Source organism: Neptuniibacter sp. QD37_11, from assembly GCF_047778105.1.
Lineage (GTDB): Bacteria > Pseudomonadota > Gammaproteobacteria > Pseudomonadales > Balneatricaceae > Neptuniibacter.
Genome location: NZ_CP180552.1, coordinates 1,844,405 through 2,075,090 on the forward strand (window position 1 = coordinate 1,844,405; position 230,686 = coordinate 2,075,090).

Here is a 230,686-nt window from a genome sequence, read left to right on the forward strand (position 1 = left end):
CAACTTAGTCGATGTCGATGTAAACTACTTAGATCTTCTTCACAAACGAAAAGAAGCTCTTTCTAGCTCAGTTGCAGCAAACTTTACTCGTTCTGAACAAGAAGCTAAGGATGCGATCGATACACGTACTTATGAAGCCGCAGCAGAACAGGTCGCGAACGAACTAAACCGAGAAGCGGTACAGAAACGTGACCAAGGTGATATTGAGGGCGCTAAATCTATTTTGCAGCAAAGCGCTGATTATCTGGATAACTTAGGTACCTCTCTAGCCTCCCCTAAACTATTAGAGCAAAAAGCAGAAGCGCTGCAAGACGCGGAAGAGCTTGATAATGAACAAGAATGGGGTAAAAAACGTAAAGAACTTAAAGAACGTCAATATAAACGCGCTAAACAGCAAAGCTACTAACCGCAAGGTAACTGAGATTCTATTGTGAATAAGACGATCCTACTGCTAATCGGCCTGATATTAATCCCTGTCGTCATACTAGGTTGGTTAGCGGCTCGTCTGGAGACAAATCAACAAGCCCTACTCTCTCATCAAATCGAAGGGCTGGTTGAAATCAAACTGGAAGAGATCGATCAACAGTTCCAGAATCATTTCCAAAGCTTAGAACAAGCACTCAATGCTGAATCCCAATTGCTACTTCAAAGCAAAGATACCCAATACCCAGAAACAACGCTTAAGACTCTGAGCCAGTCGAGCCCCTATATAGAACAGGTATTTGTGATCTCCGCTGAAGGCACAACACTGTTTCCATCAGAATCATCCAAGAACCCAAGTGAAATTGCGTTTTTACAATCAACTAAACGCCTACGTTCATCACCCGACATATTCCAAATTCAAAACAAAGCACCTGAGCAGATAAATCTTGCGGCTAGCCCTTATAGCGCACAACTTAAAGCTGCCCCAGAATCAAAACGGATCGAGCTCTCGGCTCCGAGCCAACTAGCTTCAAACATTGCAGCAGATAGCGTAGCCGAGATTGCTATTACTTCTGCAGAACCTTTAGCCTCAGCGCCTTCTATATCCTTTATCGATTCGGGTTGGATCGCTTGGTTTAATAACAGTCAGCTGCAACATATCTATTGGCGTAAGGATTCGGATGGTGCGCTTTTAGGCTTTTCTATAAACAGTGCTCGATTGCTGTCAGATCTAATCAACTCTCTGCCTAGCAGTAATGAGCAAGATAACAGCAATCAAGCGATTGCCTTGATCAATAGTCGCGGTGAAGTGCATTACGAATGGGGCGATTCCACAATCGAGACTCAGCAGCTCAATCCATTGGATAGCCTACCGCTGAGCCACCCTCTAGGTAGTTGGAAATTAGAGTATTACTCCCCTAACCTAGCCAAACCAACTTCAAATTGGATAGAGAAACTCTCTATTCTCTCACTCACGCTGTCTGGATTATTGCTCCTTGCTTGGCTGATCTATAGAGAACTTACACGCACAACTCGTCTAGCCGAGCAAAGAGTAAACTTTGTTAACCAAGTTTCCCACGAGCTAAAAACGCCGCTGACAAATGTTCGGATGTATGCGGAGATGCTTGAGCGCAAGCTTGATGACGAAGATAGCAAAGCTCAGCGCTACCTAGCAGTTATTAATAGTGAAAGTCAGCGTCTATCACGCTTGATAGAAAACGTACTGACCTTCTCAAAACTTGGTAAAGAACCAAAGCCGCTGCACCTGCAACCGGGGACATTAAAAGAGTGCGTAGAGCATACAGTTGATGTGTTTATGCCCTCTTTAACTCAACATGGTCTGTCTGTTGAATTAGATCTGCAATGCGATAAACAAGTCATGTTAGATCAGAACTGTATTGAGCAGATCCTAAATAACCTACTAAGCAATTGTGAAAAGTATGCGCCTCAAACAGGTGCCATACAGATCCGTTGCTACAGCGATAGTCAGCAAAGTTATATAGAGGTTGAAGATGCCGGTGAAGGGATCTCTGAATCCCTTTGGGAGAGCGTTTTCTCTCCTTTCTACCGCATCAGTAATAAATTAAGTGACGGTGTATCTGGCACAGGTATTGGTCTTAGTATTGCCAGAGAGATGGCTAGAAAACACGGTGGTGATCTGGTCATTATTCCAAGCAAACTAGGAACCTGTTTTCGACTAGAGCTACATACACCTGATAGTCATCACAGGGAGTCCAAACAATGAAAATATTGATCGCTGAAGATGATCTAAATATTAGGCTTGGGCTTTGTGATCTATTAGAAGATGAAGGTTACACCTGCATTGAAGCGTCTAATGGGGCTGATGCGCTAGTGCTGTTTGCTCAACATAATCCAGATCTGGTTTTACTCGACATAATGATGCCGGAGTTAGACGGTTATGCCGCCTGCAGAAAGATCCGCCAATTAGATGAACAAGTCCCTGTTATCTTTATTACCGCAAAATCTGAAGAGATTGATCAGGTGCTTGGCTTAGAGCTGGGCGCGGACGATTACATCAAAAAGCCCTTTGGCACTCGGGAAGTCATAGCACGTATTAGAGCAGTGATACGTCGCTGCGCGCCTAAAGAGAGCTCACCAACCCAAGTCGCTAAGAATCAATTCGATCTGGCTGATATCATTGTTTACCCTGAGCAAATGCGTGCAGAGCGAGAGGGTCATAAGATTGAGCTAACCCTACGTGATGTAAAAATACTAGAGCTACTTCATCAGGAGCAAGGCAAGGTCGTAACACGGGATATGCTATTTGATTACTGCTGGGGCCGAAACTACCTACCAAGTAGCCGGACACTTGATCAACACATTTCCAAACTAAGAAAACTGATTGAAGTAGATCCAAAACAACCGCAGATAATCAAGACCGTCCATGGTATTGGCTATCGATATGATGGTTAAAAAAGACGCTTAGTGTTCGTTTCCTTCATAGATCCACATGGATGACGTTTCCCCTGCCTTCTCAAACCCTAAGGACTTATAAAATCGAATCGCATTTCCATCAGCCGTTAACATCTGCTGGTGGAAACCTTTATAACGTTTTTTCATCGCCTGCATAATTTTGCTACCGATGCCGCAACGGTGGAAATCTGGGTCCACCAACATGTGCGGATAATAAACGACGAGATGCCCATCTGAGATTGCATTGGCTAAACCAACTAGCCTGCCATCGATCCGAGCAGTAATTAAACTATGTGAATTTCTTAGTGCTGCTATAAGCGCTTTTGGCTTTTCTGCAGATGACCACTCATTAGCCTTATACAGAGCAACAACCTCATCCTCTTGGATTACATCTGTACAATTTATATCCACAATCATCAAATTTCCTTAAATTTTTTGCCTAAAATTAGTTTAGTGGAATTACCTGTCTTTGGCAGATTGATCAGCATTGAATCCCGTTAAAACGGCTCAAACAGTAGAATCCACTAATACACCACAAGCCCCGTATTTAAAGGGCTACAGACATGTATAGATTAACAAATTTATTCATGATCATTTGATCAATCTGCCATTGCGAACACTATCTGATTTTGCTGTAATTCGCCGCTTTCGTTTAAAAAGGTACACTGGAGTACCGGTTTTATGGCTGACGCAAAGCTCGCTCTGGAAATACAAGACCTTCATAAAAGCTATGGCGCTTTGGAGGTTATTAAAGGCATCTCGCTACAAGCTGAAGTTGGCGATGTGATCTCAATTTTGGGGTCTAGCGGCTCAGGTAAAAGTACTTTCTTACGCTGCCTTAACCTACTTGAATCCCCTTCCGCTGGAAGCATCAGTTTTGCATCTGAGCCATTAAAGCTTAAGCAAACCAAAGATGAAGGCTTGCAAACAGCGGATCAAAAGCAGTTAGAACGAATCCGTACATCGATTGGTTTTGTATTTCAAAACTTCAATCTATGGCCGCATATGACCGTGATCGAAAATATCATGGAAGCCCCAATTCATGTCCTTAAACAAGATAAGCAAACTGCTAGAGATAAAGCAGAAACCTATCTTAAAAAAGTGGGCTTATACGACAAACGAGATAGCTACCCTAACCAGCTATCCGGTGGCCAACAGCAACGCATCGCTATAGCACGCGCATTGGCGATGGAACCCCAAGTTTTACTCTTTGACGAACCAACCTCTGCACTTGATCCAGAACTTGTCGCAGAAGTGCTAAATGTTATGCGAGATCTCGCAGCTGAAGGACGCACGATGTTGATCGTCACCCATGAGATGCGTTTTGCCCGTGAAGTATCCAGCAAAATTGTATTTCTACACGAAGGCCAAATTGAGGAGATGGGCACACCTGATGAGGTGTTCACCAATCCTAAATCTGAACGCTGCAAAGCATTTTTAAGCAGTCATTTCTAATCCAGCCTGCAACTAACAATAAATATTCCGCGAGGATCATAAGATGGGATTTAAGAAATTAATTACAACAACAGCACTTGTTGTCTCTACTCTGGCAGCTCCTGCCTTTGCTGGCGATAAAATCCGTATCGCTACAGAAGGTGCATACGCGCCCTTCAACACAATCAATGCTGATGGCGAACTAGCAGGTTTTGATGTAGATATTGCTAAAGCACTTTGTGAAGAGATGAAAGCTGACTGCAAAATCGTAGCTCAAGATTGGGACGGCATCATTCCTGGCTTAAAAGCACGTAAGTACGATGCAATCATTGCCAGCCTTTCAATCACACCAGAGCGTCAACGTGTTGTAGCGTTTACTGATCACTACTACTCAAACTCTCTTGGTTTTGTCAGCGGTAAAGATGGCGATTTCGATCCAAACGCCCTAAAAGGCAAAACCATTGGCGCACAACGTGCCACGATTGCAGGCCAGCACCTCGAAGATAACTATTCCGACAAAGCTTCAGTCAAACTATATGACACTCAAGGTAACGCTTATCTAGATCTAGCGAGCGGCCGTTTGGATGCGATTCTTTCTGACAAACTACCTGCTTACGATTGGTTACAAACTGAAGAAGGTAAAAACTTCGAATTTCGTGGCGATAAGATCGATGTTAACGACAAGATCGCTATTGCTGTCCGTAAACGCGATGGTGAATTGAAAGAGAAGTTCAACCAAGCATTAAAAGCGATTATCGAGAACGGGACTTACGAAAAGATTAACGCTAAGTACTTCCCATTCTCTATCTACTAAGCTTAAACACTGAAAACTAGGGAAAAGCAGGATAAAACCTGCTTTTCCTGTTTCATCAGGTATATCTATATGGATCTTCAGGGCTTTGGGCACCTCTTAATCAGTGGCGCTTGGATAACCGTTCAATTAGCTATTTGCAGCTTAGTCATTGGCCTCGTTTTCGGGGTTTTAGGTGCAAGCGCAAAGCTATCTAAATACAAAGTTGCTAACGCTATTGGTAATGGTTACACCCTGTTTATACGGGGCATGCCTGAGTTACTACTCGTCCTGACAATCTATTTTGGTTCATCTGCCGTTTTGATGGCGATCGCCAGCTTGTTTGGTTATGACGAATATATAGAGCTAAGTCCATTTGTTGCCGGCGTAATCGCACTAAGTATCGCCTTTGGTGCATATGCCACTGAAGTCTTCCGTAGTGCACTTCAAGAAATACCCAAGGGCCAAAAAGAAGCAGCTATTGCTCTTGGTATGACGGGTTTCCAAACCTTTCGACGCATCACCTTGCCACAAGTTTGGCGCTTAGCTTTACCCGGTTTAGGCAACCTATTCTTAGTTCTTTTAAAAGATACAGCACTGGTTTCTGTTATAGGTCTTAACGAACTTATGCGCCAAACCACCGTTGCCGTTGGAAATACCAAAGAGCCTTTTACTTTCTACTTAGCCGCAGCAGTGGTTTATCTCCTCATGACTTCAATCTCAATGATCGGCTTACATTACCTAGAGCAAAAAGCTAATCGCGGTTATAAAGGAGCACGCGCATGAGTTGGGAATGGGATGTCATTTTTGAAAACTACCCTCGCCTATTAGAAGGCGCTCTACTGACCCTTGAGCTTGTCCTCTTTTCTGGATTTATCGGTCTAATGCTTGCCGTGCCATTGGCATTGATGCGTATCTCTAAGCGCCCTTGGCTACAAGCCTTTCCTCTGGCTTACATCTTCTTTTTCCGTGGCACGCCACTGTTGATACAGATCTTCTTGGTGTACTACGGCGCTTCTCAGTTTGAATTCATTAAGAACTCTGCGCTTTGGCCTATTCTTAAAGAACCGTACTGGTGTGCCATCATCACCTTTGCGCTCCATACTGCGGCTTATATCGCTGAGATACTCCGCGGTGCTATTCAATCTATCCCTAAAGGCGAGATTGAAGCCGCTAAAGCCTTAGGTATGAGCTACCCACTTATGCTGCGTCGTATCATCCTACCTCGCGCATTTGGCATTATGATGCCTGCCTATGGCAACGAAGTAATCCTAATGCTTAAAGGCAGCGCTCTAGCCAGCACAATTACACTACTCGATCTAACGGGTATGGCTCGCACAATCATCGCTAGAACTTATACGCCGCTCGAAATATTCTTTGCAGCCGGTGTTATCTATCTAATTATCAGTGCCCTTTTGGTGTTTTTATTCCGTTATTTGGAAAAACGCTTTAATCGCCACCAGCACTGGCCAAATGAAAAGCCAAAAGATTTAGACCCTCAGCATTAACCCGAATGACTAAACATGATGGGCCAGAGCAGCGTTACCGCGATGGCCCACATGGTTACCCAAATGACCAAATCCATAATCTGCCATGCTCTTGGGTTATTGAATATAGGCTGACATACCTTCGCTCCAGCGACCAGCAGCCAAAACCAAAAGCATGAAAACCCCATCGCGCCGATAGCAAACCATACTCTCTCAGGCTCTGGGTATTGCCCACCTATACTCCCTAAAAGCACAACAGTATCCAAATACACATGGGGATTGAGCAGTGTAATCGCCAAAGTAACGATCAAGGCTTTACCTAAACCACTCAAAGCTATTTCATTTTCTTTCATGACTTGTGGCTTTAAAGCTTTGCGCAGGGACTGAGCGCCATATACAAACAGAAATACAGCCCCGCCGATCTGAGCCGCGAACATCCAGTTCTCTGATTGCGCAATTAGTATACCCATACCTGCGACGCCAACAGCGATCAAAATCATATCGATCAGGGCGCACAAAGCTGCTATCGGCCAGTGAAACTGACGACGCAAACCTTGAGTAAAAACAAAGGTGTTTTGGCTTCCCATCGCCACAATTAGGCCCGCACTTGTAGCTAAGCCCTTTAACAATGCTGCCAAAGCCGCGCCTGTGAAAATGGATACCATACTGCCCCCTGAATAATGGCAGGCATAGTGCTAAAATCTGACCAGACAGTAAAACTAATAATTCTAATGATTGATAAGTTTTTCTAATGATCGATTACAAACAGCTCCAAGCACTTGCAGCCATTCTCGAAGAAGGAAATTTTGATAAGGCCGCAGAGAAGCTCAATATATCTCAATCAGCGGTATCCCAGCGCTTAAAACAGCTAGAGGACAGCGTTGGACAAACGCTGATAATCAGAAATACACCAATACAAGCGACAACGGCTGGGCAGCTGTTACTGAAGCATTACCACCAAGTATCTCTGCTACAAGCAGAACTACAGGAACAGATCTCACTTGAGCAATCGGATGGTTTTACGAAAATTTCTATTGGCTTAAACGCAGATAGCTTGGCAACTTGGTTTTTAGACGCGGTTAAACCACTGCTTGATGACGAAAAAATCCTTCTAGATCTAAAACTGGATGATCAAGATCAGACTCATCACTTTCTTAAAACAGGTCAAGTGATCGGGTGCATCAGTTCTAATCCAAAACAAATGCAAGGCTGCAGTTGTATTCCACTTGGCACAATGATCTATCGCTGCCTTGCTAGCCCTACTTACATCAATAAATATTTTCCAGACGGTATAAAAGCGGAAGGCTTTTACAATGCCCCTGTTGCTGAATTTAATAATAAGGACGAACTTCAAAATAGATATCTAAAGGACAATTTTAAGATTGGTCCCAACGAATATCCGAAACACCGTATTCCGTCGACTGAATCGTTTTTCAATATCATTATTCGCGGCCACGCATGCGGCATGGTTCCCGATCAGCAAAGTAAAGAGATCCAGGCTTCTGGAAAAGTAGTTGATATGACCCCAGGAAGGTTTATCGAAGTCCCGCTTTATTGGCATATCTGGAGTCTTAAATCAGGACTATTCCAGAGATTAACGCAGAGGCTAAGAAAGCAAGCTGAAGTCGATCTTTTACCTCTAACTAACTGATTAAAAACAACAAGCCCTTACAAAAGTTAAAATTTATTTATGCTTTCAGGTTCAGAATAGGCTTAAATAGGCAACGCTGATATTTTAACCGATGCCCACTTTTAATGTTGGATATAAAAATCAATGAAATTCTCTGAAAACCATAAGAAAAAAAACAGACTGATTTTTTTACTTGCTTCAGTAATTGCGATCTTAATTCTTGTTAACGGTGCATTTTCCTACTGGCAAATGAATCAGGTAAAAGCTGAATTTTATGAAGTCGCCAATAAAGACCTACCACTTGTAGCGGAATTATTACCTCTGATTGATCGTCAGTTTGAACAAACATTACTGATCGAAAAGCTTCACCAGTTAGAGCCAATTCATCGCAGCAAAGTAGTTCCTATACTTCAAAACAGTTTTATTAGAACAGGCGACCGTTTCTCCCAAACAACTGAAAAATTGCAATCGATGTTAAAGCCGATGCTACATTCACCTCGGGAGATTACGCGCCTTAAGATGTCTAAAATTGACCATCTTCTAGAGCAGATCATTACAGAGCATGAGCAGTACCAGAATCAAGTTTTACAGATGATCTCCCATAATGCAGAAAGCCTAGAGGCGTACCCGCCTGAGCTCATAACTCTTTTGACTGAAGAGGAAAAAGACCTAACTGAAGAGTTGATTTCGCTACGAGATGAACTTCAAAGATTTACTCAGAATTCTGCGCACGCAGTTGAAAGGCATGAAGCACAGATAATAAAAGGTGTAGTGATATTTACACTTTTCGTTTTCTCTCTCGGCACCATCATGTTGATGCTGATTAGCCAAATTATGAAAAGCCGTGAAAAAGCGATCGAAAAAATCAGTTACTTCGCCAATTATGACCCTCTAACCGATCTATTTAATCGACGCCATTTCTTTGAAGAATTAAATCAAGCACTATCCCAAGCTCAAGAACAAGATGCCCCATTGAGCCTTTGTGTATGCGACCTGGACCACTTCAAACAGGTAAACGACACTTTAGGCCATATCGCCGGAGACAAGATACTAACAACCTTCGCGGATACATTACGTGCGAACATCAGAAAGGATGATTTCGTTGGTCGGTTTGGTGGGGACGAATTTGTTATCTGCTTCCCTAACACAACGTCTGATGAGGCTGCAGAAATTACAGAACGCATTAGAAAGCGTTTTGAAGAAGCCGATACGCTTAAGTCATCGGTAACATCGACATTCGGTATTGCACAACTTACTCAACAGACGTCCACAGACGATATGTTGCTCGAAAAAGCAGACCAAGAGCTTTACAAAGCCAAGGAAAATGGACGCAACTGCGTGCACTGGTCTTAACCGGTGCACGAATCAGTTTCCAAAAACAGGCTTAAAGAAGCTTCGCTCATAACTCTGAATGCATTTTGTTTGCTTGGCGTAATCAAATGCAGCCATGCATTCAGAGTCTTTAAAGGAGTCTATCCGGTATTGTTCATAAGCTGCGAGACTAGGAAAGCTGAACAACGCTAGTGCAATGTTGTTAGCACCTTCAGACGGAAGGAAATAGCCATGATGCTGTCCACCGAACTTGTGAACCAGTGGAATCCATAGCTTTGCATAGTGCTCGAATTCGGCAACTTTGTCCGAATCGATTACATAGCGCAAGTAACAAGTTACCATCCGCGTATCCCCTTTCTTCTAAGTAATTACCAAGAATCAGCAGCTTTTAGATCGCTCTCTTTTTGCTCTACCCAATGCTCGCCTTCATTGGAGATCTCTTTCTTCCAGAAAGGTGCATCTTTCTTTAGGTAGTCCATGATGAATTGAGCCGCTTCAAATGCATTTACGCGATGGGCGCTACCCACACCGACAAAAACGATATTTTCGTTGAGGTCTAAACGGCCAACACGATGATAAATTACAATGTTGCCGAGCTCCCAGCGTTCACGTGCCTGCGTAGCAATCTTCTCAAGCGCTTTCTCGGTCATACCTGGATAATGCTCTAGAAAAAGCGCATCAAGCTGATTGTCAGCTATCTCTAATTCGCGAACGATTCCAGTAAAAGTGACTATGGCCCCACTAGTCGCATCATCAGCTCTAACACTTTCTGACAGTGCGCCAATATCAAAATTGTCTGTAGCGACAATCACTTGAGTTGTTGCCATGGTAATTCCTCTCTAAATTGATATTGAAATCATACCACCAAAAGCTATTAAAGAAGCAATGCTCAATAGGCTTATAACCTATTAAAAACACTGGTTTGATGGTATTGTGTCGAACTAATTTTTGAGTCATCTATCCAATAAATATTGGAGTAATTACCGAGGAATATGATGGATTGGCATCCACACGCAACAGTTGCTGTCATCGTAGAAATGGAAGGCAAGTTCCTTTTGGTAGAAGAAAGATCTTCAGGTGAAATAGTTTTCAATCAGCCTGCGGGTCATATTGAAGAAGGCGAAACCTTTATAGAAGCCGCTTGCAGAGAAACATTAGAAGAGTCTGCATGGCACGTAAGCCCTAAATATTTAACGGGGTTTTACGTCTATAAATCCGGCAACAACAATACAACTTACCATCGCGCTTGTTTCTATGCAGAAGCAATCAAGCACGAACCAGAGCGTGAACTCGATGAAGGCATCATTCGCGCGGTCTGGATGACACGCGACGAGATTGTCGCTCATACGGACAAACTTCGCAGCCCAATGGTTTTGAAATGTATTGATGATTACCTAGCTGGTAAGCAATACCCTTTAGATCTGATACACGAATATAGCAATTAACTGAATAAACACATGACTGATCACAGCAATACAAAAGTGATCGTCGGCATGTCCGGCGGCGTAGATTCATCCGTTTCAGCATTACTATTAATGCAACAAGGCTATCAAGTCGAAGGCCTGTTCATGAAAAACTGGGACGAGGATGATGGCACTGAATACTGTACCGCCAAAGAAGATCTCGCTGATGCCCAAGCAGTTTGTCACAAACTTGGCATTCATCTACATACAGCCAACTTTGCTGCTGAGTACTGGGATAATGTATTTGAGCATTTCCTAGAGGAATACAAAGCAGGCCGTACACCTAACCCTGATATTTTGTGTAACCGTGAAATCAAGTTTAAAGCATTCCTTGAGTATGCAATTGAACTTGGTGCTGATTACATCGCAACAGGCCATTATGTTCGCCGCGGTGATCGTGACGGCAAAACACGCCTGTTAAAAGGGCTAGATAAAAACAAAGACCAGAGCTACTTCTTGCATCAAGTAGGTCAGGTCGAAATTGAAAAGACCCTCTTCCCTGTTGGCGAGCTAGAAAAACCTGAAGTTCGTAAACTTGCCGAAGAGCATGACCTGATCACTCACAACAAGAAAGACAGTACCGGCATCTGCTTTATTGGAGAGCGCAGATTTAGCGATTTCCTTAAACAGTACTTACCGGCCCAGCCTGGCAAAATAGAAACACCGAAAGGTGATGTGATTGGTGAACACTCTGGCTTGATGTATTACACCATTGGTCAGCGCCAAGGGCTTCAGATCGGCGGTCTTAAAGATTACCCAGAAGAACCATGGTTTGTAGCAGGTAAAGATCTTGATCGTAACGTTTTAATCGCCGTTCAAGGTAAACAGAATGATCGGTTATTTACCGATTGGCTTACAGCAGACGAAATATTCTGGATCAATGATGAAGAACCTGCATTGCCATATAGCTGCACTGCCAAAGTACGTTACCGTCAGACCGATCAGGCATGCACGATCGAACGTCATGGTGACAGCGGTTACCTAATCCGCTTTGCAGAACCACAACGCGCCATCACACCTGGTCAATCTGTGGTGATCTACGCAAAAGATATCTGCCTAGGTGGTGGTGTTATCGAACATACAGGCAAAGACGACTAGGAGGCCCCAATGTCACGACAGCATGACGAACAAGCGCTGGGCCTAGCTGGTTTATTTCAAGCAGCCGCTCTCGTTGAACAAATTGCAACGAGAGGCATGGTTGCTCAAGACAGCTTAGAAACGTCGGTCTATAGCATCATGCAGTTAAACCCTGCATCGACTGAAGAGATCTATGGCGGCGCTAACGACCTACCTTTCAATCTACACTTAGGCCTGCAAAACCTAAGAGATCTGATTGATAAGCCGCGAGCAGAACATAACAAAGATGTGATTCGCTACGCACTAAGCATGATGCACCTTGAGCGCAAGCTTAGCAGCGATCCAGAAATGCTAAACAAAGTAGCGCAACGTTTAGGTCAGGTATCTGAGCAAGCTCGCTACTTTAATTCTGATCAGCCAGATACAGAGCCAACTGCGAGCAGTTACTGCCATCCAAATGTGATAGCAAATATTGCTAGTCTTTACCAAGATACGATCAGTAGCTTTAGCTTCCGAATTCAAGTAACGGGCGACCCGCGCCACCTACAAAACAGTGAAAACGCAGCGAAGATACGCGCATTACTATTGGCCGGTATTCGTAGTGCTATGCTATGGCGTCAGAAAGGCGGTAAACGCTGGCAGTTACTGTTCTTCAAATCACGCCTACGCCCTTCCCTTAAAAAAATTATGGGCACCTCATAATAGGCCACGCCATTTAGATAAATAAAAAACCGGATAGCTTGCTAAAGCATCCGGTTTTGTATTTACCTATCCATTTTATGTATCGATTACAAAGTTACGCGTGACGAACCGATAACTCATTTGCGTCATGACTACGAAGCATAGCTTCGATATCACTCTCCGCAGCGTCAGCTATCAATACTTTGACCATATTGCAGCTTTTATCTATAAACACTTGCTCTCTTGGTACTCCATTAGCCATCAGGTCATCAAATACCAGTTTGGTTTGGTCGCTGGACCCAAAGGAGCCGGTAACAGACATAGTCATATAACTACCCTCCTCAAATTCAGCTAAATTTAGCTATATTTTGTAGCGACAATTTAAGCTTAGAACTTGCGGCGCCCTTTATCCATATACCCCTACGAAAAGTCCCTCGACTCAGGTATAATGCGCGCCTTCTTTTTAACCTAAAAGGTAGAGATCGATTCATGGAGCTTTCTGCACTGACAGCCGTTTCTCCGGTTGATGGCCGCTATGGCAGCAAAACAGCTGACCTGCGTGATGTTTTTAGTGAATATGGCCTGATTCGCTTCCGCGTTGAAGTTGAAGTTCGTTGGTTACAAAAACTAGCTGCGCATCCACAAATCACTGAAGTTCCAGCGTTAAGCTCTGAAGCTGATGCTCTGCTGAACTCGATCGTTGATAACTTCGGTCCTGAAGACGCTCAGGCTGTTAAGACGATCGAACGTACTACTAACCACGATGTAAAAGCGGTTGAGTACTTCATTAAAGACAAATTCAAAGATAACGCTGAGCTAATGGCGATCAATGAATTTGTTCACTTTGCCTGCACATCTGAAGACATCAACAACCTTTCTCACGCACTTATGCTGAAAAACGGTCTTGATGTTGTAGTTCCACAGATGCAGCAAGTTACTGACGAAATCGCTAAGATGGGTCGTGAATTTGCTGAGCAACCAATGCTTTCTCGTACTCACGGCCAGACGGCTTCTCCAACTACTGTTGGTAAAGAGATGGCTAACGTTGCTTACCGTATGCAGCGTCAGATCAAACAGCTTCAGAATGTTGAGCTTCTAGGTAAGATCAATGGTGCCGTTGGTAACTACAACGCCCACCTATCTGCTTACGCTGACATCGACTGGGAACAAAACGCTAAAGACTTCGTTGAAAGCCTTGGCCTATCTTTTAACCCATACACAACTCAGATCGAGCCACACGACTACATCGCAGAGCTTTTTGATGCTGTTGCTCGTTTCAACACGATCCTAATCGACTTCGATCGTGACGTATGGGGCTATATCTCTCAGGCTTACTTCAAGCAGAAAACGATTGCTGGTGAAGTTGGTTCTTCAACTATGCCGCATAAAGTTAACCCAATTGACTTCGAAAACTCTGAAGGCAACTTGGGCATTGCGAACGCAATCATGAGCCACCTAGCGCAGAAACTACCTATTTCTCGCTGGCAGCGCGACCTAACTGACTCTACTGTTCTACGTAACATGGGCGTTGGTTTCGGTTACAGCTTGATCGCTTATCAGTCTAGCCTGAAAGGCATTAGCAAGCTTGAGCTTAACCCAGCTCAGCTAAACGAAGATCTAGAAAATGCTTGGGAAGTTCTAGCAGAACCTATCCAAACAGTAATGCGTCGTTACGCTATCGAAGAGCCTTACGAGAAGCTAAAAGCGCTAACTCGTGGCCAGGACATGAGCAAAGAGACAATCCTAGCGTTTGTTGATACTTTGGACATGCCAGAAGAAGCTAAGCAGTCACTTAAAGAACTGACTCCTCATAGCTACATCGGTAACGCTGTTGATCAAGCTAAAAAGATCTAAGCTGATCTAATTAATCAGTTTTATGAAACGGGGCTATAGCCCCGTTTTTTATATAAGGCATAGATTAACCCCATGGAACACTTCACACGACCAGACGGCACTGAGATCCATTACATCTCTCTTGGTGAAGGAGAAACCACCTTAGTTTTTCTTCATGGCTGGACGGCCAGTGTTCGTGAATGGCTCCCCTTCGCCTCTGAGCTGGCAGAAAACCACCGCGTGGTGAGCTGGGATGCCCGTGGCCATGGTGCTCACCAATATCATGAAGAGAGCAATATTAGCTTACCTGCGATGGCTGATGACCTCGAAGCTATGCTCGAGCACCTTAAGATAGAAGATGCTGTCCTCATTGGGCACTCTATGGGCGCACTGACTTCTTGGGAGTACTTACGCCGACATGGTGATAAGCGCCTCAGTGGACTTTGTATTGTCGACCAATCACCAAAGCTAATTACCGATCATGAATGGCAACACGGCGTATACAGTGATTTCAGTAAAGAAATTAACAGCGCTTTTATTCACCGGCTTACTGAGAATTTCGCTGAGGCAGTACTTGAACTGATTGCCTTTGGTAAGAACCAACGTTCTAGAGAAAATTACGAGCAAAACTCTCGCGGTTTCCAGCAGATGCGCAAATATCTACAAAAGCAACCTGGTGATCTGCTAACCCGCTGCTGGGATAGTATTACCCAGCAGGATTACCGAGAAGTTGTATCTAGTATTAAACTACCTACCCTACTGATCTACGGCGATGAAAGCCAGTTCTATAGCGCTGAGCTACAACAGTGGGTTAATAAAAGTATCGAGGGTTCAGAATTGCATATTTATGAGCAATCGGACCACTCTCCGCATTTATGGCATAAAGAGCGATTCATATATGATCTGAATCGTTTTGTAGATTCATTATGAGAACCATTAAAAATGTTATCTAACGTTCGAGTTGTACTGATCAACACATTCCACCCCGGTAATATCGGCGCAGCTGCACGCGCTATGAAAAACATGGGGCTAAGCAAACTCTATCTGGTTGAACCAGAAGATTACCCGAGCGCAGAAGCTGATTCTCGCGCTGCTGGCGCAAAAGACTTATTAGATAGCGCTATCGTCGTTAACACACTGGAAGAAGCGATTGGCGATTGCCAGCTAGTGATTGGCACGAGCGCGCGCACCAAACGCACCTTCGACCGCCCTCTTCTCGATGCGCGCAAAGGCGCGGAACGTGTAGTAGCTGAAGCTAAATCAGGTGAAGTAGCAATCGTATTTGGTCGTGAAACTATGGGCCTTCATAACCATGAATTAGCGCAATGCAACTACCATGTTTACATCCCTGCTAACCCTGAGTACCCAGTGCTCAACGTATCTCAAGCAATCCAGCTGCTTTGCTACGAGATATTTATGGCAGCGGAAAACAAAAGCTATGACGATATCGAAAGCGAATACCCTCGCCATAAAGAGATGGCTTTATTCTACGAGCACTTAGAAAAAGTGCTACGTTTGACCGATTTCATCATCCCTCAGCATGAGGGTAAAGTACTGGAAAAATTACACCGTTACTTCAACCGCTCACGTCCTGAGAAAACTGAGCTGAATATGCTTCGCGGCATTCTGACTTCAATTGAAGAAACGGTCGAAAAACTAAAAAAATAACTACAACTATACAACCTACGACAAGGCCAAAAGATGGAAGAGAATTTACAAGCACTACTAAAACAGGCTGACGAGCTTCGCGACAACATCGAAAAAATGCACCAAGAGTCCAAAACAGTTGGTTATAACGCTGCTGGCATCCGCGAATGCGCTACAACTCTGCAGAAAGGCATAAAGAAAGTGGGTAACAATAAGCTTGCTGCTCTAGCCAATCGCGACAAGCGTAAAGTTTACGCTGAAATGGAAGAAGCAATCGAACAGCTTATGGAGTTAATTGACTAGTGAAATCTCCGTTTGGTGACATCAGCGTAGAAACATTTTTAGCTGAATACTGGCAGAAGAAGCCTTTACTTATTCGCAACGCCTTTCCTAATTTTGAGCCCCCTGTGACGGCTGACGAGTTAGCCGGCATGGCACTAGAGGAAGACGTAGAATCGCGTCTGATAACACAGTCACCGGACGGTAAAGATTGGTCTTTAACACACGGCCCTCTGCAGGAAGATACTTTCGCTGATCTTCCAGACTCGCACTGGACACTGTTAGTACAATCAGTCGATCACTGGATTCCTGAAGCAAACGAGCTACTCGAGCACTTCCGTTTTGTACCAAATTGGCGACTAGATGATCTTATGATCAGCTATGCGGCGGACGGCGGTGGCGTAGGTCCACATTACGATAATTACGATGTCTTTCTGATCCAAGCTTCGGGGACTCGACGCTGGGAAGTGGGCGGTATCTATGGTGAAGATTCACCACGCCGCCCAGACGTTCCTGTCATGATTTTGCCTGAATGGGAACCAGAACATGTATGGGATCTCCAGCCAGGCGATATGCTGTATGTTCCACCTCGGGTTGGTCATAACGGCTTTGCCATTGGCGATGATTGTATGACTTACTCTGTAGGCTTCAGAGCACCTTCTCATCAAGAGATGATGTCTGGCTTTACCGATTATCTGTCTGATATTACTAAAGCAGAAGACCGTTATAGTGATTCCGATCTTGCTCCACAGGCAAACCCAGGCGAGATCACTGATCAAGCATTAGAGCGCGTTAAATCAGCCTTAAAAGAGTATATCGATAGCCATGAACTGCTGACTCACTGGTTTGGTCAGTTTATGACTGAACCAAAGAATCCTGAGCACGGTGCTAATCAAGTTTGCGAGATGGACGAGGAAGAGATCGCCGAGTTATTAGAAGCCGGAATTCCACTTTGTCGCAGTGAGGGTTCACGCTTTGCTTTTAACCGACTAGACGATCATTTTATTTTGTTCGTTGATGGCAAAGGCTGTGCATGCTCAGAAGGACAAGTAACTTTAGCCGAAAGCCTTTGCGCCAATCTGTATCACGAACAGATAGAACCCACTGAAGAAAATCTACAGCTATTGAAGGCACTCCTGCTTCAAGGTTCCGTATATTTTCTAGACGAAGAATAGGTAAACAAATCTATAGCTCTTTAAAGCCGTTTAAAGAGCTATATCTTTCCCTGTCGCTAATCAAAACAAGCGATTACACTCAAATATAAATACGCTCCAGTCGACTAGGCATTGTGATGACCGATAAAGAAGCTACTGTCGAAAAAACACTCGAATCTAGCCCAACGCTTGAATCTGAGATCAATTCAGCCCGAATTAACGCCTTAGAACTGAAGTTAGAAACACTGTCTCTGATTACAGAATCTCTTTGGAACATTATTCAAGAAAGCGACCTTGAATGTAGTACCGACTTAAAAGAAAATATGGCGGATATCATAGACCAACGAGCGAAACGGGATTCTATCAAAGTCACTTGCCAAACTTGCGGCAGCGACCAAAAAGCTAGCACCTCTTACTGCAATCATTGCGGGAATAAGCTCGATTATTCTGGTGAAATCTCACCCTTTGATTACTAAGCACAGTGTCGATAGCTAAACTATTTAGCTCTCCAGTCATCCAAACCATAATGGCTCATCACCTGCGCAATACCATCCCCCCGCTTTAGGATGGCCATCTTTTCATCAAAGACCTCCATCATTTTCTTAATATCATCTTGCATATTAATTTGCGGTGAAAAAGCCATATAGATATTTGCTTCTTGTACACAACCTGCACTTTTAAACCTATCCCACTTACCCGCATTTTTTAACGTATATACAGTACTGTTGTACGTAAATAAGAAAGCATGAATGCGATTTCGCAGCACTTTTTTAGCCTGCTGGACTATGTGGCGTTCATTATATGGAAGGTATTGAAACTGCTCAGGATTAAGTAATGCGTAATCATTTAATTCTTCAATAGAAGTATCTGTAGATAAGCCAAACTGTTTATTCTTAAGGCTATGAATATTCTCGTACTGCCACTCCTTTTCTCTATCGGTAAAAAAGCACATACGCTGTGTACCCACTTCATTTATCGGGTAAAGAAGATCGGGCGCTTCAGGTTTAGCTGGAGATAGAACAGCATGTACTCGCCCCTGTTGAGTCATAGACAAAGCTCGGCTCCAAGGGTAAATACGAATATCTAATTCATACTCCGTATCACTGTAAATCTGCTTAACCAGATCGATAATGTAGCCAGGCTTGTCAGTTTCAGGGCAGATCTGCGGGCACCAATCTATGGCTGCGATATGGATTACCTGTTTATCTGCAAAACTGGAATTAGGTAACAAAAAACAAGCAATGAGAAAAAGATAGGAACGCATGCATATACCTAAACTCTTTAAGGGCAAATCCTAGTGAGCTTAAGTATAGCAAGCAGATATGAAAGAGCAGTGAATAACTAGCTAAGCATTAGCGTCCAAAATATTGATCAATAATATCGGGCAACTCATCAAAAGCTGTCATCTCAAATTTATCAATCTCTAGATCAAAGTGGCTTAAATAACGTTTTGCATGATCACGGCTTAGCGCTCTACCTAAAATTGCATAATCAATTTCAGGTAGTGTTTTATCGTGACGCGGTTCTACCTGCCATGTGATATAAGCCGGAGCTGTACTTTGAAGCTTCAAACCAGCTTTAACACAAAATTTATCTACATGGCTTAAACCTTCAGGTCCTAAACACCCAGGTTCGATACGGAAGATTACTGTCAGTTTCTTACTATCCGCTAACGTCATTTCTCTTCTCTATTCAATAAGTTATAAGCTCTACCTTGTTTGTGAGTCTACTATAAATCATCAAACAAGCGTTTGCCTACTTTAGTACCTAACATAGTATGATCTGAATCACACGACTATGACTAATTAGACTAAATTGCTTTATAATTGCCGCTTTTTGCAAGTCTCTTGAGGGGCAATATGAAATTTTCATCACTAGACCTATCACCTGAGTTACAACAAGCTCTGGATGAATGCGGCTATACAGACATGACCCCAATTCAAGAGCAAGCAATTGTGCCCGGCCGCCGCGGCAAAGATCTGCTTGCTAATGCCCAAACAGGTACAGGTAAAACAGCAGCCTTTTCCATCCCTATTCTGCAGAAAATTTCTGATAATCCGCGTGACTTAGCCGAACGTCAGATTCGCTCTATTATCCTGACGCCTACTCGTGAGCTCGCACAACAGCTTGCAGAAACGATTGGCCGGTACAATAAACACCTGAATCTTCGAGTCTTGGCCGTTTATGGTGGCGTAAACCTTGATACCCAGAAGAAGAAATTACGTCACGGTGCAGACGTACTGATTGCCACACCAGGCCGCTTAATCGAACACTTAAGCGGTAGCAATGTAGACCTTAGCAAAACTGAATTTGCTGTTCTTGACGAAGCCGATCGCATGCTAGATATGGGCTTTGTTACAGATGTACTGACTATTTTGGAAGCCACACCTTCTTCAAAACAAACCTTGCTCTTCTCTGCCACTTTATCTGACGCTGTCCACAAGCTGTCGAGAAAGATTCAGAAGAAGCCTGAGCAGATCAAAGCAGCTAGACAGAACTCGATTGCAGATACAGTCGATCATGTTGTGTACCCAGTAGAGGAAAAGCGTAAAGCAGATCTTTTTGCCGAGCTGATACAGGAAGAAAATTGGTTTCAAGTATTGGTATTCACCAGCACAAAAGCTCAAGCTAACGAGCTGATGCTTGATCTAAAAGTAGACGGCATTGAAGCTGTTATTTGTCACGGCGATAAAAGCCAAGGCGCGCGCCGTCGAGCGGTTGCAGATTTTAAAGCAGGCAAAATCCAAGTACTGGTCGCAACCGAAGTTGCTGCGCGTGGATTGGATATTCAAGGATTGGAACACGTTGTAAATTACAATCTTCCCTATCTAGCTGAAGACTATGTTCATCGCGTAGGGCGTACGGGTCGTGCAGGCACTCAAGGCAAGGCTATATCTTTTGTAAGCCGAGAGGAAGAAAGTGCTTTAGATAGCATTGAGCGCCTTATTGGCACACCGATCAAACGTATATTCCGCAAAGGCTACGAAGTGGGTAGTCGAGAAGGCCTGAGAAAGCGCATTCACAAGAAAGGTCCTAAGAAGAAGCACAATAAAGCAACGCGCACCCAAGTTATTGGCCGCAAGTCTTCTGCAAAGAAAAAGCGCTAGCCAATTCTGCTAGACCCAATAAAAAAGGAGCTTAAATAAGCTCCTTTTTTATGCAAACGACTTAGAAATTCGGCATATTCATATCGAAATCACGCTTTAAAGAGCGCTGTTCCATATAATTATCAGAGCCCTGTTTTTTTCGCTTTCCTTTCGCTACCTTCCTACGCTGATGATCCGCGTATTGACCATCCATATAGTCTTCTTCCATTTCATCCTGCTCTAATGGCAAATTAGCCAATCGAAGTTTGCTACTCATCTATCAGTCCTAATTCATTACTAACAGCCCGTTACGGGCGAGATTAAGTTAGTTAATGAAACCTTATTTTTATGACCAAACAATGAAAGCGATATGACAAATTCAGGTACAAAAAAAGGGCCTTAATCAGCCCTTATTTAAAAAATCGAAAAGCTCTTTAAATAAGATCTGAGAATGGCTGAATAGTGACCTTTTGCCCTGCATCGATACCTGCAAACTCATCAGAGATCTCGATTAAACAATTGGCAGAAACCATAGAAGTTAAGATGCCAGAGCCTTGACTGCCTGTAGACCTAACAACCAATTCGCCATTGTCATTAATTGAATAAACACCACGGCTGTAATCAGTCCTACCCGGCCTAGATCGAAGAGAAGTCTCAGCAATTGCCACCATACGTCTTGGTTGCCAATTTAGCTCCCCCGCCATTTTACGCAGCGCAGGCTGAACAAACTGAGTAAACGTCACCATCACAGCAACAGGGTTACCCGGCAGTCCGAAAAACGGTGTATTGCCGAGCTTGCCGAAGGCTAGCGGACGACCTGGACGCATCGCTATACGCCAGAAATTGATTTTTCCTACAGCAGCCAACGCATCTTTAATAAAGTCGGCCTGCCCCATCGATACGCCACCAGAGGAGATCACCATATCGGCTTCATTAGATGCCTTACGTAAGGTCTCTTCCATTGCCTGCTGTGAATCTTCGATAATTCCGTAATCAATCACCTCGCAGCCTAAACGCTGCAAAAGCCCGGTGAGTGAAAAACGATTTGTATCGTAAATGCAGTTTTTAGGTAGCGGTTGACCTTGCGCTGTAACTTCATCACCCGTAGAGAAGATGGCGACCTTTAAAGATCGATAAACTGTCACCTCAGTATGACCTAGTGAAGCTATTAAACCTAACTCTTGAGGACGTAAAGGACATCCCGCTTTAAGTGCCGTCTCTCCTTCAGCGATGTCCTCACCCGCCTCTCGGACATTCTGCCCTTTTTTGACCGACCCAACGAAAGTTAATTGCTCACCCTCTCGTGTACATGCTTCTTTGATGATGACGCTATCAGCACCCTCGGGCACTGGCGCCCCCGTCATGATTTCTACTGCCTGGTTTGGACCGACCTGACCCGAGAAGGCCTCACCCGCAAAAACACGACCAATAACATCCAAGGATTCATCAGATAAACCATCAGCGGCAACAGCATAACCGTCCATTGCTGAGTTTCGTTGTTGAGGAACATTAATGCCAGAAACTAAATCTACCGCCAAAATTCGATTTATGGCTTCGGAGACAGCTACAGTTTCAGCGCTGCTTTGAATATCAATTTGATTGAGTATGGTCTGAATACTTTCAGCAACAGGTAACATACCACCCGGATTAGCAGCCGGATCAAAACAACTTAACACTTCGCTCATCAATCAATTACCTAGCTGATGTACTCTTTAATAAAACGCAGAATTTCGTCTGTGTCATTAATATTGAACAAGGGTAGTTCTCGATGCAATTGTAATGGCTCATCCGAAGCCACCGCAATTATGTTTTCATCTTCAAGATACATGAGGCCTTTATTAATCTCTTTGCGATGCAACTCGATCTTAGGAAAAGACTCCTGCTTAAAGCCCTCTACCAAGACCAGATCTAAAAGAGAGTGATCCATGCGACTTAACATATGGTTTAGAGATGGGCGATCACCCTGATCCTGCTCAACCATTAACGCCCAACGCTTACCGGAGCTAATCAGCATCTGATCAGCACCAGCTTTTCTAAGCTCGTAACTATCTTTACCCGGATGATCAACATCGAATTTATGGTGAGCATGCTTGATGACACCAACACGGATACCATCTTCTTTTAGAGCTGGAATCAGCTTTTTCAATAATGTAGTTTTGCCTGTACCACTCCAAGCTGCAAAGCCAAGTAGTTTTGGCATCTGCTGAAGATCATCGAGATCATCGCGACGGTTCACGTTGGTGAAAGCCTCAGGGAAATCAGAGAAATCAACTTCCGTGTAGTTATGCTGAGCATACCAACGGTCGATCTTACGTTCTCCAGAAGCTAAGGCTTTCTGGACACTTCCAAGTAGATCTCGATGAATCAGAGCAACAACCGGCTGCATTCGCTTGCCATCAGTTGCAACAGCGATTTCTGCCTTTTGTTCTCGCGCTTGAAGCAACATGCGACGAACTAAGACTGGAGGTAAAAACGGCCCATCACATGGTGCAAATAACACCCAATCAGTTGCAGCATGATGAAGACCGGTAGCAATCCCCATTAATGGCCCTTGAAAATCACCTTCAAGATCAGAAATAACCGGCAATCCCAATGTACCATAGGCGTCCATACTACGGTTTGCGTTGATCATACAGCGCGCCACTTGCGGCTGAACAACATCTAAAACATGCTTAATAAGCGGCTTACCATTTAGCTCCATCCAGCCTTTATCTACTCCCCCCATTCGGCGAGCCATACCACCAGCAAGAATAACGGCGGTTACTTGATCAGGATTATGCATATTGATTAGCCTCATTTAATTGAGCTGTTTCTTTTATAGAACCATTTTCTAGCAATAAGTTGCGCTGACAAAGCTCGGTCACACAATTACTTTGATGACTAGAAACCATGACTGCGGTACCGCCATCAACCATCTCTTTAACTAATTCAGCAACAGTTTCTACCGATTTACGATCTAGATTGGCTGTTGGCTCATCAAGAAATAGAAGACCTGGGTTCAAAACCCACGCGCGAGCAAGCGCCAAACGTTGCTTTTCACCACCAGACAAAGAATGCGCCTGCTGTTCAGCTAAAGACTCTAGGCGAGACCAAGCTAACCCTTTAGCCACTAGTGTTTTGATTTTTTGCCTAGATTCACCACGAAGGCGTAAACCATAAGCAATATTGTCTTTCACTGTGCCAGCGAAGATGTACGGTGTTTGATGAAGGTAAACGACCTTTGGGTGCAATTTAGTGTTAAGAAAACTACGTTTATTTGGCGTTACTGTAACTGAGCCTTCACAAGGCTTATCTAGGCCCGCCAAAATTTTCATCAGCGTTGTCTTACCGGCACCGTTATCACCACTCAGGTGAAAGCTCTCGCCCTCTTTCAACGTCAATTTATCAATATTAAATAGCTCTCGTTGGTCAAAACGCTTTACCAGATTGCTAGCATTTAATTCGATACTCATAACATCCTCACAATCAGGCCGTTAGACTGCCTGACCTTTACCTCGCACTGACGCCAAGGTGAAATTCAAAAATAGAGCAAGCACCAACAATACCAAACCTAGTGCCACGCCCTGGGCAAACATCCCTTTACTCGTTTCCAGCGCAATCGCTGTCGGAATGTTTCGCGTATAACCCATAATGTTGCCGCCGACCATCATCGAACAACCAACTTCTGAGATGATTCGACCAAAACCTGCCACCACGACAGCAAGCAAGGCAAATCTTGCTTCACGCATAATCGTGATAATTGAAAAGGTGTAACCCGCACCCAATGTACGCGCGGTTTCCCAAGCCCTTCTATCAACTGCTTGAAAAGCTGAATGACTCATACAAACCAAAAGCGGAAATGCCAACATGACCTGACCAATAATCATGGCAGGCTGGGTAAATAAAAGATGAAGATCTCCAAACGGACCGCTACGGGACAGCATAAGATATAGAGTCAGACCGACCACCACAGTAGGTACTGCCATTAGCGCATTGAAAAGAGCAATAACGATTGAACGCCCTTTAAAATCACACATCGCCAATAAAAAACCCACTAAAATAGCGGGCACAGTGGCAATCGCGATTGCTGTAATTGAAACTCGAAAAGAAACGCCAATAATATTCCAAAGATCTGCATCAAAACTAAACAACAACTGCAGAGCCAACATCGACGTGTCTAACAGATTATCTTGCATTATTTACTACTACATCAGAGAAAAGAGCCTGTGAAAGCAATCAGTTAGCATTCACAGGCAACATACTAAATAATTGTTTACTTAGTCGCTACTTCTGCTTGAGCAGAACCGTGGAACAATGCTTTACCTTTAATACGGAAATCATTGATCATTGTTTGACCTTCTGAAGATACGAACCAGTTAGAAAGCTGTTCAGCACCTTTTACATTCAAACCATCGTGTAGTTTTGGATTAACCTGGATGATCTGGTATGGGTTGAATAAACGCTTGTCACCCTGAACCAAAAGTTTTAGCTGAAGGCGGTCTTCGTAAGCTAACCAAGTACCGCGGTCAGTCATTGTATAACCGTTAAGCTCATCAGCGATCTGAAGCACTTTACCCATGCCCTGACCAACCTCTTTGTAGTTAGCAAACTCTTTACCTTGCGAAGTTGCCGCCCATAAAGAAAGCTCTTTCTTATGTGTACCTGAATCATCACCACGAGAGATGAAATCAGCATTAACTTTAGCAATAGACGCTAAAGCTTCTGCTACATTGCTAGAATCTTTAATTTTTGCAGGATCAGCTGCTGGACCAACGATTACAAAATCGTTGTACATAACGCTTTTAGGACTTACACCAAAACCGCCATCAACAAACTTTTTCTCAGCTTTAGGCGCGTGAGTCATGACCACATCCACATCACCTGCTACCCCCATACGTAACGCCTTACCGGTACCGACAGCGATAACTTGCACTTTAGCGTCATGCTGTTTTTCAAATACAGGCAACAACTTGTCTAATAAACCAGAGTTATAAGTACTCGTGGTAGTTGCTAAACGGATAATCTGCTCTTCAGCAACAGCTGTAACTGACGTTGCTGCCAAAATCGTTGTGGAGAGGGCTGCCGCGATCCACTTTTTCATCTCTATATTCCTTATTTAATCATTATATTTTTCTAGAGTTCGCACCCTACACAGCCTGTGTAAGGGGTCATTGCTACTCATCTCCCAGATAAGAGCAATATGAATGCCAATTGCGGGATCATATAAATTTTTTAGACTTAATGTGAATAAGCCCTTCTGTTAAAAAGGTATTTTGATCAGAAATCCAGCAACCCCGAACCAAATTGAGAAAAAATGAAACAATAGTATTATCACTGTTTAGCTATTTATGAGTCATAATGACCAAACAAAACATTGACTGGGACAAATTGTCCAATAAAATTGAATCCCTTTCCCAGACATTGCCATCACGGTCATTTTTAGAGATTTGAGTTGAAATGAATTCACCTCTGCAAAGCACGCAAGCTCCCGCAGTATCAGTATTAGTTGTTGATGACGAAGTCGGCATGAGAAGCTTCCTACAAAAAGCTCTCGCAAAACGATTCGCCTTAGTAGAAACAGCAGGAAGTGTAGAAGAAGCTGAAGAACTCAGAAAGCGCTGCCACTTTGATCTCTTAATCGTTGATATAAAGCTACCCGGCCGATCCGGTATGGAATGGCATGAAGCCTTCGAAGATACCAACCGTAGTAGTGACATTATCTTTATGACCGCCTATGCCGATCTAGATACTGCCATTCAAGCACTCAGAGCCGGCGCTTCCGACTTCATTCTAAAGCCATTCCGTCTTGAGCAGATGATGAATGCTGTTGATCGCTGCCTTGATAAACGCGCAATGGAAAGAGCTAATTTTGTATTACGACGAGAAGTTGATAACGCCTTCCCTATGACCGACATGATCGGTACTGGACCTGCAATCAAACAAGTTCTTGACGTCATCCATCGTGTAGCCAACACCCCTTCTGCAGTCCTTATTGAAGGCGAGACAGGCACAGGTAAAGAGCTCGCTGCACGTATGCTTCATCAATTGAGCAATCGAAGCGGTCCATTTGTACCGGTTAACTGTGGTGCTATTGCCCCCGATCTATTAGAAGCGGAGCTATTTGGACATACTAAAGGCGCTTTCACGGGTGCAAACAAAGCCCGTGAAGGTCTGTTTAATTTTGCTAGCGGCGGCACTCTATTTCTTGATGAAGTAGGCGAAATCCCACTGCTCATGCAGGCTAAACTTTTGCGTGCTTTAGAACAAAAAGCTGTTCGACCTGTAGGTAGCGAGCAAGAAACTAGCGTTGATGTACGCATTATTGCAGCAACCAACCGGCAACTAAAAGAAGAAGTGGCTGAAAATCGCTTCCGTGAAGATCTGTATTACCGCTTGAACGTTCTTAGTATCACCTTACCACCGTTACGTGATCGCCGTGAGGATCTTCCAGATCTAATCCATCATTTTTCAGTAAAACTTTCTCGCGAGCTCGGCTTATCTCCTATCCCGTTTACTCATGATGACCTTAAAGCCATGCAGGCTTACAACTGGTCAGGTAATATTCGAGAGCTAAAAAACTTAATTGAACGCTGTATCTTATTAGGCAAGCTCCCCGCTGATTACTTCAAAGAGCAAGATAGCAGCGAACCTAAAGCTTGCGGCAGCTTTGCTGGCTGGTCCTTAGACGAGGTTGAAAAGCATCATATACTGCTTACCTTAGAGCAACATTCTGGGAACAAATCCTCCACTGCCCGAGAGCTTGGTGTATCCAGAAAAACTCTAGATCGTAAATTGGCCGCTTGGGCTCAACAGGACGAAACAGTTGATGAGATCTCTGCATGAAATCCAGTTGGTATAATTTCAGCAGCACCTTAAGACACAAACTTCTATTACTTACCCTGTTACCTTTGCTGTTAACCGCAATAGGCTTTGCCATTATGGCGGCCTATTGGACGACCAGTTATACCGATCGCCAACTCTACATGAAGGTTAGCGCAGACCTTTCTGTAGCCAGCGGCACCCTTAATTTTATGCAACAAGAACATCAAAACATTTTGATGCAGCTTGGTAACAGTTACGAATTCAGAACAAATCTTCAGCAAAACAACCGTCACGCTTTGCAAGGCCAGTTACACGAAATTCGCCAAAGCCGCTCCTTAGACTTCTTGAGATTCATTGATGCGCAAGAGCTAAACTCAACTCAAGAACCTTCATTACAAGAACTTTCTAAAAGATTGTTATTAAAAGAGAATTTAACCGGATTAGCAGTAATCCATAAAGACGAACTTGATCAAATTAATATGGGGCTTGGCGACAAAGGACATATCAATTTAATAGATACCCCACGCGCAATCCCAAGCAACAGAACCGTTGAAGACCGCTCCATGGTGCTTCGCGCTCTCGTGCCAATCACAGATGATTTTGGGCAGCTAATCGGCGTATTAGACTCAGGCTCCATTCTCAACAATACCACCGATGCTGTAGATACCATTCGTGATCTTGTCTACGGTGAAGGCACTCTTCCCGAAGGTGGCATCGGCACGGTCACCCTATTCCTTGATGATGTACGAATTAGCACCAATGTTCCTCAAGAAAGAGAATCAGTCAAAACTTCAGCACCATTAACACTTAAACAACGAGCAATCGGAACACGTGTATCGGCCGAAGTAAGAAAAGAGGTGCTAAGAAAAGGTGACAAATGGATAAACAGAGCGTTTGTAGTTAACGATTGGTACATCTCTGCTTATAAGCCACTACTTGATTTCAACAACAAGAAAATCGGGATGATCTATGCTGGTTTTACAGAGGCCCCTTTTACCAAGATTTATTACAAGACGCTAATCGAATCCGCTTCTCTTATCGCCTTGATCATGCTGGTCTCTGCCGTCCTTGTTTTCAAAAAGACTCAACTTATTATCCGCCCACTTAATAAAATCCACAAAGTGGTAACAGACATTCGTAACGGCGAAACCGACCATCGTATCGGGCAACTTGAAGCAGCCGATGAATTAGTTGAGCTAGCCGAACAGTTTGATGTCATGCTTGATCTAATTGAAGAGCGCGAGAAACAGATCAGACAAGCCAATGATCAGCTAGAGATTACAGTTGAAAAAAGAACTCGCTCATTAAAAAACCGTACGGATGCGCTCAAGCAGCATATCAAGCTACTAAAAAGCACCCGAAAGCAGCTTCTTGATAAAGAAAAGTTGGCCGTATTGGGTGAGCTTACCGCAGGTATAGCTCACGAAATTAATAACCCAGCAGCGGTAATCCTTGGAAATATGGATCTATTGGTTGCAGAGCTCGGCGATGCCGTTAAACCCGCTCAGGATGAAGTAGACATGGTTATTGAGCAGGTATATCGGATAAGATCCCTAATTAACAACCTACTGCAGTACAGTCGACCCGGTCAGTATTTAGAGCAATACGAACATTTACAGTTAAACAGTATTAGCGACGATACTTTGCAGCTAGTTTCTCATGCGCTTGAGAAACAGCAAGTGGTCGTAGAGCGAAATTATCATGCAACCTGTCCTATTGAAGTTAACTGCCAGCAAGTACAGCAAGTTCTGGTTAACCTAATACTCAACGCCTCACACGCACTCGAAGGCCCAGGCGTAGTAACTATTCAAACTGATGATTGGATTGAGAATGGAGAGATTAAAGGCGCAACCATTAGTGTTATAGATCAGGGAAAAGGCATTTCCGAAGAACATCTAGAGCGTATATTTGATCCATTCTTTACGACCAAGAAAAGCGGTACCGGACTTGGTTTATCTGTAAGTTACGGCATCATTCGCCGGCATGGTGGCGACATTACCGTCCGCTCTGAAGAAGAGCTTGGAACCATGTTCAAAGTTTATCTACTAAAAACCGCCAACCCCACGGGGGATGGCGGTGTCGATGGCATTCTGGATGGCCTTGCAGCCGCAGAAAGGACCAATAGGCGCGCTATGAACGCTTAGCCTGGATCTGAACTCCAAATGAGGCGACCGCATCGACTTAAATCATAACCTTGAAGGCGCTGAGCCAAGGACAGTCCCTCTGGACTCTGAAGGAATTCGAATAGGTTTTGCAGTAAGTTCCGGAAATAGACATTCCGCGGAACAACTAAGTCAAAGCTTTCATCGCACACTGGGATAAAGCCAAGCCCAAACTCTCTAGCTGCACTCAAGGTTCCCGGACCTATATCCGCCTCACCCTTTGCAATTAAAGAAGCAACTTCTCGCTCAGAGAATGCAACACTGCCTACAGTCAGCTGATCCTGCGGGAAAGCATGTCCAGCCAGCCACTCATTCAAAAAGCGCTGCGAGCCAGCACCTTCTTGACGTGTAACCCAGCGAGTACTGTAATCCAGCGCCTCATTGGGGTCTTGTAAGCGTTCGAGGTCCATCGGTCGCATAATCAAACCTTGGCTGCGGTTAAACAAATGAACCAAAATCCAATGCTTAGATTGCGAGAACTGTTGTAACAGCGCAGGATGTCGGACATCGCTTTCTTCGGCGCGCCCCCAATGAATCGCACAGGCATCAGCATGCCCCTGGGCAAGAAGCTCTAAACCAAGCTTTGTACCCGTTACCGTATAACTGAATAACGCTTTAGTTCTGAGATGTTGCGTCAATCTATTAGCTGCTGCCTGCAATAAAGGATCATCACTACCAGATAGCAACAATCGATCGGCCATCATGCCACTATGGCAGCTCTCCAATAACCAGCGATCTACCAGTGACTTGGGGAACAACCATTTACCAGTCAGTTTAGTTGCTGGAATCTCACCCTCAGCAGCCATTGCATACACTTTCTTCTCGTTCAGGTGCAAATAATCAGCCAGCTGCTTAACATTCATAAACGCTTGAGACATATCACTCATCTTATGCCTCCGTTCTTGCTTGCTTAACAGAATTTTGTTTAGGCGGTAACTGAACATCTCTGATCAATGATGCATTACCACTAAACTGTAGAAAATGCTTACCTTTGGCTCGAGCCAACATCGTGATACCCAGTTCTCTGGCCAACTCCAAACCCATCTGGGTTACACCTGAGCGAGACAGCAATACAGGAATCCCCATCTGCGCAACTTTAATAACCATCTCAGATGTTAAGCGACCCGTTGTGTAGAAAATCTTATTATCGGTATCTATTCCTTGAAGCCACATACGTCCAGCAAGTGTATCGACTGCATTGTGACGACCAACATCTTCAATAAAAGAAACCACTTGGTCACCTTCGCAGATAGCACAACCATGTACTGCACCCGCGTTCTTATAGGTATCGTTATGCTTATTAAGGTTATCTAACAGCGCATAAACAGTACTTTGCTTAATCGTTACTTCAGGTAATCTAACCTCCTCTAGCTTTTCCATTACGCTGCCAAACATCGTGCCTTGACCACAACCACTAGTCACTGTGCGCTGCTGAAGCTTTTCCTCCAAGCCTTCAGGTTCGCCATGGGTTACAACAGCGGCCGCTTCAACATCCCAATCTACCTGTATTGCTTTAAGATCAGATAGAGAATGTATAAAGCCCTGATTTCGAAGATAACCAAGGACTAACGCTTCAGGATCACCACCCAAAGTCATTAAGGTAACAATCTCTCTTTTATTTAGATAAATCGTTAATGGGCGTTCACAGGCAATTTGAACCTGTCGAACACTTCCTTGTTCGTCGATCGCCTCTACTTCGTGAGTAAGCTGCGCAGATGCATTACTTATTATGATTTCTGACACGTTTTGCATATTCCAACTCTATTAATACAGCGTCACGCCATCTTCTTCGTAACTTTCTCTCCTTAGTAGCAATTTACGTTCCTACCTTGCGATGACCTTATATTTTCTACCAATTAATACATTTAACTCTGCTTCCAGTAAGTACTAGGTCATTATAAGTGGGTCATTTTGTCCCAACCATTTAAAAACATGGGAATAATTGTCATAGCATTTGCGCATTAAGCACCTCTAAGCCCACCTATTCACGCTCAACAGCTATTAAATAAAGAGATGGCCCGTAGTTTGCAGAACTACAAAGGAGAATTCCCCACGACGGAAGACAAAAGATGTCTGCAACAAAAACAACAGATAACTGGCCACTTCAAGTTTCTCTTTCAGTTGAAAGCATTGAAGTTAACGGCTGGGATACAGAACGCTGGCAGATAGATGCCATTGAGCCTCATCAAGACGATAAGCCTAACTTCTTCCACCTTGATTTAGATCTGCACAAAGATGAACGAACAGCCTATCGCTTTAACTTAGACTCTCAGCAACCACACCTCTTTGTCTTGTGCAATGAAGACGAGATGGACAACACATTAACGCCAATCCACATAACAGCTAGTCAAGACGACGCTGCTTCTTTTATGGATGGCGAACATAAAATGTTAGAAGTTTCGATGCCGCAGGCCGTTCAATGCTGGATAGACACCTACCTAGGCATACACGGTGAACTAATCGATTGCGGTAAAAAGAAGAAAAAAGGCAAAGGACGTAGCAGTGAGCGATAACCAATCATTTTTTTCTCGCTGGTCACAACGTAAAGCTGAGCAGCAAGCTGAGCCAATAGAAGAATCTCAAACAGAAGCCGCTCTTTCAGAGGAAGCTGTTGATACCGAAGAGTTACCCCCTCTAACCGATGAAGATATGCCAGATATTGAATCACTGGATAACGATTCCAATTTCGAGCAGTTTTTTTCACCTGGTGTGTCAGAAGAACTTCGCAATCTCGCCCTAAGAAAACTATTCAGATTACCTGAGTTCAACATTCGTGACGGCCTTAACGATTACGATGAAGATTTCAGCAAAATGCCTGCACTTACCCAAGAAGTCGTTTCCAAACTTCGAAGTTGGGCAGATGAAAAAATCGAGGAAGCCGAAGAAGGATTTAAAGAAGGCGTTAGCGGCGAGACCGAAGAAGATCCAGAGAGCACCAACGATACGACCAAGGTCGAAAGCCGCGACTTTAGTGATCTAGATGATTCTGATGACTTAGGCGATGCCGATCTTGAATGCTAATTTTTTCAGCAACTTAGGACAAAGAGTCGGAATGACTCAACCCTTTTTGACCCATAGAGACACTTTGTCCCACCCTAACTTAAGAAAAACAAAAACGACAGACCTAAGTGCGCTTTAGGGGAATTTTTACAGCCAAAAACTGGTTCTCCGATTGCTTTATATAAACAACAAATTGTGACGAAAAACCTAAACGTTTGAGTCGCCCCTGAAATAGAGACTAAAGCATCGACAGAATGCACCCTATTTCAGTCAGTGAGGTAGAGAATGACGACAGAGCAGAGTGTAAACGCCAAAGCACGTGATTTGGCGATAAAACAAGTATCTTTTCCGCAGAACCTAGCGCCTGCGACAGTAACTTACAGCACCTACGGTCACCTATTAATTACGGGTGCCGAGGACACTATTCGTTTAGCTGCAGCACAACTGTCCGGCATGGCAAGCATTACTCTTCTTGCTACCGACCCAATTAGCAATACTGATACTGATCATCTGCAACGCGCAATTGACGCTGCACCTGAACTTAAAGTTCACACGGCGAAGCTTAGCCAGACCAAAGGCTTCCTAGGTCAGTTTCAAGTTACTATCGATCATCAGGGTAATAACGAAAACTTCGCAAAGATTGCTCAGAATAAAAACTGCTTTGATCTGATTTTGAACTTGGGCCAAGAGTCTTTATTCACTACAGATCTAACGCCTGCTGGTTACTTCCACGTTTCACCTGAGAGCAGCAAGTTTTCTGAAGTAATAGAAGAGCTACCGAACTACATCGGTGAGTTTGAAAAGCCTCGTTATTTCCAAATTAATAATGACATCTGCGCACACAGCAATCGAGGTCAAACAGGCTGCACACGCTGCTTAGATGTGTGCCCTGCAGATGCGATTACCTCTTTTAAAGATTTAATCGAGATCAACCCACACATGTGCCATGGCGCTGGTGGTTGTGCCACAGCCTGCCCTACTGGAGCGATCTCTTACGCATTACCTCAACCGGTGATGCTACATAATTATTTGCACCGCCTGATTTCTACTTATCAGAATAATGGCGGCACAGAACCAACGATTCTGATCCATGATCATGAAGTTGGCGCTGAGATCATTGCTAACCATCCAGAGCTCCTTTCTGACAATGTTCTACCTGTGTCTCTAGAAGAAGTGGCAGCTGCAGGACAAGAAAGCTGGTTAGTCAGTTTAGCCTCAGGCGCTCAGCTAGTTTTACTGTTAGATACGCCTAATGTCCCTGAGATGGTTCGCGATCTGCTTAAGCGTGAATTAAAAACAACTCACGCTATGCTTGAAGGGCTAGGCTACTCTACTGAGCAGATTAAACTAATCACACAAGATGATCTGCCTAACGACCAAGCTGCTTCGTCTTACCGCACTATCCCAACTATTTCAGTTGTAACTGAGACAAATAAGCGTGAAGCATTATTCGTTGCTCTAGAGCATTTAACAGAGCATGGCGAAACTGCAAACCAAGATTCTATTGCCTTGCCGGCGGGCGCTCCTTTCGGTCAGGTCAACGTAAACAGCTCAAGCTGTACATTGTGCCTGTCTTGCGTTGCCGTCTGTCCCACCCAATCTCTGACTGATGGCGGAGAAATGCCGGCCCTTAATTTCCGTGAACAAAGCTGCGTGCAATGCGGCATGTGTGAAAGCGCATGTCCTGAAAATGCAATTGAGCTTGTTACACAGCTAAATCTAAAAACTGAACGCGCAAAACCCGTTCAGATCCACACAGACGAAGCATTTGAATGCATCTCGTGCGGCAAGCCATTTGCGCCTAAACGCACTGTAGACAAAATGATCGAGAAGCTGAGCTCTCATCGTTTCTTCCAAGGCGATGCCATTCAACGATTAAAAATGTGTGAAGACTGTCGTGTAAATGACATCTACACCGATCTGACCGCTAACCCTGAAAAGCAACTAGAACTGTAAGGAGCAGGATATGACTAACATGATCAATGCAGCCCCTGCTCTACAAGAAACAGATGAGCTTCGCGCAGACATTTACGCACTACTAGCAACAATGCTACGCAAACAGCCTGAAGCTGACCTACTTGCTTGGTTAAAAGAGCTTGAATCAGATCAGGATGAAGACACACCAATGGCTCGAGCTTGGAGCACCCTTGCTCTAGCTGCGAAACACTCTGAGCCATCTCAACTAGAAGATGAATACACCCAACTATTCATCGGTGTAGGACGTGGTGAGTTAATGCCGTTTGCGTGCTGGTACTTAACCGGCTCCCTAATGGAAAAACCACTAGCTTTCCTACGTGAAGATCTTGAAATTCTTGGTTTTGAACGCCAAGAAAACGTGAAAGAACCAGAAGACCACATTGCGGCGCTATGTGAAGTGATGAGCATGCTGATCCGCACAGGTCGTGGTTATGAAGTACAACACCAGTTTTGGCAGAAACATATCCAAACCTGGGCAGAAAAGTTTTTTACAGATTTGCAGAGCGCAAAAACTGCCGTTTTTTATACTGCGGTTGGCTTGTTAGGTCATGCGTTTATGCAACAGGAAGATAACTGGTACCTGCAGTTATCACCTGCCGCACGTGAGGGCGGAAAACAATAAAAACAGGGCAAAGACAGACAAAATCTGTCGACGTTGATGCGGAGAAACAAAATGAGCCAGCAAGAAAAGCCTAACACAGGCCGCCGCGGCTTCTTGAAGAAACTTGGATTAGCGGGTACTGCCGCTGGTGCAGTTGCCGTAGCAGGCACAGCACAAGCAAAAGTTACTACTGCTGAATCAGGTGAGAAACAGGAAGGTTCCGGTTACAAAGAAACTGAGCACGTTCGTAACTTTTACGAAACTTGTCGTAACTGATAGCCGCAAGAGGTGAGGAAATGAGACTAACGAAAAAATCCGATCAGCCTGCGGCTCCGTCGAAGGCAACCGGTCTAGGTTTGAGCCGCCGTCGCTTCCTGAAGAACTCAGGTGTAGCAGCGGGTGGTGTTGCGACTGCAGGTATCATGGCACCAGGCATGATGAAGCAAGCTGAAGCTGCGACTGTAGCTCCAGGCGCACCTACAGAAGTAAAACGTACTATCTGTTCACACTGCTCTGTAGGTTGCGGTGTTTACGCTGAAGTACAAAATGGTGTTTGGACTGGTCAAGAGCCAGCATTCGACCACCCATTCAACGCAGGTGCACACTGTGCTAAAGGTGCAGCCCTACGTGAGCACGGTCACGGTGACCGTCGTTTGAAATACCCAATGAAGCTTGTTGATGGCAAATGGAAGAAAATCTCCTGGGAAGACGCTATCAACGAAGTTGGTGACAAAATGCTACAGGTTCGTAAAGAATCTGGCCCAGATTCAGTTTACTGGTTGGGTTCGGCTAAATTCAGCAACGAACAAGCTTACTTATTCCGTAAATACGCAGCAATGTGGGGTACTAACAACGTAGACCACCAAGCGCGTATCTGTCACTCAACAACTGTAGCCGGTGTAGCAAACACTTGGGGTTACGGTGCGATGACAAACTCATTCAACGATATCCACTTCGCAAAATCTATTTTGCTAATTGGTTCTAACCCAGCTGAAGCTCACCCTGTTTCTCTACAGCACATCTTCCGTGCTAAAGAGCGCAACAAGGCGCACATCATCTGTGTTGACCCTCGTTTCACTCGTACAGCAGCTCATGCGAACGAATACATCCGCATTCGCCCAGGCTCTGACGTTGCGTTCATCTGGGGCCTACTGTGGCACATCTTTGAGAACGGTTGGGAAGACAAGCAGTTTATCCAACAGCGCGTATACGGCATGGACGAAGTTCGTGCAGAAGTGAAAAACTGGACACCAGAAGAAGTTGAAAGTGTTACTGGTGTTAAAGAAGCACAAATGCGCCGCGCCGCTAAAGAGCTAGCTGAAAACCGTCCAGGTACTGTTATCTGGTGTATGGGTGGTACTCAGCATACTACGGGTAACAACAATACTCGTGCTTACTGCATCTTGATGCTTGCCCTAGGTAACATGGGTACATCTGGTGGCGGTACTAACATCTTCCGTGGCCACGATAACGTACAGGGTGCTACTGACCTTGGCGTACTATCTCACACACTACCTGGTTACTACGGTCTTTCCGACGGTGCTTGGAAGCACTGGTCAAAAGTTTGGGACGTAGATTTCGAGTGGATGCAAAGCCGCTTCGACCAGAAAGTTCACCGCAAACTGAAACCTATGAACAACAAAGGTATTCCAGTTTCTCGTTGGATTGACGGTGTTCTAGAAGACAAAAACTTGATGGATCAGAACGATAACGTTCGCGTTATGGTTGCTTGGGGTCACGCTGTGAACTCCCAGACTCGTGGTCCAGAAATGAAAAAAGCGATCGAAAAACTAGATACGCTAGTAATCGTTGATCCGTATCCAACTCATGCTGCGGTAATGTCTGATCGTAAAGACGGTGTTTACCTGATCCCAGCATGTACTCAGTTCGAGACTTACGGTTCTGTTACAGCTTCTAACCGTTCCCTACAGTGGCGTGACCAGGTTATCGAGCCTCTATTCGAATCTAAGCCTGACCACGAAATCATGTACTTGTTTGCTAAGAAGTTCGGTTTCGAGAAGCAACTGTTCAAAAACATCGCTATCCAAAACGGCCAGCCTGTAGTTGAAGACATCACGCGTGAATTCAACAAAGGCATGTGGACTATCGGTTACACAGGTCAGAGCCCTGAGCGTCTTAAACTACACCAGAAAAACTGGCACACGTTTAACTACGACACGCTTGCAGGTGAAGGCGGTCCAGCTAATGGCGAATACTATGGTATGCCATGGCCATGCTGGGGTACTGCTGAGCAGGGTCACCCAGGCACACCAATCCTTTATGATACAAGCAAATCTGTAGCTGAAGGTGGTTTGACCTTCCGTGCACGTTTCGGTGTTGAACGTGACGGCGTTAACCTACTAGCTGAAGGTTCTTTCGGTAAAGGTTCTGACATTAAAGACGGTTACCCAGAATTCACTGACAAACTTCTTAAGAAGCTTGGCTGGTGGGATGACCTGACTGCTGAAGAGAAGAAGCTGGCTGAAGGCAAAAACTGGAAGACTGACCTTTCTGGTGGTATTCAGCGTGTTGCTATCGCTCACGGCTGTTCTCCATTCGGTAACGCGAAAGCACGTGCTGTTGTTTGGACATTCCCAGACAAAGTACCTCTACACCGTGAACCGCTATACACGACTCGTCGTGACCTAGTAAGCAAGTACCCAACTTGGGATGACTCTGAGTCCATGTACCGTCTACCGACTATGTACAAGTCTATTCAGGACAAAGATCTTTCTAAAGAGTACCCAATCATTCTTACTTCCGGCCGACTGGTTGAGTATGAAGGTGGTGGTGAAGAGACGCGTTCTAACCCATGGCTTGCTGAACTACAACAAGACATGTTCGTTGAAGTACACCCTGCTGATGCAAATACTCTTGGCTTTAAAGATGGCGAAGATGTATGGGTAGAAGGTGCTGAAGGCGGTAAAGTTCTTGTTAAAGCACTTGTTACACGCCGTGTAGAACAAGGCGTTGCATTCATGCCATTCCACTTCGGTGGTAAGTTCCAGGGTAAAGATCTAACTGATAAGTACCCAGAAGGTGCAGCACCTTATGTAGTGGGTGAAGCAGCTAACACTGCTACCACTTACGGTTATGACCCAGTTACACAGATGCAGGAAACTAAAGTTACCTTGTGTCGCGTTCAGAAAGCTACTGCGTAAGGAGTAACAGACAATGGCTAGAATGAAATTCCTCTGTGACTCCAAGCGTTGTATCGAATGCAACGGCTGTGTTACAGCATGTAAAAACGCAAATGAAGTGGAATGGGGTATCAACCGTCGCCGCGTTGTAACGATCAACGATGGTGAACCGGGTGAAACTTCGATCTCCGTAGCATGTATGCATTGTTCTGATGCTCCATGTATGGCGGTCTGCCCTACTGACTGTTTCTATCAGACAGACGACGGCATCGTATTGCATAACAAAGACCTATGTATTGGTTGTGGTTACTGCTTATACGCTTGCCCATTTGGTGCACCACAGTTCCCTAGCGACGCTGCTTTCGGTGAGCGTGGCAAGATGGACAAATGTACATTCTGTGCAGGCGGCCCAGAAGAGGACAACAGCCCTGAAGAGAAAGCTAAATACGGTGCTAACCGTATTGCTGAGGGTAAACTGCCACTATGTGCAGAGATGTGCTCTACAAAAGCCCTACTTGCTGGTGATGCCAACGACGTTTCTGACATCTTCCGTGAGCGTGTGATCTACCGTGGTCACAACGACGGTGCTTGGTCTATGACAGAAGAAGATCTGTCTTACGACGCAACTCAGAAAGTCTGATAAACCCAACAGGTTGCTGGGAGTTCGCTCCCGGCACATTGACTAGAGGGGACATTATGCTCCGCTTTATATTGCCATCTCGAATTGTTTTGCTTATTGCGCTCCTTTTTTCAGGCTTTGCTCAAGCAGTACCTTCAGATGCCAAAGTTGCTGGCTTTGCTGGCGCTGACTATTGGCAGGTTGTGAAGGAAGCTGAAGAAGGTCGCACTCAAGTTCAAGCTCGAGAAGCAGGTCAATTGATCAATGTGAAAGGCGAAGAATGGCGCCACTGGCGTAACCAATGGGTTACACCTGCAGGTGCTTATGCTATTGGCGGTACGCTCGCTGTTCTAGCAATTTTCTACCTAATCGTTGGTCAGAAAAAACTTGATCACCCGCGTTCTGGTCAGCTTATTGAGCGGTGGAAACGTCTAGATCGAGCAAACCATTGGACTGTGGCTATCCTGTTTATCATCTTAGCAATCTCTGGTTTGAGCATCCTTTACGGGAAGTTCTTCTTAAGAGCAGCAATGGGTGATTCGTTGTGGGCAAGCTACATTATGCTTTGCAAGCTAGCGCATAACTACTTAGGTCCGATCTTTGTAATCGGCCTATTGTTTATGATTGTTCGCTGGATCAAACATAACTTCTTTAACCGAACAGACCTAATCTGGTTCCTAAAAGGTGGCGGCATTATCGGCAAAGCCCACCCTAGTGCTGGATACATGAATGGCGGTGAAAAAGTTTGGTTCTGGCTTCTAACAATCGTTGGTATCGTTGTTTGCGGTAGTGGCTTGGTTTTGGATTTCCAAAACTTCGGTCAAGTTCGTGAAACTATGCAGATTGCCAACTTACTACATGCTGCTGGTTCTTTGATTCTGATTGTTGGTTCTTTTGGTCACATCTATATCGGTACTGTAGGTACTGAAGGTGCACTAGAAGGAATGAAGACAGGTTACGTTGACGAAACCTGGGCTAAACAACATCACGACCTATGGTACGAAGAGGTTAAAGCTAAACAAGATAGCTAATATCTGTTTGCTTAATATCTCTTACCCGGTGCCTTTTATTCGATGATATAGATCTCAATAAAAGGCACATCACTATCTTCACCATAACGTTTGTACATACCCTGACAAACGTGCTTCTTTTGCCGGCTTACCTAAGCCGGCTTTTTTGTTTAACACCTCTCGCTCAATACCCTCTTCTGTAAGAACTTAAAGATGATCTACATCTACTTCTGTCGTGAACTTGTTTCTACGTAATGAGATTAACGAGCGAAATTTTCTAAGATTCGGATCACTGGCTAAGTCACGACGAGCAAACGCCTCGTATGCTTCCATATCCGGCACCATAATAACCAATACAAAATCGATATCACCCGTCACTTGGTAACACTGAGTAACCTCTGTGGCGTCCTGCATTTTTCGCATAAACATGTCGTGAACATCGATAGAGTCTCTTATCATCTCTACCTCTACGATGATATTCAGCACCTTACCTAAAGCCCTCGGGTTTACTATGGCCACATCGGCCATAATGATGCCCTGCTCACGTAACTGTTTAACCCTTCGCAAACATGCTGGCGGAGACAAACCTACCTCCTCAGCCAGTGCTTGGTTACTTATTCGATTATCCACCTGTAGACATTTAAGAATATGACGATCAATACGATCTAATTGAACATCCATTAGATTCCACTCATTAACTTTTTTTTTGAATTAAATTAGAAAATAACCGTAAAAACAAAATTTTTATTAACTAATAGGATAGTTTTTCTAATTTTATTTTCACAAGCTTAATTAAAATAGCTAATTCAATCTACTGAAGCATAACCATGATGATTAAGCCAGTAAGTACACATGACCTATTAACCAAAACACTGCCCGATCTTGGTCGGGAGATCTATGCTGTCTGCTTACTGCTATTCAAGCTAACCATACCTATCATCATTGCTGTGAAGATTTTGGAAGAGATTGGTGCCATTCCTTACATCAGCGCTGTATTAGAACCACTGATGCTGTTTGTTGGACTGCCTGAATCCATGGGGATCGTCTGGGCAACAACCATGTTGACCAATATCTATGCAGGCTTAGTAATTTTCTTTCAGGCAGCACCTCAAGAGAACCTCACTGTTGCCCAAGTTACAGTTCTGGGCACTATGCTCCTTGTAGCTCACGGACTACCGCTGGAATTACGAATCACTCAAAAAGCAGGTATGCGTCTTATATTCGCCCTGCTTTTGCGTTTTGTGGGCGCGCTTGTATTAGGCGCTCTACTTAATCTGACCTATTCTGCCGGCGACTGGCTTAACACACCAGTCGAGCTTTTGTGGCAACCTGAAGCTACTGATCCAAGCCTGATTAACTGGGTACTCACCCAGCTACAAAGCCTTGCTATGATCGTGGTAATAGTCACAGCACTGCTCACACTTCTAAAGCTTCTCCGCTGGCTACACATAGAACGCTTAATGATTTGGCTGTTACAACCTTTTTTAAGGCTAATGGGCATCAGTAAGAAAGCTACATCTCTTGCGATCGTCGGCGTGACCCTTGGATTGTCGTTTGGCGGTGGTTTACTTATCCGTGAAGCAGAAAGTGGCAATGTTAGCCCTAAAGACTGCTTTTCAGCGCTTTGCTTACTTAGTCTGTGCCACAGTTTAATCGAAGACACCTTACTCATCATGACTATGGGGGCTGACCTTTCTGGAATTCTTTGGGCTAGGCTGATTTTCAGCATTCTAGTCATCAGCTTGCTAACCCGATTAGTCTCTTTAACCAGTGATAGTTTTCAGCAACGTTTTCTGTTTAGAGACGTATCACTCCCTAACATCCAAAGCCCAAAATAGTAATTTGATATGCAAAATCTGAGTGCCAATGAGCACCAAAAAGGTATCTATTATGCCGTCGCCGCTTTTGTTATGTGGGGGCTTGTACCGGTTTATTTTAAAGCAGTTGATGACGTACCTGCATTCGAAGTCTTAGCACATCGAGTTGTTTGGTCTGTAGTTTTTCTGGGGCTTTTCCTCTTACTTAAAGGTAAGCTGAGTGAGCTTACTACGCTTAGAAACTCCCCTAAAATCTTGCTCAGCCTCGGCCTATCAGCATTAGTTATTTCTATTAATTGGCTAGTATTTATATGGGCGGTCTCCGAACAAAGGATTGTTGAAACAACCCTAGGTTATTTTATTAACCCATTGATAAATATAGTTTTTGGATTCTTTATATTTTCGGAAAGACTTCGTTTCTTACAAATGATCGCGGTTGCCATTGCCGCTGTAGCAGTGCTTTACCAAATCATTTTAATTGGTGAATTACCCTGGGTAGCTCTGACGCTAGCGACCAGCTTTTCTATCTATAGTGTCTTAAGAAAGAAGATCCCGATAGACTCAATTACAGGCCTATTAGTTGAGACTCTATGGCTGTTTCCAATGGCCTTGGTTTATATGCTTTGGCTTAGTTCACAAAGTAATTTTGTACTGCTAAACGGCTCTAAAGATATACAAATTCTACTGCTAGCTGCAGGGCTAGTAACTAGCTTACCTTTGATAGCGTTTGCGGCAGGCGCAAGAAGATTAAGTCTTACAATGGTTGGCCTACTCCAATACATCGGGCCAAGCATCGCATTTCTTATTGCTGTGTTTTATTACAACGAACCTATGGACCAAAATCGGCTCATTACGTTTGTAATGATCTGGATTGCTTTGGCGATATTTAGTGTGGAAGGCGTGCTCGTGCAACGACGCAAAAAGCAGGATGTGCTAACGCCTACAACAGCAGAGAATACTCAAGGCTAGGACAACGCCTAACCTTGGTGAATGTGTTCTATTTAGCTTGCTTGTCTTTCATTTTGGCATTAGTTAAGAACAAAGCTAAACCGAGTAAAGCCACTGATGCTGCATACATAAGAAGATCTGACGGTTCTGATATTTCCATCTCTGTACTTAAAGATAGAAACTTAACAATCAACATCATGATGACCATAGCGCCCAATTTACCTTTAAGCTGATCAATACTCTCAATAACCAGCAACTTTGGCCGTTGACTACTCCCCCCCTCAACATTCATCTTACTGATAAAGATTTCGTAGATACCAAAACTAAACATCAACATCACGCCGGCCATCAAAGCCTGATCAATGATTTCTATAAGGATCATTAGTAGCTCAGTCCGCGCATTCAAACCAATTCCTTCAGAGAACGCTACTTGCGCTAAGTGAACAAAGTCATATATCACAAAGCCCACCAGCAACAATGCACCAGCCATTACAGAAAAAACGGTCAAAAGCATAATCCATCTCAATGACCATAATCCTTGCTCAACCTTTCTCATCACCTAACTCCTTTTTTAAGGTGTAATACTGAAAATTTGCGCAAGTATTTCACATGATAATTGAATTAAAAACGCTCCTTCAGGACTGTTTTTATAATCCAACTGCCTGATAAATATGATGCTTATAGCATGACCTAATGACTTATAAAAGAACGACATTTTTTTCACTAAAAGATCTATTCAACCTTGCCAAACAACAGTAAAGTTCACGCTGAATTATTTACTCGAGTTTAGGTCACCATGAGCACGCTAACCCTTCAGGACAAATTCTTTAAACTCCGCAACAATCGCATATTTGAATTTTTTGTTGTTGCAGTCATTATCTTTTCTGCCTTGGTTATTGGCGCAAAGACCTACGACATTCCTGATCATGTATTAACGTTTATAAGCTGGCTTGATACAGGCATCACTCTATTCTTCCTAGTTGAGATAACGGTACGCTTTATCGGTGAACCGGATAAGAAGAACTTCTTCAAGAACCCTTGGAACGTCTTTGACACAATCATCGTCGTCGTTAGCTTAATTCCGATCCAAGACAGTGAAATGGCACTGATCGGTCGACTGATCCGTATCTTCCGTGTATTACGAATGGTATCTATGGTGCCAGAGCTACGCTTGCTCCTTAACTCTCTGATTAAGGCCCTTCCGCAGCTTGGTTACGTTATCCTGTTGATGTTCATCATCTTCTATATCTATGCAGCAATCGGTGCTTCATTCTTTGCCCATATCAACCCGACACTTTGGGGAGACATCTCAATCTCGATGCTCACTCTATTTAGGGTGATGACATTCGAAGATTGGACGGATGTTATGTATGAAACCATGGCAGTGTATTCATTTAGTTGGATTTTCTACTTAACCTTCATCTTCCTAACTACATTTGCCTTCCTAAACATGGTTATCGGTATCGTTGTAAATGTTATGGAAAATGAGCACGCAGAAGAAGCCAAAGAGAAAGCATTGGCAGATGGCGATTTAACCATCGAAGACCTTTCTAAGCAGATCGAAGAGCTAAAGCAGCTCATTAAAGAGAAACAGTAAAACTACAAGGGGAGCCATTTGGCTCCCCTTTTACTTAAAGCATACAATTGAGGTTAATTTTCCGTACTTTGTTTACGAAAGGCACACGCCCCGTCAACTAGCTTATCTTGCAGTAATAGGTCCTTACACGCTTCACACCATGCTTTATTGTCAGGGTCGCATAATGTCGATACCGCCTGACCAAGATTTTCAGCTTTTTCTTCAGCGGTCGTAGGCTTTAGTTTGTTTTTTCGTTTATAACTTAGGGTCATAGCATCCTTGTCCATCTCGTGGGTATCTATTCTGGAAACACGATTAACTCTTGTGATTCTTTCCATGGTTTATATTTCTTCATAACACTAAGAAAGAGATCTGATTCTTTAAAATCTAATAACCAACTTTGCACATGCGGATAATCTGAAGCATTAAACCAATCAAGATCTACATGCGCGAACTGTCTAATGAATGGTAAAAGCGCATAATCAGCTAACGATTTCCCACCAGCTAGTAGAGTTCCTCTATTCTGATTTAAGAGCTCTTCTAGTTGAACCAACCATAACTCACATTTGTTACGGTAATAGGTCTGCGAGTGCTCTGGGTGTCGATCAGAGTATTTATACTTATCTAACCAGCCTTTAAACTCATTATCATTTTCCTGGATCAATTGATCTACCTGGTTACGATCCGCTTCAAGCCAATCGTCACTATCATTCTGGGCCAAAGCCCAATACATGATATCCAAACTTTCATCAATCACTGTACCATCAGGAAGCAATAATACAGGCACCGTGCCTTTAGGTGAGATTTCCAGCATATGTTCGGGTTTATCTCGAAGCACGATCTCTCTGAGCTCTACTTCAGCACCAGATTGCGCAATGGCTAAGCGCCCTCGAATGGCATAGGGGCAACGACGAAATGAATATAGGATTGGTCGATTCATATTCTGATCTATTTTGGCTGATAAGCACAGAAACCCGGCTTAGGACCCACCTTAGGGTGATTTCTACATGTATCAGGACGTTGCAGATAGATAGTACACAGTCTCGTTTTTTGATCTAGATAGATACAATCATCATTAGCATAGCGCGATAGGGTGTAAATCTCTGATTTATGATTAAAGTGCCCTACCACACCCTCTTTCATCAAACGCTTCGCTAAACGCTTCGCTGGCTCACCTGCCTCGAACTCATCCACTACACCCATTCTTACTAAATCACTAAAGCGAACCTCTACAGGCAAACTACAGCAAGTACCTCTGCAAGAATCGCAGTGACTACTCTTATACTTTACCCAAGTGCTCAAGTTATCTACATTGGCTGCTGGAATTGTTTTGTTCATTTAGATTCTTCAGCGTGCTATAAATTTGAGGGCGATCATAGCATCATCAAATGCATGAACAACCCCTAATTTTTTATTCGGAGCTTTAATGTCTGAAACCAGTTTTACAGATATTTTCACCCAACAAAAAAGATGGCGAATCATAGATGAGCCAATCTGCTGCAACCCTATACAAGCTCTTGAACAAGATTTCGCCTTATTAAAAGAGGTCGCACAAACTAAACGGGGAGCAACCGCACGCATTTGGGAAACAACCCAATGCCTAGTTGCCACTAGGAAGGAAACTCGATTTCCAAACTTTGATCAAGCCTGCCAACAGCTTGAACAAGAGCATTGGCCCGTTATCGTCCGTGATAGTGGCGGCACCGCAGTTCCTCTGCAACAAGGCATTATCAACCTAGCCATAATATTTCCGCAGCGTACAGATCAGGCTTTTGATTTAGATTTGGTCTATATCGCCTTATGTGAACCTATTAAACGTGCACTATCCCAGATCGGACTCAATGCAGAATATGGCAGCACAGAAGGCTCTTATTGTGATGGCCGTTACAATCTCAATGTAGGCGGGCTCAAGATTACTGGTACAGCACAAAAAATCATGTTGTCACCACCTAACAACAAAAACATTAAACAAGGAGTGCTTGCCCAAGCGATGCTGATGGTAGATGTTGATGCTGAAAATGGCACTCATTGGGTTAATCGCTTTTACCAACTAGCCGGAAATGATCGTCGCTTTAAACCTGAGGTCGCAACTAGTCTTATTAACCTTGTTGACACTGCACAACTACCTGAAGAATTTACTGCCTTCATTAGATCGCTGATTATCGAAGAGTTAAAAAAACTAACCTTGTCACGCTAATTTAACAATCGCACGCAATAATAGGCAGCGTTCACGGACACGAGCTGCCGGGCAAAGGAAAGCCCAACTCTCTAAATTTGGCATGCATACCTAAATACTTATCATCCTAATAGCTTGTTCTTATTGATAATTTATTGCTTTAATGTAGTGACAACAATAAAAATACGAGCTGATGACCTATGCGTGCGCATAAACATTATTCTCAAGCTGATCTAAAGAAAGTTATCACTGAATTAGCCACTACATTTAGTGATCGAATCGACCTATCTAAACCTGTATGTGAACAGCATGGTCAAGGCGAAGATAGCTATGGCTGTATCGCGCCCGATGCGGTTGTCTACCCTTTCAGTAATGAAGAAGTAGCTCAGGTCGTCAAGCTCTGCAATCAATATAAGATTCCAGTCATTCCCTTTGGCGTTGGCTCTTCTGTTGAAGGCCATCTACTCGCCGTCAACGGTGGCATATCAATCGATCTATCAGAAATGGATCAGGTAATAGAAATCAATGCCGCGGATATGGATTGTCGCGTTCAAGCAGGTGTAACAAGGGAAGCGCTCAATCTAGCCTTGCGCTATGACGGCTTATTTTTCCCAGTTGATCCTGGTGCTAATGCGAGTATTGGCGGTATGGCTGCAACACAAGCCTCAGGCACTAATGCCGTACGTTATGGCACCATGCTAGATGCCGTTATCGGTTTAACTGTGATTACACCTGAAGGCGAAATTATAAAAACAGGCACACGTAGCCGAAAAAGTTCAGCTGGTTACAACTTAACGCAATTGCTAGTAGGCTCCGAAGGCACCTTAGGCGTTATCACAGAGATTCAACTTCGCCTTCACCCTATTCCCGAAGTTATTCGCTCAGCCGTATGCAACTTTAAAACCGTTGCTGATGCTACTGATACTGTTATCAATGCTATGCAGCTCTCTATTCCCCTTGCCCGAATAGAGCTACTTAACAAGGCCCAAATGGAAGCTTGCATTGAGTTTTCTCAGCTAAATGAACTTGCTGCAGCACCGACCCTATTTATTGAGTTTCACGGCTCTAAAGCCAAGATCGAAGAAGACATTACGCTCCTAAAAGATATCTGCAATGAATTCGGTGGTAGTGAATTTATTTGGGCTGAAAACACCGAAGATCGCAACCGGCTTTGGCAAGCACGACACAATGCTTACAATGCGGCTCATCAGATTATTCCTAATGGTAAGGTACTTACGACCGATGTATGTGTTCCAATTTCAGCTCTAGCTAGAAGCATCTTACAAGCCGAAACAGATGCTGAGTTAAGTAACTTACCCTGCCCAATCGTTGGCCATGTTGGTGACGGTAACTACCACGTATTAATTGTTTTCGATCCAGAAAATCACAACCAACATCAAGCCGCTAAAACACTCGCAGAAAGGATAGTCAATAACGCCCTAGCACTAGGCGGTACCTGTACTGGTGAACACGGAATCGGCTTTGGTAAAAAACAGTATCTTCTTAATGAGCATGAAACTTCGATAAACAGCATGAAGCTTGTTAAGCGGGCTTTAGATCCCAACAACATTATGAACCCCGGCAAGGTAATTGACTTGTGAGGCAAAAGCATTGATCAAACAAATACTTTTCTACAGCTCCCTGCTCACATGCTCATACCTAATCACTGGCTGTGACAGCTCCGAAAATCAAAGCCTTACCCCTCATCAAACCACAACCACTCATCCAACAAATTCTACTACTCCCCATCAAGCACAACCATCAACAGAGCTGATTCCTGAAGGCATCCTTTCTACTGATAAGCTAGAGCCTTTCTGGGGCGATCTTGATGAAATGAAAGATCGAAAGCTGATCAGAGCCTTAGTCACGTATAGTAAGACCGACTTTTTCATTCATGACGGCAAGATCAAAGGACTACAAGCCGAACTGCTACAAAACTACGAAAACCATATAAATAAAGGGATTAAGAAAGAGATAGACAAAACAAAGATTGTCTATATTCCTGTTACCTTTGATCAACTAATCCCCTCTCTTGTCGAAGGCAAAGGCGACATCAGTGCAGCGCTACTAACCGCGACAAACGAAAGAAAAAAGTTAATAGATTTCACAAAGAGTAAATATTCAGAAGTATCCGAAGTTATTATCAGGCACAAAACCGCACCAAAAATTGATTCATTAGAAGACCTTGCAGGAAAGACTATTCTCGTTCTGAAAGGAAGCAGCTACGCAGAGCACCTGCATCGATTAAATAAACAAGCCGTATTTAAAGAAAATTCCATCCATATAATTGAGGCTGATAGCACCTTACTTAGCGAGGATATTTTAGAGATCGTAAATGCGGGTATTTATAACTACACCATCATTGATGATTACAAAGCCAGACTCTGGCTTAAAGCTCTAACCAATTTAGAGATAGCTGAACAAATTAGTTTGAGCAAAAAGAACAGTCTGGGCTGGGGAGTTAGAAAACAGACGCCTCTTCTTCAGGACAGCCTGAATGAATTCATCCATTCGAACGTTCAGAAAGGCTCTCTTCTCGGCAATATCTTAATCAAACGCTACCTAGGTTCAACTAAGCGAATAACAAATCCCCTACTCGATTTGGAACGCGACCGCTTAATTCGCTTACTACCTCATTTTGAAAAATACGCAGAAAAGTACCAATTAGATCCTCTTGCATTGGCAGCACAGGCTTATCAGGAATCCCAACTCAAACAGGACACAAAAAGCCATAAGGGCGCAGTCGGAGTAATGCAGTTACTGCCTTCAACTGCAGCCGATCCAAATGTGAATATCAAAGAGATACACAAGGTAGATAACAATATACATGCGGGTGCAAAGTATATGGATTTCCTATCTCGACACTATTTACCCTCTGAAGAGATCACGCCTATCAATCGCTTTCTCTTAAGCTTAGCCGCCTACAACGCTGGTCCTGGCAATCTACGAAAAATGCAAAAACTAACGACTAAAATGGGATTAGATCCAAACGTGTGGTTTGGAAATGTTGAGATCGCAGCAGGCAGGATTATTGGACAAGAAACAGTACATTATGTTTCTAGCATATATAAATATTACACGATCTATAATTTATCCAAACTTATCTATACCGAAAGGGTCCATACTCTTCAGCAATACGTAAAATAGCAATTGGAAGATAAAACAGAAAGGGACAGGCTAATGAAAAAGATAATCACGGGCTTTTGTTTAATTGCCTTAGGTGGATGCTACAGCATACCAAGAACCTTACCCGCAGATAGCTATTTGATAGATACAAGAATGGGGCTGATGTGCCATGTTACCGAGTGCTATTACCTTGATCTAATTGGTAGCTCATCCGACGAGCTCACAGTCGCAAAAGCATATGGCCTACCCGTTAAAACATACACATGGTCAACAGAACAGTTTGTCGAACTGATGCTCAACCCTCCAGAACAGCTTTATAAAGCCGAAAAGCTTTCTAATCATGAATTCCAGATACCCAATAACGCAGCGACGACAGCGGCCTTCAAGGTACTAGACGATGAAGACCTACTAATCTATCGTATTGGAGGTAATAGCAAAGGTTTGTAGATTATTAAACGATAATTATGGCTTTTCTAACCAAATACGCCATGTAGTAGATCCATTAACACGCAGATAATATTCGCCGACTTCTTCGATCAAGTAAGTATCTTCACCACCTCCACCTATGTGGAGGTTTTGAACGATATTATCTTCACTATCGTGCAACGCTAATACAAAGATGGCACCGTCACTCTGAAACCTTAATTGGGAAGGCTCAGAGATCTTAAAGATCTCCGTTTTAGCTGTACGCTTACCTGCAAAATTTGGCTTCTTTGCACTCAGCGCTTTTAAATCTAAATTATCGTAACACTCCAAACGCCTATCTGGCTGTACTATAGCCCTGCATTGTTCAAATGCCGTATTCACATCAGCAGAAGCAGAAGAAGATAAAGATGCTGCTAGCAAGCCAGTGGACACAAGAGCCAATATAGAGCACTTCTTAACAAACATAATAAGAAATCCTAATTCTGTTGCAGTAAGCGGAGATGATCATAAGACTTAGCTTTCGTTTGCAGCTTACAGCTACGCTCATCCTCTGAGTCATCACACAAAACCTTCACGCCATCTGGGTAATGACTCAGGTTTTTACATTGTGCAATAAACAATAGACCACCACTTTCGGTCTCATTACGCACTAAGCTCTGTTCGACACAATCAGACTTCATCATTATGAGCCGTTTTACTTGATAGTCTTTTACAGAGGCAAAAGCACTCACAGAGACAAAACTTAAAATAAGGATAGATAAAGTATTACGCACGAAAACCTCCCTTTAAATCAGAGTGTTAAATAATCTTAACATCTAAAAATTAATTTCAGGGGTTTCGGGAAATGAGACAGACCTAAAGTACCAATTATACTAACACCCTAAGTCTAGGCAGAATTAAGACATAAAAAAGCGGCCCTCAAAGGGGCCGCAATAAACGCAAGAAGCTACATGAAATAGCTTGCTTGAGAGCTAGCAATGTTCAGATGCCAGCTCTCGTGGACTTCCGATTAGAAGAAGCCTAGAGGACTTTCGCTGTAGCTAACCAACATATTCTTAGTTTGCTGGTAGTGTTCAAGAATCATCTTGTGAGTCTCACGACCTACACCAGATTTCTTGTAACCGCCGAACGCAGCGTGTGCTGGGTATAGGTGGTAGCAGTTCATCCATACTCGACCAGCCTGAATGCCACGACCCATGCGGTAAGCAACGTTAGTGTCACGTGACCATACGCCTGCACCTAGACCGAACTCAGTGTCGTTCGCGATAGCTAGTGCTTCTGCTTCATCTTTAAATGTAGTTACAGAAACTACTGGGCCGAAGATCTCTTCTTGGAAAACGCGCATGTCGTTTGTACCTTTTAGAAGAGTTGGCTTGATGTAGTAACCGCTACCGAAATCACCGTCTAGTTTTTCGATACCGCCGCCCGCTAGTACTTCAGCACCTTCGTCACGACCAATGTCGATGTAACCTAGGATCTTGTCGAACTGCTCTTGAGAAGCCTGCGCACCAACCATTGTTTCAGTATCTAGTGGGTTACCACGTTTGATCTGACCCATACGCTCAACAACTTTAGCAAGGAACTCATCAGCAATATCTTCTTGAACTAGAAGACGAGAAGGACAAGTACATACTTCACCTTGGTTGAAGAATGCTAGTACCGCACCTTCAACTGCTTTGCTTACGAACTCATCGTCCTGAGCCATAACGTCGTTGAAGTAGATGTTTGGAGACTTACCACCTAGCTCTGTAGTAGATGGAATGATGTTCTCTGCAGCACATTTCATGATGTGAGAACCAACTGGAGTAGAACCAGTGAATGCGATCTTAGCGATACGAGTGCTAGATGCTAGAGCCTGACCTGCTTCGCCACCGAAACCGTTTACAACGTTCAGTACGCCTGCTGGTAGAGCTTCTTGGATGCATTCAAGAAGAATAAGGATAGATACTGGAGTCGCTTCAGCTGGCTTCAGTACGATGGAGTTACCTGCTGCTAGTGCTGGAGCAATTTTCCATGCAGCCATTAGTAGCGGGAAGTTCCAAGGGATGATCTGACCAACAACACCTAGTGGCTCGTGGAAGTGGTAAGCAACAGTTGTTTCGTCGATCTCACCGATAGAACCTTCTTGTGCACGGATGCAGCCAGCGAAGTAACGGAAGTGATCTGCCATTAGAGGAACGTCTGCAGCTAGAGTTTCACGAACTGCTTTACCGTTGTCCCAAGTTTCAGATACAGCCAAACGCTCAAGGTTAGCGTCGATTAGCTCAGCACACTTCAGAAGAACGTTCTGACGTTCGATTGGAGAAGTTTTGCCCCAAGACTCTTGTGCAGCGTGAGCAGCGTCCAGTGCCAATTCAATATCTTCAGCAGTGGAACGAGGAATTTCACAAATTGGTTCACCAGTTACAGGCGAGTTATTGGTGAAGTATTCACCTTTAACAGGAGCTACCCACTCACCGTTAATGAAGTTGCCATAACGTTCTTTAAAGGAAACAACTGAACCTTCTGTACCCGGCTTAGCGTAAATCATCTTCTAAGTGCCTCTTTATATTTATCTTACTGCCGTCTCTACTGACAGTTAATTTACTTTACCAACCAATATTAGCTATCCAGCAAGAATTACAGGTATCATCCCTTGGCATTGAAAAATTAATTATTTAGTACTAGTTATCGAGGCCCCACCCCTACGGGCTTTTAGAGATTGAGCCCAGGCCACGCATAAGATCCGACACTAACCCACTGATTAACAAAGACAATTCCAGAACACGCATCTTATTTTTAAAGCTCGCACCCCATATAAATAAACATCAATTAGCTATAGTCTTATGCTATAAGGGATTTTCAAGGCGAATAAATTACGAGGCTGGAACTATGACGAAGTTATACCAAGTATCTACTTGGCAAGAATTTCTTGCTTTAGTTGAGTCAGAAGAACTCCGTGGCTGGGCATTTCGTGGACAACGGGACGCGGAATGGAGCCTTGAGAGTTCGCTCACTAGACGCCTCAAGCAGTTTGTACCCCAAAGCAAATGGCATGAACGAGAAAGCAGGGCCATTCGTGTATTTAAACGTAAAGCTCACTATTTCCTAAATGATACCAGCGCACTTAAAGATGATTTTCGTTGCCTAGCCCTTATGCAACACCACGGCGCACCAACCCGGCTTTTAGACTTTACCAAGTCACCCTACGTAGCAAGCTACTTCGCCCTACAATCTTGCACAACGCCTGCTGCTGTTTATGCAGTCAACACCCCTGCTCTATGGCACAAAGCAACACCACCGGGCTTACCGGAGCTCACACGAGATGCAATTGACCCTCGTACGACTGACAGCCTTGGCAAATATTACCTTTCAAATAACTACCCGATCGTCTGGCCTGGCGAACCATGGTCGATGGATCGAAGAATCGTCGCCCAGGCAGGTACTTTTATGCTGCCTGGCAGAATCGATGTTTCAGTTGAAGAGCTCTTAAATAACTACGAATACGATGAGCCACTACTCGCTAAGATCGTCCTTAGCCCTGAAATCAGAAAAGAGGCAATGGAAGCGCTTTATCGAATGAATATCAGTAGCGCGACACTTTTCCCTGATCTCGACGGTTTAGCGCGATCTATATCATATGAATTGGAAGTTAGCTGGGTAGGCACACCTGATCCCAAAAACGATCAACTGATGCAGGACAAATGAGCGCACTTCTTACATAGCTAAATAACAACTACAAGATTAAAATGATCCGATCTCTTAATTTGGAATCGGATCATGTATTCAGAAAGCCCAGAAATTGAATCCATCAACACTTGGACCTCTCCACTGTTTGTTACGACAAACCCTGATCACGAGTTCTTAAAAGAAGATCTTCTCAATTACATCTACAACTACCAAAAGCTTCACAATCAAACTAAAGCTATTGCCAGCGAAGTAGCCGTAAGCGCAAAGCATCAGCTATTTGAGAGCAAGCTCTGCTTTCTTGAATCTGATGAACCGGTGATCCTTGAGCTTAGACGCATGCTTGAGGAGCTACTCTCGGTCATTGCTACGCAGGTTAATATGCCATACTGGCCCGAAAGTGCTGAGTGTGATGCAACCATCATTGAATCCTGGTTCCATGTAACTAAGGATGGCGGTTACCATGATATCCATTCCCACCCAAACTGCTCATGGTGTGGAATCTATTATTTAGATGTCGGTGAGTGTGAATTGGGTACTCGCAACGGTATCAATCGCTTTTATGATCCTCGAAACAACGCCGATCATTATGGTGATGCCGGCACAGCCTATCTAAGCGAACAAGGCTTCTGGGACTTCCAACCTGTAGAAGGCCAGATTGTAATATTCCCTTCTTACTTAAAGCATTCAGCCCTACCCTATTTCGGCCAAAAAGACCGCGTAGTAATTGCTTTCAACAGCATCGTAGATTTGATTTAGCCACGTTTTATTTTAAGCACAAAAAAAGCCAGCTTAATGCTGGCTTTTTTGCTGGGACAGGCTGAGTGATATCGAAATATCACTCAGTTGTAAGTCAAAAACTTACTTAGGTAGTTTGAATGTCCAAACTGTGCCGCCCTGGTTTAGGTGTTTAACACGTTTAGCTACTTCACCACCCCATAGAGGTACTGCACCACCCCAACCGGATACTACAGATAGGTACTGCTCGCCATTCTGTTCCCAAGTGATTGGAGAACCTACGATACCAGAACCAGTGTTGAATTCGTATTCAACTTTACCAGTCTTAGCGTTTAGACCTTTTAGGTAACCTTCAGGAGTACCGAAGAATACTAGGTTACCTTTAGTCGCTAGAACACCACCCCATAGTGGAGCGTAGTTCTTGTGACGCCATACTTCTTTACCAGTTTTTGGATCCATCGCACGTAGAACACCGATGTACTCGTCGTTCATAGGCTTGATTGTGAAACCAGCACCTAGGTAAGCCGCACCTTTTTTGTATGCAGTTGGCTCATTCCAGATGTCCATTGCCCATTCGTTAGAAGGAACGTAGAACAACTCAGTGTCTTGGCTGTATGCAACAGGCATCCAGTTCTTACCACCTAGGAAAGATGGAATAGCTAGAACAGATGTACCTTTCTTGCCATCTTTAGAGTCTGCTGGGTTACCTGGACGGTTAGCATCATCGTAGATTGGACGACCAGTTTTTGGATCTAGACCTTTAGCCCAAGTGATCTTGTCTACGAATGGGAAACCACGGATGAAGTCACCATTCTCACGGTTAAGAACGTACATGAAACCGTTACGGTCAGCAGTAGCTGCTGCTTTAACTGTTTTACCGTTTGCTTTGTAGTCGAAAGAAACTAGCTCGTTTACACCGTCGTAATCCCAACCATCGTGTGGAGTAGTCTGGAAGTGCCATACGATCTTACCAGTATCTGGGTCGATAGCTACACGAGAAGATGAGAATAGGTTGTCACCAGGACGTAGGTGAGAGTTCCATGGTGCTGGGTTACCAGTACCGAAGAATAGTAGGTCTACATCAGGATCGTAAGTACCGCCTAACCAAGTTGCAGCACCACCGGATTTCCAAAGGTCGCCAGGCCAAGTTTTGCCTGCTTCACCACCGGAAATACCGTTTTCCATTTTCTTACCATCTTTCCAGATGTAACCCATGTGACCTTCAACTGTTGGACGAGTCCAAGCAAGCTTACCAGTCTTAGCATCGTAAGCTTCTACTTTACCAACGATACCGAATTCACCACCAGATACACCAGTGATTACTTTGCCTTTAGCAATTAGAGGAGCTGCAGTGATTGAGTAACCAGCTTTGTAGTCTTCTACTTTTTTCTTCCAAACAACCTTACCAGTCTTAGCGTTTAGAGCTACTAGTTTAGCGTCAAGAGTACCAAAGATTACTAGGTCGTCGTATAGAGCAACACCACGGTTGATTACGTCACAGCAAGGCATGATGCCATCAGGAAGACGTGCGTTGTATTCCCAAAGCTCTTCACCAGTGTTTGCATCAACAGCGAATACACGAGAGTAAGAAGCTGTAACGTACATCACACCATCTTTAACTACAGGCTGTGATTCCTGACCACGCTGTTTCTCACCACCGAAAGAGAACGCCCATACTGGACGCATGTCTTTAACAGTTTTAGTGTTGATTTTTGTCATCGGGCTGTAACGCTGACCACGTGGGCCCATACCATTTGTTACAACATCTTCAACAGTCATCTGGTCGTTAATGATATCTTTATCAGTAACACCAGCCTGTGCTGTGCCTGCAACAGACATCGCTGCAACTAGAGCAGACAGTGCGAATTTTTTCATTGTACGCTTCCTCTACGGATATTTTTTTTTTGGCGTTCAGAAGAGAGCCGGGAAATTTTCCCGAATCATGAAGGCAATTGTTTTGTTTTACAGTAAATACAACAATTAAACAGCGGAAGTACTTTTCTAGTCCCTTGGTAGTAATACCGCTATTTTTAAGTAAATTCAGCAGCTTAACGGCCTATTCAATAGACCATTAGTCAAATTACAAACAAGAGTATAGACAGGAATTGCCGCTTAACTAGCCAGAGAAAGGAATAAACCTAAATAATGAGGATTTAATTTGATTTTTAATATTTGCAACAAAAAAGCAGACTCAAAAAGCCTGCTCTTCATATTTGGGATAAAGGTGCGCAACAGTCCTGGCAAATTCCCGCTTACTTAATGCAATACCATCAAAATCTTTGGGGATCGGCAGTTTAATCACTTCCGTCATGCTTAATCCATCTTCTGCCGCCTGCTCTAAAACCTGATCCAACCATTCTAGATAGGCAAGCATTTGATCTAAAGCACTAGCATCCTTAACAACCGGCCCATGACCTGGCACCATAATTTTATAATCAAGATCCCTTAACTTCTGAATCTCTTTTTTCCATTGATGAAGACCAGGTGTATGAGGAGTGGTTAACGCTCGCTGATAGAAGACCATATCAGAAGCAAACACAACGCCAGTTTTCTCATCTAGCACAACCAAATCTGAACCGGTATGACCCGTAAAAGGAAGCAAATGCAATCTATGCGAACCTAGCTCCATCAACTGAACATCGAGAGCCTTAGTTGGCGTAGCAGCCTCGGTCGACCGCATCCAATCACCAACTAGCCGATACATATTTTCAGCAAAAGCATTTCCATGAAGCGCTATTCCTTGCTGCGTACCCGGGAGAGAAAGAATATCTACGTCAGAAAAAGCCTGATTCCCCAAAAAGTGATCCGGATGGTGATGAGTATTAAAAACAACTTTTATAGGCTTATCCGTAACACTTTTGATAGCCTCTTTTAATGCTTTACCGTATCTAAGAGAAGGCCCAGTATCGATAACAACGACACCATCTTCTGTAACGATAAAGCCGGTATTTACAATATTGCCGCCGTTGCTCTTTGAAAAGTCTTCTAATTTACCCTTCAACAACCAAGTGTTATCAGCAATTTTTTGCGGTTTTAAAGCATAAGAAAGCGGCGCTGCGGAAGCAGAATGAATAACCGTTGCTGCAGACAACGCCAATAACAATTTCTTCATCATTCAACTCCTAGAGTGCTTTCTCGAATTCATTTCCGCCATTGTCGCGCATCCAGATACGATGACCTTGAGAACCATCTCTGACATCAAAAGTCAGAACTGGATTCTCACTGACAGGTTGTGACAACTCTAATTTTGCAAGTGGCAATCCTTCAGAATTACGCACCTCAACATTCTCTATATAGAATTCAGGAATTGAACTAACTAAGCCGGTATCCATCGGATGAACGACTTTTAGTTTGTAGCGACCACCCTTCTCTCTCGGGAAAAACTTACTTTTCATCTCACCGAGATGGTCCTGCCAGTAGGTATTAGCAGCTGCAGCGCTAGGTGTTGTACACCCACCACCAGCAGCATCAAGGTAACCACCACCTACATGCCAAACACCAGATTTAGAAAGAACAGCAGCTCTAATCGCTGTACCCTGCTGAACCTTAATGCGCATAGAAAGGCGAGGCACTATCTCTTTATGGGGATAATAAGTAAAGATATGCTGAATTGGATTAAGATCGGCAAAAACAACAATCTTATCGATCTTCCCTGCTAACGCTTCCGCATTAACAGTAATAGGCACCTGTGTAGGATCTTCAGCAAACTCAGGCACAGTGACTTTGACATTACTATCAAACACATATTCCTGATCGCCAATAAACTTGGCACGCATATGATCCCATAGAGGTGACTCTAGTGGGTCTTGCTGACCTGTATAACCAGCAATTGGAATAGCAGCACTTATCAAAAGTGCTGCAACATTTCGCTTCAACATGGCATCCTCTTATTATTATTTGAATGCTATTTCTTCGAGCGTTGCTTTATAAAGCTATTTTACATCCTGGTAAAAAGCAGGCATCTCATAACTGAGACCGTACTTGCTATAAACTTGTTCCATTTCACCGGAACGAACCATAGCTTCGACAACATCACCTACAGCATAGCCAAGCTGTCTATAGGTATGTTTAACAGCCATCCCTATATCCCACTTCTGCTTACCCATATTTGGATAACCATTTACACCTAGCTTAAATTTCTTGTCGCCCGACTTACTGACTAACCAATCAACTTCGGCGCGCATTGCCATAACGGCATCAACCTCACCAGACTCCATACCTTTAAACGCTTCACGAGCATTAGCATAGTGGTGAGTCTTATCACGCATTCGCCCACCAAAAGCTGAAGTCAGATAAAACGCAGGTAAGCTATCAATCTCTACACCTACAGGGTGATACTGGAATACCGCCACTGTAGAAACGTTATCTAACTTTTCGCTATCGTAAACAACCTTCCAGCTCTCACGCTGATAAGGGCCAAACATGACAACCATTTCATTAATAACGGCGCCTGTTGAATCCTGCATATAGCTGTATTCACGATCGTACGGAACACGCATCATCACATCAGCAATGGTTTTCAGAGCTAATGCATTTTCTTCATCTTTGTCGAGATAATGCCCTTTCCAAACATTATTTCGTAAATCATCTTCAAGGTTCTCATCTGGCGTGATCCAATGCTCACGGAACTCAACGCCTAACTTTTCAGCAATTTTCTTACCGACTTCGACATCCACACCAACAGCTTTGCCGTTTTCCATATAGGAATATGGTGGAAAATCACGATAAAAACCAACCCTGATATACCCGCTATCAATTACATCGTCGTAATAACGAGCTTGCGCCAGGCTGCTAAGCAGGCTGGCGCAAGTGAAAATTATAGCGTTAGAAGCGCTTAACTTACTCATCCGTAGCGCGAGTTTCTAACCAAGCACGGATAGCCCATAGAGCTTCCTGGCTTAGGTGCTCTGCCATTTTTGGCATGTACACACGACCGTCACGTACTGCACCGTTTTGAACACGGTAAGAGTACCACTCGTCACCATCAACGCCTGGCTCTAGGTAACGTAGGTCTGGTGCGATACCACCGGAGATAGCATCAAGACCGTGACAACGTGCACAGTTCTGAGTGTAAGCAGACTCACCGATTTTAACTGCTAGTTCACGGTTCTCGTAATCTTCAGTGTAAGGGTTAGAATCAACCCACTCTTCACCTAGAACTTTTAGGCCTGTTACATCGATAGCCTGTGGAGTTACATCACCGTGCGCCATAGTTTGGCCAGAAATAACTGCAGCTAACATACCCGCTGTAGTCATGCTCAAAAGTTTCTTGTTGATAGACATCTTTTTTTCACCACTTTAGTTTTTATACTCTCGTCTTCCCCAGTTAAATGAAATACTGACTGAGGGATATCTGCGTGTTCAGATACCTGACGATCATCTCTACATTAAGCCAAAGCCACCCACTCCAGCTGTTTGCATATATGATATTGCGTGTGCAAAATCAGCAAGAATTGTACTTTGGGTTCCAAAAACTACTCCCTTGGTAGGAATGTCGACCCAGATTGCAACCTAAGTAGCATTTTGTACGCCATCTATCCATACCTGAGCACTAGTCCCTCTTTATTAGTACGTGACTTCTCCCTAAGACTCTCGGGATTTTATCCTGCACAAACAGGACTTAACCCCTGATTAACAGGGAATCCTGCCGTTGTCGCATATCCACCCTTAAGACGAGAATGGTTATCAGCGAATTTCAATCGCAAGTTATGACTTTCCTATAACACTAGGGTTTATAAAAATGACAAAAAAAATAAACATGACAGGCTTAAAGCCGCTTTGCGCTGCAATCGGTCTTAGCTTAGTAGCGGGCGCCGCTACTGCTAAACCAGTTACTTGGGACGACATCAAAAATGATGCGAACACTCCAGAAGACGTTCTAGGTTACGGAATCGGACCTAAAGCACAGCGCTGGAGCGACATGACAGAAATTAACGATAAAAACGTTAAGAAACTGACGCCTGCATGGTCTTTCTCTTTTGGTGATGAGAAACAGCGTGGCCAAGAAACTCAAGCACTAGTACACGATGGCATCATCTATGTAACTGGTTCTTACTCTCGTATGTTTGCACTAGATGCTAAAACTGGTAAGAAAATTTGGTCTTATTCTTACCGTCTACCAGACGACATCCGCCCTTGCTGTGACGTAGTTAACCGTGGTGCTGCAATCTTCGGCGATCTTGTTTACTTTGGTACTCTTGACGCAGCTATCGTAGCTCTAGACAAGAAAACTGGTAAGCGCGTTTGGAAGAAGAAATTTGCTGATCACACTGAAGGTTACACTATGACTGGTGCACCTACGATCATCAAAGATCAGAAAACTGGTAAAGCAATGCTTATCCACGGTTCTTCTGGTGATGAGTTCGGCGTAGTAGGTAAACTATTCGCTCGCGATCCTAAAACTGGTGAAGAGATCTGGATGCGTCCATTCGTTGAAGGCCACTACGGTCGCCTAGACGGCAAGAAGAGCACTCCAACAGGTGATCCAAAAGCTCCATCTTGGCCTGATGATCCAAACTCACCAACAGGCAAAGTTGAAGCATGGAGCCACGGTGGTGGTGCACCATGGCAGTCAGCTAGCTTCGACGTTGAAACAAACACTATCATCGTAGGTGCTGGTAACCCTGCACCTTGGAATGGTTGGGCCCGTACCTCTCCAGGCGGCAACCCAGCTGACTACGACAGCCTATACACTTCTGGTCAGGTTGCTGTTGATCCTTCTACTGGTGAAGTTAAGTGGTTCTACCAGCACACTCCAAACGATGCTTGGGACTTCTCTGGTAATAACGAACTTGTTCTTTTCGAATACCAAGACAAAGGCAAGACAATCAAAGCGACAGCTCACGCTGACCGTAACGGCTTCTTCTACGTTGTTGACCGTCAAAATGGTGACTTTATCCGTGGCTTCCCATTTGTAGATAATATCACTTGGGCTACACATATTGATCCAAAGACTGGCCGTCCAGTTGAAGTTGAAGGCCAACGTCCACCACCACCAGAGCCAGGTAAGAAAAAAGGTAAGTCAGTTGAAGTTTCTCCTCCTTTTCTAGGTGGCAAAAACTGGAACCCTATGGCTTACAGTCAAGACACTGGCCTATTCTACCTCGGAGCCAACCACTGGAAAGAAGACTACTGGACCGAAGAAGTTCACTACAAACGCGGTGCTGCCTATCTAGGCCAAGGCTTCCGTATCAGAAAAATGTACGATGACCACGTAGGCGTACTTCGTGCGGTAGACCCTAAGACTGGCAAAATCGTATGGTCTCACAAAGAGAAACTACCTCTATGGTCTGGCGTTCTTGCAACTAAAGGTAACCTAATTTTCACTGGTACTGGTGACGGTTACTTCAAAGCATTCAACGCTAAGACAGGTGAAGAGCTTTGGAAATTCCAGACTGGCTCCGGCATCGTATCCTCCCCTATCACTTGGGAAGAAGATGGCGAGCAGTACATCGGTCTAGCAAGCGGTTACGGCGGCGCCGTACCTCTATGGGGTGGCGACATGGCCGACCTAACTAAGCCTGTATCACAGGGCGGTTCTTTCTGGGTATTCAAACTACCTAAGCATTAATAGTTACTACTTGATGTAACCCAAGCCCGCAAGCGCCCCCAATGCTTGCGGGCTTTTTAGGATAGACTCATGAAAAAAACAATACTATTTACGTTTCTATTATCCAGCCAATTTGCCACTGCTGATGATCTCGTTATCAATGGCTGTACTATAGCTCCAGATACTAAATGCCCAGGTGCAGATTTATCAGGCACTGATTTAAGCAATGCAGATCTATCTAGAGCTGATCTAACTGGCGCAAACTTAAGCGGTACTATCCTTCGCCATGCAGTTCTTAAAAATACCAAGATGGAAAAAGCTGATCTAACCAATGCAGATCTAGCTCGCGCGGATATGAGACATGCAACAGTTCGAGGCTCAAACCTTAGCCATGCCAATCTTGAAGCAATAAATGGCTGGGCACTGTTCGCGCAGGGCGCAAATTTTTATCGCGCTAACTTACATGGAGCGAATTTGAATTTCTCTCGCCTTAGCAGCGCCAAATTTGTAGAAGCTAACCTTCAGGCTGCAAATCTAGAAATCGCCTGGATGACAAAAGCCATTTTAACTGGTGCCAACCTTAAAAACGCCAACCTACAGGAAGCAAAGTTGAATGCCGCGTCTTTAGAAAATGCAGACTTTACAGGCGTAAGAAAGCACTATGCTACTTTCCAAGCAACTTATATGGACGGCTGTAAAGGCTGCCCATTTGGCTGGTCTAAGAATTAATCCCAAATAACAAAAAAGGCGCATCGAACTTTGTTCTATGCGCCTTTTTAATACCTAAACCAATATTAGCTTACATTAGTCCCCACTTTCACGAGACCTGTCTCTATTGCGAGATGAACCAATTCTGCCGTTGAACCTATATTCAACTTACTTTTCAGTATCGCTGTGTAGTTAGAAACCGTTTTACTACTGATACAAAGCTGCTCAGAGATCTCTTTTACATTATTACCTTGAGCCAACATAACAAAGATCTCAAACTCTCGCTGGGTCATCTCCTTAAGGCGCTTATCCTTCTGCTCGGGGCGAGAAACAGCTAAACGCATGGCCAACTCATGCTCAACATAAAGCTGCCCGCCAGCAACCTTAGTCACCGCCTCAATCAAAACCTCAGGCGTACAGCTTTTAGTAATGTAGCCTTTAGCGCCCGCATCCAAAGCCTGAGTTACTACAGGTATCTCATCATACATACTGAAGAAAAGTATTTTGATATCAGGACAACGCTGTAAGATTCGACGAGTTGCCTCAATACCACTGATACCATTCATGTTTACATCCATGATAACAACATCAGGATTTTCAGACTGACACATGCTATATGCCTGATCACCACTCCCAGCTTCAAGTACTTCACATGGAGCAAGCATTGTCGATAAAAGACTTGCATAACCCTGACGCACTACAGCATGATCATCCGCTATTATTATTTTCATACCAGCTCCTGTACCAAAGGGATTTGCAGAACAACTTCACTCCCTTTTTTATCTAACTTATTAATCATGAGCTCACCTGACATACAACGAGCTCGCTCTTGCATCGATCTAAGCCCCAATCCCTGAGACCCAGAATCAACGTACCCTACACCATCATCCACAACTCGAAGAGCAAGGGTATCACCATCAAAAACAACCCTAACCAAAACATGTTCAGCCTGAGAATGCTGAGCCACATTATTTAAAGACTCCTGAAGTATTCGATAGATATGTGTATTAGTCTCATCATCTAACGAAGGAATAAAATCTGGCAGGTCTAACGACACTTTAACCTGATGTGATTGACGCCAAGTATCTACCTGCGTACGTATCGCATCTAACAAGCCCAACTGCTCCAATATAACTGGATGCAACTCTCTTATTAGCTGCCTAAAACTAGTTTGCATAGCATCACAGTTAATCGATATCTGCTTACCAACTGAAGCAACTAAATCGGTATTAGATGAGTTTTCTTTTACTAAATAGGCTTGGGCTTTAATGCCCGTGAGATACTGCCCAAGATCATCATGAAGCTCTCTGGCAAGATGAGCACGCTCAGTTTCCTGCAAACGCATTAATTCATGGGTCAGCTTTAAGTTATCGCTCTGAGCCTCCTGAAGGGAATGAGCCATAGAATTAAAATGACCTGCTAACTGATTGATTTCCTTGATAGAATACTCTTCAAGTCGAGCAGTATAACGACCCTTTTCAATTTCATTTAATGCAGCAAGGAAATCTGATACAGGCTTAATCCCCTGACGCACACCAACATAGATTGCTAAATTAGAAAGCAATGCACTAAGCATAAATAGGACAAATACGTGTTGAACAGATTCCCAAACCTCTTCTAGCTCATCGGTAGGATCGGCTTGTAGCTTAAGCGCCCTACCATCTGGTAGATAACGGTAATATTCTTTTTCAGTAAGTCGATCAAGTCCCGGTATTAATTCCATAAACCAATCAGGAACTTCATCATCCATCTCAGATGACAGGTCGTCATCTGCACCTACTTCCCCGCCACTTAATGAATCGTCAACAATAATAATTTTTACATGGCGCGTATCCCCTTCAAGCATGCTATTAAGTAAGCCGCTATCTGTGACTGCCACACTGAGCAACTGATGCGTAAAGCTGAGCCCTGCCGTAACTTCTCGCGTTATATCTTTAGTTGCTTGCTGAAGGGTTTCATAAATTGTTATGGACAAAGCAACAGCAAAAACTGCTGAAACTAATATATTTAAGCGCAGGACTGCATTCATAAGTACACCTATACTGATCTCTCTAAAATAACTAGAGAATCCTCTAAGTATGCAAATGAGTCCCTATTGGTAAGAATCCCTCCAAGGGCTAAAACAAAGTACTACTTAAGTACCTATTTAAACCCATGAGAAATAATAAAGATCAAGGTGCGAACTTAATAACCCCGGCATCGACTGCCAAATGAACAAGTTCCGCCGTAGATGCAATCTTCAATTTACTCTTAATCGTAGTAACGTAATTTGAGACTGTTTTGACATTAATGCCAAGCGTATCAGCAATTGTTCGATTGCTCTGACCGCGAGCAAGCATTACAAAGACCTCGAACTCTCTCTGCGTCAAATCCCTGAGACGGCCTTCTGAAACATCTTGGTTATTTAGAGCAAGTTTCATTATCAAGTCATACTCAATAAAAACCTCACCCTCTCTTATCTTTTCTACTGCTTCGATAAGCGTTTTAGGCGAACCAGACTTGGTTATATAGCCCATAGCACCAGCATCCAACGCCTGCTTCACCATCAAAGCTTCATCGTACATGCTGAAAAACAAGATTTTCGCATCACGGTCTTTATCTAAGATTCGAGTGGCTGCTTCTATGCCACTGATACCAGGTAGATTGATATCCATAATCACTAAATCTGGCTTTTCAGCAAAATACAGCGCCTCAGACTCCTCTCCGCTTGCTGCCTCGATTATTTCACATGGATCTATAACCGTAGGCAAAACGCTAGCGTACCCCTGACGTACAACAGAATGATCATCAGTAATTAGGATTTTCATCGATACTCCAAGATATAAACCTGCAGGACAATCTTACCACCTAAAGTAGTAATTGTTTACATCTTAGCAACGATCATAGGAAAGAATAGAGATTAAGAGAGGAAAAGCCTGTGCATTGTATTACTAACAACACTCAGGCTTAAATAAGGATTGGTTATTTAACGTTAAATACGCCTTCCATTCCTTTGTGTTCTAGACCTTCAGCGAAGAATTCAAATTTACCTGGTTTAATTGGCACGAAGTAGATTTCAGCTTCGCCTTCCTGTTCAAATTCCAACTCTTTAAGCGTAGCCGCTTTAATCTCCATATCCCCCGCTTCAACTTTACGTAAGAAGATTGAATTAAAAAGACCTGGAGCTTTGAACGCGTATTCAGTTTGACCGCTAGAGATAATCTTTAATTTATATGACTTACCTGTTTCAAGGTTATATTCCTTCTCAGACAGGTGGTAGCGGTTATCTTCGGTTCCTAGAACAAGATCAGGAAGCTTTGCAGGTCTACGTGTTAAATCACCCTCAGCAACTGCCGCTGTACTAGTAATTGCAATAACAGAAGCTAAGCCGCAAGCAGCAAGATTCTTGATTACGTTCATAATTCACCCTTGGTTTAAATTACTTATTATTTATGCACTTAATGCTAAAGACCGAACTGGGTAAAAGAATCCTACTTCAGTACTAATTGATTTCTACTTTCTTCATATTCCGAGTTCACGAAATCCCACTTATGCTGGGCATAAATCATAATAAAGATAACCGTGTTTTATGTTTAAAAATCAATCTAAGCCAACATTGACGGTACTTGCCACATTTTTCACCGTCGCAACACATGCCCAGGCAAATCTAGAAGTTAACATAGGATATCTTCAGCAGCAGATGGATAATGGCCCGGTTTTATCAAACATTATTCCCGACCCTGAAGATTCCGGCCTTAAAGGCGCAGAGCTAGGCATCAACGACAACAACACAACTGGCCGCTTCTTAAAACATAAATATTCACTGCAACATTTCGATTCAGAAAGCCCTGAAGAACTTATCAGCAAAGCCTCTGATCTCTATGCACAAGGTATTCGTTTTTTTGTTATCAATGCCCAAAGCCAAACCCTAAAAGCTATCGACAAAACGCTTCCTGATGATGCAGTAGTATTTAACTCTGGCTCCCCTTCAGATCAACTCAGAAGCAAAGAGTGCAACAACTCATTACTTCATACCCTACCTAGCCGAGCAATGCTGACGGATGCACTTGCGCAATGGCTGAAAGCGAAGCGCTTAAACAAAGTATTGGTTATTTCAGGCCAAAAAGAAGAAGACAAAGCGTACACCCAAGCATTCAAACGTGCCGCTAAGCGTTTCGGTATAAAGATAGTTGCCGAGAAACAGTGGGATTACGATACCGATTTACGCCGTACCGCTCAGAGTGAAATGCCACTTTTCACACAAACTAAAGAGTACGATGTCGTCTTTGTAGCAGATGAACGCGGCGATTTTGGTGAATACGTTTTGTATAACACTTGGCTTCCAAGACCTGTAGTTGGCACACAAGGTCTTAGCCCTGTTACATGGCACCGTGTTGTAGAACAATGGGGCGCAGCCCAACTGCAAAGCCGGTTTGACAAACTAGCTAAACGTTGGATGACCGATGATGATTATGCATCATGGGCTGCCGTACGAAGCGTAGGTGAAGCAGTAACTCGCACGAACTCAGCCGACCCTAAAGTCACTTACGAGTATATTCGCTCTGAAAAATTCGAACTAGCTGGCTTTAAAGGCAGAAAACTTAACTATAGAGAGTGGAATGGGCAGTTAAGACAACCAATTCCTCTTGTCCATCCACGCTCTCTTGTATCACAATCCCCACAGGATGGATTCCTTCACCCTGTAAATGAACTTGATACCTTGGGCTTTGATAAAGCCGAAGTTAAATGCAGCAAATAATAATTGGAGTAGTTATGAATTTTAAAAAGTTATTAAAACCACTTGCTGCAGGTATTTTAATTGCCTCGCCATTACTGCACGCTGAGGTTGCCTATGTATCGAACGAAAAAGACGACACCATCTCTATCATCGACCTAGACAGCATGGAGGTGATTGAGACATTAAACGTCGGCGAGCGCCCTCGCGGTATTCTGTTTTCGAAAGACTACACAAAGCTTTATATCTGCGCATCTGATTCAGATACTGTGCAGATTATGGACCTAGCAACTAAAAAGATTATTGGCGAATTACCTTCAGGTGAAGACCCTGAGCAATTTGCACTTCACCCTAACGATCGCCACCTATACATCTCCAATGAAGACGATGCCTTAGTGACAATCGTTGATACACAAACAAGCGAAGTTCTTGCTCAAATCGATGTTGGCGTAGAACCTGAAGGCATGGCTGTAAGCCCAGATGGTAAAGTTGCGGTAAATACTAGTGAAACAACCAACATGGTTCACTGGATTGATACCACCACTTACGAGCTGATTGACAATACACTTGTTGATCAGCGTCCGCGTCATGTTGAATTCAGCACAGACAGCAAGATCCTATGGGCCAGCTCTGAGATTGGCGGCACAGTTTCTGTTATCGATGTAGAAACCCGCAAAATCTTTAAAAAGCTTACATTCGAAATCAAAGGCGTACACCCAGACCGTATTCAACCGGTAGGCATCCGCCTATCTGATGATGGTAAATATGCATTTGTAGCGCTCGGCCCAGCTAACCACGTTGCAGTTGTAAACGCTAAAACCTATGAAGTTGAAGACTATATCCTAGTTGGTCGTCGTGTTTGGCACATGGACTTCAACGAAGATCAAACTAAGCTCCTAACAACCAACGGTATTAGCGGTGATGTATCGGTTATTGATGTTAGCAAAATGAAAGCTGTAAAAAGCATTAAGGTTGGCCGCTACCCATGGGGTGTAAAAGTTAAGCCATAGCAGCTTACCTACCCTTTGAAACATATAAGGCCCACTCTCGTGGGCCAATTTTGTTTATATAGCAAAGAGATTCAGCAATGAGTATCCATGTAGAATCCGTAAGTTTTAGCTACGGCCCTAGACAGGCGCTAAAGGATATTAGCTTTTCCCTAGAGCCAGGGGAGTTCCATGGTCTGTTAGGCCCTAATGGCGCAGGTAAATCAACACTGTTTGCCTTAATTACTCGCTTAAACGCTATGCAAACGGGCGACATTCGCATCAACGAACTTAGCATCAAGAAGCAACCCTCCAGCCTAATGAAAAAACTAGGCGTTGTTTTTCAGCAAAGCACCCTAGATTTAGACCTTACCGTTCAGCAAAATCTTTTATACCACGCTGCGTTGCATGGTATATCAAAAACCCAAGCAGGCGATAGAATCATGCTTGAGCTAGAACGCATGGAGATGTCTGATCGGGCCAATGACAAGGTAAGAAGCCTTAACGGTGGCCACAGACGCAGAGTGGAAATTGCTCGCGCACTACTTCATCAACCAGAAATCCTATTACTGGACGAGCCAACCGTTGGCCTTGACCCTCAGACACGCAGAGCACTTAACACCCATGTCCGTAATCTTTGTACAGACGAAAAGCTAACCGTGCTCTGGGCTACCCACCTAATGGAAGAGATCAAGGAAGAAGACCACATTGTCTTACTTAATAAAGGGCAGATAATGATTAATGACAAAGCATCAGAGATGCTGAATCAATCGGGCTTAGATAATTTCACTGACGCCTTCCACCAGTTAACTGAAAAGCCAGCAAAGGAGGCTATATGAGCTTTGCCAGTTATTGGAACTGTTTTTATGGCATTCTGGTTCGTGAATTTCTACGATTCGTACAACAGCGCTCTAGATTCCTGAGTTCGCTAGTCAGACCTCTACTTTGGCTAGTGGTATTTGCTGCTGGCTTCAGAGCAGCGTTAGGTATCTCCATTATTCAGCCCTACGATACCTATATCACCTATGAGACTTACATAGCACCTGGGTTATGCAGCATGATATTGCTGTTTAACGGCATGCAAAGTAGCTTATCCATGGTATATGACCGCGAGATGGGGAGTATGCGAGTACTGCTAATGAGCCCCCTTCCTCGCCCATACCTACTACTGTGTAAAATGGTCGCTACGGCCTTGATTTCGCTTACACAAGTTTATGCCTTCTTATTAGTTGCATTATTGGTTGAAGTAGAACCACCATTAATGGGCTACCTAACAGTCTTACCAGCATTACTGCTAGTTGCACTTTTACTAAGCTCTCTTGGATTATTCCTTTCGACTAAGATCAAACAGCTTGAGAATTTTGCGGGGGTAATGAACTTCGTTATCTTCCCTATGTTCTTCCTTTCTTCTGCACTCTATCCGCTTTGGAAGATGCAGGAATCAAGTGAATGGCTCTATTGGATCTGCATGGCAAATCCGTTTACCCATGCAGTTGAACTAGTCCGCTATGCACTTTACATGCAACTAAACCTTGAAGCATTAGGCATTACAGCATTTGCTACAGCGTTTTTTACTGCTTTTGCGGTTACTGGATTTAAACCTCAGAAGTCCGGTCGCTAGAATAAGCCGAACAGTTTAAAGCAAAAAGCCTCTCTTCTATGAAGAGAGGCTTTTTTATGCCTTCAACGCTGATTCGAGTTCTGCTCGATTTAACTCACTCGTACTTTTATGAAGATAAACCGCGGCAGGACGCCCCTTTAACACAACCACCTCATCAGCCAAAGCTAACGCTTCATCCAGATCATGCGTTACATAGATCATACAACGCTTGGGATTTTCGCAAACCAAATGGGAAATCAATTCCCTCATCTCCTCTCCCGTACTCATATCTAACGAGGTTAACGGCTCGTCCATCAACACCATTTCGGGATCAAGTAATAAGCAACGCGCTAAAGACACACGCCTAGCCATACCTAATGATATTTGTGAAGGATAATGATCCCCATATCCAGATAATTTTACGGCCTGTAGCATCGCTGCGACCTTATCGGAATCGGATTCGATTAAGGCTAAATTCTGATTAATCGTTCTCCAAGGCAACAGCCTTGGCTCTTGAAATAGATAACCTATATCTATGCTTTCTTTATTCCAGCAATAGACCTCATTTTCAGCCAAGCCCGCTAGTTTGTTTAATAATGTTGTTTTACCACAGCCGGAAGCGCCTAAAATAGCTATGGTTGAACCTGATTTTAACTCAAGTTCTATAGGTTGAAGAATGGTTTCGTCGCCGTAGCAAATCTTATCAGATGCAAATTTATACACGTTCTGAACCTCGCTGCCAGCGCTGAGCATACCGATCTAAAGGCTGCAAAATACACCACTCAATCATTTGAACAATAAAGATAAAGGCAAAACTGTAAGCAAGGATTGTTGCTACATCAAAAAGCTGAAAGGCCATATGAAGTTGAAAGCCGACCCCATCAGAGCGCCCCAACAATTCTACGACTAAAACGATCTTCCATATCAATGCCAAACCACTACGCGTCGCGACCATGATGTAAGGAAACAGTTGAGGCCACCATAATTCTGTAAGCTTTTGCTTGAAAGAGAAATGATAGGCTCTGGCCATCTCCTCCAGCTGCTCATCAAACATGCGCCCACCTTCACGCAAGGTTACAGCGACATTGGGTAATTTATTGATGATTACCGCACCGACTGCTGCTGCCTCAACCAAACCGAACCAGATATAAAGCAAGATAATTACAACTAGCGCTGGGACATTCAGAAGAATAATTAATAGAGGATCTAATATTCTGTTTACTGTGGAAAATTTCCCCATCAGAACACCGAGTAGACCGCCAAGTAACATGGCGCAGAAGAAACTAATCGCAACTCGCTGCAAAGTAATCAGCAAACTATCCAACAGCCTTTGCTCGGACCACTCAACTTGCAAGGCGCTAAACACCTCACCAGGTGTGGGAAGCAATACGTTATTAACGAACGCCGCACTGCCCCACCATAAAGCCAAGAGAACAAATATAGCTAACAACTGGTCACTCAAACGACTTATATTGCTCGCTGAACTCATAGACCTGCCTTATAAAACATATCTTCGTTCAGCTCAGCACCTTTAAGTGATGGTTTGAATTGAGTAATCAACTTATAGAATACCTTCGCATCATCGATCTGATCAGCTGTTATATGACTAGGTATGCCATTGCGGTACCCAGTAATAAGTGCATTAAAAACCTGGTCATTCTCAGCCCTCATTAGTTTACGAAGACCTAGCCAATGATCATCCTCATTCAACAATTGGTTCTTAGCTGCCATTACTGCATCTACAAAGCTATTTATCAACTCAGGATTACTATCCACTTGATCTTGCTTTACTAGATAGCCAAGCATAGGCAACTGACTAGTCATACCCAACTCTGCCATCATATCCTGAAGACTAATAACTGTTTTGTACCCTTCAGCCTCAAGCCTTGCTCCGTAATGCCAAAAAGTGACCAACAGATCTAGACGCCCACTCTTTAACGACTGACTCAATAAAGGTGGCGAGCCAAACTGAACCTGAGCATCAGATTCGAGATTAATCCCGTGCTTTTGTGCTCCTGCCTTCAGCAAAATCCAACCTTTATTCAAAGGTCCACCAGCAACACCTATTCTCTTACCTTTAAGCTCTGAAAGATCAGACAACTGACTAGATGCAGGCTTCATAACCATCCCAATCTGCTTCGAGAACGGTATAAATCTAAAAGATTCACCTTTGCTATTTCTCTCAGCCGCCCATAACCAATCAGCAACTATTGCATCAGCATTACCACTTGTCAGCGCAACTTTTGCTGCCGACATACTCGCTACTTTGATAATTTTAAGAGCAAAGTTATTAAGCTCATCTAATTTTTGATTCTTTATATGCTGTAATTCCCAATTCACTGTCCCAGAAGCAAGCACAGCTACTTTCATTTCTCTTCGCTCGCTATTAGCATTCACACAAAAAGAGATAAAAACAAATAAAAACAACAAGTTACGAACAATAAACATAAGATTCCCACGTACTACAAATTATCGGGACGATAGAGAAACTTAAAATAAGCTTCAATGCCGTGAGCAGACATAGTACTTTCGTACCTGTTTTTTTGCTCGATGGTAGAATTTAGACCCACACTTTCGCACGGTGTAATAGGCGTGTAGAGAAATTGTAAGGAAAGCATCATCAGGCACCTTAAAATCGCAACGTATTTATTCACTCTATTGTTCATAAATACTGGCTTTGCAGACGACACAAGCGATTATGCTGATACAACAGATTTTGAGCTGTTTTCAGCAGAAGGTTACCGATATTTCCATTATCGCAGCCCTACACCATTAAAAAGCCTACACGGGAAAACACTTTCAACAGAAGATGTAATCCGCCTACTAGAAACGGGAAATAAGCCCATCCTAGTAGATGTGCAACCCATCACCTGGAATCGCGTTTTCATTCAAAAGGAACCCAGACTCCATATACCTGATAGTGTATGGCTTCCTAACGTAGGCTTAGGCGAACTAGACGACGACTGGTCAGAGTATTTCCAATCTAATTTAGAGCGCTTAACAAACGGCGACAAAAGCCTTCCAGTAATTATATACTGTACGGCTGATTGCTGGATGTCATGGAATGCTTTAAAGAGAGCTTCTGAATGGGGTTACACTAATTTGCTGTGGTATAGAAATGGCTCTGATGGCTGGATTGAACACAATTTAGAAACCAGCATTGCCACCCCTGAACCCTTTACACTAAAGAAGCATTAAATTTTACCAAGCATTAAAGTCTTACACGGAGTAAGATAGAGACAAGCTCAGGATGAGAATATAAGCTCATAATAAATATAATGAAATTGGAGATATTGTCGTGTACAAGATCCTGATCGCGGATGATCATCCGCTGTTCCGTGAAGCTATCATCAATGTTATCGAAAACAGCTTTACTGGCTGCCAGACACTGGAAACGGAAGATCTGGATAGTGCGCTTACAATCGCTCAAAATGAGGAAGAGCTAGATCTTATCCTGCTTGACCTTAACATGCCTGGAATGAACGGCCTTAATGGCTTGATCACATTGCGTAACGATCTACCAACAGTACCTGTGGTAATCGTATCAGCAGAAGAAGACAAACAAATTGTACTTCAGGCTATCACCTATGGTGCCGTTGGCTTTATCACTAAGTCTTCACCTCGTGATCAAATGACCGAAGCACTTCAGCAGATTCTTGCCGGCAATGTATACCTGCCTTCAGACATTATCCGCGCTAGCCAGCCTGATAGCCGACGCACTCAGCGCAAGGACGAAAACCAGATTCCGCCAGAACTTTTATCATCTTTGACACGACGCCAACTACTAGTACTTGAGCGCATGTCTAAGGGCGAATCCAACAAACAGATCGCTTACAACCTAAATATTGCGGAAACAACTGTAAAAGCTCATGTATCTGCAATCCTACGTAAGCTAGGCGTACACAACCGTATTCAAGCAGTTCTATCTGCTGGCAACATCGACTTTAACGAATATCTTAAGCGCTAATATCTACACTACTGGGTGACTGAGTCCAGTCACCCTTCTTTATTTTGTTCTCTTCGATTTCAAGATTGAGTAATAGACACACACCCTCCAAGAGTAAGCGAATTACTTCCAGCATGAACTAGAATATCTAGCTTATAGATTGAGCTTGGGCATGTTTTGAGATGAGAACAAGCAGGCCTAAACGACCTGCTGCTCTAAGAGATGTATAAGCGTAGTTTTTAGCTTAAGTGGCTTGATGGGCTTATTGACAAGGATAAAACCAAGATCTCGTATCTCTTGGTTCAGCTCTTTACTGTAGTTAGCAGTGATCATCAGTACAGGCAGATCACTATCTACTCTCTCGGTTACTGATTTGGCCGCATCAATGCCTGTTTCATCATTATCGAGATGGTAATCCGCGATTAGCAGGTCCACAGGATCTTCCACAAAATCAACCTGTTGCGCTAAATCATCAAAGGACAACGCAGTCACCACATGACAACCCCAGCCCGATAACAATATATCCATCCCTTTACAAATAGATTCATCATTATCAATCAACCAGATACAAGCTCCCGAGAGTCGCTCAGTTATCATCGGAATATGCGGACCAGTAACTTCCGCAGGCGCCAGAGGCACACCTTTAGGTACTTTTACTCCAAATACAGAGCCCTTACCTTCAACGGAATCCACTCGAATCTCGTGACCCAATACCCGAGAAATTTTATCTACTATCGCAAGACCCAAGCCCAAACCCTTCTCCTGACCAGGCTGATCAGATTGAAGACGTTTAAACTCCTGAAAGATCTCTTGTAACTTGTTTGATGGTATACCAGGACCGGTGTCATACACCTCGATCCAGACTGAATCGGGCTCATGCCTACAACCGAGTAAAATTTTCCCCTCTTTGGTGTAGCGTATGGCGTTAGTTAAGAAATTACGCAGAATACGCGCTAATAGTTGAGAATCCGACTTCACAACTGCGCCACTTTTCACATAACGGAAATCAATTCCTTCAGCATTCGCTAACTGCTGGAATTCAGGCGCCAAAGTATCGAACAAGCTTTGAAGATTAAAGGTAATAACGTCCGCCTTTACCACGCCGGCATCTAGCTTGGAGATATCAACCAGTGTACGGAGAAGTGATTCCACATCGTCTAGGGAGTTAGATACAGATTGCGCTAAAGAGCAGTTTTTTGGATCTTCAATTTTCTCAGCCAAAGCACCAGAGAACAAGCGAGCAGCATTCAAAGGCTGAAGCAAGTCATGACTCACCGCCGCTAAGAACTTAGTTTTAGAAAGATTGGCCTGCTCCGCTTCCATCTTGGCATCTAACAGGCGAGATTCAACCTGAACACGCTCAGTAATTTCTGAACGTAACTGTTCGTTTAGCTCCGTTAATTCAGATGTACGCTCTTCTACCCTTTGCTCAAGCAGTTGGTGCGACAGCTCAAGAGCCTCGGCAGACCTACGTCGCTCAGTAATATCTCGAATCATAACGAAGAAACCATTCGGCTTTCCGTCTTTATCAATATTAGCGACATAAGACTTCAGCATGTAGCGCTCTTCGCCACGAGAATTAGTCTGCCAAGTTTCAAAGGTGACATTTCGACCCGACAGAGCCTTTTCTACATACGGGCTTAAACGCTCATACTCATCCGGAGAATAAACATCATGGATACTCTGACCATTTAATTCTCCGTCAGCACGACCAAACCATTCGCTATAAACCTTATTGGCAAAGCCATAGTTAAGATCCTGATCTAGATAGGCGATCAATGCTGGAACGTTATCTGTTATCAGGCGAATCCACTGCTCATTTTGACGAAGAGATTCCGCATATCGATGACGTTCAGTGATATCTGTATAGGTATTTACAAAGCCACCTTGTGGCATGGGGTGCGTTCGAACCTCGATCACTTGGCCTTTATCACCCCGTTGCTCGGATGCTAACACCTCTCCTTGCTGAGCGGCTGTTAACGCATGTTGGAGAATTGAGTGGTTATCCAGCATTAGCGCTGCAAATGGTGGATAGGACTGAACTTGCTCTTGCTCAACGCCTGTAAGATCAAGGAATCGATCATTCCAAAGCTCAACGCGACCTTCTGGAGTCACTAGCACCACACCTTGAGACAGGTTATCTACAGTGTTTTGCAGCAGTTTAGTTTTTTGGGCTAAAGCATGTTCTTTATCTGCAGTTTCACGTTCTTTCAGCGCTGTAATATCTGTATAGAGAATTACTAAACCACCATCCTGGGTCGGACGCTCTGACATTTGCACCCAGCGACCATCATTTAGCCGATAAACCTTACTTCCTGTATTTGTATCTGGATACTCTTCATCAATCAGACCACTTTCACGCGCTAAACGACTAATGTCCTGTATTGTTGTACCGGTTTGGATATTTAAACCCGTTGATGCCCAAACACTACTGAACTTACTATTAAAAAGGACAATTTTTCTATCTTGATCAAATAGAACAAAGGCATCAGAAATGCTTTCGATTGCATCCACTAATCGCTGGTTAGCTAACGCAGCTTGATTGTTGGCTAATTTAAGTGCCCTATGACTGATTTTCAGCTCTGAAAGGACTCGATTGAGCGCCTCTGTCCGCTCACGCACCTGCTCAGCAAGTACAACAGAATGCTCAAATGCAGAATAAGGGTTAGCACTCTGACCGCCACCTGACTCAACTCGCTGAACCAAAACAGAGTTTATTTTACGTAGTTTGCGGTTTTCTTCTTCGAGCTTGGAAATGCGATCTTGTACAGCCTGATCAGACATTTAGATTTCTCCCGATGGCAACGGCAGTGAAGGTCTGATTGATATGCATACCCTCTTTCTGCTCTCCATAGGTGTTAAATCCAATAACCTTATTTTTGCGAAGTAAATCGGATATCTGCTGAGAATTACCCCTTAGCTCACTCTCCAGACGACGCAAGAAGCAATCACAGCCAATAATTAGCTGAGGCTCACCTATTTTCTCTTCGATCACTTCAAGCTTACTAATGAGATCTGCAGCCATATCACCTGGTGTCATGACCGTCAGAACAATGCCATTCTCGACCGCACAATAAAATTTCATGCTAAGGTCATCGTTAACCTGCTGAATAGAACGCACAAAATATTCTTCACCAAGCTTCACAGCAACAGGGTTTTGAGCGAAAACGTGGTGATTTAAGTCCTCAACGGCAACTCCTATCACCCTTGCGTATTCAAGCGCAGCAGGTTCAGCATTTATCTCGTAGACACAACGACTATCTGCATCCGCTTCTGTAACAACAAGCTTGTCATTACGATGATTCATGTGATGAGTACTAAATACTTCGAAGTCATAGATTGTATTTACCAACATGACTACTGCAGCATCGGTATGAAACTCACCATTATAAAAAACATGGGTTTTAGCGAGATGGATGTCATCTCCGGCAGAGCCGCCAAAGTTTGGGATACTTCCCAAGGCCGAGTTAAGGGTAACAAGGACATTTTCTTCTTGAATGGATAAACCATCAAGCAAAGTTAAGGCAAATGTATTGCCTTTGATTGGCGCAATTTCATGATGACGGCAACCTGATATAAGCTGATCAACCAGCATCTGTGCATCAGTTAAACTGAAGTCATCTAGACACTCAATAGAAGCAGCTTCAATTGCAAAACCAGACTGTTTAAAACCAATAGCAGTAATACAGCCCTGCCCATAACCATCAGGAGTTATTTCACCGGCAGTAGTGCAACCAACAATTTCAGTTGTAGGAAAAGCTTGATTAAGTGCTGTCGCAAGCTCCTTAAGCGGATACTCAGCAGAACAGAAAAAAGTTATAAAACTGATCTCTGGAGAATCAAGCTGCGACAAAAGATCATTTGCAGCAGTGCTAGGGTCAGAACTGAATGATGCAGCCAGCAGAAACGCAGGGTCCTGAGTCAATGGTCTATCCTCGGGAAAAGCTTAATCATTTCATTCTAGGTCTTGAGGATAAATCAACAAATACTACTTGTGACCCCTTTTTGGCAGACCTCAATGTAAATGATATTTAACAAACCAAATGAGTAATTAGGGCTCTTAATTTACCTGGTTTTACAGGCTTATTAATCAGAGAAAGCCCTTTGTTCTCAAAGAGCTGACGACATTCACTGCTTCTATCTGCTGTTAATATAACTGCAGGAATATCCAAACCAAAATGCTCTCTCAAACCATCTATGGCATCAGTACCAAGTAGATCATAATCCAAGTGATAATCAGCAAGTATTAATTCCGGCACTATGTACTCGTCAGTACATTTTTCTACAGCCTCGCGCAAGCTCGAGGCAGTGATGACGAAACAACCCCACTGCGTGAGTAACGCCTCCATACTCGCCTGAATATTTTCTTCATTATCTATTACCAAAACCACAAGGTTCGATAATTGATTATTTCCGAATTGATTGAATTGTTGTACCGGTACCTCGAGTGGAAGCTGTTCTACCAATGGAACCTCTACAGCAAACATAGAACCCTTGTCAGGCACAGATTTAACCACCAGCCTATGCCCGAGCACATGAGCAATACGCTCCACTATAGCAAGGCCTAATCCAACACCTTGACGGTCTTTAGCCGACTTATTTTCTAATTGTTGAAATTCTTTAAAAACAAGCTGCTGCTTTTCTTCTGGAATACCTAGCCCAGTATCCCAAACCTGGATACTTAAGATTCGGCCTTTTCGACGACAACCTACAAGAACAGACCCTTCATTGGTATAACGAATTGCGTTACTGATAAAGTTCCTGATAATTCTCAACAAAAGTCGAGAATCACTTGTAACTGCAGCTGAACACTCAGCAAGCTTTAACCTGATGTTTTTATTCTCCGCTATAGCCTGGAACTCATTTACCATCGACAGTAATAACTGATTGATACGGAAATCAGATATATCTGGTTGTACTGCATTCTGATCAAGCTTAGAAATATCTAAAAGATCAGTTAGAAGGTCTTCAGCATTTTCCAGCGCTAAGTGAACTCGCTCCACAAGATGGGCGTCTTGAGTTTGCAGAGAGCGTTCTCTTAATGCAGCTATGAGTAATCTAGCTGCATTCATTGGCTGCAATAGATCATGACTCGCTGCAGCAAGGTATTTATCCTTACTTTTATTGGCATCCTCTGCGAGGTCTTTGGCAATTTTCAGTTCTTTTTGAATTTGCTCGCGCTCTGAAATCTCTTGGACAAGCTTATCATTTAGCGAAAGCAATTCTTTCGTACGATTAGCCACCCTAACCTCAAGCTCAACATTTAATTGTTTCAATCTGTCCTGAGATTTTTTTCGTTCGGTAATATCTTTAACAAACCCCTCAATAATGGGGCCATTACCATCAGGATCTTTAGATAAAGCACTGACTGAAACGTGAAGACACTGACCATCTTCTTTCAGAAAGAGAGTCTCAAAATTAAAAACCCTGCCATATTGCGCGAGCTGATAACGGAAATCTGAATAGGCATCAGCACAACAGAAAAGAAGTGAATCCAGCTGCGTTATTCTTTGAAGGAACTGTTCTTCAGAATCATATCCGCATAACTTAACCATCGCAGGATTAGCAGATATTATCCCTTCATCTAATTTTGCCTGAAAAATCCCATGCAAAGCATTTTCAAATAGCCACTTATAGCGGTTCTTTTCACGCTCAAGTTCATCAATTTTAGTAACTAATTCAGAATGATAGTTTTTTCGAGAAGAGTGGTTCCCTAAACCAATTAGACTTTCTACTGTTTGGCTTTGGTTATTAAAGCGCTTCTTCATACACCACTTCTACATCTCGTTTATTAGATTTACGGGGATTGGTAAGAATGCATGGATCCTGTAAAGCATGATCAGATAACACAGGGATATCCACGATATTGACGCCATTTTCTTTTAATTTCTGATCCAGTCCAACATCTTGCTTTAATTGAACAACTTTATTCCTTAAAGCCACCTGAATTTGACTAGTATTCAGACCCTTAGTTGCAACCCCCATGGTTTCCGCTACAACTTTGAATCGATCCTCGGCCTCTGAGTAATTAAAATCAATAACATGCTCTAATAATATGGCATTACACAAACCATGAGGGAGATCTTTATAACCGCCCAAGCTATGAGCCATAGCGTGCACCGCACCAAGAATCGCATTAGAAAAAGCAAGTCCCGCCTTCATTGAACCAAGCATCACTTGCTCACGAAGATGAATATCTTTTGGCTGCTCAACCAATGTGACGATGTTATCGTTAATAAGCCGCATAGCATCGAGCGCATGCATATCAGTTAGCGGTCCTGCACCCGTAGACACAAACGCCTCTATCGCGTGCACCAGAGCATCAATACCAGTACAAGCACTTAGGAACGGATCCATTGTCATTGTTGTTTCTGGATCAATTAGAGCAACATCCGGTACAACTGCTTTGCTAACAATAGAGATTTTAACTTTCTCAACAGGATCAGAAATAATCGCAAATTGCGAAACATCAGCCGAAGTACCTGCAGTAGTAGGAATAAAAATAAGAGGAGGTATTGGGAGATGAATGGTATCAATACCCTCATAATCCAAAATATGCTTACCATTAGCACTCACAATCCCTATACCCTTGGCGCAGTCCATTGGGCTTCCACCGCCGACGGCAACTATGACATTACAGCCATGTTCTTGGTAGACTTGAGCTCCGGCCATTACTTCTTCCGCTCTAGGGTTAGCAGACACATCATCAAAAACCACATGCTCGATTTCTTCATCAAGCAGCAAATCAGAGATCTCTTTTACCCATCCAGCTTCTTGCACACCCGGATCCGAAACCACCAAGACCTTACGCGCACCAAAGTTTTTCGCATAATTAGCCACTGAGCACCTAGCACCAGCACCAAAAATTATTTCTGGGGATACGAACTTTCGAAGATTTGAAATGTCTCTACTCATTAGAGGTACTCAACAGGACAACTCTGCTACAGCAGAAAGATGTCATTAAGTTTACATGAAGCATTAACTAGACCAAAGTGACATACACATTAATGAAACATATAATCGATATCATTAACATTAATTGAATTTTTGCACTGCACAATTTTTGTGCACTTAAGTATATAATACCCGCCAACCTCCTAAGATGTAATACCCATACTCCCATAGAATTCAAGACTTTAGCTTAAATTGATACACAAACCATGGTTCTATCTAAAAAGAACTATAGGGTCATGTAAGCATTCCTAACACTTGCCGATAATCTCCTCCATCGTTAAACAAACTAAATTCCTTAATTGGGGGCGACATGAAAAATAACAAAGCCAAGCTGTTAGCTGTAGCAGTTGCAATGGGCATGAGCGCACACGCTAGCGCTGCAATTGAACTGTATAACCAGGATGGCACAACTTTCTCTGCTGATGGTCACTTCAACGCTTTCTACGTTCACACTGACAACGATGCAAACGGTGAAGACCAAGCTCGCGTACGTATGGGCTTCCTTCCTAACTACATCGGCTTCAACGTATCTAAGCAGATTGACGACCTAAAAGTTGGCGGTCGCTCTTCTTTCTGGGTAACTATCAACGATGGCAACACTCAGAACACTGACACTGCTATCGACGTTCGTCAGTTCTACGCTACTGTAGACGGCGACTTCGGTCAGGTACTATTCGGTAAAGATTTCGGCCTATACGGTCGTTCTAACATCTTCTCTGACGAACTTCTTCTAGGTACTGGTCTTCCTACTCCAGTTCTTGACGAAGTTACTCTAGGTAACATCTCTATTGGTTACCCATATGCTGGTCCACGTGCACAGGTAACTTACCGCTCTCCTGTAACTAACGGCTTCCAAATCGCTGTTGGTGTACTAGACCCAGAATCTGGTGAAACAATCAACGCTAACACTGACAACAGTGCTCGCTTTGAAACTGAAATCACTTACGCTACTGACTTCGACGGCGGTAAATTTAACGCTTGGATCGGCGGCGCAATCGGTGAAAACGATGCTAACGATGTAGACGCACACGGTATTGCTTACGGTGCACGCATTGCAGTAGGCGGCTTCCAATTCACAGCTTCTGGTTTCGATCAGGAAGGTATCTCTACTGTATTCGCTTCAGATCTACTAACTACTGAAACTGATACTGACGGTTACCTAATCCAGGCAGCTTACCAAGCAGGCGATCACCGTTTCATCCTTTCTCACGGTGAAACTGATACAGCAACTGGCGCTGAAGACGAAATGCAATCTGTTGCTTACATGTACAATGTAAACAGCAACCTAAAACTGATTGCTGAGTACGATATTGCTGATTCTGTAACACTAGGTGAAGACACTAAACAAATCGCTGTAGGTGCTGCACTAAGCTGGTAATTACTTCTTAAAGTAATTAGCTAGATATTGGCCGCTGCTCTGTCCCCCCCTTCTCCAGAGCCGCGGCCTTCTTTTTTATCTCTCTTTCCATAATTCCCCTCTAACTTCTTATACCCTATTCGCTATTCGCTATTCGCTATTCGCTATTCGCTATTCGCTATTCGCTATTCGCTATTCAGAAGATTATAAAAGCTTTATTTCAGGCAAAAAAAAGCCTGCTAACTAAGCAGGCGAAGTACGACGGTTAGAGCTCTTAGATAGAAACTCAAAGCCAGAGAGTGGATGTAAGAACATAAGCTGCTCTTGAATAAAACAATTATCCTTTAACCACCCTAAATTTGCTGCTCTGCAACAGAATGAAATCATCTAATACTTTAGGCGCAGACCATAAGTGACGCCTTTTTAGACAAGACTCCCAGAGGCTAGAGGCTAGAGGCTAGAGGCTAGAGGCTAGAGGCTAGAGGCTAGAGGCTAGAGGCTAGAGGCTAGAGGCTAGAGGCTAGAGGCTAGAGGCTAGAGGCTAGAGGCTAGAGGCTAGAGGCTAGAGGCTAGAGGCTAGAGGCTAGAGGCTAGACAAGTTTGTGTTATATCCAGATGAACACAACAGAATTCTGTTATTTCTCCCATTTATATTAAGCACCAATACAAACAAAGCCTCACGCGCGCTTAATTTCCGCATAAAAAAGCGCCGGCAAATCTGCCAGCGCTTTAGTCACAAAAGGCTGCGGATTAGATACACATTAAGCATATCTAAACAGAACAATTAGAATCGTGCACGAATACCAATAACACCTGAACGAGGCTTACCTGGGCCTACGAAGCGATGATCATCAATACCTTGATCCTCAAGCACCTCATCAGACTCACCGTAGACACCGAACGTTTCATAGTCTTTATCGAAGACATTATCGATACGACCAAACAACTCAACGTTATTGGTTAGCTTGTACTGACCGCGCAGGTTAACGACTGCAAATGAATCTACTTTTTCATTTTCATTCGCCTCATCACCACGGTAGAACTGACTGCTTTGGTAATTTACTTCAGCACCCAGATCAAACTTAGGCGTTACCGCCCAATCCGCTACGATTTTGATATTGTGCTCTGGCAGGCCTGGGATAGCATCACCCTTCTCGACTGGACGAGTATCACCTTGTGGATTGTTGGTACTCACAGAGTTGAACGGTGTTTGGAATGTCGCATCCATCCATGTGTAAGAAATACCTACAGCAACATTGTCATACTTTTTGTTAGCCGCTAGCTCAATACCCATACGACGAGTCTTACCAACGTTTGCAAAGTAACCTTCGGAAGCTAATGTACCCGCGTTCTGGAAGATAATGTCATCATGGTTCATTGTGTGGAATGCGCCTGCAGACCAACCATAACCAGCACTATTACCGCGCACACCCACCTCAAAAGACTTAGCTACAACTTGCTCAAGTGGCGGATCAGATACAAAACCATTTGGAAGCTTACATGGATCATCTGGGTCAGCACAGCTCAACTCAGCAGGAGTTGGTGCACGAGATGACTCACTATAGCTACCGTAGTAACTCATGTGATCATTTGCTTGATAAGCCAGACCAACAGCTGGATTCAAGCGTTTAAAGGAGTGATTACCTGTTAAATCAAGGTTTTCTTCGCCAATACCAACCATATCAATATTGGTGTAGTTATAGCGAGCAGACAGTGTTAGATCCAACCTTTCACTCAGAGCCAAAGTATCTGTAACAAAAAGACCGATATTAGTAACATCAGTCTCTAGGTGCACACTGGACTCATTATCGTAGAGACCAATCCCTGTAACACCGCGATCCTCACCTTCTTCGTTGCGAAGACGAGCAAATTGCGTATCAGACTGAAAATCGATCTCTGAATAGTCGATGCTACCACCAACCGTCAGCTGATTTTCCTTACCATTGAAATCATCTAGGAAAGTAACCTGGGAGCCTAAACCGAAGCTTTCCATTTTAGTCTCAGAAGTATTCAACGTTCCGTCAAACACCTCATCATCCGCAACCAGCTCATCACGAAGATCCGTATCAATATCACCTAGATGCTCATCGTCATCAAATCCACGAAATTCTACAGCTTCAAGACCATCCTCTGCCTCACAAAGCGTAGCATTGACACTAGGACCGAATGGAGCAGCCAATGGATTTTCGTTGTTTGCATCTACATAACAAAGACCATAATCACTATCATCGCCATTTAAAGTTTTCACTTTATTTCGACGATAGAAAACATTACCTGCAACCTGAGTGTTATCATCAACCCAGGTATCACCGCTCAACGTAAGCAGCGCCAGATTTGTTTCAGTTTGGTCGGGTTGAGTATAAATACTTTCTCGACCTTCAGCTTCCAACAAGCCAATTGGTGCAGCACCATTACCAATCATTTTGTTGTTGTTAGCAGCCGCAGTTAGCTCAATATTATTACCGTTTTCACCACGCCAAGTTAAGGTTGCCAAACCTTGCTGAACTTCCGTAGGTGAATGATCTCGCCAACCATCTTCTTCGTAGTAATTACCGATAACAAAGTAGCCAAACTCACCATCATTACCGCCAGATTGAACTTCTACATTCATTCGACCATCATTACCGATAGAAGCTTCGATCTGATTGCCTTCATTATCAAAACCGTTTTTAGTTTTGATTGATAATGCGCCACCCAATGTATTTTGACCAAATACTGGGTTAGAACCTGCGAAAAGATTTACAGATTGGATTGCACCTTCAGGAAGAAGATCCCAGTTGACTGTATCGCCAAACGGCTCATTAAAACGAATACCGTTAACGTAAACAGACAATCCTTGAGGCAAACCAAGTAACGGAGACGCTGTAAAACCACGATATTGAACATCAGGCTGGAACGGGTTATTCACCGCTTCGTTAATCGTAACACTGCTAAAGTTATAACGCAGGTGCTCTGCAATATTTAGAGACTGAGACCTTTCTAGATCATCAGCATTAGCAGACTGAACAGCCGCAGCAATACGATTTTTTTCAATGCCAACACCATAGATTGGCGTATTACCAATAACAGTAACACCTTCTAATTGGGTTGCATCTTCTGCAGAAACAGCAGTGCTACATGCAGCAGCTGCCAACAATGGCAACCAATACTTTTTTTGCAAGCTCATTATCTATGAATCCTGTGAACATATTTTTCTTATCCACGCTATTTTTTCATAGAAATGTCATAAAGACCTTTATGCTGCCTACCCATAACAATGTAATATAGATGTAATACTAAAGACCCAACCTAATCCCGAAAGCTGGGACCACAACCCGTTGAATGCATATTCATCTCAGAACGATAAAATTCCAGTTCTTTTTTCAGTACTACTTCAGCAGTATCAGACACCCGAAAGCCATGGGCTTCATCTGGAAAATAATAAGCCTCTACTTTAATCCCTCGGCCTTTCAACGCCTTTTCCATTGCACGGGTCTGATCAGGCAACACAACCCTATCCTTCTCTCCTTGAAAAAAAATTACAGGGCAATTAATTCGATCAACATTATCCAGAGGAGCACGATCACGGTACACCGACTCCTCAGCGACCGGATCACCAATAAGCCAGTGAAGATAGCTTGATTCAAATTTATGCGTACAACCGTCAAGAACTAGTGGATCCGTGACCCCGTACAAACTAGCAGCTGCCGCAAAACAATCAAGTTGATAAACCGCACTAAGTGCAGAAAAACCACCCGAGCTGTTACCACGAACAAAAACCGCCCCCTTATCAACAAGGCCCAGCTCAACCAATTCATCTATTGCTGACTGAATATCCTCGACCTCTACAACACCCCATTGATGCTGAAGGCAATTGCGGTAAGTTCGACCATAGTTACTACTACCCCGATAGTTTAAATCCAATACCGAAAATCCACGCTGGGTCCAATACTGGATCTTCATATTCAAAACAGGATAAGTTGCAGCTGTTGGTCCGCCATGAAGAAACACAACAAGAGGAGCCAAAGCACTATCTACTGAATATTTAGCATTAGCTGGAGGATAAAAATAACCGAAACAAGCAGACTCCGCTTTTGAAAAGCTCATTGGCCGAGCTAGAGAGCAATCCGATTCATTTAATGGCGAACCGCCACCAGCAACAACTCTAACTTCAGAAGTCACAGTATTAACTTTAACTACTGAAACAAGTTGATTATTAGCCGATGCTACAACACAAACCCAGTTACCAACGGCGACCAATGATTTAAAGTAATTAAAATCAGGCACTAAAGAGGCACCATTAAGCATGACTTCAGCCCCTTCATGCCTATGATGAATCGAAACAACTTTTGACGAGATTTCAGCATAATGCGTTAGGCCTGATTGCCAGGGCGCAGAAATCATATCGCAAGACTCTTTCTCGACTGGCACCAAGTCATGACTATCCAAATCGCACCTGTAGATATTCCACCAACCAGAGCGATCAGTAACTACATACAACTCACCTTTTTCTGAAAAATACGGTTGAGAAAGTGCCTCCTCAGAATTATGACCTGCAATAGAGATAGACCCATCGAGCTCTGAAGAAGTTAGATCAAGATAAGAAAATTGAGTTGAAGTCCAAGGCTGCTGAGGATGATTCCAGCTAATAAATGCAAGCATAGATCCCTGCGGATTAATCACAGGGTAGCTATAAAAATCTGCACCCTCGACCAAAACCTCTACCGAGTCATCAGACAAACTGATCGCAACGATCCGATTTATAACATCCGTTTCAGCATGGATCTCCTGAATAGCGATCAAGCGATCTCGGGTTTTATCCCATATAGGCTCAATATAACGGGTATTTGGATGATTAGTTATCTGAACAACATCACAAGGCCCGCTAAGCCTCTGCTTGTAAATTTGTTGGTCACTAGCATTAACAAACACCAACGAATCATCAAGCAGAGCCCAACCTCTGCCACCATACTCATAGACCTTGCTTTGCACACTATAGTGAGGCGGAGTTATCTCGCGATGAACCCCCGACTGAGACTCTAATTCAAAACAGATACAGCAACGACCGCCCTCATTTGGTCGCTGCTCAACCCAATAAAGATCGCCTTTTTGACTTAGCTGTAGCTGACTATATTCAACACCAGCACTAATAGCATCAGCTTCTGATAGGGATGAAGACCAAAAACCAGGTGAATTTGAATTCGGCATGGTGACTTACATTAACCTTTGGCAAACACCCGAGAATTACGATCATTTCGGTAGACAAAATCATCAGGATTGTTTACGACTTTCTCAGCGTTTTGCCTAGCCTCAACGATCTTATGGTGATGCTCAGATTTAGAACAGACGGGATCTGCATTATGCATATCACCTGTGAGCATATACGCCTGACAGTGACAACCACCAAAATCTTTATCCTTTTCATCGCAACTCCGACACGGCTCTTTCATCCAATCGTCGCCACGGAAATAATTGAACCCAGGGCTATCATCCCAAATCTGCTGAAGACTCATCTCTTTAACATTTGGGAAATCTAGCGGCAGCATACGCGCACTATGGCATGGCAACGCCTTACCATCCGGTGTAACGGTTAGAAACACCTGCCCCCAACCATTCATGCAACCTTTAGGACGCTCTTCATAATAATCCGGCGTCACAAAAATCAGCTTTATCGGATTACCTTGAGCCGCCAATTTTTCACGGTACTCATTAGTAATACGTTCAGCTCGCTCGAGCTGCGCTTGAGTTGGCAGCAATTGCTCCACATTCTCGAAAGCCCAACCGTAGTATTGACAGGTAGCAAGTTCAACATAATCAGCTTCAAGTTCTACACACAACTCAATAATCTTATCGATACGATCAATATTATGACGATGGGTCACGAAGTTAAGCACCATAGGGTAACCCTGCGCCTTAACCTCTCTAGCCATTTTAAGCTTTTGCTGGAATGCTTTTTGAGAACCCGCAACCATATTATTTACAGACTCATCGCTAGCCTGAAAGCTTACTTGGATATGATCCAACCCAGCTTTATGGAATTCAGCCATCTTACGCTCATTAAGACCAACACCTGATGTAATCAAATTGGTGTAATAGCCCATTTCATGCGCACCGCCGATTAGCTCAATAAGGTCCTGACGCACTAAAGGCTCACCACCTGAAAAACCAAGCTGAACAGCCCCTAACTCCCTTCCTTGCTGAAATACATCTAACCATTGCTGTGTTGTTAATTCACCGCCAAAGTCAGCAAAATCCAAAGGATTAGAACAATATGGGCACTGCAGCGGACATTTATAAGTCAGCTCAGCCAACAACCATAAAGGGCGACCGTGTGTTTTTTCTACAGGATGACCAATATTTGGACGTGAAGGCGAGCCATTACAAGAGGAAGAAGTCATAAAATCTTTCACAAATTATTATTATCAACTATAGCTATCATCACTCTCGACAGCTAGTTTGTGCAGACTTAAATGGTAGCAATGAACTACTACCAAAGCACCAAATAAACGCACAAAAAAGATGACCTATAACAGGTAAGTAAAAGATATATAGGAATAATTTTAGGAAGGATCCCGCCCCCTGCATGGCAAGGGACAGGTTAAGATTTAAGCTAACCAGCCTTGCTTTTTCGCTTCAGCTAGGAACTCAAGAACATCGCCAGAAAGATCTCCAGCATCAGAAAATTTAGCTTCTAGTTCTGCAATAATTTTCGCTGCGTCTCGCTCACCATCAACCAGCGCCATTATTTCGCCAGCAGGACCATTTAACTGAATCATCCCTTCAGGATAAAGCAGGACATAACAATCCTGAGCCTTCTCCCACTGAAAGCGAAACATATTGTTCAACACAGGAACATCAGATGCCACAAAAATTACCGAATCAGTCATTAAATAATCCTCGGTGATAAACCTTCTGATCGGTCACTGTGTGATAAGGTGCGCGCTCATACTCATAAGCCATAGTCATGGCATCTAGCATGGTCCACAGAACATCAAGTTTGAACTGCAAGATCTCTAGCATACGATCCTGCTGTTCACGTGTTTTATAATGATCAAGCGTAATATCAAGACCATGAACTACATCACGGCGCGCTTCAGTAAGACGGTTACGGAAATACTGATAGCCATCTTCTTTAATCCATGGGTAATGACCAGGCCACGTGTCCAAACGATTCTGATGAATCGTTGGCGCAAACATCTCAGTTAATGAGGAGCTTGCTGCTTCTTGCCATGTCGCACGACGTGCAAAGTTGATATATGCATCTACCGCAAAGCGAACACCCGGCAAAACATGCTCACCAGATAAAATCTCTTCACGAGTCATACCTACAGCTTCACCTAAACGCAACCAAGCCTCAATACCGCCTTCAGCACCTTCAAAACCATCATGATCAAGTACACGCTGAACCCAATGACGGCGTACCTCACGATCCGGGCAGTTTGCCATGATCGCCGCATCTTTTACTGGAATGCTAATCTGGTAGTAAAAACGGTTAGCCACCCAACCACGAATTTGTTCAGGAGTGGACTTACCTTCATACATAGCTATATGGTATGGATGCTGCGTATGGTAAAAATCACCTTTAGCTCTTAGAGCCTTTTCAAATTCATCACGCGTTAAAGGCTGTTTATCTTCTGCACTACTCATTTTTTATATTAACCTCTACACACTTCCCGAAATTAAAGCTCGATCGACATTCCGTCATAAGAAATTTCGATACCATGAGATTCAACTTCTGCACGCTCAGGAGAATCTTCATCTAAAATCGGGTTGGTATTATTGATGTGGATGAGAATCTTACGCGGATTATCCAACGTATCCAGATACTCAATCATGCCACCCTCACCAGACTGAGGCAGATGACCCATTGCAACACCTAACTTATCACCTACACCAGTAACGATAAGTTCATCTTCCTGCCAAATAGTACCGTCAACTAACAGTACATCTGCAGACTCCATGTAAGCGCGTAAATGAGGCTCGATCTGACCTAGACCAGGCGCATAGAACAGTTTTTTACCCGTACGAGTGTCTTCGATTTGAATACCGATATTATCACCAGGGTGCGGGTCATCTCTATGAGGAGAATATGGAGGCGCACTACTCAGTAGCGGCACAGCAGTTAACTTAAGCTCAGGCGCTTGAGGAATAACAAAAGTATTGTCATTTTCGCCAATCGGAATACGGTTGATATTATTACCACCATTCCAATGCTTAAGCATGTTGAAAACAGGAAAACCTGTTGTTAGGTCCTGTTCAACCATCTCTGTACACCAGATATTATGAGGACAACCCTCACGCAACATCAACAAACCTGTTGTGTGATCGATTTGGCTATCCATATATACGATTGCAGAGATACCGGTATCACGAATTGAGCGATTAGGCTGCATAGGACCAAAGTTAGCTAGCTGCTCACGAATATCTGGAGATGTGTTGAAAAGAATCCAGTTTTCACCATCTGCACTTACAGTGATTGAAGATTGAGTGCGTGGTTTTGCATTAATTGTACCTGCACGAACACCTGTGCAGTTTTTGCAGTTACAGTTCCACTGAGGGAAACCGCCACCAGCGGCAGAGCCTAATACTTGTACTTTCATTGTTATTCTTCTACTTATTAACCGTCGACATCCTGCAGTAAAATATCAGGAAAAAGGCAGGATCGCATAAGAAAAGTTGCTTTGAAAAATCCTCGAACGGGATTTGGGTCCTTCCAAGATAAATTACCCCGACATATAGCCGGGGTAATTTAAAAATACGTAACAGCTTTGCTATTAACGGTTTGCGAAGTACATAGTAACTTCAAAACCGATACGCAAATCAGTGTAAGCAGGCTTAGTCCACATAATGCTTTTCCTCTGTTTTTTGTTATTGAAAGGTATGTACAGTCAGATAATAGGTAGGTCACGCTTTGACATGTATGGTACTTTGGAATTAATTCCGACCTTATTTAGGTTAGCTGATAAAATGTATTTTTCAGGCAAAATTCACCATTAATATAAAAAACCATTAAAAATCATAAAGCTAAGCCTAAAATCAAGTTAAGATTAATTTCCAACTTTAACTACTTCCTAAGAGTCATCTATGCATTCCATACTCATTACTGGCTGCTCATCTGGTATTGGATACTACTGCGCCAAAGAGCTACACGATGCTGGCTTCAAAGTCTTTGCAACAGCCCGTAAACAAGAAGATGTTGAACGCTTAACTGCAGAGGGACTGAGAAGCACAAAGCTAGACCTAAATGACAGCAATTCGATAGACGAAGCGCTTAAATGGGTTCTAAGCCAAACAGATGGAAAACTAGACGCCCTTTTTAATAACGGCGCTTATGGCCAACCAGGTGCAGTTGAAGACTTAAGCAGAGACACTTTACGCGAGCAGTTCGAGACCAATTTTTTTGGTACGCATGAGCTAACCTGCAAAGTACTCAAGCTTATGCGCCAGCAAAACCATGGGCGCATAATTCAAAATAGCTCGGTGCTGGGCATTATCACAATGCAATATCGAGGTGCATACAATGCCTCTAAATTTGCATTAGAAGGCCTGACCGACACGCTTAGACAGGAATTAGATGGTAGCAACATTCATGTTAGCTTGATTGAGCCTGGTCCAATTGAAAGCCAATTCCGTGCTAATGCATTCTCTGCCTTCAAGAAAAACATAGACAGAGAAAACAGCTTCCATAGAGACACCTATAATGCAGTGGAAGCTCGCCTTGCAAAAACCAACAACGATTACAGCAAGGACCCTTTCACACTGGGACCTGAAGCCGTATACAAAGCGCTCTATCACGCATTGACCAGCTTAAAGCCTCGACCTCGCTATTATGTAACTACACCCACATGGCTCTTTGGTATTCTTAAACGTTTGCTACCAACCTGTGCTCTAGACTGGATTCTAAACAAAGTTTCCAAGTCAGAAACCAAGCAATAACCATAGAGCCCTCGACCTAACAACAAAAAAGCCGTCTGAATATCAGACGGCTTTTTTAGTTTCCACAGTTATCTGTTTAACTTAGATACCAACCAAACCATTTCTTTCCATAACTTCTTCCATGACTGTCAAACTTGTCGGATCATCGATCGTTGATGGAACAGCATAATCTTCACCAGCAGAAATCTGACGCATCAATTTACGCAAAATCTTACCAGAACGAGTTTTTGGTAAACGATCAACGACTACTGCACGCTTAAAGCAAGCCACAGCACCGATCTCTTTACGTACCAGCGCAACCAACTCTGCTTCGAGATCCGCTTCGTCAATTTCTACGCCGTTTTTAAGCAACACAAAGCCAATTGGCTGCTGACCTTTTAACGGGTCGTTTACACCGATTACGGCACATTCCGCAACAGCCTGGTGGCCCGCTACAATCTCTTCCATTTCACCGGTAGAAAGGCGATGACCTGCAACGTTAATTACGTCATCTGTACGACCCATGATAAAAACATAACCATCTTCATCTTTGTAGCCGCCATCTCCAGAACAATAGTAACCCGGATAATCGGACAGATAGCTTGAGCGATAACGTTCAAAGTCACCCCAAACAGTAGGGAAACAGCTCGGCGGTAACGGAAGCTTCACAGCAATAGAGCCCTGCTCACCCGCTGGAAGCTCATTACCTTCAGCATCTAGGATCTGCACATTAAAGCCAGAAATAGGCACTGTTGCAGAGCCGGCTTTTGGCGGCAGTGTTTCAATACCCGTCATATTGCCACAGATAGCCCAACCGGTTTCAGTCTGCCACCAATGGTCGATAACTGGCTTACCTGTCGTTTCCATAGTCCAGTGATAAGTCGGCGGATCAAGACGCTCACCCGCCATAAATACTGACTGTAGATTTGAAAGGTCGTAGTTTTTAACCAGCTCACCTTCAGGATCTTCTTTCTTAATCGCACGAAATGCAGTTGGCGCAGAGAAAAGCACTTTAGCTTTGTACTCTTCGCAGACTCGCCAGAACGCACCAGCATCCGGTGTGCGTACAGGCTTACCTTCGTAAACAATTGTTGAGCAACCAGCTAGTAGAGGCCCATAAACAATGTAAGAGTGACCTACTACCCAACCGACATCTGAAGCAGCCCAGAATACATCTCCAGCTTCTACGTTGTAGATAGCTTTCATCGAATACTTCATGGCAACGGCATGACCGCCATTATCACGAACAACACCTTTAGGCTTACCTGTAGTACCCGATGTATAAAGAATATAAAGCGGATCAGTACCTTTTACTGGTACGCACTCAGCAGGTTCCGCAGACGCCATCGCTTCGTTCCAATCAAGATCACGCCCCTCTACTAGAGATGCCTCAACCTGCGGACGCTGAAGAATGACACATGCATCAGGCTTGTGAGCTGATTTTTCAATAGCCTGGTCAAGCATTGGCTTATATTCGATTACTTTAGCGATCTCAATACCGCAAGAAGCAGAAACAATCACTTTAGGCTCTGCATCATCGATACGAACAGCTAGCTCTTGAGGTGCGAAACCACCAAAAACAACAGAATGAATTGCACCTAAACGCGCCACGGCAAGCATTGCAACAACCGCTTCAGGGATCATCGGCATATAAATAACTACACGATCGCCCTTTTCGACGCCTTGAGATTTAAGAACACCTGCAAATTTAGCCACCTCATCTCTTAGCTCTAGGTAACTAATCTTTCGCTTCTGACCTGTAACCGGGGAATCGTAGATGATCGCTGTAGTATCAGCACGACCATTTTCCACATGGTAATCCAATGCAAGATAGGCAGTATTCATCTCGCCATCAGCAAACCAACGATCAATACCGTTCTCATCTTTCGATAGAATCTTTTCAGGTGCTTTAAACCATTTAAGATCTTGCGCCTTTTCTTTCCAAAACTCTTCTGGCGCCTCAATAGACTTAGAATATTCTGCTCTATAAGTCATGCACTCTGGCCTCTTTCCCATAAGTTAACGAATTGTAGACACTGAAAGCGATTTTTATGGTTTCTTGTTATTAGCTTCCTTCTACGAGGAATTATTTGTCGAAACACTATTTATTGTAGACACTTTCTCGAATGTGTAGACACACTTTAACTGAGAATATCTCTGTTTAATCTAATACAAAAGGCTGATACGCCTATTTATAAGCACAATCCAGATCAATAAAAACTTAAAGAAATCAGTAAATACGCGGTAAACAAGCAGGATTGTCGACAATCCTATTATTTGGCACTAAAACTAAAGAATAATGACGACATACATATCTGCAACCTAAACCTAAAGACATGCAAATAAAAAGGCGACCCAATGGGTCGCCTTTTTAGACATTCAAGCATACTCAAACTAACAAGGATATATTCGAGGCTCTATATGCAGATCTATATCATACTGCCGCTTCACTGAAGCTTTTATATCTGAAGCTAAGGTTAACAAACGATCGGCATCACCCTCCCCTAGATTGACCAACACTAGAGCTTGTTTATCGTATACACCAACCCCATCGCCTTTATGTCCCTTCCAGCCCAACTGATCAATCAGCCAGCCAGCTGCAACTTTATGATGCTCATCCCCATCTGGATACCCAACAATATTTGGGAACTTAGTCTTTAGCGTATCGAATTGCGCATTACTGATCACAGGGTTTTCAAAGAAACTACCGGCATTACCTATCACCGAAGGTACTGGAAGCTTAGAGCTGCGAATATCGCAAACGGCAGTGTACACATCTAAGGCTGTCGGCTGATCAATACCCTTGGCACTAAGAACATCAGCCAAACCACGGTACGCTAGTTGCGGAGTAAAAGTACTTGTTAAAGAAAACCTAACACTCCAGATAAGATAACGACCATGTTCTGCGGATTTAAAGATACTGTCCCGATATCCAAACTGACATTCTTCACGATTAATCTGAACCAGCTCTTTATTCTTGCGATCATAAGCCGTCAGACTGTGGAAGCAGTCTTTTAACTCAACACCGTAAGCACCAATATTTTGTACAGGTGCCGCACCAACTGAACCTGGTATAAGCGCTAAGTTTTCCAGGCCATGCAGCCCCATCTCTAATAGACGACCAATAAATGAATGCCAGTTTTCACCAGCACCGACTTCGACTATTGCTTGATCACCATCATCAGCCAGCACCTTCACCCCTGTTATTCCAACAGAGATAACTGCACCCGGAATTCGATCACGTAACACTAGATTACTGCCACCACCTAAAACCAATAGAGGCCAGTTATTAGCTTCAACGTCACCTAACGCAGATTCTAATTCTTCAACGGTTTGGACTTGCGTGTAATGCTCAGCAATAGCTTTGAAGCCAAAACTATTATGCGCCGTAAGGTCAGCCTCTTTCTGCCAAGCCATTAACTTAATTCCTTCTTTATATGCTGTAGAAGACCGTCTGATGCTGATTCCACAAGATCCAGAACATGCTCGAAACCAGCTTCACCATCATAGTAAGGATCTGGAACATCAGCGGAGCTCATGCCTGCATAATCCAAAAACAAGCACAGCCTTCCTTGATAGTTAGTGGGAGATATCGCTTGCAGATCACGCAAGTTTTGAGTGTCCATAGCAAGAATATAATCAAACTGAGCGAAATCAGCGGTAACTGCCTGACGAGCCCTTAACGAGCTCAAGTCATAGCCGCGTCGTTTAGCTGCTTTTGCAGAACGAGAATCAGGTGGATTACCCACGTGATAAGCCGCTGTTCCAGCCGAATCGATCTGAATATCACCAGCCAAACCCTGCTCTAAAACTTTTGCCTGAAAAACGCCATGCGCGGTTGGTGAGCGACAAATATTCCCCAAACACACAAACAAAACGGAGACTTTTTTACCCATCGGCCTAACTAACTCCCACCAACTCATTATTTAAGGGCTTAATTTTTAGCAATTATCCCATTATTCCAAAATAGTTAAAGCAAAGAAGTGATAGAGGGGTCTAGAGAAAGTGGAATTACGACTAGCAAGCTAGCTTATTGGAAAGGTAGCGATACAAAAGCAACAAATGAAAGCCGCGCAAGCTGGAAATACCTGCGCGGCAGATGAGTTTAATAAAAACTACCTATTATTTGAAACAAAGCCATCTAGAACTTTTACCAAACCCTCAGGCTTAGTTAGCATAGGCAGATGCCCCGTTTCCATGACCACCTCAACATCTGGTTTAATACTAGCGCCGATTTTTTGCTGAGAAGAAAGAGATATAATTTTGTCATGCTCAGTATAAACATATAACTTTTTCAATTTTGAAAAGGTTTCATTGGCATATTCAACTGTACCATCCGCGATAGCTGCAGGCTCATTAACCGCTAAAGCTAACACCTCTTCCTTAACTGAATCAGAGCTAGAAAACGTAAACACCCCAGCAAAAGCTTGAGGATCTTTTATCTTCAGCCAGCCCGACTTTTTATCGTACTCTACAGCGCTAAAGTAATTCTCATCGTCTTCTTTGCTCAATAATCCAAAAGGTTTTGCCCCTTTTAATGGCGCTACTGCGGCTATATAGGCAATCGATTGAATTTGATTTGTACCACAGAGAGATAGCGCATGATTCACAACCGCACCTCCTTGGCTATGAGCAACCAAAGAAACCGAACCTTTCACCTCACTCATAGCCTGGCACAAAGCCTTTGACGATACTGATAAAGTGACCTCTTTCGGATCTTGACTGTCATTTCGCCCAGGCAGATCTACAGCTAATGTTTTATAACCCTCGCTTTTAAGCGGCTCAATTACTTTTGCCCAAGACTCTCCTGTCAGATGCGCGCCATGCACAAACACCAACGTAGGCTTAGGTTCTTCAGAAACCTTACCCATTGAACATCCGGCTACTGATAAACAGGCAATCGATGCCATGACTAACTTCTTATACATGTGACTCTCCTAAATCATGAAAAAACCTTTCACTTTAGTGTCTGCAATAGCAACATTGGCGAATTCTAAATCAGCAAACACTAATGATTATCACTTACATTAATGCAACTCATAATACGGGTATTTATGAATTCGATCTATAAAGAATCACTTGATAGTTTGGATTTAGAAGAATGATAAAAGAGCTGTAAAGTTGCAGGAAATATAGAAGCGTTAACGCTGAGAAAGCGAACAATACGCCTCAAAAGATGGAAGAATTTATATGGAGACAAAACAGCCAAATACGAAGATGTTTCACTCCATACTTGGCTGTAACGTTTGATAAGAAAACCTAAAATAATCGACGAAGTCGTTCTAAATCTTCTGGAGTATCTACGCCCGCTGGCGGCTGTTCATCAGCTTCCGCCACATGAATTCGAGCACCATTCCACATTGCACGAAGTTGCTCAAGACACTCTGTCTCTTCTATCGGCGCTGGAGGCCACTTAACAAAATCGTTTAGCAGTTTGACACGGTATGCATAAATGCCGATATGTCTCTGCCATGCAAAACCTTCTGGCATCACATTCCGGTTCGCGTCTTCCGCAAAACTATTGCGAGGCCATGGAATTGGCGCACGACTAAAATAAAGCGCCATACCCCGAACATCACTAACCACTTTAACAACATTCGGATTGAGCAAACTTTCGATATCTGTGATTGGTTCGCTAAGCGTAGAAATACTAGCTTCAGGTTCAGCACGAAGGTTATGCGCAACCTGATTAATAATTCGAGCAGGCACTAACGGCTCATCACCTTGTACATTTACGACAATATCATCAGCGTAATAACCCAAGTCACTAACAACCTGCTGCAAGCGATCTGTACCAGAAGGATGGTCTGATGAAGTCAAACAAACTTCAGCCCCAAATGACTGAGCTACATCAGCGATTCGCTGGTCGTCTGTGGCAATAAGAACACGATCCGCTTCACTTTCGCAGGCACGCTCGTAAACATGCTGCACCATTGGCTTACCGTTAAGATCAGCTAACGGCTTACCCGGAAAGCGAGTCGAGGCATAGCGGGCCGGTATAATGACAGAAAAGCCCATAACTTAATCCTGCTCGCGCTCTTCTGCGGTTAGCTCACGCGCTTCAGTTTCAAGCAACACAGGGATATCGTCACGAATTGGATAAGCTAACCCACTCGCTTTAGAGAAAAGCTCATTTGTGCTCTCATTGTATTCCAAAGGCGTTTTGGCTACTGGGCATACCAGAATATCCAACAACTTCTTATCCATTTTGTGTTTTACCTTTATTAGCTATAGCAATCTTTAATTTATCTAGCAGTTGCGTATAAAAACTCTCTGGCAACTGCGCTTTAATTTGTAAATACCAACAGTGCGACTGTGCGAACTCAGTAACTTTGACCGCATCTTTCTCTGTCATGATCACTGGGTAGTCATCACCAAACTGAAAATCCTCAACAGTATAAAACGAATGATCGGGCTTAGCATGAGGAATAACAGTTACTTGAAGTTCTTGCTCAAGCGTATTAAAAAAACGCTGAGGATTACCAATCCCTGCAACAGCATGTACTTGTTTGCTGCGTAATGCTTCCAATGCCAACTCTTCATCCGTTAAGCAGTTTACTATCGCTGCAGGCTGAAGGAACATCTCTTCTATTGTTGCTGCTTCAGCAATCTTATTCTGCAAGCGCCCATTACTGACAATAAGATCAACACTACAGAGCCGGTCGGGCTCCTCTCTTAGGGGACCTGCAGGCATTAATGCCCTATTACCCAAGCCGCGTTTGCCATCAATAACAGCAATCTCAATATCTCGATCTAATCGGTAATGCTGCAATCCATCATCACTAATAATGAGATCACATTCGTAATTATCTAGAAGGTATTTTGCGGCATTAGGACGGTTAGGATCGATAATAACGGGACATCGGCAACGCTTAGCCAACATAAAAGGCTCATCACCTGATAATTCTGGTGAATCTGCAGTAGTTACATCAAAAGGGAACTGTGTCGCCTTGGACTTATAGCCGCGACTGATGATGCCAGGCTTATAGCCTTCCCGCTTCAATCTCTCGACCAAACTTATAGTTAGCGGTGTCTTACCTGTTCCGCCTACATTGATGTTTCCGACAATAATAACAGGTACAGGCGCTACCCATACCTGCTGCAAATCAGCGCCTTTTTTTCTCTTAGCTAGAAACTTATAAAGGGAACTAAAGGGCTTTAAAACACAAGGAGCAGGCTTTTCAGAGTACCAACGCCCTTCTAACCAACTCATTGAGCGTCAGGCTCCTGAGTAGTGATACTCAATTTGCTAAACCCTAGCTGTCCAGAAACATTCATCGCTGTGACAACAGCTTGATGTGGAGTCTTAGCGTCAGCAGTGATAACCAATGGCATTTCGCGATCATCACCCGCTAACTCTTGTAAAGCGCGTCGAAGCGTCTTCGCCTGTGTGTTGACTAGAGCCTTACCATTTACGCTGTAATGCCCTTCATCAGTAATCAAGATCTCTAGAACTTCGATCTCTTTGACGACTGATTCGCCAGAAGCCTCTGGTAGATCAACGTCAAGATGCGTTTCTTTAGTGAAGGTAGTCGAAACCATAAAAAAGATTAATAGCAAAAACACCACATCAATTAATGGTGTTAAATTGACATTAACCTCTTCAACCCGTTGGCGAGGGAATTTCATGCGCTTACCTACTCGACGTCGATGTCACGCTCACCGTGCATCACTTCTATAAGTTTTACCGTCTCTTGCTCCATAGTAATAACTAAGGAATCAATTCGGCGTTGAAAATAGCGATGAAATATAAGCGCAGGGATTGCGATCGTTAAACCCGCTGCTGTAGTGATAAGTGCTTCTGAGATACCACCAGCAAGAAGGCTGGTATTACCTGTACCGTGAATCATGATCTCAGTAAAAACCTTAATCATACCGATCACCGTACCTAACAATCCGAGTAAAGGCGTAATGGCAGCAATAGTTCCAAGCGGGTTTAGAAAACGCTCTAAATCGTGTACAACTTGGCCAGCAGCTTCTTGAATACTCTCTTTCATAATCTCACGACCATGAGAGGCATTGTTCAAACCAGCCACCAAAATCTGACCTAGTGGACTACTACACTTTAAATCTTTTAGCCTTTCTGCCGTGATATTGCGCTGCTTTATTAAGGTCCAAACTTCTGCCAATAGACCTGGAGGTGCCACTCGATCTGCACGCAAAGTCCAAAAACGCTCTAAACTGATTGCTAACGCTATAACCGAGCAGATAACGATTGGAATCATTATCCAACCACCAGATTGTAAAAGCTCAAACACAGTAATTTCTCCTTTGACTGCGCGTACTCTATCACAGAGATTAAAACGATCTCCAGAATCGTTTTTCATCCTCTCTCATTGTTATTGTTTTACACCCTTCATGGGCATCAGCAATTAGCATAATGGCACCATCTTTGGCAGTCTCATAGGTTTTCACCCCCTTATCGGCAAATCTCTGCACAACATCCGGATGAGGATGCCCAAAAGCGTTCGCATAACCAGCACTAAAGATGACATTTGAAGGCTTAATTGAGTTGATAAATGCAGTCGATGAAGAGGTTTTACTACCATGGTGCGAAGCGACTAACCAATCAATACTTGGCGCAACTTTAGGGATTAGTTCAAGTTCTTTTTGAGCATCTATATCTCCTGGTAATAACAACCGACAATTCGGCGACTCGATCATTAATACACAGGAACGATCGTTATCATTCGCACCTTCCATTCCCGCAAGAAATGTAAACACAACCCCATTCACCTGCCAACCACGGCTTGCGGTGCAAGCCTCTGCATTCTTATATCGATAAGATGTTGTTACCCTATCCACCTTGATGGAATCAAATACAGCTGCAGCGCCTCCTGCATGGTCATTATCACTGTGACTTAGAATAAGATGATCGATTGAATCAATATTTGCCTTCTCAAAATCTGGCAAAACCGCCCTTTCATATGCAGTTCCACCAGAGCGATAAGATGGCCCAGTATCATAAAGTAATTGATACTCCCCGACCTGTACTCTAACAGCTAAGCCTTGCCCTACATCGTAAACCCAAACCCTAAAATCAGAGTCGTCCTTATACTTAGAACTCGAACCGACAATTGCAGGCAACAACAGCAGCAATACCACCGATGAAGGCAACGACAATCTCAGCAACAACAAACATGATGCAACCAGCACCACTAAAAACAAAACAACAACGTTCGGGGCATCTAACTGCCAATAACCTATTTCAATCTTTTGGTTCAACTCGACCGACCACCAAAACAGATCTGACATACCATTCAGTAATGGAATTAGCATATCTATACCGATAGAAGTAAGCCCAAGATGCAGGAATAAGAATGGAACAAGCACTGAAAAAAACGGTATGGCGATCAGATTAAAAAATGGTGCTATCACCGACACACCTGAAAAGTAAAACAGGTAGATAGGCAGCATACCTATCATCAACATAAACTGAAGGTTCAAGGCCATTCGCCATCCACGCGAAAATTGAGATATCCAAATAAGCAAAGCAACAGCCAAAAAAGATAGCCAGAACCCTATCTCAAAAAAAGACAGAGGATTGAAAAAAAGAACCACGACAAAAGCTATCCACCATCTTGTCCAATGATCCAGATAAAACATTCTGCTACCAGTGAACAATAAGACCAGCAACATAATAAAAGCGCGTTGTGCAGGTATACCCACGCCTGATATCAATAGATAAAAACCCGCTAAGATTAATGCGCCGAAATAGGGGAATTGGTGCTGAAAGCTGATGCCATAAAACACAACACCAGCCAGCCTTCCGAACCACCAGCCGCAGAATGCCATAAAGCCAATGTGTAACCCACTAATCACCGCTAGATGTACAACACCACTATGTTTCAACAGATTCCAATCATGAGCTTCCAGCATCGATTTAGTTCCCGTCGTTAATGCTTGAAACATAGCTATCGTCTGCTGGGTTTCAAATTGGGTTCGTATGGATTCATTAATCCATATTCGAGCAAGACTGACCCAACTATTAGCTTCTGAAAGAACATCAACTTGACCACGGACGTAGCCAGTTGCATCAATGCCTCTAGCTAACAACCAACGCTCATAATCGAAGCCAGCAGGATTAACTAGACCATGTGGAGGTTTGAGCCTAGCAGTTAACTCAACACGATCACCCAGCGAAAGTGTTAAATCAGGGTTATACCAAGCAAGGCTAAGTCGATTAACCTCTAAATTTTCTTCAGTACTTGTCCCTTGTACCGCTTGAATCTCGTCGACATCTACTAAAAACCTTACAACGCCCTGTTGATATCTAGGTATATCGGTTATGACGCCCTGTAATTTCCAGTCTGTGCGTTTAAGAGATTCCGGTAAACGTTGATCAAGCTGGACAACACCCCACAGATTCACATAGAGAAAACTGAGGAGGAAAAAACTCAAGTGAGATGATCTGATACACGGAGCTAAAATCAGCAGAGGTGCTATAACTGTCACAATAGCGATTGAAAATGTTACTGGTAGTAATTGCGGCTGCAATAGTGCTACCGCAAAACCAACAGCAATAGTGATCATCCTTGATCTCATGCTTTAGTTTCCTTGGCTTAACTGAACGTAAGGGGCATAATAAGCCTTCATCCCGTTTGCTAGCCCATAATAAGTAAATAAGAAGATGCCGCGCAAACTTATAAAAAAATACATGCCCAATGAAGATAAGCTAAAGCAGCACAAACATCTTAGCTGGCTTGGCAGTCACATCCACGAACCAAACCTTTGGCACCTTAATAGAAAATCAGTTTCACGTGCCTTTTTAGTGGGTTTGTTTTGCGCTTTTTTGCCGATCCCTATGCAAATGATAGTGGCTGCAATTCTTGCGGTAATGATCCGAAGCAATCTTCCAATTTCTGTTGGCTTGGTTTGGATTACCAACCCATTAACTATGCCGCCAATATTTTATTTCACATATCTAGTTGGAGATTTCCTTATTGGAGATCCTAACCAACAGATCGATTTCGAGATGAGCATGGATTTCATCCAAAACAGCTTATCCTTGGTTTGGTGGCCCCTACTGTTTGGTTCGGTAATCTGCGGGATTGTCTTCGGTATACTCGGCTATCTAACAGTCCAAGGCTTCTGGGCTTGGCATGTCGGTAAAAGCTGGAAAGACAGAGCTAAACGCACAAAATAACCAGAATAGAGAACAATAAAAAAGGGTGACGTTATGTCACCCTTTTTCAATTAGCTTACCATCGATTAACTCTAATACCCTACCCGTTTTACGGGCTAACTCAGGATCATGTGTTACCAGCGCAAAAGCTATATCATATTCTTGATTAAGATTATCGATTAGCTCCTGAACACTTTCAGCTGTTGTTCGATCTAGATTACCCGTAGGCTCATCCATCAGTACAACTGCTGGCTTCCCGATCAGCGCTCGCGCTATTGCCACACGCTGCCTTTCACCACCACTTAATTGTGCAGGCTTATGATGCAATCGCTCGCCTAACCCTACCGACTCAAGCACAGCTTGCGCTTGCTCTTTTACCTCAGTAATGGATTGATCTCTCATCAGCAAAGGCATAGAGGCATTTTCCAATGCAGTAAATTCCGGAAGAAGATGATGAAACTGGTATACAAAACCCAAGGTTTCATTCCTTACTTGCGCACGCTTAGCTTCGGAACCTGCATGTAGATCATGACCGTTAATGATCACATTGCCCTGCGTAGGCTTATCCAAACCGCCAAGGATATTAAGCAACGTACTTTTACCTGAACCTGATGAGCCTATAATGGCTAGCTGTTCACCTTTATGAAGAGCAAAGTCTAAATCCTTTAGGACTTCAACATCTCGACCAGCATCGCTGTAGCATTTAGAAACCCCTGCCGCCTGCAATACAATTTCTTGATTACTCATATCGTAGCGCCTCAGCAGGATCTGTTTTGGATGCTCTCCAAGCAGGGTAAATCGTTGCAAGGAAACTAATCATGAGTGCCGTGCCTGTAATGATACCTACGTCAGGCCATTGCAAATCAGAAGGGAATTGACTGATAAAGTAGACATTCGGATCTAAGAACTGAATCGCAAAAGTTGATTCGACCCAACCAATGATATCAGCAACATTCAGCGCTAACGTAACACCTAAAACTGTACCCATTAGGGTTCCTAAAATACCGATCACCGTGCCTTGCACCATAAAGATACGCATAATTCTTCCAGGTGTAGCACCTAAGGTTCTAAGTATGGCCACATCAGCTTTTTTGTCTGTAACGACCATAACGAGGGTGGAAACAATATTGAAAGCTGCTACAAGCACAATTAAGAATAACAAAAGACCAATCATGCGTTTCTCTAGCTGAATCGCTTGAAATAGATTCCCGTGTGTACGTGTCCAATCGTTGGTTCGGTAGTAACCTTGAAGGCCCGCTGCAATTTCTCTGACAGCTTTTGGAGCATCAAATAAATCATCAAATTTAAGGCGAATACCATCAACCCCTTCGCCCAATCGCTTAATTTTTGCAGCATCTTTAATATGGATATAAGCCAAATTTGCATCTAACTCAGCACCCACTTCGAAAATCCCAACCACAGTAAATCGTTTTAACCTTGGAACTACCCCCGCAACACTGACAGATGCTTCCGGCAAAACCAAGGTAACTTTATCGCCGACCTTAACGCCTAAGTAGCGAGCTAAAAGATTACCTAAAACGATCCCAAATCGTTGCTGATTTAAAACATCAAGCGTGCCTGATTGGATATGGTCGCCAAGAATTGAAACGTCAGCCTCTTCAGCTGGATCGATGCCATTGATAAGCGCTCCACGAACAACACCACGGCTGGTCAACATCCCTTGCGCTTGAATGAAGGGTGCAGCAGCAATCACACGAGGGTTTCGCTCCAACGATTCCACCAGCACAGGCCAATCTTCAATAGATTTGCCATAACCACTGATTGATGCATGCGGGACCATACCGAGAATGCGCTGTTTCAACTCTCGATCGAAGCCATTCATTACAGAAAGGACAATAATTAATGCAGCCACACCTAACATCAGCCCCAACATCGAGGCTAAAGAGATAAAGGAGATGAAATGGTTATTGCGTTTAGCTGCCGTATAACGCAATCCAATAAATATAGATAAGGGCTTAAACATGTGGCGATTAAACCACATAAGATCAAGCGTGTAAAAATGATATCAAACTGAACTTTTATAATAACAACAAGTCTTAACTTACTGTTAATAAAACAATAGTTTCTTTTTAGACCTTACATTTTGAACAACTAAAATAATTCAATCATAGGTGCTTTTGTACGCGTTTATTCATATACTCCAAGCTATCTATGCAATATCACTTTGAGGGCAAGACATGCAGGAACAAGAACGCCGTCAGTATTTCCGTATTGACCAACACGTTTCTTTAGAACTGAAGATCATTTCAGAATCTGAGATTTCAGATCATCCCAGCCCTACTCAGTTCGATGTTTCGCCAAACTTTTTGCTGCTTAGCCAACTTCAAGAGCTTGATAGTGACAGCAGCCACCTATTACGCAAAGTGGCTGAAAAAGATAGCAATGTAGCAACCTTGCTAACAGTAATGCACAACAAGATTGAACGCATCGCCCAAGCAATCGCCTCAACAGAGATGACTGTGGGTCAAAGCGCTATCCAAGAAGTCAATCTATCAGAAGGTGGATTGCAATTCCGACACTGCGAAGCCATTGCAAAAGATGCATTCTTGTCTATCAAACTCGTATTCCCAGACTCATGCATTGGTCTTTTGCTCTATGCGCAATGCCTAAGAAGTGATTCCATGGGAGATGGTAGTCACCTAACCAGCGTCGAGTTCATCAAAATGCCTGAAAACTGCCGTATGATTTTGGCTCGACAGATTTTCGAAAGCCAAGCGAAACTGCGTAAACAACAAGTTGAAGAACCACAAGAAGCTTAAGTAATGAGCAAAGGGATCATTGCACTCACACAAGCTTTTGATCGATTAAACCAAGCCCAAAAATCACTAAGCACTCAGCTGCAGCAAAATGACTGTAGATATTGGTTGCTTAGTGATGATCAACAGGGATCTACATTAACAGGCGCTATAAACACCATCACCAATATATGGCATTCAGCCGGTGGTGATGGCCGGCGCACTGAAAACTTATACGGCCTCATTGGCGTACCTTCCCATATCATTCCGCTGATCCACCAGCTCAATACTCATAAGCAAAATTTTCAAACTAGCGTGAGACAATTTCGTGAAGCTCACGGGGACCCAAACCCAATTATCTACAAACGCGCCGAAGAACTTAATTTAGCACTTCAGCAACAAGGCATGGCGCGCGTAAATTTAAAACAGTGTTACCGCCAAATACCTCTACTTGAAAAGCGTCCAAACAAAGTAACCTTTAGCTGGTACAGTAGTGGCAGAAGCTTAAAGAAAGTTTCGATTAAAGAAGCTGAGCAACGTCTGCTAGCTATGGATACTAATCAATTGCATATCCAGCTTCAGCTTCAAGCACTAAGCAAAATCCCAAGCAATGAAGTGCTAGTACAGTTACAAAATCAAGTTCCAGTGATGCGAGCAAATATCGTTTGGAAAGATAAAGACAAACTCATAAGAAAAGCTCGTAACTGCCCGCTTCCTTTATTTTTCCCTTTAGATGCAGAAGAGGCTTTTCCGGAATATAATACCCCCTCCTTTACACCCCCCGATCAACGCAAACGGCAGCTTCGGAGTGATGTAATTATCGACCCCGAACCTTATTTGCCGAGCTTGCGTATACACCGCTACAAGAAAACATGACAGAAGAAAAATCGAACAAAAATACTAAACTCCACCATTTAGCAGCTGGCATTGGTTTCGCAGGCTTAATTTTGTGGTATTACGCAGGCTATAAACTAGGTTTTCTTGACTGGGCCATTCAGCAAGTTCCGCCCAAATATGCAGGCGCAGGCATGATGGTTGGCGTCATGGTGTTGATGACACCTGGCTTTTTCATTTGGTCGCGTTATAACCGCTGGATTGAAAAGCGTTTAGAAATTACAGGTCAGTACTATGAAGATGAGTACTACAAAAACGACGAAGCCTTAAAGGAACAACGTAAAAACAAAAAGAAGTAATATCCACCCCTCGCTTCGAAGACACTCAGAATTATGCACCCAACTGAGTGCTCTTCAGCCTTAATTCAGGCTATATCGACTATCCTCCCCCTTGAAAAACCTTCACGTTCTCAACTTGAAGATTATCTAATCTGGGCCTGTAATTAAAAAACCCCCTTCATTTTGTCGCTGACGGATGCGGCAGGATAGACATAGAAGCAGGAGGCTAGTTATGCAGTATTTACTTGCTTTAGTAATGGTCTTGCTTGGCTCCTATGCCTCGCTATGTCAAAGTATGGAATTAGCTGCAACATCTCCGCTAAAGGCAGCAAAGCTAAATTCCGTTCCAGAAACTTCAGCTGACTTATTAAAACCTCTATCTAACGCCAAAGATGTAAAGCATCTTACAAGCGACATAAGCCAAATCGAAATCTTACAAAAAGAATATGAGAAATACCTCGCTCTAGCAGATACTCAGCAATGGAAAACCATTCCAAGAGGGCCATTACTAAGATTTGGCGACACCCACCCACATGTACCGATGATTCGTGAAAAGCTCATTACACTAGGTGATCTTTCATCAGCAAACTGTTCATCCATTTCAGACCCACTTTTTGACATAGAGTTGCATGAAGCATTGGAAAGATTCCAGAAAAGGCACGGCGCCAAAATTGATGGTATCGCAGGCCCTGAAACAAGACGTACTCTAAATGTTTCTCTTCATAAAAGAGCGGATCAGTTATACGTAAATATTCTTCGACTGCAGCAGTTCCAACCAAACACTGATCGCTACATACAAGTCAATGTGCCTGACTTTAGACTACACCTGATTGAGCAAGGCAAATCAATCCTAAGCATGAAGACCATCGTGGGTAAGAAAAAAAGGAAAACCCCAATATTCCAAACAGAAGTTAACCGTATTGTAATCAACCCCTCTTGGCACGTGCCTAAGAGTATCGCCTATAAAGATATCGTGCCTGAACTTCAGAAAGACCCAAGTTTTCTAAAGAAAGCGAGACTGAACCTAGTCACTGGCTGGGGCAATAACAAACGCTTTATCGCTGCTGAAGATATCGATTACGACAAACTATATAAAGGTGAAAGCTATCAACGCTTTTGGGAAGCGCCAAGTTCATCGAACACGCTTGGTAGTGTGAAATTCCTGACCTCCGGCCCTTATTCAGTCTATCTCCACGACACTTCAGCTAAACGCCTTTTTAATGAATCTAAGCGCGCTTTTAGTTCAGGATGCATTCGAGTTGAGCAACCACGCCAACTTGCAGATCAACTTATACGGATGACACAAGGTTGGAATAGCAGCAAACTAGATCCATTATTTGAACAAGAGAAAACTAAACACATACGTTTGTTAGACCCGATCCCATTACATGTAACTTATTGGACTGCGTTTATCGATCAGGACGGTGATTTAAACTTCCGTCACGACCTATATAAACGTGATAGATATGACCTAACACGACTAAAAGAAGCACTCCTAAGCACAGATGCACGTCAAAATTAATCAAGTTGCTCATAATATACTCAAGAATAATTCATGCAGATAACTGGTCAATTTATATACAAACAAATATTTGATCGGGCATAATCATTTCTTTTTCAGATGTATTGATACCTAATGACCGATCAGAAAGATTCTATTGCTATCCCCTCCCCGACACGTCGTAAATTTTTAAAAGCCCTAGGTGGTTTATCAGCGTTAAGCGCTATGCCATCTGCAGCATTCGCCAATATACATAAGCCTAAAGACCATTCGCTATCATTGGTAAACCTCCACACTGGCGAAGCGTTAAATAGTACATTCTTCACCGAAGGTAGCTTTCAAAAAGACAGCCTTGGTGCACTTGATCACCTATTGCGCGATCACAGAACAGATCAAGTTCACCCAATGAACCAACAGCTAATTATGTTACTGCATGATCTGCAACAAACATTCGGGGAACATAAACCTATTCACGTTATATCTGCCTATCGCTCACCTAAGACCAATGCCATGTTGAGCAGTAAAAGCGGAAAAGTAGCTAAAAAGAGCTTACACATGCAGGGTAAAGCCATTGATATTCGCATTCCGGGTGTCGATGTGAAAGATCTTCAACGAGCTGCATTGAGCATGAAGTCTGGAGGTGTAGGTCTATATACACGCAGTAACTTTGTGCATCTTGATGTAGGCAGAGTAAGACAATGGGGATCGTAAAACGATCTCCTAATATTTTTCTTCAGTTGAGACAGGCTTATTCTGTTTTTTCGGCCTGATTACCTTCAGCTTCTATCTCATTTTTTGGTTTTTCTGGGGCTGAAGGTTTCTTACTGGTACTACCAGAACTATTGTTTGCAGCGACCGGAGGCTTAGGTGGTCGTCTATCAACCCTTAATACATCAGTAGTAACCTCACCTCTTACTTGAGCTTTTTCACCTCTCTGTGGTGGTCGATCACTAAAGTGCCTTACGCCCTCACTGTCTACCCACATGTACATTTCGCCAGCTGAAAGATTAGCTGCGAGTAAAATAAGTCCTGAAGTAAACGCAATCCGCTTTAGCATAGGGAGCCTCCTTTCTACCCAGCATAGCAGTCATTTGTACAAATAACACACAACAGTAATTTGTAGTTTAGAGTACGCAGACGGAGAGCACTTCAGCAAAGCTATAGTTTTGTTAGCCTAACTCTTCGACGCCACGGTTAGCCAATTGATCGGCCAGTTCATTTTCAGGATGACCACTATGTCCCTTTACCCAACGCCAATCGATTGAATGAGGCTCGGTAGCTTTGTCTAAGCGCTGCCATAAATCTGCATTTTTAACTGGTTTTTTCTGTGAGTTTTTCCAACCACGCTTCTTCCAACCATCAATCCATTCAGTTATGCCTTGTCGGACATACTGAGAGTCTGTTGTTAGAATAACTTCACAAGGACGATTAAGTGTTTCAAGCGCTTTAATTGCAGCTAATAACTCCATGCGATTATTAGTTGTATCCTGCTCACCACCCCAAAGTTGTTTTTCAGCGTCCCCATAACGCATAACGGCCCCCCATCCTCCTGGCCCAGGGTTTCCTTTACACGCACCATCAGTGAATATTTCAACGATCTTCACAAACTTTCCTTAATGATTTTCGGGTAGTAGGTTCCGCGACTGGCAGAGTAATAAGCCTTCTTAATCCCCAACCAGAGCGCAGCGGAGTCATTCCAGCAATGTCTTTACGCGCCAACAAAACAGAAAAAGCACCCGTATGGCCGGGTAAACGCCTAGCAACACTTTCAACTAGCCTAAAACGACTTCGCCATTTGGCCTTAGTGAAAGGAGCGCGATAATAACCTGAAAGTTGACGCAGTTCAGTTAATTCTAAAAGTTTTAACCAGTCAGATAGCCTTTTATGGCTAAGGAATCGACCACTCCAAGGCGGCACATCACTCTTTCGCTTTGTCAGTCGATAAAGCCCCCAAGAACTTACCGGATTGAATCCCACAATGACGACATGCCCACCAGGTCTGAGAATTCTAGAAGCTTCCCTTAAGACTTGATGTGGGGAATCAGTAAAATCTAATGCATGATGAAGAAGCACTACATCAACGCTTTCATGAGCTAAAGGTATCTCAGTATTTTCAGCGACAATGCAATTATCGCCAACACCTAATCCAAGCTTGGGAATAACAGAGAAACAGTGAGTAACTGGACTACTTTCAAATAAAGTAATCCGACTATCTACTGAAAACTGTACCAAGTGCATGCCAAACAGAGCACCAATCACACGCTCTACAGTATCCCTTTCAGCTTGAAGAAGCTCTTGACCTAATTCTGTATCAAACCAAGCCATAATATGTGGAAGCTGAGCTTCTAAAGAGCGACTCATCTTATTTGCCATAATTTTGTCTAATTAGAACTGGCCCAATGTAATATAAGCAGTATTATATTTCTTTTATAACACTGCAAATGAAGGTTTTCCTTTCACTTGATAGAGGCGGTCAAATGTTTAGCGTTACTCCAATTCCTGCTTTCTCTGATAATTATATTTGGCTCCTTAAGCTTCCTGACAGCCAGAAAGTCGCTGTGGTCGATCCAGGTGATGCAGCTCCGGTTATCGCATACCTTAATGATAATAGCCTTGAACTGGACACCATATTAATCACACACCACCACTACGATCATACCGACGGAGTAAAAGAACTTACGGACAGATATCAAGTTCCTGTTTATGGGCCTCATAACTCTCCTTTCTCAGGTATAACCAATCCCCTTAAGGAAAACGACACTCTTGATCTATGGGGGAAAAAGCTTGTCATTAAAGAGATACCTGGACATACACTCGACCATATCAGCTACTTTTCTAGCACTGAGCAACCTCAGCTATTCTGCGGTGATACGCTATTTTTAGCGGGGTGCGGGCGTTTGTTTGAAGGCACGCCACAACAGATGTTAGCAGCGATGAATCATTTCCATTCATTGCCAGATAACACCGAAGTTTACTGCACACATGAATATTCATTGGCTAATCTAGCCTTTGCAGAGGCAGTCGAACCTGACAATGCAGATGTTAAAGATGCAATTAACCAATGCACTTCGCTTCGTAATTCTGATCGCCCAACATTGCCATCATCGATTGCTCAAGAAAAACGTATTAACCCTTTTATGCGTTCAGATCAGGCAAGCGTCATTAGTGCTGCAAAGCAATTCACTCATCAGACAGAGTTAGACCAAGAAGCAGTGTTTGCAGCTATAAGAGAATGGAAGAATCAATTTTAATTTGTTGATTTTCTAGCTTTTCCAGAGAAACCTTGACCCATAAAGGGCCACTGATAGAATGGATCGATTTGGGAACCTGCGAATAAACCTCATACGTTCTCAGTGGGCTATAAAATGACCAGATACGCGAAAGTCAGTACAGCGAAATGTCTAGACCTTTTCAAGCTGACTGACAAAGTAGATGGTCATTTTAGAGTCCACCCTACGGGGCTTGCAGAGCAACCGAATCACTTCGTTAATGATTTTCGACAGGCAACCAGCATGCCTGTAATCATTGCCTCGTGCTTCAATTGCTCTGCAAGCCTGAGTCGTATAGGGCTTGTTCGCAGGTTCCGTTACCTCCTAAGCATCGGAGCACCATGTTTTCATCTTCTAAATCGGTCCTGCTATCTATAGCTGCAGGCGTTGTATTAAGCGGTTGCCAATCCGTTACCGAAAAAAACACTATTCCTTCTAACACAGGGATAGATAATCAGCCTTCTCAAGCCAATAACACCTTATCACCTGAAGAGAAGACTGAAGCCATCCCAACGGATTTATGGGAAGTCACACGTACTCACATGCAGATGGATCTGCATTTAGATAACCCAAGAGTTCAAACTCAGCTTAAGTGGTATAAGAAACACCCTAACCATATGGCACGCGTGGTAAAACGCGCAGCGCCTTATTATCACCATATTCTAAACAGTGCGATTGAACGTGGCGTCCCTGTCGAATTAGCCCTGCTTCCAATCATCGAGAGTGCGTACGATCCGTTTGCCTACTCTCATGGCCGAGCAGCAGGACCATGGCAATTCATTCCTTCTACTGGTAAGTATTTTGGCCTAAAACAAAACTGGTGGTACGACGGACGCCGAGATATTTTGAATTCAACTGATGCTGCCTACACGTACTTAAAAAAACTACATAAACGCTTTGACGGAGACTGGTTACTTGCCCTAGCAGCTTATAACGCAGGCGGTGGCAACGTATCTAAAGCAATTAAGCGTAACAAGCAAAAAGATAAACCAACCGACTACTGGTCCCTCAATCTACCAAAAGAAACCATGGCTTATGTCCCTAGATTTTTGGCTGTAGCTGCAGTTGTTAAAAACTCAGAGTATTACGGCTTAACTCTACAGCCAATCCCAAACAAACCTCATTTCAGGGTGGTAGAAACAGGCAGCCAAATTGATATTGCCCAAGCAGCATCTATGGCGAATATCAGTACAAAGGAATTGTACCTTTTAAATCCAGGATTTAACCGCTGGGCAACAGCTCCGGAAGGACCACATCGTTTACTAGTCCCAGTAGAGAACGCTGAACAATTTACCAAAGCACTTAAAGAGCTACCGAGCGACCAACGCGTTAAGTGGGTACGTCACAAAATTCAGTCTGGAGACTCATTAATTGCCATTGCTAACAAATATAAAACTTCAGTAAACCTCATCCGTTCGACCAACAAAATTAGTGGTAACAATATCCGTGCAGGTAAAATGCTGCTTATACCAACCGCAAGCAAGCATGCAACTGAGTACGTTCTTAGTCAGCAACAACGTCATGCTGAAAGACAGAAAACCATTTCACGTACAACTGATCGCCAACAAAAGCATCACACGGTCCAGTCAGGTGATAGTTTTTGGAGCATTGCCAACCGTTACAACGTCGGTGTACGCCAGTTAGCACGTTGGAACAGCATGGCACCAGGTGACCCATTACGAGTTGGCAAGAAACTAGTTATTTGGAGCAAACCAACACAAACCGCGCTAAATGAAACTGATCGCCAAGTAATCCGTAAAGTGGGTTACAAGGTACGCCAAGGTGATTCGCTTTCTGTTATCGCCAACAAATTTAATGTTAATGTGGCGGATATATTACGTTGGAATAAGATCAACAAAGCTAAGTATATTCGCCCTGGTCAACATCTGACCTTGTATGTAGATGTTACCCGAGCACACTAATTCAGGACGACTGATTCATGGACGCAACAAGTATTTTTATTATTGTTTTTGCGACAGTCACTGCAATTGCGTTTAAAGTCATTCTTTATAAACGCATTCAAAAGTGGATGGATCAAGACCTAATAAAAGGCCTAGCTGATGGCAATGAGGAAAAACTAACGTTCCTACAACATCAATATCAGCAACTCGTCGACGCCAAAGTTAAGCGTAAGCACCTCCATAATCAGCTAACTGAATTGTCCGAACAATTTGAACAAAAAAGCTAAGGAACAGTCTTATCAGTGGCTTTTACTGGAACCCAGCAAAGGTCACTGATATAAAAGATAATTTACGTTAAGAAGGAACCTTAGATTGCTTACACTCAAACCTCGTACTTGCTCTTCTCTACGCAAATTAAGTATTTGGTTGTGCCTTTCCAGTTTCCTTACTCCTGCACCTCTATTGGCAGATGCGGTTACTTCGAGCCACGGCATTGCAATGCATGGCGACCTTAAATACCCTGCCAACTTTAAGCACTTTGATTATGTAAACCCTGATGCACCCAAAGGCGGCAAAGCCATTCAATCTGCTTTGGGAACATTTGATAGCTTTAATAACTTCATCGTCAAAGGAACCCCTGCTGACGGGCTTGGCCTCCTCTACGATAGTTTACTTGGTAAAGCTCAAGACGAACCTTTTTCCCTATATGGCCTCGTTGCTGAATCGCTAGAAGTACCAGCTGATCGTAGCTGGATTATTTTTAATATACGCCCTGAAGCAAAATTTAGTGACGGCCACCCTATTACTGCGGAAGACGTGGTTTTCAGTTTAGAAACCCTGAGATCTAAAGGCGCGCCTTTCTACAAAGCCTATTATTCCGACATCGAATCAGTTGAAGCACTTAATCCTCACCGAGTTAAATTTAATTTCCGCAACAACCTTAACCGTGAGTTAGCCCTTATCGTTGGTGAAATTGCAATTTTGCCTAAACATTTTTGGAAAGATAGAGATTTCCAAAAACCGAGTTTAGATATTCCGGTGGCCTCTGGTTCATACACGATCGATAGTTTTGATGCCGGACGTAGTATCACCTATAAGCTAAGCCCTGATTACTGGGGTAAAGACCTACCCGTTAATAGAGGTCGTCATAATATTGAATTTCTGACCTACGATTACTACAGAGATAACACGGTAGCAATGGAAGCTTTTAAAGCTGGTGAATACGATTTCCGTCAAGAAAATTCATCAAAGCGCTGGGCTACTAGCTATACAGGGTCTGCAGTAGATTCAGGCAAAATAATTGTCAAAGAGTTAGGTCATGAAAACCCAACGGGTATGCAAGCCTTCGTCCTAAACACTCGACGACCGCAATTTGAAGACCCGCGTGTTAGACAAGCACTAGCGCTAGCATTTGATTTCGAATGGACCAATAGAAACATCTTTTACAACGCCTATACCCGTACCCATAGTTTTTTCTCCAACTCGGAGATGGCCGCTACTAGCCTGCCAACCGAGAAAGAGATCGAGATACTTGAGCCTATTCGTGACCAAATCCCTACCGAGGTATTTACTCAAGTTTATCGTGCTCCTGAAACCAGTGGTAATGGCCGAATCTATACCGAGCTGCGTCAAGCTAAACGCCTACTTCAACAAGCCGGATGGATCTTTAAACAAGGTAAGTTAGTCCACAAAGAGACTGGCGAACCACTTAAAATCGAAATGCTGCTTTATTCACCTGCTTTCGAACGAGTAGTCGCTCCCTTTATTCGTAACTTGGAACGATTGGGTATTCACTCAAGCATTCGTTTAGTTGATGTTTCACAATACATCAGCCGCCTGCGTAAGTATGATTTTGACGTAGTTGTAAGCGGATTTGGTCAATCCTCCTCACCGGGTAATGAACAACGTGATTACTGGCATTCCTCTGGTGCTGATGTTGAAGGCAGCCGTAATCTCATCGGAATCAAAAATCCAGCGGTTGATTACCTAGTAGACCAGCTTATTCAATCCCCTGATCGTGAGCAGTTGGTTTTACGAACTCGTGCCCTTGATCGGGTGCTGCAATGGAATCATTACGTTATACCTCAATACCATATTAATAAATATAGAGTGGCTTATTGGGATAAATTTGAAATGCCGAGCACTCGCCCTAAATACAATCTAGGTTTTGATACTTGGTGGATCAAACCATCCGAGGACGCTAAATAATGGCTGCGTATATCCTAAGGCGTTTACTTTTGATCATTCCTACCTTGATAGGAATTCTGACGATCAACTTTATCATTGTTCAAGCAGCCCCTGGCGGCCCCGTTGAGCAAACGATTGCTCAATTGGAAGGCATCAATGTCGGTGCGACGGCTCGAGTCAGTGGCGCACAAAATGACCTAACAACCGAAGCAAGCAGCGCGAATGGTGGTGACAGTAGCTATCGTGGTGCGAGAGGCTTAGACCCAGAATTAGTAAAAGAGATCGAAGCGCTATACGGTTTTGATAAACCCGCTCACGAACGCTTTTGGCAGATGCTAAAAAATTACGCCGTTTTCGATTTTGGAAATAGCTTATTTAGTGACAAATCAGTAGTCGATTTAATCATCGAAAAACTACCGGTCTCTATCTCCTTAGGCCTTTGGGCGACATTGATTACTTACGCTGTTTCCATTCCTTTAGGTATACGTAAAGCGGTTAAAGACGGCACCCCTTTTGATGTCTGGACCAGTACCGCAATAATCGTTGGCTACGCCATTCCAAACTTCCTATTTGCGATTTTACTGATCGTCATCTTCGCAGGCGGCACTTGGTTAGACTGGTTCCCACTTCGAGGACTGACGTCACCTAACTTTGATGAATTAAGTTTGTGGGGCCAGATTAAAGATTACTTCTGGCACATCACCCTACCAGTTATCGCAACTGTTATCGGCAGTTTTGCGACATTAACGATGCTAACCAAAAACTCATTTCTAGATGAGATCAACAAGCAATATGTGCTTACGGCACGTGCTAAAGGCCTTTCCGAAAAGAAAGTCCTTTATGGTCACGTCTTCCGTAACGCTATGCTTATCATCATTGCTGGTATGCCTGCAGCGCTGATCTCAATCTTCTTTACCGGCTCTATGCTGATTGAGGTCATCTTCTCCCTTGATGGCATTGGACTGCTAGGTTATGAGGCGGTAATCAACCGTGATTACCCTGTTATCTTTGGTACCCTGTATATCTTCACCCTTATCGGTTTATTACTTAAATTGATCAGTGACATTACTTATGTACTGGTAGACCCGAGAATAGACTTTGAAAGCAGGGAGCTTTAATCATGGGTGTATTAGTTAATAAACTCAGCCCTCTCAATCAACGCAGGATCGAAAACTTCCGTAAAAACAAACGCGGCTATTGGTCTCTATGGATCTTTAGCACGCTATTTATCCTATCGTTATTTGCAGAGATTATTGCGAATGACGATCCACTGGTAGTGTCATATAAGGGCGATCTATATTTCCCTGTCGCAGTTGATTACACCGAACTAACCTTTGGGGGAGAATTTGAAAGCCCAGCAGATTTCAAAGATCCCTATATCCATGACCTTATACATAATGAAGGACAAGGCTGGATTATCTGGCCGCTGATTAAGTACAACTACAGCACGATCAATTACGATCTTCCTGTACCTGCCCCATCACCCCCAACAATGGATAACCTGCTAGGCACAGATGATCAAGCTCGTGATGTACTTGCTCGTGTCATATACGGCTTTAGGATCTCAATCCTATTTGCCGTAGTTTTGACTTTAGCAAGTTCAGTGATCGGTGTGGTTGCTGGTGCTATTCAGGGCTACTACGGCGGTAAAGTTGACCTTTTCTTCCAACGCTTTATCGAGATCTGGTCTGGTCTTCCGGTTTTGTTCTTACTGATCATTTTAGCCAGCATTGTTGAGCCAAATTTCTGGTGGCTATTAGGTATTATGCTTCTGTTCTCTTGGATGCAGCTGGTTGATGTCGTACGTGCCGAATTTTTACGTGGTCGTAATCTCGAATATGTTCGCGCTGCCCGTGCGCTTGGCTTAAATAACCGCATGATCATGTTCCGCCATATTCTTCCTAATGCCATGGTGGCGACGCTGACCTTTATGCCATTTATCTTTAATGGATCTGTTGTTACGTTGACCGCTCTGGATTTCTTGGGCTTTGGCCTGCCTCCAGGCAGTCCATCATTGGGTGAATTAGTTGCTCAAGGTAAAACAAACCTTCATGCGCCATGGTTAGGTATCACGGCTTTCTGTAGCCTTGCATTGATGCTTACCCTTCTAATCTTTATAGGTGAAGCTGTACGTGACGCCTTCGACCCAAGGAAAGTGTCATGACGTCTCCGCTATTAAGTATTCGCAACCTATCCGTCACTTTTGATCAGGGTAGTGAAGCTGCAGTAGAAGCAGTGAAACAAGTTAGCTTTGATATACCGAAGGGTGAAACTCTTGCATTGGTGGGAGAATCAGGCTCTGGCAAATCCGTATCCGCAATGTCCGTTCTGCGTTTACTCCCCTACCCTAAAGCAAGTCACCCTAGCGGTGAAATTCACTATGATGGCCAAGATCTGCTGAACTATAACGAAAATCAGATGCGGCAGTTACGTGGCGATAAGATCAGCGTTATCTTTCAGGAACCAATGACATCGCTCAACCCGCTACACACAATTCAGAAACAGATAGGGGAAACTCTACTTCTGCATAGAGGGATGACTGGTAAACAAGCGCGATCTCGAATTCTTGAACTACTTGATTTAGTTGGCATCCCTGAGCCTGAGAAACGCTTAAATAGCTACCCTCATGAACTGTCAGGCGGTCAACGTCAACGTGTAATGATCGCGATGGCACTCGCCAACGATCCTGAACTGCTTATCGCAGACGAGCCAACCACAGCACTTGATGTAACAATTCAGGAACAGATTCTGGAGTTACTAAAGTCTCTGCAAGAAAAACTGGGCATGGCGATTTTGCTGATTACGCATGACCTTAATATTGTTCGTCGTTACGCGCATCATGTCTGTGTTATGTATAAAGGTGAGCAAGTCGAATCTGCTCCAACGGCTCAACTGTTTGCACAACCACAACACCCTTACACACAAACGCTGTTAGATGCGGAACCATCAGGTAATCCTGCTATTGTTCAATGCGCGCAAGAGCGTTTGCTAGAAACAGACAAATTAAAAGTCTGGTTCCCTATTACAAAAGGCTTTTTCAAAAAGACCGTAGACCATATTAAAGCGGTAAACAGCATCGACCTGTCTGTTAACCGCGGTGAAACACTTGGCATTGTGGGAGAATCCGGCTCAGGAAAAACCACATTAGGCCTCGCCATTTTGAAACTGCAGCGTAGTGAAGGCGAAATCACGTTTGATCAGACCGCTCTTGCACCTTTAGATCAAAAAGCGGTTAAACCTTTACGTAAACGGATGCAGATAGTTTTTCAGGACCCGTTCGGCAGCTTGAGTCCGCGCATGTCTATTGCTGAGATCATTGCCGAAGGACTCGATATTCATCAGCCAGAATCTAAAGCGGAACACGAACAAGCGATTATTGAAGTACTACAAGAGGTTGGCATCGATCCTGAAAGTAGGCATCGCTATCCGCATGAGTTCTCTGGGGGTCAACGGCAGCGTATCGCCATCGCACGTGCGTTGGTACTGAAACCTGAACTTATCGTTTTAGATGAGCCTACTTCTGCACTAGATCGCACCGTACAAAAGCAGATCGTGGAACTATTGCGTAACCTTCAAGAAAAATATGGTTTAACTTATCTGTTTATCAGCCATGATTTAGCCGTTGTAAAAGCGCTAAGCCATAAGTTAATAGTGATGCGCCATGGAGATATCGTCGAACAAGGTGATGCCCAAGCAATCTTTGCATCACCTAAAGCTGAATACACACAACAACTACTGGCGGCCGCATTTAATCAATAAGTCGAGTATGCCTCTCCCACTTTAAGACGAAGCGGTGCTAATTCTTTAGCGCCGTTTCTAGTTCTTTCTATTTACTTTTGCCTACATCAAGATCAGAGTACGACTATCAGAAAATATAGGATTAATAGTTTTTGCAGCTACTAATCCCATATTTTTTGAGGATTAAAACAATGACAAACCCAACGGAGCCACACAAGATTCTTGTGATTGGCGGGGGCGCTGGCGGCCTTGAGCTCGTCACCCAACTAGGCCACCGCTACCGAAAAAATCCCTCAGTTGAAGTAACCCTAGTCGATCAAAAACGTTCCCATATCTGGAAACCTCTATTACATGAGGTTGCCACAGGTTCGCTTGATCCAAATACAGATGGCGTTGTTTACCATGCTCACGCGGTTAAACACCATTATGAGTTCGAACTAGGTACTTTTTGTGGCCTAAACAAAGACACAAAAACCGTCACACTGGCTGAAACAGTTGATGAAGATGGTGTTCAAATCCTTCCAGAAAGACATTTGCAATATGACACCCTTGTTTTAGCGATCGGAAGTGTCAGCAATGATTTCAAAACACCGGGCGTAAAGGATCACTGTTTCTTCCTAGATACAGCCAAACAAGCTGAACGTTTCCATAACGCGCTCATTAACAACTTTATGCGAGTAAACCAGCGTGAAAACGGCGTATTAAATATCGCGATTGTTGGTGCAGGCGCAACGGGTGTTGAGCTCGCGGCTGAGCTTTACAACGTAACCGACATGCTTAAGTCATACGGCCTTCCGAAAATGACTGCTAAGCAGCTGAAAGTTACGCTTATCGAAGCTGGTCCACGTATTCTTCCTGCACTGCCTGCTCGCATCTCCGGCTCTGCTCGTGATGAGCTAGCAGCGTTGGGTGTAGACGTATGTGAAGATACGTTGATCAAATCCGCGAACGCTAATGGCTTCGAAACGGCTGACGGCTCGGAAATTGAAGCAGATATGATGATCTGGGCCGCAGGCGTTAAAGCACCTGACTTCCTAGCAGATCTTTATGGCTTTGAGTTAACCCGCACGAATCAAATTCTGGTTAAACCAACGCTTCAATCCAGCATCGACGATAGCATTTACGTGATTGGTGATTGCTGCGCTTGTGCGCAGGAAGATGGTAGCTGGGTGCCACCTCGTGCACAATCAGCACACCAAATGGCGTCAATCGTTAAGAAAAATATTATTCTTACTGAAAAAGGCAAACCACTTAAGAACTTCGTCTATAAAGATCACGGTTCACTGGTAAACCTTAGCCGCTACAGTACCGTGGGCAGCTTGATGGGCAACCTTTCAAAGAACTCTATGTTTATTGAAGGGAAAATTGCTCGTATTGTGTATGTTTCACTTTATCGCATGCACCAGATCGCCATTCACGGCTTCTTCAAAGCGATGATCGTTTATATTGCTGAGAAGATCGGAAAAGTTGTAAGACCAAAGATGAAACTTCACTAAACTTCTCAGGTGGAATAGGAGCGCTGATTGTATATTGTACTATCAGCGCACCTATTCCCACTCATTAAGATAAGCCACTTCACTAGACCAACAAAAGTTCGACCCCTCTCCCATCTTCTCTAGCTCCGCTTTTAAAAATTCTGTAAATACCACCACCTTACTTGGTAGAAAATCCCGCTTAGGATAGAGTAAATACACACCATAACCTTCCGGTTCAATAGGTGGAAATAACGAAACTAAGTCCCCAGAACTTAAACCGTCTTTAAATAGAAAGTGAGGCCCCTGCATCACACCGACATCGATACGACAAAGATCCACCAGCGCCTGACCATCATCAACCACTAAATAGTTTTTGGGATCTAGCTTTTCGGTCTCCCCATCCACTTCAGCCAAAATAGGCATTAACTTACCCGTCTGCTTAAAGCGAAAGCGTATCCATCGATGATTATCAAAATCCTGAAAACTATCGATTGGTCCGAACTTCATAAGGTAGTTTCTTGATGCACAAGTAAGAAAGTCCATAGGGCTCAATTTGTGCAATACCATACGGCTATCAGATACCGTACCTGTTCGGATCGATAGGTCGATTCCCCGTTCGATAATATCGACATATTCATCGGAGAAACTCAATTGCAGGCTAATATCTGGATACTGTTTGGTAAATTTAGAAAGTAATGGAACAATATATAAACGCCCGTAAGCGACCGGTAAATTTACCTTTAAAATACCCGTTGCAGACTCATTACCCGATTTAAGACGCTGCTCGCACTCATCCAGATCTATGAGTAACGCTCTCACCGTCTCGAGATATTCCTTTCCCGCATCAGTAATGGTTAGCTTTCGGGTAGAACGATAAAACAGTGTATAAGCTAACTGCTTTTCTAATCGGCTTATCGCTTTACTCACTGTAGATGCATCAGTACCAAGCACCGCAGCAGCAGCTGCAAATGACCCTTTCTCGCATACAGTAATAAACGTTTTTAAAACATTGAACTTATCCATTCATGAACAATATTCACCAATGAAATTCTGATCAAGATATTTTTCACTTATTACACCAACTATAAAATGGTCGCAATTAACTTTCCGGAGATTAAAAATGAGAAAGCAATTTGTATGTCTAGCAGCAACTCTGGCTTTACTGCTCTTCAGCCAACTGTCATTCGCCGAGAGTAAAAAGATCGGCATCCTTGTCTTTGATGGTGTTCTAACATCCGATGTAACAGCACCATTAGAAGTTTTTGGCGTAGCCAGTAGAAAAACATGGTTTAGTGATTACACACCTATCGTTATCAATGTGATAAATAAGCCTACAGTGACAACTGAAGAAGGCCTAAGCCTAAACAGCCCCTATTGGATTGGTAATGCGCCTGAACTGGATGTTCTAATCGTACCCTCTAGTTACGACATGGACCCGCTGATCGAAAACAGCCAATTGATCCAATTCATTAAAAACACTGCTAAAAACGCCGAATGGATGGCGAGTAACTGCTCCGGTGCTTTCTTACTTGGTAAGGCAGGCCTATTGGATGGATTAAAGGCCACAACTTGGGCTGGAGGTGAAAAGGATCTTGCTCGTACCTTTCCGGATGTAAAAGTCCAATATGACCAGAATGTGGTTATTGACGGTAATGTGATTACGTCCAATGGAAGCTTAGTTAGCTATCAAGCAGCGCTAGTGCTTCTGAGTAAATTAACATCGACCTCTAAAGCTAATGAAGTAGCAGAAGCGCTTCAATACACACGCTTTTCGACTAAGAAATTTGTTTTGTAATTATCTCAGGCTCAGTAAATTTATTTGCTGAGCCTTGTATCATTTAATGTATAAACAAAAAAATATTACTCACACGATACAGTTCGAGTAGAAGCCCACTCTCTTAGATAATCAATCTTTTCAGACATCACTACGGACAGAGGCTGAGTCTTTCGCAACTCTGCATGTAGAAGAGCTTGATCAAGTTCAACATTCTGAGCATGAGCGGTATAAAAAGCAGAGATAACAGCCTGCTCAATTTCAGCACCCGAAAAACCAACGCTTTCTTCGATCAAACGCTTAAAATCAAAATTGCTAACATCGACTCCTTGACGTTTCAAATGAATATCAAAGATTTTAAAACGAATATCGTCATTAGGGAGGTCGACAAAGAAGATCTCATCAAAACGCCCTTTTCGTACAAGTTCTGGTGGTAATGCTTCAATATCATTCGCCGTAGCTACGATAAATACAGGCGCATCTTTCTCGGCCATCCACGTCAACAAGGTACCCAGCATACGTGTCGCAGGTCCGCCCTCATCACTGCCTGATGAGATCCCTTTTTCTATCTCATCTAGCCATAGAACACAGGGCGCCATAACTTCTGCGGTTTGTAGGGCTTCACGAAGATTACGCTCAGTCTCACCGTAAAATTTGTTATAAAGGGCACCGAAATCAAGACGTAATAAAGGCGCATGCCAACTACCTGCAACCGCTTTAGCCGCAAGGCTTTTACCACAACCTTGTACGCCCAATAACAGCATCCCTTTAGGTGCGGGTAAATTACCAACGCCACTATCACCATTAAAAAATGGTTTTCGCTCATTTAACCAATTTTTTAGTCCGTTAAAACCGGCTATATCCGAGAACTGTGCAGTGTCATATTCAAAATGCATATTCCCCTGCTCACTCAATAGCTGATACTTCGTTTCGTTAATTGCAGGGATATCACTGGCGGTGATCGCACCATCATCAAAAATGGCATTTCTTGCCAAACGACGAACATCTGATCGAGTTAAACCCGTTAAATTTCTGACCAAAAGTTGCAGGTTTTCAGAGCTTGCTTGCACTTTAGAGCCTGAGCTTGCTAACCAGCTCTGCGCTTCCTCTCGGACAATCTTTTCTATCTCCCTACGTTCAGGTAGAGCGATATCTAATTTGGCGCTAAGTTTCATAATCTCAACTGGCACTTCCAACGCGTGGCTAAGCAAGATTAACGTATGGCCTAGCTCATGAAATTTGAGCGCTATATCCTTCAATAAACGTACATGCATAGGCTCATCCAAAAACGGATGCAGATCTGCCAATACATAAACACCAGGGGTAGAAACTGATTTAATATGCGCTAGGGCTTCGGTCGGTTGCGAGAATAACTTTTGCGGAGGGAAATCACGATCAATCCGCTGAATGCCATCGGTCAAAGTCCACTTGAATAGCGGCCTTTCATATACAGGCTTAAGTGATAACAGCATATCAACCACCTGATTTTCCTCGGTACTTTCGATGACAATTAGAGGGATCTCAGATTTGATCAAGACTTCCAGTTGATGCTGCACCATGCCTAAACTCCTTTTAAACTAAAGGAGTTACTCTATTACATCTGTAAGTATCTATGCAAAGTAAATCAAATAGTTAACTCGGGCATTTGACCTGTTGACTGAAACAAAGGATCCAAGCCTAATTGCCGTAATAAAGAAAAGGAATTCAGATGAAACTACTGACTTTAATAGTATGGCTGAGCAGCATAGCTATATACCTTGCGAGTGACACTCTAGGGCTTCACGATTATATAACCATCGCCATACCTGCAGCCTTTCTACTCTTATCTTTTATCTTGGTAGAACAGTTCAAAGCGATGTTCAGATGGTTTCATCATTTGATCGTAATTCAAATTTTGGTTTGGTACCTATATTCGATGTACTTACATATGCCAAGAATGGAAGGCAACTTCATAGAACAATACCTTTCATATTCACAGATTTACCTAACTGCTAATTGGTACATTGGTTTTATGCTGTTTTTTGGACTAATTTCGATACCGCAAACAAAGAAGACCAAGCAAGCCATGCTCCACCCAACAATTGAATGCGCAGTACCTGAAGAATCATTAGGCAAAAAATAAGGCGGATAAACCGCCTTATTAGAGTATTAACACTTATAACTTATCGTTCTTTAGGAAACCGAAGCCACATCAGAGATAACCTGGCGTATCCAACGGTGAGCAGCGTTATGTTGTAGCAATGGGCTCCAAGCCATTTTGAACTCAAATTCCGGAATATCAAAAGGCGGTTTTTTCACTACTAATCTGGGGTTTTCAGATTGGATAGAAGCAGCACGACTCGGAATAGTTGCGATAAGACCACGCTGAGAAGCAAGCAAAGCGGCTGATTGATAGTGTCGAGTAAATACCGAGATATGGCGCTTATAGCCAATTGAGTCTAATGCCTCATCAACCCAACCGAGCCGCTTGGTATCTTCAGGCGTGATACCCATACCTGCTCCCATGCCGGTTTTACTCACCCAAACATGATTTGCCCTGATATAAGTTTCCAAACAGTAATCATGGGAAATGGGATTATCTACGGCAAACAAACACGAAAACGAATCTTTCCATAATGTCTTTTGGTGGAAGGATTGCGGCATAGTATCAAAACGGTTGATGACCAGATCAACCAAACCCTGCTCCACTTCAAGAAAACTCATATCACTCGGCGTGAGGATATCAAGGACAACATCTGGCGCTTCACGGTTCAAACGCTTTAATAATCGGGGTAACAATGTCGCCTCACCATAGTCACTGGTCATTATACGAAAGACTCGGTCACTTGATTTAGCATCAAACTCTGTTGTTGGTTCTATAACCTGTTCTACCGATGCAAGGATCTGTCTAAGCAGTGGCTGCAATGATTGAGCACGCTCAGTAGGCACCATTCCTTCACTGGTTCGAACCAAAAGTGGGTCACCAAAGGTTTCACGCAACCGCCGCAAACCGTTACTCATAGCGGGCTGTGTAATCCCAAGCAAGCTGGCGGATCGAGTCACATTACGCTCCCGCAGCAAAATATCAAGATACACCAAAAGGTTGAGGTCGATTTTGTCCAGATTCATATCAATGCCGTAATCATGCGTGTTTCAGTGATAATACCATAGAACTATTCACAGGATAAATACTGCAAATAACAGGCATTTATTTCAATTATAGGGTTAACCGCACTAGAATCGATTGCGAAACTTTTAAGAGTTAGCCGAAAACTGGCTAGCAACTAATATAGAAGGAATGACCATGTCATCACTGAACAAAGACATCGAAAGCATTGCAGGTCTTAAAGCTGAAGCTGGTAGCCCTTGGGACGCAATCAACCCAGAATCTGCTGCACGCATGCGCGCTCAGAACAAATTCAAAACTGGCCTAGATATCGCTAAGTACACTGCTGGTATCATGCGTCGCGACATGGCTGAGTTCGACAAAGACAAAACTAAGTACACTCAGTCTCTAGGCTGCTGGCACGGTTTTGTTGGTCAGCAGAAGCTGATCTCTATCAAGAAGCACTTCGGTTCTACTGAGCGTCGTTACCTATACCTATCTGGTTGGATGGTTGCTGCTCTACGTTCTGACTTCGGTCCTCTACCAGACCAGTCTATGCACGAGAAAACTGCAGTTGCTGGCCTAGTTGAAGAACTATACACATTCCTACGTCAAGCTGACGCTCGTGAACTAGGCGGTCTATTCCGTGCACTAGACAAAGCACGTGAAGCTGGCGATGCTGCTCTAGAAGCTGAGATCCAGTCTCAGATCGACAACCACGAAACTCACGTAGTGCCAATCGTAGCTGACATCGATGCTGGTTTCGGTAACGCTGAAGCGACTTACCTAATGGCTAAGCAGATGATCGAAGCAGGCGCATGCTGCCTACAGATCGAAAACCAGGTTGCTGACGAGAAGCAGTGTGGTCACCAGGACGGTAAAGTAACTGTACCTCACGCTGATTTCCACTCTAAGCTACGTGCTCTACGTTACGCTTTCCTTGAGCTAGGTGTTGACGACGGTGTTATCGTTGCTCGTACTGACTCTGAAGGTGCTGGCCTAACTAAAGAAATCGCTGTAGTTAAAGAGCCAGGCGACCAAGGCGACGTTTACAACTCTTACCTAGACGTTGAAGAAGTTGCTCCAGAAGACACTAAAGAAGGCGACGTACTAATCAGCCGTGACGGCAAACTAGTACGTCCTAAACGTCTAGCTTCTGGTCTATACCAGTTCCGTCAAGGCACTGGCCACGAGCGTTGCGTATTCGATTGTATCGAAGCTATCAATGCTGGTGCTGACCTACTTTGGATCGAGACTGCTGTACCAACAGTTCACGAAATCAAAGGTATGATGGACGAAGTACGTAAAGTACACCCAGATGCGAAACTTGTTTACAACAACTCTCCATCTTTCAACTGGACTCTAAACTTCCGTCAGCAGACTTACGATGCATGGGCTGCTGAAGGTAAAGACGTTTCTGGTTACGATCGCGACAACCTAATGTCTGCTGAATACGACGGTTCTGAACTGTCTGAAGCTGCTGACGCTCGCGTACGTACGTTCCAGGCTGATACTGCTCGCGAAGCGAACGTATTCCACCACCTAATCACTCTGCCTACTTACCACACAACAGCTCTTTCTGTTGATAACTTGGCTAAAGAGTACTTCGGTGACAAAGCTATGCTTGGTTACGTTGAAGGCGTACAGCGTAAAGAGATCCGTCAAGGTATCGCATGCGTTAAGCACCAAAACATGGCTGGTTCTGACCTAGGTGATGACCACAAAGAATACTACGCTGGTGAAAACGCTCTTAAAGCTGGTGGTGCGAAGAACACTTCTAACCAGTTCAGCTAAGCAATACTAGCTAAGGCAAATGTTCTAGCTAGCTAGGGCATAAACCTTACATAGAAAGGCGGCCCCTTTTTAAGGTGTCGCCTTTTTTATACCTGCAACAAATAGTTAGAAAGCTACAAAGGATTCAATTTTAATTTTAGGATAGAATCCCCTACTGCTTTCAACTGCAAACTGATTAAGTGATTTAGATTATGACTACACCTATTTTTCTTAAAGACGCTAAAGAACTGTTAACTGAACAGGGTTTTGCCACTAGTAACACTTGGTACCATGGCACATCTTCCGCGCTGGTCGAATCAATCAAAGATCAGGGGTTAAATCGTTCTGGCGACAAGGCGCTTAAACAAGCTGCCAAACAAACAATGGCGACAATCGGTAATAGCTATACCGAAACAATCGAGCCTGTATTCCTAACGCAAAGTAAAGAACTAGCTTACTTTTGGGCCGCACAAACTGTTAGAAACCGCTCAGTACGTATTGAAGGCGATGAAGAACCTGTAGTTTTTGAAGTGACGCTTTCAGATGATCTAAACAGCCGAGTAAAAACTGATGTAGGCGCAGCGAGTCTATTAATGGTGAAAGAAGGCGAAGCTTATTTGGCTCATTTAGCCGGCCTTTATGAAGAATGCGGCCTAGAAGCACCAGAAATTGATCTAAAAAGCGCTGATCGAATGGATTACCTAAACAAACTAGGCATGGCTTATTACGATTACGACATCGATAAAGATTCTGTGAATTTGCTAAGCGAGTGATCCCATCACCCTAGCCTCACACATATAAAAAGGACGCGATTGCGTCCTTTTTATTGCCTCATATAAAACTATTGTGTTTCGCCGTCCTGCAACTCACAGCTCTGCTCCAAGACCTTCACCCTTTTCAAAGCTTCATCTAAATTCATTTGATCAAGCAAAGCCTGAAGGCCTTGCCGACTTGTCTCTTCACTCAATTCCACTACCTGATACAACTGAAGCAGGTTAAAACCAAGAGAACACGCAAACACAATCGCAAGCAGTATAGCCGCATCTAAATGCAGAGGGACTTTCCGTTTAAGATCCAATCTAGCTTCCTTAATTATCAAAACCTTGATAAGCCAAAGTTCAATTCTATATCTAAGCAACCAAACAAAACCACTGCTAAATGAATGGTACATATTACTGGTAACAACAAACCCAAAGTGTTCGGTTATTCTTTGCCACCCTACATGCCGCTAGGTTTTAATACCGGCAACTCAATACCTCTAATCCAAACTACATTCCTGATTACTTTATAGCCAACTGACTGATAAATAATTGATTATCAAATCTGGCATTAGCTTTGCTGAACTCTTACTGCTAAGAACAGATTTGGAGCCGATCATGCACGCCGTTACACAGACACCAAAGCGCCTAAACGCACTTGAACAGATCCCTGTTCATGAGCAGATTCAGAAGCATGTTAAAGCACTCGAAGAGGCTCCGAGCATTTCCAGCATCGATCAGTTTTACCTAGATATGCTTGAACAGTTTCTTCCAGCCAATCAGAAGACCCGCTACCTTAAGTTACTCAAAAAAGAGATCGTAGCTGTTTTTAGAATCGACCAGATTATGGCTGCAGTGCTATATAGCGATTCCACTATTGAGTCCTTTTCACATCAAGCAACCGAGCATATTAACTCGCTAAACGCCGGCCCATTATCCGTCAGCCGTATTAGTTACATATTGCACAAACAATTTGCTGATCGAGTTTCTGTCGATTATTTTTGTAATGACAACCCAACTTATCATGATCTAAAACTGGGCTACCTATACACAGAAGAAGATTTACAGGCGGGCTTTACTGCAGACGAAACCTCTACAGAAGAACTCATGTGTGACTGGTTGCAGAGTTATCAGCAGTGGATGCACGACTATCTATATTTCAACCTTGCACAGATAACCAAAGAAACCGATAGATTACCGCCTAAAACGCTGTCTCTACTGCAGAACTATAGCGCGGAAGAGAAAGAGCAGTTACAAGCATTGCTTTAGCAGATACATAAACACTTTCTTGTCAGTTAATGGTCTGTGCTATAGATTGAGCGTTTCTCATCTTCAAGAGCACAGCCTTTATGGAATATGTACTACCGCTTTTAATATTGGCGATCGTTTTATTTCTCTACACTAGTCGCCAAAATAATTTAAAACTCGCAGAAGCCAACAAGAAAGCTGGCGAAGAGTTTTTAGCTGAAAACATCAACGATCCGGACGTCATCCAGACAAGTTCAGGCTTGCAGTTTAAGGTTATCGAAAAAGCTGATGGAACATCCAAGCCCAGCGCCACATGCACAGTAAAAGTTCATTATCACGGTACATTGATAGACGGCACAGTGTTTGACAGCTCTGTCGATCGTGGAGAGCCTATTGAGTTTGGTCTCAATCAAGTCATTAAAGGTTGGACAGAAGGCTTACAATTGATGGCAACGGGCGACAAATACCGTTTCTATATTCCATCAAACCTGGCGTATGGGAATGGATCTGCAGGTGTGATTACACCTGGCTCCGTGCTTATATTTGACGTAGAACTGTTAGATTTTAAGAACTGATCGATCTCTGACAGGATGTTCGATCGAGGCAACGCATAGCAAACAGGAAGCCAATTGGCTTCCTGTTATGTATAAACGATTAGATATCGCTTACATCGAATTCAGCTACAGGACTGACATCTGCTTCGTAATCTACGGAGTCGATGCCAAAACCAAATAGTTTCAAGAACTCATCTTTATAAAGCTGGTAATCAGTAAGATCGAATAGGTTCTCGGAAGTCACCTGAGGCCAGATCTCACGGCACGCATTCTGAACTTCTTCTTTAAGCTCCCAGTCATCCATACGGAAACGGTTAGCATCGTCCATTTCAGCTGTATTGCCGTATAGACCTGTATCGAATAAACGCTGAACCTGCTCCATGCAACCTTCGTGTAGGTTCTGCTCACGCATTACCTTAAAGCACATTGCCAAGTACAAAGGCATAACCGGAATTGCTGAACTTGCCTGAGTCACAACAGATTTCAAAACACCAATGTTCGCTTGGCCGCCTGTTGCGTTAAGCTTGCTATCGATTGCTTTAGCAGCACGATCAAGATCCTGCTTAGCTTTACCTAGTGCACCATCCCAGTAGATTGGCCAAGTGATATCTGAACCGATGTAAGAGTAGGCTACAGATTTACAACCATCAGCTAGCACGCCAGCTTCAGATAGCGCGTCCATCCATAGTTCCCAATCTTCGCCGCCCATGACTGTTACAGTCGCTGCGATCTCTTCTTCAGTCGCTGGCTCAACCTCAGCATTGATGATGACATCTTTATTAGTGTCAATCGCTGTAGATTTGTATGGCTCACCGATAGGTTTAAGGCAAGAACGGATAACTTCACCAGAATCTGGCATTTTACGAACAGGGGAAGCTAGAGAGTAAACAACTAGATCAACCTGCTTCATCTCTTCTTTAATTAGCGCAATCGTTTTCTCTTTGGCTTCGTGAGAGAAAGCATCGCCATTCAAGCTTTTAGAGTAAAGACCAGCTGCCTTAGCTTCTGCATCAAATGCTGCAGAGTTATACCAGCCTGCAGTACCTGTTTTACGCTCAGTACCTGGCTTTTCGAAAAACACACCAATTGTCGCTGCGCCCGAACCAAATGCTGCTGCGATACGGGAAGATAGACCGTAGCCACTGGATGCACCAATTACTAGAACACGCTTAGGGCCATTTTCAATAGCGCCCTTCTTCTGAGTGTATTCGATTTGCTCACGCACATTGGCTGCACAGCCAGTTGGGTGAGTAGTAGTACAAATAAAACCGCGAATTTTTGGTTTGATAATCATGGCTAAACGGGTCTCAAATCCATTAGAAAAATTTGGCCTGTAAGATACAGCAATTCATTGCAAGTTGACAGTTTCATGCGGCATCCCTAATTCACAGGCCAAATTTACCGAGATAATTAATTCTTACGAATTGTTACTAACTGATTTTATACATAGGCAGAGATGCTTTCTTTTGGTTATGATGCGCAGATTGCATATTCTATTTAAAGGAACATCCCCATGCAGGAACTACACGGTTACTACCTAGAAGATTTAGAAGTAGGTATGAGCGATAGCTTTGCCAAAACCATTACTGATGCAGACGTGTGCATGTTTGCGGGTATTTCCGGTGACACTAACCCAGTTCACATAAATGATGATTACGCTAAAACAACGCCATTTGAAAAGCGTATTGTCCACGGCATGTTTAGTGCTGCGCTAATCTCTACTGTTGCAGGTACTAAGCTTCCAGGGCCGGGTGCTATTTATGTTGATCAACAGATTAAGTTCCGTGCACCTGTATTTATTGGTGATACAGCGAAAGCAACACTAACAGTTGAAGAGATTGATACACGCCGCCGACGCGTAAAGTGCAAAACAGACGTAACTGTAGGCGATAAAGTTGTTGCTACAGGTACAGCAACCTTTATGGTTGATAAGAAAGAAGCTTAATTTCCTCTTTCTATGCGCTAGCTTTATCTAAGCTAGCGCCTCCTACCCCATATTTATCACTCCTTCCTAATTTTCATGATCCTTATCAATAGAATCGATTAAATTCTAGACTTTAGTCGATTGCGATCCTTCTACCCATGAGTAGAATGTGCCAGCAAAAAATAACAACAAAAATGGACTACCATGAAGAAGATTTTAATTAGCGCCTGCATGCTAGGTGATCGCGTACGCTATGATGGCGGCCATCACTTAATTGACCACCCAACATTGCAGCGTTGGCACAAGGAAGGCCGCTTTGTCCCTATCTGCCCTGAAGTCGCTGGTGGCTTAAGCACACCGCGCCCACCAGCAGAAACTCAGTGCAAATTCCCTATTTTAATCACGACACAAGATGGCAACGACGTTACGCCTGAGTTTTTATCAGGTGCTGAAAGAACCTTAGAAATTGCCAAACGCGAAGGTGTCGCTTGCGCGCTTATGAAGGCTAAAAGCCCTTCTTGCGGCAACAAACGTATCTATGACGGTAATTTTTCCGGCAACCTCGTTGAAGGCTCAGGTGTAGCCGCAGCTGAATTAATGCGTAACGGCTTCCCTGTATTCAGTGAAAAAGAACTGCCTGAACTCTTTGCTTTTATCGAAGATTCTGAAAGGATGACGGCCTGAAACGAATTAGTTAAGAGGCCTATTGATGGAGCAAGAGATTCAAAACGAGCTAGAAACCATTACTCGTTTAACAAATATGGTCATAGATTTTTTCGTCAATTACAGTTTTCAGGTAATTGGCGCAATCATCATCTTTTTGATCGGCCTGATTGTCGCTCGATCAATAGGCAAGTTCGCTCTTAAGCTATGCGAAAGGAATAGCGTTGATGTTACCCTGAGCTTATTTATAGCCAGTACCGTAAAACTGCTAATCATAGCGATGGTATTGGTGATTTGTTTAGGTAAATTTGGTATCAGCGTTGCGCCTTTTGTGGCAGCGATCGGCGCAGTATCTCTAAGTGCTGGACTAGCTCTACAAGGCGTGTTCTCCAATTATGGTGCAGGTTTCACCATTATCTTGACCCGCCCTTTTGTCGTCGGTAATACAATTACGATTAACGATATTTCTGGAGTCGTAACAGAGATTAAGCTCGCACATACCCTACTGGCCACAGAAGACGGCGAGATCATTACAATTCCCAACAAGCACATCGTCGGCGAAGTAATAACCAATTCTTTCGCTAATAAAGTTGTCGAAGCCTCTGTTGGCATTAGCTACAGTGCAGATCCAGAGGTTGCGATACACGTAATCAAACAATCCTTAGCCCAGTTTGATGAACTCTCCCAAGAATCACCGCCACAAGTGGGCATCGAAGCCTTTGCAGATTCTTCTATCAATATTGCTTACCGTTATTGGGTGCCGACTGACCGCTATTTTGAAGTGCAATATCAAGTGAATTTAGCTGTATTTAAAGCACTTCAAACCGCCGATATAGAAATTCCATTCCCTCAACGGGAAGTTACATTGAAAAATGCAGCTGCTGAGTAGTTTTTTCCTTGGCAGCACCACTGCAGCCACCTACAATGTGGCGATTTGAAACGAATTTAAAATTGATTGAGTAAAAGTATGCGCACTAGCCAGTATCTCATATCCACCGTTAAGGAAACGCCATCTGATGCAGAAGTCATCAGCCACCAGTTGATGCTTCGAGCGGGCCTTATTCGTAAAGTTGCTTCAGGTCTTTATAACTGGTTGCCGCTTGGCCTTCGCACGCTTCGTAAAGTTGAGCGTATTGTCCGCGAAGAGATGGACAAATCCGGTGCGATGGAAGTTCTAATGCCAGCAATTCAGCCTGCTGAGCTTTGGGAAGAGTCTGGACGCTGGGAACTTTACGGTCCTGAGCTACTGCGCGTTAATGATCGTCACAACCGTGAATTCTGTGTAGGCCCTACACACGAAGAGGTAATTACTGACCTTATCCGCCGTGAGATCAAAAGCTACAAACAGCTTCCTGCAAACTTTTACCAGATCCAAACGAAATTCCGTGACGAAATTCGCCCTCGCTTTGGCGTAATGCGCTCACGCGAATTCATCATGAAGGACGCATACTCTTTCCACGTAGGTCAGGAGTCCCTTCAACAGACATACGATGTAATGCACCAAACTTACACTAACATTTTTAACCGCCTAGGCTTGGATTTCCGCCCTGTACTTGCGGACACTGGCTCTATCGGTGGTGCAACATCTCACGAATTCCACGTACTTGCTGACTCTGGTGAAGATGATATCGCGTTCTCTAATGTCAGCGATTACGCAGCAAACGTAGAATTAGCTGAAGCATTATCTCCTGAAGGCGATCTAGCAGCGCCATCTGTTGAGATGACGACAGTAGATACGCCAAATGCGAAGACGATTGATGAATTGGTTGAGCAGTTTGATCAACCAATTGAGAAAACAGTTAAAACGTTGATCGTTGCAGCATCTGAAGAGTGCGAAGCAGATTTTGTTGCTCTATTGGTTCGTGGTGATCACGAGTTAAACGAGATCAAGGCAGAGAAACTTGCACAAGTTGCTGAACCACTAGAATTTGCTACAGAAGAACAGATCCGCGATCTAATCGGTGCAGGCCCTGGTTCCCTTGGCCCTGTTGGCTTAAACATCCCTGTGATTGTTGACCGTACGGTTGCTAAAACATCTGACTTCAGTGCTGGCGCTAACATCGACGGCAAGCATCTATTTGGTATCAACTGGAATCGCGATGTCGATCTACCAGAAGTCGCAGATCTTCGTAACGTTGTTGAAGGTGATCCGAGCCCATGCGGTGACGGTACACTTGTCATCAAACGTGGTATCGAAGTAGGTCATATTTTCCAGCTAGGTCAGAAATACTCAAAAGCCCTAAGTGCTGAAGTATTGGATCAAAATGGTAAGTCTGTAGTAATGGATATGGGCTGTTACGGTATCGGTGTTACCCGTGTCATTGCAGCTGCGATTGAGCAGAACCACGATGACGGCGGTATTATTTGGCCAGAAGCGATCGCTCCATTCCACGTTGCACTAATCCCGCTTCAATACGATAAGTCTGATGAAGTACGCGAGCTAACTGACAAGCTGTACAATGAACTACAGCAGGCAGGTTACGATGTAATCATGGATGACCGTGATAAGAAGACTAGCCCTGGGGTCAAGTTTGCTGACTCTGACCTTATGGGTATCCCACACCGCGTTGTTATCTCTCCTCGAGGTATCGAAGCGGGTACTTTGGAATACAAAGGCCGTCGCGACGACGAGAAACAAGACGTTGCAGTAGACGGTGTACTACCGCTACTAGCTGAGCGTATCAATCTGTAAGCTTTACTTCAGATTAGAACATCATAAAAAAACGGGCTTTACGCCCGTTTTTTTATTGCTTTTAATTATCTTCTACTGGATACAGTTTTCTGTAATCATCAACAGTTGAACCGGCCTGCTGAAGGCGCCATACCAACTCAAACTCAGTGATTTCACCTTCACTAAATAAGGCATGTAATTCCGCATAAGCATTGGCCAAGAACAACGCTACCGATTCAGACTGTCGGCAATCACCTTGCACTTCCATCTGAAACTCAAGGATAGGTGTATACCAATCCTTTGGTAGCTCCCATACTTCACATGCACGTCTAGTCAAAGCATTTGAGTAATCAGCTAACAAATTACTAAATACTTGCGGGTGTGGCTGTTGCTTTCCATCGGCATGTAACTCTATGAGCTTTTTAAAGATAATCAGCTTACCTACATCGTGAATTAAACCAACAAAGTAAGCTAGATTTGGATTACCACCAATCACTTCTGATATTTTTTTAGCATTATTAGCCACCTCAGAAGAATGTCCCCATAACGCTTTGCCAAATACTTCGAAATAAAAACTATCGATCTCAAATTTATCTGCCACCAAAGATGATAAAACAACATCCTTTAATCTTTGCTGGCCCAACATACTTAGCGCATGCTCTAAGTCTTTAATCTCCATGTCTGAGCCAATAAACGTAGGCGAATTGGCAATAGAAATAACTTTACCGGCAAGCGCAGGATCCTCTTTTATAGCTGTTACAATTCTCTCTTGAGGAGAATCTGGATCAACCAAAGCGTTCATCAATAAAAGTGCATTCTTAGAAAGCTTAGGTATAGATTCTTCGTCTAAGTTCTTTAATTCTTGCTCCAGAACAACTCGTAATGATTCTTCTTGCTTGGCTGATTCCTCTGTAATTACAGCCCTTACACCTAATAAATTACTGATAAAGGAAAATGATAATTCTCTGGAATGTTCTATCGTTTGCGGTGAAGCATCTTTTTCTTCAACTTTCTGTATTTCTTCGTCAAAAGCCTGAGCTTTAAGCACACTCTTTTTAGCAGAATGTTCATTTCCCAAACCAACAAAAGATTTTAATTTATCAAACATAGTCCCTTCCAAAGACTGTTGTAACTTAAATGATAGTTTAAATGATTAGCGCACTTCGAAGGTTTGAGGCGCATCAATGCTATCAACTCTATCACTAATAACCTCAGCCACGTTCGCTAACTCTGGTCCTTGGCTCAGCCAAGCTTCTAGCTGAAGCACAGCCTGCTCTTCACCCGTGGCCATTAGTTCGACCCGTCCATCATTTAAGTTTCTAACCCAACCCTGGACACCTAAAGATAGCGCCTTTTCTTTAGTTGATTGTCTAAACCAAACACCTTGGACTCGGCCACTGACAAATGCATGAATAGATAAATCTGCCACTTTCAAAAACCTAAAAATTTAACCGTTGATTTGTTTTGTACTGCTAATACTGTTTTCATCTTTGTCAGAAAACAATGATTCTAAAGTTAGAGAAAAAGCCTGCTGCTCCTGTTCTGAAGTTTTCACTAATTTTTCGTTAAGTACTCTCTCCCACTCTACTAAGCTGCTAGTAGTTACCGGTAAAGGTGTAGGCCAAGGAAGTAGTTGGTTAAGTTGATATAACGTTAAGCTGCCTAGATCACGGCTTAATAGGTATTCACCTTGGTCACTGCGTTTGACAATACCACCTTCCAACAGAATCTTTAGATAGCTATCCCAACGCCCCTGATCCAAAGCATCTACCTCTTGTAGAAGCTTGTGATCCGAGATTGATTCCCCCTGCTGTTGAGCCTTCCATAAACGGTGCAACACGGCCACAACCGAATATAGATGCGGAAGATCATTAGTTCGCTCATTAGGCCGATAAACTGTAATACAGCGCGTCAGCTCAGCACCCATCAATATGATGACCCAACTGATAAAGATCCAAAGTAGAAATAGAGGTACAGCTGCGAAAGCACCGTAGATTAGTTCGTAAGATGGGAACTGGGTAACAAACGCAGTAAAGCCTCTTTTTGCCGTTTCAAATAACAGTGCTACGCCAATACCACCTAATAGCGCACTTTTAAACGGTACTGGGCAGTTTGGTACAGCTACATACATCAAAGTAAAAGCGGTAGCCGACAGGATTGTAGGTAATGCTGACAATAAGCGCGCACGACCCACCGCCTCTGTCGCCTCACTGATAAACGGTAAACTTGCGATATAAGAGGTTAAAACTAAACCTAAACCGATCAAAATTGGCCCCAAGCTCAAAATAGCCCAATAAAGCAGAAAGCTTGATAGTCCTTTACGCGGTTCATTCACTCGCCAGATACGATTAAATGCTGCCTCTATATTTTTCATCATCATAATCGATGTGATGGCCAGCAATGCAATACCTACTGCGGTTAATTTACGTGCTTGAGAAGAGAAATCGTTGAGGTAATCCTGTACTACGGCGCCGGTGGCAGGCACGAAATTATCAAACACCCACTCTTGTAGTTCCTGTCCCACTCCTTGAAAAGAGGGAACTGCCGCCAACATCGCGTAAGACACAGTCATCAATGGGACTACAGCAAACAGCGTGGTATAAGTTAATGCCGCCGCATTAAGAATCCCTTGATTCTGCAGAAACTGTCGAAATAGATAACGAATAAACAGTGTAACGCGGTGATTTAACAGCGAAGCCATTTCCATCCTCATAATAATCAGCTAAGCACTGGCCTAAAATGCAGTTCCTTCATGAAATCTGCAACACAGGCGTATACAATATCGCATAATCCAACACAATGAACGGATCATTTCACCTTGATCCCTTAGTACGGTATAGCACAATGAGTGAAGTAACTATCTATCACAACCCGCGTTGCTCTAAGTCTCGCCAGACTCTAGCACTATTAGAAGAGAACGGTGTAGAGCCACAAGTTCGTAAATATCTTGATGAAGCACCTTCTGCTGATGAGCTGAAAGTAGTGCTAAGCCAGTTAGGTATTTCTGCTCGCGATCTACTTCGCAAAAAAGAAGCTGAATTCAAAGAAAACGGCTTAGATGATATGTCTCTTTCTGAAGATCAGATCATTGAGATCATGACCAATGTGCCAAAACTAATCGAACGCCCTATCGTTATCAAAGGCGATCAAGCACGAATCGGTCGTCCACCAGAGTCTGTTCTGGAAATCATCTAACATGAGCGCTCCCTACGTCCTCGTTCTCTACTACAGCCGCCACGGTGCCACGCAATCGATGGCTAAACATATTGCCCGTGGTGTAGAACAGTCTGGCATTGAAGCTCGTCTTCGCACTGTACCTGAAGTTTCAACGGTTGCTGAAGCAACAGAACCTTCAATTCCTGATCAAGGCGCACTTTACTGCTCCGAACAGGATTTAGCCAACTGTGCTGGTTTAGCGTTAGGGAGCCCGACTCGTTTTGGAAATATGGCATCGCCATTAAAGTATTTTATCGATAGCACTAGCAGCTTATGGATGTCAGGTGCGCTGATTGATAAACCTGCTGCTGTGTTTAGCTCCAGTTCTAGTTTACATGGCGGCCAAGAAACTACTTTGCTTACCATGATGATGCCTTTACTACATCACGGCATGGTCATTGCCGGCTTACCCTATTCCGAATCTGAGTTATTGAAAACTAAAAGCGGCGGCACTCCTTATGGGCCGACACATGTAGCGGGGCCAGACAATAGCAATGAGCTAGACCCAATCGAAAAGAATTTATGTATTGCCCAAGGTAAGCGCTTGGGTGAACTGGCCCGCCGATTAGCAAACAACGTTTAATTTTAAACGCCTAGTAAAACCACGAGAGTACAAGCAGTTGAAAGCATATATTCCTGATGATCACGATTATCAAAGCAAAGCTAAATTAGGGCGTATCCTTTGTGTAGGAAGCTACCTAGGTTTGCTTGGTTGGTTTACGCTTTGGCACCTTTTCCTTATTCCTGTTCCAACCGGAAAACCTTGGGTTATTTGGCTTATCCATATGGCTCCACTGCTAGCATTTGCAGGGGTGATTATTAAGGGTAATCCTCGTGGACACGCATGGCTTTGTTTTGTGCTTCTACTGCTGTTTATGCAGGCGGTATTAGCTGCGACTAATCCAAATACGGCTATCTATGGCATTGGCTATTCCTTACTTGTAGGTGCGCTTTTCACCAGCGCCATGATGTACACACGCTGGCGTGCGCGCTATAACAAACAGCTGGCTCACTGGGCTGAACAAGCTGCAGATAAAGATGATGCATCTAAGGATAGCTAAGCCAAAGTATGCGAGATCCTAAGACTTTATTACAGGACATAAGAAAGCAGTTTCCCATTTTAAATCAAAAAGTTAACGGAAACTCTTTAACCTTTTTAGACAACGCTGCTACAACTCAAAAGCCGCAATGTGTCATAGATTCTGTCTCTGAATATTATCAGCAGAGCAACGCCAATGTTCATCGTGCAAGTCATGCGCTCAGCGCGGATGCTACGCTGCTTTTTGAGTCTGCTCGCAGCACCGTTGCTCGCTATCTGAATGCCCGCAGTGAAAAAGAGATCATCTGGACACGGGGTACGACAGAGGGGATCAACCTAGTTGCCAACAGCTGGGGCCAGCAGTTAAAAGCTGGCGACGAGATCATCTTAAGTACACTGGAACATCACGCTAATATCGTTCCTTGGCAGATGCTTGCTCAGCGAAAAGGCGTTGTTCTAAAAATCATTCCGCTCTTAGATAATGGCAAGTTAGATCTAGAGCAATTTGAAAAGCTACTTTCCAATAAAACCCGCTTAGTTGCGGTAACTCATGCATCTAATGCCTTGGGAACGATTAACCCTGTGAAGCGCATTATAGAGTTAGCCCATCAAGCTGGCGCGCTAGTGCTTATCGATGGCGCGCAAGCTCTACCCCACCTTCAGATTGACCTTCAAGATCTCGATGCTGATTTTTACCTGTTTTCGGGACATAAGGTTTTTGCTCCAACGGGTATTGGTGTTTTATACGGCAAAGAAGCACTGCTATCTGCTATGACTCCTTGGCAAGGCGGGGGTGAGATGATCAAACACGTGAGTTTTGATCAAACGACTTATAACGATCTGCCTTTCAAGTTTGAAGCAGGCACACCGAATATTAGTGCCACCATCGGTTTAGCAACCGCTCTGAACTGGTTATCTAGTTTTGATCGATCATTACTGGAACAACACGAACAACATTTGCTTAAAACAGCTATCGATGGCTGTTCTCAAATCAAAGGGTTTAATCGTATTGGTTCAGCATCTGAGTGTGTCAGTTTGTTATCTTTCACACTGACTGACCAACATCAGCAAGATATTGGCCTGCTGTTAGATCAACAAGGTATTGCTGTCCGTACAGGGCATCATTGCGCAATGCCTCTGATGCAGAGGCTGGGCTTACCGGGTACGACACGAGCATCTTTCGCTTTTTATAATACTGAAGCGGAAGTGAACCATTTTATGCAGACACTGGATTCGATTACTCGCCCTACGGCTGTGGCTGTTGAATCAAACTCATCGCCAGAATCCTTGATCGATAAGCTTAAAGGTATCTCAGGCTGGAATGCTCGTTACAGAGAGATAATGCTGCTTGGGAAATCTGCTAAAGGCCTTCCCCAACAGTTAAAAACAGACGAACACCTCGTTAAAGGCTGTGAAAGCAATACTTGGCTGGTCATTAATAAAGAGCCCAACGGTACGTTAACCTTTGCTACTGACTCAGATGCCCGTATTATTCGTGGATTACTGGTATTGGTTGAAAACGCTTTCAACCATAAAACAGCGGATCAGGTCTGTGCTTTTGATGTCGACGGTTTGTTTAAGCAACTAGAACTTGATCGTCATCTAAGCCCATCACGTGGTAACGGACTACGTGCTGTCATCGACAAAATTTATAAGTTTGCCCAACAAGCAAACTAAGACAACTGAATTCCTTTTGGAGCAACAATGAGCAACTTTACTGACGTTTCTTACCTAAACACCGTATTTGGTAATGAACAAGGCAATCTTGAAAACCCAAATTGGGAAAAAGCTGGCAAGCAATTACACCTAATCAAAGAAGAGCTAGCTGAATTAGTTGAAGGACTCGAAAACAAAGATACCTCTGAAATTCGTGATGCTGTAGCAGATATCCTTGTTGTGACTTACGGTATGGCCCACATCATGGGTATTGATGCCGACAAAGATATGGCTGCTGTTCAAGCAAGCAACCTATCTAAGCTGTGTAAGACGCAGGACGAAGTTGACCAAACATTGGCTTTTTACCAGAATGAAAAGCAACTGGATGTATACGTAGGCGGTGAACTACCTGAAGCCTACATCAAATCCTCCAAGGACCAGGAAGGCAGTGATGGTAAATTCTACCCTGCTCACAAATTCCTAAAATCTATCAACTGGCATGAACCTAAACTGGACTAATTATGCCTACATACGATTATCGCATTGAAGCGACAGGTGATGTGGTTGAAGTGAAGCACACTATGGCTCTAACCCCTAAGACTTGGGGTGAGCTATGTATTCTCGCTAATCTAGACCCACAAGAGATCCCTGAAGACTCGGAAGTTACAAAACTTTTATCAACCGCAGGAGTTGTTAAAAGTTCGACACTCAAAAATCCTGAAGCGCCTCCTTGCATGAGTGGTGGCGGCTGTCCAAGTGGTGGCTGCGGTTTTTGACAGCCATAGAAAGGTGAGTGATAGTAGATAATACGAGTCACTCACTTTTTCAAAGGCTGGATGCCACACTATGCTTTCAGGGCAAACACCAGAACGACAAACAATTCTGAATTGGGCCAAACAAGGCCATATCAAACCAGACGACGTAGAGCGTGCTTTAGCGCTTACCCAAGCAACCCCAAGCAACAATCAATGGTTAACTTTCACGGCAAAACTTCTTCTCTGGCTTAGTGCTGTAGCACTTGCTGCGGGCGTTATTTTCTTTTTTGCTTTCAATTGGCAATCTATTTCTAATTTAACCAAGTTTGCAACGCTGCAAAGCGCTATTGTGCTTGCTGGCATAGTCTATTCACGATTAGACCATCACAGTATTTCTGGTATCAGCTGTATCACGCTGATTACTTTATTAACTGGAGCGCTACTGGCTCTTGTAGGTCAAATCTATCAAACCGGTGCGGACCCTTGGCAGCTTTTCGCTATCTGGGCAGTATTCACCCTTCCCTGGGCTGTTATTCATCGCGCAAGCACTGTCTGGGTGATATTTATCACCCTGGTCAATCTCGCGCTCTATCTCTATGCCGAAACCTTCCGTGGACTATTTGGTTTCCTGTTTAGAAGTGAAGATCTGACCAGTATCTTTTTAGCCATCAATACCGCGTTTATTTTAATTTTGGAGCTCGGATACAAATTTAAACAGTGCCTCATTAAGAATCGATTTGCTATCCAAATCGCCCTCTTCTTCGCTGGATCGCTGGCAACTTGGTTAGCAATGTGGTCCATCTTTGATTTTGATGATTTTCATTGGGGCGGGCTCTTCTATCTGATCTGGATCTCTATCGCTTTCTACTACTATCGCCACTGCCAACTAGATCTATTTGTTCTCTCTGGGGTAGCCACCAGCCTTATTATCACTGCAAGCTCCTTGCTGATTAAAACCTTTGGTGATGCATTCGATGGAGGTGCATTTTTGGTTATCGGTTTGGCAATTATCGGCATGTCCACGGCAGCTGGAATTTGGCTAAAGAATCTATACCAAGTTCAAAAACAGCAAAGGAGTGCTCAAGATGACTAATTCAGATCAAGCACTTTGGCAGAAGCTACAAACCGAAGGGATAGTCACTGAGGATCAACCAGAAGAGCACCCGAGCCAATCAGCATGGTTTATCCATCTGATGCAAGGCTTCTCTGGCTGGTTAGCAGCTTTGTTTATGCTTGGCTTTGTGGGGAACATATTCGGTTGGATATTCCGTCATGATAACCATATTCTACTGATGATCGCTGGACTCGGATGTTCTATTAGCGCCTATACCATCTATCGTCACAGTGGCGAGTCCCCTTTCTACAATCAATTAGCTTTAGCAATCAGTATTTGCGGCCAATTTATGTTTGGCTGGGGTTTATTTGAATTTCTGGGAGATAATGAAGTTACGGTTTTTCTGGCGCTAGCGATCTACCAAACGATCCTAGCCCTTGTAATGCCGAGTTTCCTACATAAAGTCATCTCGAGTTGGTTTGCCATGATCGCTATATTCTGGGGTTTAAACCGCCAAGGTATACATGGGCTAGATAGTGCTGTTGCCGCCCTCATTTTTACATTGATCTGGTGTAAAGAACAGCAATGGCTAAAGTGGCATAAGTTTCTGATTCCTATCAGCTACGGTATGGCTATTTCGCTATTACAGTTTAGTGGTCATTCGCTATTACAAAATGAACTCTCATTTCTCTACAAGATTAGTGATGTAGGCTTTCTGCAACTTAACGGCCCTCTGATTGGCTCGATTGCACAAATAGCCACTTTCGTATTTCTACTAGCTTATATATTCAAAGAGCAACAAGTTACAAAAGACAGTAAAAACATTGCTAGCTATTTAGCCCTAATTATTATCATGGCCGCTACCTCATTTACGATTGCCGGTTTACCTGCTGCACTCTTGCTACTGTTAATTGGCTTTCATAGACAGCAACGCGTTCTGCTCGGCTTGGGTATAGTTGCATTAATTAGTTTTGTATCTTTGTATTACTACAACCTTCACGAAACCTTATTGGTTAAATCAATCTATTTAGTGGGTTTAGGCACGGTTGCGTTAGTCAGTTATCTTCTGCTGAACAAGATCTATCTGCCAGAAAAAAAAATGGGTATTAGCCATGTTGCCCAACTGAACCGAGCTAAATGGAGCGCATTACTCACTGCATTCATCTTGCTAATAGCCGTAAATATTAATATCTACCAAAAAGAGACCTTATTGGCTGAAGGCAAAACCGTTTTATTAGAGCTTGTGCCTGTAGATCCTCGCTCCTTGATGCAAGGTGATTACATGCGACTTAGATTCCAAATCACCAATGAAGCATTTAACCGCTCACTTAACGACGTTCCTACTGATGGCTTTCTTTTAGTTGAGCTTGATGGCAATCATAAGGCTAGTTTTTTGCAGCTTTTAACCCGTACAGAAAAGGATAAAGAACTCGCATCGAACCAAGCTATTCTTCAATACCGCATTCGCAATAGCCGAGTACAATTTGCAACCAATGCTTTTTTCTTTCAAGAAGGTACAGCAGACAGATATGAAGCGGCAAAATACGGAATGTTCAAAACAGATGATAGTGGTGAGCTACTTTTGCATGCCTTAATTGATGAATCATTCGAAGTCATAGGCACTAATAGCCCATAATTTTTTTCACTAAATTAGGTACTTTATTTGAAAAAACAGGAAGCTATCAGGGTTAAACTAAGACTTAGGCTTTCAGGGATTGAAAATTTACCTTAGACTTACTAAAGGAAACTACGGGGAAGGATTATGAACACCAAAATTAATCTATTTGTCGCGAGTATTGCTTTGACTGCTGGTATCGCAACGCCATTAACTGCCTTGGCCGAAGATAAGCAATATACGTGCTCCTACACACATGCCAGTTACACGGCCCCATTTATGAAAGCGCCGAAGACGCGTAACTGCCCTGAAGGCCGCTGCAGCTATTCTGTTGTAATTAAAAATGGCTCTGCTGTTGTAAACGGTGTTGCTGGCTTTAGCGTTGAACAGTCTGATGAACAGATCAAGTTAAGTCGAACGGCTAAAGACCCAGTTATGGGCGGTATGGACACAACAAACTTGACCATTAATAAATCTGATATGAGCTTCAAGAGCGTTAAGACGACAACGCCTTCTGTTGTACTGACAACCCAAGGTAGCTGCTCTTAAATTCTAAATTTATCAAACTGACCTCAATAATCTTCCGTAGTTGTAGCTGTCTATGAATCTTAACGATGTCCGTTTGTTTATTCAGGTTATTGAGCACAATGGATTTACCGCAGCCGCAGATAAATTAGGCATTCAAAAATCGACTATTAGCCGTCGCATTACTCAACTTGAAGATGATTTAGGATTAAGGCTTTTACAACGTACGACTCGTAAATTAAACCTCACTGCTGACGGCCAAAACTTCTACGAACGCTGCCTGCCCCTTTTTTCCGAACTAGAAGATATCGAGAATCACGTAACTTCCACTCAAGGTGAGCCCAAGGGTCGGTTACGCATTACCATGCCGCCTGAAATTGGGATATTCATTATGAATGACCTGATTTCCAGCTTTATGGAGAAGTACCCGCTCATTCAGATCGATATAGAACTCAGCCCTCGCGTCGTCGATCTAGTCCAAGAAGGTATCGACTTAGCACTGCGTGTAGGAAATTTAGATGACTCGAGCCTCGTAGGGCGTAAGATCGCCAATGCGTCTTCTAAGTTATATGCCAGCCAAGCCTATATAGATCGATTTGGTGAACCACTAACTCCAGACGATTTAAAAGAACATCAATGTATCGGCACTCATCTAAACTCCAATGAATGGGTCTTTGAAAACTGGAATGAAGGTAAAGCGGTTTCCATTAACTTCCGTTTACGTGCAAATAGCTTGAGCTTCAGCCTGGAGATGCTTAAAAGTAATTTGGGGATTGCTCGCTTACCGAAAGCGTTCTGCATTGATGAACTGGAGTCTGGGGAAATAAAGGAGGTATTAGCCGATTATAAGGTGCCTACTGTAGGTATCCACGCGCTCTACCCTAGCCGTAAAAACCTAAATCCTAAGGTCCGTTTATTCCTAGACCATGTCGTTGAAAACCTAAAAACCCATCCTTGGCTTAAATAGCTTCTTAAGCAGCTGATTCCCACTCAGGCGGCTTACCATCAAACAGTGCTAGTAAAGTATCTATGCCTGCCATATCAATAGCATTTTTATGCGTAATCATAATCGTAGGAATCTGGCTGAACTGATCATCGAGCACCTCGAGGTTTAAATCTTTTGCATACCTCGATTCTTCTGCCACCTTCCTAGGTACTAAGGTGAAACCCAAACCCACAGCCACACAACCCAAAATCCCTTCTTGAGTGCCCATATCTAACACCTCAGTGTCTAATCTGCCGTTATCACGTAGCCAATTTAGCGCCTTATCTCTGTACGCACAGCCTTGTCTGAACATGATTAACGAGTCTGGAACATCCACTCCTTTCGCAGTGGCCAAAACCAGCTCTTCCATTAACACCTGACGACAAACAAGATCCTTGTGCTGTACAGGCCCACCGACAAAGGCACAATCCAGTTTGTAATTAAGAACAGCTTCAATCAATTGACCACTGGTTTCTGTTTGCACTCTAGGTAACAGGTTAGGGTGTTTTTTTCGTAGGGATTGGATCAGGCCAGGCATACGAACAGCGGCGAAGGATTCCATAGAACCAATCCTAATCTCCCCTGTCGCTTCTCCTACTTGTTTAACCGCGATACTGGCTTGATGTTCTAGCTGTAGCAGTTGGTTAGCGTAATCCATCAAGGTATAACCGGTAGGTGTCAGCTCAAGTTTGCGCCCTTTACGATAAAACAGGGGCGAACCTATCTCTTCTTCCAACCTTTTGATTCGTGCGGTGACGTTAGATTGAACAGTATGTAGCTCTTTCGATGCAGCTTGAACACCACCGAATTCAACCACGTATTTAAAGGTTTTGAGTGAAAGAAGTTCCATAAACTACCCTGCGCTCCCAATGCTTAGTTCATCAGAAGTGAATGACTAACTTGAAAGCGTCATTATATGAGATATATCGAACACAAGATATTGAGATAAACCCTAAATAGATTAACTGGCCAACAAGATAACTTTATTCACCTTAAGCTTTGGATTTAGCCTTGGGTTTGGCTTTCCTTCTACGTGTTTTCTTATAAGCAGGTTTCGGCTGTTGTTTGATATTACGTAGCAGTTGCACATCCATACTGCTCGCCTTCTGAATCATCAAAGAGATCTCATCAGTCAAAGGCTGCATAAATGTTTGATAATTTAACTTCTGCTCACTGATATCATTCAATGAAGCCTCCCAACGAGCTGTCATATCAGGCTTACTCGCGTTATCTGGGAGGCTATTAATTAGCGCTCGGCCTGCTTCGGTACTCCGAATAGTTTTACCCTGACGCTGTAAGAAGCCCCGCTTAAACAGTAATTCGATGATTCCCGCTCTTGTCGCTTCTGTGCCTAGGCCATCGGTTTCCTTAAGCACCTTTTTAACATCGGTATCTTCAACAAATCGCGCAATACCTGTCATGGCTGCTAAAAGGGTTGCATCGGTAAAAGGCTTTGGTGGCTGGGTTTCTTTATCTATGACTTCTCCTTGCTCACAATAGAGGGGCTGTCCAACAGAGAGATTAGGAAGTTGTACTTGATCATGTTCGCCCTCTTTTTTACCAAACAGGACCTTCCAGCCGACATCGAGTACTTGTTTAGCGGAAGCAGTAAACCTACCGCCTTCAATCAACACCTCGACTCGCGTTTCTGAATAGCGATGATCTGGCATAAACTGGATCAGATACTGCCTAGCTACCAGCTCATATACTTGCTGCTCTGTTTTATTCAGGCGAGTGAAATCTACAGTTTTACTAGTCGGAATAATCGCATGATGGGCTTCAACTTTACGATCGTTCCAAGCCTTTCCCTTTTTGTTTAAGTCAATCAGGCTTTGATGCGGTTGAAACTGCGGGCAATGCTTAAAGACAGCTGACGATACTTTAGCGCCCTCCGCAAAATGGCCTTGGGGTAAGTAGCGACAGTCCGAACGCGGATAAGTAATTAGCTTATGTTTTTCATACAAACTCTGGCATGTATCCAAAACTTGCTGTGCATATAAAGCAAAACGTTTATTCGCATCAATTTGCAACGCAGATAAATTGTAAGGGAGTGGAGCCCCTGCCTTTTTAGGCTTTTTCTCTAAAGCAGTTACTTCGCCCGGTTTAGCTGTAATACGCCCAGCAACGTTTTCCGCTAATGGTCTAGAGAGCACTCGCCCTTCTTCATCCTGCCATTTTTGACAAGCGTCACTCGGCTGCCATTTAGCTTTAAATCTCTCTTCGTTATCAGCCTTGAGATGAGCTAAGACCTCATAAAATGGCTTGGCTTTGAAGTCATCGATCGCCTGATCACGTCTTACCACCAATCCCAATACAGGTGTCTGTACCCGTCCGACCGATAAAACCCCTTGGTAACCCGCAGATTGCCCTTGCAACGTATATGCACGCGTTAGATTAATACCGTAAAGCCAATCTGCTCGACTCCGTGCCAAAGCGGATACAGAAAGAGGGATAAATTCTCGGTTATCTCTTAACTGCGCAATCGCTTTTTTCACAGCACTTGGGTTGAGGTCACTGATCAGACAGCGTTTCATGCTTTGGCGCTTATACTGGGGCAGTTTCAGGAAATCGATTACTTCATCAACTAACAGCTGCCCTTCACGATCAGGATCGCCTGCGTGAACAAGCTCTTCGGCCTCTTTACAGAGTTTTCTTAGTAACGCTATCTGTTTACGCGTTTTTGGCTTGGCCTGCATCTTCCATTCAGAAGGGACAATGGGAAGGTGCTGTAGATTCCACTGTTTAAAACGCGGGTCATACTCGCCCGGTTCAGCCAGTTCCAGAAGATGACCGAAACACCAACTAACCACATCACCATTAGCGGCGCGAATACAACCCTCTTCTTTTTTCAATGGCTTAGGTAGCACATCGGCAATGGCTCGTCCTAAACTTGGCTTTTCGGCTATGAATAAACGCATACTAAAACACTGTATATAAAAACAGTCCAAGAGTAATCTAAACACTCCTGTCATTCCAGAAAAAACAGCTACGCTTATGTATATTCACCGAAATTTGCAGTGGTGTGTTCAGAACATGCAGAAATTTACACTTCGATTTTGTTTACCTTGGCTGGTCGGCCTAATCGTCACCGCATGTGCATTTGTCACGACTGGATGGCTGGTTAACTTAGATCACAATATCCATGATCAACAAGATAAAGCGCAGGTTGAAGCTAGAATCAATTATCTCACTTCGCGCATACAGCTCGCGCTGGATGACAACCTTATCATTATCGAAGCTTTGGAATCACTGCTTCTGCTACAAAACGATATAGATGAGAACGACTTTCAGATTTTAACCACACGATTTTTGTCCACTAGAACAACCATTCGACAAGCTCAATTGGCTCCCGATGCAATCGTTAAGCATATTTATCCCATCATTGATGGCAATAAAGTGCTTGGATTGGACCTACGAAAAATCCCTGAACAAAAAGAAGTGGTGGAGCGATCCATAGCGATGAAAGAGATGATCATGGCCGGCCCACTAGATCTAGTTCAAGGCGGACGAGGTGTTATTGCTAGACAACCCCTTTACAACCGTGAAGGCACTGAAACTAAGTTCTGGGGTTTCATCACAATAATCATAGATTTAGATAGGATATTCAAAGAGACGGGGCTAGCTCTAAGCGATGAGCTGGCTACCTACGCTATTCGCGGAAGTGATGCAAAAGGCAAGCAAGGAGATGTATTCTTTGGTTCCTCTTCAGTATTCGAAGAGGAGTATCTTAGTAGTTTCATAGAAGTCCCTGGTGGTTTTTGGCAACTGTCGGCACGACTCGATAATGATGACCATGTCCATGACATACCGATGCCATATTTAACCGGCTGGGCAGCCCTTGGCTCTCTGATTCTCGGCTTACTAAGCGGGTTTACATGTAGCCTACTCAATAAAACCTATCAACGCTCAATTAGTGATCCCCTTACATCACTCTTTAATAGGCAACATTTCAGAGAACTTGCAGATACAGAAATACAACGAGCACAAAGATATCAACTACCCTTATCGATCATCATGATCGACTTAGATTTTTTTAAGCAGATTAACGATAACTATGGACATCAAGCGGGAGATTATGTGCTTCAGAAGTCGGCCAAAATAATAGAATCAACCTTAAGAGTGGGAGATATTGCAGCACGTTACGGAGGTGAAGAGTTTATTGTTTTGTTGCCTCATAGCGACGAGGCTGACACTCAAATTTGTGCAGAAAGAATTAGAAAGGCGCTGAATACCAAAATAAAACTACGTGGCGCATATCATACGCTTTCAGCAAGCCTAGGCTGCGCCACCTTGGATTCTAACTACACTAATTATGACCAGCTAGTCAGCGGTGCTGACGATGCCCTCTTCTTAGCTAAAGATCGTGGTCGAAATATAGTTATAGCGACCAAGCAGCTTTAATATCCTACTCAAAATTAAGCTTAGAGAATCTTTAAAGGCTCTTCATTTAGTAACGCCAATTGCTCACGTAGTTGAAGAATATGCTCACCCCAGTAACGCTCGGTATTAAACCAACCAAAGCTATAAGGGAATGCTGGATCTTCCCAGCGGCGGCCAAGCCATGCACTGTAATGCATAATTCGTAAACTTCGGAGGACTTCGATCAAACGTAGCTCTTTGAGTTTAAAATCGTAAAACTCGTTGTAGCCATCGACTATTTCAGACAACTGTTGCGTCTGTTCATGTCGATCACCAGAGAGCAGCATCCAAATATCCTGCATCGCAGGTGCCATACGAGCATCATCAAAATCAACAAAATGAGGGGCATCATCACGCCATAGCATATTGCCTGAATGACAATCACCATGAACACGAATATGTTCTATCTCACCACACGCTTTTAAGATCTCATCAACACCCTGAAGAAGATCTCTAGCAACGGAATCGTAAGCTGGTTTAAGCTCTGCCGGAATAAACCGATCACTTAAGAATGCAACACTGTCATGGCCAAATGTCTGACTGGTCAAAGTCGGTCGGTGATCAAATTTTTTCGAAGCGCCCACCAGATGCATACGGCCCAATAAACGGCCTAGCGTAAAAAGATTATCAAGGTTATCGAGTTCAGGAGCATGCCCTCCTCTGCGAGGAAACAAAGCGAACATAAACCCTTCATAATCAAACAGGGTTTCCCCCTTTTCATTACACCAAGGGGTCACAGCAGGCAGAGATTGCTCCGCTAAATCGAAACTAAACTCATGCTCTTCTAGAATCTGCTCTCGACTCCAACGTTGAGGGCGATAGAACTTGGCAATCATCGGCTCTTGATCTTCTATGCCCACCTGATAAACACGGTTCTCGTAACTATTCAGAGGAAACGTACGACCGTCACACCAATGCCCTTGACTCTCAACCGCATCCATCAAGAATGATGGCGTTAACCGCTCAAAAGGGTGTGTTAGATCATGTTCAGACATAAAAAATCCAGCTATAAAATAATTGCAGGTGCAGGGTACGCTTTAGCCCATAGGTGAACAAGTGATATTCCTAATAGATTTGTCCTATTTTCCGTTATTTTTTAAATAGTAGCGTGAACTTTTGTTATAGTTCCAATAATAACCAACAGGAGTATTACGAGTAAGTTATGGCAGGTTCACTTAAAGATCAGTTGCTAAATATGGGACTGGTTGACCAGAAAAAAGCGAAGCAAGCAGATACTGAAAAGCGTAAGCAAAACAAAAAAGCCAAAAAGGCACGCAAATCCGGCCAGCAGGTTGTTGATACGCAAGCAGAGAAAAAGCAGGCGCTAGAAGAACAGCGTAAAGCTAAGCAAGAGCATGATCGTGAACTGAATCGTCAACGAGACGAAGAGCGCCGCAACAAAGAGATTGAAGCGCAATGCCGTCAGATGATCATACAGCAACAGATCGAGCTGCCCGAAGATGCCGAAGTAAGTTACAACTTTGTATACGATAATAAAGTTAAAACTATGTATGTAACTTCGCTCATTCAAGGGCAACTGTTCCGCGGCCAAGTAGCAATCGCTGCGTTAGATGAAAAGTTTTACCTGATCCCGGATAAATTTGCAGAGAAAATTGAGCAACGTCTGCCTAATTACGTTATTCGTGTTCAACCGGAAGAAGAACCAGAAGAAGATGATCCGTACGCGGATTATAAGATTCCAGACGACCTGATGTGGTAATTCTGCACATCAACAGCGTCTTCATGTAGTAAGGGATACGCATGTCACAGGGTTTTTTCGAGCAATTTTTGGTCATTTTATGTTGTGCCGTTGTTGCCACAACCCTGTTTCGGCGCATCAAACTCCCGCCTCTCCTTGCCTACTTAAGTGTTGGCGCTATTGTTGGCCCCTATAGTTTAGGGGTCGTCAAAGACACCCATAGCATTGAGCTACTCAGTGAACTAGGGGTTGTCTTTTTACTCTTTATGCTCGGCTTAGAGTTCTCAGTCTCGCGTATGTTTGCCATGCGCAAGGCTGTATTCGGTCTAGGCAGTTTGCAGGTCATTATCACCGCTGCCTGTTTGATGGCAATCTGCCACCTTTTTGGCCTGCCGCAAACCACCTCTTTAGTTATCGCCGGTGCACTCGCCCTATCATCTACAGCGATTGTAAGCCGCGAGCTGATTCAGCGTGACGAACTCAACAGCCCTCATGGCCAGCTTTCAGTTGGTACTTTAATCTTCCAAGACTTAGCGGCTGTATTCTTCCTAATCGTTGTCCCGACACTCAGTAGTTCGGCAACAGAGATAGACAGTGCCGAAGTCGCATTGATGCTACTTGAGGGCTCAACACTACTCATAATCCTATTGCTGGTTGGCCATATTGTGATGCCATTGCTGTTCCATGAATCAGCACGCAGCGGTTCCAGCGATGTGTTTGTTTTGACGACACTGGCGGCTGCCCTTTTAGCCGCTTGGATTACGCACGCTGCTGGTTTATCTATGGCCCTCGGAGGATTCTTAGCAGGAATGATGTTGGGTGAGAGTCGTTACAGATATCAACTAGAAGCCGATATACGCCCATTCAGAGATGTACTCTTAGGGCTGTTCTTTGTCTCTGTCGGGATGCAATTAGATCTATCTGCTCTAATCGACAGCTGGTATTGGATTATCCTGTTCAGTGTTAGCTTAATTCTGTTAAAGACTTTTATTATTACTCTTCTCGGTACGCTACTGCATAAAGACCCGGCAAATGCCTTAAGAGCAGGCCTCAGCCTTAGCCAAGGCGGTGAATTTGGTTTTGCCTTATTGGCTTTAGCCTTAGGTAATAATCTGATCGAGCCTGATATCAATACTATTGTTGTGTCTACGATCATCATCAGCATGATCGTCACGCCGATTTTGATGAACCACACTTACAGCCTGAGCCGTTGGTTGCACAAAGATGATCCGATTGAATCACCACAACAGAAATTGCCTGATGCCAGCCAGCTAAATCCGCATAATTTAGATAAACATGTGATTATCTGTGGCTTTGGCCGTGTGGGTCAGATCATCGCGCGCTTCTTAGACCAAGCAAACATCCCATACATTGTCGTAGATAATGATCCGGTGCGTGTAATGGAAGCTGCTACAGCAGGCGAACACATCTGTTTTGGTGATGCCAAACGAGATGATGTGATGGCCGCTGTTGGTGCTGACCGTGCGCGGATGTTGATCCTTAGTTTTCCCGAAGCCGAAACAGCGATGCAAGCGCTTAAGCATATACGTACCCGCTTCTCGACTTTACCTATTTTGGTTAGAACACGGGATGATTCTCAGATCGAAGCATTTCAGAATGCTGGAGCCACCGAAATTATTCCTGAAGCTTTGGAAGGCAGCTTAATGATGGTTTCCCATGTTCTGTCTATGCTGGGTATCAACCATCAACAAATTGAACAACAAATAAATCAAGTACGCGCAGAAAGGTACAACCTTCTACATGGCTACTATCACGGCCAGCATTCCGAAAAAATTGATAGTAAAGGCCGTATGAAAGAGATACTGCATCCCGTTCAAATTGAAAATAACTGCAAGTCGATTGGTAAAACTCTGCGAGATATTCCTTTATCAAAGCACCAAGTCTCTGTGGCAATGATCCGTCGTGGTGATCAATCTGAACACAGCCCAAGTGGCGATACACATATACAGCAGGGAGATATCATCATCCTTCAAGGGCCGAATGATAAGATTGAAATCGCGGAATCGATCATCCTAGATGGGAAGTAGTTTTTACTTTTTCCCTCTAACCTTTAGATGAAACAATTTCATTAGTTACGCTTTTTATTAAAGTCTCTCAACAAAACGTCGATAACCCTCTTATATTTAGTAGTACAACTAAAACAATGGGATCATTTGATCCTTTTTTGTCTGTGGAGGAAAACACCGTGCAAGTTCTATTAAGCAGCCAAGCAGCCTACTCTCAGGTTCGCCAGGAAACACTGGTTACGGGCGGGTTTGCTGATGGTAAAGATAGCAACGGTCGTTCTGCATCTGCGGCAGATAAGTTAGTAGCCAAACTAGCAGAAAACATTCCGGGTATGAGTGCATCAGAGATGAAAAGTCTCGACGCTAATGATTACTCTCCGGAAAAAGTTGCATCACGTATCTCCGACTTTGTAGCACAAGGCCTTGAACAAGCCCGTGCCCGCGGAGCGTCTGATGCTGACCTAGATCGTATGTATAAAGCGGCCGTTTCAGGTGTAGAAAAAGGCTTTAAAGAAGCAACTGAGATTCTAGAAGATCTCAATATGTTAACCCCTGATATCTCCGCAACAATCGAGCAAACCAAAGATCTGACGTTCGAAGCGCTGGCCGGCCTTGCGCCTACCAACGAAACAGCGTCCACACGCCAGACTTCTATCTCTGCTGCTGAACGTTATTCAAAAGCTGAGTCTTTCTCCCTTGATGTCATGACCCAGGAAGGAGACAAAGTTTCAATTCGTTTCAACAGTGAAGCAAGTCAAACAGCCTCTTTAGGCGCCTACTCTGACGGTAACAGTAGCGCTGTATCTTTCGGCCTTGAGCGTACCGCCAGCAGTAGCTATAGCTTTAGTGTTGAGGGTGATCTAAACGAAGACGAGTTAGACGCGCTGACAACCCTAATTCAGGATATCAATCTTATTGCCGAAGACTTCTTCAGCGGTGATGTTCAAGACGCTTTTGAACAAGCAGCTGAATTTGAAATGGACAAATCCGAGTTGATGAACTTGAATGTAACTATGACTCAATCAGCAAGTTACTCAGCGGTAGCTGCTTATGAGCAAGTGCAACAACTAGATAACCCATTAGGCAATAATGGCCGCCACTTAGGCCAGATGATGAACAACTTCGATAATTTGGTTGCTAACCCAGCCATGGCATTCTTAGAAGACAGTTCATTATTCGGGGTAGATCTATTGGACAGCTTGATTCATCAAGATATCCGCTACAAAGATGCTGATGAAGAATCCCAGAGCAAACTGGATGATAACTTCGGTCTTTTGCGTGACCTTATGACCCGGTTTGATCAGGACGACGCAGACGATTAACCCCCCTTCTTAATCGCTGCGATACTTTAAACCGGCCTACTTAGGCCGGTTTTTTTATCTTTAGGTTTTTTATAAATACTTAGAGTATTATTCTTCCATCTATTATTGATCTTTAATGACAATGGCCAACTCCTTTTCCCTACGCCCCTATCAACAAGAAGCCGTTGATGCGACATTAAATCACTTTCGCAAATCAAACGATCCTGCTGTTATCGTACTACCAACGGGCGCCGGCAAAAGCCTTGTTATAGCAGAGCTTGCTCGCTTAGCACGTAAAAAAATTATGGTGCTAGCTCATGTCAAAGAGTTGGTTGAGCAAAATCACGCTAAGTATGAAGGCTATGGTTTAGAAGGTGGTATTTTTGCAGCGGGCTTGAATCGCAAAGAGATCGAAAAACAGGTTACGTTTGCCAGTGTGCAATCTGTAGCAGCGAATATTGATCTTTTTAATAACGAATATTCGTTACTGATCGTCGACGAGTGCCACCGCATTAATGACGACGAAGATAGCCAATACGGACGAATCATCAGCAAACTCCAAGAGATCAATCCCAACCTAAAAGTGCTTGGGTTAACAGCTACGCCTTACAGAATGGGGATGGGCTGGATCTATCAGCAGCATTATCGTGGTTTTGTTAGAAGCGAGCAGGAAAAACCATTTCGTAACTGCATCTACGAACTCCCGCTCAGTTACATGATTAGCCGTAACTACTTAACTCCTCCAGAAATGGAAGATGCAGCAATCGCGCAATATGACTTTTCAGCCTTAGATCAAACTGCATTTGGCACTTATGCTGAAAAAGATATCAATAATCTACTAACAAAATACAATCGCGTCACTAGGGCGATCATTGAACAAATAATTGAACGTGCTCAAGATCGCCAAGGCGTGATGATCTTTGCAGCAACAGTTGATCACGCCAAAGAGATCAGCACTTACCTTCCCGAAGATCAAACCGCTTTGATCACTGGTTCCTCCACCAGCGAAGATAGAGACCGCTTGATCAGTGACTTCAAGCTTAAGAAAATAAAGTATCTGGTTAACGTATCCGTTCTTACGACAGGATTTGATGCTCCCCATGTCGATTTAATTGCAATTTTAAGGCCCACCGAATCTGTTAGCCTGTATCAACAGATTGTTGGGCGCGGTCTGAGGCTCGCCCCTGGAAAGAAAGATTGCTTAGTCATCGACTACGCAGGCAATAACTATAACCTGCATCATCCGGAAGTGGGTGAAAAACGTCCTTCCCCGGATTCCGAACCGGTACAAGTATTTTGCCCTTCCTGTGGCTTTGCCAATATCTTTTGGGGTAAAACAGACAGCGATGGCAAAGTAATTGAGCATCATGGCCGACGCTGCAAAGGTCTGCTTGAAAGCGACGAAAGTGACACGCCTTCAGAGCAGTGTGATTTTCGCTTTCGATTTAAAGAATGCCCTCACTGTAATGCTGAAAATGATATCGCTGCCCGTAAATGTCACCAGTGCAATAAAGCGATTATCGACCCAGACGATCAATTAAAAGATGCACTGAAACTGAAAGATGCCATGGTGATCCGATGTGCTGGGTTATCGTTGATCCAGAATCAGTCCAAGCTTCAGGTCATTTATCATGGCGAAGAAGGCGAAGAACTGAAGGAGAGCTTCGATTTTGCTAAGCCTGCCCAGTTAAAGCGCTTTAATGAAATATTTGGGCGCCGGGTTGCGAATAGGCAAGCACCCCAAAACTTTTCAAACATAGAAGAAGCGATAGCTTATGAATCACTTCTAGTTGCACCAGATTTTGTCATTGGACGTGAGCAAAAACACTATTGGCGTGTGCAAGAGAGAATATTTGATTACCAAGGTCGATATCGTAAAGCTAACCAGCTTTAAATTGATATCACAGCTTTATTCTTGATCTGACCAAACAGCCAGTTCATTGCCATTTGGATCAAGAAAATGAAAACGTCGCCCGCCGGGAAAACTGAAAATTGGTACTTTGATCTCACCACCAGCTGATTCAATTAGCGCCTGACTCGCCTCAAGGTTTGTACTATACAAAACCACCAGTGCAGCACCATTACTTGAATTGGATTTCAGATCAGCTTTATAAAAACCACCCGCTAATCCTGCGCCTTCAAAAGCGCTATATTCAGGCCCATAGTCGGTAAACTTCCAGTTAAAAAGGTCAGAGTAAAAGCGCTTAGTGCCTCCTAAATTATTAGCCGGTAACTCAATGTAATTAATTTGATTGTGCGCAGAACTCATTTCACATCCTCTTGATTTGAAAACTTGCAAAACCCAAAAAGCGTCTATGCTTTGTATATACCTTCGTTAAAAGCAACCAATTCAGTCTGATCTGATTGGAGTAAGAATGACATACAAGGTATTTATTACAACAGTTACCATGTTAATAACTTCAAATTTCCTCGCGGCTGCAGAATTGGTCGAAGGACAAACCTGCCCCGTTACTTTTAAAAATGAGCCGATTGGTTCACTGATCCTTTCCAAACCTTGGTATCACAGTAGTCGAAGAAATGCTCACTACATTGCGAGTGACAACGCCACTGGGATAGGTATCGAAATTCATTTAAAAAATAACTTTAGTGGGCAGGTGGATGGTTTAAATCTGGCTGATTGCGATCGCTTTAGGCTATTACAAATTCGCACAACAACAGCCAAACTACTACCCGGAGAGAAAAACATTCAGATTGATGTACCCGATCAATTCACCAACCCTTTTTATGACAGCGCCCCTCTTGAGCACGGTTACGGCCTACATCAAACACCCATAGATGATTCAGATAAACCTTGGCAAGGTCGGCCGTACCGAGACTCTGCTGTCGCACTTTATGACACACCCTATGTTTCCGATAGCTGGGGGATTGAAGGTCAAGATATTGAGGTTAAGTTTGAAACCTGTGCTGTATGTGAAAGAGAAAGCCAATTCGATACTGTTTTATCTTGTGGCCATTGGGGCTATCGCAGAGATTATATGGGAGGAATGACCGGCTGGAGCGAACCTGAATTTACTGGTTTTCAATGTTCAGACTCCCCCAGTCCTGACTTTCAAAAAACGCTTAATCTTTCAAACCGAATTGAATACTCATACTGGATTCACTGGCGTTAGCGGCTTTGTAGCTTTAACGTACCTACGATCATCACCTTCAGATAAAAAAACCGGGTCATTGCCCGGTTTCCAGTGACTCGTTTACCAGAATATTAATCTGGACGGTCATCCTTAAACATTCGCCATCCACCAATCATGGTCGAGATCAGACTCTGGCGCGACATAATATCTTCACGAATCGCCACATAAACGTGGATCAAGATAAACGTGATCAGATACCACATACCTAGGCGATGCCAAGTATGTACATCTTGGCTTTGCCCCATGAGCGGGATAACCCAACCAAACAATGTATCTGCCCAACTGTCCTGACCCAGGCCTTCACCGTATAAAGCAAATCCTGTGACGATCATGAACATCATTCCGAGCACGAAGAAGAAAAACATCCCCACCTGAGCCAGTGGATTGTGACCGATATATTTCTTAGGAGTCTTCTCCAAGAACAGATACCAGCGTACCTCATGCCATGCTTCTTTCCAGAATTTACCGCTAAAGAACGGCGGCACAAACAGTTCACGTGCATGATGGTTACCCACGAACGCCCAATAGATACGACCAAGAAATCCGATAGTTACGATATAGCCCGCCGTGAAATGTGCAAAGCGGATGTAACCCATCAGATAGTTATCGATAGCTTCACCCGGCATCGTTGGTAAAGGAACACCAATAAAATAGCCCGTTACACAAAGCGTGATAATCGAAAAGACAGTGACCCAGTGCCATAAACGTAATGGTGCTTCATACACATAAACAGCAGTCTGTTTACGGGTAATAACTGGCTCGCCGACAACTTGATCTGAAGCGACTTCCTGAGCTTTATCTGACTTATTAGGTTTAACCGATGCAGTCATATAAATAACCTCCTGAATTTAGGCGCTGAATCAACAGCGCCACTATTCTTATCGAATTTTCACCTTAGTCAGCTCTTGACCATCCTCAGACATCACGTGTGTTGAACACGCAAGGCATGGGTCAAAACTATGAAGGGTGCGAAGAATTTCAACCGGCTCATCAGGACGCTCCATTGGTGTATCCAGCAAGGAAGCTTCAAATGCACCAATATTACCTTTGCTATCACGAGGCGAACCATTCCAAGTGGTAGGAACGATTGCTTGATAGTTCTCGATTTTGCCATCTTTGATCTTGATCCAGTGACCCAAAGCGCCGCGAGGAGCTTCGTTAATGCCAACTCCCATTGCCTCTTTTGGCCAACTACTTGGATCCCATTTCTCAACATTGGCAGTCGAGCTATCACCCGCTTTAATGTTGTTAACCAGTTGGTACCAATCATCCAACATAGTATCCGCACAAAGCTGACACTCCAGTGCACGTGCCAATGTTCGGCCTAATGTACTTGGTAAGAACTGTTTAATACCCAAATCTAAGCCCGTAGACTGATTGAATTCAGATAAAGAGCGATCAACCTGCTCCTGAACGTGCTCAGTACCAGAAGCATAAGCAATGATATATCGAGCAAGAGGCCCCACTTCCATTGCATGACCACGCCAGCGCGGTGCTTTAATCCAGCTGTATTTAGCAGATTCATCCAGTTCTTTAATATCTGTTTTGGTACCCTTTGTGTTAGGGCCAAGCTCAAAACTAGGCTCTGTCTCACCTTCCCATGGGTGCAAGCCCTGTTTCTCACCTTCGTAGCGGTACCAAGAGTGATCAACAAACTCCTTAATCTGCTCTGGATCACGCACATCAACAGGGTGAACCTCATCCCAGTTACCATTAACAATCGCACCAGCAGGAAGCAGATCTGTAGATTTGTCATATGGCACTTGAGTGTAAGTACCATAAGACAGAAGGTTCTCTGAAGCTAAGCCACCACCGTATAACCAATTTTTGTAGATACCAGCAATTGCCATAACATCAGGGATGTATACGTTCTTAGTAAACTCTTGCGCTTCACGGATACGCTCTAAGACATAGTTCAAACTAGTCATATTGATTGGCGCGCCTGAAGCACCAACATCATCCAAGTTAATTGCACATGGAACACCGCCCACCATGTAGTTAGGATGCGGATTCTTACCACCGAAGATGGTATGAATTTTTACCACCTCTTTTTGGAAATCAAGTGCTTCAAGATAATGAGCAACCGCCATCAAATCGGCTTCTGGAGGAAGTTTGTAAGCAGGGTTATCCCAATAGCCGTTAGCAAACAGTCCTAGTTGGCCACTTTCAACAAACTTTTTAAGGCGCGTTTGTACATCCTTAAAATAGCCTGGGCTAGATTTCGAATGATGAGGAGAGACCATCTGCTGTAGTTCAGAGGTAGCTTTAGGATCGGCTTTAAGAGCGTTAACTGGATTCACCCAGTCCAACGCATGTAGATGATAAAAATGTACGATGTGATCGTGAATCTGTAGAGTTTTATCCATCATGTGACGGATAAGGTGTGCATTCAAAGGCACCTGAATGCCTAAAGCATCTTCTACCGCACGTACCGATGTCAAAGCATGAGTACCTGTACAAACGCCACAAATTCGCTCAACAAAGGCCCAAGCATCACGTGGATCACGACCTTTAAGAATCACTTCGAGGCCACGCCACATGGTGCCTGTTGATACAGCGTTACGAATAACGTTGTTTTCATCAACATTCACCTCACAACGCATATGTCCTTCAATCCGGGTTACAGGGTCTACAACAATGCGTCGGCCACTGTTATCTAAATCACTCGCATTAAATGGCTTATTCATTATTCCTGATCTCCTTTATGCTGAGCACGCTTAACCGCACTTACCGCCGCATGCGCAGCAACAGCGGCACCAACACCACCCGCTACAGCCATACCAATCTCATCTGCATTTTTCTCGATACCAAACTGATGAATATCGGTTAAACGGTTATAGAACGAACCTTTGTCCCAGAAACCATCTTCAGAACAACCAATACAACCGTGACCGGCCTGAATTGGGAAAGAGACACCCTCATTCCAACGTACAGTTGAACAAGCGTTATAAGTAGTTGGGCCTTTACACCCCACTTTATAAAGGCAGTAACCTTTACGTGCGCCTTCATCATCCCACTCTTCTACGAACTGGCCTGCATCAAAGTGTGGACGGCGATAACACTTATCGTGAATACGCTGGCTGTAGAACATTTTTGGACGACCTTGACGGTCTAGTTCAGGCATTTTGCCGAAGGTCAGCATATAGGTGATCACACCGGTCATTACCTCAGCGATTGGAGGACAACCTGGTACTTTGATAATTGGTTTATCAGTAATAACTTTATGGATAGGTACCGCTTGGGTTGGGTTTGGACGTGCAGCTTGAACACAGCCCCAAGATGCACAAGAGCCCCATGCGATAATGGCAGCAGCATCCTTGGCTGCATACTTCAGTTTTTCAACAAAAGGTTTACCACCGGAGATACAGAACATACCATCTTCATTTAATGGCGGGTTACCTTCTACGGCAAGGATGTATTTACCTTTATATTTTTCCATCGTTTCATAAAGGATTTCCTGCGCTTGGTGGCCAGCTGAAGCCATCAAGGTGTCGTCGTAATCCAAAGAGATCATGGATAGAACAACATCTTTTACCAACGGGTGAGCCGAACGAATAAACGATTCAGAACAGCAAGTACACTCTAAACCATGCAACCAGATTACCGGTGTACGCTCTTTGGTTTCCATTGCATGCGCAATTCTAGGTGCAAATGTTGGCCCTAAACCTAAGGCTGCAGCCGTTAAGCTACAATATTTCAGGAAGCTACGACGCGTAATACCCTGACGTCGCATAACCTCATAGAAGGTTTCAATTTGTGACATATGTCTCTCCGCCAATGCCAGCCACCACAGCTATGCCCTCATCTTTGATTAGCTATGCATAACTACGTGTAACATTTTTATTTTTTTGTTCAGTCATCTATTGGCAAAGTTCGGGCCAAAAATATTATTCTTGTTTTTCAACAACTTATTTGCAGGTTAAGATTTAGAGAGGGATAAAGACTAACCACTCATCCAGATAAAATGGTTAATCCCTTAACACTTATAAAGTCTGAGGTCATTTAGATGTATTTTAGACATATGTTTATTGACTGACATCAATATCTAAAAAGCGTCGAAGAGATAAGATGGATTTGCATTTCCATTAGAGAGGACTTACCTATGCAAGTTGAAGTAACTGATATCCCACAAGTCGCGGTTGATTTTATGAATGATGATCATGCAGAAGCTGTCACCCTTCTTAATCAGTTATTCAACACTTTGGAAACAGGTAATGACCGTGAAGTTGATGGTGCTTTATCCGGCTTTTACCAACACAATGCCGAACACTTCGCCCGCGAAGAAGAACAGATGATACGAATGAACTTCCCACCCTATACATGCCATAAAGGTGAGCATGAACGCGTTTTACAGGAGATACGTGAAACTCAACAACAATGGCAAGCAAACCATAACCGCGCAGAATTAAACAGCTACCTTAAAAACACTGTAATCCCTTGGTTTGTAAATCATATTAATACCATGGATACAGTAACAGCTATGTTTATCAGCCGTCATTGCGCCTAAATAGTACCGGCCACTATGAATCCGAATTTTAACTAACAGTCGAGCCTCCCCTCTCGGCTGTTAACCTTGCACTGTACTCGAAAGAAATGCTAGCAAGATAACGGTATAAAGGCTCTTGCCATAGATTAAGAATCCAGTCTGTTGTTAAACGCGTAAACAAATTCTGCTATCCTTCTGCGAAATTATTCACTCATGCCAAATAACACAGCAAAGTGCTGTCTTCGAGTATTACGGATCAATAATGAGCAAATATTGGAGTGACGCAATTCAGCGTCTAACACCTTACGTGCCGGGTGAGCAGCCTAAAGAAAGCGGTATCACAAAGTTAAACACCAACGAAAACCCTTACCCTCCTTCGCCGAAGGCGGCAGCGGTGATCAATAACTTTGATACAGCTAGGTTACGACTCTACTCCGACCCAGATTGCACTCAGTTAAAAGATGCACTTGCTAACCACTTTGAAGTTGAGCGTAAGAATGTCTTTGTTGGTAACGGTTCTGATGAGGTACTTGCTCATACCTTTGCAGCGTTCTTCCAACAAGAACAACCTCTGCTGATGCCAGAATTCACATACAGTTTCTATCCGGTTTACTGCAATCTTTTTGATATCGAATTTAAGCTGTTACCCCTAGGTGATAACTTTGAGTTAAACCTAGAAGACTATAACCAGCCAAATGGCGGTATTATTTTCGCTAACCCGAATGCGCCAACTAGCCGAGCAATTGAGTTAGGTGATATTGAAGCATTAGCTCAACGCAATACAGAAACCGTGATTGTGGTTGATGAAGCCTATGTAGATTTTGGCGCTTCTAGCGCTGTTGAATTAACCCAAAAATATGACAATGTTTTGGTGATTCAGACCTTCTCCAAATCTCGTTCTCTAGCAGGTATGCGAGTTGGATTCGCAATTGGTCACGAAGATTTGATTGCAGGTCTAGAACGCGTTAAAAATAGTTTTAACTCTTACCCTCTAGACATGCTAGCAATTGAATCAGCCGTTGCCGCTGTTGAAGATAACGACTACTTCGAAGCGACTACGAAGAAAATTATCGAGACACGTGAGTGGACGGTTAATCGTTTAGAAGAGTTAGGTTTTATTAGCTTACCGTCTAAAACTAACTTCTTATTCAGCACGCACCGCTTTATTGAGGCCGCTGAATTGATGGGTTTCCTTCGTACGAAGAAGGTCCTGGTACGCTACTTCAGCAAACCAGGTATCGATAATTACCTTCGCATATCGATTGGTACACAAGAAGAGATGGAACTGCTAATCAGTACCTTAGAACAACATCCTGATATCTGTAAGATGCCTATTGAGTCTTAAAAAAGCACTGCTTACCTGCAATAAAACCTCTGATAAAGCTGCCTTTCAGGTAGCTTTATCTTATTAGACCCTTAGATTAATCAAACTTCAGTAATACTCAATATACAGGGTCAAAAAGGTGTAAATACCCCTGCTTATTTAATGGACACTAAGGAACCATTGGCGTCACGAATATTTATACCTATTATTAGTTTTACTTTAGGGCTGCTTCTTTACCTAGAGTTTATGAGTACAACGGTTTTGTACTCGTCCGTGTTTATTCCATTGCAAGATTTCAGGGCGCACAGTTGTGCGCCCTTTTTTTATCCATTTCACCTGAACAAAAATCAACTCATAAACCGTGTGTACGCACTATACTGATATAGTTAAATCAGGAGCGCACTCATGCCTATAAATCCAACTGGGTTTGCTACCAGCCCCTACTCTCAATTCAATCAGATTCAGAATCGAATAAATGAAACTGAAGAACAGCTTGCTTCCGGCCAGCGAATAAATAATGCAGCGATCGATCCTGCCGGCCTGCAAGTACTTATCGACTTCCAAACTCAAATTAGAGGAAATAGCGCAGCCATTCGGAATAGTCTTGATGGTGTATCAGCACTTCAGATTGCAGATGGTGGTATTAATCAAGTCAATGATTCGCTACAACGTATTCGCGAACTGTCCATTCAAGCTCAAAATGGGATTCTAAATGAAAGTGACCGTTCAGCCTTGCAAAGTGAAGCAGATGCCCTATTAAGCGGCATACAGGATACCCTGGGACAAAGTACTTTTAACGGCCAATCATTACTCGCAGAAGATGGTCAGCTCCGCCTGCAAACAGGCCCGGGTACAGAGGATTCTCAAAACATAAGTACTTTCAATGTCAGTGATGAGTTTGATAACAGTGGTCTATTCACTTTAGATATTAGCAACGCAGGCGCTCTAGACATTATCGATCAAAGTCAGTCGTTTTTAGCGACGGTATCAGGTGAAATAGGTGCAAGCCAAAACAGATTAGACAGCACGATAAACACACTTACCGAAACTAATATAAATGAAGCGTCAGCAGCATCTGTGATTGGTGACACTGACTTTGCTCAAACGGTTTCAGAACGTGCTACCGCCCTTATTCAGCAAGATGTAGGTATCGCACTGCAAGCTCAAGCCAATGCTAACCGAGGGCTCGTGCTCAACTTACTCGGATCGTAAAGGGCAGTTAAGAGAGTAAATTAGACTGGAGTACTGCACGTTTAAAATCAGCCAAACTAACGTGTAAACAATCCAAGAGTTGGGGTTCTGAAATGCTCTCATTTTGCCTAGCTTTTTGTTCTACAAAACCAGCCAAAGCACCTAACCTTTCGCCCCCTAACATACGAGACGAACCTTTTAGGGAATGAGCAACTTTTCTTAGTTTTGTTTGATCAACGTCATCAAGCGCCTGACCAATATCGTTAATCTCGCGCTGAGCACTTTCCCAGTAGAGATTAAAAACATGATCTAGATATTTAGCCTCTAGCTTTAGTGCAATTACTGTTGCCTCATTGAAGGCAGGCAACGACATCAACTCACTTAAAGGCTCAGACGAAGACATGTTTGTTACGTTTACTTGATCGGCCACTGTTAACTTCCTGATACCTTTCTAGATGGGTAAAAATCCATTCTTTGATAACAATAGCGAAAAACCTACATATTAAAAGTTCGCTGTTGAATAGGTAAAAAAAGGGGTGATAAATCACCCCTTTGTCATCATTATCCCTACAATTTAATTTACTTTGAAGCGCTGCACCATTTCCTGCATACGAGCCGCCACATCGCTTAGCGCAATACTTGAATTGGCCGTTTCATCAGCAGCTACACGGCTCTGTTCAGCAATCACACGTACATTACTCAAGCTTTGGCTAATTTCGTCTGCCACTACACTTTGCTGTTCAGCAGAACTAGCAATCTGAGCATTCACTTCATTCATCTGTTCAACTGTCATACTGATCTGGTTTAATGCAGAATCAGCCTGATCGACCAGTTCAATACACTGATTAGCTTCTTGTGTACCCTGATTAACCACATTAACGGTCAAGTTAGCGCGGGCTTGTAGGTCATCGATCAAGTTGTGAATCATCTCAGTAGACTGCTGAGTACGTTGTGCAAGAGAGCGCACCTCATCAGCAACAACAGCAAAACCTCGACCTTGCTCACCAGCGCGCGCCGCCTCAATAGCCGCATTCAAAGCAAGAAGATTGGTCTGTTCTGCAATCTCACGAATCACATCAAGAATAGCGTTAATATCACGCGTTTTTTGCTGAAGGTGCTCCACTTCAGACGAAGTTTTATCCAAGCTTAAAGAGAGACGATTCATTCCCTCTGTCGCGATCTTCATTTTATTGCGGCCTTCCATCACTTGATGGTTAGCACTATCCGCAGAAGAAGCTGCACTAGACGCGTTATCCGCTACATGTTGCGCGGTATACGCCATTTCAGTTACAGCAGATGCTACCTGATCAGTTTCTTCCTGCTGCTGCATAGTCCCAGCACGAGCTTGCTCTGTCAGCGCAGCTAACTCTTCCGCTGACATACTCATGTTGTAACCCGCCTGATTGATTTCAGTGATCATCTCACGGAATCTGATGGTCGTATGACCTAAAGAACCCTGCAACTTCCCCACTTCATCTCTGCGATTTGTTTCTAGTATCTGGGTTAGATCACCTTCCGCCAAAGTATCTGCATAGTTCACAGCTTCTAAAATCGGACGAGTGATCATGCGAGTGATCCAAAGTGCAAAGAAAACACCCAAAATAACCGCTATAACTGAGATTACAATCACAGAAATAAAGCCCTGGTGATTGTGTGACTGTAGCATTGGCCCGAGCGAGTCTTGATCAGCAATAACTGACAACTTTACTTTTTCAACATTACTCGCAACTTGAGGACCGATCACATCCAGAGTCCCAATCACTAGGTTATTGCGCTGATCGATTGTCTTATGGATTTCTAAAGTTGCAGCCAGATATTTATCTCGTGCTGTAGCAAAACGATCTAACAGCTGGATTTCATTGTCTAGCAGGAACACCTTTTTCAGGTTTTCTAGATGATTTGTTAGAGCACCATCCAATTTATTGATCGAAATCTGAAAATCTTCTTGATGATTCTTTTCCATGAAACGAACAAGATATAGCCTCGCTAGCAACAGATCTTCCTGCAAGTTAGAAGCTAGAAATGCCAATTCAGGTTCACCACGGTTATTAGCTAACTTTCTTAACTGAGTAATACTGTCGCGCATGACTGGGCCCTGCTGGGCCAAGGTGTTGTAATACAACTCATCCTCAGTTTTAACTAATCCAACCACCTTCTGAAAAGTCGTTTTATACTCGTCTAATAGCGCTGCTGTTTCCATAATCAAACGACTACGCTCTGGATTGTTTATCTCTTGCTTAGACTGTTCTAAAAACTGGTTCATTAGCGCCATACGTTCTTCATATTGCTCTAATGATTGTTTGTCATGACTGATAAGAAAGTTTTTTACCGACATACGCACTTTCAGCATATTCGCCTGTAAGCGCCCCGAAAGATTACTATCGCGCGCTAACTCACGGTATTGCACAAAGCCATCTTCTGCATGGTGCAAACCTTTAATACCTGTAAACGATGCTGCCACCAGCAATAACAGTACAAAACCGAAGCTCAAGCCGATCTTACTGCGTAAATTAAATGTGTTTAGCTTATTCATGTATTTGCACTTACTACATTAGAATTAGGGAATTGAATACAAAGGATAATCAATAGCAGGTGATAATATTTATCATTTAGATCCATTTCAATAATAATCGATCAAAAATCGAGATTATTTTCAGGCTGATTACGATCTATACAGTACGGAAGGATTTATTGGACAATTAACAAACAATTCAAACTATAACGCTAAAGCGACTTTACTATTGCAACCAGAGGGTAATGCTTAATGTTTTCAATTCAAACACTGAAGGCTCAAGCTACTTTATTGTTTATTTTCAGGAAATTGGCTGACAAAGTTTAAAATACCTTGTTCTAAGGGATGACCTTTTCGATAGATAACCGAGATCTCTATTCTTTGCAGTCCTTGGGTAACGGGCACTGATTTAAGTGCATTTTCATAACGACTCCCTGTCACCATATTTTCGCCGATAACGGTGTAACCTAATCCGGCGGCAATACAGCCAAGAATGCCATCGGCACTACTCATCACCATCATCTCATCAGTAAATCTATCGCCTAATTCTTGCCAAGCCAGGGCACACTTCCTATAACCACAGCCCTCTTCTCTCACAAACAGAACGGGCTCATATTCTTGATCTACTGGTGTTACAAGCACAAGCGACTCATGAACAACGGGTATTATCCGTAGATCCTCATGCGACTTAGCATTTCCGACTAACGCGCAATCTAACTGATCATTCAAAATAGCGAGTGCTAATCGGTCACTTGTATCTGTATAGATTCGAGGAATGATTTCTGGATGCTTACGTTTAAGCTGTTTTAGCGTCGTGGGTAGGTGAACTGCAGCAAAAGTTTCAGGCATGCCTATACGAAGTTCGTAGTTCCCTTTGCTTTTTAAGATAGCGGTTGAAGCTTGATACTCCAGCTGCAAAATCTGGGAGGCATATTTGTATAAAAGCTGGCCTGTCGCTGTAAGCTCGAGCTTTCTCCCTACCCGAATAAATAATTTAGAATCAAGTTCGTCTTCTAACTTCTGAATTCTAGTAGTGATATTAGACTGCACTGTATTAAGCTTTTCAGAGGCACCTTTAATACCCTCCTCATCAACAACAGCCTTAAACGTGCGTAACGCTACAATCTCCATATAGTTCTCTTTTATTGAAGTTTTAATTCTAAAAGATTCACTTTTTAAGATTATCAGAAAGCGCTATGGTTGTTGAACATAAATACAATAAAAGCCAAAAAGCATTTATGAACAACACACTTACAAAAAGTCAGGTCTATTTTGCAGGTATATGCAGCCTAGTTGTTACAGTGGGAGTCGCTCGCTTTTCCTACACACCTTTACTGCCAATCATGCAGGCAGAAGCAGGCCTTACTGAAACTGGCGGCGGCTGGCTCGCTACCGTAAACTACATTGGTTATATGATTGGTGTTCTAATTGCGGCAAACCTTAACAATCTTCACCACAAGTATGTGTTGCAGAAGTTATATTTGGTACTCAGCGTGGTAACAAGTGCAGCAATGGTTATCTCTAACGACCTTTATACTTGGTCTTTTATGCGCTTAATAGCAGGGATCTGTGCTTCAGGCGGGTTAATCATCTCCTCTGGGCTAATCTTAAAATGGCTGGTCAACAATGGCCACAGGGGCGAGCTCGGCATCCACTTTTCGGGGATAGGCATGAGCATAGCTGTCTCAGCCATCATCGTAGAAATCCTTTTACAATTCTCTGCTAATTGGCAGCAGCAATGGCTATTTTTTGCCGCCGTAGCAGCAATTATCGCAGTGCCGGCATGGTTATGGATACCTCACCCTAACAACCATTCTGATCACGCTCAGGCAGCACCTAAAGACAATCCACCCAGCAAAAAATTTACTCGCCTATTCTTACTGGCATACTTCTGTGCGGGTTATGGTTATGTCGTTAGTGCGACTTTTATCGTCGATATCATTGAAGGTCTCGAAGGTTTAGAAGGTCAAGGCGCCTTATCCTTTGTCTTAATAGGGCTTGCTGCTATTCCAGCTGTGGTTCTTTGGGATAGAGTCGCACGCAAGTACGGCTATTTAAAAGCTTTATTAGGTGCTTATAGCCTGCAAATCATTGGCATCATGATTCCTACACTGAGCGATGCATTCCCATTAATTGCCCTGTCTGCAATTTTGTTTGGAGGCACCTTTGTTGCCTGCGTAAGCCTCGTGCTGACTATGGCGGGCCACTTCTTCCCTAGTAATCCTTCTAAATTCATGGGCAAGATGACCCTTGCTTATGGCTGCGCTCAAATAATTGCGCCATTTTTAACCGGGCTATTAGCCGAGACTTTGGGGAACTACAATCTAGGCTTATATCTTTCAGCCATTGTCATGGTAGTGGGATCAGGCTTGATTCTGGCGCTGAAGAAGATTGGTGAACAATCAGCAGACTCTAATAAACCTCGTACTCTTAGCGTAAAAACATAGACCTATAGAGTAGCCTTGCTTTGTTCAAGGATAAAACTAAGCTAGAATTCAAATAACCGTTTTGATTTTTGGGAAGAACTAAGGAACGTTCTAATCTCATGGAAGAAATAAAAGATATATTATTACTCGTCGTGACTAGTTTCAGCGGCCTCGCTGGAATTATCTATTGTCCGTATATATTCCTTATCACATTCGGCATACTTTTCTTTGTGCTGTATCGATTAAAAACCAATGTAGCAAAAGAATAAGATATCAGTATGTGTATGGATTGACATATTGAAAGTCGCTTTTGAGTCCACCAATATGCCCTCCATTCCTGACTTGTCTCCTTCCTTAACAAGCTCCGATATCCTTACTAAGAGATGCATCAAAATTTATCACCGCACTGCAACATAAGCATTAAACTCATCTAATTTAAATCGAAGAAATGTACTAGAAACCAGACAATAAGCATTTATGCTCTTTCTCAAAGTTAATAATTATCTGGCCCGTAGAACAAACGATCTAGCACCTTCAAATATCAAACCACAGTCACCAATATTTATTGCGCCGCACAAAAAAAGCCAAAATAAGAGTTTTTCTTATAAACACAAACCTTCAATTGACTTAGAATAGCGCCAATTTAATTTTCCAAGTAAGTAATACTCAATCTAAATATGGCAAAACTCGTTAAAGACTTTGAGGACTACCAATTCACGTTTTACTGGGTAAATGATCTCAATGAACGTATCAGCCCAAATCTACCAACTCTGAATCACGCAAAAGAGTGGATAGTCTCCTTCAAAAACAGCCAACACAAAGGAATTGAACGCCGAAAGAGAAAATGTGATCGAAGGCACGTAAATGGCACTATGCGTAATGAGCTTACTTCTAAAAGGTCACCATACTCAAGTGGACGAAGATCTACTGATAAACCAATAGAAATTGAGTTTGACCTATCATCTGTAAAGATCACCAAACTTAAAGAAGTAGTTTAGTTTCTAGCCTCCCCCCTTCCTATGTTAAGAACATAAATGACGTATTAATTAATCATAGGAAGGACGGGATTTTAGATATGAATCCATAGCTTATCTCTAATACAGCATACCCTTCTGTTATTCACAGTTAGATGAAGAAGTAAAAGAAAAAACGCCGTGTCGTGACTGTTCAAGATATGCAGCAGATCCGAAATAAACCATGTGTGGCACTTGGCGTCAGCAGAGCAAGAAATCAGCAGAAAAACGTTGTAAACCATGGGATTGGTGATGACCCCACCAGCCACATTCCGGCACATGAATCCACCGCTGTGGCTGCTCCCTTCCGGGCCTGACCAGGTTCACGATTTATCATTGCGGAAGGACCAGCAGGGCCACCATAGCGGGCCTGAAGGGCCTTGTCTGAGCTAGATCACTCAAGACAGGCGCGCAGTATACCAGTGATTTTTTGAGATGCAAATGCAATTATTTAACTCTCTGTTTTTATAGAAATAAAATTCATATTCAGACCCATGACTCAACCCTCAAGGTCTCTACTGAACTCCTGATGTTTCTCTTCATTTTAGCCGTCGATGATTAGGATCTAACCTATACTGATACGACCAGATAACAAAACCACTGATTAATTTGTTAAGGGTTTCTTAATACCATGGCTTTTATAGTGGCTCTGCTGTTAGAGTTAAACGATCTAGGATTTGTTGTATGAACAAACAACAGGATAAATGCACATGGAAGAACATTTAAACCAGCTAGGACTTGCCCGACAACCAATTTTTGACCGCGAACTCAATGTCGTGGCGTACGAGCTGTTATATCAGTCGGAACATGGTGAAGCTGTAGCCAAGTTTTTAAAAGGCGACCAAGAATCCTGTAATGTTCTGATCAATAATTTCACCAGCATCTACGATTCAGGCAAATTAAAATCCTTACCTGCTTTTCTGAATGTCACTGAAGGCTTTATTCGTACAGAAAGCCTACCAAGTCTTTCGCGACACAATTTAGTTCTGGATGTTAAGCAGCAGCCTAATATCACGCCTGAATTGCTTGGCTCACTTAAAAAATATGTGGATGCTGGCTACCGCTTAGTTTTAGACGATTTCACTTACAGTAGTGACTACGATGAACTGCTTAAACTTGCGCATATGGTGCGAGTCGATATTCGCAAACATAGTGATGAAGCGATTGTTTCTCACTTGGAAAGCATGCGCCCTTTTAAGGTAGTTTCTCTCGCTGAGAATGTTGAGACTCATGATGAGTATGAGCGCTGCCATGCCTTAGGGTTCAGGCTTTTCCAGGGCACATTCCTGTCTAGACCCACGCTAGTCGAAGGTAAAAAATTAACGTCTAATCAGGCCATTGTAATTCACCTATTAGCGGCGCTTCAGGATCAAGATGTTACTCCTGCAGTACTAGCAGACATCTCATCTCGCGACCCACAACTGACCTTCAAACTATTACGTATCGTCAATTCTGCGCAATATAACCTGCCGAATAAGATCGAAAGTTTAAGTCAGGCGATCATTGCCTTAGGCATGAACGAGATCAACAAGTGGGCCACCCTACTTGCCCTATCCAGTAATGATGAGAAACCGAGCGAATTAATTCGACAGATCCTAATGACAGCAAGAATGTGCGAATCCGTCGCTTATCGCACTGAAGAGATTGATTCTGAACTCGCTTTTATTACGGGCGTAATTTCGATGCTGGACGCTCTACTTGAGATTGAACAAGACTCCTTACTTGAGCAACTATCCGTCTCTGATGAAATTGTCGAAGCAGTGACAAGTTACGAAGGTCCTGCTGGGCGTTTACTGCAAGCAGTCAATTTCTACATGATTGGCCAATCGGCCTTTAAGCTGCCACCTCATATTCAAGAAATTTATGCCGATGCTTATTATGATGCATTGAGTTGGAGTAATGAGACCATGCAGCTTATGTCAGGTTCTCATTTATAGATCTGGCTGGAAAATCGATAACAGCTGAGCCCTCACCCAGCGGCACATTGGATCTTGATGGAAGCGCTCATGCCAATAGAGGTAGAGCACAACCTTAGGTAGATCAAATTCAATAGGCAGCGGCTTAATCACTAGGCTGCTGCTTTTTACCAAATGCTGGGCCATTACTTCTGGCAATGTAAAAATCAGATCAGATCCCTGACCGAACTCGGCAACCGACATAAAACTTGCGAGCCTCAGCATCACCCTCCGATTCAAACCGATTTTATCTAATTCGATATCCATCATTCCAGGCCCCTTCCCTGTAATGGAAACAAGTCCATGGGAAGCTTGCGCATAATCATTCAAACTTATAGAACTTTGACTGGCTAAAGGGTTAGTTTGATCCATCACACAAACATGACCTGTACGCACAATTGGAAAGCGTCTGAATTGGTCTTGCCCTGAATCAGGAGATAGCCCCGTGATTGTAAAATGCACTTCACCTTTTGCGAGATATTCAAAATGCTCTGGTTGCTGTGAAACAATCTCTACCCGCAACCTCGGTGCCTTTTCGCGCAGCATCCTTACCACATCTGGCATCAATAGGATTAACTCTAAATCCAAGCCGGTTAGCTTAACCACACCCTCAGCCAGCTCTGGATTAAACTCCTCTGGTTGCATAATCGAAGCGACATCTTGTAACAGTGGCTTTAACTGCTTTTCCAGATCAACAGCTCGTGCACTAAGGTCATAGCCATTTCCAGTTCTAACTAAGAGAGGATCATCAAGTGTTTGACGCAATCGCTGTAACGCTCTGCTCACAGCTGGTTGGCTCATCTGCAGGCGTTCAGCTGCTTTAGAAACATGGCGCTCAGATAACAACGCTTGTAGCACAACGAGGAGATTTAGGTCGACCGAACGTAAATTCATTAAACGAATAACCGAAATATAAAATATGCATTAGACGCATTTATGATTAGCCATTAAAGTTTGAAAAGCAAATCCAAAAGATGACGCTAACAACTTGTAAAGATTCGTAAACTTGACTGCAGCACAATGTTATTTATGGTTGCATAGCTAAGATAATTTGAGGACAGAAGTAGATGCCATTTAACCACAAAATTTTGAATGATAATGACAGCTATGGGTGGGGCCCAGTCCTACTTCATTGGTTCATTGCATTATCGGTTATTGGCCTTTACCCCCTCGGTTTATATATAGAAAGCTTAAGCTATTACGATCCCGAATACCGGACGGTGCCGATCTGGCATAAAAGTATCGGCATCCTACTAGCAGGTTTGTTGATTACACGCATCTTGTGGCGTTTATTCAACCGCTCGCCAAAAGCCCTGCCGCAACCAAAAAAGATGGCAATTGCAGCAAAAGCCGCACATGTATTGCTCGAAGTTTTACTTCTACTTATCTTGTGTTCGGGCTACCTGATTTCTACCGCTGATGGTCGAGCAATAGAAGTTTTTACTTGGTTTAGTATTCCAGCACTACCCTTCGCAATGGAACAGCAGGAGGATATTGCAGGTGAGATTCACTTTTTGATAGCAACAACACTCATCGTGCTAGCAGCATTACATGCATTCGCTGCAATAAAGCACCATTACATAGATAAAGATACAACACTAAAGCGCATGCTAGCGCTACGCGAGGAACATTGATGAAATCTAAATTTATTAAAGGGTTGGCGCTAGCCTCTCTAATCACTACGTCCCCTCTTTATGCTGCGGATTACGTTATTGATACAAAAGGTGCGCATGCATCTATTCAATTCCGCATCAGCCATTTGGGCACTAGCTGGTTAACTGGCCGTTTCAACACATTCTCGGGTGAATTCAGCTACGATGCTGCAAACCCTGCGGCATCTAAAGTAAATGTTGATATTGATGTTAACTCGTTTGACTCTAACCACGCTGAGCGTGATAAGCATATCCGTGGCGATGAATACCTAGACGTAGCTAAACACCCTAAAGCGTCTTTTGTTAGCTCTTCATACACGCCAAATGAAGATGGCAGCGGCGTAATGAAAGGCATGCTAACACTTTACGGAACAAGCAAAGAGATCTCTATCGACGTGAAAAAGGTAGGTGAAGGAAAAGACCCTTGGGGCGGATACCGTGCAGGCTTCGAAGGTACTACAGAGATCCAACCTAAAGATTTTGGCATGAACTACCAGCTAGGCCCTGCAGCTGAAACTGTATACCTAGAACTTCATATCGAAGGTATTCGTAAGTAATTTCGATTTCATCTCAAAACAAAAAAGGCGAACCTTATGGTTCGCCTTTTTAATATTCAAAACTGGATTTAGTAATCTGCATATTCCGAATAAACGCTGACTTCGTTTTTATCTGATACCGCATAGACTTTAAAATCGTCCTTTCGAGCGCCTTCCATATCCATACCTGGGCCACCTGATGGCATGCCTGGTACAGTCAACAAACGGATATTATCGGAATTATCAGCCAATAACTTTTTAATATCCTGCGCCGGTACATGACCTTCAACGACCAAGCCATTTACTACACCAGTATGACAAGACGCACCTTGAGCAGGTACACCTAAACGCTGCTTGATTGGCGATACATCATGCATCTCAATACTATTTACGTTGAAATTGTGTTGCTCAAGATGGGTGATCCATTCCTTACAGCAACCACAAGTCGGGCTATGGTAGACATCGATCTCATAACTTTGATCTGTTTTACCCTCTTCCCAATATGGGTCTGCTGCGAAAACAGGCATACATAAAACAGCGGAAACCAAACCAATAATTAACTTTTTCATTCAACAGCCTCTACAGTTAGTCTGTATATTTTATCGGGTGCTGGAGTGTAGAGCTATACGATTTTATTCAAGTCATTACAGGACGCTAAATTCAATTTGAGCGCTCGCCCCTGAAATACTTTGAACATAAAGCTGATAAGTTTGGCCTCCCTGCAGAGTCAGCTTTTGTTTATTGCTGGAACCTTCAAGCAACTTGCCATTGAGATACCAATTAAGACTGCCTTCACGTCCCTCGGCTCTAACATCCACTTCTATCATCTCCAAACCGTTGGTGTGATATACCTGTTGCGGGTTGATTCCATGCAATCTTAAAAGTGCACTGGTTTGTAAGATTGTTTTGCATTCGCTATTAAAAAGGGGAATACGCTCATCCCTTCGCCACTGTTTAGATATCCAAGGCTCCATCGCTGCAGGCCAAACAAAACTTGATTGGCTTTTCATAGGACCAATATCGCACTCCCTTGTCACCCTTAAGCCTGATTGTTGATCCACTAAATAATTATATTGCGGGTTATAAAATCGGTTTTGCCCTAGAGGCTCAGGATCCAAAGTACGCGGGGTATTTTTAGCAATCGTATAAGCAACTCTTATCTGATCACAGGCCTGATCACTAGACATCACAACCCTACCATCCGGCCAACAGACAGACTGCTCCACAACATCCTCAGGTTTTGTGATTGTATCGGCTTCGGACTCAAGCAATTGATAGAGCTGGAACAATAAAGGACCTGCCAAAACACGTCCCATAGTTTTCTCCATTGGCGAACCATCAGGCCTACCGAGCCAGACCCCTAGCGTATATCTTTTAGATACGCCCACTGCCCAAACATCGCGATAGTCCCAACTGGTGCCAGTCTTCCAACCAATTTTGGGAAGGTGAGCCCGAGAGTAACCATCGATAAATTGATCTGGCGGATCTATATTTGCAAGGGCATTCCAAGTAATCCATGCAGCTTCGGTGCTCATCAATTGCCGAGGTAGTTGGCCAGATTCATCATCACCGGCGTCTTCAACTCCACCAGCGACAGAATACTTTAATGGCGCAACTCTGCCTGAATTCGCCAAGCTCGTGTAGAGCGTTACTAAATGCTCTAAAGAGCTGCCAGCACCACCTAAGATAATTGCGGAATTAGCGCGCCCACCGGGAATTCGCAGAGAAGCACCAACATGATCGAGTTTGTTAGCAAAACGCTGAGAATCGTAATGCTGTATCATTTGAACAAATGGCAAATTAAGTGAGCGTTGTAATGCTGAGGATGCGGATACAGGCCCCGAGAATCCTTGGCTGAAATTACCAGGCCGATATTGCCCAGTCACTATAGGCACATCCGCTAATAGGGACTCACTATGGATAAGACTGTCATCCAGCGACAAACCATATAAAAAGGGCTTTAAGGTGGAGCCCGGAGAGCGTATCGCTGTGACCATATCGACATGACCGAAGCGCTGTTCATTTAGAAAGTCTGCAGACCCCATGTACGAAATAACCTGACGGCTCTGATTATCAACTAACAATGCCGCCGCCGAAATGCCTTTAGCCTGTCGAGATACATAACGCTTTATCTGATCAGAGAACTGCTGCTGGATACCACTATCAATCGTCGAACGTATAACTTTGTTTTCAGGTTCCGACTGTTTCAAGCGTCGACTCAAAAGTGGCGCGTGTATCGGGTTGGATAGAGGCCATACCGCGATATTTTCTTGCTTCGCCCGGTTAACACTTTCTTCACTCCAAACTTGAAAGCTAAGCAAACGATCCAATACTTTATCTCGATATTGCTGTGCTAGTTTTGGATGCCTATCCGGCCTCAATCGTGAAGGTGCCTGAGGTAAAACAGCTAATAGAGCAGCTTCAGAAAAGCGTAGTTGCGAAGCTGGTTTTTGCAGATATTGTAAGCTAGCAGCTTGCACCCCTTCGATGGTTCCACCAAAGGGTGCCTTATTAAGATACATGTTTAAGATTTCATCTTTAGACAGATGCCATTCCAACTGCAATGCTCTTAATATCTGCTGCAATTTCCCCCTTACACTACGCGGGCTCGGATAGTGCAAACGCGCCACTTGCATGGTCAGCGTGGAACCACCAGAGATAATCCTACCCTCTTTAATCCAATGCCAACTTGCACGCAGCAAACTCAATGGATTGACGCCGGGGTGTCGGTAAAAATAACGATCTTCGTAAGTAAGTAGAGCCTCGATATACCGAGGCGAAACTTGATCAATGGAGACGGGGTATCGCCATACGCCATTGTGATCAGCGAAGGTACGCAAGGGTTCGCCATTACGGTCGAGAACAACCGTAGCTGCTCCTCCGGCTGAATTGTCATGTAAGGGGAAAGCACGATTTGCTATCCATAAACCTGCCGCGATAAGACAAAGCACACAACAGGTAAATTTAAAAACAAATCGCATCTTTCCTCACATCAAACGCTTAAGGTGCATACGTTTAGGTACATAGATTCAAGGAGCCCTCGTTTAAGGGATAACTGTTAAGTACTCAATACTATTAGCAACACCCCGGTGGGCCGGTTTGTACATTGACTCAGCCTGTACAGGTGGTACTAAGTAATGCCCTGGCGTTACAGCTCGGCTTAAGAAATAAACCACCTGCTCGCGTTTTTCTGGAATATCAACGGCGGCAACATAACGATCATCTTTAAATGCCTGATAGGAGATCATCGCCCTCTGAGACACGGCCTCTCCGTCAATACGAATATCTTTTAACTTAAGCGCATGCTGTAGGTTCTGATTTTCAAGCTCTACCCCAGCAGGCAACAAACTTACCAATAAACCATCTGGCACACGTTTTTCGCTATAAAGCCTCACACGCGTTAACAGCAGATCGCCAGTTTTTAATACCTGATTCTTCTTCAGTAATTGCGCATTGCCATCCAAGACACGGAATTGATCTATATCTAAATTGATCCCTTCATTCACTTCTTTAGGCATCTGTTTAGGGATACCCGTCCAATGGAAACTTGCATAAGCCGGTTTGTCTTTTGTATTGGTGAACACAATAGAAGCTAGTTCTGAACTATCAAGATTACGACCTAGCTCGGTCGTAGCTTCCAGCAGCGTCTCAATTTCACCTTGAAACAACTTCCCCTCCCATTCGCCCTCTTTATCCATTTGATTAAGGGCATTCGACAAGTGCAGTAAAGCTGCCTTTTCCTGTGTGCTTAACCAACGCTGCTGCTTCAAAAGAGCTAGTAGGTCTGGGATCTGTTGCAAGGCAACGTTGTGTAATGAACGGGCATTAGGCTGTTCCAGAATGGTATGGATCGCCATCGCTTTATCGCGAATGACCGAACCATAATCCCCTAGATAACCCTCAACTCTTTCATTTTCCAGAGCCTGTTTCACTAGAGCTTCGCCTTCTTGCAGGCTACCGGTTTCAATAATTGCCAACCCTAAATGCACTCCCGGTAGTACACCGCGAGAGTCATTAAGTTGCTGCTCTGCCAAATCGCGCAATGGCCCTAAGGTCACTTCACCCTGCTTTGCCAAAACATAAGCTGCATAAGCTTTGTAGGATATTTCATAATGGGAAGGGACATCAGACCAGGTTCTAACCGAAATCGCTTTGCGATTATGTACGTAAGAACGTAGACGACCCACAGCATTAGTCAGCATAGCGTTAGGCACTGCAAAACCTGAACGATCTAAATGCAGCAAGAAGTCCGTCGCATAAGCCGTTAACCAATGCTCTTCTGGCGAGAATTTATCCCATAAGCCAAAACTACCATTTCCTAACTGCAACTCGCTGTAACGACTGATCGCAGCATTAATACCATTTTCAAATTGAGAATTAGTGACAGAACGAGTGTAAGCCGGAGCTTTATCACCCGCCAATAGCAACGCCAAAGGTTGCGACTTACTGGTAGTTTGCTCTAAACAACCGTACGGATACCTCATCAGAGTTTTAAAATGCTGCTGAGCATTCAGGTCCGGCGTATTCGCTACACGTAATTGCGATTGGATTTTGGTGAGATCTTTAATAGCTCCAGAAGGAAATTGAATGCTTTCCCCTTCTGCTAATACACGCATAGTTGAGCCGTAAACCGCTGGATATGCCGAGCGTACACCTAGCACCCATTCACGAATTAACTGAACATCACCGAAAGTAATCTCGGCGCTGATTAACCCTTCGCCCAACTCAACTGCATCTGCAATCAAAGGCAACACCTGCTTCTCGCCTTTATCGAGTGACAGTTCAAAACCATCTTGCCTTAAACTCACAGCGCCCTGATGAGTTAACTTCACAGATACATTTTGAACATCATCAGACACATTGGCTAAATCCAATGCCAAGGTCGTTTGATCTCCGACAGCTAAAAAGCGAGGCATGGATAACTGAGCTACAACGGGAGATGCAACTTTGGTTGTTTCACTCTCTAAACCAAAGCTATTGTCAGACATCGCCAACGCAGTTAACGTCAGCTCGCCATCAAATGCTGGCAAATCAAGTTCAACCGTCGCTTCTCCATTTTCTAAAGATATTGGAGAGTGGTATAGGCTCAAAATTTGCACTTCAGTCGGAGGCACTTCGCCACCACGCTCTAGCTCACCATCACCGCCCCAACGAATCTGAGCGTCCTTATACATATGAGGCTCAATTAAATCATTGTACATATCGCTGATTTTCGGGTTGTAAGCACGACGGCCGTAGAAGAAGTTAAAAGGATCGGCTTGCTTATAGCCCGTCACACTTAACACACCGCTATCAACTGCTGTTAGGCTGATGTAGTAATCACCTTCGACTGGCTTACCCGCTTTGTCAGTGACTTTAAGGGTTAAGTTAGCTTTGGTTTCTGGAAGTAGTGATTCAGCGACGTCAATAGTTACATCGAGTTCACGATCAGCACGATCCAAAGGCAGATGCACAATGCCGACACTACGCTTACTTACTTTGTCTTTATGCTCGGTTGGCGCGACGACGAAGGCACTGATATAAACATCGTGACGATTTAGATCTGCAGGTAGAGGAATCTCCACCTCAGCTTCACGATTGTTTAACAGAACTTCTTGGGAATGTAGAACCTGATCGGTTTCAAGAAGCACCACCGCTTTGCCCTCGGTTGGCGAAGCCAGTTTTACTTTAACGCGGTCTCCCGCTTGATATGACTCTTTATCTAACGCCAAGGTCACCAAATCAGGTCGGATGCGATCCGAAGCTGTCTGCCAGCTGTAATACCAAGGTTCGCCCGCTTGGAAGGTATAAACGGTTTTACTCTTACCAGAAATATCATCCAGCTCTAAACGGTATGGACCCCATTCGACTGGCATGGACAATTGCTGAGGCTGATCGGAAGCTAACTGAATAAAATCAGTCGCTACAGGGTACTCATTTTTCTCGATTTGATAGTGCCAACCGCGTTCAGGGGTATGACTCCAGAAATACTTTTCTTCCAATCGATAGAGCGTTGCTTTGATCTCTCCAGAGCTCAGTAACTGTCCCTGTTTATCAGCTCTCACCAATTCAAAATTAACCTTCTCATCTTTCCCAGATTGGTCATTTTCGAAAGAGGGCTTCACACCGACAAAACTAGCTTTTGGCCAGAAAAGTGCTGAACGAGATCGGTTAATAGCGCGACCGCCGCTTTCGAACAAGCTATAGCGCACATTAATACGAGCCGGACTTTCAAAAGACTGCGGGTTATATTGAGATAGATTGAACTCAGTTGAGGTTTCACCTGTATCATTCAGATTTACAGACGATAGACTAAACTGCTGCCAATCTACTGAAGAAGGTACGCCAAATTTAAAACCTTTTAGGTTTGCAAACGGTTCTGTCCACGAATTTAATGTCACCTGTGTATCCAGACGATTCCCAGCAGCAACTGCACCGTACAAGTATTCCCCTTTTACAGGTATTTTGATTTTATCGTTCAGATCAAAACTTAGCGGTGATGCTGCTTGATCAAATACCAGACGAAGGCGCTCTGGTAAAAAGGCCTCTACTTTGAAATCAAAATAAGCCGCATTTTTCTTACTTGCTGGGCTAAATACTTTAGCTTGCCAACCACCTAAGATCGCATTACTTGGAAAATCATATCGAAACTCATAGTAACCTGGCTTTGAAGGCTCAATTCGCCATGTTCCTGCTGAATCTGCATCGGGTTTAATTAACTCTATTTTTAAAGGCCCTGAAAGTAAGTTGCCGTCTTGATCTCGCATAAGTGAACCAAAGACTAACTCCTCACCGGGACGGTAGATATTACGAGGGGCGAAGGTAAAAATTTCTACTTCTTTAGTCGGCCTGCCATGAACAGGATAATCAGACAGATCTAGAGAAGGTGCGTGGTATTTGAGAACGCTCACCTGCTGATTATGTTGCGCTAGGATCAAGCGAGGGCTCTTTCGTTGCCACTCATTATCAACTTGCCAGCTACCTTGTTCATCTGTTTCACCCGTTGCGATCACCTTACTATTACGATCAAGGATATTAAGGGTTACGCCTTTAAGTAGATCTCCGGTTGCAGCATTTTGGGCAATATAGGTCGTACTCTTTCCATAGTCTCTGGCTTGCAGACCTATAGCAGAAACGCTAAACCAGGTTGCTTGATAACTAAACCCACCGGGCTCTCGCACCGTTGCTAAATAAACACCGCCTTGATCAATATTAGGGACAGAGGCAACGGCAAATCCGGCTCTATTACGCTTGTTTCTATCTTCTCCAATCCGAATACGTGCTGTGTAAACGTGATCGACTGAACGTGCCAGGGCATCTTCGTCGAAATACCATCGATCGCCACTTTTCAGTGATTGATATTCATCAAAAAACTGAACGCTACTTTCCGGCTTTACCCGATAAATATTGATCTCTGCTTCCGGCACATTGACTGCAATCAGAGGTAAGGATTCCACCTTACCTGGAATCATTACGGCACCATCCGCTTCGAACGCGACTAGCTTAGGTAAATCTCTAGCCTTTAACGATTTGCTTACGCCTGTTTCAAGCACTGCCCCTGTAGCGCTTTTTAGGCCTTGTTTAATTTGAATATCGTATTTTTGAAGCGGCTCTGGACCAATAAATCGAAGAGAACGCCCATCTTTACTGAGCACCGGCGTACCCATATCTGGTGAAATCACCACATGACGTTCAAACTTTTGATCCGGATCTAAAGGAGAATTAAACAGGAGTGTTAGCGCATTTACATCACCATATTCACGTTCAGATATATCGAGAACGCCTAAGGCTTCAGCAACTGCACTTTGAGCCTTCTGAGTTGCCGTATCCTTTTTGGCAGTAGTTGCAGCGTCCTTATTATCATCACATCCCGCTATCAGCGCGCAGGCAACCAGTACAGACCCCAGCAATTTAGAACGTGACATTCAGTACTCCTTTACATTTTGTAGGGCGGTTTTGAGCTTTTTAGCAAATCATCGAAGAGTATTTGATAGTACATCAAGTTACACGACTTTTGTCCTGCTTTTCACGCTTGCAAAAGATTACCTTTAAAGCGAGACTCATGCCTGATTATTGAGAGGTAATAGCGTGGACAAATCAGATTCTATTTATCACTGGGACAAAGAGTTCTTTGAGAAAAAATTATCACTACTAACAAACTGCCAGTTAGGCTTTGTTGGCGCTGCGCTCATGTTGATGATGATGAACCTTTCCAAGATCTATCTTCTCGCCCCTCTCGGTGTAGGTTTGATCTTAGCTAGTTGGTACAAACACCACCTAGAACAAACCAAAGATCAAATGAAAAATATGTCTGTGGAGATTGCACCTAAATCAATCCTCTTAAAGGTACCATCTGAAGAGACAGAAACGCGCGTTACATTTCGCGAGATCGAAGAGATTAACCAACACAAAGAAAACATGGTGCAGATCATCACGCTTTACCTAAAAGAGAATGAAGATAAGCTTGAGATTAAAGCACTTAAAGACAGCGACAAGTTCGTTTCGACTTTGAAAACGCAAATGACTGAGCAACTTTCAAATCAATAAATAAGAGAAATATGACCTTGCAGGCAGCGCTGCAAGGTCTATTCATTTACTTAGGAGCAGATAGAAGAAACTGGTGTAGGTGGTGCCTGAACGATCTCCCAACTCATGTTCGATTGTTCTTTGAACCCTAATAATCCCTCAAGCGAAGATCGGCAAGCTCTCCAGTAATTCCTAACACTTACAGGATCCTCAGACACATAAAATCGCATCATTAAACCCACTTGAATGGTTGCAATCATCTGCACTGTATTCTGCAGCGATGCAGTAGACGTTCCCACACTAACCTTTTGAAGAACCTGCAATCGCTGTAGAGAGATATCATCCTGAAGTTGGCGTAATAGCACTTGTATCTGCTGGTTAAAAACAGACGACGAAACATATCCGAACAATGCTCGCGCAGTTTCATCATGGCTAATTAAACAATCAAAAAGCTCTGACTCTACCCGATCGAGGAATTCTTCCTTAGATTGCGGAGCTTGATAGCCCTGCAATGTTAGGAGCAACTTACTAGAAAGCAGCTGGAGTACCTCAATTTCAACTTCCGTCATTGTACGAAAGTGATGATAGAGCCCTCCCTTGCTAACCCCTGCCTCTGCAATCAACTTGCCCGCTGTCAGCGCTTGTAATCCATCTTGACTGATGATGCGAGTTGCAGCATTAAGAATCAAACTCCTAGTTAGATCGGCGTTTCCATTTGGGCACATTACTCTGACCTTTTTTGCTTGGAACACATGAGGTCGAAAAGCAGAAATCAATCCGTTTTTTTACCTCTCTCTTCCTATCCTACGCCCCTAATTAAACAAACAACATCGAAACATAAGAGTTTACTGATTTAGATCAAGCTGCATTAGCATGCAAACAATTCCTTAATGTCGTTAATTTAATGACATAAATAACTGTACTTTAACTCCATGAACTTTGAAGACACTTTTAGCCACCTAAAACCCACACAAGAAACAATGACCTACAAATGGTTATCCAATACTTATCAGACAGTTACCTAATTTAAGCTTGAATATTTAGCTACAACTTAAATCGATTAGACAATATCTAACCTGAATGCGACCCAATCGAACAGCAATATGACAAAATCATTCAGGCAACTAACAAAAAGTTCCAACTAAAAAGCTAATGATTAACTTTAAGGCACAACATTCAAACAGAAACAGGAGGTAATACGGATAAAAAACGACCAGCAGTCCAGAAAAAAAGCGACTTTCGGATCAAGCACTCAAAAACATTACTAAATATTAAAATAAAGCAGTATTCACCACTTTTCTGTTAGGGTTATCTCTGTCATGATCTAAACTTTAGGTAACTATCTATCCCTTAGCGACTCCCACTAAGTTACCAGTGAATGGATTAGGATATGGAATTAAGCAGTATATATGTCACTGTAATCGAACCGTCTAAGGTTCAGCGCCACATTATCATCGGCCATCTAAACAGTTTCGGCATTAACAATATCGAGGAATTCTCGGAAGCTAAACCGGCCCTCGAGCATATGCTATCTTCTCCACCCGATTTAGTTTTATCCTCCATGCATTTGCCAGACATGACAGGGACAGACCTTGTGACCCAGATGCGTGGATTAGGCGCTTTAGAGCACATCACTTTTCTTTTAATCTCCTCTGAAACCCACTATCGCTATCTTGAGCCCATCCGCCAAGCAGGAGCCATTGGCATTCTGCCAAAGCCGTTTAGCCGCGAAGAGATGGATATGGCTCTCAGAAGCACGCTTGATTACATCACTGATTTTGAAAATGACAGTGACAGGGAAGAATATGATGCGCTTAGAGTTTTGATTGTTGATGACAGTAAAATGTCACGCAACTACATCAAGCAGATGCTGGACTCGCTTTCTATTCAGTCAGTTGATACTGCAAAAGATGGCTCTGAAGCCCTAGAGTTTATCTCTAACGGCAGTCGTTATGATTTGATCATTACTGACTACAACATGCCCAATGTAGACGGCAAAGAGCTTGTGGAGCATATTCGAAGCGATAGTGATCAGCCGACGGTTCCAATCTTGATGGTAACTAGCGAGCAAAATGAAAGTCGATTAGCAGCCGTGCAAAGCGCAGGTGTTTCAGCCATCTGTAGCAAGCCACTATCATACGACACGGTAAAGCAACTGGTAGAACAACTGGTAACAGATTACGACTTGTAATCGGGTAAGCAGACATAAAAAAACGCGGTATTAACCGCGTTTTTTTATGTCTTTAATCATTTAACTTTTATCATCAAGCAAGTTTTCTGGGGCAAAGCCCATGATCAAAGCCCCCCAGTGCTGACCATTAATATACAGAGGAATCGATAGGTCATTCAAGATTTCCCCAGTATCGCGGATGAAGGTCTGCAGTAAGAATGGCGCTGTAGAAGATGCACGACGAACTTCCGCACGATTACCGGCAAAGATTCGACGGTTACGGCTCTTCAAGTTATCTACCTCAAAGTTACCCGTAATGCGCTCCGACACTTTAGTGTGGTGAGCTGCTGCATAACCATTACGATCTACTGCAATAGCATAGATAAACTCAGAACGCTGATTGATAAAGCTATCGAATAACGGACGCATCATCGCTTCGTATTGATCAGCATAACTTGTGTCGTACTTCTCCGGCATCTGACCATCATTTGTACGGACGTAGTTAGTATCAAACATGTTACAACCACGATTGCTTAACTCTTCCAAAGCATCTTGAACCTGCTGACTCCACTGACGACCCGTTTGGATCATGCCCTCAAAACCACCGTAACCGATGATGAAGCGAGAAAGCAGTTCCTGTGTTTCCTCAGTCGAGTGCTCTAGCTCTTCAGAGAAGCGACGTGATTGCTCAATCTCTCCATGCATTGATGTAGAGATGTTGGTAATTTCTGAAACATGATTATGCGATTCACGGTTTGTATAAGCCAGCTCGTCAATGGCAGCACTAATACTACTTAACTGACTGTTTAATTCTTCAAAGTCACTGACCAATCCGTGGAATTGATCATTTGTGCTACCGATAAACTCTTCTGTAGAGCCAACATACTCCAAAATCGTAGAAGCACTGTTTCGTGTACTACCTACTAAAGAAGACATCTGACTAATGTTTTGATCAATCTCGCTTGTTGCTGTGCTAACTTTCTGAGACAGATTACGTACCTCATCGGCTACGACCGAGAAACCACGACCCGCTTCACCTGCACGAGCGGCCTCAATCGATGCGTTAAGCGCCAACAGGTTAGTTTGATCTGAGAAATCCTTAACCATACCCAGGATCTCAGTAATGTTACGGGAATTAATCTCAAGCTGATGAACCGTCTCTTGAAAATCAGTCACCTGCTCTCTAATCGCTTCAACCTGATTCTGTACCCGTCCAAGTTCGTTACTTGAGGTGCGAATTTCATCAAGATTGCGTGTATTACGTTCAGATATTTCAAGAGTACTGCCGGCAATATTATCAATGGCTTGGGTGGCCTCTTGAGATGATTGGAAGACTTTCTGTGCCTGCTCTTCTTGTTGAGAGGCTGAACCTTGCGCTTCGATAAGAACTTTCTGTAATCGAGTTGAGCTAAGTGCAACGCTTACACTACGACGACGGCTTTCCGCAATCATTGCTTTTAAGCTAGAAGAGAATCCATTATAGCTTTCTGCCATCTCTGAGATCTCATCGTAAGTATACTCAGGTAGCGTCGCTGAGATATCACCATCCTTATCCTTAATCGCCTTCAAAATATCTGTCATTTCATTAATTGGACGCAGGAATAGGTGACGCATAAAGAAGATGGTACCAATACCTGTAATAAGAGCGAATCCAACCGTTAAAGCACCGTAAAAGCCAAAGGAATCCAGATGGGACTGAATAAGCTCTACAGGTACAGCAGCGGCTTCAACTCCAGAGAGGCCTTCTTCAAGCTTCTCAAAGTGGTAGTAACCAATAACCAGTAAAACGATGTGGGGTAAAAGTAAGAACAGAACGTTACCTAAGATCTTCTTAGTCAACGTATTGAATATAGATTTCTCGATACTCTTGTATAGGCTCATTTTCGCTCTCATTATTTTTATAGCTGCCTGTGCCATCTCAATTGGCTAAATAGTGCTAAAACTCCTTTTCCAAACAGCATAGCCTATATAACTGGCCCTGCATGGTTTGTTAACACTATGAAATCACTTCAAAAATAACACAACCATTCTACAATTCAAACAAACAGTCACCAAAGAACCCAAGCATTTTTTGATTGAAGATAAGAACGCTTTTCTCTCCAATCTGGGCAGTACTTTTCAACTAGGGCCCAAAATCTAGGACTGTGATTTAAATGAGTGAGGTGTGATAACTCATGAATAACCACATAATCTATAATATTTTTATCTGCAAATACTAGTCGCCAGTTCAAGGTAATTTCACCTCGCGCAGAGCAACTACCCCATCTTCGCTTAAAACTCTTATATTTCAATAAATTATATTGAACACCCATCTTATGGGCCCAATACGAAACTCGTTCCGAGATAATCTGTACTGCTTGCTCTTTAAACCACTTTTTCAAAAAAGCCTCTACTCGTTCAGAGTCTACTTTGCTACTTGACCTCCGCTTACCCATTATCACGAGTAACGTATCACCCTGAATATGGACATCCCACCGATCCCCTTCGCACCAATCTAGAACATATTCTTTGCCCAGAAATGAAAATTTAGCGCCTTTTTCAGTTTTCAAACAAAACAACTCAAGATTTTGTGCCATAACCGCCTGTTGGCGAGCTATCCAATCCTGTTTTTTATTAACCCAATCTCGAACCCATCGATCCGTCACCCAAACAGGAACACGCACAGATACGCCCTTTTCATCCACCTGAATAGCCGCTGTTTTCCTGCGCGCACTTCTAATTATTTTGTACTGCTCTATAGTTTCATTCATTAGGATTGGACTGTTTATTAAAGACAAACGATAGTAACGATATAGGCAACGGGGGTTAATAATTGGATCAACTGCTTAAACAAATCAGAAACTGCAGTCTCTGCGAAAAAGAGCTCCCTTTAGGGCCACACCCTGTAGTTCAAGCATCCGCTAAATCAAAGCTCCTAATTATCGGCCAAGCTCCTGGTAGTCGAGTGCATCAATCAGGCATACCTTGGGATGACCCCAGCGGCGATAGATTACGAGATTGGCTTAAAATAGACAAAGAAACTTTTTACGATGCTGACAAAGTTGCAATCGTACCTATGGGGTTCTGCTATCCAGGAAGGGGACGCTCAGGAGACAACCCACCCCGACCAGAATGTGCACCGACTTGGCATGAGCGCCTATTAAATGAGATGCCCTCGATCCAATTAACCCTGCTAATCGGACAGTATGCTCAACGCTACTACCTAAAACACGTGGAAGCCTCAGCAGGACAGAAGACCCTGACAGAAAGGGTAAAAAATGCAGATAAAGCCCCTGATCATTTTTTTCCTTTACCTCACCCATCACCTAGAAATCAGATCTGGTTGAAGAAAAACCCATGGTTTGAAAAAGAAACTCTGCCCTTATTACGTAGCAGACTAGCCACACTCAAATTTTGAATTATCGGAAAGAAATCAAGCATTGATCTATTGACTTTGAAAACTCAGAAACTGTCGGGCCATTACCTTTAGCTGCATATTTAACACATTCGTATTGCTTCGCAATTTGACCACAAACATCAGCTAAATCAGGCCGTACATTAGCTAATCTCAAACAGTAATCACCTACCGTCTCACCTTTAGATCGTTGTAAACCTTTAGATTTTAATCCATTAGATAAGCGGGCAATGTTTGAGTCAAAAGGATCTTGCGGTGACGCAGCACTTGAACGAGCCATTAACAACATTGTGATTGTAATCACTATGGCAAACGGGATAAGCAATAATAACACTAAACGCCAAGCAGTCACTTCGCCTAACAGATCACGTAGCAGATCTATCTGTCGATGATGATAGTGCAAAACCCAACGATGCCAAGCATAGTTAAATCCCTCTATGCGCAACCTTAATAAAGCTAGAAAACCATCGTTCTTGATACCCAAGCTTTCCCATGGACTTTCATTTAGGAACTCAGGTTCACGGGATAACACTTCACTAGACGCTTCTTCAATACGATCAGGAGACACTGCCGCAGTTGGGTCGACCCTGATCCAACCTTTTTTTGGAAGCCATGCCTCAACCCAAGCATGAGCATCATACTGCCTTACCAATAGATAGTTTTCATAATGGTTCCATTCCCCTCCCTGGTAACCAGTCACAATTCTTGCGGGGATTCCAACTGCACGAAGCATAAAAGCCGTAGCACTTGAATAATGACCACAAAAACCACGTTGAGTTTTAAAGAGAAAATCATCTACTGTATTAACACCCAAAGGAGGTGGAGAGAGCGTGTAAATAAAGCTTTGATTGAAGAACTTGAGAATACGTTGGATAAACGCTTCTTCATTACCGGTTTCTCGCCACCATTGACGTGCCAATTCCATAGCATCTGGATTACCCTCAGGAAGATTAAGCTCTTGAAAAAAACTCTGATAGTTTCGTTCAGCCCCAATAAGAAAAGTAGGCTTAGCCTCCAAAGAAAACTGTTTTCGTTGAGCCAGTGGTAGTCGCGTTTCTAATACCCTCCCCGCACGAAATTCCAGCTCTCTTGGTATATTACTTACATAATCCAAAGCAGGTACATATGTCGCTTGTGTTGGCTCTAGAATGAGCTCATAGCTGATGTTTGTGCTAGAACGCTCAGATTCAATGGCTTTATCCCTATTTACTAAACTACCTTCTTTATTACTCCAATTACGTCCATCAAAGTCATGCAGCACAATAGCCCGCCAATATAAGCTCGATTGGGGCGGTTTAACGCCTTCAAAAGTTGCTCTAAAAGCCACCTCAGCGGAACGCGTTAACTGCGTGATATCTCCCGGCGCCATTGTGTCTGACAATCCAGTTTTGGCTGCACTCTTATCAAAACTGATCTGCCACAATGGATCGATACGCGGCATACCCATAAATAAAACAATCATTAATGGGAACACTGGAACAAACATCAAACTTGTACGCTTAAACGGCTGAAAGAAAGGGATGGCACGATGAATGTGTATTGCCTGTAAAGCTGTACTTACAACAAGCAAACAGAAAAATGTGTAGATGGCCATCCAGATAGTTTGCGTGAAAAGAAAAATGGATGCCGCTATGAGGTATGCCACATAGAGAACAACCAGTGCGTCGCGCCGTTTGTAGATCTCCAACAACTTAAGCGAGAAGGCGACTACCAATAAAGAGACGGTAGAGCTAATCCCCCCACCCTCTTGATAACTGAGCAGAACGGATGCGCCTGCGACAAAAACCAAAACAGATTTAAACCATTTAGCCGGAAACGACCAACGGCCAATAAAGACCATTACTCGCCAGCTTAATGTGAACAGCACTATAACTGGCACCCAAACAGGCAGGTGACTAATGTGAGGCAGAACAACCACAAATACACTAATCAACTGCCATAATAGTGCCGTGCGGCTTAGCTGCTGGTTATGCATGGCCTGTGTCGCCATTCGCACCTCCAAATACAGCTAGCACCGTTAAAACCTTTTCTAAATGATCCGGGCCTGATGAAGGCCCAACTCTCTTATTCGGTAACATCAACCCAAAATCGATTCCTTCATGCTCTAATTGAATCGCCCAGTAACAAATCACGCTAAGCCTAAGCTCTATAGAAAGATCTGGCCAAGACTCCCAATTCAACCACACCTGACGGCTTTGCTGTCCAACATAGCGCTTAACTAACAACCCTCGCCCCTGAGCATATTGCTTCCAAGCGATATGTTTGGTTGACTGACCGGGCTGATACTCTTCCAAACCAAAGAAATCATCACCAGCCCTTTTATCCCCAGAATGACTGTCTTGATCGCCGCTGTTCAAATCAGGCCGCGGGCCTTTTTGAGGTTTTGGAAACACGACTATATCTAGATCCAACTCAATCCAACTCCAAGCCCTTAATAAACCAAATGGATAGGTGGTTTCTATCTTCAGTGGACCGGGCTTTAGACGCCCTCGTTTCTGGGTAGTCAGATTTAGCTCAACTTCTTGCGCTTGTTCTTTTTCAAGATGAACGGTTTCTTCAGGCTGCCCCTTCCAGTTCAACTGAATAGTTTCGTAGTTCCGGTTATTTTCTGATTCCAGCAGTACCGAAAGGTAAGTTGAATCACCAGCAAAGCAATTTTTACCCCTTAGCGCAGTGATTCGTAACCCTGATAGATTTAGATAGGTGTAATGTATGGTTAGCACGCCAAGGGCTACCAACAAGTACGCAACCGCATGGATAAGGTTGTTTTGATAATTCGTTGCGATAAAAAAAAGGAGAATACAAAGAAAGAGAAAACTCCAACCTGAAGCAGTCGGAAAAATATAGATACGCTTTTGATTTAAAAGAATGGAATGACCTTTAGGCCGCCTAGCGCTAACGACCTTATCAACCCACACTTGAAATCGACTATTCAACTGCTCAGCCAACCACATCAACCTCACTCAGTAACTTACGAACCAGCGCAGTGCCACTCTGGTCCATGTAATCTTCTGAGGAGCGAAGACGATGGGCAAAAACCGGAGCAAGCAAAGATTGAATATCTTCCGGAATCACATAATCCCGACCACTAATGTAAGCCCAGGTTTTAGCAGTGTTAAGCAGAGCCAAGCTGCCTCGCGGCGATATCCCATATTCAAACTCTGTAGACTCTCGACTGTACTTAACCAGCCTTTGAATGTAATCCAACACACTTCCAGATACAGAAACTTGAGCGCACTCCCCTCTGATCTGTTCTAACTCACTAAGGTCAAGTTGCTCCTGTAGATCCGGAATTTTCTTACGCGCATCACCACCTAGTAACAACTCTCTTTCAGCTTCTAAAGAAGGGTATCCAAGATGGATCCGCATTAAGAAGCGGTCTAACTGAGACTCAGGAAGCGGAAACGTTCCGTATTGAGAGATAGGATTTTGGGTGGCAATCACAAAGAAAGGTTGCGGGAGCTCGTAACTATGCCCTTCAACCGTAACTTGCCTTTCTTCCATTGCTTCGAGCAGAGCGCTTTGTGTTTTTGGTGTTGTACGATTTATCTCATCTGCCAATAAAAGCTGAGCAAATACCGGCCCCTTATGGAAAATAAATTGACCATTAGCCGAATCAAAAATAGATGCCCCTAAAATATCAGCAGGCAACATATCACTAGTGAACTGGATTCTTTGGTAATCAAGCCCGAGAACCTTAGCTAAAGCATGGGACAATGTTGTTTTGCCCATACCAGGCAGATCTTCGATCAGCAGATGACCTCCTGTAATCAAACAGGTCAAAGCTTGCCTGATCTGGACCTCTTTTCCATATAAAACCTGACTGACTGCTTCAACGATCTGATCTAGCTTTTCGCGCATAAGTGCTTAACTCCATTTCCCTGAGTTATAACTATGCCAGTTTGGCTTTGCCCCTGCACGAGCTTATCCTATCAGAGAGCTAAAATTTAAGCGGGATAGAGTCCTGATGATAATCCGCAAAATCAGAACTACAGGCCTCATCATGTGTCTGAATCTGAACAAGATTGGCTTCATGGATCCCCGCTTTAAGGCATATATCGTAACCCTCTTTCACGTTGTGACAAGTGACGACTTTACCTTCCTGATCTTTAATCAACTCCTTTTGTCGATGATCATGATCATCAAATTCCACCTCGATAACCATTGGACCACATCCAGATTCGATAAAATTAACACCTCTAATTCGTGCCTGCTGCTTCAACATACCCATTTGCTCTATGTTCATAAAAAACCTCCAGATCAATGCTTGCGGATTTTCAAATAGAGTTAACAGAGATACGTAACACCAATACATTCAGATTAATGATAGTCAAAAATCAGTTTTTAGAGAGCTATATCGATTAGATCAACACAAAAAAGCCCGGTAGAAACCGGGCTTTAATATTTAGCAAGCTGACATATTAGTCACAGCAAGAATCACCGCTATCGCAGCAGCTTTCTCCACCTTCGTGAACATGACCGTGAGAAAGCTCTTCTTCTGTCGCTTCACGAACATTTGTTACTTCAACGCTGAAAGTAAGTGTTTGACCAGCTAAAGGATGGTTACCATCAAGAACAACACCATCTTCTTCAATCGCAATAACAGTTACTGGCTGCTGCCCCCAAGGCGCTTCGGCCATAAACTGCATGCCAACCTGAATATCATCGATACCCTGGAAATTAGCACGATCAACGTTTTGCACTAGCTCTTCTCGCACATCACCGTAACCCTCTTCAGGGGTTACAACCACATCCAACTTATCACCAACAGTTTTGCCGATTAGCGCTTTTTCCAAACCAGGTACGATATTGTTAGCACCACAAACGAATGGTAACGGTTCTTGCCCCTGAGAAGAGTCTAGAACTTCACCTTCTTCATTTTTAAGAGTGTAGTGGATATAGCCCACTAGATTTTCAGCAATTTGCATACAGAGAGTTCTCTATTAAAAAGGAGAGATTTTTTACATGGTACAAATGTTAGCGCCGTAAAAATCATCTCCTAGATTAGGATTTTGGAACCTAATTAAAGGCCATAGCATAAGTAAAACTTAGTTGAAGTAATCATACCGATTGCAAAAAAATGCTGCTAGCTCTGCTTGGCTGTCTTATAAATAAATCGCACCCTTGTCAGAAAATAGGAATTTTTCTTAGCTTCAAATCCAAAACCCTGTGCTAATTTGTATTTATTGATAGCCTTATCATGGAGGATCAAGCTAATGGAAAAGGCATGTACGCTATGTTACAGCCTTGTACTGCATCACAAACCGCACTCTGCACTGAAAAAGATTAGTGAATTGAAAGGTAGTGAGTTGTATAAATGCTGTTGTTGTTACGCCTACTTACACAAACATGACAACGAGTGGGAAATAATCAGTGGTGGAGATTTTAGCGGAAAACCTGTTGATCAGGTTGCAGTTGAAAACCAGCCTACAGAATACGAAGACGACGCTCTAACTTTCGGCAAGCGCATAAGCTATCAACCTTGATTGATAGCTTATGGTTACAAAAGGCCTACTTCATACAAGATAGCTACGAGCTGAGTTTTGTTGCGCGCTCCAAATACTCGCTTAGCTCGCGTAATATGATAAGTAATCCCTTCCTCAGTCAACGCAAGCTTATCAGCAATTCTTTTCACCGCCATACCTTCAGCAGTCATCTGAATAATCTGACGACAAGTGTGCGACAGAAGTTCCTGCTTAAGGAATGGGTTTTGTTCTTTCTCACAGACAACCTGCAGCAAAGAGTGATAGCGAGCCAAAATAGGCACTAACCACTCCTTAACCGAATCGAAGAACTCTTCGAACTCTCCTGAAGGCAGACTATGAAAAAGACCAAAATAGTGGAACCAATAATTATCGCTTGCTCCTGACATCGGTACGTAGACACGAGAAGAAATATTATTCTGCTTCCAAAACGTCTCCGCGTGCAAACCAACGCCACCCTCAGCATTATTTACTACAAGTGGTGTACGTGCTTCTGGCAGTTCTTTCCATAAAGGGTCTGCATGAGCAACATCTCGGTAATAAGCTTTAACTACTGCATCTGGCAGTGAGCCAACAATATCAAAGCCATTTTCCCAACGCTGCTTTTGATGATCAGATAAACCTTCAATATGCTGACGGGTCAACACTGAATAAGTGAAGGAAGTAAAACCTAACTGGCATAGTAACTCGTCCAGTTCCTGTAACAGCCGATCCCATGTACATTCAATAGCTAACACCGTTTTCTCTTGAAGTGCTGGCTGCTGTTTTAGCTGTAGAATCAGGCTTTCCATATCTTGCACTAAAACACTCCGTTGAAAAGTGAGTCCTGTTACCTAGAGGGGAAAAAATTCTTGTTAAAGATAAACACCCAAGAGGTATGACCAAATTACATAAATTCAAACAAAAGGGGTTATGAAAAATATTAACCTATGAGGCTTAAAAACATAGATTCCCCAATCCATATGTTAATGATAAGCGTATTCCAAAATGGAAGAAGTACCAAAAAATATAGTATCGAGTGTGTTTTTCACACTTAGGTCAATTTTTCATGGACTAAAGCCGTAGGCTCATTGAGTTCTTTGCCTTCCAGCTGATTTAAAATTCTCTAATACTGTACTAATTCACTCTGATATATCTGATAAAATCAGAACTTTAGTACTACTACGGACCTCGTATCACTTACAAAATGCAAGGAATAAAGTCATAGTAAGTAAACATATTAAGAGTCTATTTTTGACATATAAAGATATAAAATTCAAACAAAGATTGGTAAAAATGAATAAACCTTAAGCCAAATCAAATTACAATTTTATTACATCGTATTCTTTTATCTTTTTAATAAAAAATACAACTTGTTTGAACAATGATTTCTTATATTTATCTTTAGATACTGAACATTCACTTAATAATATTGCAGTTAATTTTCATTAAGATTAAGACTTAAAAGCGACTACTACTGACCGTTTACTACGCAGCAGTGATACAGAAGCAAAAGGCGCATCAAGGCACAGCCTAAACATGAGGTAATGATGGAATGGACTTTTTAGGGAAGAAGATTTTCAAAAAGAAAAGTGAAGCATAATTTTGCGAAACTATGCTCCACTCCTCGTGAACCTAGACGGTTACGAACGAAGGCCTAATCGATAACTACCATTATCAAAGAATTGAGCTACTTGCTTACGTTTGCGGCCTAATAATAACGGTCCATTATCGAAAAAGAGGAAGTTTTTCCAATGACGACGGAATACCCCCCACTTAGTTTCAATGATGTGATCACTTTGGTAACAGAAATACACGGTGATGTTGTCATCCCACTCCGCTAGGTGTGTCGATAACAATTCAGGCATGTCGTTAGACTGGGCATCCCATGCACTCTGCCAAAAGTCCTTCTCAGACCAGTTTTTATCTTTAGCCGCCCAATCCCCTTCGCCGAAATGCTCCGGATGTGAGCAACCTCTACTTACATGCTCTGACCAGATCTGCTCTGCACGACTTTCCGTTAGCGGATTAATCTGCGCAAGATCTTCCTCAGAAACAGGCAAGTCCCTGTGACGAAAGATCCAAGCTTTGGTGTATTTTTCCAACGGAATGTATTTCATTATTTACTCAAAATTTTCTAAGATTTACAGAGAAAGAAAAAGGGAGCTAACAAGCTCCCTTTGTAAAAAGAAAGCGAGCTCGCTGTTATCCTTCACCTTCAACACGGTTACAACCACTTTGCTTAGCTACAAATAGATTCTCATTTGCACGTCTAAGCATGTTATCAGGATCATCTTCCAGACCATCTAGCGCTGCAACGCCCACGCTGACAGTAAATTTAACATCGCCAGCTGCGTAAGGGATTTCCATCTCTTCCATCATTTTACGCACACGATTACCAGCAGCCATACCCTGCTCATGATTCGTTTCCGGCATAAACATTACAAACTGATCATCACCGTATCGTGCAAGGAAGTCTGAAGTACGTTTCATACCATGGATAGAGGTCACTAACTGTTGTAAAACTTGATCACCACAATCCCAAGAGTATCTGTCATTCAGGTCACTAAAATTATCAACATCAATAACCATTAGACTACAAACCCAGTCATAGCGCTGCGCTTGGGCAATGGCTTGTTCCAGTACAGGTCTTAATGCACGACGATTGTATGCGCCCGTTAGTGGGTCACGTTGAGCCTGATTGGTAACCTGTCTCTCCAACCTACGCTGTGCTGAGATATCACGAAATACAGCGACGACTTCATCGCCCGCAGCTGAACAACGAAGCTCCATCCATTTCGTTTCGCTTAAACCTTGTTCTTTAAGCACTGGTACATGTTCAGGTCTTAATTGGATGTAAGTCTTTATCGATTTTTTCTTCTCAATCGATTTAACCCCAGCGGCAGTTATATTGCCGCTGATATCAGCAGGGAAAATATCTTCGAGCTTACGCCCCATTATCGCATCGGCATCCAACCAACCTGCGTCACCTGCAGAACACGCCATGATCAAACCTGTTGGTTCAAGTACCATCACTACATCCGCTGTTGCTTCCAGAACAGCACCATAGCGAGCTTGAATCTGTTTATCCGACATCCACTACTCTCCACTCAACCAGACGATAAAAGTTGCATACCAAAAAGATAGCTGTTTGGGAGAGGATGAACAACCTGTTTTGCAGTTTTTATGCGCAGAAGCTTGATTCAAAAAGGATATTTTTAGTCGCAGTACCTAAATACTGCGACCAAGATTACAAAATATAGTAATCCAGAGGGGGGAAACCGTTAAACTCGATCGAGCTATAACTGGTGGTGTAAGCACCGGTAGAGAACCAATAGATATGATCACCGATCTCTAGAGATAGCGGCAGCTCATATTTATGCTGCTCATACATGATATCTAAACTATCACAGGTAGGGCCAGCAAGAATCACCTCCTCTTCAGGCCCTGACTTCAAAGTAGATAGCGGATATTTAATCGCCTCACCCAAAGTTTCAATCAAACCGTTAAACATCCCTACATCGGTATAGACCCAACGTTCTAGGGCTGTAGAAGATTTTCGAGAGATTAACACCACTTCTGATACGATAATTCCAGCATCAGCCACCAACGAGCGACCAGGCTCTAGGATAATTCTTGGTAGCTCTTCACCAAAATCTTCTTTTAGAAAGCGCGTAATCTCTTCCGCATAGGTTTCAAATTCATTGGTTTTCTGTATATAGGTCGCAGGAAAACCACCGCCCATATTGATCATTTGTAAGCGGATGCTATGCTCTTCAACCAAACGCTCAAAGATCACTTTGACTTTGGCAATAGCGCCATCCCAAACATCGATATCACGCTGTTGAGAACCCACATGGAAGGAAACCCCATAAGGGTTTAAACCCAAATCACGCGCAAGTACGGCCAGTTCAATTGCCATTTCTGGGTTACAACCAAACTTACGTGACAAAGGCCAATCAGCACCTTCTGAGCCATCAGTGAGCACACGGATATAGATATCTGAACCCGGCGCATATTTTGCTATATTTAGTAGATCCGCTTCTGAGTCGGTTGCAAACAAGCGCACGCCTTGGTCATAGAAGTACTTAATTGCAGAACACTTCTTAATCGTATTACCGTAGCTAATACGTTCTGGCGCAACATCAAACTGCAGTACTTTGTCTAACTCTTGCGGGGAAGCGATATCAAAGCTAGACCCCTCTTTAGCTAATAACTCAATCACCTCATTAGCTGGATTAGCTTTCACCGCGTAAAACACGTCTGCTTTAGGAAAACCGTTACTCAATTCAGCAAAACGAGTTTCGATAACTGAAAGGTCTAAAGCTAAAAAAGGAGTGGGTTTAGTCTGAGTTAATGCTTCCAATTTATTAGCAGCATCGGGACTAAATTGGTTTGGTAAAATCATGCGCAATTGCACCACACAATTGGGTTAGACAAAGTACTCTAGCAGTGCCTAGTACAGTAAAGGCGCGAAGTATAATCAGTAATAGAATTCCAAGTCCAGCATTAGATTTATGCTTTAAAACTAAGCTCCTTCACCACTGCGAATCACTTGTTCTATTTCCGCAAAGCTTTTCGATTCGTACATCACATCAAAGCCGATTTTCAGTCGCCTTGAGATGTCACTAGCCGAGATTATCCCCCTAATTCTAAGGACTCCCGCTGAACTTTCATCAATGACCACTACATGCTGATCTCCCGAACCTTTAAGGGTCAACATGATGTCCCCTACCCGCGCACCTTTGAGCTGCTCATAGGTAAGCGCATTCATGTTCAATTTACTCAACATAATATGTCGCACTTGAACCTGATCTCGACTGACTCCATCACGCTGCATAAAGGCCATGACTTTTCGACCTGCGGCATCTGACGCCGTAATAATACCGGTAAAATTATCTTGGTTATCCAAAACAAAGAGCAACCGCACGTGCTGACTCTTCATATACTCAAGCGCTTCTTGAATAGGTAAAGACTCAGGAACTGTTACAGGCTTTACTTCAGTAAAGTCGGTGAATACATCAAAGGCTGGGCTATATAAACTGGCAGGCGTTGCGGTTTTGTCAGGCGATAAAATATAGTCGATATCAGTCGTTGTTTGTAAACGGATGTGCCGAAATTCCTGAAGCATGCTGTTCCCTCTCTGAATTACCTCTCTAATCAGAATAGTACATAGCTTCCGTTTTACCGCCTCTTGAATACACCAGCTTCGTTAACCTCTAGAAAAACATTTATAGTAAAGAGAATTGGTACTTCTCGCGCTTAAGATTGGCGGGTTTAAACCCCTGCTGATCAAAATAACTGACGGCTTGATCAATCATGTCCGGATGACCACACAGGTAGACTATGTCTTGATCAGGATTCGCATTCAAATCCACATATAAGTCAGACACATAACCAGATTTCTCGTTGTCGGAAAGAGCCTCGCCCTCCTCACGGCTATAGCAGGCAATAAACTTAGCATGGTCGGTCAATTGAGTAAGCTCGGAAAATTCATCGTCGTAGAGCAATTCATCCCTATTCCTAACCCCTTGTATAACAATCACTTCCAATTCAGGATTTTCAGCAATGCGGTTTCGAAGCTCCGGCAACATAGATCTAAACGGCGTCACTCCTGCACCTGTAGCAATAAAGACAAATCTCTTGGGTGAAGCTTTAGGTAAGATCAGATTGCCAAAAGGCCCATTAACGGCAACGGTGCTACCTAGCTCAGCAGCCGCAAAATAGTCACTGGCTACGCCATCTGGAACCAAAGTAATAACAAAAGTGAGTAATCTGTTATCTGGATTGGGTAGTTCCCCATTTGCCACACTGTAACTTCTCGCCTTTATATCGCCTTGGTAGGTGAACTCAATCGAAAAGAATTGACCGGGGATATAACGAATCGGATCTTCGCCCTTGTAAGTTAATTCAATCGAGCGAGTCGTTATGTAACGCTTTTCGATGAGCGTAAGTTCTACTCTGTCATTACTCAACATAGTATCAACCACCCTCTTTCGATGTATTAAAGATACATCTAATGACAATAGCAATCAGAAATTGTTCAATATTATTCGCTACGAACAGAGACAAAAAAGCAGCCTATTGGCTGCTTTTTAAAAATCTTAAAATGGTTCAATAACCTAGTTCACTTGGGTCGATCACAACACCTAAGGAACGCTTATCAACAAAATTGCCTTTGCTGGTTTCTTTATAACGGAAGGTAACTTTCTTACCTAGCTCAATTTCTAGATCTTTATCTGGAGACATATAAGAGTACTCCGCACCATCTACTGTGATCACATGAATGTAGTACGGCGGCATGCCAACCCATTCAACATGTGGACCATCAGTTTCAACTTTTTCTAGGACACCGCGACCAGAAAGCTTAGGTGTTTTTTTGTAGCCGCCTCTGCGACCTTTAAAATTACCCGCCATTAAGGCTCCTTACCGTTATTACATCATTGGCAAAAATACTTGCTCCTTCATTGTAGCTTCACTGCTCCCTAGAACCAAACCCTTATGCAAAAACTGTTAAACTTTAACTCGAACAGTTTTTCTGAGTATGAAACCTTGCTACCTATACATTCTGCCCTACCTGAATTATCTCTAGCTCTATCTAATCATGATGAAGCAGTACTTGAAGCTCCACCAGGCGCTGGTAAGACAACCCAAGTACCTTTATCTATGCTTCAGGAAGACTGGCTTGGAAACCAAAAGATTCTCATGCTAGAACCAAGGCGTTTAGCAGCTAAAGCTGCCGCGGAACGTATGGCACAGATGCTTAATGAAAAAGCAGGCCAGACCGTTGGTTATAGAGTTCGACTCGATACCTGTATCAGCGAACACACCCGAATAGAAATTGTGACTGAGGGTATCTTAACTCGCATGTTGCAAACCGACCCGGGCCTTGAAGGCTATGGCATTGTAATTTTCGATGAGTTTCATGAACGCAGCTTAGATGCCGACTTAGGCTTAGCCCTAACGCTAGAAGCCAGAGAATACTTCCGTGAAGAAACTGCGCTGAAAATATTGGTAATGTCCGCAACGCTGGATGGAGAAAAAATCGCCAAGCTGCTGGGTGATGCTCCAATTGTAACCAGTTCAGGTCGTAGCTACCCAGTTAAACCTTTTTATTGTGGCGAACCCTCTCAAGGTGAATGGCTAGAACATAAGATAGCCAAGACCGTCACCCTAGCGCTAGCCGAGCAAACCGGAAGTATTTTGTGTTTCTTACCCGGTATGCGAGAGATTCGTAAAGTCGAAGAGCTACTTAACGAGCAGCTGTCACAAACAGAGAAAAACACTATTGCTATCGCGCCACTTTATGGCGATCTAACTCTGGAAGAACAGCGTAAGGCTATAAATCCGTGTGATGAAGGCAAACGCAAAGTCGTTCTAGCTACAAACATTGCTGAAACTAGTTTAACCATCCAAGGCGTACAGGTCGTGATTGACTCTGGTTTAACTCGTGTCGCCAAATATGATCCAAACTCTGCAATGACACGCCTACATACGCGCCGAATTTCCTCTGCCTCCGCTACACAGCGTGCAGGCCGAGCAGGTCGATTATCCCCTGGCGTATGTTACCGATTGTGGAGTGAAGGACAGCAAGAACAACTGAGCGCGTTCGATAACCCGGAAATAGCACAAGCCGATCTGACAGCACTGGCGTTACAGCTGGCTAGCTGGGGCACTACCGATACAAACGACCTTAATTGGCTTGACCAACCACCAGCAGGTTCTTTCCAACAAGCGCAAACCCTACTTACCCAATTAGGCGCGCTAAACTTACAGAAGCAAACAACCGCTCACGGTCAGCTTATGGCTGAGTTACCTGCACATCCAAGACTCAGTCACATGCTTATAAAAGGTTCAGCTTGGGGCTTAGCCGACAAAGCCTGTCGTATCGCTGCGCTCTTAATGGAACGCGACCCTTTTAGAAATGAAAGTGCAGATATCAATAGCCGCCTCGAATGGCTAGCTACCAAACCAAGTTTTCAAAAAGGCGTCTGGCATCGTATCAAAAAACAGGAACAGCATTACCATCGAATGCTCTCCAAATTAGATATTCCAAGCGATACATCAGGAAATAAGATTCCAGATCACGAACAAGCAGCTGTTTTGCTCGCGCTTGCATATCCTGACCGTATCGCACAGCAACGCCAGAACAGTACCATTTATAAGCTCAATAATGGACGTGCGGCTAACTTCTACGATCAAGATAGACTAAGCCAATATCCATGGATAACCGTTGCAACCCTGCAAGGAAAACAAACCCAAACGAACGATCAGATCCAACTGGCTGCGCCCCTGAATCCTGAGTTGATTGAACAATTCATTCCTGAGCTGATTCAGCAGCATGAAGTGATCGAATGGGACAAATCCCAAGATCGTATCTGTGCCGAGCAGCAAAAACGAATCGGCACGCTCGTTTGGGAATCCGCCCCTCTAGAAAGCCCTTCACCAGAGGCGATCAAAACAGCTATCATCAATCAAATAAGGAAACGTGGGTTATCCCTTTTACCTTGGAATGATGATATTCAAGCACGGCGTCAGCGGGTGATCTTTCTGCACCAAGCAGTTCAAAAGCAATCACAAGATCAATGGCCAGATCTAAGCGACAACTGGCTTCTCGACAATCTTGAAGAATGGCTGACACCTTATTTGGATAACATCACGCAACTAAAGCAGTTGAAGAAAATCAATCTAAACAGCGTGCTACAAGCGATGCTCCCTTGGCCTCTGCCTCAGAAGTTAGATGAGTTAGCACCGGAACGATTTACCGTACCTTCCGGCTCAAAGATCAGAATCGATTACAGCCAAAATCCACCTGTTTTAGCAGTAAAACTACAAGAGATGTTTGGCTGTACCCAAACACCTAAAGTTGCGCATCATGTAGCACTACAGCTTCACTTACTTTCTCCTGCGAGAAGACCACTACAGGTCACTCAGGACTTAGAAAGCTTCTGGCAAAATGCCTACAAAGATGTGCAGAAAGACATGAAAGGCCGATATCCTAAACACCCTTGGCCAGACAACCCTTTAGAAGCGATCGCAACCGCTAAAACTAAGCGTGCTTCGCAAAAGGTTTAAACACCTTAATCCGAAATATGCTCAACTAGAAAATCGATAAAACTACGGACACTCGGCTTGAGATATCGACTGCCTTGATAGATCGCATAGATATCTCCGCTACCCTGCTCATAAAGCGATGGTGTCCACTCTGGCATGCATTCAATCAGGCTTCCATCGTTCAGATGATCCTCCACCATCCATCTAGCGATCAATAAAATACCGGTTCCTGCAATGGCCGCTTCAACCAGAGGTGAGCCGCCTTTAGAAGATAAATTGCCGGTCACCAGAACCTTTTTATATTTCTTAAAAGAGCTCTGTAGAGAGTTCTTCTCAGAGCTCAGTTTAGAATTAAAATGCCAATAACAGCGCTGCCGCCCTTGATTCAATAACAAGCAATTATGATCTGAAAGCTCACTCGGTTTTGCAGGCGACCCGAATACATCTATATAACTCGATGATGCACATAGCACCATTCGGTTCTCTATGAGTTTGCGGGCACGTAAATCTGAGTCTTCTGGTTTACCAATTCTAATACCGATATCGAACGCACTGCTTTTCAGATCGACCAGTTGGTTATCCAGCTCAATCTGTACATTCACTTCTGGGAATTGCTTGAGAAATGCTGGAATTATTGGCGAAACCTTTTGCCTGCCAAAACTCTCAAAAACAGAGATTTTTAGCTCCCCTTTAGGTTCCGCATTTGCATCTTTAACGGAACTGACTAAATCATCGGCATCCGCTAAAAGTAAATTAGCACGTTCAAACAGCTGTTGACCGTGTTCAGTCAGAGACAAAGATCGAGTACTGCGCTTAAAAAGCGCAACGCCTAATTCAGCTTCTAATTTATCAATACTTCTCGTAGCCGAGGATGGCGCGATATTAAGCGCTTTGGCTGTTTTAGAAAAACTCCCCAAATTAGCCACCTGAATAAATATCCGTAGTAACTCAAGCATCTTTTCTTACCCTGTTTGCACACCTTAATTATCTAGCCTTAACTTTTGCAAAATACGCAAAATTGTTCCGCTTTTATAACAGATTCTAAACATTCTTGCTTAGCGCCAAAATAATCAAATCATTCAACGTTATTGATTAGGATTGAAACATGCTACAGAGAATAGACTTTGTTAAGTCACACACCTCAGCATTTAACACTATGTTACAGATGGAGAATTACCTCTCAGATATAAGCATCGGTTATAAGTTGAAAGGATTGATCAAAATACGGGCATCCATGCTAAACGAATGTGCATTCTGCATCGATATGCATACAAGCCAGGCACGAGCAAAAGGCGAATCAGAACAACGTATTTATGCGCTATCTGCGTGGAGAAAATCGAAGCTATTTAACGAAGAGGAAAGAATTGCTCTTGCCCTTACCGAAGAGATTACTTTAACCAATCCACAAGACCTAAGCGATCAAACTTACCAGCAAGGACTAGAGCAATTTGGTGAGAAAGGTTTTGTGGAAATCATCATGCAAATCACTGCAATCAACGCATGGAATAGAATTGCGATTGCAACAAGGATGGAAAAAAGCGCAGATGGAGAATAGATAAATAGTTAACAGGAGCAATCTATCATGCATTGCTCCTGTTATCGTTAAGAGCGAGACTTAGGCTTTCTGTAAGGGAAACTTATATCACCACCTTGAGCCTTGAGCACGCTCACTTCAGTAGGCTCACCAACCTGATTTAGCTTAACTAGTCCGACGCCACTACCATTAAATACCCTTTTAGCCGGCATACCTTCAGGGATGCGAGAGCGAATCTGCATCCGTCTACGTTTGGTAAACCAGTTAAGCGGTGAACGACTGCCATAAAGCCATCGGTTCATTTTATCAAAGAGATTCAACAAAGCATGTGGGAACTCATTCTTTAAACCACTGCAGGTGATTTGCCAAATATCTGGACTGTTTTTCCGGAAACGAATCTTGATGTCATAAGCAAAGGAGTAATGCACATCACCCGACAAAATCACAAAATTCTGCGGTGTCTTAGGATGACGGAAGATATTGAGAATCACATTGGCAGAACCTGCATGAGCCATCCAGTTTTCAGCATCCACCATCAGCGCATGGCCAAAGTAGGTAAAGATCCGCTGAACTGTCTCGATGAGTTTCATACCAAAAATCGGTGCGGGAGAAACCAAAAGCACTGCGTCTTCACCAATAAGCTCTTGCTGCAGTTCAGACAACGCCTCCCAATCCATTAATCCTGAAGGTTTAGCCCCACTACTTTCCGACCACCAGCGGCGAGTGCGGGTGTCCAAAACCACCAGTTTGGGTGACGTGTTAAGACAGTAACTCCAGGCTTCAAACTCAAGCACCTGAGTAATCAGATCATTCCTAACTTCCCCACCGTCTGCAATCGCATCTTGCTGAACCAGCTGCGTCCATTGCTGCGGGAATTGATCAGGGGCATTCCCCCAGCCCTGACAAAGCCAATAACCGATTAGCGCATTACCGATAATGCTTCTGGAAAACGGATGACTATAAGCCGCTTCTTCCCAACCTCGGGTTAGGTTCCAATCATCAGTAATATCATGATCATCAAAAATCATATAAACAGGAATTTGAGCTAAAGCACGCTGAACGTCAGGTAAACCGTTAACAAATAGATCAATCTCTCTCTGTTCATCTAAGTATCGATCGATATATTTATCTGAAACTTCGCCTGCGTTTAGTGAGATATGACGCCAAAGCTGTGGTGACCAGACCAAGAAATACATCGCCAACATCTCAGCCAATGTAATCAGATGATTGTGTGCCGTATCCGCAGTAAATATCGGTTTCTCTGCTCCGGCAAAAAAGCGATCGGCCAAATCTTGCCCTGCAGGTGTTTGCGGTAGCAACTCTTCACGTTCGTAATAACAATGCTCACTTTTATAAAGTTCGGCGCTGTTCCTTACCGTAGCTCCCTCTATCAACTCAGGCGCTAAACCGAGTAGATCTATCGTCTGATGTATGGCCGATAGCATTGGCCCAGCGACATCGTCCGCATAGATCTGATCACCCGACATCATCAAAAGCGCAGGGCGAGATTCAATATCGTCTATTGAACTTTCTAATACTTGATCGACGCGTAGCAGCGCATCTTCGGATGCATAGTGAGGTTTACGGCAAGAACCATGCAGCACCTGATCCAGCTGAGTTTTTAGGGCAAACTTGGGGCGGTCTTCACCTGGATAAACCAGGTGGGGCAACAGGCTTTTTAAATTCTGAATTTCACCCCGAACTTCACACTCAAGATCATAAGAAAACCAAGTATCAGTGGAGAGGGAGTGCTCCGGCCGATACTCAATTAAATTGATAAAAGCAGATTTACCCACCTGAATAGATTGGTTAATCGAAGCACAATCTACCTGAGCAACAAGCTCCTGCTCCTGATAAAAATGGAAAGAGCCTTTTAAGGGCTCAGAGGTAACCAGCCACAAAGCAACTTGGTCAGGCGTAACTTTGCGCAACAAAGGCCCAGCAATAATAAAAGGCAACAACGTATTCTGTTTTTCAGATATGCCTAAAGCGTTCGTCATCGGTGATTCGAATCCATCTTTTACTAACTAAATCTAACTCCCCTACAGTCTAACGACCTTTTGACTGTAGGTTCAAATACCATTTTGGGGCTTTATCTAGAGACTTTTAATAAATAGTTTATCAGCTAAATCACTGAGCTTTATAAACATCTGTGTCGGGATGGAAGGTATACCAAGCAAACCAAAACGAGTTGACTGCCGGATAAGGTTTACCTGTTTCAGTATCGACAACCTCCCCCGTACGAGACGATGCATTAAACTGCAGTTTAAACTGCCGGCCATTAAAATCGTCTAGCAGCTCATTATTTGATGTTTTGGATAGTTCAGCAAAGGGATACGCCTTAAATGTTCCATCCACCTCCACACCCAAAACTCTTTCTTTGGGATGGTAAGCTTGGCTTCGGAACTCCACAGGAAAATACAGCACAGGGCTTTCGTCATAACTGCCATAAGGACTTTGAGAATAGTCCCTTGAATATCCAGTATTACGACTGAGCACTTCACCATCGGGGTAACGAGCTTTCCACTCTTTCCAGGTCATCTGATTCAATGGTAATTGAATGAGTTTTTGACCTTTGAATTTCCCGGTCACGGCCTGACTTTTTAACTGTGACCAGAGAGAATCTGACTGACGATCGTAGAGCAGAACATCACTGTTATATAACAAGCCAGAGACACCAAAGGTCAGCGCCTCACCATTCATATCAGCAGAAAACGCCATGCCTGTTCCGCATAGAGGACAATAACTGATCACAACAGGCTGACCGCCAAAATTATCATTCACGATCTCATGCCAGTTTAAGATATTAATAGGATATGCACGGGTAATACCGGCCAAGGTTAGGCTCAACACTTGTTGATCATCATGCCAACCGCCCGCTTGCTTCGCCGCTATAAATTCAGGCCTATCAATAGAAGGAATGCCATCACGCGCTGGCCCGCCTGGAAGGATTTTTTCGGCTGGGATTAGACTATCGGAAAGATCAAACCCATTATGCTCAGCAAACACCGAACACGACTTAAAACAAACCAAGGTGACGAGTATTGCGATAAGGAAGGCTAAAAGGCTTGTCCGTGAAAACATAGTGCAGTCTCAAAATTCCAGTTACTGGTTTGAGCACAAAAGAGGACAATGATTCAATTTAATTGTCCCGCCCCTTTCAATTCCTTGTGTTATGATGCCCGCAGATTTTACTTGTAGCAGAGAAGCAACAATGAAAAACAGTTTTTACTACGACTTAGAGTCTGGCGATAAAGGCAGCCAAACAGATCTAAGCGCGGCACTTGATAACCTTCGCTATAACGAAGACGGTCTGATCCCCGCGATTGCTCAGCAAGCAGAGACTGGCGAAGTGTTAATGATGGCGTGGATGAACCGCCTTTCCATTGAAGAAACACTAAAAACTGGCCAAGTGTGTTATTGGTCTCGTTCACGCCAAAGCTACTGGCGTAAAGGCGAAAGCTCAGGCCACGTACAAAAGCTAGTTGAGATGCGTATCGATTGTGATGGCGATACGCTTTTATGCCTAGTGAATCAGTCGGGTCCGGCTTGCCATACAGAACGTTCTAACTGTTTCTTCCACGCTGTAAAAGAAGACAAGATTGAGATCATTTCTGAATCTTGCTGCAAATAAGCAATTTCAGATAGATATAAAAAAACCATGCCTTGGCATGGTTTTTTTTGTTTTGATCAAGGCTGATTAGCCTTTAGAACGCTCTTTTTGCGCTGCGCGATAAGCGGCTTTGGCATCACGATGCGCTTGAACAGCATCTTGCACATCAGAACCTAGGTGAGATTCACCACGCTCCTTCGCTAGCTGTACTTGATGTTCACGTTCACGGAAACGCTGCTTTTGTGAATCACTCATCTTTTCGATACAGTGCACACAGCTCACACCCTTCTCGTACGAAGCGAGTTGCTTTTCCTCTTCTGTAATTGGCATACGGCACGCGTGACATTGATCGTAGTCACCTACTTCCAAGCCATGTTTTACAGAAACGCGGCTATCAAAGACAAAGCAATCACCTTTCCACATCGAATCTTCTTCATCTACCTCTTCAAGGTACTTCAGAATACCGCCTTCTAGGTGATAAACCTCATCAAAACCCTGCTCTTTCAAATAGGCTGTCGATTTTTCACAACGAATACCGCCAGTGCAGAACATGGCCACTTTCTTGTTCTTCTCTGGATCAAGATTTTCAGCAACGTACTGAGGGAATTCACGGAATGTCTTAGTCTCTGGGTCAATCGCATTTTCAAATGTACCGATCGCCACTTCGTAGTCATTACGCGTATCGACCAAAACCACATCAGGATCAGAAATTAGCGCATTCCAATCTTTTGGTTTTACGTAGGTACCCACCACTTTTTTAGGGTCGATACCTTCAACACCCATAGTCACAATCTCTTTTTTCAATTTAACTTTGGTACGCATAAAAGGATTGCTGGTATCGAACGACTCTTTGTATTCGATAGGATTCAGGCGGTCATCTTGCTGCAACCACGCTAGCACTGTATCAATACCTTCGCGGCTTCCCGCGATCGTGCCGTTGATACCTTCATTAGCTAGCAATAAAGTTCCGCGCACGCCTACCTTTTGCATGCAATCGGACAATGGTTCTCTTAATGCTTCAAAGTTTTCCAGTGTAACGAATTTATAAAGAGCACAAACAACCGTCTGCTCTTCTGTATTTTGGGGTAAATCAGACATACAAGCTCCGCTAATTGGGACGTAAACCCAACGCAAAATATAAAGCCCCAGCCAATTTGACTGAGGCGACAACAATTTATCTGCACAACAGCAGATCTTGGGCGAAGATACTACCACAAAAACCAAGCGTTTAACTCAGGTACTTTGCATATTCTCCTCGATAAACACTCAACAATTTCATAATCCGAAATTGCCTTCCAAATATCTGGTCTAGAATAACTAGTTATCAACGCAGGGAAATTGCCCTGCCTAGCTATTCTTAAACTGGTCATAAACTTGAAGTCTCGTCTTTGAGGTTAACTGTATGAAAGTTTCACACAAGGTTGCCCTACTCGCTTCCACTGTTGTTGTCCTAACCTTTGCTATCTATTCATGGATTCAATACAGCAGCGTCAGAGATGCTCTGTATGAGAAAACAGAGCAAAGTACCCAAGAAGCCACCTTGGTCCTGAGCTATCAGATAACCAACTGGCTCAACGCCAAATTAAAACTGATCGATATGATGGCGGAGAGCATCAACGCAGACTTTTCTCAAGAAACCATACAGTCCACCTTCGATAATCCAATCCTTAAAAAAGAGTTTATTTTGATTTTTGGTGGCCTAGATACCGACGGTAAAAAGATAACCAATGACCCAGAATGGAACCCAACAGGTTGGGATGCACGAAAACGCCCTTGGTACCCTTATGCAAAACAAAATGACAGAGCGGTATTAACCGACCCTTATGCCGATGCTGCCAGTGGCGAAATCCTTATCTCAGCCGTAGCTAACTTCTACGATAACCGTCAATTCAAAGGCGCATTTGGTGGCGATCTAAGCTTAAAGACCGTATCCGATGCTCTGAACACCCTTAACTTCAACAACACCGGTTACGCATTCCTGCTCAACTCAAACGGCAACATAATCAGCCATCCCAACGCAGATATGAATGGTAAATCCATCAATGAGTTATTCGATGGCACTGCACCTAGCTTTAACCGTGAGCTAGCCGAATCATCCGTTAACGGCGATACCGTATTTGTCTCTTTTAGTAGGCTAGAAGATCTTCAAGGTAGCCAATGGCTAATAGGTGTAGTTTTAGATAAAGGCCTTGTAATGGCCGATGCTAATCAAATAGGTATCACTGCTCTCATTGCAACGATTATCAGCGCTCTTATCTGCAGCGGTGCTTTATATGTGACCGTATCTAAGCAGCTACTTCCTCTAGAAAACCTTCGTAGCTCATTAGTCGAGATAAACAGTGGCGAAGGCGATCTGACCAAGCGCCTAGAAGTTAAAACTCAAGATGAGTTTGGCCAAGTATCTACGGACTTCAACCAGTTTATTGGCTACCTTCAGGATCTAATCATTCGGGTAAAACAGATCTCCTCAGATGTACGCTCGAATAGTGACCACACCTTCAATTCAGCTTCTACAGCAGCTAATGAGCTTGAAAAACAACTATACGAGCTCGATCAATTAGCCACAGCAATGCACCAAATGTCCGCCACTGCTCAAGACGTAGCAACTAATGCACAGCATGCTGCAGATTCTGCACAACGCGCGGACTCAGCAGCCAGTGATGGTGTGGCGGTCGTGTCAAAAACGACAGCATCGATTAGCCACTTAGCGGGAGATATGGAAAACATTGTGAATACCGTCAACGAGCTAGCCGGTTACAGTAACAATATCGAATCCATACTCACCGTGATCACTGAGATAGCAGACCAAACCAACCTACTTGCCCTTAACGCCGCGATTGAGGCAGCCCGTGCTGGTGATAAAGGCCGAGGCTTTGCCGTAGTAGCCGACGAAGTCCGTGCTCTCGCCTCCAGAACTCAGCAATCGACTGAAGAGATCAAAGATATGATTCAGCAGCTCCAGTCTGGTGTAAGAAACGCTGAAACAACCATCACACAAAGCCGTGAACTAGCAGCACAAACACAAGACGTTGCCAGCGAAGCGAATAATGTTTTGAATACTATCCGCGACAACATCCAAGAAATTAACCAGATGACAGTGCAGATTGCCACCGCGGCAGAACAACAAAGTGCTACATCAGAAGAGATCAACCGTAACACCACTAATATCCGCGACCTCAGCCAATCGGTGGCTAACAACGCAAAAGAACAGGAAGCCAACTGCCATCAAATGACTGACCTGACGCGTAAGCAAGATGCTGAACTTGGGAAGTTTAAGGTTTAAGAGCAGGACGCTGCTGCGCAGCTGTAGGGGAAAGCTGCTAGTTGTTAGTGACTAGAAAAAAGCTTTGAGGCGCAAATCGTAGGGTGCAATAGCGAAACGTATTGCACCGTTAGAATTATGTATTTGTGTAATACGCTCCGCTATTACACCCTACTTGCTTACAAGTTCGATATCAGGAAAATTATCCGCCACTTCCTGATAGGTTTTGCTGTTGGTAAGCACCTCTATCACAACCGACAAAGGCTCAGCCCAAATTTCAGGTAAATCTGCTTCCCCTTCCGTCACTATCGGAAAAGCTAATTTCTCGATCGGCGGACAGAATTTAGCCGAAACGCCCTCTTTGTTTCCCCTAGCGTCCGCGCGATACCAGCCATACCTCTCTAGATATATGGCGTTAAGACCATGAAGACAAAAAGGAGGGACATCTGTAATTGTCAGACGTTGATAACATAAGCCAGCAGGAATGTTATTAGCCCGTAACAGCGCAGCCAACAGGTGGCTTTTAGCGTAGCAATAGCCTGTACGATGCTTTAGAACATCTGATGCCTTGCAAGTTACAGGGTTTAGCTCGTTATCCTGGCTATGCCTTATTTCATCACGCACAAATTCAAAACATCGACTAGCAATCTCTTCTGGATCAGGGGAACCACCAGCAAGGTCTTTCGCCTGAGTGAAAACATCAGTATGTTCCCAATCAATAAATTCTGAAGATGCTAAATATTTATTCATTTGCGAGCTCGTATAAGACAGCTAATTGGCCGCCTAGTTAACTAATTTCCAACAACATATATAAAGACTTTGAACGCCGCACTTAGTTTAAAGCAAGCATCAAACATGACAACTTATCTTATGCCCTGAGTCTTTTCCTCTAGCGGAGCGTCCTAAAAGGCGAAGCCGATCTCTAGCTGCGCAGCAGCGCCCTCTAGCGAAGCGTCCTTCTTTAATCGTTCCTTGCTATTAAAAAAAGGAATATATTCTTCAGATACACATAAACAAATGAGTACCTCTTATGCTCGATGTCTCGGATATCATCCTTCTCAAAACCGTTGCTGAGGAAGGGAGTATTAGCAAAGCTGCGGAAAAGCTGCATATGTCTCAGCCGACCTTGAGCAAGAAGATTGCACGTTTAGAAAAAGTATTAAAAGTTGAGCTGTTCCATAGACAAAGTACAGGAATGAACCCAACAGCGATTGCCAATTACTTGATTGAGAGTGGTGAGCAGCTTCGTGCAAAGCTGGATACTTTATGTCGTCATGTTGAGCTTCTATCCAACCTTGAAGGTGGGACATTAAAGATCGGGGTGAGCCCTATTGTTGAGCAACTACTTTTCCCAAAAGTTCTGATGGACTTTGTCGAAGAGTCCAACAATATAGAGATCTCATTTAAGGTGGATCTACCACAGAAGATACCGAGCTTAGTGCTTAACGGTGAGATTGATATAGGTATTGGCCCTGCACTACCTCAAGAGCGCGCTTCCGAATTAGTCATCAGAAAGGTTCAAAGTGCACGCATTGTCTTTGTAGTTAGAGCCGGCCACCCATTAACTGAAAGCAAAGGGACCCTCCCTACCGATGAGCTTAATAATTTCCCGGGTATAGGTCCTAGCGTAAACAAGTCCATGTCAGAGTTTTTACAAGAAAACGATGTTTACCTACCGTTTAAAATCACATGTGATAATTACCAGATCGCTAAATCGATCGTTATGACTTCCGATTACTTCACCGGTGGCCCGAGAGAGCTATTTACTAAAGAGTTAGATTCCGGGGAATTAGTGCAATTAGATATTGCTGAAGAGATACCTTGGCAATCCTACTGCATTACACGTCAAGAAACTGAATATGCACCTGCGGTTAAGAAATTCATTCAGATTCTGGAACAATATTCAGATACATAACCCCGTTCTGTAATAAGAGCTACCCGTAACTCTCTGAAATAAAATTATTATTCATTATTTTTATTACCCTTAGTAATTTTTGTAAATTCCTTAATACCTAGCTAGCGACTAATCTATCGATATGTTTTCAAGTGTGTGAGCGATTCCTCTGATACAGCAAGGTATGTGAATCCTTAGAAGTCCGGTAAAGCTTGAGCAATGAGAGGCATGGAAAGCGATTAAATGACTTTAGCCAGGGTAATAAGATGACTAATTTGAACCACATCTCGCCAGATAATTTACAGATCACCTTTCAGACGATGCGTGGCGCATACAATGCGCAACCAGCACCCTCTTATGCTGGACGCGTAACTGTCCTTAAAACCCTTAAGGCCTCTGTCATTAAACATGAGCAAGCGATCTATGATGCTTTGAAAAAAGATTACGGTTATCGCAGTGAGTTCGACACGCTTATTGCCGATGTACTTCCTAGCGTCGCGGGCATTAACTACGCGCTAAAAAATCTAAAGAAATGGATGAAACCTTCTAAACGTCATGCCGGTTTGATGCATTTCCCTTCATCGGTGAAAGTCCACTACCAACCTTTAGGTGTGGTCGGTGTTATTACACCTTGGAACTTCCCGGTATTCCTTGCACTCGGGCCTGCAATTCAAGCTTTGGCTGCAGGTAATAGAGTGATGATCAAAATGAGCGAGTTCACGCCTAATGCCAATCAAGTGCTACGCGAGATCGTTAAAGAGCTTTCCGAGTATATTCAGATTATTGAAGGCGAAGCCGATGTAGGTGCAGCGTTCTCAGCATTGCCATTTGATCATCTGATTTTTACAGGCTCATCTGCGGTAGGCAAACTTGTCGCTAAATCGGCTGCTGATAATTTAACCCCGATTACGCTAGAGCTGGGTGGAAAATCTCCAACCATCATTGATGACCAGATCAGTATGGATATTGCCGTTGATGCGGTGATCTTAGGTAAATCAGTCAACTCTGGGCAGATCTGCGTAGCTCCAGATTATATTTTTGTTCCTGAAGCGAGAGAAAACGAATTTATCTCTACCTTTATTGAGCGATACACCCAGTATCACTTGAACGGTGATAACCAGAACACCCAAACTCATATCGTTAGCGAAAGACAATATGATCGTTTAATGGCGTTTATTGAGGACACCAAAAGTAAAGGTGGCAAGCTTCACCCAGTCAAAGCAATAGAGAGTGATGCAGGACGACGTGTCTACCCTCACCTAGTGACTCAAGTATCTGAGGATATGAGTATTCTAAAAGAGGAAATTTTTGGGTCGATCCTACCAGTCATGACCTACAACAAAATCGAAGAGGTAACACGTTATATCAATGAGCGCCCAAGGCCACTTGCGTTGTATATCATGTCGAAGGATAACGCTTTAATTGATTACCTGTTAAACAACACCCATAGCGGTGGCGTATCGATTAATGACACTGCTTTGCACGCAGCTGCAGATGATGCTCCCTTTGGTGGTGTAGGTAATTCAGGTATGGGTCACTATCACGGTTACGAAGGCTTCCAAACTTTTTCGAAAGCGAAAACAGTACTTCACTCAAGTCCTTGGTTACCTAAAAACGCCTTTATTCTTAAAAACCGTGATTTTGTTTATAAGATTTTGCGAAAGTTTTTACTGAAATAATTTTGTGAAAAAAACTAAGATCCAATCAGCTCCTGCTACTGAATCAGGGAGCTGATTAGCACTTCCAATCAATCTCTATCCTTACGCCTCATTACCATCTATGGAGCTAAAAAAGATCGTCTAAACTTATTAAATATCTGATAAGGAGACTGAAATGACTAGCAGTTCATGGATACTCACGGCTAGCTGCCCCAGCGAACTGGGTACGGTTGATGCTGTGACGGGTTTTCTCTACGAAAACGAACACTATATAGAAGAGCTCCACTCCTTTGATGACGAGAGTAGTCAGCGTTTTTTTATCCGAGCATGCTTCAGAACCAATAGTCACTTTGATAAGAGTACATTCAGCCAGCGCTTTTCTCTCAGAGCTGAAAAGTTTGATATGCAATGGGAGTTACAGCCTAGTGATTACAAGCCCAGAGTTGTGATTCTGGTGTCTAAATTTGATCACTGCCTCAATGACCTGCTCTACAAAAAACAGATTGGTCAGCTAAACATCGAGATACCCGCGATCATTTCTAACCACCCCGATCTGAAAGATCTAGCAGACTGGTATCAGATCCCTTATCACCATCTTCCAATCACGCCAGAAAGTAAACAGCAGCAAGAACAGCAACTCTGGAAAATAATTCAGGAGACAAACGCCGATCTCGTTGTATTAGCTCGATATATGCAAGTGCTTTCTGATGAGCTCTGTCAAAAACTGGAAGGCTGGGCAATCAATATCCATCACTCACTCTTACCCGGCTTTAAAGGCGCAAAGCCCTATCATCAGGCTTATGAGAAAGGCGTGAAAACGGTGGGCGCTACCGCACACTATATCAATGCAGATCTCGATGAAGGCCCTATCATTGCCCAAGGGATAGAACCTGTTGACCATACCTACTATCCAGAAGATCTAATCGCTAAAGGAAGAGATATAGAACGCATCACACTCTCTCGAGCGGTGAAATACCATATTGAGAAACGGGTATTTCTCAATGGCAATAGGACGGTGGTTTTTAAGAAATAGGACGCAGCTGCGCAGCTAGAGATCGGCTTCGCCTTTTAGGACGCTTCGCTAGAGGACGCCGCTACGCGGCTAGAGGAAAAGCCTTTGCGGCATGGATCGTACGGATTTGTGTAATACGCTCCGCTATTACACCCTACTGGCTGGTTGATGAAACTCGATTACATTGTCATCAGGATCTCTAATAAAGAAAAACTGAGCACCCTCGTATTCAACTTCTCCAGTAATCGGGAAACCAAGCTCCTCAATGCTGTTTTTTGCGGAATTGTAATCGGTTATTTCAAGGGCAATATGTGTATAGCCGGGGTATTTAAGGTCTGCTTCCATCAACATATTCTTTTTAGGTGCCTCTTTAGAGGCATTCAAAATAAGATTGATGTTTATTCCCGATGGATGCTCAATAATGGCAACAGGCTCTGGCCCCACAGGACCAACAATAAATTCAAATCCAAGCTTCCCATAGAATTCACGAGAAACCTCCATATCCCGAACTCTCAAGCCTACATGATTTATTCTGGTGATCTCTTTCATGATATTTCCTAGATGTTGGGATTTATAGAGGCAGCTAACGCCCAGATCAACTGTGTAGCAAGCAGGCGGGCTTTTTGGAACAAAAAGCATGACAGTTTGAGGAGCCAGATTGCAGCTGTTTGTTATGCATTTTTACCTACTACACTTTCCATAAGACCACTTTCTAGAGCTTGTTCAAAGCTATCCTCTATGAACTCTACCTTTGATGATAGGCCTCTATAAGCTTGCCTAGCTGCCTCTGTCAAATAAGGATTCACAACTGTTAGCTCCGCATCGTTTCTTAAGTTTTTTGCAAAGAATGCTTTTATATGTATGTCAGCATCTGGAAATGAATACCCAATGAAGACAATTTTCTTTGCTGATCTAATTTCTAGTTGAGCTTCGTATATGAGATTTTGTACAACTGGATGCTTCAATATTTTACTATGTGTTGGGGGAACAATCAGAGTTGAGAGAGGATAGCCATCTCTAGGGCACAATTCAGCATTATCAATGTCTCCCATCCATGAAGGATCAAACCTAGGGAGTTCGCCGGTATCTAAATCTATATGTTTATTCCAAGGTGTAAGAACTGCCTGCGAGCAACAATTACAATATTTCCAGTTTAGGCTTCCATGAAGCTTAATTAATTTTATTGGTCGAGGATCACAATTGTCCCAATCGGGAATCGGCTCTCTGGGGTTGACCCACCAGTCAAAACCTATTAGTCCATCTTCTTTTGTGTAATTCAGAAAATCTATACAATAATCAATTAACCCGTGTCTTGGGTATAACCACCTATCAAAAGCATCGTCTATTTGATTATCGTAATTTGTAGTTATTATTGAAAAATTTCTATTCGTTTCAATTGCGCGCTCCCACAAAAATGAGTAAACGCTGTCATTCTCTCGGCCCTTTACTTCTCTCTCCCGCTTTGTAAGCGGGGATTTTGCTGACTTCGAAGTTATGAAATAAATTAGTTTAACCAGAGATTCTTTAAGTAGCCTCAGTTTTTCAAGAGTGTAGACCTTACATAAGGCAACATCATTATCGATGAAGTAATCTATGTATGAGAAAATAGTCTCCAATGAGGGATATGTATTGCTTTCCTCTGAATACGAAAAGTTGTTAGTGATAAAGGCACACACAATCTTCCTTAACTCTGAATTTTCAAATTCTTCATCTTTAGGAGAGAGTATCTCAGGAACTATATCTTTCTGAAGAGGCACTCCATCACTATAGGAAGCTCCCGCACCTAAGAAAAACAAACAGTCCCTTTCTTTCTGGTATTCAATAAACACTATCTATCCTCAAGTGCATAACATTTTTATATACGAGGCTCCGTATATCTACCCATGCCAGACATCCATCTATCTGTTTTATAGCTATTTTTGACTTAGCCCTAGACTGAAGGCAAGCATCAACCATACCTAATATCTCAATCAAACCATAAAAAAGGGCGTAACGGTTAACCCATTACACCCTACTTTCTAATCAAACTCTGTATTTGCCCTTTAGATTTTTCTCTAGCGAAGCGTCCTAAAAGGCGAAGCCGATCTCTAGCTGCGCAGCAGCGTCCTCTAGCGTAGCGTCCTGAATCTATTTAAGAACATCCTTCGCAAAATCCTGCTGACGAATAGTCTGGATATAGTTCAGTACGTTTTCGTGCTTAGCTACCAGTGGCTTACCTACTTCATTGCCTTCGATGTAATCGATAATCGGGATCAAGATTAGGTCTGCAGCCGTAAGTTCGTAACCACAGATAAAAGGATAATCAGCTAGTTGATCAGCAACGATGGATAGTGCGTTTTCGATACCTGGCACTGCTGCTTCTACTTTATCCATGCGTACTGTGCCGTTTTCACCTTTCGGGAAGATGAACTCAAGCAATACTTTACGCACGATTTCAAAATCGACATAGATACCGCTGATTCCACTCCACGCTTCAACTTGAGCTTGAGCATATGGATCAGTTGGATAAAGTTTTGCGCCACCGTATTCATTTTCTAAGTAATGCAGAATCGCAACGGTCTCTGGAATTGGCCCTTTCTCAGTTAGAAGCACTGGAAATTTGGTATATGGGTGGATCGCTTTATGGCCTGGGGTATGAAAACCCACTGCTTCGCCATCCACTTGTGTAGTTACCTCGTAAGGCAGTCCTTTTAGCTCGCAAGCCATCATCACACTGCGCACAAATGTACTGAAAGATGGACCATAAATTCGGATTGGTGCAGTCATGCTTAAACTCCTGTTATCTAATTCGGTTAACTCATTCGGTTAACTACCTGAGCTCCACTTTATTGACCGACACAATATGTTCAAGAACATATTTTAAACTTATGCCATACTCCGGCATAAGCAAGTACAGGAGTAGTTTTTATGGGGTGGACGGCTGAACAAAAGCAGCAGAGTCGTAAAAAGATTATTGATAGCGCTGCAGAACTCTTTACCAAAGATGGCTTTGATAAAGTGGCGATTAACGATGTGATGAAACACGCCGGTCTAACCCGAGGGGCGTTTTACAATCACTTTGAATCTAAGAGCGATCTCTACGCCGAAGCGATATTGAGCGCTGCTCACCTAGCTAAAAGTCATACCATTGAACGCTCTGGTTTTCAGTTGTCGGATATTATTGAAACTTACCTGAGCGACAAACATCGGAATGGTGAGTTCTGCTGTCCATTAGCGTTTTTAACCACCGACATTCATCAACGGGATGATCAGGTCCGTACCACCTATACCCGCGTACTGAAAGGCTTTATCAATAATATCCATGAGCTAAATGAAGGCCAGCCAGCCCTCGATGAGAGCGAAGCGATTAAGAAAGCAGTGCTAATGATTGGTGGGGTTGCGATTGCCAGAGCGGTTAATGAGGACGATTTTGCAGAACAGCTATTAAGTGCCTGCCGCGAAGGAGTTAATAAGGGCGGGTAAGAATCGGATAAAGGCAGGAAGAAACAGCCTGGTGCGGATAAAATCAGCCAAAAACGAAAAACCGGCTAAAAGCATCTCTGCTCTTAGCCGGTTTTAGCTGACCTTAGCTGCTACTAGCGGGTCTTAATTTATTTCCCCCACGAATCACGCAGGCCAGCGGTACGGTTAAATACCAACTTATCAGCTGTAGAGTCTGAATCTACGCAGAAGTAACCGGTACGCTCAAACTGGTAAGCGCTTTCCACTGCTGCATCAGCTAGACCTACTTCACAACGGCTGTCAGTTCTAACCACTAGAGATTCTGGGTTGATGAACTCAAGGAAATCTTTTTCCTTATCGCCTGTTGGGTTTGCTTCGGAGAACAAACGATCGTACTCGCGCACTTCACAAGGTACAGAGTTATCAGCAGATACCCAGTGTACAACGCCTTTAGCTTTGTAGCCTTCTGGATTCGCGCCGGCAGTTGCAGGATCGTAAGTACATTTCAATTCAACAACGTTACCATCCGCATCTTTGATAACTTCTTGGCAGGTAATAACGTAAGAACCACGTAGACGAACAGCAACACCTTGCGTTAGACGCTTCCACTTACGTGGCGGTACTTCAGCAAAGTCGTCTTGTTCGATAAGAATGTTACGTGTAAAAGGAACTTTACGAACACCCATCGTTTCATCTTTAGGATGCTTAGGCAGCTCGAACCACTCTTCCTGACCTTCGTCATAGTTAGTGATTGTGACTTTCAGTGGCTGAACAACACACATTGCACGCGGTGCATTTTTATCTAGATCTTCACGCACGAAGAATTCGAACTGAGCCATATCAACTGTGCCGTCAGTTTTAGCAACCGCTAGGCTGTCACAGAAGTTACGTACAGAAGCTGGCGTATAACCACGACGACGTAGGCCAGAGATAGTTGGCATACGTGGGTCATCCCAACCATTGACATGGTTCTCATCAACAAGCTGCTTCAGCTTACGCTTACTTGTTACTGTGTAGTTTAGGTTTAGACGACCAAACTCATACTGACGTGGCTGTGATGGTACAGGTAGGTTTTCGATGAACCACTCGTACAATGGACGGTGATCAGCAAACTCCAGGGTACAAATCGAGTGCGTTACGCCTTCAATCGCATCTTCTTGGCCATGTGCAAAGTCGTAGCTTGGGTAGATGCACCACTTGTCACCTGTTTGGTGGTGAGACTCTTTACGAATACGGTAAAGAATCGGGTCACGCAGGTTCATGTTAGACGATGCCATGTCGATCTTAGCGCGCAGTACACAGCTACCTTCGTCAAACTCACCCTTGCGCATGCGTTCTAGAAGGTCAAGGTTCTCTTCAGGTGAACGCTCGCGGAACGGGCTGTCTTTACCTGGTTCAGTTGCCCAACCACGGTATTCTTTTGCTTCTTCTGGGCTCAGGTCACAAACGTATGCTTTGCCTTCACGAACAAGGTGCTGTGCCCACTCGTAGAACTGATCAAAGTAGTTTGACGCGTAACGAACTTCACCCGCCCACTTAAAACCTAACCATTCAACGTCTTGCTTGATCGCATCAACGTATTCTTGATCTTCTTTGGTCGGGTTAGTGTCATCAAAACGTAGATTACATTCGCCGTTATATTTGTCAGCAGTGCCAAAGTTCAGGCAGATAGACTTTGCGTGGCCAATGTGAAGATAACCATTTGGCTCTGGCGGAAAACGCGTAACAACTTTTCCGTTGTTCTTACCGTCTTCCAGATCCTGTTCAATCACCTGATGAATAAAGTTAGTAGGTTTACTGCTTTCTGTATTGCTCATAAAAACGTCTTAATCCCGACATTGCATGAATTCTGAATTGCCCCGAAACGCGTCCACATCTATAGGGCATAAATTGTTGTACATTATAAACGGATGCGCAGCCTAATTGGCAGTGAATATCAGTAAGATTTTTTCAATAAATTTCTAAGTAATCCCCGCATACCAAAAAGGCCTCCTACAATTCTTTGGAGTTGGTACTTTAGAACCAATTATTCGCCACTTAGGAATAAACAGTGATGCGTTTCTCTTAGACTTGCGTATAATGGGCCAGTCAAAGGCGAAGAAGTGGACTTTACAACAATGATCATCCTCCATACTAATTTTGGTGATATCTCTATAGAGCTAGACCACGAAAAAGCTCCGAAAACAGCAGCAAACTTCGAGCAATATGTCACGGAAGGCTTTTACGATGGCGTTATTTTCCATCGTGTAATCAATGGCTTCATGATCCAAGGCGGCGGTTTTGAACCAGGTATGGTACAAAAAACTACTCGCGAAACTATTGAAAACGAAGCAGACAACGGTCTATCTAATGCGGCAGGCACTATCGCTATGGCACGCACAATGGATCCACACAGCGCATCTGCACAGTTCTTTATTAATGTTTCTGACAACACTTTCCTTGACCATACAGCTAAAACAACTGAAGGCTGGGGCTACGCGGTATTTGGTAAAGTTGTTGACGGTATGGATGTAGTTAACAAACTTAAAGCTGCATCGACTACTATCCGCGCAGGCCATCAAGATGTACCGGTTGAAGATATCATCATCGAGTCAGCTGAAATCGTTACAGAAGAAGTAGAAAGCGCAGAAGAAGAATAATGCCCGTATACTTTGTCTCAGATATACATCTGAAACCCGAACGCCCGGATCTTTCCCGGGCGTTTTCGTATTTTCTAGAACATACTGCTACCGATGCAACGCAGTTGTATCTTCTAGGGGATATTTTCGAAGCATGGATTGGCGATGATTGCCCTACCCCTGGCTTGGATGAGCTTTTACAGCAACTCAAAACAATGAGTGACAAAGGCTGTGAAATTTTCTTCCAACACGGCAACCGCGATTTCTTGGTAGGGGAACAGTTCTGCCAAAGCATCGGTGCCAAACTGCTACCTGAAGAATTCGTACTTTCATTGCCAATTGGCAATGCCGTGGTGCTTCATGGTGATCAGCTTTGCACCGATGATACTGAGTACATGCAGTTCCGCGCTTTGGTTCGCAATCCACAGTGGCAACAAGATTTCTTAAGTAAGTCATTAGAAGAGCGTTTAGCTATCGCTCGACAACTGAGAGACACCAGCAAACAACGCACAACCGAAAAGTCTGATTACATCACTGATGTAAATGCAGACGCGGTTAAACAATCTTTTGCTGATAACAAAGTTTCACTGATGATTCATGGTCATACCCATAGACCTGCTGTACATGAAGTGGAATTAGCTCCCGAGTCTGCGACACGTATAGTGCTTGGCGATTGGGACAAGCTCGGCTGGTATCTTAAAGTCGATCAGGATGGATACGATCTCATTAGCTTCGAAGTCGAGTGATGTAGGAGCTCACCCTGTGAGCGATAAATGATAAAAATCGCCCACGGGGGGGGGTGGGCTCCTACATAATAATCAGATGAATGTTGGTGCACCGCTATGGAAACGGAACTCATCATCTGGTGACTCAATCAGCTCTCGTTCAACTTCGCGGAAAAACGCTACGCGCTCATCAATGGGCTCACCGGCATAGTCCGCAGCAAGACCTAAGTAATCTTGGTAGTGACGACCCTCTGATTTCAGCAAAGAGCGATAGAACTTAGCCAGTTCCTCATCCAAGAACGGCGCTAATTTGGCAAAACGCTCACAAGAACGCGCTTCTATATAAGCACCAATAATGAGAACATCGATCAAACGACCTGGCTCAGATGTACGCGCATGGGTACGCATACCGCCTGCATATCTTGCAGAAGACATGTGATCATAAACCACACCTCGGTCCTGCATAATCGCCAGCACTTGCTCAAAGTGAATCAGCTCTTCACGTGCTAGACGTGACATCTTGTTTAACAACTCAAGACGATCAACATAGCGAAACATCAATGTCATTGCTGTAGAAGCCGCTTTCTTCTCACAATGCGCATGATCAATCAGAAGGATATCCTGATTCTGCAAAGCAGCTTGAATCCAAGAATCGGGAGTTTCACATGCTAAAAATTCTTTGATCTCGTCGAGAGCGTCCATTAATACCTGACCTAACACACGTTGTAATAAGGAGGCGCATTATAGCCATTGATATAAGACTTTTTAACCTAAGAAGCTCTATATTCCTTAACTGATTGATCTACTACAATAAAATGGTCCAATTTGGTTGAGTCGTACAATGCGAACTTTTTTAACGCTGCTGTTATTAGTATCAAGCCAACTTAGTGCAGACACCCTATCGATTGGTGTTCATGCTAATTACGTTAATGAGCATTTTAAATTAGCGGCTGGGAAACAGGGCTATTCGAATGTTTTGCCGGTAGAAGAGTGTCCAGCATTAGACTCTGAAGAATTAAAAGATATTCAGCGAATCACCATGGATATTATGGTCATTTGTAACGCTGTAAAATCTGCCAAGTACGTCAACCTTATTCGGCTGGTGCCATACCCCAATGTTACACGCGGCCTGCAGTTAGCCACCAATAACAAGATTGATATGGTTGGCCAATCACTGTTTGAAAGCGATCATCTCGCAGAAACAAACCTCTTAATAACCACACCCATTATTCGCAATGGCGAATTTCAAGTCGGCGTTTTTTCTACCAAAAACAGAACTGACATTTTGGAGTTAGGTGAAGATATCGATGTCACAAAACTAAGAGGCGTTACGGTCAGAAGCTGGAAAACTGACCAAACGGCCCTGAACGATATTGGAACTAAGCAAGTCAACTTACTACCCACTAGAAACCTTATTGCTAATTTTATATCCAGTGGCCGTGGAGACTTTACCCTCTCCTACCTTAAAGAGCCGGTCGTCACGAGGATCGGCGGTGAGTTAATCCGGGTATCTGGGGTAAAAGTCAGCTTTGATGCATCTCGCTCTTTTATTTTGCCGGCGCGTAATACTCAGCTTTACACTATTTTGCAAAGCTACATCCAAGAGCAAAGACAAAAATCACCAGATGCGATTCGCCAAGCTTATATACACGCAGGCTTTATTACTGAAGATTACGATCACTGGCGAGATCTTGCAGAGTAGCAGGCAAGATTAAGTAGCATTATCTTTCAGTCGTAACGAGCTTCAGAGCCAAACCAACAAAGACGGTGCCAGCGACTTTATTAATAATCGACTGACCCAATTCCGAATCTTGAATCCAACCGCGTAAACTCCCCGAAAGTAGCGCAACTGAGCTCATGACAAAGAAAGCTACAACGATAAAAACCATACTTAAGGTAAATAACTGCTGACTTAGTGAGCCAACCGCAGGGTCGGCAAACTGAGGCAGGAAGGCCATAAATAAGATCGCCAATTTAGGATTAGTAGAACTCATCAGAATTCCACGACGATAGAGTTGCATCGCACTAAGCTGTGGCTGCTCTGACATAGATACCTTGGCAGCAGCCGCACGAAAAGAGATAAACGCTAAATAAAGTAGATAACCCACACCAACGATTTTAAGCAGGGTAAACGCCAAAGCACTGGCCTGAAATATTGCAGCCACACCTAAAGTGACAGCAACGGTGTGAAATAGCAGACCGGTACACAAGCCCAAGGTGACAATTATCCCGGCTTTACGACCATGAAGAATCGATTGAATCAAAACAAAAATATTATCAGGCCCCGGCGCATAGGAAATTAACGTAGACGCAATAATAAATCCGATTAACACATCAACACTTAACATACTTATATCTACCTAAATAAATCATCTATCGGGCGATCATAATCCGTCATCACAATCATTCAAATCCCCTATTTAATCTAATTCCTTTAACTTTTTTAGGTTACGACCCCTTTATTACGGCTCAGCACCTTCTCGAATTCAAAACGCCACTAAACAGTGCAATTTAATTTTTTACCCCACAAACCCCGCCTATTCCTTTTATATCAATAAGTTAAATTCAAAAATTCAGTTAAAAAAACTAGCAGCAATTATAAAAGCCTTCCGTTAATACCCAATCATCGATAAATCTCAGCAGAAAGAAGTATTTCCTTGTAATTTTTCTTCGAAAAGTCATAAAAAACCTTGTATACTGTCGCGCAATTTTAGGACCTCACTTAGTCGAGTATAGAGATGACAGACTTAACCAAGTACAGAAACATCGGTATTTTCGCGCACGTAGATGCGGGTAAAACCACAACAACAGAACGTATCCTTAAGCTTACTGGTAAGATCCATAAGATGGGTGACGTTCACGATGGCGAAGCTACTACTGACTTCATGGAGCAGGAAGCTGAGCGTGGTATCACAATCCAGTCTGCAGCGACGACTTGTTTCTGGAAAGACCACCGCATGAACATCATCGATACTCCGGGCCACGTAGACTTCACAGTTGAAGTATACCGTTCCCTAAAAGTACTTGACGGTGGTGTAGGTGTATTCTGTGGTTCCGGTGGTGTAGAACCTCAGTCTGAAACTAACTGGCGTTACGCAAACGAGTCTGAAGTAGCTCGTTTGATCTTCGTAAACAAACTAGACCGTCTTGGTGCTGACTTCTACCGCGTTGTAGATCAGGTTAAGAACGTACTAGGCGCTAACCCACTAGTAATGACCCTACCAATCGGCCGTGAAGACAACTTCACAGGTGTAGTAGACGTTCTATCTCAAAAAGCTTACATCTGGGACGATTCTGGTCTTCCAGAGAACTACGAAGTAACTGACATCCCTGCTGATCTAGTAGACGATGCGGCTATGTACCGTGAGCAACTAATCGAAACTGCTCTAGAGCAAGACGAAGACCTAATGATGGAATACCTAGAAGAAGGTACTGAGCCTTCTCTAGAAGAGATCCAGCGTTGCATCCGTGAAGGTACTCGTAAGCTAGACTTCTTCCCAACTTTCTGTGGTTCTGCATACAAGAACAAAGGTATCCAGCTTGTTCTAGATGCTGTTGTTGACTACCTACCAAACCCAGTAGAAGTTGATGCTCAGCCACTAACTGATAAAGAAACTGGTGAGCCAACTGGCGAAGTAGCTACAGTAGCTGTAGATGAGCCATTCCGTGCACTTGCATTCAAGATCATGGATGACCGTTTCGGCGCTCTAACTTTCGTACGTGTATACTCTGGTGTTCTTAACAAGGGTGACACAATCCTTAACTCTTACACTGGCAAAACTGAGCGTATCGGCCGTATGGTTGAGATGCACGCTGATGACCGTACTGAGCTAGATTCTGCTCAAGCTGGCGACATCATCGCAATTGTTGGTATGAAGAACGTTCAGACTGGTCACACTCTATGTGATCAGAAGAACCCTTGTACTCTTGAGCCAATGATCTTCCCTGAGCCAGTAATCTCTATTGCTGTAACTCCTAAGGACAAAGGTTCTACTGAGAAAATGGGTATCGCTATCGGTAAGATGGTTGCAGAAGACCCATCTTTCGTAGTTGAAACTGACGAAGATTCTGGTGAAACAATCCTTAAAGGTATGGGTGAACTTCACCTAGACATCAAGGTAGACATCCTTAAGCGTACTTACGGCGTTGAGCTAGAAGTAGGTAAGCCACAGGTTGCATACCGTGAAACTATCACTCAGTCTGTTGAAGACAGCTACACGCACAAGAAGCAGTCTGGTGGTTCTGGTCAATACGGTAAGATCGATTACCGCATCAAGCCAGGTGAGCCAAACTCTGGCTTCACGTTCACTTCTACAGTAGTAGGCGGTAACGTACCTAAAGAATTCTTCCCAGCGATCGAAAAAGGCTTCGCTGGCATGATGGAACAAGGTGTACTAGCAGGCTTCCCTGTACTAGACGTTGAAATCGAACTATTCGATGGTGGCTTCCACGCGGTTGACTCCTCGGCAGTAGCATTCGAAATCGCAGCTAAAGGCGCTTTCCGTCAGTCTATCCCTAAAGCGGGTGCACAACTTCTTGAGCCAATCATGAAAGTTGACGTATTCACTCCAGATGACAACGTTGGTGATGTAATCGGTGACCTTAACCGTCGTCGTGGCATGATCAAAGACCAAGAAGCTGGCGCTACTGGCGTTCGCATCAAAGCAGACGTTCCACTATCTGAAATGTTTGGTTACATCGGTCACCTACGTACTATTACTTCTGGTCGCGGTCAGTTCTCTATGGAGTTTGAACGCTATGCAGCATGCCCACAGAATGTTGCTGACGAAGTAATCGCTGAAGTAAAAGCTAAAAACGAAGCTAAGTAATCTAATTACTTAACTCGTTAAAAAAGCCCGCTGAGAAATCAGCGGGCTTTTTTGTTTCTATCATGAGCCCCCTTCTTCCCCCACACTCTCTTTAAACGAAGTTTGTCCAATTAAGCACTTTCAACTACCCTGAAGCGAATAACTAAGCAGATATTTACCGAAAGGAGAAAGCAGTGAAGACCATGACTTGCAGGCAACTTGGCGGCGGTTGCGATCTTGAGTTTAAAGCCAACACATTTGAAGAGATGTCCGAGCTAGCAAAACAACATGGTATGGAGATGTTTCAGCAACAAGATGCCGACCACCTAGCAGCCATGCAGAAAGTACAGCAGATGATGTTAGACCCTGAAGCGATGCAGGCCTGGATGAACGAAAAGCGCGAAGAGTTTAATGCTCTACCAAATGACTAACCCTGCCTAATATTGGTATTTGCTTTCGATCGCTGCAAAGGTTCCATCCGCTTTCATTTGCTCCATCGCTAACCGAACTTTCTCTACAAAACCTGGCGTCACCCTCAACTTAGAAAACAACAGGTAAGTTGACCAAGAAAGCACCTCCATTCGCTCACCGTTGTAGAGCACAATATCGATCTGATCTTCCAGTTCTTGCTCTTGGATGTAGTACATCACTGGCAGCAAATCACCAACAAACATATCTACTCGATCATTCAGCAACTGCTTAACACTTTGTTCAGTCGAATCAGCCAACTCAACTTTATGAAACTTCTCACTGTCTAACGCCTGTCTGAAATGACCGCTTCCGTATAGATAGCCTGCTCTAACAGAGATATCTTTATCTTTAACATTTGAAAAATCAGGCTGAACCTCAAATTGATCAGATTTGCGCTTAAACAGCACATAGCTTTGCTGAATCAAGACACTATCAACGTAGTAACCCCATTTCTGGCGTGGTGCATTTTTTCCGGCATTAAAGAGCAAATCACGCTCTCCATGCTCAGTCACATAGACCGCACGCTTCCACGGAAAAAACTGGAAATCAATTTGCTTAACGCCGACTCGGGTCAGAGCCTCTTTGGCAATGTCTACAGCAAGCCCTTTCGGTTCGCCGTTTTCACGATATTCATAGGGAGGGTAATGAAGCGTCGTTGCAAAGATCACTTCTGGAATATCGTCAGCCAAGGCAGCCGAAGAACATAGCGCAAA

222 protein-coding genes and 1 other RNA gene (2 of these 223 cut by a window edge) are annotated in these 230,686 nt (G+C 43.5%); 112 read left to right on the plus strand and 111 right to left on the minus strand.

The features are described 5' to 3' along the window. The 3 genes in view from ACMXYT_RS08370 to ACMXYT_RS08380 are tightly spaced (at most 24 nt apart) and all read left to right on the plus strand, a layout consistent with a single transcriptional unit that may run on beyond the window. Positions 1 to 406 carry the 3' end of a vWA domain-containing protein gene (locus ACMXYT_RS08370; RefSeq protein ID WP_415911312.1) on the plus strand. The gene continues 932 nt to the left of window position 1, outside the view, so only the last 406 of its 1,338 coding nucleotides appear in the window; its start codon lies beyond the left edge, outside the window; its stop codon occupies positions 404 to 406. A 24-nt stretch (positions 407 to 430) separates the two neighbouring features. Continuing rightward, positions 431 to 2,167 carry a sensor histidine kinase gene (locus ACMXYT_RS08375; protein WP_415911313.1) on the plus strand — a complete coding sequence of 579 codons (1,737 nt, stop codon included), beginning with the start codon at positions 431 to 433 and terminating at the stop codon, positions 2,165 to 2,167. Continuing rightward, positions 2,164 to 2,856 (plus strand): response regulator transcription factor, encoded by a 693-nt coding sequence (locus tag ACMXYT_RS08380; RefSeq protein WP_415905825.1) that lies wholly within the window; start codon positions 2,164 to 2,166, stop codon positions 2,854 to 2,856. The genes ACMXYT_RS08375 and ACMXYT_RS08380 overlap by 4 nt, the downstream gene beginning before the upstream one ends. A gap of 9 nt (positions 2,857 to 2,865) precedes the next feature. Here ACMXYT_RS08380 and ACMXYT_RS08385 read toward each other — a convergent pair whose 3' ends face one another. Continuing rightward, on the minus strand, positions 2,866 to 3,273 hold the full coding sequence (locus ACMXYT_RS08385) for a GNAT family N-acetyltransferase (RefSeq protein ID WP_415911314.1): 408 nt from the start codon (positions 3,271 to 3,273) through the stop codon (positions 2,866 to 2,868). A 264-nt stretch (positions 3,274 to 3,537) separates the two neighbouring features. On the opposite strand from ACMXYT_RS08385, the gene ACMXYT_RS08390 reads away from it, so the two are divergent. From ACMXYT_RS08390 to ACMXYT_RS08405, 4 genes are all read left to right on the plus strand, one after another. After that, positions 3,538 to 4,311: an ABC transporter ATP-binding protein gene (locus ACMXYT_RS08390; protein WP_415911315.1), complete on the plus strand. Its 774-nt coding sequence runs from the start codon at positions 3,538 to 3,540 to the stop codon at positions 4,309 to 4,311. A 43-nt stretch (positions 4,312 to 4,354) separates the two neighbouring features. Next, complete coding sequence (locus tag ACMXYT_RS08395) at positions 4,355 to 5,104, plus strand: ABC transporter substrate-binding protein (RefSeq protein WP_415881302.1); 750 nt, start codon at positions 4,355 to 4,357, stop codon at positions 5,102 to 5,104. A 69-nt stretch (positions 5,105 to 5,173) separates the two neighbouring features. After that, positions 5,174 to 5,866, plus strand: a complete 693-nt coding sequence (locus ACMXYT_RS08400; protein ID WP_415911316.1) for an ABC transporter permease — start codon at positions 5,174 to 5,176, stop codon at positions 5,864 to 5,866. Continuing rightward, positions 5,863 to 6,588, plus strand: coding sequence for an ABC transporter permease (locus tag ACMXYT_RS08405; protein ID WP_415911317.1), 726 nt, complete (start codon positions 5,863 to 5,865; stop codon positions 6,586 to 6,588). The genes ACMXYT_RS08400 and ACMXYT_RS08405 overlap by 4 nt, the downstream gene beginning before the upstream one ends. Here the strand turns inward: ACMXYT_RS08405 and ACMXYT_RS08410 are convergent. Then, the gene (locus tag ACMXYT_RS08410; protein WP_415898307.1) at positions 6,585 to 7,232 is read right to left on the minus strand and encodes a LysE/ArgO family amino acid transporter; all 648 of its coding nucleotides are present in this window, start codon (positions 7,230 to 7,232) and stop codon (positions 6,585 to 6,587) included. The two genes, ACMXYT_RS08405 and ACMXYT_RS08410, sit on opposite strands and share 4 nt — an antisense overlap. 86 nt (positions 7,233 to 7,318) lie before the next feature. Between ACMXYT_RS08410 and ACMXYT_RS08415 the strand changes: the two genes are divergently transcribed. Then, complete coding sequence (locus ACMXYT_RS08415) at positions 7,319 to 8,218, plus strand: LysR family transcriptional regulator ArgP (RefSeq protein WP_415898308.1); 900 nt, start codon at positions 7,319 to 7,321, stop codon at positions 8,216 to 8,218. Between the two features lie 123 nt (positions 8,219 to 8,341). Beyond that, the gene (locus ACMXYT_RS08420; RefSeq protein WP_415898309.1) at positions 8,342 to 9,550 is read left to right on the plus strand and encodes a GGDEF domain-containing protein; all 1,209 of its coding nucleotides are present in this window, start codon (positions 8,342 to 8,344) and stop codon (positions 9,548 to 9,550) included. A 12-nt stretch (positions 9,551 to 9,562) separates the two neighbouring features. Here the strand turns inward: ACMXYT_RS08420 and ACMXYT_RS08425 are convergent, their stop codons facing one another. Together ACMXYT_RS08425 and moaE are read right to left on the minus strand one after the other, a co-directional pair. Then, complete coding sequence (locus ACMXYT_RS08425; protein WP_415911318.1) at positions 9,563 to 9,871, minus strand: NIPSNAP family protein; 309 nt, start codon at positions 9,869 to 9,871, stop codon at positions 9,563 to 9,565. A gap of 26 nt (positions 9,872 to 9,897) precedes the next feature. Beyond that, positions 9,898 to 10,356 carry a molybdopterin synthase catalytic subunit MoaE gene (gene moaE / locus ACMXYT_RS08430; RefSeq protein ID WP_415881308.1) on the minus strand — a complete coding sequence of 153 codons (459 nt, stop codon included), beginning with the start codon at positions 10,354 to 10,356 and terminating at the stop codon, positions 9,898 to 9,900. 168 nt (positions 10,357 to 10,524) lie between these two features. On the opposite strand from moaE, the gene ACMXYT_RS08435 reads away from it, so the two are divergent. From ACMXYT_RS08435 to hflD, 3 genes are read left to right on the plus strand one after another with little or no spacing between them, the layout of a single operon-like run. After that, positions 10,525 to 10,974, plus strand: a complete 450-nt coding sequence (locus ACMXYT_RS08435; protein WP_415881309.1) for an NUDIX hydrolase — start codon at positions 10,525 to 10,527, stop codon at positions 10,972 to 10,974. Positions 10,975 to 10,986: 12 nt separating this feature from the next. Further along, entirely contained in the window at positions 10,987 to 12,090 is a 1,104-nt protein-coding gene (mnmA, locus tag ACMXYT_RS08440) for a tRNA 2-thiouridine(34) synthase MnmA (protein ID WP_415911319.1), read from the plus strand. A 9-nt stretch (positions 12,091 to 12,099) separates the two neighbouring features. Beyond that, a complete protein-coding gene (gene hflD / locus ACMXYT_RS08445; protein WP_415898312.1) occupies positions 12,100 to 12,771 on the plus strand; it encodes a high frequency lysogenization protein HflD in 672 nt (223 codons plus the stop codon). A 94-nt stretch (positions 12,772 to 12,865) separates the two neighbouring features. On the opposite strand, the gene ACMXYT_RS08450 is transcribed toward hflD, so the two are convergent. After that, the gene (locus tag ACMXYT_RS08450; protein WP_415881312.1) at positions 12,866 to 13,078 is read right to left on the minus strand and encodes a hypothetical protein; all 213 of its coding nucleotides are present in this window, start codon (positions 13,076 to 13,078) and stop codon (positions 12,866 to 12,868) included. 161 nt (positions 13,079 to 13,239) lie between these two features. On the opposite strand from ACMXYT_RS08450, the gene purB reads away from it, so the two are divergent. From purB to ACMXYT_RS08480, 6 genes are all read left to right on the plus strand, one after another. Beyond that, on the plus strand, positions 13,240 to 14,604 hold the full coding sequence (gene purB / locus ACMXYT_RS08455) for an adenylosuccinate lyase (RefSeq protein ID WP_415881313.1): 1,365 nt from the start codon (positions 13,240 to 13,242) through the stop codon (positions 14,602 to 14,604). A gap of 72 nt (positions 14,605 to 14,676) precedes the next feature. Continuing rightward, entirely contained in the window at positions 14,677 to 15,513 is an 837-nt protein-coding gene (locus ACMXYT_RS08460; protein WP_415898313.1) for an alpha/beta fold hydrolase, read from the plus strand. A gap of 12 nt (positions 15,514 to 15,525) precedes the next feature. Continuing rightward, a complete protein-coding gene (locus ACMXYT_RS08465; RefSeq protein ID WP_415881315.1) occupies positions 15,526 to 16,251 on the plus strand; it encodes an RNA methyltransferase in 726 nt (241 codons plus the stop codon). Between the two features lie 33 nt (positions 16,252 to 16,284). Next, on the plus strand, positions 16,285 to 16,533 hold the full coding sequence (locus ACMXYT_RS08470; RefSeq protein WP_415881316.1) for a hypothetical protein: 249 nt from the start codon (positions 16,285 to 16,287) through the stop codon (positions 16,531 to 16,533). Further along, positions 16,533 to 17,684 (plus strand): cupin domain-containing protein, encoded by a 1,152-nt coding sequence (locus tag ACMXYT_RS08475; protein WP_415898314.1) that lies wholly within the window; start codon positions 16,533 to 16,535, stop codon positions 17,682 to 17,684. Before ACMXYT_RS08470 ends, ACMXYT_RS08475 begins: the two co-directional genes overlap by 1 nt. 116 nt (positions 17,685 to 17,800) lie before the next feature. Next, on the plus strand, positions 17,801 to 18,139 hold the full coding sequence (locus ACMXYT_RS08480; protein ID WP_415911320.1) for a hypothetical protein: 339 nt from the start codon (positions 17,801 to 17,803) through the stop codon (positions 18,137 to 18,139). Between the two features lie 20 nt (positions 18,140 to 18,159). Here the strand turns inward: ACMXYT_RS08480 and ACMXYT_RS08485 are convergent, their stop codons facing one another. Next, on the minus strand, positions 18,160 to 18,927 hold the full coding sequence (locus tag ACMXYT_RS08485; RefSeq protein WP_415911321.1) for a hypothetical protein: 768 nt from the start codon (positions 18,925 to 18,927) through the stop codon (positions 18,160 to 18,162). An 88-nt stretch (positions 18,928 to 19,015) separates the two neighbouring features. Next, on the minus strand, positions 19,016 to 19,342 hold the full coding sequence (locus tag ACMXYT_RS08490) for a hypothetical protein (RefSeq protein ID WP_415894326.1): 327 nt from the start codon (positions 19,340 to 19,342) through the stop codon (positions 19,016 to 19,018). 180 nt (positions 19,343 to 19,522) lie between these two features. Here ACMXYT_RS08490 and ACMXYT_RS08495 point away from each other — a divergent pair, with 180 nt between their 5' ends. Further along, a complete protein-coding gene (locus tag ACMXYT_RS08495) occupies positions 19,523 to 20,770 on the plus strand; it encodes a DEAD/DEAH box helicase (RefSeq protein WP_415881321.1) in 1,248 nt (415 codons plus the stop codon). A 61-nt stretch (positions 20,771 to 20,831) separates the two neighbouring features. Here the strand turns inward: ACMXYT_RS08495 and ACMXYT_RS08500 are convergent, their stop codons facing one another. The 6 genes from ACMXYT_RS08500 to ACMXYT_RS08525 form a co-directional block, all read right to left on the minus strand. Beyond that, complete coding sequence (locus tag ACMXYT_RS08500; protein ID WP_415888016.1) at positions 20,832 to 21,026, minus strand: hypothetical protein; 195 nt, start codon at positions 21,024 to 21,026, stop codon at positions 20,832 to 20,834. Positions 21,027 to 21,183: 157 nt separating this feature from the next. Further along, the gene (locus ACMXYT_RS08505) at positions 21,184 to 22,434 is read right to left on the minus strand and encodes a bifunctional molybdopterin-guanine dinucleotide biosynthesis adaptor protein MobB/molybdopterin molybdotransferase MoeA (RefSeq protein ID WP_415898316.1); all 1,251 of its coding nucleotides are present in this window, start codon (positions 22,432 to 22,434) and stop codon (positions 21,184 to 21,186) included. A gap of 11 nt (positions 22,435 to 22,445) precedes the next feature. Next, on the minus strand, positions 22,446 to 23,531 hold the full coding sequence (mobA, locus tag ACMXYT_RS08510; RefSeq protein WP_415894323.1) for a molybdenum cofactor guanylyltransferase MobA: 1,086 nt from the start codon (positions 23,529 to 23,531) through the stop codon (positions 22,446 to 22,448). Beyond that, positions 23,524 to 24,201, minus strand: a complete 678-nt coding sequence (locus ACMXYT_RS08515) for an energy-coupling factor ABC transporter ATP-binding protein (RefSeq protein ID WP_415894322.1) — start codon at positions 24,199 to 24,201, stop codon at positions 23,524 to 23,526. The genes mobA and ACMXYT_RS08515 overlap by 8 nt, the downstream gene beginning before the upstream one ends. Positions 24,202 to 24,222: 21 nt before the next feature. After that, positions 24,223 to 24,924 (minus strand): ABC transporter permease, encoded by a 702-nt coding sequence (locus ACMXYT_RS08520; protein WP_415888012.1) that lies wholly within the window; start codon positions 24,922 to 24,924, stop codon positions 24,223 to 24,225. Between the two features lie 77 nt (positions 24,925 to 25,001). Continuing rightward, entirely contained in the window at positions 25,002 to 25,829 is an 828-nt protein-coding gene (locus ACMXYT_RS08525) for a substrate-binding domain-containing protein (RefSeq protein ID WP_415898317.1), read from the minus strand. 356 nt (positions 25,830 to 26,185) lie between these two features. Between ACMXYT_RS08525 and ACMXYT_RS08530 the strand changes: the two genes are divergently transcribed. Together ACMXYT_RS08530 and ACMXYT_RS08535 are read left to right on the plus strand one after the other, a co-directional pair. After that, the gene (locus ACMXYT_RS08530) at positions 26,186 to 27,571 is read left to right on the plus strand and encodes a sigma-54-dependent transcriptional regulator (RefSeq protein WP_415888010.1); all 1,386 of its coding nucleotides are present in this window, start codon (positions 26,186 to 26,188) and stop codon (positions 27,569 to 27,571) included. Next, positions 27,568 to 29,694, plus strand: coding sequence for a cache domain-containing protein (locus tag ACMXYT_RS08535; RefSeq protein WP_415898318.1), 2,127 nt, complete (start codon positions 27,568 to 27,570; stop codon positions 29,692 to 29,694). Before ACMXYT_RS08530 ends, ACMXYT_RS08535 begins: the two co-directional genes overlap by 4 nt. Here ACMXYT_RS08535 and ACMXYT_RS08540 read toward each other — a convergent pair. Together ACMXYT_RS08540 and fdhD are read right to left on the minus strand one after the other, a co-directional pair. Then, a complete protein-coding gene (locus ACMXYT_RS08540; protein WP_415881331.1) occupies positions 29,691 to 30,599 on the minus strand; it encodes a substrate-binding domain-containing protein in 909 nt (302 codons plus the stop codon). The genes ACMXYT_RS08535 and ACMXYT_RS08540 overlap by 4 nt on opposite strands. A gap of 1 nt (position 30,600) precedes the next feature. Beyond that, positions 30,601 to 31,464 carry a formate dehydrogenase accessory sulfurtransferase FdhD gene (gene fdhD, locus ACMXYT_RS08545; RefSeq protein ID WP_415911322.1) on the minus strand — a complete coding sequence of 288 codons (864 nt, stop codon included), beginning with the start codon at positions 31,462 to 31,464 and terminating at the stop codon, positions 30,601 to 30,603. A 317-nt stretch (positions 31,465 to 31,781) separates the two neighbouring features. On the opposite strand from fdhD, the gene ACMXYT_RS08550 reads away from it, so the two are divergent. From ACMXYT_RS08550 to ACMXYT_RS08585, 8 genes are all read left to right on the plus strand, one after another. Further along, positions 31,782 to 32,225 (plus strand): DUF3305 domain-containing protein, encoded by a 444-nt coding sequence (locus ACMXYT_RS08550; protein WP_415898320.1) that lies wholly within the window; start codon positions 31,782 to 31,784, stop codon positions 32,223 to 32,225. Further along, positions 32,215 to 32,733 (plus strand): DUF3306 domain-containing protein, encoded by a 519-nt coding sequence (locus ACMXYT_RS08555; protein WP_415898321.1) that lies wholly within the window; start codon positions 32,215 to 32,217, stop codon positions 32,731 to 32,733. Before ACMXYT_RS08550 ends, ACMXYT_RS08555 begins: the two co-directional genes overlap by 11 nt. A gap of 264 nt (positions 32,734 to 32,997) precedes the next feature. Beyond that, positions 32,998 to 34,668: a 4Fe-4S binding protein gene (locus ACMXYT_RS08560; RefSeq protein ID WP_415898322.1), complete on the plus strand. Its 1,671-nt coding sequence runs from the start codon at positions 32,998 to 33,000 to the stop codon at positions 34,666 to 34,668. A gap of 10 nt (positions 34,669 to 34,678) precedes the next feature. Further along, complete coding sequence (locus ACMXYT_RS08565) at positions 34,679 to 35,311, plus strand: TorD/DmsD family molecular chaperone (RefSeq protein WP_415881336.1); 633 nt, start codon at positions 34,679 to 34,681, stop codon at positions 35,309 to 35,311. A gap of 51 nt (positions 35,312 to 35,362) precedes the next feature. Further along, positions 35,363 to 35,566 carry a hypothetical protein gene (locus tag ACMXYT_RS08570; protein WP_415881337.1) on the plus strand — a complete coding sequence of 68 codons (204 nt, stop codon included), beginning with the start codon at positions 35,363 to 35,365 and terminating at the stop codon, positions 35,564 to 35,566. A 20-nt stretch (positions 35,567 to 35,586) separates the two neighbouring features. Continuing rightward, entirely contained in the window at positions 35,587 to 38,451 is a 2,865-nt protein-coding gene (locus ACMXYT_RS08575) for a molybdopterin-dependent oxidoreductase (protein ID WP_415894601.1), read from the plus strand. 13 nt (positions 38,452 to 38,464) lie between these two features. Continuing rightward, entirely contained in the window at positions 38,465 to 39,070 is a 606-nt protein-coding gene (gene fdh3B, locus ACMXYT_RS08580) for a formate dehydrogenase FDH3 subunit beta (protein WP_415881339.1), read from the plus strand. Between the two features lie 56 nt (positions 39,071 to 39,126). Beyond that, complete coding sequence (locus ACMXYT_RS08585) at positions 39,127 to 40,080, plus strand: formate dehydrogenase subunit gamma (protein ID WP_415898324.1); 954 nt, start codon at positions 39,127 to 39,129, stop codon at positions 40,078 to 40,080. Positions 40,081 to 40,266: 186 nt separating this feature from the next. Here ACMXYT_RS08585 and ACMXYT_RS08590 read toward each other — a convergent pair whose 3' ends face one another. Then, a complete protein-coding gene (locus tag ACMXYT_RS08590; protein WP_415881341.1) occupies positions 40,267 to 40,740 on the minus strand; it encodes an Lrp/AsnC family transcriptional regulator in 474 nt (157 codons plus the stop codon). Positions 40,741 to 40,886: 146 nt separating this feature from the next. Between ACMXYT_RS08590 and ACMXYT_RS08595 the strand changes: the two genes are divergently transcribed. Both ACMXYT_RS08595 and rarD read left to right on the plus strand, forming a co-directional pair. Beyond that, positions 40,887 to 41,897, plus strand: coding sequence for a hypothetical protein (locus tag ACMXYT_RS08595; RefSeq protein WP_415898325.1), 1,011 nt, complete (start codon positions 40,887 to 40,889; stop codon positions 41,895 to 41,897). 9 nt (positions 41,898 to 41,906) lie between these two features. Further along, a complete protein-coding gene (rarD, locus tag ACMXYT_RS08600) occupies positions 41,907 to 42,845 on the plus strand; it encodes an EamA family transporter RarD (protein ID WP_415911323.1) in 939 nt (312 codons plus the stop codon). Between the two features lie 28 nt (positions 42,846 to 42,873). Here the strand turns inward: rarD and ACMXYT_RS08605 are convergent, their stop codons facing one another. Further along, positions 42,874 to 43,380, minus strand: a complete 507-nt coding sequence (locus ACMXYT_RS08605) for a YqhA family protein (protein ID WP_415898327.1) — start codon at positions 43,378 to 43,380, stop codon at positions 42,874 to 42,876. 240 nt (positions 43,381 to 43,620) lie between these two features. Here ACMXYT_RS08605 and ACMXYT_RS08610 point away from each other — a divergent pair, with 240 nt between their 5' ends. Beyond that, positions 43,621 to 44,421, plus strand: coding sequence for an ion transporter (locus ACMXYT_RS08610; RefSeq protein ID WP_415898329.1), 801 nt, complete (start codon positions 43,621 to 43,623; stop codon positions 44,419 to 44,421). A gap of 53 nt (positions 44,422 to 44,474) precedes the next feature. Here ACMXYT_RS08610 and ACMXYT_RS08615 read toward each other — a convergent pair whose 3' ends face one another. From ACMXYT_RS08615 to ACMXYT_RS08625, 3 genes are read right to left on the minus strand one after another with little or no spacing between them, the layout of a single operon-like run. Beyond that, on the minus strand, positions 44,475 to 44,687 hold the full coding sequence (locus tag ACMXYT_RS08615) for a hypothetical protein (protein ID WP_415911324.1): 213 nt from the start codon (positions 44,685 to 44,687) through the stop codon (positions 44,475 to 44,477). An 11-nt stretch (positions 44,688 to 44,698) separates the two neighbouring features. Continuing rightward, positions 44,699 to 45,340: a glutathione S-transferase gene (locus ACMXYT_RS08620; RefSeq protein WP_415898332.1), complete on the minus strand. Its 642-nt coding sequence runs from the start codon at positions 45,338 to 45,340 to the stop codon at positions 44,699 to 44,701. Between the two features lie 8 nt (positions 45,341 to 45,348). Next, positions 45,349 to 45,738: a YkgJ family cysteine cluster protein gene (locus ACMXYT_RS08625; protein WP_415881348.1), complete on the minus strand. Its 390-nt coding sequence runs from the start codon at positions 45,736 to 45,738 to the stop codon at positions 45,349 to 45,351. Positions 45,739 to 45,826: 88 nt separating this feature from the next. Here ACMXYT_RS08625 and ACMXYT_RS08630 point away from each other — a divergent pair, with 88 nt between their 5' ends. From ACMXYT_RS08630 to ACMXYT_RS08645, 4 genes are all read left to right on the plus strand, one after another. Then, on the plus strand, positions 45,827 to 46,597 hold the full coding sequence (locus ACMXYT_RS08630; RefSeq protein WP_415898333.1) for a biotin/lipoate A/B protein ligase family protein: 771 nt from the start codon (positions 45,827 to 45,829) through the stop codon (positions 46,595 to 46,597). Between the two features lie 179 nt (positions 46,598 to 46,776). Beyond that, entirely contained in the window at positions 46,777 to 48,177 is a 1,401-nt protein-coding gene (locus tag ACMXYT_RS08635; RefSeq protein WP_415898334.1) for an FAD-binding oxidoreductase, read from the plus strand. 10 nt (positions 48,178 to 48,187) lie between these two features. Continuing rightward, complete coding sequence (locus ACMXYT_RS08640) at positions 48,188 to 49,723, plus strand: transglycosylase SLT domain-containing protein (RefSeq protein ID WP_415911325.1); 1,536 nt, start codon at positions 48,188 to 48,190, stop codon at positions 49,721 to 49,723. Positions 49,724 to 49,756: 33 nt separating this feature from the next. Next, positions 49,757 to 50,149, plus strand: a complete 393-nt coding sequence (locus tag ACMXYT_RS08645; protein ID WP_415898336.1) for a hypothetical protein — start codon at positions 49,757 to 49,759, stop codon at positions 50,147 to 50,149. 15 nt (positions 50,150 to 50,164) lie between these two features. On the opposite strand, the gene ACMXYT_RS08650 is transcribed toward ACMXYT_RS08645, so the two are convergent. The 3 genes from ACMXYT_RS08650 to ACMXYT_RS08660 form a co-directional block, all read right to left on the minus strand. Further along, positions 50,165 to 50,593 carry a hypothetical protein gene (locus tag ACMXYT_RS08650; RefSeq protein ID WP_415911326.1) on the minus strand — a complete coding sequence of 143 codons (429 nt, stop codon included), beginning with the start codon at positions 50,591 to 50,593 and terminating at the stop codon, positions 50,165 to 50,167. Between the two features lie 11 nt (positions 50,594 to 50,604). Next, positions 50,605 to 50,901 (minus strand): hypothetical protein, encoded by a 297-nt coding sequence (locus tag ACMXYT_RS08655; RefSeq protein ID WP_415898338.1) that lies wholly within the window; start codon positions 50,899 to 50,901, stop codon positions 50,605 to 50,607. 236 nt (positions 50,902 to 51,137) lie between these two features. Further along, on the minus strand, positions 51,138 to 52,658 hold the full coding sequence (locus ACMXYT_RS08660; RefSeq protein ID WP_415898339.1) for an aldehyde dehydrogenase family protein: 1,521 nt from the start codon (positions 52,656 to 52,658) through the stop codon (positions 51,138 to 51,140). Between the two features lie 341 nt (positions 52,659 to 52,999). Between ACMXYT_RS08660 and ACMXYT_RS08665 the strand changes: the two genes are divergently transcribed. Then, a complete protein-coding gene (locus ACMXYT_RS08665) occupies positions 53,000 to 53,815 on the plus strand; it encodes an FRG domain-containing protein (protein WP_415898340.1) in 816 nt (271 codons plus the stop codon). Positions 53,816 to 53,887: 72 nt separating this feature from the next. After that, complete coding sequence (locus tag ACMXYT_RS08670; RefSeq protein WP_415898341.1) at positions 53,888 to 54,553, plus strand: putative 2OG-Fe(II) oxygenase; 666 nt, start codon at positions 53,888 to 53,890, stop codon at positions 54,551 to 54,553. A gap of 102 nt (positions 54,554 to 54,655) precedes the next feature. Here ACMXYT_RS08670 and ACMXYT_RS08675 read toward each other — a convergent pair whose 3' ends face one another. The 5 genes from ACMXYT_RS08675 to pedF all read right to left on the minus strand — a co-directional run bounded on the left by ACMXYT_RS08675 (position 54,656) and on the right by pedF (position 59,815). Next, positions 54,656 to 56,407 (minus strand): PQQ-dependent methanol/ethanol family dehydrogenase, encoded by a 1,752-nt coding sequence (locus ACMXYT_RS08675; RefSeq protein ID WP_415898342.1) that lies wholly within the window; start codon positions 56,405 to 56,407, stop codon positions 54,656 to 54,658. Positions 56,408 to 56,723: 316 nt separating this feature from the next. Beyond that, positions 56,724 to 57,644, minus strand: coding sequence for a quinoprotein relay system zinc metallohydrolase 1 (locus ACMXYT_RS08680; protein WP_415911327.1), 921 nt, complete (start codon positions 57,642 to 57,644; stop codon positions 56,724 to 56,726). Positions 57,645 to 57,654: 10 nt separating this feature from the next. Beyond that, positions 57,655 to 58,410 (minus strand): quinoprotein dehydrogenase-associated SoxYZ-like carrier, encoded by a 756-nt coding sequence (locus ACMXYT_RS08685; protein WP_415898344.1) that lies wholly within the window; start codon positions 58,408 to 58,410, stop codon positions 57,655 to 57,657. 54 nt (positions 58,411 to 58,464) lie between these two features. Then, complete coding sequence (locus ACMXYT_RS08690; protein ID WP_415911328.1) at positions 58,465 to 59,379, minus strand: substrate-binding periplasmic protein; 915 nt, start codon at positions 59,377 to 59,379, stop codon at positions 58,465 to 58,467. After that, positions 59,372 to 59,815 (minus strand): cytochrome c-550 PedF, encoded by a 444-nt coding sequence (gene pedF / locus ACMXYT_RS08695; protein WP_415888261.1) that lies wholly within the window; start codon positions 59,813 to 59,815, stop codon positions 59,372 to 59,374. Before pedF ends, ACMXYT_RS08690 begins: the two co-directional genes overlap by 8 nt. Before the next feature lie 457 nt (positions 59,816 to 60,272). Here pedF and exaA point away from each other — a divergent pair, with 457 nt between their 5' ends. After that, entirely contained in the window at positions 60,273 to 62,102 is a 1,830-nt protein-coding gene (exaA, locus tag ACMXYT_RS08700; protein WP_415898346.1) for a quinoprotein ethanol dehydrogenase, read from the plus strand. Between the two features lie 69 nt (positions 62,103 to 62,171). Then, positions 62,172 to 62,810, plus strand: coding sequence for a pentapeptide repeat-containing protein (locus ACMXYT_RS08705; RefSeq protein WP_415898347.1), 639 nt, complete (start codon positions 62,172 to 62,174; stop codon positions 62,808 to 62,810). Positions 62,811 to 62,875: 65 nt separating this feature from the next. Here ACMXYT_RS08705 and ACMXYT_RS08710 read toward each other — a convergent pair whose 3' ends face one another. From ACMXYT_RS08710 to ACMXYT_RS08725, 4 genes are all read right to left on the minus strand, one after another. Beyond that, positions 62,876 to 63,520 (minus strand): response regulator, encoded by a 645-nt coding sequence (locus ACMXYT_RS08710; RefSeq protein WP_415898348.1) that lies wholly within the window; start codon positions 63,518 to 63,520, stop codon positions 62,876 to 62,878. Continuing rightward, positions 63,517 to 64,818, minus strand: a complete 1,302-nt coding sequence (locus ACMXYT_RS08715) for a histidine kinase (protein WP_415898349.1) — start codon at positions 64,816 to 64,818, stop codon at positions 63,517 to 63,519. The genes ACMXYT_RS08710 and ACMXYT_RS08715 overlap by 4 nt, the downstream gene beginning before the upstream one ends. Positions 64,819 to 64,960: 142 nt before the next feature. After that, positions 64,961 to 65,596, minus strand: a complete 636-nt coding sequence (locus ACMXYT_RS08720; RefSeq protein WP_415898350.1) for a response regulator transcription factor — start codon at positions 65,594 to 65,596, stop codon at positions 64,961 to 64,963. A gap of 154 nt (positions 65,597 to 65,750) precedes the next feature. After that, positions 65,751 to 66,188, minus strand: coding sequence for a copper-binding protein (locus tag ACMXYT_RS08725; protein ID WP_415898351.1), 438 nt, complete (start codon positions 66,186 to 66,188; stop codon positions 65,751 to 65,753). Between the two features lie 169 nt (positions 66,189 to 66,357). On the opposite strand from ACMXYT_RS08725, the gene ACMXYT_RS08730 reads away from it, so the two are divergent. The 4 genes from ACMXYT_RS08730 (at position 66,358) to ACMXYT_RS08745 (ending at position 70,110) form a co-directional block, all read left to right on the plus strand. After that, on the plus strand, positions 66,358 to 67,527 hold the full coding sequence (locus ACMXYT_RS08730) for an ABC transporter substrate-binding protein (protein WP_415898352.1): 1,170 nt from the start codon (positions 66,358 to 66,360) through the stop codon (positions 67,525 to 67,527). A 14-nt stretch (positions 67,528 to 67,541) separates the two neighbouring features. Continuing rightward, positions 67,542 to 68,513 carry a YVTN family beta-propeller repeat protein gene (locus ACMXYT_RS08735; RefSeq protein WP_415898353.1) on the plus strand — a complete coding sequence of 324 codons (972 nt, stop codon included), beginning with the start codon at positions 67,542 to 67,544 and terminating at the stop codon, positions 68,511 to 68,513. A 77-nt stretch (positions 68,514 to 68,590) separates the two neighbouring features. Continuing rightward, on the plus strand, positions 68,591 to 69,328 hold the full coding sequence (locus ACMXYT_RS08740) for an ABC transporter ATP-binding protein (protein ID WP_415898354.1): 738 nt from the start codon (positions 68,591 to 68,593) through the stop codon (positions 69,326 to 69,328). Beyond that, on the plus strand, positions 69,325 to 70,110 hold the full coding sequence (locus ACMXYT_RS08745; protein WP_415898355.1) for an ABC transporter permease: 786 nt from the start codon (positions 69,325 to 69,327) through the stop codon (positions 70,108 to 70,110). The genes ACMXYT_RS08740 and ACMXYT_RS08745 overlap by 4 nt, the downstream gene beginning before the upstream one ends. A 54-nt stretch (positions 70,111 to 70,164) precedes the next feature. Here the strand turns inward: ACMXYT_RS08745 and ACMXYT_RS08750 are convergent, their stop codons facing one another. Genes ACMXYT_RS08750 through ACMXYT_RS08760 form a run of 3 tightly spaced genes read right to left on the minus strand, consistent with a single transcriptional unit; the run spans position 70,165 to position 72,537 of the window. Next, positions 70,165 to 70,812, minus strand: coding sequence for an ABC transporter ATP-binding protein (locus ACMXYT_RS08750; protein ID WP_415898356.1), 648 nt, complete (start codon positions 70,810 to 70,812; stop codon positions 70,165 to 70,167). Continuing rightward, complete coding sequence (locus tag ACMXYT_RS08755; protein WP_415898357.1) at positions 70,805 to 71,578, minus strand: ABC transporter permease; 774 nt, start codon at positions 71,576 to 71,578, stop codon at positions 70,805 to 70,807. The genes ACMXYT_RS08750 and ACMXYT_RS08755 overlap by 8 nt, the downstream gene beginning before the upstream one ends. Then, positions 71,575 to 72,537, minus strand: a complete 963-nt coding sequence (locus ACMXYT_RS08760; protein WP_415898358.1) for an ABC transporter substrate-binding protein — start codon at positions 72,535 to 72,537, stop codon at positions 71,575 to 71,577. The genes ACMXYT_RS08755 and ACMXYT_RS08760 overlap by 4 nt, the downstream gene beginning before the upstream one ends. Before the next feature lie 210 nt (positions 72,538 to 72,747). Here ACMXYT_RS08760 and ACMXYT_RS08765 point away from each other — a divergent pair, with 210 nt between their 5' ends. Both ACMXYT_RS08765 and ACMXYT_RS08770 read left to right on the plus strand, forming a co-directional pair. Further along, positions 72,748 to 73,287 carry a rhodanese-like domain-containing protein gene (locus ACMXYT_RS08765; protein ID WP_415911329.1) on the plus strand — a complete coding sequence of 180 codons (540 nt, stop codon included), beginning with the start codon at positions 72,748 to 72,750 and terminating at the stop codon, positions 73,285 to 73,287. Positions 73,288 to 73,387: 100 nt separating this feature from the next. Then, entirely contained in the window at positions 73,388 to 74,056 is a 669-nt protein-coding gene (locus ACMXYT_RS08770; protein WP_415881377.1) for a response regulator, read from the plus strand. Between the two features lie 177 nt (positions 74,057 to 74,233). Here the strand turns inward: ACMXYT_RS08770 and ACMXYT_RS08775 are convergent, their stop codons facing one another. The 4 genes from ACMXYT_RS08775 to ercA form a co-directional block, all read right to left on the minus strand. After that, positions 74,234 to 76,819 (minus strand): NahK/ErcS family hybrid sensor histidine kinase/response regulator, encoded by a 2,586-nt coding sequence (locus ACMXYT_RS08775; RefSeq protein ID WP_415911330.1) that lies wholly within the window; start codon positions 76,817 to 76,819, stop codon positions 74,234 to 74,236. After that, positions 76,812 to 77,960: a nitric oxide-sensing protein NosP gene (gene nosP / locus ACMXYT_RS08780; protein ID WP_415911331.1), complete on the minus strand. Its 1,149-nt coding sequence runs from the start codon at positions 77,958 to 77,960 to the stop codon at positions 76,812 to 76,814. The genes ACMXYT_RS08775 and nosP overlap by 8 nt, the downstream gene beginning before the upstream one ends. A gap of 106 nt (positions 77,961 to 78,066) precedes the next feature. Then, on the minus strand, positions 78,067 to 79,803 hold the full coding sequence (locus tag ACMXYT_RS08785; protein WP_415911332.1) for a NahK/ErcS family hybrid sensor histidine kinase/response regulator: 1,737 nt from the start codon (positions 79,801 to 79,803) through the stop codon (positions 78,067 to 78,069). After that, a complete protein-coding gene (gene ercA / locus ACMXYT_RS08790) occupies positions 79,787 to 80,875 on the minus strand; it encodes an alcohol dehydrogenase-like regulatory protein ErcA (RefSeq protein ID WP_415905774.1) in 1,089 nt (362 codons plus the stop codon). The genes ACMXYT_RS08785 and ercA overlap by 17 nt, the downstream gene beginning before the upstream one ends. Positions 80,876 to 81,299: 424 nt before the next feature. On the opposite strand from ercA, the gene ACMXYT_RS08795 reads away from it, so the two are divergent. Continuing rightward, the gene (locus ACMXYT_RS08795; RefSeq protein ID WP_415898364.1) at positions 81,300 to 82,367 is read left to right on the plus strand and encodes a porin; all 1,068 of its coding nucleotides are present in this window, start codon (positions 81,300 to 81,302) and stop codon (positions 82,365 to 82,367) included. A 763-nt stretch (positions 82,368 to 83,130) separates the two neighbouring features. On the opposite strand, the gene ACMXYT_RS08800 is transcribed toward ACMXYT_RS08795, so the two are convergent. From ACMXYT_RS08800 to pqqA, 7 genes are all read right to left on the minus strand, one after another. Next, entirely contained in the window at positions 83,131 to 85,512 is a 2,382-nt protein-coding gene (locus tag ACMXYT_RS08800) for a TonB-dependent receptor (RefSeq protein WP_415911333.1), read from the minus strand. 122 nt (positions 85,513 to 85,634) lie between these two features. Then, positions 85,635 to 87,533: a prolyl oligopeptidase family serine peptidase gene (locus ACMXYT_RS08805; RefSeq protein WP_415911334.1), complete on the minus strand. Its 1,899-nt coding sequence runs from the start codon at positions 87,531 to 87,533 to the stop codon at positions 85,635 to 85,637. Between the two features lie 11 nt (positions 87,534 to 87,544). Beyond that, positions 87,545 to 88,723: a pyrroloquinoline quinone biosynthesis protein PqqE gene (pqqE, locus tag ACMXYT_RS08810; RefSeq protein WP_415881388.1), complete on the minus strand. Its 1,179-nt coding sequence runs from the start codon at positions 88,721 to 88,723 to the stop codon at positions 87,545 to 87,547. A gap of 207 nt (positions 88,724 to 88,930) precedes the next feature. Continuing rightward, a complete protein-coding gene (gene pqqD, locus ACMXYT_RS08815; protein WP_415896305.1) occupies positions 88,931 to 89,212 on the minus strand; it encodes a pyrroloquinoline quinone biosynthesis peptide chaperone PqqD in 282 nt (93 codons plus the stop codon). Next, entirely contained in the window at positions 89,205 to 89,972 is a 768-nt protein-coding gene (gene pqqC, locus ACMXYT_RS08820) for a pyrroloquinoline-quinone synthase PqqC (protein ID WP_415881390.1), read from the minus strand. Before pqqC ends, pqqD begins: the two co-directional genes overlap by 8 nt. Before the next feature lie 32 nt (positions 89,973 to 90,004). Next, on the minus strand, positions 90,005 to 90,925 hold the full coding sequence (gene pqqB / locus ACMXYT_RS08825) for a pyrroloquinoline quinone biosynthesis protein PqqB (RefSeq protein ID WP_415911335.1): 921 nt from the start codon (positions 90,923 to 90,925) through the stop codon (positions 90,005 to 90,007). A gap of 174 nt (positions 90,926 to 91,099) precedes the next feature. Then, a complete protein-coding gene (gene pqqA, locus ACMXYT_RS08830) occupies positions 91,100 to 91,171 on the minus strand; it encodes a pyrroloquinoline quinone precursor peptide PqqA (protein WP_003243383.1) in 72 nt (23 codons plus the stop codon). A gap of 238 nt (positions 91,172 to 91,409) precedes the next feature. Here pqqA and ACMXYT_RS08835 point away from each other — a divergent pair, with 238 nt between their 5' ends. After that, positions 91,410 to 92,261, plus strand: a complete 852-nt coding sequence (locus ACMXYT_RS08835) for an SDR family oxidoreductase (RefSeq protein ID WP_415911336.1) — start codon at positions 91,410 to 91,412, stop codon at positions 92,259 to 92,261. Positions 92,262 to 92,342: 81 nt separating this feature from the next. Here ACMXYT_RS08835 and ACMXYT_RS08840 read toward each other — a convergent pair whose 3' ends face one another. The 10 genes from ACMXYT_RS08840 to ACMXYT_RS08885 all read right to left on the minus strand — a co-directional run bounded on the left by ACMXYT_RS08840 (position 92,343) and on the right by ACMXYT_RS08885 (position 102,773). After that, a complete protein-coding gene (locus tag ACMXYT_RS08840) occupies positions 92,343 to 94,235 on the minus strand; it encodes a propionyl-CoA synthetase (RefSeq protein WP_415911337.1) in 1,893 nt (630 codons plus the stop codon). 399 nt (positions 94,236 to 94,634) lie between these two features. Further along, a complete protein-coding gene (gene murB / locus ACMXYT_RS08845; protein WP_415898372.1) occupies positions 94,635 to 95,657 on the minus strand; it encodes a UDP-N-acetylmuramate dehydrogenase in 1,023 nt (340 codons plus the stop codon). Continuing rightward, positions 95,657 to 96,136, minus strand: coding sequence for a low molecular weight protein-tyrosine-phosphatase (locus tag ACMXYT_RS08850; protein ID WP_415894624.1), 480 nt, complete (start codon positions 96,134 to 96,136; stop codon positions 95,657 to 95,659). Before ACMXYT_RS08850 ends, murB begins: the two co-directional genes overlap by 1 nt. Positions 96,137 to 96,355: 219 nt before the next feature. Continuing rightward, positions 96,356 to 97,168, minus strand: a complete 813-nt coding sequence (locus ACMXYT_RS08855; RefSeq protein ID WP_415898373.1) for an alpha/beta fold hydrolase — start codon at positions 97,166 to 97,168, stop codon at positions 96,356 to 96,358. Positions 97,169 to 97,499: 331 nt separating this feature from the next. After that, complete coding sequence (kdsB, locus tag ACMXYT_RS08860) at positions 97,500 to 98,258, minus strand: 3-deoxy-manno-octulosonate cytidylyltransferase (protein WP_415894626.1); 759 nt, start codon at positions 98,256 to 98,258, stop codon at positions 97,500 to 97,502. A gap of 3 nt (positions 98,259 to 98,261) precedes the next feature. Further along, positions 98,262 to 98,447, minus strand: a complete 186-nt coding sequence (locus tag ACMXYT_RS08865; RefSeq protein WP_415881398.1) for a Trm112 family protein — start codon at positions 98,445 to 98,447, stop codon at positions 98,262 to 98,264. After that, positions 98,440 to 99,453, minus strand: a complete 1,014-nt coding sequence (lpxK, locus tag ACMXYT_RS08870) for a tetraacyldisaccharide 4'-kinase (RefSeq protein WP_415911338.1) — start codon at positions 99,451 to 99,453, stop codon at positions 98,440 to 98,442. Before lpxK ends, ACMXYT_RS08865 begins: the two co-directional genes overlap by 8 nt. Continuing rightward, positions 99,450 to 99,869, minus strand: coding sequence for an ExbD/TolR family protein (locus ACMXYT_RS08875; RefSeq protein WP_415894628.1), 420 nt, complete (start codon positions 99,867 to 99,869; stop codon positions 99,450 to 99,452). The genes lpxK and ACMXYT_RS08875 overlap by 4 nt, the downstream gene beginning before the upstream one ends. Positions 99,870 to 99,877: 8 nt before the next feature. Then, a complete protein-coding gene (locus ACMXYT_RS08880; RefSeq protein WP_415911339.1) occupies positions 99,878 to 100,498 on the minus strand; it encodes a MotA/TolQ/ExbB proton channel family protein in 621 nt (206 codons plus the stop codon). Positions 100,499 to 100,538: 40 nt separating this feature from the next. Beyond that, positions 100,539 to 102,773 carry a DNA internalization-related competence protein ComEC/Rec2 gene (locus ACMXYT_RS08885; RefSeq protein WP_415911340.1) on the minus strand — a complete coding sequence of 745 codons (2,235 nt, stop codon included), beginning with the start codon at positions 102,771 to 102,773 and terminating at the stop codon, positions 100,539 to 100,541. A 124-nt stretch (positions 102,774 to 102,897) separates the two neighbouring features. On the opposite strand from ACMXYT_RS08885, the gene ACMXYT_RS08890 reads away from it, so the two are divergent. Then, positions 102,898 to 103,386 (plus strand): DUF2062 domain-containing protein, encoded by a 489-nt coding sequence (locus ACMXYT_RS08890; protein ID WP_415884657.1) that lies wholly within the window; start codon positions 102,898 to 102,900, stop codon positions 103,384 to 103,386. A 36-nt stretch (positions 103,387 to 103,422) separates the two neighbouring features. On the opposite strand, the gene lolD is transcribed toward ACMXYT_RS08890, so the two are convergent. Both lolD and ACMXYT_RS08900 read right to left on the minus strand, forming a co-directional pair. Further along, on the minus strand, positions 103,423 to 104,112 hold the full coding sequence (lolD, locus tag ACMXYT_RS08895; RefSeq protein ID WP_415898377.1) for a lipoprotein-releasing ABC transporter ATP-binding protein LolD: 690 nt from the start codon (positions 104,110 to 104,112) through the stop codon (positions 103,423 to 103,425). Then, positions 104,105 to 105,349 (minus strand): lipoprotein-releasing ABC transporter permease subunit, encoded by a 1,245-nt coding sequence (locus ACMXYT_RS08900; RefSeq protein WP_415898378.1) that lies wholly within the window; start codon positions 105,347 to 105,349, stop codon positions 104,105 to 104,107. Before ACMXYT_RS08900 ends, lolD begins: the two co-directional genes overlap by 8 nt. Positions 105,350 to 105,563: 214 nt before the next feature. Between ACMXYT_RS08900 and ACMXYT_RS08905 the strand changes: the two genes are divergently transcribed. The 5 genes from ACMXYT_RS08905 (at position 105,564) to ACMXYT_RS08925 (ending at position 109,505) form a co-directional block, all read left to right on the plus strand. After that, a complete protein-coding gene (locus ACMXYT_RS08905) occupies positions 105,564 to 106,145 on the plus strand; it encodes a PilZ domain-containing protein (protein ID WP_415898379.1) in 582 nt (193 codons plus the stop codon). A gap of 3 nt (positions 106,146 to 106,148) precedes the next feature. Beyond that, positions 106,149 to 106,997, plus strand: a complete 849-nt coding sequence (locus ACMXYT_RS08910; protein WP_415898380.1) for a hypothetical protein — start codon at positions 106,149 to 106,151, stop codon at positions 106,995 to 106,997. Beyond that, positions 106,994 to 107,314 (plus strand): hypothetical protein, encoded by a 321-nt coding sequence (locus ACMXYT_RS08915; RefSeq protein ID WP_415894255.1) that lies wholly within the window; start codon positions 106,994 to 106,996, stop codon positions 107,312 to 107,314. Before ACMXYT_RS08910 ends, ACMXYT_RS08915 begins: the two co-directional genes overlap by 4 nt. Positions 107,315 to 107,525: 211 nt before the next feature. After that, positions 107,526 to 108,815: a L,D-transpeptidase family protein gene (locus tag ACMXYT_RS08920; RefSeq protein WP_415911341.1), complete on the plus strand. Its 1,290-nt coding sequence runs from the start codon at positions 107,526 to 107,528 to the stop codon at positions 108,813 to 108,815. Positions 108,816 to 108,929: 114 nt separating this feature from the next. Continuing rightward, entirely contained in the window at positions 108,930 to 109,505 is a 576-nt protein-coding gene (locus ACMXYT_RS08925; RefSeq protein ID WP_415898382.1) for a DUF882 domain-containing protein, read from the plus strand. A gap of 37 nt (positions 109,506 to 109,542) precedes the next feature. Here ACMXYT_RS08925 and ACMXYT_RS08930 read toward each other — a convergent pair whose 3' ends face one another. The 3 genes from ACMXYT_RS08930 to ACMXYT_RS08940 all read right to left on the minus strand — a co-directional run bounded on the left by ACMXYT_RS08930 (position 109,543) and on the right by ACMXYT_RS08940 (position 111,155). Then, on the minus strand, positions 109,543 to 109,851 hold the full coding sequence (locus tag ACMXYT_RS08930; protein ID WP_415898383.1) for a DUF4124 domain-containing protein: 309 nt from the start codon (positions 109,849 to 109,851) through the stop codon (positions 109,543 to 109,545). Between the two features lie 112 nt (positions 109,852 to 109,963). Continuing rightward, positions 109,964 to 110,398: a ribonuclease HI gene (gene rnhA, locus ACMXYT_RS08935; protein WP_415894251.1), complete on the minus strand. Its 435-nt coding sequence runs from the start codon at positions 110,396 to 110,398 to the stop codon at positions 109,964 to 109,966. Next, entirely contained in the window at positions 110,385 to 111,155 is a 771-nt protein-coding gene (locus tag ACMXYT_RS08940) for a class I SAM-dependent methyltransferase (protein WP_415898384.1), read from the minus strand. Before ACMXYT_RS08940 ends, rnhA begins: the two co-directional genes overlap by 14 nt. Positions 111,156 to 111,271: 116 nt before the next feature. On the opposite strand from ACMXYT_RS08940, the gene gloB reads away from it, so the two are divergent. From gloB to ACMXYT_RS08980, 8 genes are all read left to right on the plus strand, one after another. Further along, positions 111,272 to 112,045 carry a hydroxyacylglutathione hydrolase gene (gloB, locus tag ACMXYT_RS08945; RefSeq protein ID WP_415898385.1) on the plus strand — a complete coding sequence of 258 codons (774 nt, stop codon included), beginning with the start codon at positions 111,272 to 111,274 and terminating at the stop codon, positions 112,043 to 112,045. A gap of 359 nt (positions 112,046 to 112,404) precedes the next feature. Next, on the plus strand, positions 112,405 to 113,985 hold the full coding sequence (locus ACMXYT_RS08950) for a LysM peptidoglycan-binding domain-containing protein (RefSeq protein WP_415898386.1): 1,581 nt from the start codon (positions 112,405 to 112,407) through the stop codon (positions 113,983 to 113,985). A gap of 17 nt (positions 113,986 to 114,002) precedes the next feature. Further along, positions 114,003 to 114,251, plus strand: coding sequence for a hypothetical protein (locus ACMXYT_RS08955; RefSeq protein ID WP_415898387.1), 249 nt, complete (start codon positions 114,003 to 114,005; stop codon positions 114,249 to 114,251). 85 nt (positions 114,252 to 114,336) lie between these two features. Next, positions 114,337 to 116,172, plus strand: coding sequence for an extracellular solute-binding protein (locus tag ACMXYT_RS08960; RefSeq protein WP_415898388.1), 1,836 nt, complete (start codon positions 114,337 to 114,339; stop codon positions 116,170 to 116,172). Continuing rightward, positions 116,172 to 117,269: a microcin C ABC transporter permease YejB gene (locus ACMXYT_RS08965; protein WP_415887931.1), complete on the plus strand. Its 1,098-nt coding sequence runs from the start codon at positions 116,172 to 116,174 to the stop codon at positions 117,267 to 117,269. The genes ACMXYT_RS08960 and ACMXYT_RS08965 overlap by 1 nt, the downstream gene beginning before the upstream one ends. A gap of 2 nt (positions 117,270 to 117,271) precedes the next feature. Continuing rightward, positions 117,272 to 118,315, plus strand: coding sequence for an ABC transporter permease (locus tag ACMXYT_RS08970; RefSeq protein WP_415911342.1), 1,044 nt, complete (start codon positions 117,272 to 117,274; stop codon positions 118,313 to 118,315). Continuing rightward, positions 118,312 to 119,910: an ABC transporter ATP-binding protein gene (locus tag ACMXYT_RS08975; RefSeq protein WP_415898390.1), complete on the plus strand. Its 1,599-nt coding sequence runs from the start codon at positions 118,312 to 118,314 to the stop codon at positions 119,908 to 119,910. Before ACMXYT_RS08970 ends, ACMXYT_RS08975 begins: the two co-directional genes overlap by 4 nt. A gap of 170 nt (positions 119,911 to 120,080) precedes the next feature. Further along, the gene (locus tag ACMXYT_RS08980) at positions 120,081 to 121,385 is read left to right on the plus strand and encodes an NAD(P)/FAD-dependent oxidoreductase (RefSeq protein WP_415881419.1); all 1,305 of its coding nucleotides are present in this window, start codon (positions 120,081 to 120,083) and stop codon (positions 121,383 to 121,385) included. A 51-nt stretch (positions 121,386 to 121,436) separates the two neighbouring features. Here ACMXYT_RS08980 and ACMXYT_RS08985 read toward each other — a convergent pair whose 3' ends face one another. Continuing rightward, positions 121,437 to 122,387, minus strand: a complete 951-nt coding sequence (locus tag ACMXYT_RS08985; RefSeq protein WP_415898391.1) for a LysR substrate-binding domain-containing protein — start codon at positions 122,385 to 122,387, stop codon at positions 121,437 to 121,439. A gap of 97 nt (positions 122,388 to 122,484) precedes the next feature. Between ACMXYT_RS08985 and ACMXYT_RS08990 the strand changes: the two genes are divergently transcribed. Next, entirely contained in the window at positions 122,485 to 123,159 is a 675-nt protein-coding gene (locus ACMXYT_RS08990; protein ID WP_415898392.1) for a DJ-1/PfpI family protein, read from the plus strand. Positions 123,160 to 123,224: 65 nt separating this feature from the next. Here ACMXYT_RS08990 and ACMXYT_RS08995 read toward each other — a convergent pair whose 3' ends face one another. Further along, positions 123,225 to 124,697 (minus strand): AAA family ATPase, encoded by a 1,473-nt coding sequence (locus tag ACMXYT_RS08995; RefSeq protein WP_415898393.1) that lies wholly within the window; start codon positions 124,695 to 124,697, stop codon positions 123,225 to 123,227. Positions 124,698 to 124,846: 149 nt separating this feature from the next. On the opposite strand from ACMXYT_RS08995, the gene ACMXYT_RS09000 reads away from it, so the two are divergent. Then, positions 124,847 to 125,260, plus strand: a complete 414-nt coding sequence (locus ACMXYT_RS09000) for a hypothetical protein (RefSeq protein WP_415898394.1) — start codon at positions 124,847 to 124,849, stop codon at positions 125,258 to 125,260. Positions 125,261 to 125,310: 50 nt separating this feature from the next. Here the strand turns inward: ACMXYT_RS09000 and ACMXYT_RS09005 are convergent, their stop codons facing one another. Then, the gene (locus ACMXYT_RS09005) at positions 125,311 to 126,246 is read right to left on the minus strand and encodes a LysR family transcriptional regulator (RefSeq protein WP_415881424.1); all 936 of its coding nucleotides are present in this window, start codon (positions 126,244 to 126,246) and stop codon (positions 125,311 to 125,313) included. 175 nt (positions 126,247 to 126,421) lie between these two features. Here ACMXYT_RS09005 and ACMXYT_RS09010 point away from each other — a divergent pair, with 175 nt between their 5' ends. Both ACMXYT_RS09010 and ACMXYT_RS09015 read left to right on the plus strand, forming a co-directional pair. After that, a complete protein-coding gene (locus ACMXYT_RS09010) occupies positions 126,422 to 128,017 on the plus strand; it encodes an isocitrate lyase (protein ID WP_415911343.1) in 1,596 nt (531 codons plus the stop codon). Positions 128,018 to 128,208: 191 nt separating this feature from the next. Further along, the gene (locus ACMXYT_RS09015; protein ID WP_415898396.1) at positions 128,209 to 128,769 is read left to right on the plus strand and encodes a hypothetical protein; all 561 of its coding nucleotides are present in this window, start codon (positions 128,209 to 128,211) and stop codon (positions 128,767 to 128,769) included. A gap of 68 nt (positions 128,770 to 128,837) precedes the next feature. On the opposite strand, the gene ACMXYT_RS09020 is transcribed toward ACMXYT_RS09015, so the two are convergent. Continuing rightward, positions 128,838 to 129,074 (minus strand): hypothetical protein, encoded by a 237-nt coding sequence (locus tag ACMXYT_RS09020; RefSeq protein ID WP_415898397.1) that lies wholly within the window; start codon positions 129,072 to 129,074, stop codon positions 128,838 to 128,840. Positions 129,075 to 129,372: 298 nt separating this feature from the next. Here ACMXYT_RS09020 and ACMXYT_RS09025 point away from each other — a divergent pair, with 298 nt between their 5' ends. Then, complete coding sequence (locus tag ACMXYT_RS09025) at positions 129,373 to 130,023, plus strand: hypothetical protein (RefSeq protein WP_415898398.1); 651 nt, start codon at positions 129,373 to 129,375, stop codon at positions 130,021 to 130,023. A gap of 80 nt (positions 130,024 to 130,103) precedes the next feature. Then, a complete protein-coding gene (locus tag ACMXYT_RS09030; protein WP_415905745.1) occupies positions 130,104 to 130,577 on the plus strand; it encodes an FKBP-type peptidyl-prolyl cis-trans isomerase in 474 nt (157 codons plus the stop codon). A 79-nt stretch (positions 130,578 to 130,656) separates the two neighbouring features. Here ACMXYT_RS09030 and fabV read toward each other — a convergent pair whose 3' ends face one another. Further along, the gene (gene fabV, locus ACMXYT_RS09035) at positions 130,657 to 131,850 is read right to left on the minus strand and encodes an enoyl-ACP reductase FabV (RefSeq protein WP_415898400.1); all 1,194 of its coding nucleotides are present in this window, start codon (positions 131,848 to 131,850) and stop codon (positions 130,657 to 130,659) included. Positions 131,851 to 132,069: 219 nt separating this feature from the next. Here fabV and ACMXYT_RS09040 point away from each other — a divergent pair, with 219 nt between their 5' ends. The 4 genes from ACMXYT_RS09040 (at position 132,070) to ACMXYT_RS09055 (ending at position 135,835) form a co-directional block, all read left to right on the plus strand. After that, on the plus strand, positions 132,070 to 132,501 hold the full coding sequence (locus ACMXYT_RS09040; protein ID WP_415881432.1) for a MaoC family dehydratase: 432 nt from the start codon (positions 132,070 to 132,072) through the stop codon (positions 132,499 to 132,501). A gap of 183 nt (positions 132,502 to 132,684) precedes the next feature. Further along, a complete protein-coding gene (locus ACMXYT_RS09045) occupies positions 132,685 to 133,164 on the plus strand; it encodes a DUF523 domain-containing protein (protein ID WP_415898401.1) in 480 nt (159 codons plus the stop codon). 25 nt (positions 133,165 to 133,189) lie between these two features. Further along, positions 133,190 to 134,032: a mechanosensitive ion channel family protein gene (locus tag ACMXYT_RS09050; protein WP_415898402.1), complete on the plus strand. Its 843-nt coding sequence runs from the start codon at positions 133,190 to 133,192 to the stop codon at positions 134,030 to 134,032. Positions 134,033 to 134,110: 78 nt separating this feature from the next. Beyond that, positions 134,111 to 135,835: a proline--tRNA ligase gene (locus ACMXYT_RS09055; protein WP_415898403.1), complete on the plus strand. Its 1,725-nt coding sequence runs from the start codon at positions 134,111 to 134,113 to the stop codon at positions 135,833 to 135,835. Positions 135,836 to 135,896: 61 nt separating this feature from the next. On the opposite strand, the gene ACMXYT_RS09060 is transcribed toward ACMXYT_RS09055, so the two are convergent. Genes ACMXYT_RS09060 through ACMXYT_RS09070 form a run of 3 tightly spaced genes read right to left on the minus strand, consistent with a single transcriptional unit; the run spans position 135,897 to position 138,515 of the window. Further along, positions 135,897 to 136,922, minus strand: a complete 1,026-nt coding sequence (locus ACMXYT_RS09060; RefSeq protein WP_415911344.1) for an HDOD domain-containing protein — start codon at positions 136,920 to 136,922, stop codon at positions 135,897 to 135,899. A 45-nt stretch (positions 136,923 to 136,967) separates the two neighbouring features. Then, a complete protein-coding gene (locus ACMXYT_RS09065; protein WP_415911345.1) occupies positions 136,968 to 137,243 on the minus strand; it encodes an acylphosphatase in 276 nt (91 codons plus the stop codon). Between the two features lie 18 nt (positions 137,244 to 137,261). After that, the gene (locus tag ACMXYT_RS09070) at positions 137,262 to 138,515 is read right to left on the minus strand and encodes a YihY family inner membrane protein (protein ID WP_415905743.1); all 1,254 of its coding nucleotides are present in this window, start codon (positions 138,513 to 138,515) and stop codon (positions 137,262 to 137,264) included. A 143-nt stretch (positions 138,516 to 138,658) separates the two neighbouring features. On the opposite strand from ACMXYT_RS09070, the gene arsC reads away from it, so the two are divergent. The 10 genes from arsC (at position 138,659) to ACMXYT_RS09120 (ending at position 146,641) form a co-directional block, all read left to right on the plus strand. Beyond that, positions 138,659 to 139,009 carry an arsenate reductase (glutaredoxin) gene (gene arsC / locus ACMXYT_RS09075; protein WP_415881439.1) on the plus strand — a complete coding sequence of 117 codons (351 nt, stop codon included), beginning with the start codon at positions 138,659 to 138,661 and terminating at the stop codon, positions 139,007 to 139,009. 1 nt (position 139,010) lies between these two features. Further along, the gene (gene wrbA / locus ACMXYT_RS09080) at positions 139,011 to 139,613 is read left to right on the plus strand and encodes an NAD(P)H:quinone oxidoreductase (protein WP_415898406.1); all 603 of its coding nucleotides are present in this window, start codon (positions 139,011 to 139,013) and stop codon (positions 139,611 to 139,613) included. Between the two features lie 37 nt (positions 139,614 to 139,650). Further along, positions 139,651 to 140,091, plus strand: a complete 441-nt coding sequence (locus ACMXYT_RS09085; RefSeq protein WP_415905742.1) for a DUF2069 domain-containing protein — start codon at positions 139,651 to 139,653, stop codon at positions 140,089 to 140,091. A gap of 8 nt (positions 140,092 to 140,099) precedes the next feature. Further along, positions 140,100 to 141,746, plus strand: a complete 1,647-nt coding sequence (locus ACMXYT_RS09090) for a SufS family cysteine desulfurase (protein ID WP_415905741.1) — start codon at positions 140,100 to 140,102, stop codon at positions 141,744 to 141,746. Between the two features lie 27 nt (positions 141,747 to 141,773). Continuing rightward, complete coding sequence (locus ACMXYT_RS09095; RefSeq protein WP_415881443.1) at positions 141,774 to 142,244, plus strand: nucleoside triphosphate pyrophosphohydrolase family protein; 471 nt, start codon at positions 141,774 to 141,776, stop codon at positions 142,242 to 142,244. A gap of 2 nt (positions 142,245 to 142,246) precedes the next feature. Continuing rightward, on the plus strand, positions 142,247 to 142,501 hold the full coding sequence (locus tag ACMXYT_RS09100; RefSeq protein WP_415881444.1) for a zinc ribbon domain-containing protein: 255 nt from the start codon (positions 142,247 to 142,249) through the stop codon (positions 142,499 to 142,501). Between the two features lie 70 nt (positions 142,502 to 142,571). Continuing rightward, positions 142,572 to 143,573 carry a DUF2157 domain-containing protein gene (locus ACMXYT_RS09105; protein ID WP_415911346.1) on the plus strand — a complete coding sequence of 334 codons (1,002 nt, stop codon included), beginning with the start codon at positions 142,572 to 142,574 and terminating at the stop codon, positions 143,571 to 143,573. Next, a complete protein-coding gene (locus ACMXYT_RS09110) occupies positions 143,566 to 145,170 on the plus strand; it encodes a GDYXXLXY domain-containing protein (protein WP_415911347.1) in 1,605 nt (534 codons plus the stop codon). The genes ACMXYT_RS09105 and ACMXYT_RS09110 overlap by 8 nt, the downstream gene beginning before the upstream one ends. 126 nt (positions 145,171 to 145,296) lie before the next feature. Beyond that, positions 145,297 to 145,698, plus strand: coding sequence for a hypothetical protein (locus ACMXYT_RS09115; RefSeq protein WP_415911348.1), 402 nt, complete (start codon positions 145,297 to 145,299; stop codon positions 145,696 to 145,698). Between the two features lie 52 nt (positions 145,699 to 145,750). Further along, positions 145,751 to 146,641, plus strand: coding sequence for a LysR substrate-binding domain-containing protein (locus ACMXYT_RS09120; protein WP_415911349.1), 891 nt, complete (start codon positions 145,751 to 145,753; stop codon positions 146,639 to 146,641). Positions 146,642 to 146,645: 4 nt separating this feature from the next. Here the strand turns inward: ACMXYT_RS09120 and ACMXYT_RS09125 are convergent, their stop codons facing one another. Together ACMXYT_RS09125 and ACMXYT_RS09130 are read right to left on the minus strand one after the other, a co-directional pair. Beyond that, the gene (locus tag ACMXYT_RS09125; protein WP_415896332.1) at positions 146,646 to 147,509 is read right to left on the minus strand and encodes a LysR substrate-binding domain-containing protein; all 864 of its coding nucleotides are present in this window, start codon (positions 147,507 to 147,509) and stop codon (positions 146,646 to 146,648) included. Positions 147,510 to 147,651: 142 nt separating this feature from the next. Next, complete coding sequence (locus ACMXYT_RS09130; protein ID WP_415911350.1) at positions 147,652 to 149,577, minus strand: DNA topoisomerase III; 1,926 nt, start codon at positions 149,575 to 149,577, stop codon at positions 147,652 to 147,654. A gap of 115 nt (positions 149,578 to 149,692) precedes the next feature. On the opposite strand from ACMXYT_RS09130, the gene ACMXYT_RS09135 reads away from it, so the two are divergent. Continuing rightward, the gene (locus tag ACMXYT_RS09135; protein WP_415911351.1) at positions 149,693 to 151,060 is read left to right on the plus strand and encodes a diguanylate cyclase; all 1,368 of its coding nucleotides are present in this window, start codon (positions 149,693 to 149,695) and stop codon (positions 151,058 to 151,060) included. Between the two features lie 20 nt (positions 151,061 to 151,080). On the opposite strand, the gene ACMXYT_RS09140 is transcribed toward ACMXYT_RS09135, so the two are convergent. Then, positions 151,081 to 152,073, minus strand: coding sequence for a serine/threonine protein kinase (locus ACMXYT_RS09140; RefSeq protein WP_415898413.1), 993 nt, complete (start codon positions 152,071 to 152,073; stop codon positions 151,081 to 151,083). 167 nt (positions 152,074 to 152,240) lie between these two features. Here ACMXYT_RS09140 and ACMXYT_RS09145 point away from each other — a divergent pair, with 167 nt between their 5' ends. From ACMXYT_RS09145 to ACMXYT_RS09160, 4 genes are all read left to right on the plus strand, one after another. Next, positions 152,241 to 152,798, plus strand: a complete 558-nt coding sequence (locus tag ACMXYT_RS09145; RefSeq protein WP_415911352.1) for a DUF2058 domain-containing protein — start codon at positions 152,241 to 152,243, stop codon at positions 152,796 to 152,798. A gap of 41 nt (positions 152,799 to 152,839) precedes the next feature. Further along, complete coding sequence (locus ACMXYT_RS09150; RefSeq protein WP_415898415.1) at positions 152,840 to 154,825, plus strand: cation:proton antiporter; 1,986 nt, start codon at positions 152,840 to 152,842, stop codon at positions 154,823 to 154,825. A 158-nt stretch (positions 154,826 to 154,983) separates the two neighbouring features. Next, positions 154,984 to 156,126 carry a DUF5610 domain-containing protein gene (locus ACMXYT_RS09155; RefSeq protein WP_415898416.1) on the plus strand — a complete coding sequence of 381 codons (1,143 nt, stop codon included), beginning with the start codon at positions 154,984 to 154,986 and terminating at the stop codon, positions 156,124 to 156,126. A gap of 121 nt (positions 156,127 to 156,247) precedes the next feature. After that, positions 156,248 to 157,999: a DEAD/DEAH box helicase gene (locus ACMXYT_RS09160; RefSeq protein WP_415901109.1), complete on the plus strand. Its 1,752-nt coding sequence runs from the start codon at positions 156,248 to 156,250 to the stop codon at positions 157,997 to 157,999. A gap of 15 nt (positions 158,000 to 158,014) precedes the next feature. Here ACMXYT_RS09160 and ACMXYT_RS09165 read toward each other — a convergent pair whose 3' ends face one another. Beyond that, positions 158,015 to 158,374, minus strand: coding sequence for a VOC family protein (locus ACMXYT_RS09165; protein ID WP_415898417.1), 360 nt, complete (start codon positions 158,372 to 158,374; stop codon positions 158,015 to 158,017). Between the two features lie 106 nt (positions 158,375 to 158,480). Between ACMXYT_RS09165 and ACMXYT_RS09170 the strand changes: the two genes are divergently transcribed. Continuing rightward, positions 158,481 to 159,236, plus strand: coding sequence for a hypothetical protein (locus ACMXYT_RS09170; protein WP_415911353.1), 756 nt, complete (start codon positions 158,481 to 158,483; stop codon positions 159,234 to 159,236). A 92-nt stretch (positions 159,237 to 159,328) separates the two neighbouring features. Here the strand turns inward: ACMXYT_RS09170 and cybH are convergent, their stop codons facing one another. Genes cybH through ACMXYT_RS09185 form a run of 3 tightly spaced genes read right to left on the minus strand, consistent with a single transcriptional unit; the run spans position 159,329 to position 163,020 of the window. After that, the gene (gene cybH, locus ACMXYT_RS09175; RefSeq protein ID WP_415898419.1) at positions 159,329 to 160,087 is read right to left on the minus strand and encodes a Ni/Fe-hydrogenase, b-type cytochrome subunit; all 759 of its coding nucleotides are present in this window, start codon (positions 160,085 to 160,087) and stop codon (positions 159,329 to 159,331) included. A 48-nt stretch (positions 160,088 to 160,135) separates the two neighbouring features. Beyond that, positions 160,136 to 161,944, minus strand: a complete 1,809-nt coding sequence (locus ACMXYT_RS09180) for a nickel-dependent hydrogenase large subunit (RefSeq protein WP_415898420.1) — start codon at positions 161,942 to 161,944, stop codon at positions 160,136 to 160,138. After that, positions 161,944 to 163,020: a hydrogenase small subunit gene (locus tag ACMXYT_RS09185; protein ID WP_415887894.1), complete on the minus strand. Its 1,077-nt coding sequence runs from the start codon at positions 163,018 to 163,020 to the stop codon at positions 161,944 to 161,946. Before ACMXYT_RS09185 ends, ACMXYT_RS09180 begins: the two co-directional genes overlap by 1 nt. 339 nt (positions 163,021 to 163,359) lie before the next feature. On the opposite strand from ACMXYT_RS09185, the gene ACMXYT_RS09190 reads away from it, so the two are divergent. From ACMXYT_RS09190 to ACMXYT_RS09200, 3 genes are all read left to right on the plus strand, one after another. After that, positions 163,360 to 163,764, plus strand: coding sequence for a bacteriohemerythrin (locus tag ACMXYT_RS09190; RefSeq protein WP_415905728.1), 405 nt, complete (start codon positions 163,360 to 163,362; stop codon positions 163,762 to 163,764). Positions 163,765 to 164,005: 241 nt separating this feature from the next. Continuing rightward, positions 164,006 to 165,088: a histidinol-phosphate transaminase gene (gene hisC / locus ACMXYT_RS09195; RefSeq protein WP_415898422.1), complete on the plus strand. Its 1,083-nt coding sequence runs from the start codon at positions 164,006 to 164,008 to the stop codon at positions 165,086 to 165,088. Between the two features lie 384 nt (positions 165,089 to 165,472). Next, the gene (locus tag ACMXYT_RS09200; RefSeq protein WP_415898423.1) at positions 165,473 to 166,279 is read left to right on the plus strand and encodes a flagellin; all 807 of its coding nucleotides are present in this window, start codon (positions 165,473 to 165,475) and stop codon (positions 166,277 to 166,279) included. A gap of 7 nt (positions 166,280 to 166,286) precedes the next feature. On the opposite strand, the gene ACMXYT_RS09205 is transcribed toward ACMXYT_RS09200, so the two are convergent. The 3 genes from ACMXYT_RS09205 to ACMXYT_RS09215 all read right to left on the minus strand — a co-directional run bounded on the left by ACMXYT_RS09205 (position 166,287) and on the right by ACMXYT_RS09215 (position 169,901). Further along, positions 166,287 to 166,688 carry an Hpt domain-containing protein gene (locus ACMXYT_RS09205; RefSeq protein WP_415898424.1) on the minus strand — a complete coding sequence of 134 codons (402 nt, stop codon included), beginning with the start codon at positions 166,686 to 166,688 and terminating at the stop codon, positions 166,287 to 166,289. 144 nt (positions 166,689 to 166,832) lie between these two features. Beyond that, positions 166,833 to 168,791, minus strand: coding sequence for a methyl-accepting chemotaxis protein (locus ACMXYT_RS09210; protein ID WP_415898425.1), 1,959 nt, complete (start codon positions 168,789 to 168,791; stop codon positions 166,833 to 166,835). 267 nt (positions 168,792 to 169,058) lie between these two features. Beyond that, on the minus strand, positions 169,059 to 169,901 hold the full coding sequence (locus ACMXYT_RS09215) for a LysR family transcriptional regulator (protein WP_415898426.1): 843 nt from the start codon (positions 169,899 to 169,901) through the stop codon (positions 169,059 to 169,061). A 107-nt stretch (positions 169,902 to 170,008) separates the two neighbouring features. Here ACMXYT_RS09215 and ACMXYT_RS09220 point away from each other — a divergent pair, with 107 nt between their 5' ends. Then, a complete protein-coding gene (locus tag ACMXYT_RS09220; RefSeq protein ID WP_415911354.1) occupies positions 170,009 to 171,217 on the plus strand; it encodes a YbfB/YjiJ family MFS transporter in 1,209 nt (402 codons plus the stop codon). A gap of 1,248 nt (positions 171,218 to 172,465) precedes the next feature. On the opposite strand, the gene ffs is transcribed toward ACMXYT_RS09220, so the two are convergent. Continuing rightward, positions 172,466 to 172,562, minus strand: an RNA gene (gene ffs, locus ACMXYT_RS09225) — signal recognition particle sRNA small type. Positions 172,563 to 172,919: 357 nt separating this feature from the next. Here ffs and ACMXYT_RS09230 point away from each other — a divergent pair. Beyond that, a complete protein-coding gene (locus tag ACMXYT_RS09230; RefSeq protein ID WP_415898428.1) occupies positions 172,920 to 174,146 on the plus strand; it encodes an EAL and HDOD domain-containing protein in 1,227 nt (408 codons plus the stop codon). Here the strand turns inward: ACMXYT_RS09230 and ACMXYT_RS09235 are convergent. Further along, a complete protein-coding gene (locus ACMXYT_RS09235) occupies positions 174,141 to 175,058 on the minus strand; it encodes a LysR family transcriptional regulator (protein ID WP_415898429.1) in 918 nt (305 codons plus the stop codon). The two genes, ACMXYT_RS09230 and ACMXYT_RS09235, sit on opposite strands and share 6 nt — an antisense overlap. A gap of 173 nt (positions 175,059 to 175,231) precedes the next feature. Between ACMXYT_RS09235 and ACMXYT_RS09240 the strand changes: the two genes are divergently transcribed. Both ACMXYT_RS09240 and ACMXYT_RS09245 read left to right on the plus strand, forming a co-directional pair. Beyond that, the gene (locus tag ACMXYT_RS09240) at positions 175,232 to 175,798 is read left to right on the plus strand and encodes a cytochrome b (RefSeq protein WP_415911355.1); all 567 of its coding nucleotides are present in this window, start codon (positions 175,232 to 175,234) and stop codon (positions 175,796 to 175,798) included. Then, on the plus strand, positions 175,798 to 176,373 hold the full coding sequence (locus ACMXYT_RS09245) for a YceI family protein (RefSeq protein WP_415894188.1): 576 nt from the start codon (positions 175,798 to 175,800) through the stop codon (positions 176,371 to 176,373). The genes ACMXYT_RS09240 and ACMXYT_RS09245 overlap by 1 nt, the downstream gene beginning before the upstream one ends. Before the next feature lie 68 nt (positions 176,374 to 176,441). On the opposite strand, the gene ACMXYT_RS09250 is transcribed toward ACMXYT_RS09245, so the two are convergent. The 3 genes from ACMXYT_RS09250 to ACMXYT_RS09260 all read right to left on the minus strand — a co-directional run bounded on the left by ACMXYT_RS09250 (position 176,442) and on the right by ACMXYT_RS09260 (position 184,256). Further along, a complete protein-coding gene (locus ACMXYT_RS09250; protein ID WP_415896351.1) occupies positions 176,442 to 176,921 on the minus strand; it encodes a DUF411 domain-containing protein in 480 nt (159 codons plus the stop codon). Between the two features lie 75 nt (positions 176,922 to 176,996). Beyond that, positions 176,997 to 179,333, minus strand: coding sequence for a penicillin-binding protein 1C (gene pbpC / locus ACMXYT_RS09255; RefSeq protein WP_415898430.1), 2,337 nt, complete (start codon positions 179,331 to 179,333; stop codon positions 176,997 to 176,999). A 63-nt stretch (positions 179,334 to 179,396) separates the two neighbouring features. Beyond that, a complete protein-coding gene (locus ACMXYT_RS09260; protein ID WP_415911356.1) occupies positions 179,397 to 184,256 on the minus strand; it encodes an alpha-2-macroglobulin family protein in 4,860 nt (1,619 codons plus the stop codon). A gap of 163 nt (positions 184,257 to 184,419) precedes the next feature. Here ACMXYT_RS09260 and ACMXYT_RS09265 point away from each other — a divergent pair, with 163 nt between their 5' ends. Then, positions 184,420 to 184,878: a hypothetical protein gene (locus ACMXYT_RS09265; RefSeq protein WP_415898432.1), complete on the plus strand. Its 459-nt coding sequence runs from the start codon at positions 184,420 to 184,422 to the stop codon at positions 184,876 to 184,878. Between the two features lie 50 nt (positions 184,879 to 184,928). On the opposite strand, the gene ACMXYT_RS09270 is transcribed toward ACMXYT_RS09265, so the two are convergent. After that, positions 184,929 to 185,582, minus strand: coding sequence for a TetR/AcrR family transcriptional regulator (locus ACMXYT_RS09270; RefSeq protein ID WP_415911357.1), 654 nt, complete (start codon positions 185,580 to 185,582; stop codon positions 184,929 to 184,931). Between the two features lie 665 nt (positions 185,583 to 186,247). Here ACMXYT_RS09270 and ACMXYT_RS09275 point away from each other — a divergent pair. Beyond that, positions 186,248 to 187,048 (plus strand): response regulator, encoded by an 801-nt coding sequence (locus ACMXYT_RS09275; RefSeq protein ID WP_415898434.1) that lies wholly within the window; start codon positions 186,248 to 186,250, stop codon positions 187,046 to 187,048. A gap of 60 nt (positions 187,049 to 187,108) precedes the next feature. On the opposite strand, the gene ACMXYT_RS09280 is transcribed toward ACMXYT_RS09275, so the two are convergent. Both ACMXYT_RS09280 and ACMXYT_RS09285 read right to left on the minus strand, forming a co-directional pair. After that, positions 187,109 to 188,908 carry a methyl-accepting chemotaxis protein gene (locus tag ACMXYT_RS09280; protein WP_415898435.1) on the minus strand — a complete coding sequence of 600 codons (1,800 nt, stop codon included), beginning with the start codon at positions 188,906 to 188,908 and terminating at the stop codon, positions 187,109 to 187,111. 167 nt (positions 188,909 to 189,075) lie between these two features. After that, the gene (locus ACMXYT_RS09285; RefSeq protein WP_415911358.1) at positions 189,076 to 189,777 is read right to left on the minus strand and encodes a M48 family metallopeptidase; all 702 of its coding nucleotides are present in this window, start codon (positions 189,775 to 189,777) and stop codon (positions 189,076 to 189,078) included. 62 nt (positions 189,778 to 189,839) lie between these two features. On the opposite strand from ACMXYT_RS09285, the gene ACMXYT_RS09290 reads away from it, so the two are divergent. Further along, positions 189,840 to 190,424: a uracil-DNA glycosylase family protein gene (locus tag ACMXYT_RS09290; protein ID WP_415898437.1), complete on the plus strand. Its 585-nt coding sequence runs from the start codon at positions 189,840 to 189,842 to the stop codon at positions 190,422 to 190,424. Between the two features lies 1 nt (position 190,425). Here the strand turns inward: ACMXYT_RS09290 and ACMXYT_RS09295 are convergent, their stop codons facing one another. The 5 genes from ACMXYT_RS09295 to ACMXYT_RS09315 all read right to left on the minus strand — a co-directional run bounded on the left by ACMXYT_RS09295 (position 190,426) and on the right by ACMXYT_RS09315 (position 195,349). Next, positions 190,426 to 192,411: a transglutaminaseTgpA domain-containing protein gene (locus tag ACMXYT_RS09295; RefSeq protein WP_415898438.1), complete on the minus strand. Its 1,986-nt coding sequence runs from the start codon at positions 192,409 to 192,411 to the stop codon at positions 190,426 to 190,428. Further along, entirely contained in the window at positions 192,389 to 193,369 is a 981-nt protein-coding gene (locus tag ACMXYT_RS09300) for a DUF58 domain-containing protein (protein ID WP_415898439.1), read from the minus strand. Before ACMXYT_RS09300 ends, ACMXYT_RS09295 begins: the two co-directional genes overlap by 23 nt. Next, positions 193,362 to 194,282 carry an AAA family ATPase gene (locus tag ACMXYT_RS09305; RefSeq protein WP_415898440.1) on the minus strand — a complete coding sequence of 307 codons (921 nt, stop codon included), beginning with the start codon at positions 194,280 to 194,282 and terminating at the stop codon, positions 193,362 to 193,364. Before ACMXYT_RS09305 ends, ACMXYT_RS09300 begins: the two co-directional genes overlap by 8 nt. Positions 194,283 to 194,361: 79 nt before the next feature. Further along, positions 194,362 to 194,667 carry a hypothetical protein gene (locus ACMXYT_RS09310; protein ID WP_415898441.1) on the minus strand — a complete coding sequence of 102 codons (306 nt, stop codon included), beginning with the start codon at positions 194,665 to 194,667 and terminating at the stop codon, positions 194,362 to 194,364. A gap of 175 nt (positions 194,668 to 194,842) precedes the next feature. Further along, positions 194,843 to 195,349 carry an FKBP-type peptidyl-prolyl cis-trans isomerase gene (locus ACMXYT_RS09315; RefSeq protein ID WP_415898442.1) on the minus strand — a complete coding sequence of 169 codons (507 nt, stop codon included), beginning with the start codon at positions 195,347 to 195,349 and terminating at the stop codon, positions 194,843 to 194,845. A gap of 288 nt (positions 195,350 to 195,637) precedes the next feature. Here ACMXYT_RS09315 and ACMXYT_RS09320 point away from each other — a divergent pair, with 288 nt between their 5' ends. After that, positions 195,638 to 195,907, plus strand: a complete 270-nt coding sequence (locus ACMXYT_RS09320) for a hypothetical protein (RefSeq protein WP_415898443.1) — start codon at positions 195,638 to 195,640, stop codon at positions 195,905 to 195,907. 14 nt (positions 195,908 to 195,921) lie between these two features. Here the strand turns inward: ACMXYT_RS09320 and ACMXYT_RS09325 are convergent, their stop codons facing one another. The 7 genes from ACMXYT_RS09325 to ACMXYT_RS09355 form a co-directional block, all read right to left on the minus strand. Then, positions 195,922 to 196,695 carry a helix-turn-helix domain-containing protein gene (locus ACMXYT_RS09325; RefSeq protein WP_415901110.1) on the minus strand — a complete coding sequence of 258 codons (774 nt, stop codon included), beginning with the start codon at positions 196,693 to 196,695 and terminating at the stop codon, positions 195,922 to 195,924. 831 nt (positions 196,696 to 197,526) lie between these two features. Continuing rightward, a complete protein-coding gene (locus ACMXYT_RS09330) occupies positions 197,527 to 198,003 on the minus strand; it encodes a DUF2947 domain-containing protein (protein ID WP_415911359.1) in 477 nt (158 codons plus the stop codon). Positions 198,004 to 198,088: 85 nt separating this feature from the next. Further along, positions 198,089 to 198,979 carry a diguanylate cyclase gene (locus ACMXYT_RS09335; protein ID WP_415894171.1) on the minus strand — a complete coding sequence of 297 codons (891 nt, stop codon included), beginning with the start codon at positions 198,977 to 198,979 and terminating at the stop codon, positions 198,089 to 198,091. A 154-nt stretch (positions 198,980 to 199,133) separates the two neighbouring features. Then, the gene (locus ACMXYT_RS09340) at positions 199,134 to 200,291 is read right to left on the minus strand and encodes a type III PLP-dependent enzyme (protein ID WP_415898445.1); all 1,158 of its coding nucleotides are present in this window, start codon (positions 200,289 to 200,291) and stop codon (positions 199,134 to 199,136) included. Between the two features lie 120 nt (positions 200,292 to 200,411). After that, positions 200,412 to 201,014, minus strand: coding sequence for a CBS domain-containing protein (locus ACMXYT_RS09345; RefSeq protein WP_415911360.1), 603 nt, complete (start codon positions 201,012 to 201,014; stop codon positions 200,412 to 200,414). Positions 201,015 to 201,114: 100 nt separating this feature from the next. Continuing rightward, entirely contained in the window at positions 201,115 to 201,861 is a 747-nt protein-coding gene (locus ACMXYT_RS09350) for an FAD-binding oxidoreductase (RefSeq protein ID WP_415898447.1), read from the minus strand. 136 nt (positions 201,862 to 201,997) lie between these two features. After that, positions 201,998 to 202,300, minus strand: a complete 303-nt coding sequence (locus tag ACMXYT_RS09355) for a hypothetical protein (protein ID WP_415898448.1) — start codon at positions 202,298 to 202,300, stop codon at positions 201,998 to 202,000. An 84-nt stretch (positions 202,301 to 202,384) separates the two neighbouring features. On the opposite strand from ACMXYT_RS09355, the gene hrpB reads away from it, so the two are divergent. Further along, positions 202,385 to 204,958: an ATP-dependent helicase HrpB gene (hrpB, locus tag ACMXYT_RS09360; RefSeq protein ID WP_415898449.1), complete on the plus strand. Its 2,574-nt coding sequence runs from the start codon at positions 202,385 to 202,387 to the stop codon at positions 204,956 to 204,958. A 5-nt stretch (positions 204,959 to 204,963) separates the two neighbouring features. Here the strand turns inward: hrpB and ACMXYT_RS09365 are convergent, their stop codons facing one another. After that, on the minus strand, positions 204,964 to 205,893 hold the full coding sequence (locus tag ACMXYT_RS09365) for a LysR family transcriptional regulator (RefSeq protein ID WP_415898450.1): 930 nt from the start codon (positions 205,891 to 205,893) through the stop codon (positions 204,964 to 204,966). Positions 205,894 to 206,042: 149 nt separating this feature from the next. Here ACMXYT_RS09365 and ACMXYT_RS09370 point away from each other — a divergent pair, with 149 nt between their 5' ends. After that, positions 206,043 to 206,492: a carboxymuconolactone decarboxylase family protein gene (locus ACMXYT_RS09370; protein WP_415898451.1), complete on the plus strand. Its 450-nt coding sequence runs from the start codon at positions 206,043 to 206,045 to the stop codon at positions 206,490 to 206,492. A gap of 47 nt (positions 206,493 to 206,539) precedes the next feature. Here the strand turns inward: ACMXYT_RS09370 and ACMXYT_RS09375 are convergent, their stop codons facing one another. Together ACMXYT_RS09375 and ACMXYT_RS09380 are read right to left on the minus strand one after the other, a co-directional pair. After that, positions 206,540 to 208,471 (minus strand): alkaline phosphatase D family protein, encoded by a 1,932-nt coding sequence (locus ACMXYT_RS09375; protein WP_415911361.1) that lies wholly within the window; start codon positions 208,469 to 208,471, stop codon positions 206,540 to 206,542. Between the two features lie 130 nt (positions 208,472 to 208,601). Beyond that, complete coding sequence (locus ACMXYT_RS09380; protein ID WP_415911362.1) at positions 208,602 to 209,555, minus strand: DUF3179 domain-containing protein; 954 nt, start codon at positions 209,553 to 209,555, stop codon at positions 208,602 to 208,604. A gap of 130 nt (positions 209,556 to 209,685) precedes the next feature. Between ACMXYT_RS09380 and hisI the strand changes: the two genes are divergently transcribed. Further along, complete coding sequence (gene hisI, locus ACMXYT_RS09385) at positions 209,686 to 210,105, plus strand: phosphoribosyl-AMP cyclohydrolase (RefSeq protein WP_415898454.1); 420 nt, start codon at positions 209,686 to 209,688, stop codon at positions 210,103 to 210,105. Between the two features lie 66 nt (positions 210,106 to 210,171). Here hisI and ACMXYT_RS09390 read toward each other — a convergent pair whose 3' ends face one another. Further along, positions 210,172 to 211,182, minus strand: a complete 1,011-nt coding sequence (locus ACMXYT_RS09390) for a rhodanese-related sulfurtransferase (RefSeq protein ID WP_415898455.1) — start codon at positions 211,180 to 211,182, stop codon at positions 210,172 to 210,174. 304 nt (positions 211,183 to 211,486) lie between these two features. On the opposite strand from ACMXYT_RS09390, the gene ACMXYT_RS09395 reads away from it, so the two are divergent. Continuing rightward, on the plus strand, positions 211,487 to 213,367 hold the full coding sequence (locus ACMXYT_RS09395) for a methyl-accepting chemotaxis protein (RefSeq protein ID WP_415898456.1): 1,881 nt from the start codon (positions 211,487 to 211,489) through the stop codon (positions 213,365 to 213,367). Between the two features lie 150 nt (positions 213,368 to 213,517). Here the strand turns inward: ACMXYT_RS09395 and ACMXYT_RS09400 are convergent, their stop codons facing one another. After that, positions 213,518 to 214,096, minus strand: a complete 579-nt coding sequence (locus ACMXYT_RS09400) for a transglutaminase-like domain-containing protein (RefSeq protein WP_415898457.1) — start codon at positions 214,094 to 214,096, stop codon at positions 213,518 to 213,520. A 280-nt stretch (positions 214,097 to 214,376) separates the two neighbouring features. On the opposite strand from ACMXYT_RS09400, the gene ACMXYT_RS09405 reads away from it, so the two are divergent. From ACMXYT_RS09405 to purU, 3 genes are all read left to right on the plus strand, one after another. Beyond that, positions 214,377 to 215,261 carry a LysR family transcriptional regulator gene (locus ACMXYT_RS09405; protein WP_415898458.1) on the plus strand — a complete coding sequence of 295 codons (885 nt, stop codon included), beginning with the start codon at positions 214,377 to 214,379 and terminating at the stop codon, positions 215,259 to 215,261. A gap of 245 nt (positions 215,262 to 215,506) precedes the next feature. Continuing rightward, positions 215,507 to 216,919, plus strand: a complete 1,413-nt coding sequence (locus ACMXYT_RS09410) for a coniferyl aldehyde dehydrogenase (RefSeq protein WP_415898459.1) — start codon at positions 215,507 to 215,509, stop codon at positions 216,917 to 216,919. A gap of 154 nt (positions 216,920 to 217,073) precedes the next feature. Beyond that, positions 217,074 to 217,931: a formyltetrahydrofolate deformylase gene (gene purU, locus ACMXYT_RS09415; RefSeq protein ID WP_415898460.1), complete on the plus strand. Its 858-nt coding sequence runs from the start codon at positions 217,074 to 217,076 to the stop codon at positions 217,929 to 217,931. 126 nt (positions 217,932 to 218,057) lie between these two features. On the opposite strand, the gene ACMXYT_RS09420 is transcribed toward purU, so the two are convergent. The 3 genes from ACMXYT_RS09420 to ACMXYT_RS09430 form a co-directional block, all read right to left on the minus strand. After that, a complete protein-coding gene (locus ACMXYT_RS09420) occupies positions 218,058 to 218,459 on the minus strand; it encodes a VOC family protein (protein ID WP_415898461.1) in 402 nt (133 codons plus the stop codon). A 122-nt stretch (positions 218,460 to 218,581) separates the two neighbouring features. Beyond that, a complete protein-coding gene (locus ACMXYT_RS09425) occupies positions 218,582 to 219,739 on the minus strand; it encodes an SIR2 family protein (protein ID WP_415898462.1) in 1,158 nt (385 codons plus the stop codon). A gap of 298 nt (positions 219,740 to 220,037) precedes the next feature. Next, positions 220,038 to 220,676, minus strand: coding sequence for a glutathione S-transferase family protein (locus ACMXYT_RS09430; protein ID WP_415898463.1), 639 nt, complete (start codon positions 220,674 to 220,676; stop codon positions 220,038 to 220,040). Positions 220,677 to 220,817: 141 nt separating this feature from the next. Here ACMXYT_RS09430 and ACMXYT_RS09435 point away from each other — a divergent pair, with 141 nt between their 5' ends. Next, complete coding sequence (locus ACMXYT_RS09435; RefSeq protein WP_415881513.1) at positions 220,818 to 221,372, plus strand: TetR/AcrR family transcriptional regulator; 555 nt, start codon at positions 220,818 to 220,820, stop codon at positions 221,370 to 221,372. Positions 221,373 to 221,500: 128 nt separating this feature from the next. Here the strand turns inward: ACMXYT_RS09435 and ACMXYT_RS09440 are convergent, their stop codons facing one another. Beyond that, a complete protein-coding gene (locus ACMXYT_RS09440) occupies positions 221,501 to 223,168 on the minus strand; it encodes a glutamine--tRNA ligase/YqeY domain fusion protein (protein ID WP_415894080.1) in 1,668 nt (555 codons plus the stop codon). A 300-nt stretch (positions 223,169 to 223,468) separates the two neighbouring features. Between ACMXYT_RS09440 and ACMXYT_RS09445 the strand changes: the two genes are divergently transcribed. Together ACMXYT_RS09445 and ACMXYT_RS09450 are read left to right on the plus strand one after the other, a co-directional pair. Then, complete coding sequence (locus ACMXYT_RS09445; RefSeq protein WP_415884660.1) at positions 223,469 to 223,990, plus strand: peptidylprolyl isomerase; 522 nt, start codon at positions 223,469 to 223,471, stop codon at positions 223,988 to 223,990. Then, positions 223,990 to 224,715 carry a UDP-2,3-diacylglucosamine diphosphatase gene (locus ACMXYT_RS09450; protein WP_415898464.1) on the plus strand — a complete coding sequence of 242 codons (726 nt, stop codon included), beginning with the start codon at positions 223,990 to 223,992 and terminating at the stop codon, positions 224,713 to 224,715. Before ACMXYT_RS09445 ends, ACMXYT_RS09450 begins: the two co-directional genes overlap by 1 nt. 72 nt (positions 224,716 to 224,787) lie before the next feature. On the opposite strand, the gene ACMXYT_RS09455 is transcribed toward ACMXYT_RS09450, so the two are convergent. Continuing rightward, positions 224,788 to 225,396 (minus strand): tRNA-(ms[2]io[6]A)-hydroxylase, encoded by a 609-nt coding sequence (locus tag ACMXYT_RS09455; protein WP_415894078.1) that lies wholly within the window; start codon positions 225,394 to 225,396, stop codon positions 224,788 to 224,790. Between the two features lie 139 nt (positions 225,397 to 225,535). On the opposite strand from ACMXYT_RS09455, the gene ACMXYT_RS09460 reads away from it, so the two are divergent. Further along, the gene (locus ACMXYT_RS09460) at positions 225,536 to 226,396 is read left to right on the plus strand and encodes a hypothetical protein (protein ID WP_415898465.1); all 861 of its coding nucleotides are present in this window, start codon (positions 225,536 to 225,538) and stop codon (positions 226,394 to 226,396) included. A 19-nt stretch (positions 226,397 to 226,415) separates the two neighbouring features. Here ACMXYT_RS09460 and ACMXYT_RS09465 read toward each other — a convergent pair whose 3' ends face one another. Then, on the minus strand, positions 226,416 to 227,042 hold the full coding sequence (locus ACMXYT_RS09465; protein ID WP_415898466.1) for a LysE family translocator: 627 nt from the start codon (positions 227,040 to 227,042) through the stop codon (positions 226,416 to 226,418). 390 nt (positions 227,043 to 227,432) lie between these two features. On the opposite strand from ACMXYT_RS09465, the gene fusA reads away from it, so the two are divergent. Together fusA and ACMXYT_RS09475 are read left to right on the plus strand one after the other, a co-directional pair. After that, the gene (fusA, locus tag ACMXYT_RS09470; protein ID WP_415898467.1) at positions 227,433 to 229,523 is read left to right on the plus strand and encodes an elongation factor G; all 2,091 of its coding nucleotides are present in this window, start codon (positions 227,433 to 227,435) and stop codon (positions 229,521 to 229,523) included. Positions 229,524 to 229,705: 182 nt separating this feature from the next. After that, positions 229,706 to 229,933 carry a DUF1059 domain-containing protein gene (locus tag ACMXYT_RS09475; RefSeq protein ID WP_415888081.1) on the plus strand — a complete coding sequence of 76 codons (228 nt, stop codon included), beginning with the start codon at positions 229,706 to 229,708 and terminating at the stop codon, positions 229,931 to 229,933. A 6-nt stretch (positions 229,934 to 229,939) separates the two neighbouring features. Here the strand turns inward: ACMXYT_RS09475 and ACMXYT_RS09480 are convergent, their stop codons facing one another. Next, positions 229,940 to 230,686 carry the 3' portion of a substrate-binding periplasmic protein gene (locus ACMXYT_RS09480; RefSeq protein WP_415911363.1) on the minus strand. 39 nt of this gene lie beyond the right edge of the window, so only the last 747 of its 786 coding nucleotides appear in the window; the start codon falls outside the window, past its right edge — the gene reads right to left on this strand; it ends in the stop codon at positions 229,940 to 229,942.

Excerpts from the sequence above, each read along its gene's own strand:
- ACMXYT_RS09330 (WP_415911359.1), bottom strand. The coding sequence starts at position 198,003 with ATGAAATACATTCCGTTGGAAAAATACACCAAAGCTTGGATCTTTCGT.
- rarD (WP_415911323.1), top strand. The coding sequence starts at position 41,907 with ATGCAAAATCTGAGTGCCAATGAGCACCAAAAAGGTATCTATTATGCC.
- ACMXYT_RS08585 (WP_415898324.1), top strand. The coding sequence starts at position 39,127 with ATGCTCCGCTTTATATTGCCATCTCGAATTGTTTTGCTTATTGCGCTC.
- ACMXYT_RS08915 (WP_415894255.1), top strand. The coding sequence starts at position 106,994 with ATGACAGAAGAAAAATCGAACAAAAATACTAAACTCCACCATTTAGCA.
- ACMXYT_RS08930 (WP_415898383.1), bottom strand. The coding sequence starts at position 109,851 with ATGCTAAAGCGGATTGCGTTTACTTCAGGACTTATTTTACTCGCAGCT.
- ACMXYT_RS08760 (WP_415898358.1), bottom strand. The coding sequence starts at position 72,537 with ATGTTTATTGTTCGTAACTTGTTGTTTTTATTTGTTTTTATCTCTTTT.
- ACMXYT_RS08505 (WP_415898316.1), bottom strand. The coding sequence starts at position 22,434 with ATGAGCGAAGTGTTAAGTTGTTTTGATCCGGCTGCTAATCCGGGTGGT.
- ACMXYT_RS08575 (WP_415894601.1), top strand. The coding sequence starts at position 35,587 with ATGAGACTAACGAAAAAATCCGATCAGCCTGCGGCTCCGTCGAAGGCA.
- pedF (WP_415888261.1), bottom strand. The coding sequence starts at position 59,815 with ATGTCTATCAACAAGAAACTTTTGAGCATGACTACAGCGGGTATGTTA.
- ACMXYT_RS08405 (WP_415911317.1), top strand. The coding sequence starts at position 5,863 with ATGAGTTGGGAATGGGATGTCATTTTTGAAAACTACCCTCGCCTATTA.
- ACMXYT_RS09000 (WP_415898394.1), top strand. The coding sequence starts at position 124,847 with ATGAAACTACTGACTTTAATAGTATGGCTGAGCAGCATAGCTATATAC.
- ACMXYT_RS08490 (WP_415894326.1), bottom strand. The coding sequence starts at position 19,342 with ATGACGTTAGCGGATAGTAAGAAACTGACAGTAATCTTCCGTATCGAA.
- ACMXYT_RS09135 (WP_415911351.1), top strand. The coding sequence starts at position 149,693 with ATGCAGAAATTTACACTTCGATTTTGTTTACCTTGGCTGGTCGGCCTA.
- lpxK (WP_415911338.1), bottom strand. The coding sequence starts at position 99,453 with ATGAGTTGGTTAGAAGGGCGTTGGTACTCTGAAAAGCCTGCTCCTTGT.
- ACMXYT_RS09130 (WP_415911350.1), bottom strand. The coding sequence starts at position 149,577 with ATGCGTTTATTCATAGCCGAAAAGCCAAGTTTAGGACGAGCCATTGCC.
- fabV (WP_415898400.1), bottom strand. The coding sequence starts at position 131,850 with ATGATTATCAAACCAAAAATTCGCGGTTTTATTTGTACTACTACTCAC.
- ACMXYT_RS08590 (WP_415881341.1), bottom strand. The coding sequence starts at position 40,740 with ATGGATGTTCAATTAGATCGTATTGATCGTCATATTCTTAAATGTCTA.
- ACMXYT_RS08665 (WP_415898340.1), top strand. The coding sequence starts at position 53,000 with ATGACGAAGTTATACCAAGTATCTACTTGGCAAGAATTTCTTGCTTTA.
- ACMXYT_RS09050 (WP_415898402.1), top strand. The coding sequence starts at position 133,190 with ATGGAGCAAGAGATTCAAAACGAGCTAGAAACCATTACTCGTTTAACA.
- ACMXYT_RS09280 (WP_415898435.1), bottom strand. The coding sequence starts at position 188,908 with ATGAGCCTATACAAGAGTATCGAGAAATCTATATTCAATACGTTGACT.
- ACMXYT_RS08645 (WP_415898336.1), top strand. The coding sequence starts at position 49,757 with ATGAAAAAGATAATCACGGGCTTTTGTTTAATTGCCTTAGGTGGATGC.
- ACMXYT_RS09450 (WP_415898464.1), top strand. The coding sequence starts at position 223,990 with ATGCCCGTATACTTTGTCTCAGATATACATCTGAAACCCGAACGCCCG.
- mnmA (WP_415911319.1), top strand. The coding sequence starts at position 10,987 with ATGACTGATCACAGCAATACAAAAGTGATCGTCGGCATGTCCGGCGGC.
- hrpB (WP_415898449.1), top strand. The coding sequence starts at position 202,385 with ATGCAAAAACTGTTAAACTTTAACTCGAACAGTTTTTCTGAGTATGAA.
- ACMXYT_RS08925 (WP_415898382.1), top strand. The coding sequence starts at position 108,930 with ATGACCGATCAGAAAGATTCTATTGCTATCCCCTCCCCGACACGTCGT.
- ACMXYT_RS09285 (WP_415911358.1), bottom strand. The coding sequence starts at position 189,777 with ATGAATGAAACTATAGAGCAGTACAAAATAATTAGAAGTGCGCGCAGG.
- ACMXYT_RS08610 (WP_415898329.1), top strand. The coding sequence starts at position 43,621 with ATGAGCACGCTAACCCTTCAGGACAAATTCTTTAAACTCCGCAACAAT.
- ACMXYT_RS09320 (WP_415898443.1), top strand. The coding sequence starts at position 195,638 with ATGGAAAAGGCATGTACGCTATGTTACAGCCTTGTACTGCATCACAAA.
- ACMXYT_RS09200 (WP_415898423.1), top strand. The coding sequence starts at position 165,473 with ATGCCTATAAATCCAACTGGGTTTGCTACCAGCCCCTACTCTCAATTC.
- ACMXYT_RS08975 (WP_415898390.1), top strand. The coding sequence starts at position 118,312 with ATGACGTCTCCGCTATTAAGTATTCGCAACCTATCCGTCACTTTTGAT.
- ACMXYT_RS09210 (WP_415898425.1), bottom strand. The coding sequence starts at position 168,791 with ATGAATAAGCTAAACACATTTAATTTACGCAGTAAGATCGGCTTGAGC.
- ACMXYT_RS09030 (WP_415905745.1), top strand. The coding sequence starts at position 130,104 with ATGGAATATGTACTACCGCTTTTAATATTGGCGATCGTTTTATTTCTC.
- exaA (WP_415898346.1), top strand. The coding sequence starts at position 60,273 with ATGACAAAAAAAATAAACATGACAGGCTTAAAGCCGCTTTGCGCTGCA.
- ACMXYT_RS09465 (WP_415898466.1), bottom strand. The coding sequence starts at position 227,042 with ATGTTAAGTGTTGATGTGTTAATCGGATTTATTATTGCGTCTACGTTA.
- ACMXYT_RS09270 (WP_415911357.1), bottom strand. The coding sequence starts at position 185,582 with ATGTGCCCAAATGGAAACGCCGATCTAACTAGGAGTTTGATTCTTAAT.
- ACMXYT_RS09445 (WP_415884660.1), top strand. The coding sequence starts at position 223,469 with ATGATCATCCTCCATACTAATTTTGGTGATATCTCTATAGAGCTAGAC.
- cybH (WP_415898419.1), bottom strand. The coding sequence starts at position 160,087 with ATGACTGCATCGGTTAAACCTAATAAGTCAGATAAAGCTCAGGAAGTC.
- ACMXYT_RS09350 (WP_415898447.1), bottom strand. The coding sequence starts at position 201,861 with ATGTTGAGTAATGACAGAGTAGAACTTACGCTCATCGAAAAGCGTTAC.
- ACMXYT_RS08400 (WP_415911316.1), top strand. The coding sequence starts at position 5,174 with ATGGATCTTCAGGGCTTTGGGCACCTCTTAATCAGTGGCGCTTGGATA.
- kdsB (WP_415894626.1), bottom strand. The coding sequence starts at position 98,258 with ATGGGCTTTTCTGTCATTATACCGGCCCGCTATGCCTCGACTCGCTTT.
- hflD (WP_415898312.1), top strand. The coding sequence starts at position 12,100 with ATGTCACGACAGCATGACGAACAAGCGCTGGGCCTAGCTGGTTTATTT.
- ACMXYT_RS09010 (WP_415911343.1), top strand. The coding sequence starts at position 126,422 with ATGTCATCACTGAACAAAGACATCGAAAGCATTGCAGGTCTTAAAGCT.
- ACMXYT_RS09140 (WP_415898413.1), bottom strand. The coding sequence starts at position 152,073 with ATGTCTGAACATGATCTAACACACCCTTTTGAGCGGTTAACGCCATCA.
- ACMXYT_RS09045 (WP_415898401.1), top strand. The coding sequence starts at position 132,685 with ATGAAGAAGATTTTAATTAGCGCCTGCATGCTAGGTGATCGCGTACGC.
- ACMXYT_RS09215 (WP_415898426.1), bottom strand. The coding sequence starts at position 169,901 with ATGGAGATTGTAGCGTTACGCACGTTTAAGGCTGTTGTTGATGAGGAG.
- ACMXYT_RS08725 (WP_415898351.1), bottom strand. The coding sequence starts at position 66,188 with ATGAACGTAATCAAGAATCTTGCTGCTTGCGGCTTAGCTTCTGTTATT.
- ACMXYT_RS09015 (WP_415898396.1), top strand. The coding sequence starts at position 128,209 with ATGACTACACCTATTTTTCTTAAAGACGCTAAAGAACTGTTAACTGAA.
- ACMXYT_RS08470 (WP_415881316.1), top strand. The coding sequence starts at position 16,285 with ATGGAAGAGAATTTACAAGCACTACTAAAACAGGCTGACGAGCTTCGC.
- ACMXYT_RS09335 (WP_415894171.1), bottom strand. The coding sequence starts at position 198,979 with ATGTCGGATAAACAGATTCAAGCTCGCTATGGTGCTGTTCTGGAAGCA.
- ACMXYT_RS09125 (WP_415896332.1), bottom strand. The coding sequence starts at position 147,509 with ATGGAACTTCTTTCACTCAAAACCTTTAAATACGTGGTTGAATTCGGT.
- moaE (WP_415881308.1), bottom strand. The coding sequence starts at position 10,356 with ATGGCAACAACTCAAGTGATTGTCGCTACAGACAATTTTGATATTGGC.
- ACMXYT_RS08630 (WP_415898333.1), top strand. The coding sequence starts at position 45,827 with ATGTCTGAAACCAGTTTTACAGATATTTTCACCCAACAAAAAAGATGG.
- ACMXYT_RS09455 (WP_415894078.1), bottom strand. The coding sequence starts at position 225,396 with ATGGACGCTCTCGACGAGATCAAAGAATTTTTAGCATGTGAAACTCCC.
- ACMXYT_RS08520 (WP_415888012.1), bottom strand. The coding sequence starts at position 24,924 with ATGCAAGATAATCTGTTAGACACGTCGATGTTGGCTCTGCAGTTGTTG.
- ACMXYT_RS08395 (WP_415881302.1), top strand. The coding sequence starts at position 4,355 with ATGGGATTTAAGAAATTAATTACAACAACAGCACTTGTTGTCTCTACT.
- ACMXYT_RS08530 (WP_415888010.1), top strand. The coding sequence starts at position 26,186 with ATGAATTCACCTCTGCAAAGCACGCAAGCTCCCGCAGTATCAGTATTA.
- ACMXYT_RS08865 (WP_415881398.1), bottom strand. The coding sequence starts at position 98,447 with ATGGATAAGAAGTTGTTGGATATTCTGGTATGCCCAGTAGCCAAAACG.
- ACMXYT_RS09405 (WP_415898458.1), top strand. The coding sequence starts at position 214,377 with ATGCTCGATGTCTCGGATATCATCCTTCTCAAAACCGTTGCTGAGGAA.
- ACMXYT_RS08950 (WP_415898386.1), top strand. The coding sequence starts at position 112,405 with ATGTTTTCATCTTCTAAATCGGTCCTGCTATCTATAGCTGCAGGCGTT.
- ACMXYT_RS09230 (WP_415898428.1), top strand. The coding sequence starts at position 172,920 with ATGGAAGAACATTTAAACCAGCTAGGACTTGCCCGACAACCAATTTTT.
- hisC (WP_415898422.1), top strand. The coding sequence starts at position 164,006 with ATGAGCAAATATTGGAGTGACGCAATTCAGCGTCTAACACCTTACGTG.
- ACMXYT_RS08690 (WP_415911328.1), bottom strand. The coding sequence starts at position 59,379 with ATGAGTAAGTTAAGCGCTTCTAACGCTATAATTTTCACTTGCGCCAGC.
- ACMXYT_RS08840 (WP_415911337.1), bottom strand. The coding sequence starts at position 94,235 with ATGACTTATAGAGCAGAATATTCTAAGTCTATTGAGGCGCCAGAAGAG.
- ACMXYT_RS08775 (WP_415911330.1), bottom strand. The coding sequence starts at position 76,819 with ATGTCTGATCAGGCTGTACAAGATCGCATTTCCAAGCTCGAAGAAGAA.
- hisI (WP_415898454.1), top strand. The coding sequence starts at position 209,686 with ATGAAAAACAGTTTTTACTACGACTTAGAGTCTGGCGATAAAGGCAGC.
- ACMXYT_RS08675 (WP_415898342.1), bottom strand. The coding sequence starts at position 56,407 with ATGAAAAAATTCGCACTGTCTGCTCTAGTTGCAGCGATGTCTGTTGCA.
- lolD (WP_415898377.1), bottom strand. The coding sequence starts at position 104,112 with ATGAGTAATCAAGAAATTGTATTGCAGGCGGCAGGGGTTTCTAAATGC.
- ACMXYT_RS08835 (WP_415911336.1), top strand. The coding sequence starts at position 91,410 with ATGCATTCCATACTCATTACTGGCTGCTCATCTGGTATTGGATACTAC.
- ACMXYT_RS08875 (WP_415894628.1), bottom strand. The coding sequence starts at position 99,869 with ATGAAATTCCCTCGCCAACGGGTTGAAGAGGTTAATGTCAATTTAACA.
- ACMXYT_RS08550 (WP_415898320.1), top strand. The coding sequence starts at position 31,782 with ATGTCTGCAACAAAAACAACAGATAACTGGCCACTTCAAGTTTCTCTT.
- ACMXYT_RS08570 (WP_415881337.1), top strand. The coding sequence starts at position 35,363 with ATGAGCCAGCAAGAAAAGCCTAACACAGGCCGCCGCGGCTTCTTGAAG.
- ACMXYT_RS08710 (WP_415898348.1), bottom strand. The coding sequence starts at position 63,520 with ATGAAAATAATAATAGCGGATGATCATGCTGTAGTGCGTCAGGGTTAT.
- ACMXYT_RS08495 (WP_415881321.1), top strand. The coding sequence starts at position 19,523 with ATGAAATTTTCATCACTAGACCTATCACCTGAGTTACAACAAGCTCTG.
- ACMXYT_RS09275 (WP_415898434.1), top strand. The coding sequence starts at position 186,248 with ATGGAATTAAGCAGTATATATGTCACTGTAATCGAACCGTCTAAGGTT.
- ACMXYT_RS09305 (WP_415898440.1), bottom strand. The coding sequence starts at position 194,282 with ATGCGCGAAAAGCTAGATCAGATCGTTGAAGCAGTCAGTCAGGTTTTA.
- purU (WP_415898460.1), top strand. The coding sequence starts at position 217,074 with ATGACTAGCAGTTCATGGATACTCACGGCTAGCTGCCCCAGCGAACTG.
- pqqC (WP_415881390.1), bottom strand. The coding sequence starts at position 89,972 with ATGAGTAGTGCAGAAGATAAACAGCCTTTAACGCGTGATGAATTTGAA.
- ACMXYT_RS09325 (WP_415901110.1), bottom strand. The coding sequence starts at position 196,695 with ATGGAAAGCCTGATTCTACAGCTAAAACAGCAGCCAGCACTTCAAGAG.
- ACMXYT_RS09240 (WP_415911355.1), top strand. The coding sequence starts at position 175,232 with ATGCCATTTAACCACAAAATTTTGAATGATAATGACAGCTATGGGTGG.
- ACMXYT_RS09400 (WP_415898457.1), bottom strand. The coding sequence starts at position 214,096 with ATGAATAAATATTTAGCATCTTCAGAATTTATTGATTGGGAACATACT.
- ACMXYT_RS09355 (WP_415898448.1), bottom strand. The coding sequence starts at position 202,300 with ATGGCGGGTAATTTTAAAGGTCGCAGAGGCGGCTACAAAAAAACACCT.
- ACMXYT_RS09165 (WP_415898417.1), bottom strand. The coding sequence starts at position 158,374 with ATGAGTTCTGCGCACAATCAAATTAATTACATTGAGTTACCGGCTAAT.
- ACMXYT_RS08955 (WP_415898387.1), top strand. The coding sequence starts at position 114,003 with ATGGACGCAACAAGTATTTTTATTATTGTTTTTGCGACAGTCACTGCA.
- ACMXYT_RS09340 (WP_415898445.1), bottom strand. The coding sequence starts at position 200,291 with ATGATTTTACCAAACCAATTTAGTCCCGATGCTGCTAATAAATTGGAA.
- ACMXYT_RS08560 (WP_415898322.1), top strand. The coding sequence starts at position 32,998 with ATGACGACAGAGCAGAGTGTAAACGCCAAAGCACGTGATTTGGCGATA.
- ACMXYT_RS08705 (WP_415898347.1), top strand. The coding sequence starts at position 62,172 with ATGAAAAAAACAATACTATTTACGTTTCTATTATCCAGCCAATTTGCC.
- ACMXYT_RS08980 (WP_415881419.1), top strand. The coding sequence starts at position 120,081 with ATGACAAACCCAACGGAGCCACACAAGATTCTTGTGATTGGCGGGGGC.
- ACMXYT_RS09055 (WP_415898403.1), top strand. The coding sequence starts at position 134,111 with ATGCGCACTAGCCAGTATCTCATATCCACCGTTAAGGAAACGCCATCT.
- ACMXYT_RS08745 (WP_415898355.1), top strand. The coding sequence starts at position 69,325 with ATGAGCTTTGCCAGTTATTGGAACTGTTTTTATGGCATTCTGGTTCGT.
- ACMXYT_RS09430 (WP_415898463.1), bottom strand. The coding sequence starts at position 220,676 with ATGACTGCACCAATCCGAATTTATGGTCCATCTTTCAGTACATTTGTG.
- ACMXYT_RS09380 (WP_415911362.1), bottom strand. The coding sequence starts at position 209,555 with ATGTTTTCACGGACAAGCCTTTTAGCCTTCCTTATCGCAATACTCGTC.
- ACMXYT_RS09315 (WP_415898442.1), bottom strand. The coding sequence starts at position 195,349 with ATGCAAATTGCTGAAAATCTAGTGGGCTATATCCACTACACTCTTAAA.
- ACMXYT_RS09390 (WP_415898455.1), bottom strand. The coding sequence starts at position 211,182 with ATGTCTGATTTACCCCAAAATACAGAAGAGCAGACGGTTGTTTGTGCT.
- ACMXYT_RS08885 (WP_415911340.1), bottom strand. The coding sequence starts at position 102,773 with ATGATCACTATTGCTGTTGGTTTTGCGGTAGCACTATTGCAGCCGCAA.
- ACMXYT_RS08500 (WP_415888016.1), bottom strand. The coding sequence starts at position 21,026 with ATGAGTAGCAAACTTCGATTGGCTAATTTGCCATTAGAGCAGGATGAA.
- ACMXYT_RS08635 (WP_415898334.1), top strand. The coding sequence starts at position 46,777 with ATGCGTGCGCATAAACATTATTCTCAAGCTGATCTAAAGAAAGTTATC.
- ACMXYT_RS09220 (WP_415911354.1), top strand. The coding sequence starts at position 170,009 with ATGAACAACACACTTACAAAAAGTCAGGTCTATTTTGCAGGTATATGC.
- pbpC (WP_415898430.1), bottom strand. The coding sequence starts at position 179,333 with ATGCGATTTGTTTTTAAATTTACCTGTTGTGTGCTTTGTCTTATCGCG.
- ACMXYT_RS08410 (WP_415898307.1), bottom strand. The coding sequence starts at position 7,232 with ATGGTATCCATTTTCACAGGCGCGGCTTTGGCAGCATTGTTAAAGGGC.
- pqqE (WP_415881388.1), bottom strand. The coding sequence starts at position 88,723 with ATGACTTCTTCCTCTTGTAATGGCTCGCCTTCACGTCCAAATATTGGT.
- ACMXYT_RS09345 (WP_415911360.1), bottom strand. The coding sequence starts at position 201,014 with ATGCTTCAGGAATTTCGGCACATCCGTTTACAAACAACGACTGATATC.
- gloB (WP_415898385.1), top strand. The coding sequence starts at position 111,272 with ATGTTTAGCGTTACTCCAATTCCTGCTTTCTCTGATAATTATATTTGG.
- ACMXYT_RS09120 (WP_415911349.1), top strand. The coding sequence starts at position 145,751 with ATGAATCTTAACGATGTCCGTTTGTTTATTCAGGTTATTGAGCACAAT.
- ACMXYT_RS08390 (WP_415911315.1), top strand. The coding sequence starts at position 3,538 with ATGGCTGACGCAAAGCTCGCTCTGGAAATACAAGACCTTCATAAAAGC.
- ACMXYT_RS08450 (WP_415881312.1), bottom strand. The coding sequence starts at position 13,078 with ATGACTATGTCTGTTACCGGCTCCTTTGGGTCCAGCGACCAAACCAAA.
- arsC (WP_415881439.1), top strand. The coding sequence starts at position 138,659 with ATGAGTGAAGTAACTATCTATCACAACCCGCGTTGCTCTAAGTCTCGC.
- ACMXYT_RS09420 (WP_415898461.1), bottom strand. The coding sequence starts at position 218,459 with ATGAAAGAGATCACCAGAATAAATCATGTAGGCTTGAGAGTTCGGGAT.
- ACMXYT_RS09250 (WP_415896351.1), bottom strand. The coding sequence starts at position 176,921 with ATGAAAAAGTTAATTATTGGTTTGGTTTCCGCTGTTTTATGTATGCCT.
- murB (WP_415898372.1), bottom strand. The coding sequence starts at position 95,657 with ATGGCTTGGCAGAAAGAGGCTGACCTTACGGCGCATAATAGTTTTGGC.
- ACMXYT_RS08965 (WP_415887931.1), top strand. The coding sequence starts at position 116,172 with ATGGCTGCGTATATCCTAAGGCGTTTACTTTTGATCATTCCTACCTTG.
- ACMXYT_RS09190 (WP_415905728.1), top strand. The coding sequence starts at position 163,360 with ATGCAAGTTGAAGTAACTGATATCCCACAAGTCGCGGTTGATTTTATG.
- ACMXYT_RS09025 (WP_415898398.1), top strand. The coding sequence starts at position 129,373 with ATGCACGCCGTTACACAGACACCAAAGCGCCTAAACGCACTTGAACAG.
- ACMXYT_RS08910 (WP_415898380.1), top strand. The coding sequence starts at position 106,149 with ATGAGCAAAGGGATCATTGCACTCACACAAGCTTTTGATCGATTAAAC.
- ACMXYT_RS08890 (WP_415884657.1), top strand. The coding sequence starts at position 102,898 with ATGCCCAATGAAGATAAGCTAAAGCAGCACAAACATCTTAGCTGGCTT.
- purB (WP_415881313.1), top strand. The coding sequence starts at position 13,240 with ATGGAGCTTTCTGCACTGACAGCCGTTTCTCCGGTTGATGGCCGCTAT.
- ACMXYT_RS08905 (WP_415898379.1), top strand. The coding sequence starts at position 105,564 with ATGCAGGAACAAGAACGCCGTCAGTATTTCCGTATTGACCAACACGTT.
- fusA (WP_415898467.1), top strand. The coding sequence starts at position 227,433 with ATGACAGACTTAACCAAGTACAGAAACATCGGTATTTTCGCGCACGTA.
- ACMXYT_RS09115 (WP_415911348.1), top strand. The coding sequence starts at position 145,297 with ATGAACACCAAAATTAATCTATTTGTCGCGAGTATTGCTTTGACTGCT.
- ACMXYT_RS09095 (WP_415881443.1), top strand. The coding sequence starts at position 141,774 with ATGAGCAACTTTACTGACGTTTCTTACCTAAACACCGTATTTGGTAAT.
- ACMXYT_RS09180 (WP_415898420.1), bottom strand. The coding sequence starts at position 161,944 with ATGAATAAGCCATTTAATGCGAGTGATTTAGATAACAGTGGCCGACGC.
- ACMXYT_RS09440 (WP_415894080.1), bottom strand. The coding sequence starts at position 223,168 with ATGAGCAATACAGAAAGCAGTAAACCTACTAACTTTATTCATCAGGTG.
- ACMXYT_RS08615 (WP_415911324.1), bottom strand. The coding sequence starts at position 44,687 with ATGGACAAGGATGCTATGACCCTAAGTTATAAACGAAAAAACAAACTA.
- ACMXYT_RS09100 (WP_415881444.1), top strand. The coding sequence starts at position 142,247 with ATGCCTACATACGATTATCGCATTGAAGCGACAGGTGATGTGGTTGAA.
- ACMXYT_RS08735 (WP_415898353.1), top strand. The coding sequence starts at position 67,542 with ATGAATTTTAAAAAGTTATTAAAACCACTTGCTGCAGGTATTTTAATT.
- ACMXYT_RS08800 (WP_415911333.1), bottom strand. The coding sequence starts at position 85,512 with ATGAGCTTGCAAAAAAAGTATTGGTTGCCATTGTTGGCAGCTGCTGCA.
- ACMXYT_RS08940 (WP_415898384.1), bottom strand. The coding sequence starts at position 111,155 with ATGAGTCGCTCTTTAGAAGCTCAGCTTCCACATATTATGGCTTGGTTT.
- ACMXYT_RS08785 (WP_415911332.1), bottom strand. The coding sequence starts at position 79,803 with ATGAAGAAGCGCTTTAATAACCAAAGCCAAACAGTAGAAAGTCTAATT.
- fdhD (WP_415911322.1), bottom strand. The coding sequence starts at position 31,464 with ATGCAAAACGTGTCAGAAATCATAATAAGTAATGCATCTGCGCAGCTT.
- ACMXYT_RS08755 (WP_415898357.1), bottom strand. The coding sequence starts at position 71,578 with ATGAGTTCAGCGAGCAATATAAGTCGTTTGAGTGACCAGTTGTTAGCT.
- ACMXYT_RS09060 (WP_415911344.1), bottom strand. The coding sequence starts at position 136,922 with ATGTTTGATAAATTAAAATCTTTTGTTGGTTTGGGAAATGAACATTCT.
- ACMXYT_RS09110 (WP_415911347.1), top strand. The coding sequence starts at position 143,566 with ATGACTAATTCAGATCAAGCACTTTGGCAGAAGCTACAAACCGAAGGG.
- ACMXYT_RS08415 (WP_415898308.1), top strand. The coding sequence starts at position 7,319 with ATGATCGATTACAAACAGCTCCAAGCACTTGCAGCCATTCTCGAAGAA.
- ACMXYT_RS08515 (WP_415894322.1), bottom strand. The coding sequence starts at position 24,201 with ATGAGTATCGAATTAAATGCTAGCAATCTGGTAAAGCGTTTTGACCAA.
- ACMXYT_RS08920 (WP_415911341.1), top strand. The coding sequence starts at position 107,526 with ATGCAGTATTTACTTGCTTTAGTAATGGTCTTGCTTGGCTCCTATGCC.
- fdh3B (WP_415881339.1), top strand. The coding sequence starts at position 38,465 with ATGGCTAGAATGAAATTCCTCTGTGACTCCAAGCGTTGTATCGAATGC.
- pqqD (WP_415896305.1), bottom strand. The coding sequence starts at position 89,212 with ATGACTGATTCGGTAATTTTTGTGGCATCTGATGTTCCTGTGTTGAAC.
- ACMXYT_RS09475 (WP_415888081.1), top strand. The coding sequence starts at position 229,706 with ATGACTTGCAGGCAACTTGGCGGCGGTTGCGATCTTGAGTTTAAAGCC.
- ACMXYT_RS08380 (WP_415905825.1), top strand. The coding sequence starts at position 2,164 with ATGAAAATATTGATCGCTGAAGATGATCTAAATATTAGGCTTGGGCTT.
- ACMXYT_RS09090 (WP_415905741.1), top strand. The coding sequence starts at position 140,100 with ATGCGAGATCCTAAGACTTTATTACAGGACATAAGAAAGCAGTTTCCC.
- pqqB (WP_415911335.1), bottom strand. The coding sequence starts at position 90,925 with ATGAAAGTACAAGTATTAGGCTCTGCCGCTGGTGGCGGTTTCCCTCAG.
- ACMXYT_RS08715 (WP_415898349.1), bottom strand. The coding sequence starts at position 64,818 with ATGAATGCAGTCCTGCGCTTAAATATATTAGTTTCAGCAGTTTTTGCT.
- ACMXYT_RS09460 (WP_415898465.1), top strand. The coding sequence starts at position 225,536 with ATGCGAACTTTTTTAACGCTGCTGTTATTAGTATCAAGCCAACTTAGT.
- ACMXYT_RS08970 (WP_415911342.1), top strand. The coding sequence starts at position 117,272 with ATGGGTGTATTAGTTAATAAACTCAGCCCTCTCAATCAACGCAGGATC.
- ACMXYT_RS08480 (WP_415911320.1), top strand. The coding sequence starts at position 17,801 with ATGACCGATAAAGAAGCTACTGTCGAAAAAACACTCGAATCTAGCCCA.
- ACMXYT_RS09260 (WP_415911356.1), bottom strand. The coding sequence starts at position 184,256 with ATGTCACGTTCTAAATTGCTGGGGTCTGTACTGGTTGCCTGCGCGCTG.
- ACMXYT_RS08660 (WP_415898339.1), bottom strand. The coding sequence starts at position 52,658 with ATGATTTACGCTAAGCCGGGTACAGAAGGTTCAGTTGTTTCCTTTAAA.
- ACMXYT_RS09435 (WP_415881513.1), top strand. The coding sequence starts at position 220,818 with ATGGGGTGGACGGCTGAACAAAAGCAGCAGAGTCGTAAAAAGATTATT.
- ACMXYT_RS09070 (WP_415905743.1), bottom strand. The coding sequence starts at position 138,515 with ATGGCTTCGCTGTTAAATCACCGCGTTACACTGTTTATTCGTTATCTA.
- ACMXYT_RS08425 (WP_415911318.1), bottom strand. The coding sequence starts at position 9,871 with ATGGTAACTTGTTACTTGCGCTATGTAATCGATTCGGACAAAGTTGCC.
- ACMXYT_RS08850 (WP_415894624.1), bottom strand. The coding sequence starts at position 96,136 with ATGGGTAAAAAAGTCTCCGTTTTGTTTGTGTGTTTGGGGAATATTTGT.
- ACMXYT_RS08625 (WP_415881348.1), bottom strand. The coding sequence starts at position 45,738 with ATGAACAAAACAATTCCAGCAGCCAATGTAGATAACTTGAGCACTTGG.
- ACMXYT_RS08465 (WP_415881315.1), top strand. The coding sequence starts at position 15,526 with ATGTTATCTAACGTTCGAGTTGTACTGATCAACACATTCCACCCCGGT.
- ACMXYT_RS08540 (WP_415881331.1), bottom strand. The coding sequence starts at position 30,599 with ATGAGTGATATGTCTCAAGCGTTTATGAATGTTAAGCAGCTGGCTGAT.
- ACMXYT_RS08595 (WP_415898325.1), top strand. The coding sequence starts at position 40,887 with ATGATGATTAAGCCAGTAAGTACACATGACCTATTAACCAAAACACTG.
- ACMXYT_RS08420 (WP_415898309.1), top strand. The coding sequence starts at position 8,342 with ATGAAATTCTCTGAAAACCATAAGAAAAAAAACAGACTGATTTTTTTA.
- ACMXYT_RS08685 (WP_415898344.1), bottom strand. The coding sequence starts at position 58,410 with ATGTTGAAGCGAAATGTTGCAGCACTTTTGATAAGTGCTGCTATTCCA.
- ACMXYT_RS08995 (WP_415898393.1), bottom strand. The coding sequence starts at position 124,697 with ATGGTGCAGCATCAACTGGAAGTCTTGATCAAATCTGAGATCCCTCTA.
- ACMXYT_RS08720 (WP_415898350.1), bottom strand. The coding sequence starts at position 65,596 with ATGAAAATCCTAATTACTGATGATCATTCTGTTGTACGTCAGGGGTAC.
- ACMXYT_RS08670 (WP_415898341.1), top strand. The coding sequence starts at position 53,888 with ATGTATTCAGAAAGCCCAGAAATTGAATCCATCAACACTTGGACCTCT.
- ACMXYT_RS09235 (WP_415898429.1), bottom strand. The coding sequence starts at position 175,058 with ATGAATTTACGTTCGGTCGACCTAAATCTCCTCGTTGTGCTACAAGCG.
- ACMXYT_RS09370 (WP_415898451.1), top strand. The coding sequence starts at position 206,043 with ATGCTACAGAGAATAGACTTTGTTAAGTCACACACCTCAGCATTTAAC.
- ACMXYT_RS08605 (WP_415898327.1), bottom strand. The coding sequence starts at position 43,380 with ATGAGAAAGGTTGAGCAAGGATTATGGTCATTGAGATGGATTATGCTT.
- ACMXYT_RS08385 (WP_415911314.1), bottom strand. The coding sequence starts at position 3,273 with ATGATTGTGGATATAAATTGTACAGATGTAATCCAAGAGGATGAGGTT.
- ACMXYT_RS08680 (WP_415911327.1), bottom strand. The coding sequence starts at position 57,644 with ATGAAGAAATTGTTATTGGCGTTGTCTGCAGCAACGGTTATTCATTCT.
- ACMXYT_RS08620 (WP_415898332.1), bottom strand. The coding sequence starts at position 45,340 with ATGAATCGACCAATCCTATATTCATTTCGTCGTTGCCCCTATGCCATT.
- ACMXYT_RS08525 (WP_415898317.1), bottom strand. The coding sequence starts at position 25,829 with ATGAAAAAGTGGATCGCGGCAGCCCTCTCCACAACGATTTTGGCAGCA.
- ACMXYT_RS09040 (WP_415881432.1), top strand. The coding sequence starts at position 132,070 with ATGCAGGAACTACACGGTTACTACCTAGAAGATTTAGAAGTAGGTATG.
- ACMXYT_RS09295 (WP_415898438.1), bottom strand. The coding sequence starts at position 192,411 with ATGGCGACACAGGCCATGCATAACCAGCAGCTAAGCCGCACGGCACTA.
- ACMXYT_RS09105 (WP_415911346.1), top strand. The coding sequence starts at position 142,572 with ATGCTTTCAGGGCAAACACCAGAACGACAAACAATTCTGAATTGGGCC.
- ACMXYT_RS09375 (WP_415911361.1), bottom strand. The coding sequence starts at position 208,471 with ATGACGAACGCTTTAGGCATATCTGAAAAACAGAATACGTTGTTGCCT.
- ACMXYT_RS08805 (WP_415911334.1), bottom strand. The coding sequence starts at position 87,533 with ATGCCGAATTCAAATTCACCTGGTTTTTGGTCTTCATCCCTATCAGAA.
- ACMXYT_RS09185 (WP_415887894.1), bottom strand. The coding sequence starts at position 163,020 with ATGTCACAAATTGAAACCTTCTATGAGGTTATGCGACGTCAGGGTATT.
- ACMXYT_RS09145 (WP_415911352.1), top strand. The coding sequence starts at position 152,241 with ATGGCAGGTTCACTTAAAGATCAGTTGCTAAATATGGGACTGGTTGAC.
- ACMXYT_RS08535 (WP_415898318.1), top strand. The coding sequence starts at position 27,568 with ATGAAATCCAGTTGGTATAATTTCAGCAGCACCTTAAGACACAAACTT.
- ACMXYT_RS09150 (WP_415898415.1), top strand. The coding sequence starts at position 152,840 with ATGTCACAGGGTTTTTTCGAGCAATTTTTGGTCATTTTATGTTGTGCC.
- ACMXYT_RS09395 (WP_415898456.1), top strand. The coding sequence starts at position 211,487 with ATGAAAGTTTCACACAAGGTTGCCCTACTCGCTTCCACTGTTGTTGTC.
- ACMXYT_RS09005 (WP_415881424.1), bottom strand. The coding sequence starts at position 126,246 with ATGAATCTGGACAAAATCGACCTCAACCTTTTGGTGTATCTTGATATT.
- ACMXYT_RS08985 (WP_415898391.1), bottom strand. The coding sequence starts at position 122,387 with ATGGATAAGTTCAATGTTTTAAAAACGTTTATTACTGTATGCGAGAAA.
- ACMXYT_RS08650 (WP_415911326.1), bottom strand. The coding sequence starts at position 50,593 with ATGTTTGTTAAGAAGTGCTCTATATTGGCTCTTGTGTCCACTGGCTTG.
- wrbA (WP_415898406.1), top strand. The coding sequence starts at position 139,011 with ATGAGCGCTCCCTACGTCCTCGTTCTCTACTACAGCCGCCACGGTGCC.
- ACMXYT_RS09170 (WP_415911353.1), top strand. The coding sequence starts at position 158,481 with ATGACATACAAGGTATTTATTACAACAGTTACCATGTTAATAACTTCA.
- ACMXYT_RS08990 (WP_415898392.1), top strand. The coding sequence starts at position 122,485 with ATGAGAAAGCAATTTGTATGTCTAGCAGCAACTCTGGCTTTACTGCTC.
- ACMXYT_RS08740 (WP_415898354.1), top strand. The coding sequence starts at position 68,591 with ATGAGTATCCATGTAGAATCCGTAAGTTTTAGCTACGGCCCTAGACAG.
- ACMXYT_RS09160 (WP_415901109.1), top strand. The coding sequence starts at position 156,248 with ATGGCCAACTCCTTTTCCCTACGCCCCTATCAACAAGAAGCCGTTGAT.
- ACMXYT_RS08485 (WP_415911321.1), bottom strand. The coding sequence starts at position 18,927 with ATGCGTTCCTATCTTTTTCTCATTGCTTGTTTTTTGTTACCTAATTCC.
- ACMXYT_RS08795 (WP_415898364.1), top strand. The coding sequence starts at position 81,300 with ATGAAAAATAACAAAGCCAAGCTGTTAGCTGTAGCAGTTGCAATGGGC.
- ACMXYT_RS08900 (WP_415898378.1), bottom strand. The coding sequence starts at position 105,349 with ATGTTTAAGCCCTTATCTATATTTATTGGATTGCGTTATACGGCAGCT.
- ACMXYT_RS08855 (WP_415898373.1), bottom strand. The coding sequence starts at position 97,168 with ATGTATAAGAAGTTAGTCATGGCATCGATTGCCTGTTTATCAGTAGCC.
- ACMXYT_RS09245 (WP_415894188.1), top strand. The coding sequence starts at position 175,798 with ATGAAATCTAAATTTATTAAAGGGTTGGCGCTAGCCTCTCTAATCACT.
- ACMXYT_RS08460 (WP_415898313.1), top strand. The coding sequence starts at position 14,677 with ATGGAACACTTCACACGACCAGACGGCACTGAGATCCATTACATCTCT.
- ACMXYT_RS08730 (WP_415898352.1), top strand. The coding sequence starts at position 66,358 with ATGTTTAAAAATCAATCTAAGCCAACATTGACGGTACTTGCCACATTT.
- ACMXYT_RS09310 (WP_415898441.1), bottom strand. The coding sequence starts at position 194,667 with ATGAACATAGAGCAAATGGGTATGTTGAAGCAGCAGGCACGAATTAGA.
- ACMXYT_RS08565 (WP_415881336.1), top strand. The coding sequence starts at position 34,679 with ATGACTAACATGATCAATGCAGCCCCTGCTCTACAAGAAACAGATGAG.
- mobA (WP_415894323.1), bottom strand. The coding sequence starts at position 23,531 with ATGCATAATCCTGATCAAGTAACCGCCGTTATTCTTGCTGGTGGTATG.
- ACMXYT_RS09410 (WP_415898459.1), top strand. The coding sequence starts at position 215,507 with ATGACTAATTTGAACCACATCTCGCCAGATAATTTACAGATCACCTTT.
- ACMXYT_RS09365 (WP_415898450.1), bottom strand. The coding sequence starts at position 205,893 with ATGCTTGAGTTACTACGGATATTTATTCAGGTGGCTAATTTGGGGAGT.
- ACMXYT_RS08435 (WP_415881309.1), top strand. The coding sequence starts at position 10,525 with ATGGATTGGCATCCACACGCAACAGTTGCTGTCATCGTAGAAATGGAA.